Source organism: Paraclostridium dentum (assembly GCF_012922555.1).
Lineage (GTDB): Bacteria > Bacillota > Clostridia > Peptostreptococcales > Peptostreptococcaceae > Paraclostridium > Paraclostridium dentum.
Genome location: NZ_WIPK01000001.1, coordinates 922,747 through 1,153,432, shown reverse-complemented (window position 1 = coordinate 1,153,432; position 230,686 = coordinate 922,747). Strand labels below are relative to the sequence as shown.

Annotated in this window: 216 protein-coding genes, 5 riboswitches and 3 other annotated features (1 of these 224 cut by a window edge); of the genes, 176 read left to right on the top strand and 40 right to left on the bottom strand. The window is 27.5% G+C overall.

Translation table 11 applies throughout. The features are described 5' to 3' along the window. Nucleotides 1-479: 479 nt before the first annotated feature. Nucleotides 480-1,745 carry a chloride channel protein gene (locus GFJ41_RS05515; RefSeq protein WP_170074817.1) on the top strand — a complete coding sequence of 422 codons (1,266 nt, stop codon included), beginning with the start codon at nucleotides 480-482 and terminating at the stop codon, nucleotides 1,743-1,745. 186 nt (nucleotides 1,746-1,931) lie between these two features. On the opposite strand, the gene GFJ41_RS05510 is transcribed toward GFJ41_RS05515, so the two are convergent. Further along, complete coding sequence (locus tag GFJ41_RS05510; protein WP_170074816.1) at nucleotides 1,932-3,122, bottom strand: coenzyme F420-0:L-glutamate ligase; 1,191 nt, start codon at nucleotides 3,120-3,122, stop codon at nucleotides 1,932-1,934. 118 nt (nucleotides 3,123-3,240) lie between these two features. Here GFJ41_RS05510 and GFJ41_RS05505 point away from each other — a divergent pair, with 118 nt between their 5' ends. Next, nucleotides 3,241-4,146, top strand: coding sequence for a LysR family transcriptional regulator (locus GFJ41_RS05505; RefSeq protein WP_170074815.1), 906 nt, complete (start codon nucleotides 3,241-3,243; stop codon nucleotides 4,144-4,146). A 342-nt stretch (nucleotides 4,147-4,488) separates the two neighbouring features. On the opposite strand, the gene GFJ41_RS05500 is transcribed toward GFJ41_RS05505, so the two are convergent. Then, entirely contained in the window at nucleotides 4,489-5,301 is an 813-nt protein-coding gene (locus GFJ41_RS05500; RefSeq protein WP_085281933.1) for an alpha/beta fold hydrolase, read from the bottom strand. 101 nt (nucleotides 5,302-5,402) lie between these two features. Continuing rightward, nucleotides 5,403-6,044, bottom strand: a complete 642-nt coding sequence (locus tag GFJ41_RS05495; RefSeq protein ID WP_334296654.1) for a YoaK family protein — start codon at nucleotides 6,042-6,044, stop codon at nucleotides 5,403-5,405. Nucleotides 6,045-6,482: 438 nt separating this feature from the next. Between GFJ41_RS05495 and GFJ41_RS05490 the strand changes: the two genes are divergently transcribed. The 6 genes from GFJ41_RS05490 to GFJ41_RS05465 all read left to right on the top strand — a co-directional run bounded on the left by GFJ41_RS05490 (nucleotide 6,483) and on the right by GFJ41_RS05465 (nucleotide 13,653). Next, nucleotides 6,483-6,833, top strand: a complete 351-nt coding sequence (locus GFJ41_RS05490) for a GIY-YIG nuclease family protein (RefSeq protein WP_170074813.1) — start codon at nucleotides 6,483-6,485, stop codon at nucleotides 6,831-6,833. 2 nt (nucleotides 6,834-6,835) lie between these two features. Further along, complete coding sequence (locus GFJ41_RS05485; RefSeq protein WP_035116764.1) at nucleotides 6,836-7,282, top strand: DUF6530 family protein; 447 nt, start codon at nucleotides 6,836-6,838, stop codon at nucleotides 7,280-7,282. A 19-nt stretch (nucleotides 7,283-7,301) separates the two neighbouring features. Then, a complete protein-coding gene (locus GFJ41_RS05480) occupies nucleotides 7,302-8,948 on the top strand; it encodes an AAA family ATPase (protein ID WP_226890221.1) in 1,647 nt (548 codons plus the stop codon). 5 nt (nucleotides 8,949-8,953) lie between these two features. Continuing rightward, on the top strand, nucleotides 8,954-11,053 hold the full coding sequence (locus GFJ41_RS05475; RefSeq protein ID WP_170074812.1) for a vWA domain-containing protein: 2,100 nt from the start codon (nucleotides 8,954-8,956) through the stop codon (nucleotides 11,051-11,053). Between the two features lie 460 nt (nucleotides 11,054-11,513). Continuing rightward, nucleotides 11,514-12,959 carry a DEAD/DEAH box helicase gene (locus GFJ41_RS05470; RefSeq protein ID WP_170074811.1) on the top strand — a complete coding sequence of 482 codons (1,446 nt, stop codon included), beginning with the start codon at nucleotides 11,514-11,516 and terminating at the stop codon, nucleotides 12,957-12,959. A gap of 211 nt (nucleotides 12,960-13,170) precedes the next feature. After that, entirely contained in the window at nucleotides 13,171-13,653 is a 483-nt protein-coding gene (locus GFJ41_RS05465) for a hypothetical protein (protein ID WP_035116761.1), read from the top strand. 99 nt (nucleotides 13,654-13,752) lie between these two features. Here the strand turns inward: GFJ41_RS05465 and GFJ41_RS05460 are convergent, their stop codons facing one another. After that, entirely contained in the window at nucleotides 13,753-14,427 is a 675-nt protein-coding gene (locus GFJ41_RS05460; RefSeq protein ID WP_021433291.1) for a beta/alpha barrel domain-containing protein, read from the bottom strand. Between the two features lie 303 nt (nucleotides 14,428-14,730). Here GFJ41_RS05460 and glpT point away from each other — a divergent pair, with 303 nt between their 5' ends. From glpT to GFJ41_RS05440, 4 genes are all read left to right on the top strand, one after another. Continuing rightward, nucleotides 14,731-16,059 carry a glycerol-3-phosphate transporter gene (gene glpT / locus GFJ41_RS05455; protein ID WP_035116760.1) on the top strand — a complete coding sequence of 443 codons (1,329 nt, stop codon included), beginning with the start codon at nucleotides 14,731-14,733 and terminating at the stop codon, nucleotides 16,057-16,059. 161 nt (nucleotides 16,060-16,220) lie between these two features. Next, the gene (locus tag GFJ41_RS05450; RefSeq protein WP_170074810.1) at nucleotides 16,221-16,847 is read left to right on the top strand and encodes a TetR/AcrR family transcriptional regulator; all 627 of its coding nucleotides are present in this window, start codon (nucleotides 16,221-16,223) and stop codon (nucleotides 16,845-16,847) included. Continuing rightward, nucleotides 16,847-17,545: an ABC transporter ATP-binding protein gene (locus GFJ41_RS05445; protein WP_170074809.1), complete on the top strand. Its 699-nt coding sequence runs from the start codon at nucleotides 16,847-16,849 to the stop codon at nucleotides 17,543-17,545. The genes GFJ41_RS05450 and GFJ41_RS05445 overlap by 1 nt, the downstream gene beginning before the upstream one ends. After that, entirely contained in the window at nucleotides 17,545-19,782 is a 2,238-nt protein-coding gene (locus tag GFJ41_RS05440; protein ID WP_170074808.1) for an ABC transporter permease, read from the top strand. Before GFJ41_RS05445 ends, GFJ41_RS05440 begins: the two co-directional genes overlap by 1 nt. A gap of 46 nt (nucleotides 19,783-19,828) precedes the next feature. On the opposite strand, the gene GFJ41_RS05435 is transcribed toward GFJ41_RS05440, so the two are convergent. Then, nucleotides 19,829-20,692, bottom strand: a complete 864-nt coding sequence (locus GFJ41_RS05435; protein ID WP_064497364.1) for a YitT family protein — start codon at nucleotides 20,690-20,692, stop codon at nucleotides 19,829-19,831. A gap of 209 nt (nucleotides 20,693-20,901) precedes the next feature. Between GFJ41_RS05435 and GFJ41_RS05430 the strand changes: the two genes are divergently transcribed. The 20 genes from GFJ41_RS05430 to GFJ41_RS05335 all read left to right on the top strand — a co-directional run bounded on the left by GFJ41_RS05430 (nucleotide 20,902) and on the right by GFJ41_RS05335 (nucleotide 45,174). Then, nucleotides 20,902-21,210, top strand: coding sequence for a hypothetical protein (locus tag GFJ41_RS05430; protein ID WP_170074807.1), 309 nt, complete (start codon nucleotides 20,902-20,904; stop codon nucleotides 21,208-21,210). A gap of 221 nt (nucleotides 21,211-21,431) precedes the next feature. Next, the gene (locus GFJ41_RS05425; RefSeq protein WP_170074806.1) at nucleotides 21,432-23,927 is read left to right on the top strand and encodes a GH39 family glycosyl hydrolase; all 2,496 of its coding nucleotides are present in this window, start codon (nucleotides 21,432-21,434) and stop codon (nucleotides 23,925-23,927) included. A 239-nt stretch (nucleotides 23,928-24,166) separates the two neighbouring features. Then, nucleotides 24,167-26,410, top strand: coding sequence for a glycoside hydrolase family 3 C-terminal domain-containing protein (locus GFJ41_RS05420; RefSeq protein WP_170074805.1), 2,244 nt, complete (start codon nucleotides 24,167-24,169; stop codon nucleotides 26,408-26,410). 75 nt (nucleotides 26,411-26,485) lie between these two features. Continuing rightward, nucleotides 26,486-27,418 carry an alpha/beta hydrolase gene (locus tag GFJ41_RS05415; RefSeq protein WP_170074804.1) on the top strand — a complete coding sequence of 311 codons (933 nt, stop codon included), beginning with the start codon at nucleotides 26,486-26,488 and terminating at the stop codon, nucleotides 27,416-27,418. A gap of 163 nt (nucleotides 27,419-27,581) precedes the next feature. Then, entirely contained in the window at nucleotides 27,582-28,025 is a 444-nt protein-coding gene (locus GFJ41_RS05410) for a MarR family winged helix-turn-helix transcriptional regulator (protein ID WP_025161900.1), read from the top strand. A gap of 76 nt (nucleotides 28,026-28,101) precedes the next feature. Then, the gene (locus tag GFJ41_RS05405; protein WP_170074803.1) at nucleotides 28,102-29,478 is read left to right on the top strand and encodes an MATE family efflux transporter; all 1,377 of its coding nucleotides are present in this window, start codon (nucleotides 28,102-28,104) and stop codon (nucleotides 29,476-29,478) included. Nucleotides 29,479-29,730: 252 nt separating this feature from the next. Further along, the gene (locus GFJ41_RS05400) at nucleotides 29,731-30,072 is read left to right on the top strand and encodes a DUF3955 domain-containing protein (RefSeq protein WP_170074802.1); all 342 of its coding nucleotides are present in this window, start codon (nucleotides 29,731-29,733) and stop codon (nucleotides 30,070-30,072) included. A 174-nt stretch (nucleotides 30,073-30,246) separates the two neighbouring features. Continuing rightward, nucleotides 30,247-31,569, top strand: coding sequence for an FAD-dependent oxidoreductase (locus GFJ41_RS05395; protein ID WP_170074801.1), 1,323 nt, complete (start codon nucleotides 30,247-30,249; stop codon nucleotides 31,567-31,569). A 95-nt stretch (nucleotides 31,570-31,664) separates the two neighbouring features. Next, nucleotides 31,665-31,870: a binding site (T-box leader), on the top strand. Between the two features lie 156 nt (nucleotides 31,871-32,026). Then, a complete protein-coding gene (locus GFJ41_RS05390) occupies nucleotides 32,027-33,154 on the top strand; it encodes a M20 family metallopeptidase (RefSeq protein ID WP_170074800.1) in 1,128 nt (375 codons plus the stop codon). Nucleotides 33,155-33,284: 130 nt separating this feature from the next. Next, nucleotides 33,285-34,604: an FAD-binding oxidoreductase gene (locus tag GFJ41_RS05385; RefSeq protein WP_170074799.1), complete on the top strand. Its 1,320-nt coding sequence runs from the start codon at nucleotides 33,285-33,287 to the stop codon at nucleotides 34,602-34,604. A gap of 134 nt (nucleotides 34,605-34,738) precedes the next feature. Then, nucleotides 34,739-35,107, top strand: a complete 369-nt coding sequence (locus tag GFJ41_RS05380; RefSeq protein ID WP_035116745.1) for a BlaI/MecI/CopY family transcriptional regulator — start codon at nucleotides 34,739-34,741, stop codon at nucleotides 35,105-35,107. Between the two features lie 4 nt (nucleotides 35,108-35,111). After that, nucleotides 35,112-36,629, top strand: a complete 1,518-nt coding sequence (locus GFJ41_RS05375) for a M56 family metallopeptidase (RefSeq protein ID WP_170074798.1) — start codon at nucleotides 35,112-35,114, stop codon at nucleotides 36,627-36,629. 40 nt (nucleotides 36,630-36,669) lie between these two features. Next, nucleotides 36,670-37,632: a glycerophosphodiester phosphodiesterase family protein gene (locus GFJ41_RS05370; protein ID WP_170074797.1), complete on the top strand. Its 963-nt coding sequence runs from the start codon at nucleotides 36,670-36,672 to the stop codon at nucleotides 37,630-37,632. 91 nt (nucleotides 37,633-37,723) lie between these two features. Continuing rightward, nucleotides 37,724-38,101 (top strand): VOC family protein, encoded by a 378-nt coding sequence (locus tag GFJ41_RS05365; RefSeq protein WP_035116740.1) that lies wholly within the window; start codon nucleotides 37,724-37,726, stop codon nucleotides 38,099-38,101. Nucleotides 38,102-38,130: 29 nt separating this feature from the next. Continuing rightward, nucleotides 38,131-38,589: a YdeI/OmpD-associated family protein gene (locus GFJ41_RS05360; RefSeq protein ID WP_170074796.1), complete on the top strand. Its 459-nt coding sequence runs from the start codon at nucleotides 38,131-38,133 to the stop codon at nucleotides 38,587-38,589. 146 nt (nucleotides 38,590-38,735) lie between these two features. Beyond that, nucleotides 38,736-39,545 (top strand): nitroreductase family protein, encoded by an 810-nt coding sequence (locus GFJ41_RS05355; protein ID WP_035116738.1) that lies wholly within the window; start codon nucleotides 38,736-38,738, stop codon nucleotides 39,543-39,545. Nucleotides 39,546-39,723: 178 nt separating this feature from the next. Beyond that, on the top strand, nucleotides 39,724-40,434 hold the full coding sequence (locus GFJ41_RS05350; protein WP_170074795.1) for a LytR/AlgR family response regulator transcription factor: 711 nt from the start codon (nucleotides 39,724-39,726) through the stop codon (nucleotides 40,432-40,434). Next, on the top strand, nucleotides 40,428-41,765 hold the full coding sequence (locus GFJ41_RS05345) for a sensor histidine kinase (RefSeq protein WP_170074794.1): 1,338 nt from the start codon (nucleotides 40,428-40,430) through the stop codon (nucleotides 41,763-41,765). Before GFJ41_RS05350 ends, GFJ41_RS05345 begins: the two co-directional genes overlap by 7 nt. Before the next feature lie 168 nt (nucleotides 41,766-41,933). Continuing rightward, the gene (locus tag GFJ41_RS05340) at nucleotides 41,934-44,480 is read left to right on the top strand and encodes an ABC transporter permease (protein ID WP_170074793.1); all 2,547 of its coding nucleotides are present in this window, start codon (nucleotides 41,934-41,936) and stop codon (nucleotides 44,478-44,480) included. A 13-nt stretch (nucleotides 44,481-44,493) separates the two neighbouring features. Beyond that, the gene (locus tag GFJ41_RS05335; protein WP_170074898.1) at nucleotides 44,494-45,174 is read left to right on the top strand and encodes an ABC transporter ATP-binding protein; all 681 of its coding nucleotides are present in this window, start codon (nucleotides 44,494-44,496) and stop codon (nucleotides 45,172-45,174) included. A gap of 84 nt (nucleotides 45,175-45,258) precedes the next feature. Here the strand turns inward: GFJ41_RS05335 and GFJ41_RS05330 are convergent, their stop codons facing one another. Next, a complete protein-coding gene (locus GFJ41_RS05330; RefSeq protein ID WP_156317183.1) occupies nucleotides 45,259-45,411 on the bottom strand; it encodes a hypothetical protein in 153 nt (50 codons plus the stop codon). 251 nt (nucleotides 45,412-45,662) lie between these two features. Here GFJ41_RS05330 and GFJ41_RS05325 point away from each other — a divergent pair, with 251 nt between their 5' ends. The 15 genes from GFJ41_RS05325 to GFJ41_RS05255 all read left to right on the top strand — a co-directional run bounded on the left by GFJ41_RS05325 (nucleotide 45,663) and on the right by GFJ41_RS05255 (nucleotide 61,012). Beyond that, nucleotides 45,663-47,648, top strand: coding sequence for an oxidoreductase (locus GFJ41_RS05325; RefSeq protein ID WP_170074792.1), 1,986 nt, complete (start codon nucleotides 45,663-45,665; stop codon nucleotides 47,646-47,648). Nucleotides 47,649-47,848: 200 nt separating this feature from the next. Next, complete coding sequence (locus GFJ41_RS05320; protein WP_170074791.1) at nucleotides 47,849-48,085, top strand: hypothetical protein; 237 nt, start codon at nucleotides 47,849-47,851, stop codon at nucleotides 48,083-48,085. A gap of 232 nt (nucleotides 48,086-48,317) precedes the next feature. After that, nucleotides 48,318-48,554, top strand: a complete 237-nt coding sequence (locus GFJ41_RS19815) for a BBE domain-containing protein (protein ID WP_226890220.1) — start codon at nucleotides 48,318-48,320, stop codon at nucleotides 48,552-48,554. Between the two features lie 156 nt (nucleotides 48,555-48,710). Beyond that, nucleotides 48,711-48,951 (top strand) — a binding site (T-box leader). 130 nt (nucleotides 48,952-49,081) lie between these two features. Further along, nucleotides 49,082-49,705, top strand: coding sequence for a class I SAM-dependent methyltransferase (locus tag GFJ41_RS05310; RefSeq protein ID WP_170074789.1), 624 nt, complete (start codon nucleotides 49,082-49,084; stop codon nucleotides 49,703-49,705). 16 nt (nucleotides 49,706-49,721) lie between these two features. Beyond that, a complete protein-coding gene (locus GFJ41_RS05305; protein WP_170074788.1) occupies nucleotides 49,722-50,876 on the top strand; it encodes a trans-sulfuration enzyme family protein in 1,155 nt (384 codons plus the stop codon). Further along, nucleotides 50,863-51,771 (top strand): PLP-dependent cysteine synthase family protein, encoded by a 909-nt coding sequence (locus tag GFJ41_RS05300; RefSeq protein WP_035116717.1) that lies wholly within the window; start codon nucleotides 50,863-50,865, stop codon nucleotides 51,769-51,771. The genes GFJ41_RS05305 and GFJ41_RS05300 overlap by 14 nt, the downstream gene beginning before the upstream one ends. 46 nt (nucleotides 51,772-51,817) lie before the next feature. Then, the gene (locus GFJ41_RS05295; protein WP_035116715.1) at nucleotides 51,818-52,270 is read left to right on the top strand and encodes an S-ribosylhomocysteine lyase; all 453 of its coding nucleotides are present in this window, start codon (nucleotides 51,818-51,820) and stop codon (nucleotides 52,268-52,270) included. A 558-nt stretch (nucleotides 52,271-52,828) separates the two neighbouring features. After that, the gene (locus GFJ41_RS05290; protein ID WP_021431021.1) at nucleotides 52,829-53,104 is read left to right on the top strand and encodes a CD3324 family protein; all 276 of its coding nucleotides are present in this window, start codon (nucleotides 52,829-52,831) and stop codon (nucleotides 53,102-53,104) included. A 162-nt stretch (nucleotides 53,105-53,266) separates the two neighbouring features. Then, nucleotides 53,267-54,835, top strand: a complete 1,569-nt coding sequence (locus GFJ41_RS05285; RefSeq protein WP_170074787.1) for an ABC-F family ATP-binding cassette domain-containing protein — start codon at nucleotides 53,267-53,269, stop codon at nucleotides 54,833-54,835. Between the two features lie 283 nt (nucleotides 54,836-55,118). Next, nucleotides 55,119-55,895 (top strand): ABC transporter ATP-binding protein, encoded by a 777-nt coding sequence (locus tag GFJ41_RS05280; RefSeq protein WP_170074786.1) that lies wholly within the window; start codon nucleotides 55,119-55,121, stop codon nucleotides 55,893-55,895. A gap of 3 nt (nucleotides 55,896-55,898) precedes the next feature. Next, nucleotides 55,899-57,503 carry an ABC transporter permease gene (locus tag GFJ41_RS05275; protein WP_170074785.1) on the top strand — a complete coding sequence of 535 codons (1,605 nt, stop codon included), beginning with the start codon at nucleotides 55,899-55,901 and terminating at the stop codon, nucleotides 57,501-57,503. A gap of 37 nt (nucleotides 57,504-57,540) precedes the next feature. Beyond that, nucleotides 57,541-58,254 (top strand): LytR/AlgR family response regulator transcription factor, encoded by a 714-nt coding sequence (locus GFJ41_RS05270; protein ID WP_170074897.1) that lies wholly within the window; start codon nucleotides 57,541-57,543, stop codon nucleotides 58,252-58,254. After that, nucleotides 58,248-59,666 (top strand): sensor histidine kinase, encoded by a 1,419-nt coding sequence (locus GFJ41_RS05265; RefSeq protein ID WP_170074784.1) that lies wholly within the window; start codon nucleotides 58,248-58,250, stop codon nucleotides 59,664-59,666. The genes GFJ41_RS05270 and GFJ41_RS05265 overlap by 7 nt, the downstream gene beginning before the upstream one ends. A 232-nt stretch (nucleotides 59,667-59,898) precedes the next feature. After that, nucleotides 59,899-60,549, top strand: a complete 651-nt coding sequence (locus GFJ41_RS05260; RefSeq protein WP_170074783.1) for a hypothetical protein — start codon at nucleotides 59,899-59,901, stop codon at nucleotides 60,547-60,549. Between the two features lie 82 nt (nucleotides 60,550-60,631). After that, a complete protein-coding gene (locus GFJ41_RS05255) occupies nucleotides 60,632-61,012 on the top strand; it encodes a DUF3139 domain-containing protein (protein ID WP_170074782.1) in 381 nt (126 codons plus the stop codon). Between the two features lie 188 nt (nucleotides 61,013-61,200). Here the strand turns inward: GFJ41_RS05255 and GFJ41_RS05250 are convergent, their stop codons facing one another. The 3 genes from GFJ41_RS05250 to GFJ41_RS05240 are packed head-to-tail and all read right to left on the bottom strand — an operon-like array spanning nucleotide 61,201 to nucleotide 64,236. Continuing rightward, the gene (locus GFJ41_RS05250; RefSeq protein WP_170074781.1) at nucleotides 61,201-62,058 is read right to left on the bottom strand and encodes a dTDP-4-dehydrorhamnose reductase family protein; all 858 of its coding nucleotides are present in this window, start codon (nucleotides 62,056-62,058) and stop codon (nucleotides 61,201-61,203) included. 11 nt (nucleotides 62,059-62,069) lie between these two features. Beyond that, a complete protein-coding gene (wecB, locus tag GFJ41_RS05245; protein WP_035116698.1) occupies nucleotides 62,070-63,191 on the bottom strand; it encodes a non-hydrolyzing UDP-N-acetylglucosamine 2-epimerase in 1,122 nt (373 codons plus the stop codon). A gap of 22 nt (nucleotides 63,192-63,213) precedes the next feature. Further along, a complete protein-coding gene (locus GFJ41_RS05240) occupies nucleotides 63,214-64,236 on the bottom strand; it encodes a polysaccharide biosynthesis protein (protein ID WP_085281905.1) in 1,023 nt (340 codons plus the stop codon). Between the two features lie 163 nt (nucleotides 64,237-64,399). Between GFJ41_RS05240 and GFJ41_RS05235 the strand changes: the two genes are divergently transcribed. Continuing rightward, entirely contained in the window at nucleotides 64,400-65,146 is a 747-nt protein-coding gene (locus GFJ41_RS05235; protein WP_170074780.1) for a glycosyltransferase, read from the top strand. A 49-nt stretch (nucleotides 65,147-65,195) separates the two neighbouring features. Here the strand turns inward: GFJ41_RS05235 and GFJ41_RS05230 are convergent, their stop codons facing one another. Both GFJ41_RS05230 and GFJ41_RS05225 read right to left on the bottom strand, forming a co-directional pair. After that, nucleotides 65,196-66,266 carry a polysaccharide pyruvyl transferase family protein gene (locus GFJ41_RS05230; protein WP_170074779.1) on the bottom strand — a complete coding sequence of 357 codons (1,071 nt, stop codon included), beginning with the start codon at nucleotides 66,264-66,266 and terminating at the stop codon, nucleotides 65,196-65,198. Between the two features lie 15 nt (nucleotides 66,267-66,281). Continuing rightward, entirely contained in the window at nucleotides 66,282-68,120 is a 1,839-nt protein-coding gene (locus tag GFJ41_RS05225) for a glycosyltransferase (protein WP_170074778.1), read from the bottom strand. A 122-nt stretch (nucleotides 68,121-68,242) separates the two neighbouring features. Here GFJ41_RS05225 and GFJ41_RS05220 point away from each other — a divergent pair, with 122 nt between their 5' ends. Together GFJ41_RS05220 and GFJ41_RS05215 are read left to right on the top strand one after the other, a co-directional pair. Further along, nucleotides 68,243-69,325, top strand: a complete 1,083-nt coding sequence (locus GFJ41_RS05220; protein ID WP_170074777.1) for a glycosyltransferase — start codon at nucleotides 68,243-68,245, stop codon at nucleotides 69,323-69,325. Nucleotides 69,326-69,436: 111 nt separating this feature from the next. Next, the gene (locus GFJ41_RS05215; RefSeq protein WP_170074776.1) at nucleotides 69,437-72,070 is read left to right on the top strand and encodes a DUF11 domain-containing protein; all 2,634 of its coding nucleotides are present in this window, start codon (nucleotides 69,437-69,439) and stop codon (nucleotides 72,068-72,070) included. A 179-nt stretch (nucleotides 72,071-72,249) separates the two neighbouring features. Here the strand turns inward: GFJ41_RS05215 and GFJ41_RS05210 are convergent, their stop codons facing one another. Beyond that, the gene (locus tag GFJ41_RS05210) at nucleotides 72,250-72,690 is read right to left on the bottom strand and encodes a hypothetical protein (RefSeq protein WP_170074775.1); all 441 of its coding nucleotides are present in this window, start codon (nucleotides 72,688-72,690) and stop codon (nucleotides 72,250-72,252) included. A gap of 220 nt (nucleotides 72,691-72,910) precedes the next feature. Here GFJ41_RS05210 and GFJ41_RS05205 point away from each other — a divergent pair, with 220 nt between their 5' ends. The 9 genes from GFJ41_RS05205 to proC all read left to right on the top strand — a co-directional run bounded on the left by GFJ41_RS05205 (nucleotide 72,911) and on the right by proC (nucleotide 81,091). Continuing rightward, nucleotides 72,911-73,738, top strand: a complete 828-nt coding sequence (locus GFJ41_RS05205; protein WP_170074774.1) for a motility protein A — start codon at nucleotides 72,911-72,913, stop codon at nucleotides 73,736-73,738. Continuing rightward, nucleotides 73,731-74,471 carry an OmpA/MotB family protein gene (locus tag GFJ41_RS05200; RefSeq protein WP_332841119.1) on the top strand — a complete coding sequence of 247 codons (741 nt, stop codon included), beginning with the start codon at nucleotides 73,731-73,733 and terminating at the stop codon, nucleotides 74,469-74,471. Before GFJ41_RS05205 ends, GFJ41_RS05200 begins: the two co-directional genes overlap by 8 nt. A 277-nt stretch (nucleotides 74,472-74,748) precedes the next feature. Then, nucleotides 74,749-75,630, top strand: coding sequence for a proline iminopeptidase (gene pepI, locus GFJ41_RS05195; protein WP_170074773.1), 882 nt, complete (start codon nucleotides 74,749-74,751; stop codon nucleotides 75,628-75,630). An 89-nt stretch (nucleotides 75,631-75,719) separates the two neighbouring features. After that, nucleotides 75,720-75,827, top strand: a riboswitch (SAM riboswitch). 88 nt (nucleotides 75,828-75,915) lie between these two features. Then, nucleotides 75,916-76,983 (top strand): methionine ABC transporter ATP-binding protein, encoded by a 1,068-nt coding sequence (locus GFJ41_RS05190; RefSeq protein WP_170074772.1) that lies wholly within the window; start codon nucleotides 75,916-75,918, stop codon nucleotides 76,981-76,983. After that, the gene (locus GFJ41_RS05185) at nucleotides 76,943-77,623 is read left to right on the top strand and encodes a methionine ABC transporter permease (RefSeq protein ID WP_170074771.1); all 681 of its coding nucleotides are present in this window, start codon (nucleotides 76,943-76,945) and stop codon (nucleotides 77,621-77,623) included. Before GFJ41_RS05190 ends, GFJ41_RS05185 begins: the two co-directional genes overlap by 41 nt. Nucleotides 77,624-77,642: 19 nt before the next feature. Next, nucleotides 77,643-78,455: a MetQ/NlpA family ABC transporter substrate-binding protein gene (locus GFJ41_RS05180; protein WP_170074770.1), complete on the top strand. Its 813-nt coding sequence runs from the start codon at nucleotides 77,643-77,645 to the stop codon at nucleotides 78,453-78,455. A 33-nt stretch (nucleotides 78,456-78,488) separates the two neighbouring features. After that, nucleotides 78,489-79,688, top strand: coding sequence for a M20 family metallopeptidase (locus tag GFJ41_RS05175; RefSeq protein ID WP_170074769.1), 1,200 nt, complete (start codon nucleotides 78,489-78,491; stop codon nucleotides 79,686-79,688). 115 nt (nucleotides 79,689-79,803) lie between these two features. Beyond that, nucleotides 79,804-80,232: an N-acetyltransferase gene (locus GFJ41_RS05170; RefSeq protein WP_170074768.1), complete on the top strand. Its 429-nt coding sequence runs from the start codon at nucleotides 79,804-79,806 to the stop codon at nucleotides 80,230-80,232. Nucleotides 80,233-80,299: 67 nt separating this feature from the next. Continuing rightward, nucleotides 80,300-81,091 (top strand): pyrroline-5-carboxylate reductase, encoded by a 792-nt coding sequence (proC, locus tag GFJ41_RS05165; RefSeq protein WP_170074767.1) that lies wholly within the window; start codon nucleotides 80,300-80,302, stop codon nucleotides 81,089-81,091. Nucleotides 81,092-81,193: 102 nt separating this feature from the next. On the opposite strand, the gene GFJ41_RS05160 is transcribed toward proC, so the two are convergent. Then, nucleotides 81,194-82,024: a C39 family peptidase gene (locus GFJ41_RS05160; protein ID WP_170074766.1), complete on the bottom strand. Its 831-nt coding sequence runs from the start codon at nucleotides 82,022-82,024 to the stop codon at nucleotides 81,194-81,196. A 298-nt stretch (nucleotides 82,025-82,322) separates the two neighbouring features. Here GFJ41_RS05160 and GFJ41_RS05155 point away from each other — a divergent pair, with 298 nt between their 5' ends. From GFJ41_RS05155 to GFJ41_RS05135, 5 genes are all read left to right on the top strand, one after another. Continuing rightward, a complete protein-coding gene (locus GFJ41_RS05155) occupies nucleotides 82,323-83,126 on the top strand; it encodes a hypothetical protein (RefSeq protein ID WP_170074765.1) in 804 nt (267 codons plus the stop codon). 12 nt (nucleotides 83,127-83,138) lie between these two features. Next, nucleotides 83,139-84,269, top strand: coding sequence for an ATP-binding protein (locus GFJ41_RS05150; RefSeq protein ID WP_170074764.1), 1,131 nt, complete (start codon nucleotides 83,139-83,141; stop codon nucleotides 84,267-84,269). Nucleotides 84,270-84,272: 3 nt separating this feature from the next. Further along, nucleotides 84,273-85,682, top strand: a complete 1,410-nt coding sequence (locus tag GFJ41_RS05145) for a vWA domain-containing protein (RefSeq protein WP_170074763.1) — start codon at nucleotides 84,273-84,275, stop codon at nucleotides 85,680-85,682. 134 nt (nucleotides 85,683-85,816) lie between these two features. Next, a complete protein-coding gene (locus GFJ41_RS05140; protein WP_170074762.1) occupies nucleotides 85,817-86,335 on the top strand; it encodes a hypothetical protein in 519 nt (172 codons plus the stop codon). A 187-nt stretch (nucleotides 86,336-86,522) separates the two neighbouring features. Continuing rightward, nucleotides 86,523-87,230: a TraX family protein gene (locus GFJ41_RS05135; protein ID WP_170074761.1), complete on the top strand. Its 708-nt coding sequence runs from the start codon at nucleotides 86,523-86,525 to the stop codon at nucleotides 87,228-87,230. A 47-nt stretch (nucleotides 87,231-87,277) separates the two neighbouring features. On the opposite strand, the gene purF is transcribed toward GFJ41_RS05135, so the two are convergent. Further along, on the bottom strand, nucleotides 87,278-88,621 hold the full coding sequence (purF, locus tag GFJ41_RS05130; RefSeq protein ID WP_170074760.1) for an amidophosphoribosyltransferase: 1,344 nt from the start codon (nucleotides 88,619-88,621) through the stop codon (nucleotides 87,278-87,280). Nucleotide 88,622: 1 nt separating this feature from the next. Then, on the bottom strand, nucleotides 88,623-89,936 hold the full coding sequence (thiC, locus tag GFJ41_RS05125) for a phosphomethylpyrimidine synthase ThiC (protein ID WP_170074759.1): 1,314 nt from the start codon (nucleotides 89,934-89,936) through the stop codon (nucleotides 88,623-88,625). Nucleotides 89,937-90,055: 119 nt separating this feature from the next. Then, nucleotides 90,056-90,160, bottom strand: a riboswitch (TPP riboswitch). A gap of 209 nt (nucleotides 90,161-90,369) precedes the next feature. On the opposite strand from thiC, the gene GFJ41_RS05120 reads away from it, so the two are divergent. From GFJ41_RS05120 to ade, 7 genes are all read left to right on the top strand, one after another. After that, the gene (locus tag GFJ41_RS05120) at nucleotides 90,370-91,842 is read left to right on the top strand and encodes a protein adenylyltransferase SelO (RefSeq protein ID WP_170074758.1); all 1,473 of its coding nucleotides are present in this window, start codon (nucleotides 90,370-90,372) and stop codon (nucleotides 91,840-91,842) included. 117 nt (nucleotides 91,843-91,959) lie between these two features. Beyond that, complete coding sequence (locus GFJ41_RS05115) at nucleotides 91,960-93,969, top strand: sigma 54-interacting transcriptional regulator (RefSeq protein ID WP_035116675.1); 2,010 nt, start codon at nucleotides 91,960-91,962, stop codon at nucleotides 93,967-93,969. Between the two features lie 265 nt (nucleotides 93,970-94,234). Continuing rightward, on the top strand, nucleotides 94,235-94,972 hold the full coding sequence (locus tag GFJ41_RS05110; RefSeq protein ID WP_035116674.1) for a gamma-glutamyl-gamma-aminobutyrate hydrolase family protein: 738 nt from the start codon (nucleotides 94,235-94,237) through the stop codon (nucleotides 94,970-94,972). 43 nt (nucleotides 94,973-95,015) lie between these two features. Further along, nucleotides 95,016-96,344, top strand: a complete 1,329-nt coding sequence (locus GFJ41_RS05105) for an APC family permease (protein WP_021430452.1) — start codon at nucleotides 95,016-95,018, stop codon at nucleotides 96,342-96,344. 160 nt (nucleotides 96,345-96,504) lie between these two features. Then, nucleotides 96,505-97,023, top strand: coding sequence for an FmdE family protein (locus GFJ41_RS05100; protein WP_035116673.1), 519 nt, complete (start codon nucleotides 96,505-96,507; stop codon nucleotides 97,021-97,023). Between the two features lie 402 nt (nucleotides 97,024-97,425). After that, nucleotides 97,426-97,929, top strand: a complete 504-nt coding sequence (locus GFJ41_RS05095) for a thioredoxin family protein (protein WP_052169191.1) — start codon at nucleotides 97,426-97,428, stop codon at nucleotides 97,927-97,929. A 218-nt stretch (nucleotides 97,930-98,147) separates the two neighbouring features. Further along, nucleotides 98,148-99,851, top strand: a complete 1,704-nt coding sequence (ade, locus tag GFJ41_RS05090; RefSeq protein WP_035116672.1) for an adenine deaminase — start codon at nucleotides 98,148-98,150, stop codon at nucleotides 99,849-99,851. 80 nt (nucleotides 99,852-99,931) lie between these two features. Here ade and GFJ41_RS05085 read toward each other — a convergent pair whose 3' ends face one another. Further along, the gene (locus GFJ41_RS05085) at nucleotides 99,932-100,372 is read right to left on the bottom strand and encodes a GNAT family N-acetyltransferase (RefSeq protein ID WP_170074757.1); all 441 of its coding nucleotides are present in this window, start codon (nucleotides 100,370-100,372) and stop codon (nucleotides 99,932-99,934) included. A gap of 22 nt (nucleotides 100,373-100,394) precedes the next feature. After that, entirely contained in the window at nucleotides 100,395-100,790 is a 396-nt protein-coding gene (locus GFJ41_RS05080) for an RrF2 family transcriptional regulator (protein WP_035116670.1), read from the bottom strand. 207 nt (nucleotides 100,791-100,997) lie between these two features. On the opposite strand from GFJ41_RS05080, the gene hcp (GFJ41_RS05075) reads away from it, so the two are divergent. From hcp (GFJ41_RS05075) to GFJ41_RS05035, 9 genes are all read left to right on the top strand, one after another. Continuing rightward, nucleotides 100,998-102,635 (top strand): hydroxylamine reductase, encoded by a 1,638-nt coding sequence (gene hcp, locus GFJ41_RS05075; RefSeq protein WP_170074756.1) that lies wholly within the window; start codon nucleotides 100,998-101,000, stop codon nucleotides 102,633-102,635. Between the two features lie 153 nt (nucleotides 102,636-102,788). Next, nucleotides 102,789-104,465, top strand: coding sequence for a hydroxylamine reductase (hcp, locus tag GFJ41_RS05070; protein ID WP_035116668.1), 1,677 nt, complete (start codon nucleotides 102,789-102,791; stop codon nucleotides 104,463-104,465). 120 nt (nucleotides 104,466-104,585) lie between these two features. Then, entirely contained in the window at nucleotides 104,586-104,774 is a 189-nt protein-coding gene (locus GFJ41_RS05065; protein ID WP_035116667.1) for a ferredoxin, read from the top strand. 22 nt (nucleotides 104,775-104,796) lie between these two features. Beyond that, the gene (locus GFJ41_RS05060) at nucleotides 104,797-104,982 is read left to right on the top strand and encodes a DUF1858 domain-containing protein (protein ID WP_025163153.1); all 186 of its coding nucleotides are present in this window, start codon (nucleotides 104,797-104,799) and stop codon (nucleotides 104,980-104,982) included. A 198-nt stretch (nucleotides 104,983-105,180) separates the two neighbouring features. Continuing rightward, nucleotides 105,181-105,822 (top strand): hypothetical protein, encoded by a 642-nt coding sequence (locus tag GFJ41_RS05055; RefSeq protein WP_170074755.1) that lies wholly within the window; start codon nucleotides 105,181-105,183, stop codon nucleotides 105,820-105,822. Nucleotides 105,823-105,910: 88 nt separating this feature from the next. Next, a complete protein-coding gene (hcp, locus tag GFJ41_RS05050; RefSeq protein ID WP_170074754.1) occupies nucleotides 105,911-107,638 on the top strand; it encodes a hydroxylamine reductase in 1,728 nt (575 codons plus the stop codon). Nucleotides 107,639-107,821: 183 nt separating this feature from the next. Beyond that, on the top strand, nucleotides 107,822-108,496 hold the full coding sequence (locus GFJ41_RS05045) for an LPXTG cell wall anchor domain-containing protein (protein WP_035116664.1): 675 nt from the start codon (nucleotides 107,822-107,824) through the stop codon (nucleotides 108,494-108,496). Nucleotides 108,497-108,598: 102 nt separating this feature from the next. Beyond that, a riboswitch (cyclic di-GMP riboswitch) is annotated at nucleotides 108,599-108,689 on the top strand. Between the two features lie 193 nt (nucleotides 108,690-108,882). Further along, entirely contained in the window at nucleotides 108,883-111,291 is a 2,409-nt protein-coding gene (locus GFJ41_RS05040) for a glycosyl hydrolase family 18 protein (protein ID WP_081949252.1), read from the top strand. Nucleotides 111,292-111,316: 25 nt separating this feature from the next. Then, the gene (locus GFJ41_RS05035) at nucleotides 111,317-113,008 is read left to right on the top strand and encodes an immunoglobulin-like domain-containing protein (protein WP_226890219.1); all 1,692 of its coding nucleotides are present in this window, start codon (nucleotides 111,317-111,319) and stop codon (nucleotides 113,006-113,008) included. A 36-nt stretch (nucleotides 113,009-113,044) separates the two neighbouring features. On the opposite strand, the gene GFJ41_RS05030 is transcribed toward GFJ41_RS05035, so the two are convergent. Next, nucleotides 113,045-113,653 carry a class I SAM-dependent methyltransferase gene (locus GFJ41_RS05030; protein WP_035116662.1) on the bottom strand — a complete coding sequence of 203 codons (609 nt, stop codon included), beginning with the start codon at nucleotides 113,651-113,653 and terminating at the stop codon, nucleotides 113,045-113,047. A gap of 190 nt (nucleotides 113,654-113,843) precedes the next feature. Here GFJ41_RS05030 and GFJ41_RS05025 point away from each other — a divergent pair, with 190 nt between their 5' ends. Further along, nucleotides 113,844-114,653, top strand: coding sequence for an HAD family hydrolase (locus GFJ41_RS05025; RefSeq protein WP_025162652.1), 810 nt, complete (start codon nucleotides 113,844-113,846; stop codon nucleotides 114,651-114,653). 26 nt (nucleotides 114,654-114,679) lie between these two features. Here the strand turns inward: GFJ41_RS05025 and GFJ41_RS05020 are convergent, their stop codons facing one another. Then, complete coding sequence (locus GFJ41_RS05020; RefSeq protein ID WP_051170660.1) at nucleotides 114,680-115,165, bottom strand: FUSC family protein; 486 nt, start codon at nucleotides 115,163-115,165, stop codon at nucleotides 114,680-114,682. Between the two features lie 189 nt (nucleotides 115,166-115,354). On the opposite strand from GFJ41_RS05020, the gene GFJ41_RS05015 reads away from it, so the two are divergent. From GFJ41_RS05015 to GFJ41_RS04980, 8 genes are all read left to right on the top strand, one after another. Continuing rightward, complete coding sequence (locus tag GFJ41_RS05015; RefSeq protein WP_035116661.1) at nucleotides 115,355-115,720, top strand: GntR family transcriptional regulator; 366 nt, start codon at nucleotides 115,355-115,357, stop codon at nucleotides 115,718-115,720. A 1-nt stretch (nucleotide 115,721) separates the two neighbouring features. Continuing rightward, a complete protein-coding gene (locus GFJ41_RS05010; protein WP_170074752.1) occupies nucleotides 115,722-116,423 on the top strand; it encodes an ABC transporter ATP-binding protein in 702 nt (233 codons plus the stop codon). Then, entirely contained in the window at nucleotides 116,417-117,214 is a 798-nt protein-coding gene (locus GFJ41_RS05005) for a hypothetical protein (RefSeq protein ID WP_170074751.1), read from the top strand. Before GFJ41_RS05010 ends, GFJ41_RS05005 begins: the two co-directional genes overlap by 7 nt. Before the next feature lie 77 nt (nucleotides 117,215-117,291). Beyond that, nucleotides 117,292-117,468, top strand: a complete 177-nt coding sequence (locus tag GFJ41_RS05000) for a hypothetical protein (RefSeq protein WP_021430791.1) — start codon at nucleotides 117,292-117,294, stop codon at nucleotides 117,466-117,468. Between the two features lie 88 nt (nucleotides 117,469-117,556). Beyond that, a complete protein-coding gene (locus tag GFJ41_RS04995) occupies nucleotides 117,557-117,850 on the top strand; it encodes a hypothetical protein (RefSeq protein WP_170074750.1) in 294 nt (97 codons plus the stop codon). A gap of 175 nt (nucleotides 117,851-118,025) precedes the next feature. Next, the gene (locus GFJ41_RS04990; protein ID WP_170074749.1) at nucleotides 118,026-118,673 is read left to right on the top strand and encodes a hypothetical protein; all 648 of its coding nucleotides are present in this window, start codon (nucleotides 118,026-118,028) and stop codon (nucleotides 118,671-118,673) included. 98 nt (nucleotides 118,674-118,771) lie between these two features. After that, complete coding sequence (locus GFJ41_RS04985; protein ID WP_170074748.1) at nucleotides 118,772-121,936, top strand: DEAD/DEAH box helicase; 3,165 nt, start codon at nucleotides 118,772-118,774, stop codon at nucleotides 121,934-121,936. Between the two features lie 21 nt (nucleotides 121,937-121,957). Continuing rightward, entirely contained in the window at nucleotides 121,958-123,085 is a 1,128-nt protein-coding gene (locus GFJ41_RS04980) for an XRE family transcriptional regulator (protein ID WP_170074747.1), read from the top strand. A gap of 151 nt (nucleotides 123,086-123,236) precedes the next feature. Here GFJ41_RS04980 and GFJ41_RS04975 read toward each other — a convergent pair whose 3' ends face one another. Then, nucleotides 123,237-124,115 (bottom strand): LysR family transcriptional regulator, encoded by an 879-nt coding sequence (locus tag GFJ41_RS04975; protein ID WP_170074746.1) that lies wholly within the window; start codon nucleotides 124,113-124,115, stop codon nucleotides 123,237-123,239. 158 nt (nucleotides 124,116-124,273) lie between these two features. Between GFJ41_RS04975 and GFJ41_RS04970 the strand changes: the two genes are divergently transcribed. The 6 genes from GFJ41_RS04970 (at nucleotide 124,274) to uvsE (ending at nucleotide 131,725) form a co-directional block, all read left to right on the top strand. Further along, on the top strand, nucleotides 124,274-125,914 hold the full coding sequence (locus GFJ41_RS04970) for an FAD-dependent oxidoreductase (RefSeq protein WP_170074745.1): 1,641 nt from the start codon (nucleotides 124,274-124,276) through the stop codon (nucleotides 125,912-125,914). A 1-nt stretch (nucleotide 125,915) separates the two neighbouring features. Further along, nucleotides 125,916-126,857 carry a ferredoxin-like domain-containing protein gene (locus tag GFJ41_RS04965; protein WP_142730745.1) on the top strand — a complete coding sequence of 314 codons (942 nt, stop codon included), beginning with the start codon at nucleotides 125,916-125,918 and terminating at the stop codon, nucleotides 126,855-126,857. 211 nt (nucleotides 126,858-127,068) lie between these two features. Then, nucleotides 127,069-127,389 (top strand): YhdT family protein, encoded by a 321-nt coding sequence (locus GFJ41_RS04960; protein WP_170074744.1) that lies wholly within the window; start codon nucleotides 127,069-127,071, stop codon nucleotides 127,387-127,389. Next, nucleotides 127,389-128,891 (top strand): sodium/pantothenate symporter, encoded by a 1,503-nt coding sequence (gene panF, locus GFJ41_RS04955; RefSeq protein WP_029878225.1) that lies wholly within the window; start codon nucleotides 127,389-127,391, stop codon nucleotides 128,889-128,891. Before GFJ41_RS04960 ends, panF begins: the two co-directional genes overlap by 1 nt. 201 nt (nucleotides 128,892-129,092) lie before the next feature. Next, nucleotides 129,093-130,643 carry a nitrite/sulfite reductase gene (locus tag GFJ41_RS04950; RefSeq protein WP_025162662.1) on the top strand — a complete coding sequence of 517 codons (1,551 nt, stop codon included), beginning with the start codon at nucleotides 129,093-129,095 and terminating at the stop codon, nucleotides 130,641-130,643. A 122-nt stretch (nucleotides 130,644-130,765) separates the two neighbouring features. Beyond that, nucleotides 130,766-131,725 carry a UV DNA damage repair endonuclease UvsE gene (uvsE, locus tag GFJ41_RS04945; protein WP_035116651.1) on the top strand — a complete coding sequence of 320 codons (960 nt, stop codon included), beginning with the start codon at nucleotides 130,766-130,768 and terminating at the stop codon, nucleotides 131,723-131,725. Nucleotides 131,726-131,804: 79 nt separating this feature from the next. On the opposite strand, the gene GFJ41_RS04940 is transcribed toward uvsE, so the two are convergent. Beyond that, entirely contained in the window at nucleotides 131,805-133,469 is a 1,665-nt protein-coding gene (locus tag GFJ41_RS04940; protein ID WP_035116650.1) for a glutamine--tRNA ligase/YqeY domain fusion protein, read from the bottom strand. A gap of 315 nt (nucleotides 133,470-133,784) precedes the next feature. Here GFJ41_RS04940 and GFJ41_RS04935 point away from each other — a divergent pair, with 315 nt between their 5' ends. The 3 genes from GFJ41_RS04935 to GFJ41_RS04925 all read left to right on the top strand — a co-directional run bounded on the left by GFJ41_RS04935 (nucleotide 133,785) and on the right by GFJ41_RS04925 (nucleotide 138,378). Further along, complete coding sequence (locus GFJ41_RS04935) at nucleotides 133,785-135,287, top strand: sensor histidine kinase (RefSeq protein WP_052169190.1); 1,503 nt, start codon at nucleotides 133,785-133,787, stop codon at nucleotides 135,285-135,287. A 241-nt stretch (nucleotides 135,288-135,528) separates the two neighbouring features. Further along, on the top strand, nucleotides 135,529-138,132 hold the full coding sequence (gene clpB, locus GFJ41_RS04930) for an ATP-dependent chaperone ClpB (protein WP_035116649.1): 2,604 nt from the start codon (nucleotides 135,529-135,531) through the stop codon (nucleotides 138,130-138,132). A gap of 27 nt (nucleotides 138,133-138,159) precedes the next feature. Then, nucleotides 138,160-138,378, top strand: coding sequence for a hypothetical protein (locus tag GFJ41_RS04925; RefSeq protein WP_021433191.1), 219 nt, complete (start codon nucleotides 138,160-138,162; stop codon nucleotides 138,376-138,378). Nucleotides 138,379-138,408: 30 nt separating this feature from the next. Here GFJ41_RS04925 and GFJ41_RS04920 read toward each other — a convergent pair whose 3' ends face one another. Continuing rightward, nucleotides 138,409-139,242: a MerR family transcriptional regulator gene (locus GFJ41_RS04920; protein WP_035116648.1), complete on the bottom strand. Its 834-nt coding sequence runs from the start codon at nucleotides 139,240-139,242 to the stop codon at nucleotides 138,409-138,411. A gap of 86 nt (nucleotides 139,243-139,328) precedes the next feature. Between GFJ41_RS04920 and GFJ41_RS04915 the strand changes: the two genes are divergently transcribed. Next, nucleotides 139,329-140,699, top strand: a complete 1,371-nt coding sequence (locus GFJ41_RS04915; protein ID WP_035116647.1) for an MATE family efflux transporter — start codon at nucleotides 139,329-139,331, stop codon at nucleotides 140,697-140,699. 48 nt (nucleotides 140,700-140,747) lie between these two features. On the opposite strand, the gene GFJ41_RS04910 is transcribed toward GFJ41_RS04915, so the two are convergent. Next, nucleotides 140,748-141,257, bottom strand: a complete 510-nt coding sequence (locus GFJ41_RS04910; RefSeq protein ID WP_035116646.1) for a thioredoxin family protein — start codon at nucleotides 141,255-141,257, stop codon at nucleotides 140,748-140,750. A gap of 152 nt (nucleotides 141,258-141,409) precedes the next feature. Here GFJ41_RS04910 and GFJ41_RS04905 point away from each other — a divergent pair, with 152 nt between their 5' ends. Beyond that, nucleotides 141,410-141,796: a DUF4870 domain-containing protein gene (locus GFJ41_RS04905; protein WP_021430767.1), complete on the top strand. Its 387-nt coding sequence runs from the start codon at nucleotides 141,410-141,412 to the stop codon at nucleotides 141,794-141,796. Nucleotides 141,797-141,834: 38 nt separating this feature from the next. Here the strand turns inward: GFJ41_RS04905 and GFJ41_RS04900 are convergent, their stop codons facing one another. After that, a complete protein-coding gene (locus GFJ41_RS04900; protein ID WP_035116645.1) occupies nucleotides 141,835-142,797 on the bottom strand; it encodes a calcium/sodium antiporter in 963 nt (320 codons plus the stop codon). A gap of 153 nt (nucleotides 142,798-142,950) precedes the next feature. Here GFJ41_RS04900 and GFJ41_RS04895 point away from each other — a divergent pair, with 153 nt between their 5' ends. The 4 genes from GFJ41_RS04895 to GFJ41_RS04880 all read left to right on the top strand — a co-directional run bounded on the left by GFJ41_RS04895 (nucleotide 142,951) and on the right by GFJ41_RS04880 (nucleotide 146,043). Then, entirely contained in the window at nucleotides 142,951-143,280 is a 330-nt protein-coding gene (locus tag GFJ41_RS04895; protein WP_035116644.1) for a hypothetical protein, read from the top strand. A gap of 174 nt (nucleotides 143,281-143,454) precedes the next feature. After that, nucleotides 143,455-144,864 carry an MATE family efflux transporter gene (locus GFJ41_RS04890; protein WP_035116643.1) on the top strand — a complete coding sequence of 470 codons (1,410 nt, stop codon included), beginning with the start codon at nucleotides 143,455-143,457 and terminating at the stop codon, nucleotides 144,862-144,864. Between the two features lie 69 nt (nucleotides 144,865-144,933). Continuing rightward, nucleotides 144,934-145,506 carry an NAD(P)H-dependent oxidoreductase gene (locus GFJ41_RS04885; protein WP_035116642.1) on the top strand — a complete coding sequence of 191 codons (573 nt, stop codon included), beginning with the start codon at nucleotides 144,934-144,936 and terminating at the stop codon, nucleotides 145,504-145,506. A gap of 300 nt (nucleotides 145,507-145,806) precedes the next feature. Further along, nucleotides 145,807-146,043, top strand: coding sequence for a hypothetical protein (locus GFJ41_RS04880; RefSeq protein WP_170074743.1), 237 nt, complete (start codon nucleotides 145,807-145,809; stop codon nucleotides 146,041-146,043). Between the two features lie 49 nt (nucleotides 146,044-146,092). Here GFJ41_RS04880 and GFJ41_RS04875 read toward each other — a convergent pair whose 3' ends face one another. Then, entirely contained in the window at nucleotides 146,093-146,566 is a 474-nt protein-coding gene (locus GFJ41_RS04875) for a hypothetical protein (RefSeq protein WP_170074742.1), read from the bottom strand. 22 nt (nucleotides 146,567-146,588) lie between these two features. Continuing rightward, nucleotides 146,589-147,854: an ArsB/NhaD family transporter gene (locus GFJ41_RS04870; protein ID WP_170074741.1), complete on the bottom strand. Its 1,266-nt coding sequence runs from the start codon at nucleotides 147,852-147,854 to the stop codon at nucleotides 146,589-146,591. Between the two features lie 393 nt (nucleotides 147,855-148,247). Further along, nucleotides 148,248-148,425, top strand: a riboswitch (Lysine riboswitch). Between the two features lie 108 nt (nucleotides 148,426-148,533). Between GFJ41_RS04870 and lysA the strand changes: the two genes are divergently transcribed. The 12 genes from lysA (at nucleotide 148,534) to GFJ41_RS04810 (ending at nucleotide 159,634) form a co-directional block, all read left to right on the top strand. Continuing rightward, the gene (lysA, locus tag GFJ41_RS04865) at nucleotides 148,534-149,832 is read left to right on the top strand and encodes a diaminopimelate decarboxylase (RefSeq protein ID WP_035116639.1); all 1,299 of its coding nucleotides are present in this window, start codon (nucleotides 148,534-148,536) and stop codon (nucleotides 149,830-149,832) included. A 36-nt stretch (nucleotides 149,833-149,868) separates the two neighbouring features. Next, the gene (locus GFJ41_RS04860) at nucleotides 149,869-151,119 is read left to right on the top strand and encodes a dicarboxylate/amino acid:cation symporter (protein ID WP_021433179.1); all 1,251 of its coding nucleotides are present in this window, start codon (nucleotides 149,869-149,871) and stop codon (nucleotides 151,117-151,119) included. Between the two features lie 228 nt (nucleotides 151,120-151,347). Further along, nucleotides 151,348-152,085 (top strand): YwaF family protein, encoded by a 738-nt coding sequence (locus GFJ41_RS04855; protein ID WP_170074740.1) that lies wholly within the window; start codon nucleotides 151,348-151,350, stop codon nucleotides 152,083-152,085. 128 nt (nucleotides 152,086-152,213) lie between these two features. Next, complete coding sequence (locus tag GFJ41_RS04850; RefSeq protein ID WP_021431375.1) at nucleotides 152,214-152,375, top strand: hypothetical protein; 162 nt, start codon at nucleotides 152,214-152,216, stop codon at nucleotides 152,373-152,375. 240 nt (nucleotides 152,376-152,615) lie between these two features. Continuing rightward, a complete protein-coding gene (locus tag GFJ41_RS04845) occupies nucleotides 152,616-153,113 on the top strand; it encodes a GNAT family N-acetyltransferase (protein ID WP_035116637.1) in 498 nt (165 codons plus the stop codon). 108 nt (nucleotides 153,114-153,221) lie between these two features. Next, nucleotides 153,222-153,602 carry a ribosomal maturation YjgA family protein gene (locus GFJ41_RS04840; protein WP_114543446.1) on the top strand — a complete coding sequence of 127 codons (381 nt, stop codon included), beginning with the start codon at nucleotides 153,222-153,224 and terminating at the stop codon, nucleotides 153,600-153,602. Nucleotides 153,603-153,789: 187 nt separating this feature from the next. Further along, the gene (locus GFJ41_RS04835) at nucleotides 153,790-154,869 is read left to right on the top strand and encodes a M24 family metallopeptidase (RefSeq protein WP_170074739.1); all 1,080 of its coding nucleotides are present in this window, start codon (nucleotides 153,790-153,792) and stop codon (nucleotides 154,867-154,869) included. Nucleotides 154,870-155,030: 161 nt separating this feature from the next. Beyond that, complete coding sequence (locus tag GFJ41_RS04830) at nucleotides 155,031-155,774, top strand: hypothetical protein (protein WP_035116634.1); 744 nt, start codon at nucleotides 155,031-155,033, stop codon at nucleotides 155,772-155,774. Nucleotides 155,775-155,886: 112 nt separating this feature from the next. Then, entirely contained in the window at nucleotides 155,887-156,510 is a 624-nt protein-coding gene (locus GFJ41_RS04825) for a class I SAM-dependent methyltransferase (RefSeq protein WP_081949247.1), read from the top strand. Between the two features lie 11 nt (nucleotides 156,511-156,521). Then, nucleotides 156,522-157,040 (top strand): ECF transporter S component, encoded by a 519-nt coding sequence (locus tag GFJ41_RS04820; RefSeq protein WP_170074738.1) that lies wholly within the window; start codon nucleotides 156,522-156,524, stop codon nucleotides 157,038-157,040. 162 nt (nucleotides 157,041-157,202) lie between these two features. Then, on the top strand, nucleotides 157,203-158,315 hold the full coding sequence (locus GFJ41_RS04815) for an NADH:flavin oxidoreductase (protein WP_170074737.1): 1,113 nt from the start codon (nucleotides 157,203-157,205) through the stop codon (nucleotides 158,313-158,315). 107 nt (nucleotides 158,316-158,422) lie between these two features. After that, nucleotides 158,423-159,634: an NAD(P)/FAD-dependent oxidoreductase gene (locus GFJ41_RS04810; protein WP_206001498.1), complete on the top strand. Its 1,212-nt coding sequence runs from the start codon at nucleotides 158,423-158,425 to the stop codon at nucleotides 159,632-159,634. Between the two features lie 70 nt (nucleotides 159,635-159,704). Here GFJ41_RS04810 and GFJ41_RS04805 read toward each other — a convergent pair whose 3' ends face one another. Further along, nucleotides 159,705-160,817 (bottom strand): alanine racemase, encoded by a 1,113-nt coding sequence (locus tag GFJ41_RS04805; RefSeq protein ID WP_170074736.1) that lies wholly within the window; start codon nucleotides 160,815-160,817, stop codon nucleotides 159,705-159,707. 199 nt (nucleotides 160,818-161,016) lie between these two features. Here GFJ41_RS04805 and GFJ41_RS04800 point away from each other — a divergent pair, with 199 nt between their 5' ends. From GFJ41_RS04800 to GFJ41_RS04765, 8 genes are all read left to right on the top strand, one after another. Continuing rightward, nucleotides 161,017-161,571: a helix-turn-helix domain-containing protein gene (locus tag GFJ41_RS04800; RefSeq protein WP_170074735.1), complete on the top strand. Its 555-nt coding sequence runs from the start codon at nucleotides 161,017-161,019 to the stop codon at nucleotides 161,569-161,571. Between the two features lie 28 nt (nucleotides 161,572-161,599). After that, nucleotides 161,600-162,070 (top strand): methylated-DNA--[protein]-cysteine S-methyltransferase, encoded by a 471-nt coding sequence (locus GFJ41_RS04795; protein WP_035116629.1) that lies wholly within the window; start codon nucleotides 161,600-161,602, stop codon nucleotides 162,068-162,070. Nucleotides 162,071-162,157: 87 nt separating this feature from the next. Next, entirely contained in the window at nucleotides 162,158-162,538 is a 381-nt protein-coding gene (locus GFJ41_RS04790; RefSeq protein WP_170074734.1) for a DUF134 domain-containing protein, read from the top strand. A gap of 116 nt (nucleotides 162,539-162,654) precedes the next feature. After that, nucleotides 162,655-163,338 carry a head GIN domain-containing protein gene (locus GFJ41_RS04785; RefSeq protein ID WP_170074733.1) on the top strand — a complete coding sequence of 228 codons (684 nt, stop codon included), beginning with the start codon at nucleotides 162,655-162,657 and terminating at the stop codon, nucleotides 163,336-163,338. A gap of 21 nt (nucleotides 163,339-163,359) precedes the next feature. Further along, a complete protein-coding gene (locus tag GFJ41_RS04780) occupies nucleotides 163,360-164,133 on the top strand; it encodes a polymer-forming cytoskeletal protein (protein ID WP_052169186.1) in 774 nt (257 codons plus the stop codon). A 10-nt stretch (nucleotides 164,134-164,143) separates the two neighbouring features. Then, nucleotides 164,144-164,767, top strand: coding sequence for a DUF4004 family protein (locus GFJ41_RS04775; protein WP_035116627.1), 624 nt, complete (start codon nucleotides 164,144-164,146; stop codon nucleotides 164,765-164,767). Nucleotides 164,768-164,896: 129 nt separating this feature from the next. Continuing rightward, nucleotides 164,897-166,288: a TldD/PmbA family protein gene (locus GFJ41_RS04770; RefSeq protein WP_035116626.1), complete on the top strand. Its 1,392-nt coding sequence runs from the start codon at nucleotides 164,897-164,899 to the stop codon at nucleotides 166,286-166,288. 2 nt (nucleotides 166,289-166,290) lie between these two features. Beyond that, entirely contained in the window at nucleotides 166,291-167,634 is a 1,344-nt protein-coding gene (locus tag GFJ41_RS04765; protein WP_035116625.1) for a TldD/PmbA family protein, read from the top strand. Nucleotides 167,635-167,722: 88 nt separating this feature from the next. Here the strand turns inward: GFJ41_RS04765 and GFJ41_RS04760 are convergent, their stop codons facing one another. The 4 genes from GFJ41_RS04760 to GFJ41_RS19035 all read right to left on the bottom strand — a co-directional run bounded on the left by GFJ41_RS04760 (nucleotide 167,723) and on the right by GFJ41_RS19035 (nucleotide 170,189). Beyond that, complete coding sequence (locus tag GFJ41_RS04760; protein ID WP_035116624.1) at nucleotides 167,723-168,178, bottom strand: hypothetical protein; 456 nt, start codon at nucleotides 168,176-168,178, stop codon at nucleotides 167,723-167,725. A gap of 124 nt (nucleotides 168,179-168,302) precedes the next feature. Continuing rightward, nucleotides 168,303-168,758, bottom strand: a complete 456-nt coding sequence (locus GFJ41_RS04755) for a hypothetical protein (RefSeq protein WP_170074732.1) — start codon at nucleotides 168,756-168,758, stop codon at nucleotides 168,303-168,305. Nucleotides 168,759-169,857: 1,099 nt separating this feature from the next. Beyond that, nucleotides 169,858-169,995 carry a hypothetical protein gene (locus tag GFJ41_RS19600; protein WP_334296656.1) on the bottom strand — a complete coding sequence of 46 codons (138 nt, stop codon included), beginning with the start codon at nucleotides 169,993-169,995 and terminating at the stop codon, nucleotides 169,858-169,860. Nucleotides 169,996-170,024: 29 nt separating this feature from the next. Next, nucleotides 170,025-170,189 carry a hypothetical protein gene (locus GFJ41_RS19035; RefSeq protein ID WP_332841118.1) on the bottom strand — a complete coding sequence of 55 codons (165 nt, stop codon included), beginning with the start codon at nucleotides 170,187-170,189 and terminating at the stop codon, nucleotides 170,025-170,027. A gap of 1,302 nt (nucleotides 170,190-171,491) precedes the next feature. On the opposite strand from GFJ41_RS19035, the gene GFJ41_RS04745 reads away from it, so the two are divergent. The 6 genes from GFJ41_RS04745 to GFJ41_RS04720 all read left to right on the top strand — a co-directional run bounded on the left by GFJ41_RS04745 (nucleotide 171,492) and on the right by GFJ41_RS04720 (nucleotide 176,632). Then, nucleotides 171,492-171,986: a hypothetical protein gene (locus tag GFJ41_RS04745; protein ID WP_170074731.1), complete on the top strand. Its 495-nt coding sequence runs from the start codon at nucleotides 171,492-171,494 to the stop codon at nucleotides 171,984-171,986. Between the two features lie 328 nt (nucleotides 171,987-172,314). Beyond that, nucleotides 172,315-172,359, top strand: a riboswitch (PreQ1 riboswitch). A 99-nt stretch (nucleotides 172,360-172,458) separates the two neighbouring features. Beyond that, complete coding sequence (locus tag GFJ41_RS04740) at nucleotides 172,459-173,427, top strand: nucleoside hydrolase (RefSeq protein ID WP_170074730.1); 969 nt, start codon at nucleotides 172,459-172,461, stop codon at nucleotides 173,425-173,427. Next, a complete protein-coding gene (locus GFJ41_RS04735; protein ID WP_021431348.1) occupies nucleotides 173,428-174,015 on the top strand; it encodes an ECF transporter S component in 588 nt (195 codons plus the stop codon). Continuing rightward, nucleotides 174,008-174,697 carry a radical SAM protein gene (locus GFJ41_RS04730; protein ID WP_170074729.1) on the top strand — a complete coding sequence of 230 codons (690 nt, stop codon included), beginning with the start codon at nucleotides 174,008-174,010 and terminating at the stop codon, nucleotides 174,695-174,697. Before GFJ41_RS04735 ends, GFJ41_RS04730 begins: the two co-directional genes overlap by 8 nt. A gap of 119 nt (nucleotides 174,698-174,816) precedes the next feature. Then, nucleotides 174,817-175,677 carry a hypothetical protein gene (locus tag GFJ41_RS04725; protein ID WP_021431346.1) on the top strand — a complete coding sequence of 287 codons (861 nt, stop codon included), beginning with the start codon at nucleotides 174,817-174,819 and terminating at the stop codon, nucleotides 175,675-175,677. A gap of 67 nt (nucleotides 175,678-175,744) precedes the next feature. Beyond that, nucleotides 175,745-175,968: a binding site (T-box leader), on the top strand. A 484-nt stretch (nucleotides 175,969-176,452) separates the two neighbouring features. After that, nucleotides 176,453-176,632 (top strand): hypothetical protein, encoded by a 180-nt coding sequence (locus GFJ41_RS04720; RefSeq protein ID WP_021431345.1) that lies wholly within the window; start codon nucleotides 176,453-176,455, stop codon nucleotides 176,630-176,632. Between the two features lie 38 nt (nucleotides 176,633-176,670). On the opposite strand, the gene GFJ41_RS04715 is transcribed toward GFJ41_RS04720, so the two are convergent. After that, on the bottom strand, nucleotides 176,671-177,255 hold the full coding sequence (locus tag GFJ41_RS04715; protein WP_170074728.1) for a DUF2238 domain-containing protein: 585 nt from the start codon (nucleotides 177,253-177,255) through the stop codon (nucleotides 176,671-176,673). A 176-nt stretch (nucleotides 177,256-177,431) separates the two neighbouring features. Here GFJ41_RS04715 and GFJ41_RS04710 point away from each other — a divergent pair, with 176 nt between their 5' ends. Then, nucleotides 177,432-177,803, top strand: a complete 372-nt coding sequence (locus GFJ41_RS04710) for a hypothetical protein (RefSeq protein ID WP_035115845.1) — start codon at nucleotides 177,432-177,434, stop codon at nucleotides 177,801-177,803. A gap of 19 nt (nucleotides 177,804-177,822) precedes the next feature. Here GFJ41_RS04710 and GFJ41_RS04705 read toward each other — a convergent pair whose 3' ends face one another. Both GFJ41_RS04705 and GFJ41_RS04700 read right to left on the bottom strand, forming a co-directional pair. Then, entirely contained in the window at nucleotides 177,823-178,068 is a 246-nt protein-coding gene (locus GFJ41_RS04705) for a hypothetical protein (RefSeq protein WP_021431342.1), read from the bottom strand. 91 nt (nucleotides 178,069-178,159) lie between these two features. After that, the gene (locus GFJ41_RS04700; protein ID WP_226890218.1) at nucleotides 178,160-179,386 is read right to left on the bottom strand and encodes a sodium/glutamate symporter; all 1,227 of its coding nucleotides are present in this window, start codon (nucleotides 179,384-179,386) and stop codon (nucleotides 178,160-178,162) included. 214 nt (nucleotides 179,387-179,600) lie between these two features. On the opposite strand from GFJ41_RS04700, the gene GFJ41_RS04695 reads away from it, so the two are divergent. From GFJ41_RS04695 to GFJ41_RS04675, 5 genes are all read left to right on the top strand, one after another. After that, entirely contained in the window at nucleotides 179,601-180,233 is a 633-nt protein-coding gene (locus GFJ41_RS04695; RefSeq protein WP_035115854.1) for a hypothetical protein, read from the top strand. Nucleotides 180,234-180,437: 204 nt separating this feature from the next. Next, nucleotides 180,438-181,562: a putative manganese transporter gene (locus GFJ41_RS04690; protein ID WP_053831921.1), complete on the top strand. Its 1,125-nt coding sequence runs from the start codon at nucleotides 180,438-180,440 to the stop codon at nucleotides 181,560-181,562. Nucleotides 181,563-181,633: 71 nt separating this feature from the next. Then, complete coding sequence (locus GFJ41_RS04685; RefSeq protein WP_170074726.1) at nucleotides 181,634-181,771, top strand: hypothetical protein; 138 nt, start codon at nucleotides 181,634-181,636, stop codon at nucleotides 181,769-181,771. A 144-nt stretch (nucleotides 181,772-181,915) separates the two neighbouring features. After that, complete coding sequence (locus GFJ41_RS04680; RefSeq protein ID WP_226890217.1) at nucleotides 181,916-183,607, top strand: ABC transporter ATP-binding protein; 1,692 nt, start codon at nucleotides 181,916-181,918, stop codon at nucleotides 183,605-183,607. A gap of 16 nt (nucleotides 183,608-183,623) precedes the next feature. Then, a complete protein-coding gene (locus tag GFJ41_RS04675; RefSeq protein ID WP_170074724.1) occupies nucleotides 183,624-185,414 on the top strand; it encodes an ABC transporter ATP-binding protein in 1,791 nt (596 codons plus the stop codon). A gap of 49 nt (nucleotides 185,415-185,463) precedes the next feature. On the opposite strand, the gene GFJ41_RS04670 is transcribed toward GFJ41_RS04675, so the two are convergent. Both GFJ41_RS04670 and GFJ41_RS04665 read right to left on the bottom strand, forming a co-directional pair. Beyond that, the gene (locus GFJ41_RS04670; protein ID WP_025162627.1) at nucleotides 185,464-186,027 is read right to left on the bottom strand and encodes a manganese efflux pump MntP; all 564 of its coding nucleotides are present in this window, start codon (nucleotides 186,025-186,027) and stop codon (nucleotides 185,464-185,466) included. 125 nt (nucleotides 186,028-186,152) lie between these two features. Continuing rightward, nucleotides 186,153-186,536 carry a hypothetical protein gene (locus GFJ41_RS04665; protein ID WP_170074723.1) on the bottom strand — a complete coding sequence of 128 codons (384 nt, stop codon included), beginning with the start codon at nucleotides 186,534-186,536 and terminating at the stop codon, nucleotides 186,153-186,155. 271 nt (nucleotides 186,537-186,807) lie between these two features. Between GFJ41_RS04665 and GFJ41_RS19030 the strand changes: the two genes are divergently transcribed. From GFJ41_RS19030 to GFJ41_RS04650, 3 genes are all read left to right on the top strand, one after another. Next, entirely contained in the window at nucleotides 186,808-187,704 is an 897-nt protein-coding gene (locus tag GFJ41_RS19030) for a DMT family transporter (protein ID WP_170074894.1), read from the top strand. Between the two features lie 172 nt (nucleotides 187,705-187,876). Beyond that, a complete protein-coding gene (locus GFJ41_RS04655; RefSeq protein WP_226890216.1) occupies nucleotides 187,877-189,100 on the top strand; it encodes an MDR family MFS transporter in 1,224 nt (407 codons plus the stop codon). 67 nt (nucleotides 189,101-189,167) lie between these two features. Further along, nucleotides 189,168-189,722 carry a flavodoxin domain-containing protein gene (locus GFJ41_RS04650; RefSeq protein ID WP_021431331.1) on the top strand — a complete coding sequence of 185 codons (555 nt, stop codon included), beginning with the start codon at nucleotides 189,168-189,170 and terminating at the stop codon, nucleotides 189,720-189,722. A 24-nt stretch (nucleotides 189,723-189,746) separates the two neighbouring features. Here GFJ41_RS04650 and GFJ41_RS04645 read toward each other — a convergent pair whose 3' ends face one another. Then, entirely contained in the window at nucleotides 189,747-190,544 is a 798-nt protein-coding gene (locus GFJ41_RS04645) for a M55 family metallopeptidase (protein ID WP_025162625.1), read from the bottom strand. 137 nt (nucleotides 190,545-190,681) lie between these two features. On the opposite strand from GFJ41_RS04645, the gene alr reads away from it, so the two are divergent. From alr to GFJ41_RS04600, 9 genes are all read left to right on the top strand, one after another. After that, nucleotides 190,682-191,818 (top strand): alanine racemase, encoded by a 1,137-nt coding sequence (gene alr, locus GFJ41_RS04640; RefSeq protein WP_170074722.1) that lies wholly within the window; start codon nucleotides 190,682-190,684, stop codon nucleotides 191,816-191,818. 6 nt (nucleotides 191,819-191,824) lie between these two features. After that, nucleotides 191,825-192,754, top strand: a complete 930-nt coding sequence (locus tag GFJ41_RS04635; protein WP_029878217.1) for a S66 peptidase family protein — start codon at nucleotides 191,825-191,827, stop codon at nucleotides 192,752-192,754. Between the two features lie 131 nt (nucleotides 192,755-192,885). Next, nucleotides 192,886-193,386 carry a MogA/MoaB family molybdenum cofactor biosynthesis protein gene (locus GFJ41_RS04630; RefSeq protein ID WP_150885249.1) on the top strand — a complete coding sequence of 167 codons (501 nt, stop codon included), beginning with the start codon at nucleotides 192,886-192,888 and terminating at the stop codon, nucleotides 193,384-193,386. Then, the gene (moaA, locus tag GFJ41_RS04625; RefSeq protein ID WP_170074721.1) at nucleotides 193,370-194,326 is read left to right on the top strand and encodes a GTP 3',8-cyclase MoaA; all 957 of its coding nucleotides are present in this window, start codon (nucleotides 193,370-193,372) and stop codon (nucleotides 194,324-194,326) included. The genes GFJ41_RS04630 and moaA overlap by 17 nt, the downstream gene beginning before the upstream one ends. A 179-nt stretch (nucleotides 194,327-194,505) precedes the next feature. Beyond that, nucleotides 194,506-196,386, top strand: coding sequence for a BglG family transcription antiterminator (locus GFJ41_RS04620; RefSeq protein WP_170074720.1), 1,881 nt, complete (start codon nucleotides 194,506-194,508; stop codon nucleotides 196,384-196,386). Then, nucleotides 196,376-196,807: a PTS sugar transporter subunit IIA gene (locus tag GFJ41_RS04615; protein ID WP_170074719.1), complete on the top strand. Its 432-nt coding sequence runs from the start codon at nucleotides 196,376-196,378 to the stop codon at nucleotides 196,805-196,807. Before GFJ41_RS04620 ends, GFJ41_RS04615 begins: the two co-directional genes overlap by 11 nt. Nucleotides 196,808-196,819: 12 nt before the next feature. After that, nucleotides 196,820-198,193, top strand: a complete 1,374-nt coding sequence (locus GFJ41_RS04610; protein ID WP_170074718.1) for a fructose-specific PTS transporter subunit EIIC — start codon at nucleotides 196,820-196,822, stop codon at nucleotides 198,191-198,193. A gap of 129 nt (nucleotides 198,194-198,322) precedes the next feature. Continuing rightward, nucleotides 198,323-199,507, top strand: coding sequence for a MalY/PatB family protein (locus GFJ41_RS04605; protein ID WP_035115895.1), 1,185 nt, complete (start codon nucleotides 198,323-198,325; stop codon nucleotides 199,505-199,507). A 56-nt stretch (nucleotides 199,508-199,563) separates the two neighbouring features. Then, nucleotides 199,564-201,144 (top strand): PTS transporter subunit EIIC, encoded by a 1,581-nt coding sequence (locus GFJ41_RS04600; RefSeq protein ID WP_170074717.1) that lies wholly within the window; start codon nucleotides 199,564-199,566, stop codon nucleotides 201,142-201,144. 31 nt (nucleotides 201,145-201,175) lie between these two features. Here GFJ41_RS04600 and GFJ41_RS04595 read toward each other — a convergent pair whose 3' ends face one another. Further along, nucleotides 201,176-201,583, bottom strand: coding sequence for a GtrA family protein (locus tag GFJ41_RS04595; RefSeq protein WP_206001497.1), 408 nt, complete (start codon nucleotides 201,581-201,583; stop codon nucleotides 201,176-201,178). Between the two features lie 206 nt (nucleotides 201,584-201,789). On the opposite strand from GFJ41_RS04595, the gene yiaY reads away from it, so the two are divergent. Next, nucleotides 201,790-202,959: an L-threonine dehydrogenase gene (yiaY, locus tag GFJ41_RS04590; protein ID WP_025162617.1), complete on the top strand. Its 1,170-nt coding sequence runs from the start codon at nucleotides 201,790-201,792 to the stop codon at nucleotides 202,957-202,959. Between the two features lie 123 nt (nucleotides 202,960-203,082). On the opposite strand, the gene GFJ41_RS04585 is transcribed toward yiaY, so the two are convergent. Continuing rightward, entirely contained in the window at nucleotides 203,083-204,159 is a 1,077-nt protein-coding gene (locus GFJ41_RS04585; RefSeq protein ID WP_085281824.1) for a M24 family metallopeptidase, read from the bottom strand. Nucleotides 204,160-204,364: 205 nt separating this feature from the next. Between GFJ41_RS04585 and GFJ41_RS04580 the strand changes: the two genes are divergently transcribed. The 20 genes from GFJ41_RS04580 (at nucleotide 204,365) to GFJ41_RS04485 (ending at nucleotide 223,132) form a co-directional block, all read left to right on the top strand. Then, nucleotides 204,365-204,958 carry a DUF3793 family protein gene (locus GFJ41_RS04580; RefSeq protein WP_021433124.1) on the top strand — a complete coding sequence of 198 codons (594 nt, stop codon included), beginning with the start codon at nucleotides 204,365-204,367 and terminating at the stop codon, nucleotides 204,956-204,958. 115 nt (nucleotides 204,959-205,073) lie between these two features. After that, nucleotides 205,074-205,871 carry a Cof-type HAD-IIB family hydrolase gene (locus tag GFJ41_RS04575; RefSeq protein WP_021431316.1) on the top strand — a complete coding sequence of 266 codons (798 nt, stop codon included), beginning with the start codon at nucleotides 205,074-205,076 and terminating at the stop codon, nucleotides 205,869-205,871. A gap of 211 nt (nucleotides 205,872-206,082) precedes the next feature. Next, nucleotides 206,083-207,504 carry a YfcC family protein gene (locus tag GFJ41_RS04570; protein WP_021433122.1) on the top strand — a complete coding sequence of 474 codons (1,422 nt, stop codon included), beginning with the start codon at nucleotides 206,083-206,085 and terminating at the stop codon, nucleotides 207,502-207,504. Nucleotides 207,505-207,610: 106 nt separating this feature from the next. After that, nucleotides 207,611-207,829, top strand: a complete 219-nt coding sequence (locus GFJ41_RS04565; RefSeq protein WP_021431314.1) for a hypothetical protein — start codon at nucleotides 207,611-207,613, stop codon at nucleotides 207,827-207,829. A 167-nt stretch (nucleotides 207,830-207,996) separates the two neighbouring features. Then, nucleotides 207,997-208,941 (top strand): alpha/beta hydrolase, encoded by a 945-nt coding sequence (locus GFJ41_RS04560; RefSeq protein ID WP_150885255.1) that lies wholly within the window; start codon nucleotides 207,997-207,999, stop codon nucleotides 208,939-208,941. Between the two features lie 152 nt (nucleotides 208,942-209,093). Then, nucleotides 209,094-209,390, top strand: a complete 297-nt coding sequence (locus GFJ41_RS04555) for a hypothetical protein (protein WP_170074715.1) — start codon at nucleotides 209,094-209,096, stop codon at nucleotides 209,388-209,390. Between the two features lie 409 nt (nucleotides 209,391-209,799). Continuing rightward, nucleotides 209,800-210,429 carry a DUF4397 domain-containing protein gene (locus tag GFJ41_RS04550; protein ID WP_021431311.1) on the top strand — a complete coding sequence of 210 codons (630 nt, stop codon included), beginning with the start codon at nucleotides 209,800-209,802 and terminating at the stop codon, nucleotides 210,427-210,429. A 66-nt stretch (nucleotides 210,430-210,495) separates the two neighbouring features. Next, complete coding sequence (locus tag GFJ41_RS04545; RefSeq protein ID WP_021431310.1) at nucleotides 210,496-211,317, top strand: alpha/beta hydrolase; 822 nt, start codon at nucleotides 210,496-210,498, stop codon at nucleotides 211,315-211,317. Between the two features lie 18 nt (nucleotides 211,318-211,335). Further along, the gene (locus tag GFJ41_RS04540) at nucleotides 211,336-212,346 is read left to right on the top strand and encodes an acyltransferase family protein (RefSeq protein ID WP_021431309.1); all 1,011 of its coding nucleotides are present in this window, start codon (nucleotides 211,336-211,338) and stop codon (nucleotides 212,344-212,346) included. Between the two features lie 12 nt (nucleotides 212,347-212,358). Further along, a complete protein-coding gene (locus GFJ41_RS04535) occupies nucleotides 212,359-213,003 on the top strand; it encodes a peptidylprolyl isomerase (RefSeq protein WP_021431308.1) in 645 nt (214 codons plus the stop codon). Nucleotides 213,004-213,262: 259 nt separating this feature from the next. Beyond that, on the top strand, nucleotides 213,263-214,324 hold the full coding sequence (locus GFJ41_RS04530) for a lysylphosphatidylglycerol synthase transmembrane domain-containing protein (RefSeq protein ID WP_170074893.1): 1,062 nt from the start codon (nucleotides 213,263-213,265) through the stop codon (nucleotides 214,322-214,324). Between the two features lie 421 nt (nucleotides 214,325-214,745). Next, nucleotides 214,746-214,928, top strand: coding sequence for a hypothetical protein (locus tag GFJ41_RS04525; protein ID WP_021433114.1), 183 nt, complete (start codon nucleotides 214,746-214,748; stop codon nucleotides 214,926-214,928). A gap of 23 nt (nucleotides 214,929-214,951) precedes the next feature. Beyond that, nucleotides 214,952-215,113, top strand: coding sequence for a hypothetical protein (locus tag GFJ41_RS04520; protein WP_170074714.1), 162 nt, complete (start codon nucleotides 214,952-214,954; stop codon nucleotides 215,111-215,113). Nucleotides 215,114-215,347: 234 nt separating this feature from the next. Continuing rightward, nucleotides 215,348-216,697, top strand: coding sequence for a uracil-xanthine permease family protein (locus GFJ41_RS04515; RefSeq protein ID WP_170074713.1), 1,350 nt, complete (start codon nucleotides 215,348-215,350; stop codon nucleotides 216,695-216,697). 86 nt (nucleotides 216,698-216,783) lie between these two features. Then, the gene (locus GFJ41_RS04510; protein ID WP_170074712.1) at nucleotides 216,784-218,019 is read left to right on the top strand and encodes a cation:proton antiporter; all 1,236 of its coding nucleotides are present in this window, start codon (nucleotides 216,784-216,786) and stop codon (nucleotides 218,017-218,019) included. Nucleotides 218,020-218,193: 174 nt separating this feature from the next. Further along, nucleotides 218,194-218,985 (top strand): FAD binding domain-containing protein, encoded by a 792-nt coding sequence (locus tag GFJ41_RS04505; protein ID WP_085281815.1) that lies wholly within the window; start codon nucleotides 218,194-218,196, stop codon nucleotides 218,983-218,985. Further along, nucleotides 218,979-219,428, top strand: a complete 450-nt coding sequence (locus GFJ41_RS04500; RefSeq protein WP_021431424.1) for a (2Fe-2S)-binding protein — start codon at nucleotides 218,979-218,981, stop codon at nucleotides 219,426-219,428. Before GFJ41_RS04505 ends, GFJ41_RS04500 begins: the two co-directional genes overlap by 7 nt. A 3-nt stretch (nucleotides 219,429-219,431) precedes the next feature. After that, nucleotides 219,432-221,696: a xanthine dehydrogenase family protein molybdopterin-binding subunit gene (locus GFJ41_RS04495; protein ID WP_170074892.1), complete on the top strand. Its 2,265-nt coding sequence runs from the start codon at nucleotides 219,432-219,434 to the stop codon at nucleotides 221,694-221,696. 257 nt (nucleotides 221,697-221,953) lie between these two features. After that, complete coding sequence (locus GFJ41_RS04490) at nucleotides 221,954-222,760, top strand: AAC(3) family N-acetyltransferase (protein ID WP_035115952.1); 807 nt, start codon at nucleotides 221,954-221,956, stop codon at nucleotides 222,758-222,760. A 78-nt stretch (nucleotides 222,761-222,838) separates the two neighbouring features. Further along, nucleotides 222,839-223,132 carry a hypothetical protein gene (locus tag GFJ41_RS04485; RefSeq protein WP_035115955.1) on the top strand — a complete coding sequence of 98 codons (294 nt, stop codon included), beginning with the start codon at nucleotides 222,839-222,841 and terminating at the stop codon, nucleotides 223,130-223,132. A gap of 55 nt (nucleotides 223,133-223,187) precedes the next feature. Here GFJ41_RS04485 and GFJ41_RS04480 read toward each other — a convergent pair whose 3' ends face one another. Then, a complete protein-coding gene (locus GFJ41_RS04480) occupies nucleotides 223,188-224,033 on the bottom strand; it encodes a sulfurtransferase (protein ID WP_170074711.1) in 846 nt (281 codons plus the stop codon). 245 nt (nucleotides 224,034-224,278) lie between these two features. Here GFJ41_RS04480 and GFJ41_RS04475 point away from each other — a divergent pair, with 245 nt between their 5' ends. The 7 genes from GFJ41_RS04475 to GFJ41_RS04445 all read left to right on the top strand — a co-directional run. Next, nucleotides 224,279-225,472: a pyridoxal phosphate-dependent aminotransferase gene (locus GFJ41_RS04475; protein ID WP_021431419.1), complete on the top strand. Its 1,194-nt coding sequence runs from the start codon at nucleotides 224,279-224,281 to the stop codon at nucleotides 225,470-225,472. 141 nt (nucleotides 225,473-225,613) lie between these two features. Further along, the gene (locus GFJ41_RS04470; RefSeq protein WP_035115961.1) at nucleotides 225,614-226,273 is read left to right on the top strand and encodes a transmembrane-type terpene cyclase; all 660 of its coding nucleotides are present in this window, start codon (nucleotides 225,614-225,616) and stop codon (nucleotides 226,271-226,273) included. Nucleotides 226,274-226,370: 97 nt separating this feature from the next. Beyond that, entirely contained in the window at nucleotides 226,371-227,537 is a 1,167-nt protein-coding gene (locus GFJ41_RS04465; RefSeq protein ID WP_170074710.1) for a MalY/PatB family protein, read from the top strand. 14 nt (nucleotides 227,538-227,551) lie between these two features. Next, nucleotides 227,552-228,262 (top strand): selenium cofactor biosynthesis protein YqeC, encoded by a 711-nt coding sequence (gene yqeC / locus GFJ41_RS04460; protein ID WP_170074709.1) that lies wholly within the window; start codon nucleotides 227,552-227,554, stop codon nucleotides 228,260-228,262. Between the two features lies 1 nt (nucleotide 228,263). Continuing rightward, nucleotides 228,264-228,839 (top strand): molybdenum cofactor cytidylyltransferase, encoded by a 576-nt coding sequence (gene mocA, locus GFJ41_RS04455; RefSeq protein WP_035115969.1) that lies wholly within the window; start codon nucleotides 228,264-228,266, stop codon nucleotides 228,837-228,839. A gap of 10 nt (nucleotides 228,840-228,849) precedes the next feature. Continuing rightward, nucleotides 228,850-229,866 (top strand): molybdopterin-binding protein, encoded by a 1,017-nt coding sequence (locus GFJ41_RS04450; protein ID WP_170074708.1) that lies wholly within the window; start codon nucleotides 228,850-228,852, stop codon nucleotides 229,864-229,866. A 175-nt stretch (nucleotides 229,867-230,041) separates the two neighbouring features. Beyond that, on the top strand, nucleotides 230,042-230,686 hold the 5' portion of the coding sequence (locus tag GFJ41_RS04445) for an ABC-F family ATP-binding cassette domain-containing protein (RefSeq protein WP_025162992.1). Its footprint extends 984 nt past the window's final position; only the first 645 of its 1,629 coding nucleotides appear in the window; the start codon lies at nucleotides 230,042-230,044; the stop codon falls past the right edge of the window.

Here is a 230,686-nt window from a genome sequence, read left to right as displayed (position 1 = left end):
CTTATATCCTTCGGGTATAAGTGTTTTTAATATGCTTGGAATCTAAGTGGAAGATTATATGGAATTTTAAGGATATAACAAAGAAAATCACAAGGGCAAAGCAATATATAAAATATAAATACTATCCATTTTAATTTCTCTATTTTTAAAGAGGCTATTTTTTTAAGCATAGAATTAATAATTTATAGAAGAAGATTATTATAAAAATAAGATGAAATATAATTACTTTAATTATATTATTTAAAAATCTATTAAGAACATACTAGATGAATATCGAATTAGGTTTTGTTTAGTTAAAATATTAAAGATATGTTATATAAAAATATATGAAGGCTTAGGTTTGCAGGAAGAGTATGATATAATAAATTCGTATTATGAAATTGAAAAGATAGATTATAATGATAGAGATATCTCATTTAGAATATAAATTATCTTATAGAGGAAAACTTTATTCAAGAGCAACTTAAGGAGGAAATTCATTGGGAAAAAAAGTTGTAAAGTTAGATTTAGCGTTAATGTTTAATAGCGCACTTATGGGTGCATTTGTAGGTATTTTAACATGGATGTTTTTAGGAATTGTAAATGTAGGTACACACTTTATATGGCACACTTTAAAAGATTTTTTTAATATAAAATATTGGACTTTAATAGTTGCAAGTATAGGTGGTATATTAGTCGGAATAACGCAAAAACATTTTGGAGAATACCCAAAATATATGGACCAAACTTTAGAAGAGTTTAAGAAAAATAAAAGAGTAGAGTATAAATCATTAAAAAATTCTATTATAAACTCATTAACAATACTATTCTTTGGTGCAAGTGTTGGACCAGAAGCTGCACTATCAGGCATTGCAGGAGGTATAATTACCTTTGTTGGAGATAAAATGAAAGAACGATTTAAGAAAAAGAACGTTGTTAATCAGTATTCAGATGAACTAATAGAATATAGTATGCAAGTTAGTGCAGGACTTGTATTTAGGGCGCCTTTATTTGGAATATATACACTAAGTGAAAAAAGTTCAGAAAATAGACATATAATAAAGAAAATAAAAGTAATTGTTTATACTGTAACGACAATAGCTGGTTTTTTAGTATTTATACTATTATCAAAATTTGATAACAGACCTTCATTTATAGTTAAATTTGGACAAAGTAATATTGGGTTGAAAGAAATTATTTGGTTTATACCATTAATTATTATAGCCATGTTACTTGCGTATATATACAAAATGTACGCTTTAGGGCTACATAGGATATTAAAGCCTATTGAAAATAAGAAAATACTAAAAGGAATAATTGGAGGATTAGGAATAGGTATATTAGGAACTATTTTCCCATGGATACTATTTTCTGGAGAACATGGATTAAGAGAGTTAGTTGTTGAGTGGAATAACATATCTGCTTATATGCTTATTTTATTATCATTAGTAAAACTTTTATTGACAGAAATATGTTTATCAACAGGGCATAGAGGCGGACATATATTTCCTTTGATATTTTCTGGGAGCTGCTTAGCTTATGGAGTATCTAAGTTATTTTCTATAGATCCAGTTTTTTGTTTGGCTATAATAGTTACAGGTCTTGCAAGTAAGGCTATAGGAAATATGTTTGTAGCTATATTTTTATTGATATTTTTCTTTCCAATTAATACTATATTGCCAATGGTATTAGCCGCAGCTATAGGTAAAATGATTAATGATATTGAAACTAAATTAGTACATAAAAATCAAAGTATTAAGAAATAAATCGTGGGTTTTATTCCTGTGATTCGTTTCCACCATTGAAATCCACGATAGATATATGGTGGATTTTTACTTTATATATATAAATCCATTATAGAATTATTTACACGGCTGATTGTTTGAATAACTAAAAAAGAGCTACCACTAACAGATTTTTAGGCTGTTGAAACGGTAGCACTTTTTAATTTATTACTTTGTGTAATTATCGAAATAACCTTGGATGAATATAATAGGAGTTCCCTTATCTCCACTTCCTGAAGTTAAGTCAGATAATGATCCTATAAGGTCAGTAAGTCTTCTTGGAGTAGTACCTTGTGATTCCATAGATCCAACTAAATCTGATTCCTTATTTTTAATATATTCTGATATTGCCTTCTTAAGCTCTTCACCCTCTAAATGAGAGAAGTTATTATCAGCAAGATACTTTAATTTTATTTCATTTGGAGTACCATTTAAGCCTGATGTAAAGGCAGGTGAAACAACTGGGTCAGCAAGTTCCCAAATATTACCAACTGGATCTTTGAAAGCTCCATCTCCATAAATCATAACCTCAACATCTTTTCCTGTCTTCTCTTTAAGAATAGCTTGTATATTATCAACGACAGGTTGACAGTTACGAGGGAAAAGCTTAACTGTTTCTTCTGTTGATTTGTTTGACCCTAATAATCCATAAGCTTCATTACATCCACTTCCATCAATAGATTCACATAATATATTATCAAGGCCATAAATCTTTTCTCCACCATTTGCTTTTAAAATTTTCTTAGTTCTAAATCTTGTATGAATATCACAAGTAAGAACACTTTTTGTATAATTTAAGATAGTTTTAGGATTGTTCGAGAATATTACTTCACACTCAACGCCATATTCTTCTACTAAAGATTTATAATAATCAATGTAATCAACACCTGTGAAAGTATGCTTATTATACCCAAATAGATTACGGAATTCTTGCTCTGTTAAAACATCTGTCCAAGGGTTAACGCCCTTATCATCTAACATATCTAAATCAACTAGCTGATTTCCAACTTCATCAGATGGATAGCTTAACATTAATACTATTTTCTTAGCTCCCTTTGCTATACCACGAAGGCAGATTGCAAAACGGTTACGACTTAAGATAGGGAATATTACACCAATAGTATCGTCGCCAAATTTAGATTTAACATCCTTAGCGATATTATCTATAGAAGCATAATTTCCTTGAGCACGTGCAACTACTGATTCAGTTACAGTGACTATGTCCTTATCATTTATAGTAAATCCTTCAACTTCTGAAGCTTTAAGTACACTTTCTACAACTATATCCTCGATTTTATCGCCCTCTTTAATGATTGGACAACGAAGTCCCCTAACAACTGTACCAATAACTCTTTCCAAAATAATCTCTCCTAACAATTTAAATTTGATTTCAAATACTTTCTACTATTGTAATATACACCAATAAATGATATAAGTAAAATAAATAGAATGAATACATGATATAAGGAGTACTTATATGGTTACTAAATTAGATTTATATAAGGTATTTTGTCAGGTAGGAAAAAGTAAAAGCTTTTCAAAGGCATCAAAAGAGCTTTACATGACGCAGCCAGCAGTGAGCCAAGCGATAATGCAATTAGAGCGAGAACTAGATATTAGACTTTTTAACAGAACACCTAAGGGAGTATCATTAACTAATGAGGGGAAGCTTTTATTTGAATATGTAAATTCAGCAATTAATTTAATCAATGCAGGAGAAGAAAAAATATTAGAATTTAAAGATTTAACTGTGGGAGAGCTAAAGATTGGAGTAGGAGATACTATATCTAGGTATTTTTTACTTCCATATTTAGAGTTCTTTCATAATAGGTATCCTAATCTTAAGTTTAAGATTATAAATGGCACTACCTCAGCACTTTGCGCCTTAATTAAGTCAGGAGAAATCGATATTGCAATCTGTAATTTTCCAATTGATGATAATTCATTAGAATTAATACCTTGTGGAGAGGTTAGAGATATTTTTGTTTGTGGAGAGAAGTATAAGGATTTGTCAACATCGAAAATTTCATTAGAAGAAATGGTAAAATATCCTTTAATATTCCTAGAACCTAATTCAAATTCGAGAAAGTATGTAGAAAAGTTCATGTTATCCAAGGGGATAAAAATCTCTCCAGATTTTGAACTTGGATCTTTTGATTTACTATTGGAGTTTGCAAAGATAAACTTAGGTATTGCTTGTGTAGTAAAGGAGTTCTCAGGAGATTATTTAGAAAAGGGATTATTATATGAGGTTAATATTTTAGAAGAGATACCTAGTAGAAGCATTGGTGTTTGTTATTTAAAGAGTGTTCCACTTTCATTAGCTTCTACAAAATTTGTTGAGATATTATCCTCTGATAACCCTTCACTAAAAATTAAATAAAGTATGCGTTTATTATATTTAGATTAGAGAGATAGAGTCTATGTCAATAGTAGTAGGCTGTTGTGGAGAAGGATTGTTAGGCAGAGAATAAGAAAGGATTGACTTAATATTCAATCCTTTCTTATTTACTATATTAAACTTAAGCTATTGAGTTAAATATCTACGTTCTTTCACAGAAAAACTTTCATTAGATATGATTGTAAAGAAATAGAAATTGAAGCTTCTGAGTTTGATTGTCATGGGTTATAGATAGATTTTCCTATAGTTATATTTGGTGGAGATTATTGATAGGGTCTTATTGACTTTGAATATTTTTATTAAGGTATTTTACGTTGCAAAGCTCTATTCTTCAATAAATTTCATCAATTCTTCATTAAATTTTTCTCGTTGATCATAGAAAGATGCATGACCGCTAAATTCAAATGGCATAAGCTTTGAATTTTTAATATATTGATTTTGTATTTTAGCTAGTGGAAATGGAACAACTTTGTCATGAATTCCATGAATAATTAAAGTTGGAACACTTATTGTTTCTAAGTCAGAAAACAGTGATTCCTCTATCCAAGTATTTGCGATAGCTGCAGTTGACCAACCAGCCGCCTGTAAGCCTAATTGAAGGAACCAATCAGAGAATGGTTCAGTTATATGTTGAAAGAAAAAAATATCACCGAAATCACTCAGCATTTTAGGTCGATCAGTGTATGTTCCCTCAATTATTTTGATTACGGCATCTTCTTCTAAACCATATGGGAAATTTGGACGTTTGATAAGGCTAGGAGCTGCTGCTGCAAAAAGAGCAAGTTTAGATACTCCGTATCCTTTATGGCGAGACATGTATCGAATAGCTATAGCCCCTCCAGTCGAATGACCTGCCAGTGTGAAATCATGTAAATTTAAAGCATTAACTACACATCTAACATCGTCTGATAATCTATCATAGTCGTAACCTTCATAAGGCTTATCTGATTTACCAAATCCTCTCATGTCTATACCAATACATCGGTATCCCATTTTTGGAAGATAATTAAACTGATATTCAAATAAATTATGATTCCCAGGCCACCCATGTAGAAATAAGATTGTTTTATTGCCGCCTGGGTTAAGATCCTCTACATAAACTTTTACCTTTGACTCTACTTTAACATAATATCCCATACAAACACCTCCATTAATGAAAATCATTTATTAATAGGTTATTCTTCTAGACATAAGTATGTGAGTTGTCTGTTTCTTGTTTATGTGAGTTTCTTATGGAATTAAACCACACTACATTCATAGATATTTATCCAAACTGCTTGTGATAACAATATAAAACTACAAACCCATACAGCCTTAGTACTTATAGCAATAGATATTAGAGTACCTGGAATAGCTCCTAATGCAAAAGAAAAAGTAAGACATGTAAAAATAATTAACTTTCTTATGGAATCTTTACTTTTTTCATCTGATGCATTATATAACAATTGACCAACATTTCTAATATTTCCTGTACATATAGTTGTGTTGAATGCAATACCAATGCAGTCTCTAAATAAACACAGCTGATATCCCATGAAAAAAGAAACCAAATTAGTAAAAATAATATCTGGGAAAGAAGTAGGTAGAAGCCCTATAAAGAACAATGCGATTGCTTCTAAAACTAGAGCTAGCTTTCTCCAATCTCCTCTGAATTTATGTCGGATAAGGAGAGTTCTAATTAGCTCACTAAATGTAGCCCCTAATATACAAGCAACAATTGGAATAAAGTAGCTTAGTGCATCTTGCCACTGACCAAGTGCGATGTTAATTCCTAATTTAGACATATTAGCAGTGTGCATGTTGGATAATATATTATGTCTTGTAATGTAGGTATATCCATTCATATAACCTCCAACAATGGTTATTATCATCATAAACATAGGCCTTTCCCAAGGAGGGACCTCCTTTTTTATCTGATTTTTATCATCCATATAACATCACCTCTTATATATGAACATTACTATTAATGACTTATGTAGTATGTCCTAAACTAGGATATTTTTTCAATATTAGGAAAAGAATTTGAAAATTAGTATTCAACATGTCTAAACTCCTCCTTTTCTTATTCCAACTTAAGAACTATAAATTTAAGATAATTATATTTTTATAAATCTACTAATAAATTATACTGTAATTTCTAGAAGTTGAGAGTAAACGCTTCGTAGAGTACAACTCTACGGAACGTTTATTGTTTACATGGAGCGAATAGTATAAATTAATAAGGGTAGTGACAAGAAGTATATATAAATAACTATTTGAAAGTATAGATGTGATTAAATAGCAATAAAAAATATTAATAAGAAAGGTGAAAATTAATTATGGATAGAGCAAGAAAAAAAGAATTATTACAACAATTTAAAGAGATGAAACCAGAGATGGGTGTATACATGTTCAAATCAATAAATACAAATACTGTTTATTTAGGTTGTGATAAAAATATAAAGGCAACTATAAATGGAGATAGATTTAAATTAAATTCAAAAAATCATAGATGTAAAAAATTACAAAAAGATTGGAATGAAAATAAAGAAGAAAAATTTGAAATAAAGGTGGTAGAGGTACTTCCTTATGATAAAGATGAAAGCAAAGTAGATTATAGTGAAGATTTAAAAATACTATTAGAAATATGTAAAGATAGATTTATAGAAGAAAATGTGGAGGAAATATAGAAATGGAATTCAAACCAGTTATAACATGTGACAATTACAAAAAAATAGATGGATACAGAGCTCCTAGCTCAGATGTAGAAAAAGTAGATATGGGAGTTAAGGAAAATATAGATAATAATAGACTTGAAATAATAGCAAGACTTTTAAAAGCAGATGGTAAATTTGATGAAATACCTGTAAATAGAATTTTGGATATGGCTATTTTACTGTGTGAAGCTAGTTTATATTTTAAAGAGGCTTATAGAATGCCTAAATTTTATGATGAAAATAATTTGACTATTAGCCGTGTTGGACTTCAAGGTGATGCTATGAATATTAAAATATGCGAAGATAATAAAAACTTAGACAAAGATATAATTACTTTGGCAGATGAACTTACTAATCAGGGTGAATTGCTAGGAGAAAGATTTAGCGTACTTGCAGACATATTAGAGGAATTAGGCTATTAAACAGAAAAGGAGAATATTTATGAGAAAGATAAGCAGCATATCTTCTATTTGGGGAAGAGACTATAAACTTGAAGAAAAACCATTTGATGCTTTAAATAGTAAAAATGTTAACACTTCAAGTAAATATTCTCCAGATGGAGGATTTGGAAAAGGACAATCATTTTTAATTGATTCCATAATAGAAGCAACACATAAATATATAGATTTGATTGATAATGAAAATGATATAGGGTCTATTGGAATACTTGATGACAGTATATGTGCAGAATTACAAAGTAAAAATGAAAATATAGTACAAATTTTATTTTACAATAAAGTTAGTGGAAGATGTTCAGCATGTAATTATGATATAAAAAATAAAATATGTAATGAATATAAATTAAGAAGCCATAGAAACTCTAAAGGAGAAAAAGGAAGTATATTATTCTTTGCTATGATGATAGAAATATTGAAAGATAATGAAGCTTTAAGCGTATTTAATGAGTACAAACTTCATAGAGAAGAGAGTGAGGAATTAGATGAATTATCAAGAAAATTAATGGCAACTTTCTGTGATAATGTATACCGTAGAATATTGAAAGGTAATTTAAAGTTACTTGTGCCAGATGAATCACCTCTAGAAAAAATAAATCTAGAAGATATACAAAGTAAAAAAATTGCATATACAAAATTATTAAATGGTAAGTTTAAAATAGTTGAAGAAATAAAGAATGAGAAAAAGCAAATCGAAAATTTAACGATAGAACAAGGGGAATTTGCATTAAATTTATCTAGAAAATTAACTGATTATGAAAAAAGCCAAATTATAAAATTACCAAATTCCCATAGAGTATCAAAAATTGAAAGAAGAATATGTAAAGAAATCAAACGCAATTGGGATAAAGGTGATATGAAGATATCAAATATTCTTCTTGAAGGTGATGCAGGTTCTGGAAAAACTCAAATGGCGAAAGCATTATCTTGTAATTTGGGACTACCTTACACCAAGATAACTTGTTTTTCAGATATGGATAAGTCAGACGTGCTAGGGTCTATACTTCCTGTTGCCGATGATGAAAACAATGATTCTAATAAAGATATCGAGTATAAGTACTTTCCTTCAGAAATAGTAAAAGCATTTACAGAAGGTTACTTATTAGAAATACAAGAGCCTACTGTAATCCGTGATGCAGCTGTATTAATGATACTAAACTCAGCATTAGAGCCAGATGGGACTATAAATTTACCGACGGGGGTTGTTCATAGGCATCCAGATTTCGTAGCTGTAATTACAACTAATAGAAATTACATTGGATGTAGACCTCTTAATGAAGCAATAAGAGATAGAATACAGCATTCAGAAAAAATGGATTTACCAGAAAGAGAAGCTATGATAGAAAGAGCAATAGCAAAGACAGGATTTGATAATGTGGAGTTAGTTTCCAAATTAGTTGATGCTATTATAGCTCTAGATGAGTGTGCAATAGCCAATGCCATACGTGGGGTGGCAGGAATGCGTTCATTATTTTTCTGGGTTGATGCTATAAAAAATGGAGAAGACATACGAGAATCTATGTATTACAAGGTATTATATAAAATAACTACAAACCCTGATGAAATAAGAATATTGGAGGAATCCGTTGAAAATAATACTTCTTTATTTATTGAAACTCAAAGCAGGAGGTAAATTCTATGGATTTAGATAGTATTATAAAATCAATAAGAGAAAACAAACTAGATTTAGATGATAAGGGTATTTTAAAATCTAAAGAGTTTGAAGAATATATAAAGAGTATATCAAACAAGTTGTATGAAAAATACGATTTAAATCAGGATAAACTAAAATTCCTATTTGATAAAAATATCGATGATGTATCTTACATAAAGAGAGATACTATTTATATAAATTTATATTCAAATAGTATAAGTGAAGGTGATAAATTTAAATTGATATTAGGATATTACGCTCATGAGATAGGGCATAGATTATTTACAGATTTTACATTAAGAGATATTTATGAGCAGTCTATTCTAAGTGGAAGTTTACGTGCAGATTCGCTAGAATTTGATGATGAAGAGTCCAATGAAAATATAATTAAAATGCAAAGCTATATAAATAATCCCAAGAAATCAGGAAAGTTATGCTCTTTATTACTTTTTATATACGATATTATTGAGGATAGTCGAGTGGAGGAATCTATATATGAATATTTATCTAACTATGGTCGGTTAATTGATGGACTTAATGAATTGAGAGATGCTCAATATAAGAGTATTAAAAATTTCAAAGTAGATTTGATTGATAATAAGAGATTCAATGCTTTAATAAATCAAATAATTTGCTATATTAAATTTAGAAAATTTAAAGATATATCAGATTATGATATAAAAAATATTGAGAAAATCAAAAAAGAAATAGATGAATCTATTTATGAAGAAGATGGAATTAAAGTAATAGATAGAGTTAATAAGATAAATATTCTTATGTGGGATGAAATAGAAGAATACTTACAAGAATTTGATGATGTATACAAAGGGGAGCTAGATAATATAAAGCCAATAAAATCACTGGAAATAGAAAAAAATCTTGAAGAAAATAGCCAAGCAACATCAAGTATAGGACAGACTCATACAAGGGGTGAAATAGGTAAAACTATAAAAAGCAACAACGATATAAAAGAACAACCTAAGAAGGAGTTAGTTAAATCAGAAAATGAAGATACTATGGAAATTAATTCTGATAAAAATAGCTCCTATAAAAGTACTATGGTAAGAGATAAAGATGCATTGAAGCTAAGGAAGTCTAGCAACGAAGATAGTACAAGTGATGACTCTATAAGTAAAGAAAATGAAGAATTATTTTATGGAGTGTATAATAATAAAAATTCCTTTGGAAAAGGAAAAATGAAATTAAGAAATATAAAAGAAAATAACGATGAACAGTCAAATGATTCAAAGCTAGTTTTATATGGAGATATCCATAAGAATATTAGAATAAAAGTTCATAGACCTGAATTTACTTATGAAGATAAATTAAATTATAAACAAGATAACCAAAAACATATTAAAGCAGCTAATGAGCTAGCTAATCAAGTGTTGCCATTTCTTAAAAATGAAGTATCTAGTGAGTATAGTAGAAATAGATACTATGGTACTAAATTTGAGGCTTCAAATCTAGCGAAAAAAGACTATAGATATTTTAGTAAAAAAAATCTACCGAATGAATCACCATCAATGGCAGTAGCTCTTAGAATAGATGAATCTGGCTCTATGAAAGCCAATAATCGTATTGAAGTGGCACGTGCAACTGCTATTTTAATTTGGGAATTTTGCAAAAAATGTGATATACCTATAGGTATTTATGGAGATACAGCGGATATAAGTGATAGAGAAGATGTATCAATATATTCATATTCTGATTTTGATAATCAAGATAAAGATAATTGTTATAGAATGATGCAAATAAGTGCGAAAAGTAATAATAGAGATGGAGTACCGATAAAATATACGGCAGAAAAGTTATTAAAAGTTGATGCTGACATTAAAGTGTTGTTTATAATAAGTGATGGTAAGCCTCTTGCAAAGCCAAATTACAAAGATGAATTAGCTAAAGAGGATTTAAGAAGTATTATATCAGAATACTCAAGAAAAGGGATACATTTATTTGTATTTGCCATTGGAAATGATAGAGATGTGATCAAAGATATTTATGGCGAACATAGATTTCTGGATATATCTAATATAAATACATTACCCAATAGGATTTCTATTATATTAAAGAATTTATTATAGTTAAAAATAGAATGATTATATAAGGAGTAATTTAATATATGAATATAATCGTGTATATGATTTATGTGATTCGTCTCCACACTTGAAATCCACGAAAAATATAAGAGAACTGTTAAGTTTATAGTCTAGCAGTTCTTTTTATATTATTTTAAAATGGAAATTCATTTAATAAAAATTGTTTGAAAAGTTTAAGTAGAAAAGAAAATAATGAAGCAGAGAAAATAGGATTAGGTAGAATAAATTTATACTTCTCAATATATTGATAAGACATGAGGTATTGAACAAAATAATCCATGGTTTTACAAGATAAAATTATATTAAATGAAATGAAGTAAATATATAATTAGGATAAGTCGGACTTTTATGATATATTTAGTATTAAAGATAATAAAGAATAAAGATTAATAGAAAGATAATAATACATAAAAATACTAAAACGACATAAAGGAAGAGCACATAAATGACAAATATAAACTTTAAAGATTACAAACTAAGCAATGAAATATTAAAATCACTTAATATGCTAAACTATAAGACACCAACCAAAGTTCAGCAAGAGGTAATACCAGTTGCACTAGAAAATAAAGATGTATTAGTAAAATCACAAACAGGAAGTGGTAAAACAGCAACATTTGCAATACCACTATGTGAGTTAGTTGATTGGGACGAAAACAAACCACAAGCATTAATACTTACACCGACAAGAGAGCTTGCAATACAAGTTAAGGAAGATGTATTTAACATAGGAAGATTTAAAAGAATAAAAGTGCCAGCACTTTATGGTAAATCATCTTTTTCATTACAAGCAAAAGAGTTAAAACAAAAGACTCATATAGTAGTAGGAACTCCAGGTAGAACAATAGACCATATCAAAGAAGGAAACTTTATAACTGATAACATAAAATATCTTGTACTAGATGAAGCTGATGAGATGCTTAGTATGGGATTTTTAGAACAAGTAGAAGCAATAATTTCATTACTACCTAAGAATCGTGTGACTATGCTATTTTCAGCAACTATGCCAGATGATATAAATAGATTATCAAAAAAATATATGAAAAATCATGTGACAATAGAAATTGAAGCAAAGACATTAACTGTTGATAGAATACAACAAGATGGATATAACATAGAAGAAACAGGAAAGTTAAATTTATTAAAAGATGTAACAACAATAGAAAATCCGGATAGCTGTGTTATTTTTTGCAATACACAAGTTAAGGTAGAATCTTTGTACAATGAATTAAGAAAACTTAAATACCCATGTGATAAAATACATGGAGGAATGGAACAAGATGAGAGAATTAAAGTAATGAATAACTTTAAAAAAGGATACTTTAGATACTTAATAGCAACAGATGTAGCTGCTAGAGGTATAGACATAGATAATATCACTCATGTAATAAATTATGATGTACCTGTTCTAAGAGAAAACTATGTACATAGAATAGGTAGAACAGGACGTGCGGGTAAAGAGGGAAGGGCTATTACTTTTGTTATGAAATCTGATGAAAGACGTATGTTTGAAATATACTCTTATACAGGTAAGGAATTAACAATGAAAATGAAACCAAGTAAAAGACTTGTAATGAGTTTAAAGCCTGAATTTGACAAAAAGTTAGAGCAAAGACAAAAAGTTAAAGAAGATAAAGGTGCAAATCTAAGCCAAGAAATAATGAAGCTTCATATAAATGCCGGTAAAAAAACTAAGATGAGACCTGTTGATATAGTAGGTACGCTTTGTAGTATCGAAGGTATGAATGCGGAAGACATTGGAGTTATAAGTGTACTTGATATATCTACTTATGTTGAAATATTAAACAACAAAGGCGAAATGGTTTTAGAAGCACTACAAACTAAAAATATAAAAGGTAGGCCACGAAAAGTAACTAAAGCAGATATGTAATGCATAAATTAAATGGAGCCTATTCATTAAAACTACGAAACATATTGATAAATTTATCAATGTGTTTTTTATTATCCATATTATTTAATTATAAGTAAATAGTACATACAGAGCTTTTAAAGAAAATTATCTCATGTAAATAAGAACCATTGTCTAATATTTGCATATGATATATAGAACAATATTTATATCAGAAAAAGGAGAATCAACAATGGATAGAAATTATTGGCAAGAATATTGGGATAATTATTGGAAGTTTATGGCTGTATATCTTAGAGAGTTACAAGATGTACGACCTGATGTGGATATTAAAAATGAATACTTAGAAGTTGCTAGTTTACTTGAGCCTTCTATGAATTTTGAAGATTACGAGATTTATGATGAATATGATGATAATAGTGATTCAGAAATAGATACAGAAGTAGATTTCATGATGCCTGATCCAGCGCAATCACCTGCGCCTTTTATATCACCTGGTGGTGGACAGTTTACTATAAGTAATTGTAGAAGGATGGCAATAGTTAGAATAGTAATGAGAAGAGGCTTTACTCCTTCTAATTTCTTTTTGGTAGTAGATAGAGCTGATCGTAGGAGTATTCAAGGATTTAGAATAGCTTGCGAAGCTGGTAGAATTAGATTTGTACCAATGGCTGTAGAGTATAGAAATATAAACTTTATAGAATGCGCATTTTAATTTAAAAATAATAAGAGGTATCCAGTAGATATGCATATGCAATTCTTGGGGTACCTCTTATTATTTTTATTGAAATTGATAAATTACGAAAATTATACACTAATGAGAATTTGCATTTTCTCTATAAGAAGTCATAACATCTTTAAATAATTCAGCAACAGAAGGTGGAGTCCAAGTGATTGCGTTTGCCCCAGCGGCTATTGTTTTTCTTATACTTTCATCAGTTGGACCACCTGTCGCTATTATTGGAAAATCAGGATAAGATTCTCTAATTTTTGCAACTATTCGAGGAGTATCAGAAGAAGCTGAAACATTAAAAATAGTTGCTCCAGCATCTATTCTTTCCTGAATGTTTGTATCATCGTTTACAATAGTAACAACAACAGGTATATCAAGTGCATTAGATAAAGCTCTAACTACACCGTTTGTTGTGGGGGCATTAACAACAACACCAATAGCACCTTGTAATTCAGCGTTAGTGCCTAACATTATTGAGCGTATTCCTTTTGTAAGACCGCCACCAACTCCTGCGAAAACAGGGATATCAGAAGCCATAATAATAGATTGTGTAATTATTGGCTGAGGAGTAAATGGATATACAGCTATTACTGCGTCTGCATTTACATTTTTTATAATAGCCAAGTCAGTTGAAAAAACAAGTGACTTTATTCGTTTTCCAAAAATATTTATACCACTACATTCTCTAATAACCTCAGGAACACGTAAAAATGATTTTCTAAGTGTACCATCTATGGATTTTGGTCGTTGCTTCATAGATAAAAGCCTCCTTAATAATTTTAACATTTTATCATTAATTATAAATTAGGTATGTTAAATTTGCTATATTTTAACGAAATAAATTTATTATGAATATTTAATATGTATATTTGTAAAAAAATGTTGAAAAACGAATCATCATGTGATACCTTTTATAGTGAGGACATAAAGTTAGAAAAATTACAATATATAACGTGCGTTAGAGAACAGGAGTCAAGCACAAGCCTTAGGATGTTACTATTTTAACAATATTAACATAGGCTTAGCTTGGCTTTTTTAACGTAAAAAGGGGGATTTTTAATGTTAAAATTTTTAAAGCCAGCTCCATACATAAGCAGGCTACCAGAAAAAGAAATAGATTCAGCTTATAAAAAATATCGTATTCAGATGTTTATTAGTATTTATGTAGGATACCTTATATACTATTTTGTAAGAAGTAACTTTGCTTTATCTAAAGTATATCTTTTAGAACAGGGATTTACAAAAGTTGAGATAGGATTTGTTGCATCAGCACTTGGATTATCTTATGGTATTAGTAAATTTGTAATGGGAAATGTATCTGATAGATCTAATCCAAGATATTTCTTGGCAATAGGGCTTATATTATCAGGTATAGTAAACTTGTTTTTACCAAACACAACTAATATTGCTTTTATGTTTGTTTTAATGTTGTTAAATGGATGGTTTCAAGGAATGGGATGGCCTCCATGTGGAAGAATAATGACTCACTGGTTTTCAGATAGTGAACGTGGTGTTAAAATGTCAATTTGGAATACTGCACATAATGTAGGTGGAGGATTTATAGCTACAATTGCATTAATTGGGGTATCATTATTTGGAACATGGAAAGGTATTTTTTACTTACCAGCAATAATAGCAATTGTAGGGGGATTAGTATATATTATATTTGCAAGAGATACTCCACAATCTGTTGGATTACCACCAATTGAAGAATTTAAAGATGATTATCCAGAGTACGAGGTTGAAGTTAAAGATGCTGAAGAAGAGCTTACTGCTAAAGAAATTTTATTTAAGTATGTATTAAACAATAAGCTTTTATGGTGTATAGCTATTGCAAACGTTTTCGTATATTTGGTTAGATATGGGGTTATAAGTTGGGTTCCTACATATTTACAAGAGGTCAGACACTTTAACCCAAAAGACTCTTCTATAGCATTTGCATTGTTTGAGTATGCGGCTATACCTGGAACTATTATAGTTGGATGGATTAGTGATCATATATTCCATGGTAGACGTGCTCCAATGGGAGTTATATGTATGGTTGGGGTAGCTATAGCCACAGCAGTATATTGGAAAAGTACAAGTCCATTTGCTATAAACTGTGCATTGGCATCAATAGGAGCATTAATTTATGGACCTGTTATGTTAATAGGGGTAAGTGCACTAGACCTTGTACCTAAAAAAGCAGCAGGAACTGCGGCTGGGTTTACCGGTTTATTTGGCTATATGGGAGGACAAGTTTTAGCTGAGCTAGCAATGGGTATGGTAGTTGATAAGTTTAATTGGGATGGAGGATTTATAATGCTAATAGCATCTGCAATCTTATCTATAGTATTTTTATCATTTACATGGAATACTCATAATATAAAAGAAAAATCTAATGCTTAGTTACATATAGATATAGCATAATTAAGGCTTTAATCTAAAAAGATTATAGCCTTAATTTTTTTATTTTTATTAATCTACATAAAAGTTGACTAACTTAGTCATATTCAATAATATATAAGTATGACCAAGTTAGTCATACTAAGGAATAAGGAGGAATAATATTGAATAAGACATTTGAAAATCTAGGTGAGGAAAAAAGGCTTAGGATAATAAATTCAGCAATAGAAGAGTTTGCCAATAAAGGATATAGACGTGCAACAGTAGATAAAATAGTATTAAAAGCAGAAATTTCAAAAGGTTCAATATTTCAATACTTTAAAAATAAAGAAAGATTATACTTATATATTTGCAATTATCAAATAGATATAATTAAAGATGAAGCATTTAAACAAAAAGAAAATAATGAAACTGATTTTTTTGAAATATATAAACAGGCTGCACATATTAAGTTTAAAATACTTAAAAAAAATCCATATATTTTTAAATTTTTTCAAACATTGTACACAGATGATTCACCAGTAGCACAAAAATGGTTAGAAGATATGCTTAAAAATAGAAACCAAATAGTATTAAGTTTTATAGGTGATTATGATAAAACAAAATTTAGAGAAGATATTGATATTGATATGGCAGTAAAGGCCATTGAACTTACATTTGATGGATTATCAATGAAGTGGATGGATAAATTGTCATATGAAAACTATGAAGAAGATTTAAAAACATTATTTGAAGAAGTAGAAGGCTATATAAATTTTTATAAAAAATTATATTATAAGGGAGAAAACTAATGTTTATTAAAACTAGTAATTTATGTAAGTCATACAAAACAGAGGATGTCGAGACTATAGCATTAAAAAATACAAATATATCACTTGAAAAAGGAGATATAGGAGTAATCTTAGGGCCATCGGGAAGTGGAAAATCTACTTTAATGAATATTCTTGGAGGATTAGATAGATCAGATATTGGGGAGGCAATTGTAGATGGTATTGATATTACTAAACTATCAGATGATGAACTAGTAGAATATAGACGTGAAAAAACAGGATTTATATTTCAATCATACAATCTAATGCCTCATTTAACAGTATTAGAAAATATAGAAATAATAGAAAATATAAGTAAATCACCTCTTGATATTAATGAAGTGCTAGATGCAGTAGGATTAATTAATAAAAAAAATAGATTTCCAAAAGAACTATCTGGTGGAGAGCAACAACGTGTTGCAATTGCTAGAGCTATAATAAAAAATCCAGCAATATTATTTTGTGATGAACTAACAGGTGCACTAGATTATAAGTCTGCAATAGATGTACTTTCTCTTATACAAGATATAAATAGAAAATTCAATACTACAATTTTAATAATCACACACAACGCTTCAATAAGTGCTATGGCAAATAAAATATACAAATTTAGAAGCGGTGAGGTTACAGATTATATTACTAACAACAACCCTGCTGATGCGAGGGAGGTTCAGTGGTAATGAAGCTAAATAAAAGCATATTACGCGTAATGAAAGAAAATATGGGAAAATACTTAGGCATGCTGTATATGTTAATATTATCGGTTTTTTTATTTGTTGCACTGAACCTTACAGCTCAAAACTTAAGATATAATAAAGATGAATATGTAACAAAAAATGTTCAAGAAGACTTAGAATTTTATACTTTAAACCAAATTAATGATATAAACAAGTTGGAAGATAAGTTTAATTTAAAAATGGATGAAACAATTGTAAAAGAGTATAAAGAAAATGGGAAAACATTAAGATTATTCACTCCAAATGAAAAAGTAAATATTACTGCAGTTTTAGAAGGTTCTATGCCAAAGGTTGGAGAAATAGCCTTAGATCCTCAGTTTGCTAAATCAAATAAATTAAAAATTGGGGATAATTATCGAATAGGAGATTTTTATTATAAAATTTCAGGATTTATGGGTATACCAAACTACGCTTATATTCTCGAAAAAGAAGGCGATATTATAAATAACCCCAAAAAATTTGGTATAGGAATAATAAATGAGGAAGATATTGAAAATGGTACATATCTATATTCAGTAAAATACAACAATGAAAATAAAAACATATATAACAAATCAAAAGATTTAAAAAGTTACTTAAATGAAAATGGCGTAAATATACTTGACTGGGTATATGCTAAAAATAACTTAAAGATATCAGTATTAGATATAGAAGTTATTGCCATAAGTACATACTCAATTGTATTACCTACAATAATTTTACTTATAACAGTTGTATTAATAAGCATTGTTTTAGGAAGAATGATAAAAAATGAAATGTCAGGTATTGGCACATTATATGCATTGGGGTATAGAAAAAAAGAAATAATGAGGCACTATCTAAACTACCCTATAATACTTTCGTTAACTGGTGGAGTAATTGGAGGTACAATTGGACTTATAGTACAAAAATATATATTCGACTTATTTCTTAAATTTTTCCCAATTCCAGTTGAAAAATTATCGTATAGCCCTATATATTTCATATTAGGAATAATTTTATGCGTATTGTTTACTGTTGTAGGAAGTTACATATCTATCAATAAGATATTGAAATCATCACCAGTATTATTAATGAACAATGAAATTAAGCGTAAAAAAGTAAATAGAATTGAAAGAAAAATTAACTTAAGTAAATTCAAATTTAAGACAAAGTTTGCTATAAGAGAACAATTACGCTCAATACCTAGATTAGTATTTTTGGTAACTGGAGTTGCTATAGCTACGGTGTTTTTGATGTATGGATTTATTGCTAAGTGTTCAATGGATTATGCAATTAACCAAGATAGTAATGATGTGTTTAGCTACAACTATGAATATATATTAAAACAACCTACAACAGATAAGCCTCCTGTAGGTTCAGAGGAGATATCGGGAATTAGATTTGCAATCGATAGTACTCTAAAAGATAAATTTGAGTTATTAGGAGTAAGTAAAAACTCACAAATGGTAAGTTTAAAAGATAAACATGGAAAAGAAATAAAAATTAATGATAATAAATTTATTATTTCTTCTAAAATGGCAAAAAAATATAAATTAGATATTGGGGATAAACTATCTTTTATAAATATACTTGATGACAAAAAATATTCTATAAAAATTACTGATATTGCTAAAACAAATTCAGGCGACTATGTATTTACTTCAATAGATAGCTTCAATAAAATGATGGGGCTTAAAAAAGGAGATCATAGTGCCATTATTTCGAAAACACCTATTAAATTAGACAAAGATTCAGTGTATATGGTAAATACTCCTAGTAATATGAAAGATATGCTAGCAGATTATATGGATTTAATGGAAGCATTTATATATGGAATCGCAGTTGTAGCCTTTATTATAGGTATAATTATAGTATATATAATAGCGTCTACAAGTATAGAAGAAAATAAAAATCATATAGCCCTTATGAAGGTCTTTGGGTATAAGAAAAAAGAAATAAACTCAATGATGTTAAATGGGTCAAGGATTTATGTAATAATTGGATATATTGTAGGGGTCCCTATTGGATATATTATAATAAATTTAATATTTAAAATATTTGAGGAGCTAGATATAGTTCTAGAGGCTAAAATTAATTTAACTTATATACTTATAGGTTTTGTTATAATAGCTCTTACCTTTGAGATATCAAAATCTATATGTTCAAGAAAAATTGAAAAAATAGCTTTAAGTGAAGCTTTAAAAACACAAAAAGATTAATAAAAAGCCATGAAGATTAATATCTTCATGGCTTTAGTATCTTATACTAAACTTTTCTAGTAAAACCTTCTCCAAGTACTTCATAAGCATTATTTATTATAACAAAGGCTAAAGGATCAATTTCATTAACAAGTTTTCGTAAAATAACTTCTTCACGTCGAGAAACTACAACTAATAAAACATCTTTCTTTTGTTTTGAATATCCTCCACGACCTTCTAAAAAAGTAACTCCTCTTTCTAAATTTTTCATGATTGAATCAGAAATCTCATCTGGATTATCAGTTATAATTATAAAAGATTTAGAAAAATCAAATCCTTCAACAATGGTGTCACAAATCTTGACTGAAATATATAAAGATATTATAGCATATAGAGCTATTTGAATATTTTTTGAAACAAGCCCTGCTAAAATTATTACTAAGCCATCTATTATAAACATGAACACGGAAATAGATATAAATGGAAAAACCTTATTTAAAATAAGACAAGCAAGTTCTGTTCCGCCAGTAGATGCATCTATTCTAAATAACATTCCAAGACTTATACCAACAACTATACCACCTGCAATTGATGATAATAATATATCATTAGTTTGAAAAGCTGAAGTTAGTGGTTCTGTAACCTTTAAGAAAAATGTAAGCAATAAAATTCCTATTAAAGTCTTTATAGCATCTTTTTTACCAAGAATCTTAACTCCGAATATAAACAGAGGTATATTAAAAACTAAGTTTATAAGCCACAAAGGAGTATTAAAAATATTTTTAAGGACTATTGCAAGACCTGTAAGTCCCCCTGACGCTATCATATATGGCTCTAAGAACATATTAAGTCCGACAGACATTATAAAACATCCTAATGCCAAAATTATAAGTTCAAAAAGATACTTGTATTTCTTATCTTTTAAAATCAATTCCCATCACCATCCTTTTTAAACTTAGAAACGTTTTGATTAGTTTTACAACAATTTCCACATATTTAAGTATATCATGAAATCTTGTATAAAATGTTAATATAGATAAAAATATATACGCATATGATAATTAAATGTGGAATATTTAATAATTATAAAAAAAGAAGAGATAATAAATATATAAACATAATTTTAAAAAGGAGATACATATGAAGAACTATAGTTTTAATACTCGAGAGGAACTCGTAGAATTTTTAGATGATCATAATTTTAAATATTATATACCGAGAGTAAGCGAGTATATGAGTGCTATTAAAGATGAACTTAAGCATTATTGTGTAGAGTTATCAGACTCCAATGAAGTTGAAAGTTGTTTTATTATAACCATAACAGGAGGAAGAGAGCTTAAGGAAAGTTTCTTTGATATCAGTAAAGTTAATGAATTTAAAGATAAAGCTTATAATAGGGAGTATCGAGAAAAACAATATAAAGAAGGTATTGAAAAAGGATATTTTTAAGTTAAAAACAAATAGATAAATAAAGGTATTGAAAATATCAAATTTAATGCAAAAGGCAGAGAAATCTGCCTTTTTTTATACGGTTTTTATTAACTAGATTTATAATACTATATCAACTAACGTAGTATTTTGGTTATAAAAATAAATAGTAATATGGTAAGATTAAATTAAACAAATGGATATAATATAAAATTTATATAATATAAGTAGTGAGGTAAAAAATGAGGTATATATACGAAACTATAAAGTTTAATGAATCATTACCAGTAAATATATTTATTCATGAAGTAGATATTGTTCAAAGTCACTGGCATGAAAGCATAGAAATATTATTAGTGGCAAATGGGGAAGTAGATTTATTAGTTGATGGGAAAAAGTATAATCTACAAGAAGATGATTTAATAATAATAAACTCAAAAGAAATACATTCAATAAAGTCTGAAAAAAATAATATAGTAATAGCAATTCAAATAGATCTATCATCATTTAATGATTTATATAAAGATATTGATAAAATAAACTTCAACTGTAAATCATTTGAATATACTAAAGATGATAAAAGATTTATATTAATTAGAAAAATACTATCAGAAATAACATATAACTATTTAAAACAAAGCAACGGGTATAACATAAAAATAAACTCATTGCTAAATGAGTTAGTATACATACTAATAAACAGATTTAAGAATAGTACAAAAACAAAAACAGAAAATAAAAATTATAAACATATAGATAGGTTGAATAGAGTAATTTCACATATACAAAAAAACTATAAAGAAGATATAACTCTAAATAGTATATCTAGAATGGAGTACTTATCGCCTCAATATTTTAGTAAATTTTTTGAAAAACACATGGGAGTAAATTTTCTAACATATCTTAATTCTATAAGGCTAGAACATGCAATGAAAGATTTAGTTAATACCGACTATAACATTACTGATATAGCTTTAAATAATGGTTTTGCAAATGTAAAATCATTTACAAGTTTATTTAAGAATATATACAAAGAAACACCTAGCAACTATAGGAAAAAATTTTGTAATATAAATGAAATAAAAAATAGCAAGACAGATAGAGGTATTAATTATTTAGAGTTTAATACAAATAGGCAAATAGATTTTATTTTTAAATATTTAAAGGTTCAAGAAGATGCAAAAGGTTTAGAAATAATAGATAAGGTTGAAAATGTTGTAGATGTTGATGTAAGCAAAACAATTAAAAGTATAAACAATACATGGAAAAATTTAATTACAATAGGAAAGGCTAAAGAAGGTTTGATGAAAGATGTACAAGAGCATCTAAGAGAGATTCAAAGTAAGCTTGGATTTAAATATATTAGATTTCATGGAATCTTCGATGATAGTATGATGGTTTATGATGAAAAAAATAATAATCCTAGTTTTAACTTTACATATATAGATAAGCTTTTTGATTTTCTATTGAGTATAAATTTAAAGCCTTTTGTAGAACTTGGATTTATGCCATCCAAACTTGCGCTTAATACAAACAAGTCAATTTTTTACACAAAAAGTGTTATTAGTGAGCCTAAAGATATTAAGCTATGGAATTTATTAGTTGAAAAGTTTATTAGACATTGTGTAAATAAATATGGATTTGAGGAAGTTAGTTCTTGGTATTTTGAGGTTTGGAATGAGCCTGATATAGATTTAGTTTTTGGATTTGATAAAGAAGGTTACTATGATGCGTTTTTTAAAGAGACGTACAATACTATAAAGTCTGTAAATAGCAAATTTAAAGTAGGAGGACCTTCTATATTAGGATACAATATTTTAAACAATAACTGGTTGGAAAAACATTTAGATTATTGTATAGAAAATAATTGCAGACCAGATTTTATAACTTTTCATAGTTATCCGATAGATTATTTAGATGAAGGCATAACTGATTATTTATTAGGTAATGAAGTTAAAATATGTATTAATAAAAATGAAAATTATCTTAAACTCTTAATAAATAAAATTAAGGATACGTTGAAAAAGCTCGAGTTAGAAAAAATTAGTATATATATGACAGAATGGAATTCAACCCCATCACATAGAGATTTTACTAATGATACTTTATACAAGGCTAGTTACATTACCAAAAATATTATTGAAAATTTAGATGAATTAGATGGATTTGGATATTGGGCGGCTACTGATTTATTAGAAGAGTTTAGAATAGATGAAGATGTATTCCATGGCGGTTTAGGGCTTATAGCAAACAATGGAATTAAAAAATCTGCTTTTTATGCCTATGAACTTTTAAATAAGTTAGGTAATGAATTAATAGGTATTGGTGATGGGTATATTGTTACAAAAAAATATGATACTTATCAAATTATGATTTATAACTATTGTCACTTTGATAATATTTATTCTGGAGGAGATATTTCTCAAATAAGTAAAATAGATAGGTATAATGTGTTTAATAATATAGAAAAAGGTATTGGATTGAGTCTTAAAAATATTGAATCTGGAGAGTATTTATTTAAAGAGTATAAGATTAGCAAAGAACATGGATCGTCTTTTGATACGTGGATTAATATGGGAAGTCCTAAGTACTTGGATGAAGAGGATGTAGATTATATAAATAATAACTCAATTATAGAAATAAAGAAGTACAATAAATATATAAATAATAACTATATTATAAATGATAACTTAGAACCACATGAAGTCAAATTTTATACTATAAAACCAAAATATTAATATAAATCACTGCGAAGAGTTAAAATTTAATCTATTTGCAGTGATTTTTTAATGGAAAATACTTTCCTTGAGCTGTTTTTTATAAAAATAAGTTAAGATTTGACCTGAAATTAATTAAAAATTAAATCGAAATTTATTTTTTAAAAATATAAAATTATAAATAAGGAATATTATAAAACTACATAAGGTTTTTATGATAGTTAAAAAATAAAATTAAAAATAATAAGGGGAATTTAGAAATGAACATTAAAGAACTAATAAACCAAATGAGCTTAGAAGAGAAAGCATCATTATGCTCAGGTTTAAATTTCTGGAATACTAAGCCGATAGAGAGACTAAACATACCATCAATAATGATGACCGATGGACCTCATGGTTTAAGAAAACAATCAGCAGGAGCTGATCATCTAGGTATAAATGAAAGTGTAGAGGCTACTTGCTTTCCAACCGCATCAGCACTTGCTTGTTCATTTGATAGAGATTTAGTAAAAGAGCTTGGAATGGCCATAGGAGAAGAATGTCAATCTGAGAATGTATCAATAGTATTAGGGCCAGGAGCGAATATAAAAAGATCGCCTTTATGTGGTAGAAACTTTGAATATTATTCAGAGGATCCATATTTAAGCAGTGAAATGGCTAAAAATCAAATACAAGGAACACAAAGTCAGGGTATTGGGACATCTTTAAAACACTTTGCAGCTAATAACCAAGAGCATAGAAGGATGACTATAGATACAATAGTTGATGAAAGGACTTTAAGAGAAATATACTTAGCAAGTTTTGAAACTGCTATAAAAGAAGCTCAGCCATGGACTATAATGTGTGCATATAATAAGTTAAATGGCGAATATTGCTCTGAAAACTATAAATTACTTACAGAAATATTAAGAAATGAGTGGGGATTTGAAGGATTCGCTGTGTCTGACTGGGGTGCAGTAAATTATAGAGATAAAGGTTTATCTTCAGGGCTAGAACTTCAAATGCCAGCTGACGGAGGTATGGGAGATAATTTAATAGTTGAAGCAGTTAAGAGCAATAGATTAAGTAAAGGCGTTTTAGACAAAGCAGTAGAAAGAATATTAAATATAATATTTAAAGCAGTAGAAAATAAAAGAGAAAATGTTGTATACAGCAAAGAAAAACATCATAAATTAGCTAGAAAAATAGCTGGAGAATGCATGGTGCTTCTTAAGAATGAAGAAAAAATACTTCCTCTTAAAAAAGAAGAAAAGATAGCGGTTATAGGTGAGCTTGCAACTAAGATTAGATACCAAGGGGGAGGAAGTTCTCATATAAATCCAACTAAAGTGGACAATACATATGAAGAAATAGTAAACTTCGTAGGATCTGAAAATGCAAGATATTCTAGAGGATATGATTTAAACATAGATGATACTATTGACGAGTTGGTAGAAGAAGCTAAAAAATTGGCTATAGAAGCTGATAAAGTTATTTTGTTTATTGGTCTTCCAGAAAGATATGAGTCGGAGGGGTTTGATAGAACACATTTAAATATACCTAAAAATCAATATGACTTAGTAAAAACATTAAAATCTGTAAATGAAAACATAGTAGTAATTTTGAGTAATGGATCTCCAATAGAAATGCCTTTTGTAAGTGATGCAAAAGCAATACTTGAAGCCTATTTAACAGGGCAAGCTAGTGGTAAAGCTATATGTGATCTATTGTATGGTGAAGTTAATCCAAGTGGTAAGTTAGCAGAAACATTTCCACTTAAATTATCTGATAACCCATCTTATTTAAATTTTCCAGGGGAAGTAGATAAAGTAGAATACAAAGAAGGAATATTTGTAGGATATAGATATTACGATAAAAAAGCAGTGGACGTATTATTCCCATTTGGATATGGGCTAAGCTACACAAACTTTGAGTATAGTAATTTAAAAATAAGTAAAAATGAAATAGATGACACTGAAAAATTGACTGTAAGTGTAAAGATAAAAAATATAGGGGATGTGTTTGGAAAAGAAATAGTACAGTTATATATAAGAGATAAGGAAAGCAGTGTAACAAGACCAGAAAAAGAGTTAAAAGGATTTGAAAAAATAGGGCTAGAGCCAGGAGAAGAAAAAGAAGTTACATTTATATTAAATAAGAGAAGTTTCGCATACTATAATGTTGATTTAGGTGATTGGCATGTAGAAAGTGGAGAATTTGAAATTTTAATAGGAAAATCTTCAAGAGAAATAGTTTTAAAAGAAGTAATAACAGTAAATACTACTTCACCTATTAAAACTATTGTTACTAAAAATACTGCTTTAGGAGACATATCACATATTCCTGAAGTTCAACAGATAATGAATGCAATGATACAAAGTTTTGGAGGAGATACAAGTGGTCTAGGGGAAGGCAATATGTTTGAAGAAATGATGAAGTTCATGCCACTTAGAGCTTTAGCTACTTTTAATCCTGATGGTGGGCAACAGCTGGTAGACAGAATAATTGAAAGTATAAATAGTTAAAATTATAATCGAAAAATTAGTTTACTAAAGAGCAAATTAACTGTAAGTAGAAATTCAAATAAGGAGCGTATACTTGTGAAATATACTGAAAAAAATTTTGACTTTATAGAAATTGAGAATGAAGGATTTGCCGGGGATTACATAAAAATGCCTACTTTTGTAGGTAAGTTATGGATGAAATCGAATGTAAAAAAATTAAGATCAATGATGGGTGGTTTGAGTAAAGATATAAGCACTAGACCTATAATAGTTGAAGATAAAAATATCAAAGGATATAAAAATGATATTAGAATAAGAATTTATAGGCCTGAGGAAGCTAAAAAAAGACCAGTAATGATATTCATACATGGTGGAGGATGGTTTGCGGGGTCTATAGATGCAGTTCATGATTACTGTAAGGCTATATCTGATAAGGCTGATACTTTAATTATATCAGTAGATTATGGGTTAGCACCAGAAAATCCATACCCAACAGGTGTAGAAGATTGTTATGCGGCTGTAAAATGGGCCATTGAAAATAAAGATGAATTAAATATAGATACAGATAATGTTATAGTATCCGGAGACAGTGCAGGAGGAAACTATTCGGCTGTTATTTCTATAATGGCTAGAGATAGAAAAGAGTTTAACATATCTAAGCAGATATTACTTTATCCAGCAACAGATTTACAATCTATGGAGGTGGATAATAGCGATAAAATGGCAAAAATATTTAGTGAAGTAATTCTCGAATGGTATTTAAAGAAAAAAAGTAAGGCTACAGACAAGTATGTTTCACCAATGTATTGTGATGACTTAAGCAATTTAGCTAGTGCTTTTATAGTTGTTGGAGACTTAGATTTCTTACATGAAAGTTCATTAAAATATGCTGAAAAATTAGAAAAAGCAGGGAATGAAGTGAAATTTAGTTTATATAAAAATACTAGACATGCATTTATAGATAATACAGGAAACTGTCCTCAAGCGGATGCATTAATAGAAGAAGTTGTAGAATTTATAAAAGGATAGAAAGAAAGCCCATATCTTGATTTAAGATATGGGCTTTTTATATAATTAAAATATTAAAAAAATATAAGACATCACTTAAAAATTTAATAATATTTTATTGACATAAAGAGTAAGAATAGTTAATATTGTTTTGTACAAAACAAATTTATATTGAGGTGTTTATATGATAAATAAAGAAAAGCTTAAGTTAGGTCTTGATATTAGTAAAATTAATCACATAATTTCAAGAAAGATGGATGCTTCTGTAATCAGTGCAATTGATGATAATTTAACCATATCACAGGCTTATGTAATAGATTTTATATGTAATGAAGGTAAGGATAAAGACGTATTTCAAAAGGACTTAGAGAGTGTATTTGACTTAAAACGTTCATCAATTAGTTTAATGCTAAACAATATGGAAAAAAGTGGTTTAATAGAAAGAATGCTTGTTAAGGAAGATGGACGATTAAAAAAAATAGTTTTAACAGAAAAGTCTATAAAGATTTATGAAAAAATATCTGATGCAATTGATTTAATAGAAAATAAATTATCAGAAAATATAACGGAAGAAGAAGTAAAAGTATTTCAAAATGTACTTAATAAAATAAGAAATAGTCTAGAATAACCGTTTAAATTTTAAATAACGGTTATATTTAAATAAATATTGTTTTGCACAAAACATAAAAAGCGGAGGATGATATATGTCAAAAATATCTAATTTTACGGAGGGAAAAATATTTTCTCCTTTATTAAAATTTACTATACCTATACTGCTTGCATTATTTTTACAAACTATGTATGGTGCAGTTGATTTGCTTATAGTAGGTCAATTTGGAAATGCAGCAGATGTATCGGCAGTTTCAACTGGTAGTCAAGTAATGATGACTATAACCGTAATAATTACAGGATTAACTATGGGTATCACAATACTTATAGGGCAAAAGCTTGGAGAAGGTAAATCAAAAGAAGCTGGAGATGTTGTAGGAAGTGGTATTTCAATTTTTGCTATCATAGCTATAGTTATAACTATTTTAACTGTTACTTTTGCTTCACCTATTTCAACTTTTATGCATACCCCAAAAGAGGCCTTTGATAGTACGACAGTATATATAAAAATTTGCGCTTTGGGGTCTGTTTTTATAATTGCGTACAATATTATAGGAGGAGTATTTAGAGGTTTAGGTGATTCGAAAACTCCACTTATCACAGTAGGGATTGCATGTGTGACAAATATTATAGGGGATTTAATATTTGTTGGAATATTTAAAATGGCGGTTATGGGTGCTGCTCTAGCGACTATAATGGCTCAGGCAATTAGTGTTATATTATCGGTAATTATTATTAGAAAGCGAGGACTTCCTTTTGAGTTTTCTAAGAACAGTATAAAGTTTCATAAAAATTTAACTTCAAAGATAATCAAATATGGAACGCCAATAGCACTCCAAGATGGACTTGTGCATATGTCTTTTCTTGTAATTATGATTATAGGAAATTCAATGGGAGTAATTCCATCAGCAGGAATTGGTGTTGCAGAAAAGCTTGTTGGATTTATAATGTTAATACCGTCATCTTTTTCTCAAGCTGTATCTGCGTTTGTTGCACAAAACTATGGAGCTAAAAAATATGATAGGGCAAAGAAAGTTCTTATTTACGCTATTTCGGCTTCGTTATGCTGTGGTATTGTAATGTTTTATATTACATTTTTCCATGGAAATATACTTGCAGGCATGTTTTCTAAGGATAAAGATGTAGTTTTAGCAGCATGGGAATATATGAAAGCGTATGGAATAGATTGTCTTTTAACTGCAATTATGTTTAGTATGGTAGGTTATTTCAATGGATGTGGAAAAACAACATTTGTAATGATACAAGGAATAATAGGTGCTTTTGGAGTAAGGATACCTGTATCATATCTTATGAGCAAAATAATACCTGTATCATTATTTAGAGTAGGTCTCGCTACACCAATGTCCACAGTTGTACAAATTATATTATGTACAATTTATTTTATAATTTTATCAAAGAAGTTATCAAGAGAAAATACAATAAAAAATTCAATTCATATTAATCGCTTTTAATTATAAATAACGCTTGCAACAATAAAAGAACCTCCTTTTAAATTATACCTAGAGTATGATTTAAAGGCGGTTCTTTTATTTAGCTATAATTTTATATAAAAACGACAATGATTTATTGTACAACATTAAAAATAATATATTAATCAATAAAAATATATTGAAAAACAATAAATAGGTTGTTATAATTTTAATATGAATTCGTTGACTAGTTAAGAATTAAACTTAAAAACTATAAAAAAGGGTGATAAAACTATGAAAAAATATTTATTTACAATTACTCCATTTATATTAGGCGTTGTATGTTTTGTTTCTTATAATATTATTGGATCTGAAATAGCTCCAGACGGTACACTAATAGAACCATTTGGTCTTATTCCAATTGGATTTTTACTAATTTCATTATCTATTATCGTTTCATTTATTATGAGTACTTGGGCTTTATTTCACAATCCAACAAAAATAGATAAAGTAGCATTTGGAGTATCCATAGCGCTTCTAGTATTATCAGCTACTTATTTATTTTTAGTATTTTCCTACTTTAATTCTTTAGATATGAAAGAAATATCTATGGTAATTATAAATATGATTTGTTAATAAAATAGTAGCTATAAAACTGTTTTAAGTAAAAAATAATTTTATAGCTACAAGTTTTTATTTATGGATATAAGTAAAAGTCGAAAAAAGTCACAAAAAATATATTGATAACATATATATATAAGAGTAATACTTGTATGTATTATCCAAATCTAAATATTTTAGGTGATTGAAATGGCAGAAATAATAACTCCTGGAGACAGCTATTATAGTCAGGCTAGGCTAGTTTGGAACAGAGCTATAAATAAATATCCAGAGAAAATTATATACTGTAAAACTATAGAGGATGTTCAAAAGGCTGTAGTTTATAGTGTAGAAAAAAGATTAGAAATACGAATAAGAGGCGGAGGACATCACTACGAGGGATTTTCGGTAGGCAATGGTGTAATTGTTATAGATATAAGTAACTTAAACAGTATAAAAGTGGATTATGAAAAAAATACTTTCACTGTACAAAATGGAATTCAATTAGGGCAACTATACACATTTATAGGTGGGAAAGGTTATCCATTTCCAGGAGGCGCATGTCCAACAGTATGTATAAGTGGACTAGCACTAGGAGGCGGATGGGGTTACTCAAGTAGAAAATATGGACTCACTTGTGATAGCTTATTGGAGTTGACACTAGTAAATTATAAAGGCGAGTTAATAACTGCAAATAAACATACTAACTCAGATTTATTTTGGGCATGTAAAGGAGGAGGAGGAGGTAATTTTGGAGTTGTTATTTCTATGACTTTTAAATTACCGTTAAAAGTAGATAATGTAACTGAATTTGAATTTAATATAGAAAATCCAAGTAAAAATACTCAAATTAAATTTTTAGATATTTGGCAGAATTTTATTACTAGTGCTGTACCTGAAATCAATATGAGAGGAAGCATATATAATTCACCCGGAAGTGGAGTAAATATAAACTGTAGAGGTATTTTATATGGATCTCCAAATGAATTATATAGACTATTAGAACCATTTATTAAAATTAAAGGTTTTAATCTAACATACAACTATGTATCTTTCTTGCAGGCTGTGTTGTTGCTAGGTTCTATATATCCTCAGTATCAATATTTTGAAAATTATGGAAGGTTTGTTAACCAATTTTATGATTATTGTACATTAGAAAGTTTAGTAGAAATAGTCAATCAACCAATACCTGAAGGTAGTGAGGAAATTAGTTTAAATTTATATGGGTTAGGTGGAAAGATAAGCGAAGTAGAAAAATTTGATACAGCTTTTTATTATAGGGATAGTTTTTATATATTGCTTATAGATACAGTATTTAAAAATAATTGCTATAAAGAAATAAATAAAGATTGGATAAAATCTAATATTGAAACTATTTATGGTATTACAGAAGGATCTTATATTAATTTCCCTTACTATCCTCTTGAAAATTACATGAGTGAATATTATGGGAAAAATAAGTATAGACTTGAAGAAGTAAAACAAATGTATGATCCTTATAATATATTTAATTTTAAACAAAGTATTAAATAATATTAATTTAGTGAAAAAAGTATGAAGTATAAAAGTTATAAGTAAATAAAATATTGACATTACAAACACAATACTATAAAATAAATGAAAAATATGAAAATTCGATGAAAAAGAGAGTAGCGTAAATTAATTTTATAGAGAGTTTAGGATGGTGGAAGCTAAACATTGATGTTTATGTGAAAAGAACTTTGGAGAAGACTGCAGGAAACTAAGTATTGCAGTAGGTTGCTCGCCTTAAGAGATTGAGTGGGTAAGTTTATTACCAATAAGAGTGGTAACGCGGAGATAGTTCGCCTCTTGGATTTTATTCCAAGGGGCTTTTTTTATTATCAAGATTGTTATTATTTTAATATTAATAAATTTACCAATAAGAGTGGTACCGCGTAAATTCGCCTCTTAGCATATTGCTAAGAGGCTTTTTATTTTATTGAATATAAAATTAAACAGGAGGTAAGATATGAAGTCTATATTATTTGAAAAAGGAAAAGAAATACATAAAGAACTATGTGAAGTTAGTGATTTTATATATCACAATCCAGAACTTGGGAATGAGGAGTACAAGGCTGTAGAAAAATTAACTTCTTTTTTACAAGAGCATAACTTTGAAATAGAAACAGAATTTTTAGGTATAAAAACTGCATTTAGAGCAACCTATGATAGTAACAAAGAAGGTCCAATTATAGGATATTTATGTGAATATGATGCATTGCCAGAAATAGGGCATGGGTGTGGACATAACATGATAGGGGCAATGTCAGCAGGTGCAGGTATTATTCTAAGTAAAGTTTTAAATGAGATTGGTGGTAAGATTATAGTATATGGAACTCCTGCTGAAGAAACTAATGGAGCTAAAGTTATTTTTGCAGAACAGGGAGTATTTGATGAACTAGATGTTGCAATGATGGTTCATCCATCAGATAAAACTATAGAAAGTGGGATATCTATGGCGCTTTATCCATTACAATTTACTTATACAGGAAAAACTGCACATGCAGCATCTTGTCCACAAGAGGGGATAAATGCTTTAAATAGTGTTATTCAGTTATTTAATGGAATTGATGCTTTACGACAACATGTAACTCCAGATGTTAGAATACATGGAATTATAACTAATGGAGGCGTAGCTGCAAATATTGTTCCAGATAAAGCTGTAGCTCAATTTTACTTTAGAGCATCTACAAAAGAAATACTAGATGATGTATTAGTAAAAGTAAAAAATATTGCACAAGGAGCTGCGCTTATGACGGGTTCAAAACTAGAGATGACAAGATATGAATTACCTAATGATAATTTAAAAACTAATAAGAGTTTGTCAGAGGCTTTTAGTAAAAACTTAAGAACTCTTGGAATAAAAAATATTTATGAAGCAAAAGATACAGGTTCAAGTGATATAGGAAATGTAAGCCATAAAACACCTACAATACATCCTTATATAGGAATATCTAATTGTAATATAACAGGTCATAGTGTAAACATGGCAGATGCTACTATAACACCTTTTGCACATGAAAGATTACTTATAGGAACTTTAGCACTTGCATATACAGGTTATGATGTTTTAATAAATAAGGTAAATTTAGACTAACAATTCTATTATCTTTTATTAAAATATTTTAATTACTAAGTATTTTAGAACCACTCTAAATTATTAACATATATTAAACAATGGCACGTATTATTTTAATATATAATTAATAAAGTTGGAGGAAGTTAACATGATAGATGAGTTAACAGGGCTAGTTATAACTAAAGATGATAAAAGATATAATATTGTTCGAAGAACTGCAAACTTTTATTTTAGCTACTATCCAGCGGTAATTGTATATCCTAGAGATATATCAGATGTAGTTAATGCAGTAAATTGGTCAAGAAGGAATGGATTCAATATACGATGTAGAAGTGGTGGTCATAATTATGAAGCATTTTCTGTTGCAGATGATGCTGTTGTTATAGATGTTTCTAATTTGCTTGATTTTGAAATAGATACTAAAAGAGGATATATAAAAATCGGTTCAGGGTATACACAAGAACAACTTCATTCTAGAGTAACTGAATATGGATTTGCATTTGTTGGAGGAAGTTGTCCATCGATTGGTGTTACCGGAATAACATTAGGAGGAGGAGTTGGATACCTACAAAGAGAATATGGGCTAGTATGCGATAATTTAGTAGAAGCTCAAATAGTAGATGCTTTTGGGAGGATAATAACTGCGAATTCATATCAAAATCAAGATTTATTTGCAGCATTAAGAGGAGCTGGTAGTAATAATTTTGGAGTTGTAGTGTCACTTACCTTTAAAGTATATCCAGTTGATAACGTAACCGTAATCACAGCTCAGTGGCCTAGAAAGAAAAGATATGAAGTAATTCAAGCATTTCAAAAGGTAGGAGAAAGTTTAGATAATAGATATACGATTAAGCTTTCTATGACTAAAGAGACCATTGGTCTATATGGAGTGGGGGTAAGAAGTACAGAAAAAGAAATGGAAAACGCTTTAAAATATTTGTTGAAAGTTCCTAGTAAAAGTAATTATACAGTAAAGCGTATTAGTTTTATTGAATCTGTGCAGGCTCGTCCAGTGAGTATATATAAACCAACAGGGTTTAAAATTACAGGATTACTTGCATATAAGCCATTAGAAAAAGAGCCTTGCCAAATAATATTTGACTATTTAGATAATGCACCGAATATACAGCCAAATATAGATATTGGAGTTCTATTATTAGGAGGACAAATTAAAAAAAATGAATATTTACCTAGTGCTTTTCCTCATAGAAATGCAAGATTACTGATTCAAATAGACGCAGAATGGGATCTTGAGTATAGCCTGTATGCAAATGATACAATTAGATGGGTAAATAGATTGAGAAATCAGTTACTTCCATATGCGGGATTTGGATATCTTAACTACTGCGATATCAATATATCTAATTATTTATATAGCTATTTTGGTAATAATGTTGTTTGGTTAAAAAATGTAAAAGAGAAATATGATCCACATAATATATTTTACTACCCTCAAGGAGTAAAATAATAAAAAAACATTGATAAATTTATCAATGTTTTTTTATTACCTAAAAACATAAATTATAAACTTGTAATTAATGGTTTAATGTTGTAAACTTTTAAAAAAAGGTCTACAATAATAAACCAATATGGGAGGAAAAAATGAAATTAATAAAAATATCAGATTCAGAGATGAAATTTATGAATTTAGTATGGGATAATTCACCTATAAATTCTACAAAGCTTGTAAAACTATCAGAAGAGCACTTAGGATGGAAAAAATCTACTACATATACAGTGATAAGAAGATTGTCTCAAAGAGGTATTTTAAAAAATGAAAATGCAGTAGTCTCTTTTATAGTCAATAAAGAAGAAGTTCAAGAAACAAAAGGTCAGGAGTTAATTGGAAAAGTCTATGAAGGTTCTATAAAAATGTTTTTATCAGCATTTTTAAATAAAGAAAAAATTTCAAAAGAAGAAGCCGAAGAACTTAAATCTATGATAGATGAGTACATAGATAGCGAGGAATAGACTGATGATAGCTCTTTTTAACACAATAATATATATGAGTATTGCATCGACTATTGTAGCTTTCATAATAATACTAACAAGAATAGTTATATATAGAAGGCTACCAAGTTTAGTAAGTTACTTTTTATGGAGCATACTTTTATTTAGACTTATTATACCGATATCTTTTTCAAGTGAAATTAGTTTATTTAATTTATATCCAATAACAACTAAAGTACAGTCTGTAGATTACAAGATAAGTAATTCAGAATATAGTGATAATACTACTGAAGATACTAAAGAAACTACATATAGGAAAGATAAAGATAGTGAAAATATAAGTTATGAAAATTTAGCAATAGTTTGGGCTATGGTTTCTGTTTTACTAATAATAGCATCTGTTAGTGCTTATATATATACTTATAATAAGTTTAAGGAAGCTATTGTATGTAATGAATTAGAAAAGGATGAGTTAATAAAGGGAATAATTAAAAAAGAAAAAATAAAAATATACAAAATTATCAACTTAAATACTCCAATTGTATGTGGAATATTTAAACCTAAAATAATAATACCAAATTATTTATTAGAAGAAAAAAATAAAAAAATATTAATAAATGTATTAAGACATGAAATGGTACATATTAGAAGACGTGATTATATTATAAAGCTAATAGCATTATTTATTACTTGCATATATTGGTTTAATCCAATTATATGGCTATCTCTTATTTTATTACATAAAGATATGGAAAGATCATGTGATGAAAAAGTTATTAAGTCTTCAAGTAAGGATATTAGGAGAGAGTATGCCCAAGCTTTATTAACATTAGCAATTAAAAATAAGGTTAATGTATCTGTTCTTGCATTTGGAGAAAGTAACACAAAGAAAAGAATTAAAGGAATTTTAAGATATAAAAAATCAAATTTTGTTATAAAGATATTGTGTATTTTTGTTTTTATTACTATAGCTATTTTTGTTGCCACTGATGCAAGTAGTAATACAAAACTAATTAATTTTAGTGAATTAAAACAACAAAATACAAAAAATTGGGTTGAGCTGGAGGATATTTCTTCATATGTTGTTGAAGCTGCAGTAGTTAGTCAAGATAAAGACTTTAAAAATCATAATGGCATAGATGCTACTTCTATAATTCGAGCAGCTATAAATAACATGAACTCTGCTAATCCTAAGCAAGGTGGTTCAACTATAACACAACAATTAGTAAGGAATGTTTGTGAAGTTGAAAAGAGTAGTTTTTTTGATAATAAGCGAAATGAAATTTTCACAGCTATAAAAGTGGATAAAGTTTATAGCAAAAATGAAATTATGGAAGCTTATCTTAATTGCATAAATTATGGGAATGACATTGTTGGTATAAAAAATGCTTCATTATATTACTTTAAGAAAAAACCATCTGATTTAACAAAAGAAGAATCAGCAAAACTTATGGCAATTATAGATAATCCTATTATGTATGATCCAATAAATAAAAAAGATAGCAATGAGAAAAAAGCAAATATTATACTTAAAAAAATTTAAAAAATACATGTTTTATAAAAATAAGGGAGATATATAATTAATGAAAAAACTAAGAAAAAGAAAAATTGCAATATTAGTTATAGCTTTATGGATATTGTTAATATGGGCAAATAACACAAATTTATTTGCAAATAAGACAGGAGATTATAAGCTATTAGCACATAGAGGATTAGGTCAAACTTTTGATGTTTCAAAAGTAGAGTGGGATACGAATACAGCAGAAATTATTTATGAGCCTGAGCATGAATATCTAGAAAATACAATTAAATCAATGGAAGTAGCTTTTGAATATGGTGCAGATGTAGTGGAACTTGATATACAAGCAACAAAGGATGGTAAATTAGCTGTTTTTCATGATTATGACCTATCAATGAGAACAGATAAAGAGGGGTATGTAAAAGATTATACGATGAAGGAACTTAAAAAGCTAGATGTAGGGTATGGGTATACTTCCGATAATGGGAAAACTTATCCATTTAGGGGTAAAGGTATTGGTTTAATGCCTGAACTTAATGAAGTACTAGAAACTTTTAAAGGTAAAGATTTATTAATACATATGAAGGGTGGAGACCTAGAAACAGGAAAGATATTATGGACATATTTAAAAGATATTCCATATGAAAGCTTATCTCAAATAACGGTTTATGATAATGATGAAGGTATTCAATATTTAAAAGAACAAAATGAAAATATAAGGGTTCTTTCGAAAAGTATTTTGAAAAAGGCATTAATTAAGTATGAATTATTAGGCTGGAGTGGTTATGTACCAAAGGAACTACACAATATGGAAATTCATATACCTCTCAACTATGCAAAATTTTTATGGGGTTGGCCTAATAAATTTGTAGACAGAATGGAATCTTCAAACACAAGGGTTGTAATAGTAGAAGGAAATGGAAAGTGGTCAGAAGGATTTGATAGTAAAGAATCATTGGAAAAAATACCTAAAGGATATAATGGGTATGTTTGGACGAATCGTATTGATAAAGTTTCAAAAAAATAAATTGTACAAATACATATTTAAAAATAATTATATATATTATATATTATAAATTATAGACATAATTACAATATATAATTTTAGGAGGCTAATAATGATAAATAAGATAGGTAAAATAACAATATACGTAAATAATCAAGAGGAAGCTAAGGAGTTTTGGACTAAAAAAATAAACTTTATTGTTAAACTAGAACAGCCAATGGGACCGAATATGAAATGGTTAGAAGTTGGCCCTAACAAAGAAGAGTTTACTTCTTTTGTTATATATGAAAAACAATTAATGCTAAATCAAAATCCAGAAGCAAATGTATCTCATCCAAATATCATATTAAGTACTGAAGATATAGAGACTACTTATGCTGAACTAAAGGCAAATGGTGTTGAGTTAGGTGAATTAATGATAATGCCATATGGAAAGATGTTTAATTTTAGAGATCAAGATGGAAATAATTATTTAGTTAGGGAAGATTAGTATTATAATATAAAAACTGGAGATATAATATGAGTTATAATTTTGAAGCTATAATAAAAAAAATACCAGATAAAGATGCCACTTTTATTGAAATCCCATTTGATGTAGAAAAAGAGTTTGGAGCAAGAAGGGTTAAGGTAAAAGTTAAATTTGATGGAGTAGATTATAGAGGTTCTATTGTAAATATGGGACAAGATTGTTTCATGATAGGTATCACTAAAGCTATAAGAAAAGAAATTGGAAAAGATGCAGGAGACACTGTGTTTGTTGAGGTAGAAAAAGATGAAGAAATTCGTGAAGTCGGGATACCTGCAGATTTTAAAGCTGAGTTAGATAAAAATAAAGAAGCTTTGAATTTTTACAATAGTTTATCTTATTCAGCAAAAAGAAAATATTATCAATGGATAACAGGTGCAAAAAAAGAAACAACGAGACAAAAAAGAATTACAGAATCTATTTCAAAGTTAGAGTCAAAAATTAAATTATAGACAAACGAATAAAAGAAAAGATACTTGCTATATAGTCAGTATCTTTTTTATTTTCAGTTAATTTTGGGTTGTATAAATAAAAAAATAATTACAATAGGAATAGTATGGGTATATTTATAAAAATTAATTTAAAAGGGGGCTTATTTATGAATTATAAAAAACTTATACTAGATGGAAAGTCAGTAAGAGATTTTAAAGAGAAAGCTATAGAAGCAGAATGTTTTAATGAAATAGAAAGTTACATAAAAAAATCTAAAAGGTTATTACCTGAAGTAAATATAGAATTAAAAATATTTGATAGAAGGGAAACTTATGAAAAATTAAAAAATGTAGCTGGATATAATGGACATATGATAAAAGCTCCTAGTTACGCTGTTATACTATCAGATGTTAAACAGGGATACATTGAAAATAGCGGATATATAGGAGAAAGATTAATCTTAAAAGCTAGGGATTTAGATATTGACTCATGTTGGGTAACTTTCAATGATAGTGATATTATCAAAGAAAAATTAGATATTTCATCAAATAAAGAGGTAACTGCCATTATAGCGTTAGGTTATGGAATTGATAAAACTATTAAAAATAAGAGTGGATCAGAAAGATTAGGAGTAGAAAAAATTGTATATATGGATAAATGGGGAATAAATACAAGTATAGATGAGCTAGAAGAAAGAGGGCTTCTTGATGCATTTAGTTACGCTAGAATGGCACCATCAACTCTTAATAGACAACCATGGAGATTTATAATAGATGGAGGGAAAATTATACTAGCAGTTAAAAAAGATGATTTTACTAGCAATTACGAGAGAGGTATAGACGCTGGGATAGCTATGCTATATTTCGGATTAATAATAGATACAACTTTATTTGATTTAAAATGGAATTTAGATAAAATAGATAAAGATTATAATATACCTGAGGACTATGAAGTCATAGGATATTGCAGTATATAAAACTTTAGATTTACTTATATAGAATTGAAAAAACATACTGAATAGAATTCAGTATGTTTTTTTACGCTTAAGTAACACTACTTATACTTGAGTATTGATAAAAATGATTTAAAAATGTTATCCTAAAGTGTACGTATATAGATAAATTGAAATCTTCTATAAGACATAAGGGGGTATTATGATTAGGATAGCAATTTGTGAAGATGAAAAAGAGCAACAAGAGTTACTAGAAGGGTATATTAATGAAACATTTAAAAGTATTTCATTACAATATAAATTATATATATGTAGTTCAGGAGAAGAACTACTTGAAAATTACTATAAAGATTTTGATATAGTTTTACTAGATATACAATTAGGGGAAATTAATGGGATGGATACAGCTAGAAAAATTAGGATTTTAGACAATAAGGTAGAAATTATATTTATTACATCTTTAATCGAATATGCACTAGAAGGATATGAGGTAAGAGCTTATAGGTATTTAGTAAAGCCAGTAAAATATGAAAACTTAAAAGATAATATAATAAACTGTATTAAAGAAGTAGAGATAAAAAATAAATATATTATAGTAAAGGAACATGGCAATCAAATTAAATTAGATATAAATGAAATAACTTATATAGAAGTTCAAAAAGAAAATATAACTATACATACCTCAACTAAAACTTATAAAACAAAGGGAACAATGAGCAATTTTGAGAAGGATATAGATTGTAGTAGATTCTTTAGATGTCACAAGAGCTTTTTAGTTAATTTAGATCATGTAAAATCCATAAAACAGTATGTTGCAATACTTGAAACTAGTGAAGAAGTACCTGTAAGTAGATATAGATTTAAGGAAACTAAAGAGAAATTCTTTGAGTTGATAGAGGAGCACTTATGTTAGGTATTCATAGAGCTTTAGGTACTGTAAATATGTTTATATTCATATTTTGTTTTTTTATGTTAATGAATAAAATAGGTTATGTTTATAACTGTAAAATTAATCTTAAATCTATAGTAATCTTATTACTAGCTATATGGTCAGTTGTAATGGGTATGCCTTTTGGAGTTGTATCATTACAACCTCTAATCAGCACAGTGTTAATATTAACTTTAATTTGCAAATGTGTTTATAATATTAATATAAAAAAGTCTATTATTAATTCGTTAACATATAGTTTAGTATATATATTGATAGAATGTAGTATTTATTGGTTTTTATTTATGACGTTTAGTTATATAGGTAATTATATATATGCATTGAATCTTGGAATAAATTTTTTGATTGTTTTCACAGGAATATATTTTCTTGATAAGATACAAAAACTATATAATTATAACAAATACTTATTATATATAAGTCTAACAATAACAGTTAATATATTTATACTTGTAATTTTAAATGTTTTAATTTCAGCATCAAATGATTTATATAGAATAGTAATAAACAATAACATTGAATATAATAACATTTTATATATGAGTAAGATATCTAGTTTTATAGAGTATGTATTTCCTTATATCTTAGGTATAACAAATATAATATTAATATTTATTGTTGCAAATTCAATAAAGTCAGAAAAAGAAAAAGCAAAATTGGAACTTGTAAATGAAAAACTAGATATGCAATATAAATACTATTTAATGGTTAAGGAATCACAAGAAAAAATGAAACAAGTATATCATGATATGAATAACCATATAGAAAACATAAAATCACTAAAAAATAGTAGTGAAGACGTAAATGAATATATTAACAATATCGAAGATGAAGTGAAAAATAATAAAAATATTTATAATACAGGAAATGCTTTATTAGATATTATATTATATGAAAAAAGTAAAGACTGTATAAAAAATAATATAGATTTTAATGTAGGCATAGATTTTAGTAAATGTGAATTCATAGATATGATCGACATAAGTAGTATATTTTCAAATTTAATCGATAACGCAATAGAAGCATGTAATAAAATTGATGATAATAATATAGAAAAATATATAACTATAAAGGGCACATTTATAAAGAGCTATTATGTTGTAAGATGTGAAAACAGCAAAACAAATAAAGTAATAATTAAAAACAATAAGATTTTAACTTCTAAAAAAGATAAATTTCTTCATGGAATAGGTTTGGATAGTATAAAATCTTCAATAAAAAAGTATAATGGAGAATTAAAAATTAAGAATAGTGAGTTTAAATTTATAACTAGTATACATATCCCATTCGAGTAAAAATTTAATGAAAATATTTGATTAACGTGACAGTTGTCCGTAAAAAAATACCACTTGTCGGACTTATATTGAATACGAATTTTAGAAATGTTACCTTTGATGATAAAGAAGGTAACATTTTTTTATGTGCCCTAGAAACAATTACATATGAAAAACGGGAGGGAAATGATGAGAGTAAGTTTTATATTAGCTATAGCATACTTAAAAAAGCAAAAGGGAAGAACTTTATCATTAATAACTAGTATTGCATTAGCTGTTATATTAGTATTTGCATTTAATGTAGTTCCAGAATCTAAGAATAAACATGATATAAAAGAAGCGTATAAAAAATTTAGTGATTATCATGTAGAGTACAGCAATATTAATTTAGAAACTGTAAATCAATTAAAAAATGATAAGAATATAAAAGTTATCAATGATGTTATAAACCTAGGTAATGCAGTAAGTAATAAAGGAGTATCTATAAGTTTAAACTCTTATAGTAGCGGGTTTATAGATTCTTATGGTTATAAGCTTATAAAAGGTAATGAACCTAAAAATGAAAATGAAATAATAGTAGAAGAGAAAGCGCTTAAAGAGATGGGATTAAGCTATGAGTTAGGGCAAAGTATTGATTTTAATATTATTAAAAATTATATAGATGAAAATAATCAAAATCAGATTTATAGTAGAGAGAAGTCATTTAAGTTAGTTGGAATACTGAAAAAGCCAGATGGATTTTATGATGAAAATTTATACTATAAAGTCAAAGCTTTTACTAAATACACAGAAAACCAAAGTATTTTACCTAAAAAACTAATAAATCATTCAGGGGTACTTAAATTTATCACTAGTATAGATATGGCAGATAAAGTAATAGCCAAATATAAATTAGATGACGAAAATTTCATGATAAATGTGCAACTAAATGAAGCTATACAAAATTATGAGATGTGTAGAGGTGAAAATATTAAGCTTACTAATAAGTTGATTCCTATGGTTGCAGCGACACTAGTCATATACAACATATTTAATATTATCTTAATAGATATGACGAGACAAATAGGGATGTTAAGATCAATAGGTATGACTAAAAAAAATGTAAGGTGCATGATATGTATTCAAAGTTTTTTAGTGTTAATTATTGGACTAGCGGTAGGCTTTTTACTTGGAACACTAGCATCGTATGTAGGTCTTAGAAGTATACACAATGAACCTATAGGTGTTTATATAAGTAAAGGAAGTATAATAGAGCCTTTAAGTATGGCAGTCATCTCAGTAGCTATATCTAGTATTTTTATTATTTATAAGTGTGGAAAGATATCCCCAATAGAAGCTATTAGAAGTACTAATAGTTCAAAGTCAGTAAAAAAAGATAAATTTTATCATAAGTTTATAAGAAAAGTATTTGGAATTACAGGGTATATGGCATACAAAAATATATGGAGATACAAAACAAGAACAATTTTATCAATATTTTCAATAAGTATGACAGGTTTCTTGTTTATAACTAATATGGTTGCATTTAGACAATATGATAAGAATGTAGATAGTCTTAGCCCAATTATTTCAGAAATGGGAGAAAGTGACATAATACTTAGTCATAATTATAACAACTCAAGTGAATATTTTAATGAATACACAGATGATGAGGTAAGTAAGATATCTGATATAGATGGAGTTAGTAAATTAACTAGGAGTATGAATGTTACAGGATACTTAAACTCAAATAAAGAAAATATAAGCGACTATTACAAACAATATAATTCTCTAGATAAGGATGAATCAAACTTAGAAATAGAAATAGCTATAAAAGGATATGATAAAAGTACTCTTAAAAAACTAGAAAAATACCTAGAGGATGGAAACATAGAGAACCTAAGGGAAGACGGTGATATAAAAAGTGCAATAGTATCTAACTATTTTTACTCAGGGGAAGCTATATCAACTGATACAAGTACATTAAAAAAATTAAAAGTAGGAGATATTATTGAAGCTAGAATTCCCGTAGTTAATGGTAAAGAAGTAAAATATGTTAATCAAAAAATTAAAGTTGTAGGATTATTAAAACCTGACTATGTTTTAAACGCTGAAGGCGGAAAAGACTCAAATTTCCAAGTTATATTAGATAAGAATAGTTTTAAGCAGGCAACAGGTAAAAAAGGTTTTAATAATATATATATAAAATTGCAAAAGGATAAAGAAGAAGAAGAGGTAGTTTCAAATGTAAAAGAAATAATAAATGAAAATAGATTTAAGGAAATGGAAAGTAAGTATGAAAATAGAAAGCTGTCTACTGAAGGAAATGAAAAACTTAAAAAAGAGGTATTGGTGAGTGTAGTACTTACAATGGTTATATCATCTATAAATATAGTTTGTATAGTTACTACAAGCATAATGATTAGAGTTAAAGAAATTTCAACACTAAGATCAATTGGAATGAGTATGAAAAATATTAAGAAAATGATACTAAAAGAAAGCATTATATATGGAATTTTGAGTTCAATTATAGCGGGAATATTTTCTAGCTATGATACTTATAAAAACATGCAAAGAGCAAATGAAACTTTTTCTAAAGGGTTAGGAATTAAACAAGCATATGAATTTAATATTCCTGCAGTAGAAATACTTCAGTTTGGGGTAGCGGCAATACTTATATGTGTAGTTGCTGGATATTTAGCAAACAATAGAGTTTCAAAATTAAGTATAGTAGAAGGTCTTAGAAATGAAGAGTAAAGGTGAGGTTGAGATGGGTATATTAGATATAATAAATTTAAGTAAGACTTATGTTAGAGGTGAGAATAAATTAGAGGCATTAAAAAATATTAACATATCTGTTGAAAAAGGAAAATTTATAGCAATAATAGGGCCTAGTGGGAGTGGGAAAAGTACTTTACTTAATTGTATAGCTGGTCTTGATAGTATAACAAGTGGAGAAGTTATATTAGATGGAGCTGATATATCTAAGTTATCAGATGATAAATTATCAAAGATAAGAAGAGAAGAATTTGGATTTATATTTCAAAGTTATAATTTAATACCAGTTGTAAATGTATATGACAACATAATTCTTCCTGTATCTGTAGATGGGAAGAAAGAAGACAAAGATTACATAAATACCTTAATAAAAAAGTTAGGTATTTCAAGTCAAATTAATAAATTTCCAAATGAACTTTCGGGAGGCCAACAACAAAGAGTAGCAATAGCTAGAGCACTTGCGAACAAACCTTCTATAATATTTGCGGATGAACCTACTGGAAACTTAGATAGTAAAACTAGTAAAGAAGTTATGGACATGCTTTGCATGAGTGTAAAGGAATTTAATCAAACTTTAGTAATGATAACTCATGATGAAAAAATAGCAAAAATGGCTGATATAGTTGTAACTATAGGCGATGGAAAAGTAAAAAGTATAGAAAAAATTAGATAATAGTTAAAGCGTATATACTAAAATAACAGAAAGAGAGGGGGTCGTATTTACGACTCCCTATAAATTAATAATAATGTTATAAATTTATTTAAATTGATTTGTGTATTTTTGATTTTTTTCTTCTTTGCATTGGCATCCATTTTTATATTCTGGGCAAGTACCTTCTAGTCTTTTTTTTGTAGTGCAAGACATTTTAACATCACTATGGCTATTAAACTTTGGTTGTTTATTTTTCATTAATTTGTCCTCCTAGTAATAGTTTTAATACATTCTTATTATTATCCGATTTAATAAAAAATATTGTATTAAATTAATGATTTTGTCTTCTAAAATATATCGTATTTTATCGAAAGTTTTTTCTTTTAGTAAGTATAATGCTATTTTAAGTATATGTTGACTTATTATTAATAACGAGACTACACTTATCTTGCAGAATATATTCTGCTAAATTGTAATGCAAGTAGATCAATATTCGAGGAGGTTATTAAATGACTTATTATCCAGAAATATTTAAACCGGCTTATATAGGAAAGTTAAAAATTAAGAACAAAACATCGATGGCTCCTATGGGTCCAGTAGGTTATGCAGATTCATTTGGGGGATTTAATCAACGTATACAAGATTATTATGTAGAGCGTGCGAAACATGGAGTAGGACTTATAATAACAGGGATATGTTCTGTTGATAATAGTATCGAGGGTATACCAACTATTACAATGCCATGTCCTACTAAATCACCTATTGCATTTATACATAGTACTCATTCAATGAATGACAGAATTCATGCATATGGTGCTAAAATATTCTTACAACTTACAGGAGGTCTTGGAAGAAGTGCGCTTCCTGGATTTACATCAATAAATATAGCACCATCAGAACAGGAAAATAGATTTGATCCAAGCATAATACATAGGGAAATGACAAAAGAAGAGATCCTGAATTTAATACAAAAATTTGTAGAATCAGCAGTAGTAGCAAAAAGATCAGGTTTTGATGGTGTAGAAATACATGCAGTTCATGAAGGATATTTATTAGATCAATTTGCCATTTCATTCTATAACAAAAGAGAAGATGAATTTGGTGGAAGTTTAGAAAACAGATTAAGAGTATCAACTGAAATAGTTAAGGGAATAAAAAAAGCTTGTGGCAAAGACTTCCCAGTAAGTTTAAGATATAGTTTAAAAAGCTGTATGAAAGGATTGAGACAAGGAGGTCTACCTGGAGAAGATTATGTAGAAGAAGGTAAAGATATTGAAGAGGGTATAGAAGCAGCTAAAATTTTAGTTGAAGCGGGATATGATGCTCTTAATGTTGATGCTGGAACATATGACTCTTGGTATTGGAATCATCCACCTATGTATTTTGAAGAAGGAGTGTATAGAGAGTTTGGAGAAGTTCTTAAAAAGCATGTAGATGTACCAATAATACTTGCAGGTAGAATGGAAAATCCAGAAATGGCAGTAAAAGAAATAGGGAAAAGTTGCGATATATTAAGTTATGGTAGACAATTACTTGCAGATCCAGAGTATGTTGAAAAAATGAGAACAGGAAGACTAGATGAAGTTAGGCCATGCCTTGGATGTCATGAAGGTTGTATGGGAAGATTATCTAAAGGTCCTGTTAGCTGTGCTGTAAACCCAACTTGTGGTAGAGAAAGTATTTATGGGATAGTTCCAGCTACTATTAAAAAGAAAATACTAGTTATCGGTGGAGGAGTTGCAGGTCTTGAAGTAGCTCGTGTAGCGTCTATATCTGGGCATAAGGTAACTCTTTGTGAAAAAACAGATAAATTAGGTGGTAATTTAATACCTGGAGGGATGCCTCATTTCAAACGTTATGATCATCAACTAGTAGATTATTATAAGAGACAACTAGAGTTACTAAATGTAGATGTGAGATATAATACTTTTATAGACGAGGATAGTTTATCTCAATGTGATGTAGATATAATAGTTGTAGCAACAGGTTCTACAGCAAGAAAAATAGACTTTAAAGGTTCTATGAAGAGTGTAACTGCTGAAGAAGTTCTTCTAAATAAAGTTTCATGTGGAGAGAATATAGTAGTAGTTGGTGGTGGATTAGTTGGTTGTGAAACTGCTCTTTGGCTTGCTCAGCAAGGTAAAAAAATATCAGTAGTAGAAATGATGCCAGAAATATTAGGTGGTCATGGTAGTATACCTCATATGAATGAATTTATGTTAATAGATCTTCTTAAATTCCATAATGTTGACATTTACACGAATACGAGTGTTACAATGACTAAGGATAGAAGTGTGGAAGTTAAACAAGAAGATAAGATATTTGAAATACCAGTAGACACAATAATAGCTTCAGTAGGATACCTACCTAATGATAGCTTATATGAAAGAATCAAAGATTTAAATATTCCAGTTTATAATATAGGTGATTCAAATGGAGTTCATAACATTATGTATGCTATTTGGGATGCTTATGAATTAGCAAGAAATATTTAATAAGTATAATTTTATTGCCACCTTGAATGCCATCAGGGTGGTTTTTACAATACTTATATAAATTCCTAGTAAATTTTAGATTAGTGATACGCAGGTAAGAAAGATTGTTAGGTAAGTGAAATAAATTAGAGTTTTAAACTTTAATTTGTATAGGTATTTTGTTAATATAGATATAAAGATAAGATTAAAGGAGATAGATCATGGAGTATACTAAGCATCAAATACAGGAAATACAAGCTAAGATAGTAGATATATTAGAAGAAAATGGAGAAATGAGATTTGGGAAATTAGCTAAAATGCTGATACATTCGGGAATGGCTGAGTCAAGTTTTATAGTACAAAAAATTTTAAAAAGAGGATGTACTGAATATAAAGAGTTTGATGGAAATGAATTATTTGTAACACCTAAAACAGGATTTTGGAAGTTAGTAAATTAATCAAGAGAATCATAAGGAATTTTTATAAAAATGAGGATTCTATTATGATTTATATAATAGTCAATTTATAGTCTAATTATGCAAAAAAATTATTTTAATATATTTATTAAAGGATTTAAATTAATATATGATTATATTTCTTTATTACAGTCTGTACTTTTACTGGCTCTATATATCCTCAGTATGAATATTTTGAAAGTTATGCGAGATTTGTTAAACAATACTATAATTATTGTACATTGAAACAATATTTAAAGACAATTGTTATAAAGAGATCAATAAAAATTGGATAGAATATAATATTTATGATATTTACTATATTACGAAAGGATTATATATTAATTTTCCATATTACTATATTAAAAAATATATGCACGAGTATTATGGTGAAAATAAATATAGATTTGAAGAAGTAAAATATAAATATGATTCTTGCAAAATATTTAACTTTAAACAAAGTATTAAATAACAGATATATTTACAACAAAAAATATAAGAATATTTTAATTAAGGTGTAACATTTTAATTTAATTAGAATACAATGTTAACATAAATATAAAAAAAGATTGACTTATAAAAAAAGTTATATTATGATTTATATAAATCAAAACAAAATTATTAAATTACAAATGCGTTGAAAAAGTAAAGTAGCATTTTGGAAAATCACAGAGAGGGAAACGATGGTGAGAGTTTTCTATTTAGAAGGAATGTGAAGTGCACTTTGGAGCAGAAGCTCGAATTAATAGTAGAGTTATCCGGGATCACCCGTTATAGTGATTAGGCATGTTAGTGCTGGAATTTTCGAGTGTAGATATATTTTTTATATCTAAATTAGAGTGGAACCGCGAGTAAACCTCGTCTCTATTATATTAGAGACGGGGTTTTTTTAATTGTAAGGAAATTATATAGTTTCCTATCTGCTTTAAACTTGAGCGACTATGTCAGCAAAATGAGCCTAGAAAATTTTATATTAAAAACTAATTAGGAGGTTTTGTTATGAATTCAATAGATTACTTTAATTCTATTGCTAAAGATTGGAATAAAATTAGAGTGGATTATTTTAAAGATGAACTAAGGGAGATAGCAGTTAATTCTGTAGACATAAAGGAAAAAGTAGTTGCAGATTTAGGTGCGGGCACAGGTTTTATAAGTTTAAGGATAGGAGAAGAGGCTAAATTAGTTTTCCCTATAGATTCATCGAAGAACATGCTTAGAGAATTACAAAAATCATCAAAAGATAAAAATTTAAACAACATATATCCAATAAGAGGAAGTTTAGAAAGTTTGCCTCTTTTTGATAATTCTGTGGATATTATATTTATGAATATGGCTCTGCATCATGTTGTAAATCCAGATATAGCAATCAAAGAAATGAACAGGGTATTAAAAAAAGGTGGTCAAATTGTTATAACAGATGTTGAAGAACATTTAGGAATTTGGGCAATTGAAGAAATGTATGATGTATGGTTAGGATTTAGACACGAACAATTAAAGTCTTGGTACGAAGAAGCAGGATTTTCAAATATAGAGATTAAAAGGACAGGACTAATCGCTAGAGGGGAATCTTCACAAAATGAAGTTATTGAACCGGGAATTTTTATAGCAAAAGGAACAAAATAATTTAGGAGGGATAGATATGAAGAAGGACTCATTGTTAGTACACGGAGGAATAAGTATCGATGAAAATACAGGAGCAGTAAATATACCAATTTACCAAACATCAACATACAAGCAAAATAGATTCGGTGAAAATAGTGGGTATGAATATTCAAGAACTGGTAATCCAACCAGAGAGTCTCTTGAAAAGTTAATTGCTGATATAGAAGGTGGAAATAGAGGGTTTGCATTTGCATCGGGGCTTGCTGCAATAACTGCAATATTAAGTTTATTTAAAAGTGGAGACAAGATACTAATAACTAATAATTTATATGGTGGTACATTTAGAGTTTTAGATAAAGTCTTTGCTAACTTTGGAATAAATTATGAAATAGTAGATGAATTTGAAAACTTTGAAGATAGAGTTGATGAAAATGTAAAAGCTATATATATTGAAACGCCAACAAATCCACTATTAGATGTAGTAGATATTAAAATGGTTGCAGACAAAGCTAAGGAAAAGGGACTATTAACAATTGTTGATAATACTTTTATGAGCCCATACTTTCAAAATCCATTAGCGTTAGGAGCTGACATTGTAATTCACTCAGCAACAAAATATTTAGGTGGACATAGTGATTTAATTGCAGGATTAGTTGCTGTAAATAATGAAGAACTTGGTGAAAGATTACATTTTATTCAAAATGCAACAGGTGGAATACTTCAACCTTTTGATAGTTTTTTATTAATAAGAGGTATTAAAACTCTTTCAGTGAGAATGGAAAGGCATGAAAAAAATGCAAACTTTATAGCAAATAAATTACTAGAAAATAAAAAAATAAAAAAAGTTTATTACACAGGATTAAAAAAACATAAAGGACATGAAATACAAAAAAAACAATCATCTGGATTTGGAGGAGTAATATCTTTTGTATTAAATGATGATATTGACCATGAAAAGTTTGTAAATAATTTAAAACTTATAATATTTGGAGAAAGCTTAGGAGGGGTTGAATCACTAATATGTCATCCTGCATCGATGACACATGCTGCATTACCAAAAGAACTTAGAGAACGTATAGGAATAACTGAAAAATTAATAAGACTTTCAGTAGGTATAGAGGATAAGGAAGATATATTAAAGGATATAGAACAAGCACTTATAAAAGCAGGTGAAAAAGATGAATTATTATAATGATATAAGAGAATTAATTGGAAGTACACCTCTATTAAAATTAAATAACTTAGGTATCAAAAATGGTATAAATGTTTTTGCTAAAATTGAAGGATTTAATCCGGGAGGAAGTTGTAAGGATAGGGTTGGAGTATATATGATAGAAAAAGCTGAAAGAGAAGGTATACTTAAACCTGGATTTACTATTATAGAAGCGACTGCTGGGAATACTGGTATTGGAGTGGCTTTAGCTGCTTTAAACAAAGGATATAAAATAATATTTGTTGTTCCAGAAAAATTTTCAATAGAAAAGCAAAAATTAATGAAATCTCTTGGTGCGGTTATAATTAATACGCCAAAAGAGGACGGTATGGAAGGTGCCATAAACAAAGCTGATTCATTGATAAAAGAAATACCAAATTCAATATCACTGCATCAATTTGATAATGAATCAAATCCACAAGCTCATTATGATACAACAGGAAAAGAAATTTATGAAGATTTAGATGGTAAAGTAGATTATCTAGTAGCAGGAGCTGGAAGTGGAGGTACTTTCTCCGGAGCATTAAAATACCTAAAAGAAAATATAGATGGAGTGAAAGGAATATTAGCAGATCCAATAGGATCTACAATGGGTGGAGGAACAGAAGGATGTTATAAAATAGAGGGGATAGGAAACAACTTTATTCCTAAAACAATGGATATGAATTTAGTTGATGAGATTATTAAGGTAAATGATGAAGAAGCATTTAATGCTTCAAAGTTATTAGCACAAAAAGAAGGGCTTATAGTTGGATCATCATCAGGAGCGGCTATTGTTGCTACATTGAAATTCATAGAAAAAATAGATAGTGGAAATGTGGTAGTTATATTACCAGATAGAGGAGATAGATACTTTAGTACAGATTTATTATAAATACAATTATATTTTAAAAATAAATATTTAGAAAGGAAGTAATTAAATGGTTAAGGTAGAAAGTTTCGAATTAGATCATACAAAAGTTAAGGCACCTTATGTTAGAAAAGCAGGAGTAAAAGTAGGGGGAAATGGTGATATAATATCTAAATTTGATTTAAGATTTGTTCAACCGAATAAAGAAATTTTATCAGATAAAGGAATTCATACACTAGAACATTTTTTAGCTGGATTTATGAGAGAAAAAATTGAAGATATTATTGATATATCCCCAATGGGATGCAAAACAGGATTTTATTTAATAAGCTTTGGAGACTTAGATGTTAAAGATGTTATTAAGGCACTGGAATATTCATTGGAAAAAGTACTATTACAAGAGAAAATTCCAGCTGCAAATGAGATACAATGTGGAACAGCATCATTACATTCGCTAGACTTAGCAAAAGAGCATGCTAGGGATGTATTAGATAAAAATATAAGTGATAAATTTTATATTTAATAATAAAGGATCGGCCATATTTATATTGGCCGCTTCTTTACTTTTTATTATTGTAAAAAATACTCTTAATTCACACTTATAAACATGTGATCCCTATTAGAAATGGTTTTAAATTTAGAATAATATCAGGCATGATAGACCAGTTAATATAGATAGTGGTGATGATTTTATAGTAGCTAGTAAAGAAATCTTAAATAATTTCAGAACAAAAGAATGAAGATTCTAACTTTATGGAGTATACAATTATATATAAAAATTAAGTATTATATGGTCAAATTTAATACAGAATTATTTTTGACATTTGAATACTACCAATACAGATGATATAATTTATGTGATGTATTCTATGCATAATATAAAAATATAAATTATTAATATAAAGGGGTGTTTTTATGCAAAATAAACCAGCACTAGTTATTGTTCCTGGCTCCGCGCAAAGACTGTAATACATAGACAGAACTAAACTTTGTTCGGAGCTGAAATTAAATTCGGCTAAGTTGTTTTGTGCAGTCTTTGCTTCATTATTTACGAACTAAAAAGTAAATAGGAGCGAGAATCATGAAATACGAAAAAGCACAAAATATATTACCTGAAGATGTTATTGAATTAATTCAAGAATATATAGATGGTGGATATTTATATATACCTAGAAAGTCTAGTAATAAAAAATCTTGGGGAGAAAATAGTGGAAGTAAGAATGATTTAAAGAAAAGAAATATAGAGATTTTTAACAAGTATAAAGAAGGTATATCTATTAAAGAACTTACTAAGCAATACTACCTTACTGAAAATAGTATTAGAAGAATTATTAGACAAGAAAAACAAATTATATAAATAGAAAGTGTCTCAAATGATATTTATAATTATTTGAGACACTTTCTATTTGTATAACTTAAAAAGTCTATATTATTACAGAAGTATTTATAAACTTGGTTACTATATTTTAAAATGTTATGATTTTAATATGAAAATTAATGCAAGAAACGAGGAATGAAAATGAGTATTTTAACAGTTGAAAATATGAGCCATGGGTTTGGAGACAGAGATATATTTAAAGGTATATATTTTAGATTATTAAAAGGAGAACATGTAGGACTTGTGGGAGCAAATGGTGAAGGTAAGTCAACTTTTATGAATATAATCACCAATAAAATAATACCTGATAGTGGAAATATACATTGGAGTAGCAAAATAAATGTTGGATATTTAGACCAACACAATCATCTTAAAGAAGGAAAATCTATAAGAGATACTTTAAAGGAAGCATTTCATAATCTATTTGATATGGAATGTAAACTTAATAATATATATAATCAAATGGCTTCAATGGATATGGGAGAAATTACGAAAGCTATTGAAAAAACTAATGATCTACAAGAAATTTTAATTAAGAATGAATTTTATAGTATAGATTCAAAAGTAGAATCAGTAGCACTTGGTTTAGGCCTTAGAGATATTGGTTTAGACAAAGATGTTTCAAAATTAAGTGGAGGTCAAAGAACGAAAGTATTATTAGCAAAATTACTTTTAGAGAAGCCAGATATATTACTATTAGATGAACCTACAAACTATTTAGATGAAAAGCATATAGAATGGTTAAAAAAATATCTACAATCTTATGAAAATGCATTTATATTAATATCTCATGATTTAGATTTTTTAAATAGTGTTGTAAATATAATATGTCATCTTGAAAATAAATCACTAACAAGATATGTAGGTAATTATAAAAGTTTTATGAAGGTATATGAAGCCAATAAACTTCAATTAAGGGCCGCTTACAATAGACAGCAAGAGGAAATTTCTAAGCTTGAAAAATATATTGCAAAAAATAAATCAAGGGCATCAACAAGTGGCATGGCAAAGTCTAGACAAAAAAAACTAGATAAAATTGATAGAATAGAAATAGCAAAACATAAGCCAAAGCCAAAATTTAAATTTATGGAATCTAAGGAATCAGGAAAGCTTATATTTGAGACAAAAGATTTAATTATAGGGTACGATAAGCCGTTAAGTAAGCCTATAAATATAAAAATGGAAAGAGGCCAAAAGATAGCTATAATTGGTTCAAATGGAATAGGAAAGACAACCTTATTAAAAAGTCTAATTGGAATTAATATACCTATAAGTGGAAATATAAAAATTGGAGAACATCAAGACATAGGATATTTTGAACAAGAAATAAAAATAGAAAATGACAATACTGCTTTGGAAGAAATATGGAATGAATTTTATAAGTGCAATAGATATGAAATTAGAAGTATGCTAGCCAGATGTGGGCTAACTAACGAGCATATAGATAGTAAAATAAGTATACTAAGCGGAGGAGAGCAATCAAAGATTAGACTATGTAAACTTATGAATAGGTCAAGCAACATATTAATTTTAGATGAACCAACAAATCATTTAGATATGGATGCAAAAAATGAACTTAAAAGAGCATTAAAAGAGTATAAAGGAAGTTTGATTTTAGTATGTCATGAGCGTGATTTTTATAAAGATATTGTAAGCGATGTATTAAACTGTGAAAACTTAAAAATATACTCCACAATTGAGACCACATAAAGATGTATTGGCTAAATAGTCAATACATTTTTATTTACATGTGGATTATATCATAGCAACAAATCTATATATTTTATACTGATTTATTTGTAGGAATATATATTATAAAGTTGATTAAGAGGTATTAGAAATATAGTCTAATATCTCCTTTTAATGTGAGTAATTTCAATTACTAATTGAAAAGACAATCTAAAAAGAAACAATTTTGAAATTTGAATGAAAATAATCTATATGATATAATTTGGAAAAATATGTAAAATAGAAAGTAATAAGGGGAGCAGTTATGGATAAGGCAATATTTATAAAAAATTTGAAAATAAACTTCGAAGGGAAAGAAGTTCTAAAAGGTATAGATTTAGAGATAGACAAGGGGAGTATCGTAGGATATATAGGTCCAAATGGAGCTGGTAAAAGTACAACTGTCAAAATAATTTTAGGACTAGTTAAGGGTTATACAGGTGTAGTTGAGGTTTTTGGAGAAGACATATCAATTGGAGATGAAAAATATAAAAAAAGGATAGGCTATGTACCAGAGATGGCAGAAGTATATGAATGTTTAACTTCGAGAGAGTACTTAACATTTATAGGCCAGCTTTATGGGTTAGAATACGATACTGCAGATAAAAAAGCTTATGAACTGATGGATGTCTTAGGAATACAAGATGCATATAACTCACGAATTGGATCTTTTTCAAAAGGGATGAAGCAAAAGGTAGTTATAATCTCAAGTTTAATACACAATCCAGATATACTATTTTTAGATGAACCGCTAAGTGGTTTAGATGCAAATAGTGTAATGATAATAAAAGAAATTATGATAAGCTTGAAAAAAGAAGGTAAGACAATTTTTTACTCATCACATATTATGGAAGTTGTAGAAAAAATAAGTGACAGAATAGTGCTATTAAATAATGGAGAAATAGTTGCAGATGGTAACTTTAATGACTTAAAAGAACGTGTACATGAAGAATCTCTAGAACAAATATTTAATCAACTTACAGGCTTTAGTCAACATAAAGAACTTGCCGAAAAATTTATATCTATATTAAAAGAGGTGTAGGGGATGCAAAATTTTATTTCGCTAAAGATACTTGATAAATTTAGATTTTTATATGAAAAATTAGGAGTTGATTATGATGATATGAGACTAATACTAAGTACAAAGTTAACTATAGATTCAAGGAAAACATCTAATTTGTTAAATAATAATCAATATCAAGAATCTTCAAATCAATATAGAATAATGCAAATAGTATATGCAATTATTGGATTCTGCATGATGATTATTATAATAAATAGTCAAAATATATTCACAGATATGGCTTTATACTTTTCTATGTTTATGTTTTTTATGATTACAACATTTATATCAGATTTTTCATCTGTAATACTAGATATAAAAGATAAAGGGATATTAGCTACAAAAGGTATAAGTCTAAAAACATTAAATGCATCTAAAATAACTCATATTTTAATATATATGATAAGTATAAGTATGTCATTAAGTGGATTTGCAATAATTGCATCAATAAAGTATGGGTTAATTTTTTCTTTGGTATTTTTAATAGAAATATTACTTATAGATATTTTTATGGTAATTCTATCTGGATTAGTTTATTTGCTTATATTAAAACTATTCAAGGGAGAAAGGCTTAAAGATGTAATTAGCATTATACAGATTGTAGTTACAATGGTATTTAGCATTGCATATATATTTGTAATTAATATATCGCAAAGCATGAATATATTCAATAATGTTGACTTAGGGGTAGCAAGTTATATTTTACCACCTTTTTGGTTTGCAGCTCCATTTGAAATAATAACAACAGGAACTATAAATAGAACATTGGGTATACTTTCTTTTTTAGCTTTGGTTATACCTATAATATCAATTTTAATATATATAAGATTTACCCCATTATTTGAAAACAAACTTCAAAAGCTTAGTGATGAAAGCTATAGTAAAAATATAAAAAAGTATAATGTTACAATGACACTAAGCAAGATTATATGTAAAGATAAAGAAGAGAGAATATTTTTTAACTTTATTTCTAATATAATGAAAAAGGATAGAGATTTTAAAAATAAAGTCTATCCAACTATTGGACTTTACTATGTATATCCTATATATATGATCTTTGATAAAAACGAAAAATACATAAGTTCATACATGTATATGTTTTTATATTTTTCTTTAATGATAATTCCTAAAATAATGATAGTTCTAAAATATTCTAAAAACTATAAAGCATCATACATATATAAAACAGTAAATATAAAAAATAAAATGAATGTACATAAGGCATCTGTTAAAGCTTGCTTGATTAATTTAATATTTCCACTTTATTTAATTCAATCGATAGTCTTTGTATATTTTTATAAATTTAGTATAATACCACATATAATAATTACATTTTTAGTTGGAGTATTTATCATGATAATTACATTCAAAACATTAGATAAAGATATGCCTTTTTCTCGACAAATTAATGTTCTTAAAAAAAATGAAGGAATAGTAGAGAATTACTTAATGATGATTTTAATACTTATTATGGGAGGTATTCATTTACTTATTTCATTTATAGGGGGATTAGCAGTAAGTATGTATCTAATCGTTATTTTAATAGTAGACTTAATTTTATTTAAAAAGACTTTTAATATGAGGTAAAATACTTAATAAATAAAGTTGTATGGGGGAGGGGATTATAATTAAAATAACAATTTGTGAAGATGAAATAGAGATGAGACTTTTAATAGAAAACTACATTAAAACTATATTAGATGAAGAACAAATAGAATATGAATTAAGCAAATATTGCTCTGGAGAAGAATTGTTAGAAGCTAATTTAAAAGATGTAGATATACTACTCTTAGATATAAAAATGGACAATATTAATGGGATGGATGTTGCAAGAAAAATTAGACAATCAGGAAATAAAATGGAGATAATATTTATAACCTCTTTAATAGATTATGTACAAGACGGGTATGAGGTAAAAGCTTACAGATACTTATTAAAACCTATAAATTTCGAAGAGTTAAAGAAACATTTATTAACATGTATTAAAGAAATCAAATTAAGTAAACATAATTATATAATAATAAAGAATAAGTCTAATACATATAAGATTAATTCAAATGAAATAACTTATATAGAAGTCCAAAAAAAGGACATGCTAATACATACTATAAACAAAAATTTCGAAGTAAGATACAGTTTAGAAAAAATAGAAAAAGATTTAAATTTAGATCAATTTGTAAGATGTCATAAAAGCTTTATAGTTAATCTAAATTATGTAGAAAATATAAAGTCAAATATTGTAATATTAGAGAGTGGAGAAGAAATACCTGTTAGTAGATATAGATATAAAGATGTTAAAACTAAATTCCTAAAATTTCTTGGTGATTCCATATGTTGAAATTTACACCTTTCATAATATTAGGGTTATCAATATTTTTACGATTTACTATATTTAAAGTTTTAATAACTTGTAAAAAAGAAGGAAATAAAAATCATAAAATTGTATTTTACATTTTAGTAGCATTAATGTATTTCTTATCTCTAATAAATGGATTTAAAAAGTACACTATTAGTATAAATTATTTAACTGACTTTATAGTATTTATTGCTTTTGGTATATATTTTAATTATTTTTATAATATAAGATATGTTAAATATGTAGTTTTATTTTATTTATTTAATGTATATTACGATTTATACGAAGAAGTTATATATAGAATATTATTCATTGGATTTACTGGAAGTTCTATATCATCTGAACAAGCACTTTTAGTATCTTATGGTGATGGGATTAAAGTTCAAATATGTTCGTATATATTGGTAATGCTTACCTTTGCTATACTTGTGTTTATTAACAATAAGTTAAAGTTGTTTAATAGTGAAAAAAGAAATTATATATATTTACTTATTGCATTAATGGCTAATATTATTAATATAGTTGGAAGATATACAATGGGAGTTTATCCGATAGGAAATTATTATAATCTAAATAAGATGTTGTTTGAATGGAGGATGTCATTACCGGTACTCCAAGATGAATGGCCTTATTTTGACCAATTGGTGACTCCAAAATTAGTAATAGCTAGTAGCATAATTATAATAATAATATTTAGAAGAACTATAAAAGAAAACAAATTAAAAGCTCAGAATGAGCTAATGCAAAATAAGTTAGATATGCAATATAAATATTATTTGAGCATTCAAGAATCGCATATGAAGGTTAAAAAACTTTATCATGATATAAATAATCATATTTGTTGTATAGATAATCTTAAAAATAATAGCCCAGCAGTTGATGGGTATATTAGTAATTTAAATGATGAAATTAAAGCGTTTAAATGTATTTACAACACAGGTAATATGATACTGGATATTATAATAAATGAAAAAAGTAAAGTATGTACAAATAAAGGCATTAACTTTACTTGTGATATAAACTTTTCAAAAGTTGATTTTATAAAACCAATAGATGTATCTAGTATATTTGATAACATTTTAGATAATGCAATAGAAGCATGTGATAAAATAATTGATGAAAAGATTGATAAGTATATTAGAATTAAAGGAACTATAATAAAATCATTTTTTATAATTAAATGTGAAAATAGTAAAGTTAATAGTGTTAAAATTTATAAAGATATATTATTAACTGATAAAATAGATAAATTCATGCATGGAATTGGAATTCAAAGCGTTAAATCATCTTTAAAAAAATACAATGGAGAAATATTATTTGAAGATGAAAAAAATAAATTTATGATAAATATATACATACCACTTAATCAAAATACTGACAGTTGGGTCGATTAACCTACTAGTTGGGTCATATATATTGATGCTCAAAAAAGAGGATGTTATCTTTTAACAGAAGGTAACGTCCTTTTTTATGTTCAAGAAGTTTATGATTAATTAATATTTGGGGATAACTTATGAAGTATAGTTACATCAAAAACTTGGGAAAAGTAACAAATAACATTTCTAGCAACTGAACACGAATTAATACCTATTTGAGAAGCGAAAATATAATGGAGGAAGAACTTATATGAAAATAAAAAAATCTATATTATCTATGATATTAGTTGCAAGTTTAAGCGTATGTTTGATGGTAGGATGTACACATTCAGATAATTCATCAAAAAACTCAATTGAAGTTGAAACTCAAAAAACTAAAGCAAACGAAACTATTGAGTTTTTTGAAAATTACTCAAAAAAAACTAACACCCGAGATGGATTATATGAAGTTAAACAAGATTTATCTAAAAAGATATCAAAATCTATAATAGATAGTGGACTTAGTGTTGCAGATTCTAATCCAGATGGTAGTTTCGTATTATCGCTAGGAGGTTTTGAAAGTCCTCCTACAAAATCTATTCAAAGTCTATATTACTCTATGTATGAAGACTATAAAAAAGGAAAGTCTATAATAGATATTTTTTGGGTTAAAGAATATCCTGAAAATGATAAATATATTAAAGCTACATACAACATATTTAAGTCGTTAACTAATACTACATTAACAGAGAAAGAATTCTTTGATAAAGTTGAAAAAACATTTAATGAAGAAGAGCGTCTTGTAGAACTTCCCTATAACGATGTTATACAGGTTGAAGTTGTTAAAGTTAATAAATCTGGAAAACACATTAAAACTTTACAATTGAGATGTAACTATGACTTTAATATCTCAAAGTCGTAGTATATTAGAAAACTTAAACATATTTAAAGTTCATTATATTGAATTTAAATAAGGGAACTTTTATTAAAATAAGGAGGTCTATATGAAAAAATATATAGCTATTTTTTTCTTATCAATTATAGGATTAACAGGATTTTACATATATAATAATAACTTTAAGCCTTGGAGTGAAGCAGAAAAATATATTAATAGATATATGGAAGCGCAGGGGGTTTTAAAAGATGATATAAGTAAAATTACGAAAGAAAAAGCAAAAATAGCAAGTTATGATGGAATTATTTACAAGGTATCTTATAAAAATGATCCTAAGTATAAATATCAATATTTTTATAGTGATGATTACTATGCTTTATACATAAACAAAGTACTATTTCAGATACATGACTTAAGTGACGGTCATGAATTAGTAAAGCATGATGAACTTAAAGATGTAAAATATCCACCAATTTATTTAGATAAATAATAAAGTAATTAAAAAAGCTCTATTAAATTTAATAGAGCTTTTTATAATAAGTTTTAATGAATTTTTGTATTTCTCTGCTAAATATTTCATAGTTTCAAAAATTTTAGATCTTTCATCTGTACTTTCTTTATATGGAAATATGATTGAAACATCTTTAAACATTTTCTAACTATCCTTTTATTAAAAAACTAAAAATATAATTTATATATAGATTTATTTTCTTCCATCCAAATATGCATATCTTTTAACATAACATCGTATGGATTTACTTTATAGTTAAAATCTTTTTTTACTGAAACTAAGCTCTTATCGCAGTAAATTTCTTTAAATTTTTCTATTTCAATATTATTTTTTTTGAATTCACTTTTCATTAAATTTAGTAAATTGTATTTAGAGATCTTAGTCTCGTTAGCTATGTTATAAATACCTTGTATATTTAAATCCAATGCTTTATCTATAACCTTTGCAAGTTCTAATGTTGTAATTCCATTCCAATACACATTAGTAAAACCTTTTATAATTCCTTCTTGATGCATAAACCAGTTAAATAACCCACTTCCATTTTTTAATTCAGGACCTATAATAGAAGTTCTAATTGTAAGTGAATTCTTACCATATATTTCTCCAAAGTTTTTGCTCAATCCATAAATGCCGTCTTCATCTTTAAAAGATTCCTCTGAATAATTTCCCTTAGAGCCATTAAATACACAATCTGTACTCAAATGTAATATTTTTATATTTTTGATTTCTCCTAGTCTATCTAGCAGTTTTGGGAAAAAAGTATTTACATATATAGTATTTTTAATATCTAGTTCAGCGGATTTATTTAATACGCCTATGCAGTTAATAATTACATCTGGATTTATATAATCAATTATACTGTTTATTTTATCAATGTCGTTTATATCACATAGTATGCTATTTTCATTTAGTTTGGAATTATGACAAACATTATATACAGTGTATTTTTCTTTAATTTTAGATAGATACATTGCAACCATGTGTCCCGCCATTCCCGTAGCACCAAATATTAATACTTTTTGCATATAAACCCTCCTTAGTGTTTATTCCAAATATTTCTATTTATATAATCGATGTAGCTAACAATACATCGTACAATTTTTTTTGAAACATTTTCAGTATCATAATCTTTTACTATATTCATACAGTTATCACTAGACTGACCAACTACAATATCTATTGAGTTTTGTATTGTATCGTAGTCTAAGCCACTCATTATTAAGGTACCTTCATCCATACCTTCAGGTCTTTCATGGGAGTTTCTTATAGTTATTGCAGGAAATCCTAGTATAGAGGATTCTTCAGTTATGGTACCACTATCAGATAAAGTACAATATGCATTCAATTGTAAATTTATATAGTCAAAGAAACCTAATGGTTTTAACAAAATTATTCTTTGATCTAGTTCTAGATTTTCTATAAGGTCTATTTTTTTTTGAGTTCTAGGGTGTGTAGAAAAGATTATTTTTTTATCATAATGGTTTGCTATTTTATTTAATGAAGTAAGAAGCTGTGTAAAATTATCGTCTATATCTAAGTTTTCTTCTCTATGGGCACTAACTACGAAGTAATCTTTTGGATTTAAGTATAGGTATTCTAATATGGAAGACTGATTAATTTTATCCATATTATACTTAAATACTTCTTTCATGCTAGAACCAGATTTTATTATAGTTTCTGGTCGTATTCCTTCAGATTCTAGGTATTTTCTTGCATGTTCTGTTAAGGTAAAATTAATATCGCTTAAATGGTCTACGATTTTTCTGTTTATTTCTTCGGGGACTCTTAAGTCAAAACATCTATTTCCCGCTTCCATATGAAAGATTGGTATCTTTTTCTTTTTAGCGGCAATTACAGATAGGCATGTATTCGTATCTCCATATATTAAAATTGCATCGGGTTTTTCTATATCTAATAATTCATTAACTTTTACTAAAATATCAGCAATTGTTTCTATAGCATTACCTTTTGCTGAATTTAAGAAATAATTTGGTTTTCTTATTTCTAAATCTTTAAAAAATACTTCATTAAGTTCATAGTCATAATTTTGTCCAGAATGAACTATTATGTGGTTAGTATATTTATCGAGTTCATTTATAACTCTACTTAACTTTATTATTTCGGGTCTAGTTCCAATTATAGTCATTACTTTTATCATAATTTAACCTCACTCAATTGCTTTATTTAGGAAATGAATTTAGTTTATTTTTTATAAAATCAAGGCTTAATAATAAATCTTTTGTTTCTTCCAAGCTCAATCTATAAGTATTATGAGAATTATAGTCTTCTAGATAAGAGACATGGTCTTTTCCAGATATAAAATACTTATCATAATTTAAGTCTCGATTATCAGCCAAAATTCTATAGTAAGAACCACAATCTTCAGATTTTGAAAGTTCTTCTCTTGTAGCTAATGTTTCATATAGCTTCTCACCATGTCTTGTTCCTATAGTTTTGATTTTTATATCGGATGCATCAAATATTTCAATCAAAGCTTTTGATAGACATTCTATAGTTGAAGCTGGTGATTTTTGTATGAATAAATCGCCTTGGTTGCCATGTTCAAATGCATATAAAACAAGGTCAACTGCATTATCTAAACTCATCATAAATCTTGTCATATTTGGATCTGTTATAGTTAAATCTTTTTTACTTTCTATCTGTTCTATGAAAAGAGGTATTACGGAACCTCTAGATGCCATGACATTTCCATATCTAGTAATACAGATTAATGTATCATGAGGGTCTAATAATCTAGATTTAGAGATAGCTATTTTTTCCATCATTGCTTTTGATATGCCCATTGCATTTATAGGATAAGCAGCCTTATCAGTACTCAGACAAACAACTTTTTTAACTCCATTACTTATGCATGCATTTAAAACATTTTCTGTTCCTAATATATTTGTTTTAACTGCCTGAATAGGGTAGAATTCGCAAGATGGAACTTGCTTAAGAGCAGCTGCGTGAAATACATAATCAACTCCTTTTAGCGCATAATTAATGCTATCGTAATCTCTTACATCGCCAATATAAAATTTTATTTTACCATTGTTGTATAATCGTCTCATATCATCTTGTTTTTTTTCATCTCTACTAAAAACCCTTATCTCTTTTATATCTGAATTTATAATTTTTTTTATCAAAGCATTTCCAAATGAACCTGTACCACCAGTTATTAAAATTGTCTTATTATTAAACATATTTTCACCCTTATTTAATTAATTTTAATGTCGTTATGTTTAATATTATGATGAAAAAGTTTGAGGTGTGCATAATAACATAATTTTTAAAATTTCATATTATAGAAATATAGAATGCTAATTAGCTTTCTATATTTCTATAATATAAAAGAGGTAACTTGATATGGAAAATAAAATTATTATGGTTATAGACATACCATTTAATGTACCAGAAAATCCATTTTGGCCAGGATTTAAAGATGTATATAATGATTCTAAAAAATTATCTCAAACTAAAGAATGGATTGAATATAGAATTGAAATTTTTAATAAATATACTTTACGAAGTTTAAAAAATCAAACTAATCAAAACTTTAAATGTATAATGAGATACACAAAAGAAACTGAAGAACTAGTATTTAATGCATTATCAAAATACGATAAACTGCCAGATAACGTAATTTTTACCTACGATGGAGATGAAACCATATATGATTTAATACAAGGGTATGATTATATTTATCATATAAGAATTGATAGTGATAATATGTTTAGCAAAGATTTTATTGATATATTATATAACACTCCATATTATGAAGAATTAGAATGCATATTATGCCAAAAGGGATATATGTATGAAATAGAAGGGGATAGGTTAGCATCGATGGATCATGGTTCTCCATCGTTTTATGCTTTAGTGTATACTGTAGATGACTTTTATTTTGGATTTAGACATAATACAGAACCTGATCATTGGGGAGCTGCAAACTTAACTCATGAAGTAATAGATAAACATTGTTATCTAGTGATTGTACATGAAAAAAATGTAAGCAATAGTTTTAATATGGTTCTTAATTATCCACATATAAAAACTGTAGAAATTTTTAAAGAGGAAAAAGAGTCGATTTTAAAAAGTTTTGATTTAAAATAAATAAAATTAAAATAGCAAAGTTTAATAAATTAAACTTTGCTATTTTAATTTAGAATAAGTTTTCTCTAAAAGGTATTTCTATTTTTTCTTTATAGGAGTCAATATTATGTTTAATAGTATTTTTTATATCATCGTAGTTATTATTTATATAACTTATGCAATCTAGAATATCGTCATACAATTTTTTGGAATCTGTAGGGACAATAAGTTTATCACAATCAATAGACTTCGCGAAATCAAAGCACTTAAATCTATATCCTAAGCAAATAAAAGGTGTATTTGCGACAGCAGATGTTATATTTCCATGAAGCTTGAAGTTTATAGAAAATTCACATCTTTTTAATAAACTCATTAATTGACCACCACTATATATATTTGTATCAACAATTAAATTATTACTAGGTTTAATTTTTTTATAAAAATCTAAAAAAGGCTTTAAGTCTTGTTCCCACATTATATATAGATAAACTTTATATCCGTTGTCTATTAAATAATTACATACTTTTGCAAGTTCATCAGATACGCTTTCTTCATCATTACCATAAATCTTATTTAAACTAGAACCCCAGTTTACAGCAACAATTTTATCTGATGGATCTAATGTAGTTATAGGCATATAATCTACTAGAGGTTTTTCTTGTAAAGCAAATCCTGGATCTCCAGAGATTATTAACTTACTAATATCAACAAATGATTTTTTTATTAAATTATAAGTTAAAGGACCTCTAACACCAACAAATTCACAGTTAGGTATTATTTCTTGTAAAATGATTTCACTATCATCAGGGAATAAATATGCAGGAATATTTTCTTCCATTAAAGATACTATATAATCTTTTTCTGCCCAATCATATCCACTTCCCCAGATGAATATTTTAGAACCAGATTGAAAGCTTCTGTAAAGTATTTCTATATAACCAGGAAGTAAAAGTGATCCACCTCCTAAGACAACAACATCGTAGGTAGGTAAATTATTTAAATCGCTATCTTCAAAATTATTTACTATTTTATATTTTTCAGAGACACCATGTTTTTCACATAGATCTAAGAATATATTCCACATAAGCTCATCGCCTATGTTATTTTGGCCAAGCCATCCAATATATAATAACTTTTTCATTTAATCAGCTCCATTTTAATGAAAGTTTTTAAGTGAGTTCATATAAATACTTATTAGTCTATCTGTGTTGGATTTTATATCGAAGAAATTTCTAGCCCATTCATAGCAAGATTCAGCATATTCAGAAAGTCCATCTTTATTTTCATATACATATTTAATATCGTTATATAGGAATGAAGCATTATTAGATTTTATAGATTTATGGTCACCAAAATAAACTCTCCATGCACTTTCAATATTATCATTGCTAAGTATACCGAAGTAACCATTATTACCAGATGCAATAACAGGTTTTTTACAAGCAAAAGCTTCAATTGCCACACGACCTGTGCCTACGATACAATCAGCATTAAGATAATAATCAACCACATTTGTTTTACCACCAACTAGATGGATACATTTTTTTCCCAATAAAGCATTAGTTCTATTTGCAATACCAACTAATTGGTTAAAATCGGGACCATCACCAACTATAATTAGATGTAGGTTTAAATTTTCAATACGAACAAGGTCACGACAAACCCTTAATAAATTTTCAGCAACCCTTGTTTTACTCCAAGCTATCCTAGAACAATAAACTATAGTAAATGCATCTTTATCAATACCAAGTTCTTGCTTTATAGATAAATTAGGAGACTTAGAAACATAATTATCAAAATCTATAGAATTTGGAATTACAGTTGATTGTACATTATACTCAAGGAGCCAATCATAAGTAGGTTGGCTAACACTTATTACAGAGTCAGATAAATTAAGTCTGTCATATAAAATATCGTAATAGTAAAGTCCATGAACAGTAAAAATACATGGAATTTTAAGCTCTTTACCTATATCTATACATAATGCTCCGGAAGGGGACTGATGAGCATGAATTATATTTATATTTTCAGCCAAGATTATTTGTTTTATTTTATTTTTATATCTATTTTCAGTTGCTAAATCTTTTATCACATAAAGAGGGAAATCAATATTATAAATCGTGCATCCTAATTTAAGGAACTCAGATGAATAAGGTCCATGATCTGCTAATAAACAAACTTTTATACCTCTATCTAAAAACTCTTTAATAAGACTGTATACATGAGTTTCTGTTCCGCCTATGTTTAGACTATCTAAAACCATTAAAATTTTAAAATCTTTTTCGTCCATAGCAAACTTATTTATATCGTAATATATTTTTGAACGTTGATTTTCATGTAATCTATAATAATATAGCTCTTCATCTATATTATCTATTCCAAATGGTAATAATTTTGTAATAAACTCATAGTCTTCGGCTCCTTCAAGTTTTCTTGAAAGTCCACCTATACTATCAAATACACTACCTTTAATCAACAAAGAACCATGACAAACACAGTTAAGACCTGTTGAGTATACGTCTTTTATTTTATCTACTCCAAACTCTATACCTGTTGGTTCAGATACTGGAGTAGGATTATTATTTTTAAAAGTTGCATAGTTAGTTCCAACTGCGTGTATTTCTTTATGTTCATTTAAAAAATTGACTTGTTTTTCTATTCTATCCTTATGAGATTTATCATCTCCATCGTGCATTGCTATATATTCCCCTTGAGCTAAAAAAAGGCCATATGTTACAGCTCCTGAAAATCCAACGTTTTTTGGTAGTTCTATTAGTTTTATATAATCATCATTTTTAAAAAAATGTTTGTTTTTTATTATCCAGTTTTTGATTTTTGATACGCTATTGTCTGTTGATTTATCATCAACAATAATAATTTCTATATTTTCGTAAGATTGATTAAGTATAGAGTTTAAGCATTCTAGGATATAGTTTTCATTATTATAGTTTGATATAACTATACTAACTAATCCATCAATTCTACTGAATTTCATAGAAATAAACCTCCTTTGTAGTCTATTGGAATAATATCGAAACATAAACTTAATTAGGCAATATACTATATAGTATATTATTTAAAAAAAATTGATACTTAAATATAAAAAAAGGTGGTTTTATGAACATACTTATGTTAATAGATCAGTTTAGTGTTGGGGGTACAGAAACTCATGTGCTTACACTGTGCGAGGCTTTAAATAAGGTTAATATTAAAACAATAATTGTAACTTTAAATGAAAATAAAATTAGAAGTCCATACAAAAGTAAATTTATTTTTAAAGTAATAGACCAAGATGAATATGTACCTAGAATTGAAAGTTTAAAAAAGCTTGTAAATTTATATAAAATAGATTTAATACATTGCCATAGTTTAGAAAGTATGATTCTTGCAAGAAAATTATATGATATAACAAATACACCTTATATAATAACTGTTCATGGGCTTTACTATCGTAAAGATCTCTTATTATATGCATGTGAAAAGGCAAAGCATGTAATAGCAGTTAGCAAACCAGTAGAAAAATTAGTATCTGAAAGTATCTCTGAAAATGGTATAGATAAAATATCACTAATTTATAATGGAATTAAAATTAAAAAAGATTATGAAATAGTTCAAAATAATAATTTGAAATATAAACTTGGGATTCCAGTTAATGCTAAAGTAATTTTGTATTGTAGCAGACTTAGTTTTAGTAAAGGGAGATTAGCTGAAAATTTTATACATCAATCGAAAAACTTACTTAAAGATAATATATATATATTAATAGTAGGAGACGGAGTAAAGAAAAAATCAATTGATTTTTATGTAAATCAAGTAAATTATGAATATAAGGAAAATAAAATAATAACATTAGGCAATATTTATAATATAAATGCTTATTATGGAATAAGCGATATAGTAGTTGGAACTGGAAGAGTTGCAATTGAAGCATTAAATTTTTCAAAACCAATAATTTGTAGTGGGATAAAAGGTTATTTAGGAGTATTTAGTTTTGAAAACCATAGTGAAATTTTAGACACCTACTTTGGTGATCATGGATATAATCGTAGAGTTGAAAAATTAGACATTGAAAGTAGTATAAGATATTTATTAGAAAATCAGGATAAATATAAAGAAATATCTGACTGGGGAAAGTCATATTGCGATAGTAATTTTAACTTAGAGGAATTAACAGCACAATATATAGATATTATTAGTTAAAAAGATGATTTTTATTATGTAACAAGATTAAATGAAGGTTCATAAAGTAATTGTATATTGTATGACAATTTTATATATAAATATGACATCTCATAGGAGTGATACAATAATATGATTGATCAAAACTTAGTTAAACAGAGAATAGAACTAGGATTAGATTGGATTAGTTCCAATCAAAATCAAGATAAATCTTTTGGTGAGCTATACCCAATTCTAAATACCGCTTTAGTAGTTTTAGAGTTAGAGCAATATGCAATAAGCATAGGGGTATCTCCATTAGATGTATCATATAAGTACTATAATAATTTGGTTGGTGCATTAGAGTATTTATTTTCAAATGTAAAAATGAATGATTATGGTATTTATTATGAAGAAGATGAAGATATAAATCTTATCACAGGGGTTGTATTAGCATCTATATGTTCAAGTCAAGCACCAGAAAAAATAATAAATAACGGACCGAATTTTATTCAAGGATTGTCTTATAAAAATGTAGCTCAGTATATAATTAATTATTTAACATATTCTCAAGATCATGATGGTGGATGGGGATATAGTATTAATAATTATGATAACGTAGCAAATAACTATGTTTCAGGGTATATTGGATTAGGTTTATTATTTGCTAAAAATCCTTTATATAAATTTGACTTAACAATATCTGATGGTCTAGTTGATAAACTTACAGGTTGGGTAAATTATATACAAAATACTAATGGTGGTTCTGGATATAGCAGCCCAGATGAAGGTTTAGATATTTTAAAAACAGGAAATTTATTGTTACAGATGCATTTTTTAAATTTTTCTAAAACAGATAGTAGAGTTACATCAGCAGTAAGTTATAAAGCTAATATGTGGTATGAACCAGCTTGTTTTATGTGCCAAGGTTGGAATTCAAGCCCAGTGGCTAACTATCAAGCGACATATGCCATTATGAGTGGATTGACAGGTTATGGATTTTCTCAAATTAACCAAACTGTCCCTCCGTTTAATCAAATAAACTATATTGATGATATTACAACTGTTTTATTAGAGCAACAGAATATAAATGGGTCATTTAATGCAAATCCTCAAGATTTCCAACAAAGTGACAAAATGTTGTCATCTATATGGGCGTTGCTAACTTTGCAAGCAGTTCTTACTAGAAGTGAAAATATAACTATAGAACTATCTAGTGATAAGTCGGTTGTAAAAGTAAATGATATTGTAACATACACTGTAAAAGTATCAAATATAGGCAATATAAATGTACTCAATTCTATTATTAAAGATGAATTACCAGCCGAATTAAGCTTTATAGATGGAAGTGTTACAATAGATGAACTTTCCTACCCTGAAGCTTCTCCGATAACTGGAATTAAACTAGATTCAGTAAGTATCGGTCAGAAGTTACAGATATCATTTAAATGTACAGTTTTAGAATCCACTAATACAAATATAGACAATAGAGTAAGTATTAATTTCGGCTATTATTTGCCATATGGGATAATAATTCAGAATAAAACAAACTACTCTAATATAGACTCTATAAAATTTGCAATAGCAAGCTTGGGTATAAACGCTGAATTAAATAAAACGACAGCTGTCGTTGGGGAAATATTAACTTATACTATAAATATAAATAATAATGGGGGCATTTATTTAAACAATATTGTTATATTAGATAGTTTAGATCCAAACCTTCAATATATGAACAATTTAAAAATAAATGGAATTCCTACAGATGGAAATATAGTAAATGGTGTAAATATAGGAACTTTAAATGTTGGAGAAACTACTACAATAAGTTTTGACATTAAAATAATTAGCGTACCTCCAAGTGGAACAATATCAACTCAAATAACAGCAAACTTTGACTATGACAAACCTGTATCTATTGTAAGAGTAGCGGTTAATGAGGATATAAATAAAAATAGGGCACATGCATCAGACTCAGTAACTGTTAATGTTACTATTAAAGTAGATGTAGTTAACCCGGAAGTATCAGTATCTAAAACATGTAGTAAGACCTCAATAAAAATAGGAGAAACTGCTATTTATACTATCGAAATATTAAATAGTGGAAAGTTAGATTCGATATCTACTAAGCTGATAGATATATTACCAATTCAATTACAAGTCGTGGAAATAAAAGTAGATGAAAAAATTGTATATGGAGATTTAACAGCAGGAATCAATTTAGGTTCAATTGCCAGTGGTGGAAGAAAATCAGTATATATAACTGTTAAAGGGGTAGATGCTCTAGAAAGTTATAGAAATACAAGTATTACAACTATGGAGTTTTTACCTATTGTAGGAGGTCCTATATCCACTTTGACAATAAATTCGCCTTCAAACAATACTCTTTCTGTTACAGGAGCTAAACTAGTATTGACTCAGTTAATACACCCTACAGATTCTTCAGTAGGTGGAGTAGTTAGATTCGATATAAAAGTAAAAAATACAGGGGGGATATCCCTTAAAAACACTATTGTGTCAAATTTGCTACCATCAACTTTACAGTATATCCCAGAAAGTTTATATATAAATGGATGTAAGGAAGCTTGTCAAAATATATCATGTGGTATAAATTTAGGTATTGTTAACCAAGGTCAAGAATATACGATTCAGTTTAAAGTTAAGGTTGTTAGTGAGTTATTTAATCCAATATATAACTTTAGTCAGGCTTACTATTATTATGATGTATCAGGGACATTAAAACAGATGTACTCTAAAAGTAATATAGTATATTTATTCATAGACTAAAAAATTTTAATAAGATAGATGCAATTTAAAAAGTAGAAAACAAATAACAAAAAATATAGTTAAAATTGAAGAGTTATAAAAATAGATCCTGCAGAGTAAATAATAAATAGTTTATTCTGCAGGATCTATTTTTTGAAATTAAAAAAATAATAATCCACATTTAAATAAATGGAATATAATTATTTCTTTAATCCTAAATCTGAAAGCATTTGAGATATACCATATGATTCATCATATTTTGAGTAATATTCTTTAAAAACATCATCAATAGAAGAATTTTTATGAACTTCAAATTCAATTCCTTGAAACTCAGCTTTAATACAATTTAGAGTAGTATCATTTAAATAGTTTTTTAATCGCAATATATAGTCTTTTATTCCTTCTTGTGGAAGTACATTGAGCTCTTCAACATTTTTAGCAATTATATAACCGGATTGGTTGATTTCCTCAAAAGAAATATTTTGGATTAATTCATTTTTAAAACTTTCAATTGTATTTTCATCAAGTTCTAATTCATCTATATTTTTAAGATCTAAAAACTCTTGGATTTTGTCTAAAATTAGAGAATCGTTCCAATCGTATTTAATACAAGTATTTTTATTTTTAATTTCATTTTTCATAATGCAAATCTCCTAAGCTAAACTTTTGGTTTTATATCAAAATTATATCATTTTATATAAAAAATTAAAAAAATATTTAATTCATAAAAAGTATTAAGCTAATATTATGTAAAAATTTAACAAAAACTTTACTTAACATATTATAAAAAAAGCCGAAAGTATAATTAATAAATGAAGATAAAACTCTTAATTTATGATGAAAAAGGAGGAACAACAAATTATGTCTGGATTAATTTTTTTAATATTAGGTTTTGGCGCTTTAATATTAGGGTTTATAGGTGAAGGAGGCCATGCAACAGCACTTATTTCATGGACTTCATTTGTCATTGTTTTTGGAGGAACATTTGGATCTTTAGGAACATCTTTCACTTTAAAACAGTTAAAAAATATAGGTAGTATTTTACGTGTAGCATTTACTAGAAAATCAACAGATTTAATTGAATTAATTTTTTATTTTGACCATGTATTACATAAAGTAAGAAAAGATGGTTTTTTAGGACTTGAAGAAGAATTGCAAGAAGATGAAAATATGAATCCTTTTATTAAAAAGGGACTTCAATCAGCAGTTGATGGTGTTAAACCTGAGGATATTAGAAATATGCTAGAAATAGAAGCTGCTATGAGCTCTAAGAGACATAAAACTGGGGCAGCTATATTTGATTCAGCAGGAGGAACAGCACCTACTATGGGTATAGTTGGTACTGTTTTAGGATTAGTTCATGTTCTTGGAGGATTAGCTAAAGCAGATATGAACGCATTAGGAGGAAGTATATCTGCTGCATTCTTAGCAACACTTTACGGTCTTGGTAGTGCAAACTTAATATTTCTTCCAATAGCAACTAGACTTAAAAATTTGGCTAAAGATGAACAACTTGAAAAGTTTATTATAATAGAAGCTATTTCATTAATTCAAGATAATGTAAGTCCAACAACTTTAAGGGATACACTTAAAGGATTCCTAAATACAAAAGATCAAAATAAATTAGAAAATAGGTATTTTGGGACTCAAAATAGTGAGTTAAATAAGGAGGAACAACAAAGTGCATAAAAGAAAAATGTATGAAGAAGAGGAACAAGAACATGAAAACCATGAACGTTGGTTGCTTTCTTATGCAGATTTTATAACATTATTAATGATTTTCTTTATAATAATGTATGCCATGAGTAGTATAGATAAAGGAAAGTATGAAAAATTAACAACAGCTTTAAATGAAGCTATGGGAGATGGTAGTGCTATTGCAGACACTGGTAGTAAAATGGGTGGAGAAGTAGGCAATGGACTAATTGAAAATGAAAAATTAAAAAAAGTAAAAGAGAATATAGATAAATATTTAAAAGAAAATAATCTTTCAGATAGTGTAAGTACAACTATAGAAAAAAGAGGATTAGTTATTAGCTTTAAAGATTCATTATTTTTTGATAGCGGTAAAGCAGAAGTAAGGCCAGAGCAAGTTGACAAGCTTATCAAAATTAGTAAAATTATAAATCAATCTATGGGAAGCGATAACTTTATAAAAGTTGAAGGTCATACAGACTCTGTTCCTGTACATAATAATGCGTATAAATCTAACTGGGATTTATCTGTAATGAGAGCTAGTAATGTTGCGCAAATTTTAATTGATAAAGCAGGTATAGCACCAGGGCGATTATCTGCTACTGGATATGGAGAATATAGACCAAAAGCTGAAAATAGCACAAATGAAGGTAAAGCAACTAATAGAAGAGTAGATTTATTAATTATGAACTCGAAATATAATGAAGTTGAAAATAATAAAAAGTAAGTTTATATAACTTAAACTGAATTTAGTTAAAAAACTAATTGAAATTAAATAGCTAGAATTATTAGTAAAACCTACTAAATTAATATTTAAAAAAATATTAATTTAGTAGGTTTTATATTTTATACAAAATATTATGAAAATTATATGTTATACTATTTGTAAAGGAAAATAAAAATGTGTTAGTGCATTTAGTGAATATTGAAAAAGAAGAGGGTATGAAAACGTATTACTGAAAGAAATTATTATTATTCTTAATGACAAATTGGAGGGGATTAACATGAAAATAATTGAAGGATACATGCCTTTTGAAGGCTTTAAAACTTACTATCGTATAGTAGGAGAATCAACACAAGGAAAGAAACCATTAGTGCTACTTCATGGAGGGCCAGGTTCTACACACAATTATTTTGAGGTATTAGACAAAATAGCTGAAACTGGTAGACAGGTAATAATGTATGACCAAATTGGATGTGGGAACTCATTTTTAGAAGGTCATCCTGAACTATTTAATGCTGATACTTGGATAAAAGAGCTTATTGAACTTAGAAAGCATTTAGGACTTGAAGAGATTCATTTATTAGGACAATCTTGGGGTGGAATGCAAGCTATTTGGTATGCTATAGAGTATAAACCAAAGGGAATTAAATCATATATTCTTTCATCTACGCTTTCTTCTGCAAAACTGTGGGAAGAAGAACAAAAAAGAAGAATTTCATATATGAACAAAGCTGACCAACAAGCATTACTTGATGCAGTAAATTCTGGAGATTATTCTAGCGAGGAATACAACAATGCATTAGATAAGTTTATGGAAATGCACTGTGCAGGTAAGGTAACTGAAAATGATCCTGAGTGTTTAAGAAGACCTAAGAAATCAGGCTCTGAAGCATATGTTGTAGGATGGGGTCAAAATGAATTTTCTCCTACAGGAACTCTTTCTGGATATGAGTTTACAGATAGATTAGATGAAATAAAAGAACCTTGTCTAATAACTAGTGGTTCTAGAGATTTATGTTCACCATATATTGCAAAGACTATGTATGATAAAATACCTAATAGTGAATGGGAGTTGTTCCAATATTCAAGACATATGCCTTTTGTTGAGGAAAACGATAAATACATAGAAGTTTTAACTAAATGGTTAGATAAAAATGACTAAAATTATTAAAAAATAAAAAAATGATTGACAATGGTTAAAATAGACTCTATACTTTGATTAATAAAAAAATTCGAAAAATTAAATAAAAAACCTTATCAAGAGAGACTGAGGGAATGGCCCGATGATGTCTCAGCAACCTACCAATTTTGGTGTGGTGCTAATTCCAACAGGATTAAATAAGTCCTGAAAGATGAGGGGAAGTAAATTAATATAAAAAATTAAAATCTTCTTCTCATCTTGAGAAGAAGATTTTTTTATTTAATAAAAACAAAGGGGGAATGAGAATTGATTTTACTTAAAAATATAAGTAAAACTTATACTTCACACAACAATTCAGTAGATGCAATAAAAGATGTGAATCTTAATATTAAGGAAGGTGAAATTTGCGGAGTAATCGGATTTAGTGGAGCTGGAAAGAGTACTCTTGTACGCTGTATAAACCTACTTGAAATTCCTACATCGGGTCAAGTTTTTGTAGACGATAAAGAATTAACAGCAATGTCACAAAAAGAGTTAAGAGAAGCGAGAAAAAACATAGGTATGATCTTTCAGCATTTTAACTTAATGAAATCAAAAACTGTATTTAAAAATGTAGAGTATCCGTTAAAAGGAAGTGGATTAAATAAAGGAGAAACTAAACAGAAGATATCTGAACTCTTAGAATTAGTTGGTTTAAGTGATAAGGCTAATAATTATCCAAATCAACTAAGCGGAGGACAGAAGCAAAGGGTTGCAATAGCTAGAGCTTTAGCTAATGATCCTAAAGTTTTATTATGTGATGAAGCAACGTCAGCACTTGATCCTCAAACTACTCAATCTATATTAAAATTACTTAAAGATATTAATAAAAAACTTGGATTAACTATAGTTATAATTACTCATGAAATGAAGGTAGTAAAAGAAATATGTGATAAAGTTGCAGTTATGGAAAGTGGAAATATTGTGGAAGATAGTGAGTTAATTCAAATATTTACTAAGCCACAAGCAAAAGTTACAAAAGATTTTATATCAACTGAATTACAAGAAAATAAAATTTATGATTTATTAGGAAAAGACTCGTTTATTAAGAATATAAGTAAAAATGATGTATTAGCTAAAATATCATTCATTGGAGAAAATACAGGTGAAGCTTTTATTTCTAATATATCGAGACAATTTAAAATAGATGCAAGTATACTCCTAGGTAATATAGAAATAATTCAAAGCACTCCAATAGGGTACTTAATTGTAAAGTTAAGTGGTGATATAGAAAATATTTTAAATGTAGAAAAATATCTTAATGAAAATAATATAGAGTTGGAGGTAATAGAATATGGAAAATATAATAGCAAGTGTGTTACCAAATGTAGTTAACTTATATCCAGAGATGATAGAGGCATTGATTGATACTTTATACATGGTTTCGATATCTGGTATAATATCCACTCTAATAGGGTTTCCAATAGGAGTAATACTTGTAATAACTAGAAAAGGAGGCATATTAGAAAATACGATAATAAACAATTTAATAGGAAAAATAATAAATGTTTTCAGGTCAATACCATTTATTATTTTATTAGCTTCAATAATGCCTATTACAAAATTTATAGTAGGAACTACTATAGGAACCAAGGGAGCTTTAGTTCCATTAGTGTTTGGCTCAGCACCTTTTGTGTCAAGACAAATAGAATCAGTATTACTAAATATTGATATTGGAGTAATAGAAGCTGCTCAATCTATGGGATCTAGCCCATTTGAAATAATATATAGAGTAATGTTATCAGAGGGTCTAGGAGGAATAATACATGCAGTCACAATTACAACAGTAAGTTTAATTGGCTTATCGGCAATGGCTGGAACTGTTGGAGGTGGAGGTCTTGGAGACTTTGCAATAAGATATGGATATCAATATTTCCAAACTGATGTAATGATAGTTACAGTAATAATTTTACTAATGTTAGTAAATATAGTTCAAAGTTTAGGAGAAATATTAGTTAGAAAATTAAATCATTAAAATTTATAGGAGGTTTAGTATGAAAAGGATATTAGTACTAATTTTAACATTAATTTTACCTATAAGCATCCTAGTAGGATGTGGAAATAAGAAAGATAAAGATGCAAAAACTGTAAAACTAGGGGTAACAGGAGAAGAACATGAAATATGGGATTTAGTAAAGTATAAACTAGAAAAAGAAGGTATAAATTTAGAGATAATTAGCTTTTCAGATTATATAAAGCCAAATATAGCACTTGATGAAGGAGAAATAGATATAAATGCATTTCAACATCATGCGTATTTAGAAAACTTTAATAAAGAAAGAAAATTAAACTTAGTATCTATAGGAGATACAGTATTCGCTCCAATGGCAGTATATCAAGGGAAAGTTAAGTCAATTGAAGAAATAAATAAAGGATCAAAAATAGCTATTCCCAATGATGCTACGAATTTAGGTAGAGCATTAATACTTCTTCAAAATGCTGGATTAATAAAATTAAAAGATAATGTAGGTCTTTTGCCAACAGTTAAAGATATAGTTAACAATCCCAAAAAACTTGAGTTAATTGAGTTAACAGCAACTCAAATACCGAGATCACTACAAGATGTAGACTTAGCAGTAATAAATAGTGGTGTAGCAGTAGATGCAAAGCTATCACCTACAAAAGATGCATTATTTATAGAAGATTCTAATTTAGAAACTTCTAAACCATATATAAATTTAATAGCAGCTAAAGAAGAAAATAAAAATAACGAAATTTATAAAAAAGTAGTTGAAGCATATCAATCAGAAGATGTGAAAAAAGCTATAAATAAAAGGTACAAAGGTGAATCGGTTCCAGTATTCTAGATAATTTAAATTACAAAACTTAGGAGGGGTATAATGAAAAATTTAGATTTAGATAAATTAAAAAATGATGTACTAGATACAATAGAAAAAAACAAAGAGGTGTATATAAATGTAAGTCATAAAATACACAGTAATCCTGAAATTGGTAATGAAGAATATTTTGCTTGTGAAATTTTAAGCAACTTATTGAAAGAAAATGGATTTGAAGTAGAAACAAATATTGCAGGACACCCAACGGGGTTTTTAGCAAAAAAGAAATCTGAGATTAAAGAAGGTCCAATAATTGCTTTTTTAGCAGAATATGATGCACTACCAGGTATTGGACATGCATGTGGACACAATATAATTGGAGCTACAAGTTGTGCGGCTGCAATAACTTTATCTTCACAATTAAATCATATTGGAGGAGAAATAAGAGTGTATGGATGTCCATCAGAAGAAGGCGGAGAAAATGGTAGTGCGAAAGGTAGCTTTGTAAAAGCTAATTTATTTAATGGTGTTGATGCTTGTCTAATGATACACCCATCAAATGAAACCTCTATAACGGGAAACAGTTTAGCAGTAGACCCAGTAGATTTTGAGTTTATTGGTAAATCAGCTCATGCAGCAGGATGCCCTGAAAAAGGAATTAATGCATTAGATGGAGTCATCCAACTGTTTAATGGAGTTAGTGCCTTAAGGCAACACTTAACAGATGATGTTAGAATACATGGAATAATAACACATGGTGGAGATGCTCCGAATATAGTTCCAGAATATGCAAAAGCAAGATTTTATATAAGAGCTAAGAGTAGGAATAGATTAAATGAAGTAACTAAAAAAGTAGAAAATATAGCTAAAGGAGCGGCGCTATCTACTGGAAGTATAGTTAATATTAGGTTCTTTCAAAATAAAGTAGATAATTTTTATGTAAATAAAAAATTCAACGATTTGTTTATAGAGGTTATGGAAGAACTTGGTGAATATGTTAATAAGGATTTAAAAGAAGGGCTTGGATCAACTGATACAGGAAATGTTAGTCAAGTAATTCCGACATTACATCCGTATATAAAAATAGGCCCAAAAAGCTTAGCTGGGCATACCATAGAATTTCGTGATGCATCATGTTCTAAAGAAGGAGATAAATCTTTAATAATAGGGATAAAAGCAATTTCTTTAGTTGCACTAAAGCTTTTTACAGATAATAAAAAACTGAAAGATATAAAAGAAGAGTTTAAAGATAATAAAAATTAAAGAGAAACAGATAAAAGGCAATTTAAGTAATTAAAATTTACTTAAATTGTCTTTTATTTGTTTCTAAAATACTGTAATATACTTATTATTATGCATAGAAAGGGGTAATTATTTAATGATTAGAAAATTAACAAATGCAGATATAGATAAAATCATGGATATATGGCTAGAAAGTACTGTAAACGCTCATGACTTTATATCAATAAAATATTGGGAAAATAATTATAAGGTTGTAAAAGATTTATATATACCTATAGCAGACACCTTTGTATATGAAGAAGAGGGAGAAATAAAAGGGTTTATAAGTATTATAAATAATGAATTTATAGGAGCGTTATTTGTTGATGTAAAATTTCAAGGTATTGGTATCGGAACTAAATTAATAGATCATTCGATTAGAAAATATAAAAAGCTTACTCTAGCAGTATACAAAGAAAATAAAAAATCAGTAGAGTTTTACACTAGAAAAGGATTTAAAATAATTGAAGAAGGATTAAATGAAGACTCTGGATGCCCAGAATACATAATGAAAAATAAAATATAGATTGTGGTATTATATTAAAATACAGATATCAAGATAAAATACATACTATACAATTTGGAGGAACGATATGATAGCAAATACTAAAATAGGTTTTATTGGTTTTGGAAATATGGCAAAGGCTTTAGCAGAAGGCCTTATTATAAAAAATGTTGTTAAGCCTAATCAAATTTATGCTTGTGCAAGAAATTGGGATAATTTATGTAAAAGTACTCAAGCAAATGGAATAAATGCATGTAAAACATCTCAAGAATTAGTAAATGAAAGTGACATAGTTATTATTGCGGTTAAACCTAATGTTATACCATCAATAATTGAACCTATAAAGGAAAATTTAAAAAATAAAATAGTAGTTTCTGTAGCAGCAGGGTATACATTTGAAAAGTATGAAGAATTATTACTTCCAGAAACTTCACATTTAAGTACTATACCCAATACACCTGTTTCAATAGGAGAAGGGATTATAGTTGCTGAAAACAGACATTCTTTATCTGAGTCAGAATGTGAATTGGTAGAAGAGCTATTTTCTAAAATAGCATTGTTAGAATTTGTTGATACTCATCAATTGTCTATAGCAGGCACTATTAGTGGATGTGGACCTGCATTTGCAAGTATGTTTATAGAAGCATTATCAGATGCTGCTGTTAAACACGGATTAACACGTGAAGCATCGTATAAATTAGCTAGCCAGATGGTTTTAGGAACTGGTAAACTTCAAATAGAAACAGGCAAACATCCTGGAGCGATGAAAGATGCAGTGTGTTCTCCTGGTGGAACGACTATATTAGGAGTAACTACACTAGAAAAAAAAGGATTTAGAGGAGCTATAGTTGATGCAATAGATGCAATTGAGGAAAAGTAAAAATTGATAAGAATGAATATACCTCATTTTATAAAGATAAAATGAGGCATATTCTGTATATAATACTAACTAACAACACCTAGCGAATTTTGCAGACGTATGTTATAACTTACTAATCTTCCATAAATTTTTAGTTTCATTAAGAAATATATCTACATCCCAAGATTTAGATGAGTTTAATTTACTGTTCGGATCATTGATTTTAATTTTTCCATCATTAGTTAATCCTGTAAGTACAAGAAAATGACCTGTTGATGTAAAAGTTCCAGGGCCAACAGTTAAAATTATTGGGCTTCCTGATTCTAAAGTTGATAAAATAGAAGATTTGTTTAATGGTAACTCCTGACTTTTTAATCCAAAATGCTTTGAACCTTCAGATATGAGGCTCCAGCTAGAACCTATCCCATCTATATAATAACCATTCTTATAAGCATAATCACTTACAGATAAAGGATTAACACTAGTATTTCCTGTAAGTCCAACAGCAACCATTGCTAAAGAAGTAGGAGCGCAACCGTCAATTGCTATGGGATCTTCTCCATACATATCGTATCCCCAATTCTTATCCCACTGTAGAAATAAAGGAATTTCACCAGGAGTATAATACTTTTCTATTGAAGGTTTCTTGGTGTCTGATTTTGATATATGATTAGGATAATCCAAAACAAAATTAACTGTTTCTATATTTTTACTTAATAGTTCTAAGTATTTATCTGGATATTTATCTATATTATTTAGAATCTCATTTATTTTGGCGTCTGAATGAGATAAGTCTTCCAATTTGATTACAATTTCATTTCTTGAAATTGATGAGTGTTTATTTGTATTTAATTTTAAAAAAGCTATATATAGCAATCCTAACACTACAAAAGTTAAAATTACGAAAGAAATCACTTTTACTTTTTTTTGACATACAAAAATATTAAAATTCATAAAAAACCTCCACTATGATGTAATTAAATTATAAATTAATTGTAAAATTAAACTATTACATAAATTTTAAGTAAATCTTAAGTTTCCTTAAGTTTTAAAATATATTAGAATAGATATCAGATTCTAATTTATATTTTAAAACTATAAATCTACAAACATTTTCCATAAGGTTAATATAGATTTGGGAAATTTTATTTTAAATTTGTACAAATATTCTGTTTAAATTCACGAAAAAAGTATATTAATATAATGAGAAAAAAATATATATAAAATTAATCATATAAAGGAAAGGCATAATATGGAAGAAGCAAAAATTTTAAAAATGATAGATAATAATCCTAATATTATATCAACTATAAATAACCCAACAAATGAAATGAAGTTGCTTGCAGTTAAAAAAAATGGTCTTGTATTAGCTCATATAGAAAATCCAAGTATAGAAATTCAAGAAACAGCTATAAAAAATAATATTAGAGCAATTAAATATATAGAAAATCCAAGTGAAGATATGATGATTAAAGCTATAAATTCTGGGTGGAGTTTACTAGATTATATAAAAAATCCAACAGAGAAGGTTTTTAAATTAGCGTTAAATCAATCGGGGTGGGCAATTCAATATATAAAAAATCCAAGTGAAGAATTACAGTTATTAGCAGTTGAAAAAGATTATGATTCAATAAAATATATAAAAAATCCTTGTGAAAGTGCTCAAATAGAAGCAGTAAAAGCAAATTATGGTGCATTAAAGTATATAAATTCACCTACGTATGAAGCACAAGCTATAGCAATTAAACAAAATGAAGCGGCTATTACATTCATAACAGATTTAGACAAGGATAAAATGTTAGCATTTTTAAAAATAAATATTTTAGTGATAAAATATATTGCAAGAGAAATATCGGAATATGAATTAGAAGAGATTCTAAAACAAGTACTATCAACTGAAGATGTTGAAGAGAAATATGTAAGAGACTTTTTAAATTGTAATATTATAGATCGAAATAGTGAAAATTTCAAAATGGATAAAATAATGTTCATTTATAAATATGCAAGCAAAACAGCAAAAAAAATAGCTGTAGATGAAAAATTAAAGATGATTTAGGAGAGAGACAGTATGAATTTTATAGATACATTAAAGAGTGTTAATTTAGTATTAGCTACAGGTGAAGTACCTTTAGTAGTTGGAGAAAGTGGTATAGGAAAAACTGCTTTAGCCAAAAAGATTGCTAAAGAAAATGATTGGAGTTTAATTGTTATAGATGGAAACTTACTTAAGGAAGGTGAAATAGGAGGCCTTCCAACAGTAGAATCTTATGTAGTACTTAACTCAAATGGAGAAAATATAGAAAAGAAAACTACAATATATGCAGTTCATAATAAATTAAGAGAAATTGATGAAGAAATAGCTAAAGGAAGAAATGTTCTATTATTTATAGATGAGATAAATAGATGTGAACATACAGTACAACAAGAACTTATGAATCTTATTTTAAATAAAGAAATAAATGGATATAAGTTAGATGATGAAGTTAAAATATTAGCTGCAATGAATCCATCAAGCAAATACGGTTCAGACTTTGATTATCAGGTTGTGGATATGGATGCAGCTCAAGAAAATAGATTTGTATGGCTGAACATGGAGGCAGATCATACACAGTGGATAAATTGGGCAATACGCGAAGGAATAGAGGATAAAGTAATTGAGTTTATATCTACTTTCCCTGAATATCTACACAGGATAAATGATGAAGATGTTAGAGCAACTCCTAGAAGTTATGAGAGAGTTTCTAAAAGTTATACGATTTTTAAAAAGCAAAAGGATTCAATACCTAGATCTGTATTTTTAAATGTAATAAAAGGGAATGTAGGAAAAGTTATAGCCGAAGAATTTATAAGTTTTATTGAATCAGATTATAGACCTTTAGTATCATATGAAGATATTTTTTCAAGAGAAACATTAAATTCAGAAATTATAGAAAAAGTAAAAAACGAAAGTCATACAAGGTTATATCTATCAGCTATGAATATTTTGAAAAAGTTAGAGTTAAATATAAAAGATAATAAAGATGATTCAAAAATTTATATAGATAGATTAATTGAGTTCTTAAAATTATATCCTATAGATTTAATGGTTGGAATTATGAAAGACATTAAAAACAGTTATCCTGAATTGTATAAAATAGCCATAGAAAATGAAAGATTTGTAGAACTGTATTTTGAATCTTATAGTTTAATAAGGGGATAAGATATGGAAAATAATTTTATTAAACAAACACAGGATCTTTATTATAGAGCAAATGAAATAATTAATCAATTTTCTATGTTAAAAGCTAACCGTAAAGGCGAAAAATTTGAAATAGATGTACCGAAAGAGTTTAAACATGAATTTTTTGAACTTATAGATAAAGTTAGCTTAAGTATTATGGAAGATAAAGATAATTTCTATGGATATTTTTTATTTCAGATGGGAAGAGAAATAAGATTTGATATAAGTAGTCCTACTGCCGTTAACTTTAAAGGAGCAAAGTATATTATATATTTTAATCCTTTAATATTTTTAAATCTTAACATGAGACAAATGGAAAGTACAATCAAACATGAGATTCTTCACGTAGTATCGATGCATTTACTAAGAGCAAAAAAGTTAAAAGGAAATTACAGCACTCTAGCTATAAACATGGCAATGGATATAGTAGTGAATAAATTTTTAAATAACCTACCTCCATATGCTACTACTTTAGAATCAGTAAATGTAAAGTATTCTATGAAGCTTGAGCCATATGAAACATTTGAATATTATGTTGAAAATATTCAGACTGAACTTAACTTGATGGAACAAGATGATGAAGGTGAAGTAGATGATAGTAATGTAGGAGAAGATGTAGAAACTGAATTTAGCCCTGAACATACTCATGATATATGGGAAGATACAGAAGATATAGAGGAAAAAACTTATAAAGAATTTACTGAAAAATTTGTTAATAATGCCCAAAAAGGAAAACTTCCAGATTATTTAGAAGATATGATTTCAGCTCTTAAAAATAGTAAAGGGGAATTACCATGGAATTTATATTTAAAAAAATTGATGGGGACAGTTGAAAGCAATAAAAAGAAAACTATAACAAGAAGAAATCGAAGACAACCAAATAGATTGGATTTAAGAGGAGAACTTAGAGGCCATAAAGCAGAGATAGCAGTAGCGCTTGATATAAGTGGAAGCATTAGTGATGAAGAATTTAAGCAAGCTATTAAGGAAGTACTTAACATAGTTAAAAACTATAATCAAGAAATTACCATTATAGAATGTGACAATGAAATTAAAAGAACTTATAAAGTTAAATCTTATAAAGATATAAAAGATAGACTTAAAATAAGGGGAGGTACGAAATTTTCACCAGTTTTTAGTTATGCTAATAATAAAAAAATTAATTTATTGGTGTATTTTACAGATGGAAAAGGTGAAGATAGGTTAAAAACAATTCCTAGAGGATATAAAATTTTATGGGTTATATCTGGAAGAGGAGATAAGTTGTCATTAAAAGAGCCTTATGGGGCAGTTAAAAAACTTAGCAAGGTTAAAGTTAAAGAAACAACTATAGATATGAGCGATGTTAGAGATGATGGATACTCAATGAATAACCAAGCACCAACACTATAAATAGTTAACAAAACACATTGATAAAAAGTCAATGTGTTTTATTTTTTAAAAAATTTAACCAAAGAATGTTATAGATAAATAATGGGCAACCTTAGAATAATAAATAGTAATTTAAAAGGAGAATACAGATATTTATGATTAAAAAATTACTTGTTTTGGTTTTAGTTAGTATTTTTATAATGCCATTCTCTTCTGAGCTTGCATATGCGCAAGAGAGATATTATCCTAAGGTGGAAAATTTACAAGGAAAAGAGCAATTAATGACTGAATTAGATGAGATAAAAAGGATTAGAGAAAATATGAGTACAATTAATATTACCTCAGATTTAGACTCAGAGGGATTAAAACGCACAAATCAGTATATAAGTGCATATTTAACAGAGCTTAACTCAGTAAGAAATGATTTAGAAACTCATAGAGTTAACTATAAAAACTCTTTTTCTGATTTGTATTTTTCAGAGCAAATTCAATTTATAGCTGATAGCTATATAATAAGTTTAAGACAACAACAAAATCTATTAGTTCAATTAGATAAAAATAATCCTGATGCAAAAAAATTATTTGAATCCGATTATCTCACACCAACTTATTATTATATAACATTAGGTGATCAAATGTATTCATATATAGTTGATTATTTATCTATCTTATAAAAATTTATACCAACAATATATGCTATCTCAAATTTATGTTAATAAAATCTATCTTTTATTACATAGAATTTGAGATAGTTTTTTTATTTCTTTCAAAAATGTAATTTTTATGAAAGGTAGATAAATATTAATAAAAAGTTAATTATGATAATCTTATATACGAAGTAGAAGTCAAAGGAGAGAATGTATGCAAAAGTTTAGTAGTTTCACACTTAAAATTATGGCAATTATATTTATGGCAATGGATCATATATATACTTATTTTAGCCCTGTGGGGGTTGATATTCCTATATGGTTTGGATATATAGGTAAATTGGCAGCTCCAATATTCTTTTATTTAATAGTGGAAGGATTTTTCTATACGAGAAGTAGAACTAAGTATATAACTAGAGTTTTTTCAATGGGTATAGTTATGGTAGGTGTAGATTTTCTAATTGGAATTGATAACAATATTTTCTTATCAATAGGGTGTGCTTTGGTAATGCTTGTAGGAATAGATACAGCTAAAAATAAAGAAAAACAGTTGATTAAGAGAATATTAGGAGGTATATTAGCTATTGTATTTATGGTTGTAGGTGGATTATTTACAGAGTCATCTATATTTGGAGTAGCTATGGTATTAATATTTTATTTCTTTAGAGAGAAAAAAATTATTATGTCTGTTTTATACATTGCAATAGGAGTATATCCTTTAATTGGAGCAATAGGTCCAAACTTTATAGAAGCAGCAACATTATGGGATTATCAATGGATGATGGTATTTGCAATAATTCCGATACTTATGTACAGTGGTAAATTAGGGTTTAGTAATAAATTTATAAAATGGATGTTTTATTGGTTCTATCCAATACATTTAATTGTAATTGTATCTTTAGCAAAATTAATATCTAATTAATTTATAAAAGGAAGTAATTTAAATTACTTCCTTTTTTATTTATCTAATTACAGAAAACATTTTAGACATACAGTTTTATTTTTAGGTAGTACATTTAAAAATCCGGTTATACTTAGATAACCTAAACTATCAGCCCCTATGAAATTTATAACTTCATCTAAAGTCATAGATGAGCCTATAAGTTCAGATTTTGATGTATTTATACCTAAACAACAAGGGGATGTAACTATAGGCGAAGCGACTCTATAATGAATTTCTGTTGCACCTGCGTTTTTAAGAAGAGATACTATTTTTTTACAAGTGGTACCTCTTATGATTGAGTCATCTACAACTACTACTTTTTTATTTTTTACATTTTCTTTAATAACATTTAATTTCAAATTTACAGTTTCACATCTATTAGATTGAGAAGGTTTTATAAAACTTCTACCTAAAAAATTATTTTTAACGAATCCGGTAGTAATAGGTATAGACGAAGCTTTAGAAAAACCTAGTGCAGCTGTATTACCTGACTCAGGAACCCCTATTACAACATCGGCATCTACAGGATGTTCATTATATAAAGTTACACCAGATTTAAATCTCGTGTTATAAACATTAACACCATCAATAACACTATCAACCCTAGAGAAATAAATATACTCAAAAGAACACGTCATACATTTACATAAGCTAGAAGTGTTAATAGTTGTTATTCCTAAAGTATCTATTTTAACAATTTCTTCAGGTAAAATATCTCTTACAAACTTCCCATCCAAAATATCTATAACACAACTTTCAGAACATACTATATAGTCATCTTTAACTTTACCGATGCAAAGAGGCCTTATACCATTTGGATCTCGAAATGCAAATAACTCAGTTTTGGTAAGTAAAACGCATGAAAAACCACCATCTAATTTGTTTATTACTGAGCATAAAGATTCTTCAATAGAGTCTTTGTAATATTTTTTAATAAGTTTTAATATTACTTCTGAGTCAGATGTAGTATTGAAATTAAATTCTTTTAATTCATTTTTTAATTTTAAAATGTTAGTAATATTTCCATTATGAGCTAAAGCTATATTAGAATTTGAATTATCATCAAAAATCGGTTGTGCATTAAGTACATTAATTTCACCAAAAGTAGAATAACGAACATGTCCTATTCCTAAATATCCATTTAAATTGGGTGGTATATCACTAGAAAAAACTTCATTAACTAACCCAACTCCTTTATAACATTTGATTGAATCTTTATCCGAAAAAGCTATTCCACAACTATCTTGACCTCGATGTTGAAGTGTGATAAGTGATGAGTATAAAGCAGAATGTAAATTAATTTTCTTAGTAGAAAAAACACCAACAACTCCACATTCTTCTTTATATTTATCCATACTATCAATTTGCATTTTAGTTATCTGCTCTTAATATGTTAATGTTTTTTCCTTGCATTATCTTATTCATATTTCGCATGGAACACATTTTGCCACACATAGTACAACTATCGTTATGTTCAGGAGTAGATTCTTTTCTATATCTTTTAGCTTTTTCAGGATCTATACAAAGGTCAAACATTTTGTCCCAATCAAGTTCTTGTCTAGCTTTACTCATTTTATTATCCCAATCAATAGCACCAGGTATTTTCTTGGCTATATCACCAGAGTGAGCAGCTATTTTAGTTGCTATTATACCTTCTTTAACATCATCTAAATTAGGTAGTCTTAGATGTTCTGCTGGAGTAACGTAGCACAAAAAGTCTGCACCAAAACTAGAAGCTAAAGCTCCTCCAATAGCACTTGTTATATGATCATATCCTGGAGCAATATCTGTGACTATAGGACCTAATACATAAAATGGAGCGCCATGGCAAAGTTTTTTCTCAAGAATCATATTTGCTTGAATTTCATCTAAAGACATATGTCCAGGACCTTCTATAATAACTTGAACATTTTGATCCCAAGCTCTTAATGTTAACTCGCCTAAAATCATTAACTCTTTAATTTGACATGCATCGGATGCATCCTTTATAGAACCTGGTCTACATGCATCTCCAAGACTTAAAGTTAAATCATACTCTTTACAAATTTCTAGTAAATCATCAAAATATTCAAAGAAAGGGTTTTCTTTGTTATTTAATTCCATCCATGCATACATTAAAGAGCCACCTCTTGAAACTATATTTGTGAGTCTTTTATTTCTTTTAAAAACAGCGGCAGTTTCTTTATTTATACCAGCGTGTATTGTTACAAAGTCAACACCGTCTTTTGCATGTTTTTTAACAACATCTAAAAATTCTTTAGCTGTAATATCTTTTAACTCTTTATCATAAAAACCAACAGCGTCATAAATTGGAACAGTTCCAACCATAGCGCTAGAATTAGCTATAAGTTCTTTTCTGAATTCTTCAGTTTTTCCAAAAGAGCTTAAATCCATTATAGCTTCAGCGTTCATATCTAAAGCTAATTGAACTTTTTTCATTTCTTCATCAATGTTATAGCAATCTTTAGATATACCCAAGTTTACATTGATTTTTGTTCTTAGGTTTTTCCCAACGCCTTCAGGGTTTAAAGACGTATGATTTTTATTAGATGGAATGACTATTTGTCCATTTGCAATTAAGTTTTTTAAAATTTCTATATCCATATTTTCTTTTTTAGCTACTATTTCCATTTCCTTTGTAGTAATTCCTTTTTTAGCAGCATCCATTTGAGTTGTGTAATTCATTTTTAAATCCCCTTTACTTTAATATTGTATTTAAAAAATAAAAAAGAAGCTTTACCATAAGATAAAGCTTCTTTACGAAATATTATAAAATAGACTAAAAAATATAGTCATTATCATAATCTTAAAGAAAATAACTTTCCTACGGTAGTTCTAACTACTTCAGGTTCAAAGGGTTAATGGTATAATCCATCTCTCAGCCAAAAGTGGCACCCCTAGTTAAGCATATTTAATTTTAAATAATAATAAATTTGCAACTTCAAAATCATTATAGTCTTAAAAAATTACTATGTAAAGGTTTTTTTAAAAGCTTTTAATTTATAAAACCATAAATTAGATATTTTTAGTTTATTTAGAAAATTTAAAATATCTAATTTAAAACTGCAAATAAGGGTATCTTATATTTATAAAATAAATTATATAGTAAGGAGAAAAAATGGAAAATAATAAAAAAAATATAGAAACAGGATGGAATTTAAATAATAGTTACATGAATTTACCAGACTTTTTTTATAGTAAAATAAATTTAAATCCAGTGCCTTCACCTAGCTTAGTTATTTTAAATGATTCTTTAGCTAAATTTTTAGGATTAAATACAGATAACCTTAAAAGTAAGGATGGAATAGAATTACTTTCAGGAAATAAAAAGATAAATGAAGGTGCTTTTATAGCTCAAGCATATGCAGGACATCAATTTGGACATTTTACAATGCTAGGAGATGGAAGGGCATTGTTGATAGGAGAGCAAATAAATCCATCTGGGGATAGATTTGATATTCAGCTTAAAGGATCTGGTAAAACACCTTACTCTAGAGGAGGAGATGGAAGAGCTGTTCTCGGTCCAATGCTTCGTGAATATATAATAAGTGAAGCTATGTATGGTCTTGGAGTTCCAACCACTCGAAGTCTAGCAGTAATAAAAACTGGAGAATCTGTGATTCGTGAAAATATAAAAAAAGGAGCAATTTTAACGCGTGTAGCTTCTAGTCATATTAGATTTGGAACATTTGAATATGCTCTAAATTATGGAGGTGTCAAGTCAGTTAAAGAGTTAGCTGATTATACAATCAATAGACATTACTCACATATAAAAGATGATAAAGATAAATACATTAATTTACTTAAAGAAGTGATAAATTCTCATGCTAAACTTGTTGCTAAATGGCAAAGTATTGGATTTATCCATGGGGTTATGAATACTGATAATATGACTATAAGTGGAGAGAGTATTGACTATGGACCTTGTGCATTTATGGATAATTATAAGCAAGATACTGTTTTTAGCTCTATTGATAGATATGGAAGATATTCATATGAAAATCAACCAAATATGGCTGAATGGAATTTATGTAGATTTGCTGAAACGCTATTGCCGTTAATAAGTGATGATAAAGATGAAGCTATAAAAATTGCTCAAGATGCTATTTCTGATTTCTCAGAAATTTATTATTTAAATTGGATTAAAAACATGAGATTCAAACTAGGATTATTCGATGAAGAATTACAAGATAAAGCATTGATAGAAGATTTACTTAGTATGATGGAAAAATATAGTGAAGATTTTACTAACACTTTTATAGCATTAACATTTAATAATATTAATAAAAAAGGAATGTTTGCTAGTGAAGAATTTAAATCTTGGTATAGCTTATGGAAAGAAAGATTAAAAAGACAAGAAAATTCTCAAGATGAAGTTTTTAAGTTAATGAAAAAATCAAATCCAGCAGTAATACCAAGAAATCATAGAGTAGAAGAAGCTTTAGAAGCTGCTGATAAAGGCGATTTTACTTTCTTTAAAAAACTTATAACTGTACTTGGAAAACCATATGAACATTCTAAAGAGCAAGAGGAATATGCAACATTGCCTAAGCCTTCAAGTTGTGCTTATAGAACTTATTGTGGAACATAATAAATTATAAAAACAAATAAAAACCATATTGATATAAATAATCAATATGGTTTTTATTTGTTTTTATAATATAATAAGGATAACAATACTACGTAAAAGTTAAAAGGAGTTTACTTAATGAAGACTATAGCTGTAGTGACAGATGGGATGTCAAAATTAGAATTATTTTTAAATAAAAATATAGAGTTGATTTTTAAAGACAAAGTAAAAATTAAAAACTATTATCTTAACAAATTATCAAAAAAGGAAATAATTAAAGGCGATGTAGTTCTTGCAATGATAGATGACAGAGCTTTAAGGATAAAAGAATATGTTAAAGATACTAAAAAAATAATAAAAATAAATAGAAGTATAAAGCAAAAAGATGTTTATAAGTTATTTTCTTTACCAGAAGGAATTGATGTATTAGTTGTAAATGATAATGAATCTACTGTACTTGAAACCATATCTACTTTATACAATGTAGGAATAAATCATTTAAATTTCATACCTTATGATTCAAGTAAAGAATACAAAGATATAAAGGTTGCAGTTACTCCAGGAGAAGTTAACTTAGTTCCTAGTTATATTGATGAAGTAATTGATCTTGGGCATAGACACATAGATAGCTCTACATTTTTACAAATAATAGCTAAATTAAATATAGATGATAAAGATGTTACAGAAAGACTAATGAAATACTCAGATGAGGTAATTAGTTTATATTCTGGAGTAAATACTAAATATAAAGAACTTACTATAAAAAACGAAGAGCTGAGCTCAATAATAAATTTATCTAGTAATGGAATGGCTGTCATATCAAATAAAGAAGAGATATTAATTTGCAATCAAAGTTTAAAAAATATATTAGATATTGAAGATTCGCTAGTAGGTAAAAAAATAAGTGAAATAAAAAGCAAAGATATTAGATTTATTTTTGATTTAGATAAAGTAAAAGATGAAGTTATAAAGTATAAAAACAAATATTTAAATATAAACAAATATGATATAGAAAGTTTTGGAAAAGTTACAGGGTCGTATTATTGTATTCAAGAAATAACTTATATAAAAAAGTTAGAACAAAACTTAAGTAAAAAATTAAGAGATAAGGGACAAGTTGCTAGATATAATTTTAATGATATAAAAACTGAATCAATCAAGATGAAAAAATCAAAAGATTTAGGTAAAAAGATTTCAAAATCAGATTATACAGTTTTAATTACAGGGGAAAGTGGAACGGGAAAAGAGTTAATGGCACAATCTATACATAATGAATCATTAAGATCTAAACAGCCATTTATAGCTATAAACTGCGCAGCTATGCCAGAAAATTTATTAGAAAGTGAATTGTTTGGATATGAAGAAGGTGCATTTACAGGAGCTTTAAAAGGTGGGAAAAAAGGGTTATTTGAACAAGCTCATAACGGAACTATATTTTTAGATGAAATAGGGGATATGCCAATATATTTGCAAACTAAACTACTTAGAGTTCTCCAAGAAAATCAAGTTATGAGAGTTGGAGGAGAAAGTGTAATTGATATTGATGTTAGAGTTATAGCTGCAACCAATAAAAATTTATTAGAAATGATAAGACAAGAAAAATTTAGAGCAGACCTATATTATAGGATAAATGTATTACCTATAAATATTCCATCTTTAAGAGAACGAAAAGAAGATATATCCATGATGCTAAATTATTTTATGAAAAAGAAAAGGCATATAAGTGATGAAGCTAAAGAAATTTTAAATAAATATCCATGGCCAGGAAATATTAGAGAGCTAAAAAACACAGCTATGTACATTGATATAATGTGTATGGATGATAAAGTTAAAACTTGTGATTTACCACATAATCTTACTAATATGAAAATTGATTATAGTCAAGAAATTAAGATTTTAAAAGATAAAACAAATATAGATAAATCAAGAAAAGTTATGAGTCTTATAAGAGAAGAAAATTTATTAAATAAATGTGTGGGAAGAAATACAATCGTTAATAGATTAAACGAGGAAGGCATGATTATAACTGAAGGTGAGGTTAGAGGCATTTTAAGTATATTGAAAGAATTAGACTTAATAAACTCTGAAGTAGGAAGAAGAGGAAGTGAACTAAGCGAAAAAGGAATTTGTATATTAGATAGTCTTTAATAGGCACTGAAATAGGAAACTAAAAATTCCTAATTAACCTATTAAGTTGAAAGATTTATTAAATTTAAAAGATATCATTAGTAAAAAAATTTTATTAATAAAAATAGTTTAAATAATGAAACAGTTAAAAACACTAATGAAATTGAGAACGATTTCTTTAATTTAAATTTAAAATTAAAATAAAAATAGTTTTGGCATGCTACTTGCTTTATAAAAAGGCAGTAGCATTTTTTATTTTTAAATTTAAATTATAGGAGTGAATAAAATGACAAACAAGAAATATCCAGTAGTTGGTATATCAGGAAGTTTATTAATCGATGAGGGCGGTATGTTTCCAGGATATGAAAGAGCTTATGTAAACAATGACTATGTTCAATCAGTAGCTATGTGTAAAGCTATACCATATATAGTTCCAATGGTATATGATGATGAACTAATAAAGGAGCAAGTATCTAATATAGATGCACTAATTCTATCTGGGGGGCACGATGTGAATCCTTTAATGTGGAACGAAGAACCACATATAAAATTAGGCGGGATAATGCCAAAGAGAGATACTTTTGATATGAAATTATTAAAATTTGCATTAGAGATGAAAAAGCCAATATTAGGTATCTGTAGAGGAGAACAAATATTAAATGTATGTGAAGGCGGAGATTTATACCAAGACTTATCTTTAATTGAAGGTTCTTATATAAAACATAATCAAGAACATTTATCAAATATACCTACTCATACAGCTCAAATTAAAGAAGGTACAAGATTATATGAAATATTAGGAGAAAAAGAAGTATTAGTAAATAGTTTCCACCACTTAGGAGTAAAAAATATAGCTCCAGGATATATCGTATCTGCGACTGCAAAAGATGGTTTAGTTGAAGCTATAGAAAAAGAAGGGGAAGATTTTGTGATAGGAATACAGTGGCATCCAGAAATGATGACTAAAGATTGCTCAAAAATGCAAAAAATATTTATGGCATTAGTAAAAGAAGCATCAAAGTAAAAATAAATTTTAGCATAATATAAATACACTGGGAGGAATTAAAGTGGAGAAAAGTATGAAGTTAGGGTTTTGGAGTATTGTATTACTAGGTATAAATGCAATTATAGGTTCTGGTATATTTGGGCTTCCAGGTGAAGCTTATTCAAATATAGGTCCAGCAAGTATATTAATTTTAGGATTTTGTATGATTTTAGCGGTATCTATTGCACTATGCTTTGCAGAAGCAGGAAGCTGGTTTGACGAAGATGGAGGACCTTACCTTTATGCTAAAGAAGCATTTGGTGACTTTATAGGATTTGAAGTTGGATTTATGAAATGGATAGTAAGTATGATTGCATGGGCTACTATGGCAAATTTCTTTGCAGTTACATTATCTTCAGTATGGCCTCAAGCAGCTGATCCATTAACTAAAAACATAATAATTGGAGTTTTAGTAATAGGGCTTGGAGCTATAAATTTAATGGGAATGAAGCAATCTAAAAAATTAAATAATATAATGACTGTAGGAAAATTAGTTCCATTAATATTATTTATAGCTGTAGGAATATTTTTTATAAAAGGTGCAAACTTTAAACCATTTTTAATAATACCTCAAGGGCAAACGACTTCATCAGCGTTTGTTGCTGTAAGTATATTATTATTTTATGCATTTACAGGATTTGAGTCTTTAGCTGTTGCAGCAAAAGAAATGGAAGACCCTAAGAAAAATGTACCAAAAGCTTTGGTTATGGTAATGTTTGTCGTTTCTGTAGTATATGTACTTGTATTAGCTATAAGTATAGGTGTTTTAGGAGAAGGATTAAGAGGTGCAGCTAACCCAGTTGCTGATGCAGCTACTAAGATTATGGGTCCTGTAGGTGGATATATAATTACAGTTGGTACAATAATTTCTGTCGGTGGTATAAATATTGCATCATCTATATTTACACCAAGATCAGCTAAAGCTTTAGTTGACCAAGGGCTAATGCCAAAATCTATGGGTAAAACTAATAAAAATGAAGCTCCATATATAGCTATAATAGTATCTGTTATAGGTACTTTAATAATAGCTTGGTCAGGTTCATTTACAACTTTATCACAAATTAGTGTTGTATCTAGATTTATTCAATATATACCTACTTGCTTAGCTGTTTTAATATTTAGAAAAAAATATGCAGGTAAAGAAATAAACTTTAAAATACCTGGAGGAGCATTTGTTCCAATATTTGCAGTTATAGTAAGTTTAATATTATTAGTAAAAGCTGGAATTGACTCTCCTATGAAAATAGTATGGGGTCTTGGAGGAATGATAGTAGTAGTTCCAATTTATTTTTATATGAGCAAAGTATATTCAAAAAAATGTAATGGAAATAAAGAAATTATAAGAGATTAAATTATATATATTAACCCTATGTCAAAAAATACGACATAGGGTTAAATTTATTGTGAATAAATTGAAAAACGCTATTTAGATAAATTGAGTATATAAATAAAGTGTAATATAATTAAATTAATTATATTACACTTTATTTAGTTTTAGGGGAGGTAACTTTATGAAAACTTGGGAAGAAGTAGTTGAATTTCATGGACATGAGTGTCCAGGTCTTGCAATTGGGTACGAGGTATCAAAAGCTGCACAAAAATATTTAGACATTGATTTTTCAAATGATGAAGAAATAGTGTGTATAGCTGAAAATGATGCTTGTGGATTAGATGCTATTCAAGTTATGTTAGGTTGTACAATAGGTAAGGGAAACTTATTAATAAGACTTAGAGGCAAAAGTGTATATCACTTTTACAATAGAAAAAATAAAAAATCTGTAAGATTGGTTTTAAAGTTAAAACCGAATAATTTAGACAGAGATGAGTATAAGAAATATTTACTAAACTCTAATCCAATGGATTTATTTGAATCCATGGAGACTAATATAGAAATTCCAGAAAAGGCAAGGATTTTTGTATCAGAAATTTGTGAGACATGTGGAGAAAAAACATCTGAACAATTTATACGCCTTCAAGGTGGAAAAAAAGTTTGTATAGACTGTTATAGTGATTATAAAAGATTTTTTTAGACAGTAAGGTTTTGGAGACTTTACAGGGAATTTATTATATAGAACTATAACATTTTTAACTATAAACTTGTTATTAGGAATAGTTGCATATTTATATATGAGCAAAGTATAAAAATTAATGATGAAAAATATTTAATTATAAAAAAGTTTAATGAATAAATAAAAAAGATAGATTTGAAATTTCAAATCTATCTTTTTTATTTATTCATTATAAAGAAATGGTATAAAAGAATATAAAACTAGTAGTAAATAGGATATAGAGTGTTTTTTTAGACATTTGTAATGCAATATCTTTAAAAAAATAAAATTTAGTAAAAACTTTGATTAAAAAAATACTAAAATAAAAAATTTTATTTCATATATTTTAATAAATAAAACAAGTAATTTTAGGAGGAAAACTAGATGAGTTTAAAAGAGTTATTTGAGTCAGGGTATAGCTTTGAACAAGAATTTTACAAGTCCGACTTAGCACATCAAGAAAAAGCTAAAGATTATAGAGATACTATGAAAATAACACAAGATACTATAGAAAAAATCAAATCAATTGATAAAGAAATCAACATACTTGGATTTTCAGAATTATGGTGTCCTGATTGTCAAATAAACTTAACTGTAATAGATTATGTAACAAAGCTAAATCCAAAGATAAGATTAAAACTTCAAGGCAGAGAAGGGCATGAAGATATAATAAAAGAACACAGTGATGATGGTAGGGTAAAAATACCTATATTTATATATTTAGACAGTAATTTTGAAAAGTTTGGATCATTTATAGAATTTCCAAGTAATGTTAGGAGTGTTGAATTTGGAGACAATCAAGTAGAAAAAATAAAGACTAAAAAATTATACAGACAAGGAAGTTATATGGAACAAACTATAATAGATTTTTTAAATAGTATAAATTAACTAAGTTAAATCTACCGTAAAATTGATTTTAAATTTGCGGTAGGTTTTGAAAATTTAAACAAAATTTAACTTTTTCTGAAAATTTGACAAATTATTTAAGTTTTATATAGACAATTAAAAATAAAACGTGTATTATTAGAATAATTTATTTAAAAATAAAAACTTTAAAGCCTTTTTACTTTAATAAATTAAAGGTATTAAGTATAGGGAGGACATAAATGGGGCTAATAGATTACAGTATAAAAAATAAACAATCAGAGTTGGTTTTAAAAAATGCAAATATAGTTAATGTATTTTCCAATGAAATAATAAAAGCTGATGTTGCAATAGAAAAAGGTATAGTAGTCGGCATAGGAAGTTACGATGGAATAAACAATATAGATTTAAATGGAAAATATATAACTCCAGGATTTATAGATCCTCACGTTCACATAGAGTCATCCATGGTTTCTCCAGCAGAGTTTGCAAAAGCTATAGTACCTATGGGGACAACAAGTATAGTAACGGACCCTCATGAGATAGCTAATGTTTGTGGGTTAGAAGGAATAGAATACATATTAAAATCAAGTGAAGAATTACCTTTATGTGTTTATTCTATGCTACCATCTTGCGTTCCAGCAACGGATTTTGAAAATTCAGGAGCTAGATTAGAAGCTATAGATTTAGAAAAGTATATAAATCATGACAGAATACTTGGACTTGGGGAGATGATGAACTATCCAGGTGTTATTAATCAAGATAAGATAGTTACAGATAAATTAGAATTAGCAAGAAGATATAAAAAATATATAGATGGCCATATACCAAATATAAGTAATGAAGGACTAAATGGATACATATTAAGTGGAATAAGCACAGACCATGAATGCTCAACTGTTGAAGAAATGATTGAAAAGATACGCCTAGGGATGTATGTAATGATTAGAGAAGGTTCAGCTGCTAGAAATTTAGAGACTTTAATAAAAGGGGTTAACATTAACAACTATCAAAGATGTTTATTCTGTACAGACGATAAACATCCACAAGACATACTTAAAAATGGACATATAGATAATAATATAAGATTAGCAATTAAAAACAATATAGATCCTATTATAGCTATAAAAATGGCGACTATAAATGTTGCAAATTGTTATAATTTACAAAATATAGGAGCTATTGCACCAGGATATATAGCTGATATAGTTGTTGTAGATAATTTAGAAGAGTTTAATGTATTAGAAGTTTACAAAGATGGGAAGTTAGTTGGAAAAGATAAAAAAGCATTGTTTGAAATTAGAGAAATAGAAAATTCAAATGTTACAAATACTGTAAATATAGATAAGCTTACTAAAGAAGATTTAAAAATAAATCTAGAAAAAGATATAGCTAATGTTATAGGTCTACTTCCACATAATCTAGTAACAGAGAAACGTATAAGAAAAGTAGATGTTGAAAATGGAGTATTTAAATTTAATCAAAATGTGGATATATTAAAACTTGTAGTAATTGAAAGACATACTAATAAAAAGAGCATAGGCTTAGGGCTTGTAGAAAACTTTAAATTGAAAAATGGAGCAATAGCATCTACTGTAGCACATGATTCTCACAATATAATTGTTGTTGGAGATAATGATGAAGATATTATTAACGCTGTTGATGAAATTAAAAAAATTGGAGGCGGTTTATCTATATCTTCTAATAATAAAATTTTAGGAAGCTTAAGTTTACCTATAGCAGGTCTTATGAGTGACAAAGATATAAACTATGTAAGTGAAAATTTAGAAAATATGTTATCTATAGCATACGAAAAGTTAAATGTTAGTAAAGATATTGAACCATTTATGACGTTAGCATTTTTAGCACTTCCAGTAATTCCACATATAAAGATTACTGATAAAGGGTTATTTGACGTAGATAATTTTAAATTTATGGAAATATAAAAAATGGCAATTAAAATATATAGTTAGATAAAAGGCTGTACCAAAGAAGTTAAAACTTTGATACAGCCTTTTTATATAGCTTAAAGTCTCATTTTAATGTGAGGAATTCCACACTCATCATATATATCTGAAATTTCTTTAAATCCAAGAGAAGAATATAGATTTTTAATATATTCTTGAGCAGAAATTGTTATATTATTTTCATTTAGCTCTGTTTTTATAAAGTTTATAGCATGGCGCATCATTTCTTGGGCAATCTTTTTACCTCTATGGTCTTTTAAAACTAACACACGTCCTATAGATGTATCTGTATATGGACTAAATGTTTTTGGAATTATCCGAGCATAAGCAATTACTACATTTTCTTCTTCAAGAAATATATGATAACAATTTTTGTCAACATCGTCGAAGTCATTTTCTTGGAAGATTTTCTGTTCGCATCCGAATACATCATACCTAGCTTTTGCTATTTCATAAAATTCATTTACATTTAAATCCTTAAAATGTTTTAATTTATACATAAATATAACCTCCTAAAAATTTTTAAAGAATATCTTGTAAAGTGTATTCACTTAATTTATTTTTAAATGATATTAAAGCTTCGTTTAAAATAGGTTTTAATTTGCAACGTTTTGTAAGGTTACAAGTATTGTTTTCTTTAGAAAAACATTCTACTATGTTCAAATTGTCTTCTGTTATATCTAGTAGTTGTCCTAAGTTTATATCTTTTGGGTTCATAACTAGTTTTATTCCACCGTTACGTCCTTTTGAGGATAATATATAGTTGTTTTTTGCTAATTTATATACAATTTTTTTTATATGATGAGTAGATAAACCAAGTATATCGGATAGTTCATCTACTGTAAAAAGTTCATTTGGATGGTTACCTAAATAAATAAGTATTCTAAAGCTATAGTCAGTAAATTTTGATAAGTACATAATTCACTCCTTTTTTTAATAATTTAATATAGTAGTATTATTATATTAATTAAATACTATTAAACACAAGAGTAAATACAAAATTTAAATTAAATAAATTTTTATTTCATAAAATTAATAAAAATGTAACATATGTTACAGATAAAAAGAAAAATAAGGAATATAATGTGTATATAAAATAAACATTTAAAAATTGGAGGAATAATTATGGAAAATAAAATGTTTTGTTTTCAATGTCAAGAAACAGCAGGCTGTACAGGATGTACAAAATTTGGAGTTTGTGGGAAATCACCAGATTTAGCTAGAATGCAGGACTTATTAATATACGTAACTAAAGGATTATCAGAAGTTACAACAAGACTTAGAAAAGAAGGAAAAGAAGTAAGTGGTGAAGTAGACCACTTAATAACTATAAATTTATTTACTACTATAACAAATGCAAATTTTGATGATGAAATATTCTATATAAGAGTAAAAGAAACTTTAGAAACAAAAGAAGCATTATTATCTAAATTAAATAATAAAGAAAATTTATCAGAAGCTGCATTATGGACTGCAAACTCAAATGAAGAAATGGATGAAAAGTCAACTAAGGTTGGAGTTTTAGCAACTAAAGATGAAGATATAAGAAGCTTAAGAGAATTAATAATATATGGATTAAAAGGTTTAGCAGCATACATGAAGCATGCTAATGCATTAGGATATGATGATGAAAAAATAAATGCTTTTATGCAATCAACTTTAGCTAAGACTTTGGATGAAAACTTAAGTGTAGATGAATTAATAGGATTAACTTTAGAAACTGGTAAAGTTGGAGTAGACGGAATGGCTTTACTTGATAGCGCAAATACAGGAACTTATGGACATCCAGAAATAACTAAGGTTGATATAGGAGTTAGAAATAACCCAGGAATACTTATATCAGGACATGATTTAAAAGACTTAGAACTATTATTAAAACAAACAGAGGGAACTGGAGTAGATGTATATACTCACTCAGAAATGCTTCCAGCACACTACTATCCAGCATTTAAAAAATATTCTCACTTTGCAGGAAATTACGGAAATGCTTGGTGGAAACAAAAAGAAGAGTTTGAAAGTTTTAACGGGCCAATATTAATGACTACAAACTGTATAGTACCACCAAAAGATACTTACAAAGATAGAATATATACTACAGGAGCTGCTGGATTTGCAGGAGTTAAACATATAAAAGGTAAGAGTGAAGACGATAAAGACTTCTCAGAAATAATAGAACAAGCTAAAAACTGTCAACCTCCTACAGAAATAGAAAGAGGAGAAATAGTTGGAGGATTTGCACATAATCAAGTATTTGCATTAGCAGATGCAGTAGTAGATGCAGTGAAAAGCGGAGCTATAAAGAAATTCTTTGTTATGGCAGGATGTGACGGAAGAGCTAAATCTAGAAACTACTATACAGAATTTGCAGAGGCTCTACCAAAAGATACAGTGATTTTAACTGCAGGATGTGCAAAATATAAGTACAATAAGTTAAACCTAGGAGATATAAATGGAATACCTAGAGTATTAGATGCAGGACAATGTAATGACTCATACTCATTAGCACTTATTGCATTAAAACTTAAAGAAGTATTTGAATTACAAGATATAAACGAATTACCAATAGCATTTAATATAGCATGGTATGAACAAAAAGCAGTAATAGTATTACTATCACTATTATACTTAGGGGTAAAAAATATACACTTAGGACCAACATTACCAGCATTTTTATCACCAAATGTAGCTAAAGTATTAGTTGAAAACTTTGGTATAGGTGGAATAACAAACGTTGAAGATGATTTAAAAATGTTTTTAGGATAATTTTATAAAAAAGGATGGCTCTACAATAAGTAAAGCCATCCTTTTTTATAAATATAATAAGTTATAAGATTAAAATATTAATTATATAGCTATATTTTAAAAAATTTGTGAAATACTAACAATGTTATTGAAATTTCACAAGGAGGAATTTTTATGGAAAATAATATGGCTATGGAATATCCAATGTTTTGCTATCAATGTGAACAGACTGCTGGAGGCAAGGGCTGTACTAAGGTAGGCGTTTGTAGCAAAACACCAGAAATTGCAGCTCTTCAAGACTTGTTAATATATCAAATTAAAGGAATAAGTTGTTACGCAAAAGAGTTAATAGATAAAGGTGAAAAGATAGATAAGGAAATTGTAAGCTTTGTTGAAAACTCTTTATTTACCACTCTTACTAATGTAAACTTTGATGGAGATGTTCATGAAAAAATGCTTAGACAATCACAAGAAATAAAGCAAAGTCTAAGAAGTAGAGTTTCAAGTTGTTCTAATTGCTGTGAACAAGCTGAATATAACTTAAGTGATACTAGGGACCAAATGTTAAAAGATGCTAAGCGTGCAGGAATAATGTATGATCAAAATTTAGATCCAGATATAAGAAGTTTAAGACAAACAATAATATATGGTTTAAAAGGAATATCTGCATATGGACATCAAGCTAGAGAATTAGGTTATTTTAACGATCAAGTTGATGAATTTTATTTTAGAGCATTAGCTGCGACAACAGATGATAAATTATCTGTTAATGACTTAATAACATGGACTCTAAGAACTGGTGACATGAGCGTTGCAGTTATGCAAAAACTAGATGAGGCAAACACAACTATATATAAAAATCCTTCTCCTCATAAAGTAAATGTTCACATTAAAAAAGGTCCATTTATTATAGTTTCAGGACATGATTTAAAAGATTTAGAAATGATTTTAAAACAAACTGAAGGAAAAGGAATAAACATTTATACTCATGGAGAAATGATACCATGTCATGGGTACCCAGAACTTAATAAATATCCTCATTTAGTAGGAAATTTTGGTGGTGCTTGGCAAGATCAGCAAAAAGAGTTTGATAATATACCAGGGTGTATTTTAATGACTACAAACTGTCTTATGAAGCCTAGAGATTCATATAAGGATAGAATATTTACTACGAGTGTAGTTGGATGGGATGGAGTAAAATACATAGGCAAAACTGGTGATGGAGAAAAAGATTTTAGTGAGATTATAAATAAGGCATTAGAATTAGGTGGATTTAAAGAAGATCAAGAGCCACACGAAATTTTAGTTGGATTTGGTCATAATGCCACTTTAAGTAATGCTCCAGCTATAATTGATGCTGTAAAATCAGGTAAATTAAGACATTTCTTCTTAATTGGAGGGTGTGATGGAGCAAGACCTGGAAGAAATTACTATACAGAATTTGCTCAGAAAGTACCTAAAGACTGCATAATACTTACGCTAGCTTGTGGTAAGTATAGATTTAATAAATTAGATTTTGGAGAAGTTGCTGGATTGCCAAGACTTTTAGATGTAGGACAATGTAATGATGCTTACTCAGCTGTAAGAATTGCTTTAGCTTTAGCTGATGCGTTTGACACTGATGTAAATAGCTTACCACTATCTATAATTTTATCTTGGTATGAGCAAAAAGCAGTAGCAGATTTATTAGCTCTATTGTCTTTAGGAATAAAAGGAATATACTTAGGACCATCAATACCGGCATTTTTAAGTCCTAACGTACTTCAATATTTGGTAGACACATTTAATTTACAAACTATAAGTACTCCAGATAAAGATTTAGCATCTTGCTTAGAAGTTCCATCTAAGTAAATCAATTGAATGTAACCAGAGTTACGTAAATTTATTTATATAAAGTTTATAATATATATAATATAATGTTAAAAAATTAAAAAATACTATTTTAAAATTAAAATAAAAGGAGATAAAAATATGAAAGCATTTGTAGATAGAGATGGTTGTATAGGATGTCAAGCGTGTGCAGGAACTTGCCCAGAGGTATTTAGTATGGATGACGATAATATATCAGTACCTATAAAAGAAGATATACCTGAAGACGTATTAGATTCAGCAAAGGATGCTAGAGATGGTTGTCCTGTTTCTGTTATAAGCATAAAATAATTTATACAAAGGAGAGATTACTATGATAACTAAAGATACTATAATAGCAGATATAATAAAAGCTAAACCTAATGCAGCACAAATACTTATGAATTATGGGATGGGATGTATAGGATGCCCCTCAGCTCAAATGGAAAAGTTAGAGCAAGCATGTGAAATACATGGATTAGATTTAGAAAAAATATTAAAAGAATTAAATGAAGCATAATTACAAAAGGATTACCAGTTTATTTGGTAATCCTTTTATTTAATATAGTTTATATTAAATAGTGTAACCAGCGTTACAGAAAATAAAAATTAAATAATATATAATTTAAATATAGAAAGTTAAGAAAAAAGAAATTTTAAAAGTATATTTAAAATACTTATTTAAAATAAAGATTTAATAAATATAGGAGGTTTTATTATGAGCTTATTTTTAGGAAAAATTCACTACTGGTTATTTAATAAAATACTTTGGTTTGAAGATTTAGAAAGCGAAATAATAAATTTAGCAGAGGCTGAAGGACTAGACATAGAAAAGTTAAATAAACAAATAAATTTAAAGTATGGAGAAAAATTAGAAAGCAAAAAATTAGAAGACATTATTGATACAGGAAATATACATGGATGGCTGCAAGAAAAAATACACTCATCAGAAGGAAGAATGGCATTGTGGACATCTAAAATTTTAGAAGATAATCCAGACTCATTGAAAAAAATAGAAAATATCTATAGAAATCAAGGGGTAAAAGCTGGTAAGGAATTAAGTTCTGTAAAAAATATTACTAATGCAAAAGAAATATATAATAGTATAAATGATTATATATTAGATGGAATGCCATGTGATAGAATAAATGAAGTAATCGTTTTAGAAGATGATGTCGTAAGATGGAAACGAAGAATATGTGTGCATAAGGAAATATGGGAAAATGAGAATGTAGATGTTAATATATTTTATAATCTTAGAGATTTATGGATAGTATCATTTGTAAATACCATAAACAATGATTTTGAATATACAAAAACTGATGATGAGAATTATGTAATAAAAAAATATAAAAATTAAAAATAGTAACTTATGTTACAGATTCAAAATAAATTAAACTATATAATGTGTATATAAAATAAACATTTATAAAATTGGAGGAAATATTATGGAAAATAAAATGTTTTGTTTTCAATGTCAAGAAACAGCTGGGTGTACAGGATGTACAAAATTTGGAGTATGTGGAAAATCACCAGATTTAGCTAGAATGCAGGATCTTTTAATATATACAACTAAGGGATTATCAGAGGTTACAACAAGACTTAGAAAAGAAGGTAAAAAAGTAAGCAGCAATGTAAATCATTTAATAACTATAAATTTATTTACGACTATAACTAATGCAAACTTCGATGATGAAGTATTTTATGCAAGAGTAAAAGAAACATTAAAAACAAAAGAAGATTTATTATCGCAATTAAGCAATAAGTCTAATTTATCAGAAGCTGCATTATGGAATGCAAGTTCAAATGCAGAAATGGATGTTAAGGTAAGTATATTAAGTAAAATTAAAGATGCAATATTAGGAAGTGGAAAAGAGTTAACAAATGATGATATAAATAAATTATTAGATGAAAAGTCAACTAAAGTCGGAGTCTTAGCAACTAAAGATGAAGATATAAGAAGCTTAAGAGAATTAATAATATATGGGTTAAAAGGATTATCAGCATACATGAAGCATGCTAATGCATTAGGATATGATGATGACAAAATAAATGCTTTTATGCAAGCAACTTTAGCTAAGACTTTAGATGATAGCTTAAGTATAGATGAATTAATAGGATTAACTTTAGAAACTGGTAAAGTTGGAGTAGACGGAATGGCTTTACTTGATAGTGCAAACACAGGGACTTATGGACACCCAGAAATAACTAAGGTTGATATAGGAGTTAGAAATAACCCAGGAATACTTATATCAGGACATGATTTAAAAGACTTAGAATTATTATTAAAACAAACAGAGGGAACTGGAGTAGATGTATATACTCACTCAGAAATGCTTCCAGCACACTACTATCCAGCGTTTAAAAAATATTCTCACTTTGCAGGAAATTATGGAAATGCTTGGTGGAAACAAAAAGAAGAGTTTGAAAGTTTTAACGGACCAATATTAATGACTACAAACTGTATAGTACCACCAAAAGATACTTACAAAGATAGAATATACACTACAGGAGCTGCTGGATTTGTAGGAGTTAAACATATAAAAGGTAAGAGTGAAAACGATAAAGATTTTTCAGAAATAATAGAACAAGCTAAAAACTGTCAATCTCCTACAGAAATAGAAAGAGGGGAAATAGTTGGAGGATTTGCACATAATCAAGTATTTGCATTAGCAGATGCAGTAGTAGATGCAGTGAAAAGCGGAGCTATAAAGAAATTCTTCGTTATGGCAGGATGTGATGGAAGAGCTAAATCAAGAAACTACTATACAGAATTTGCAGAGGCACTACCAAAAGATACTGTGATTTTAACTGCAGGATGTGCGAAATATAAATACAATAAGCTAAACTTAGGAGACATAAATGGAATACCTAGAGTATTAGATGCAGGACAATGTAATGATTCATATTCATTAGCACTTATTGCATTAAAACTTAAAGAAGTATTTGAATTACAAGATATAAACGAATTACCAATAGCATTTAATATAGCATGGTATGAACAAAAAGCAGTAATAGTATTACTATCACTATTATACTTAGGGGTAAAAAATATACACTTAGGGCCAACATTACCAGCATTTTTATCGCCAAATGTAGCTAAAGTATTAGTTGAAAACTTTGGTATAGGTGGAATAACAAATGTTGAAGATGATTTAAAAATGTTTTTAGGATAATTTTTTAAGTATAGTCTACATTGAGTAGGCTATACTTTTATTTTAATAAAAAAGTTCAGGCATATAATTATTCATCTAAATTTAAAATTCAAGACAAAATCATAAACTTTATATGTAGAAATAAATATTTTTTTACACAATATGTTAATATAGTTATATAAATTAATATTTGGAGGAAATCATATGAAAAAAATATTTATTTCTATATGTATGATTGTATCTATATTTATGCTAACTGGATGCGTAAATTCAGATATAACACTTAATATAGATAAAAAAGGAAATGCAAGTGTTACAGCACAAATTTTAAGTAGTGATTATTTAATGGATGGTATAAATGAGCAAGAATTAAAATCAAATTACGATAATGTTGAGAAAATAACAGAATCAGGAAAAACAGGATATAAAATAACTGAAAAATTAGGAAATATTGCAAACTTAAAACAAAATAATAGTAAGGGAATAGAAAAGTTTGGAGATTTAGTAAGCGTAAAAAAAGAAGATAGCTTTTTATCTAACACATACGATATAAATATAAAATTAAAAGACTATATAAGCAAAAACATGAGTAAAGAAGAAATGGGAATGTTAAATTTATTTGGATCAGGATTTGATTTGAATTTCAATTTAAATACACCTATAGAATTAGTAGAATCAAATGCTAATTCAAACTCAAAAAAAGATGGAATATATAATTATAACTGGAATTTAAACTTATCAAACTTAGAAAATATACATGTAAAAGCAAAAATTCCAAATGTACAAAATATAGTAATAATATCTATTTTAGGAATAGTTTTAATTTTAGGATTAGCCATATTTATTCTTAAAAAAAGAAAAAATAAGAATAACAAATAATAAATAATAAAAATTATGTTGTACATCATAAAAATGTCTGCTATAATTACAGTGAATTAAACAGATAATAATCACTAAATAGTGAATATTATCTGTTTAAAAAAACTTAATAGGCAAAATTAGGGAAATCTAATGACGCAAAGCTATAGGGGCTAAGGTATGTTTATACATATTATGCCAGCCAGTTGCCAAAGAGTATACATACTTTTTGTTTTTATACGGCATTATTATATGTCTTATTAACTATACCATTAAACTACTCTTTAGGAGTGGTTTTTTTTGTTAAGTAAAAAACAAAGGTTAATAAGATGCATAAGAGTGTGAGATTATAAGCGTCTAGTTTTTATATCAAGATTAACCTAGTATAGCCCAGTTGGAGGGAAAGAATGAAAAATTTAAAAAGATTAAGGAAACGTAGAAGTAAAGTGCTAGTAGCTATAATGATGTCTATGCTTATAACACAAGGGTTATATTCAAGTGATAGCATAATTGTAAGTGCGCAAGAACAAACTGCGAATCATTCTAAAAACACAGTTAACCATAATCAAAAAAGAAATGTTATGTATTATGGAGACTGGTCAATTTGGGGAGGACAGGAAAACTTTTATCCAAAGGATATACCAGCAGATAAATTAACTCATTTGAATTTTGCTTTCTTAGATTTTGATTCAAATGGAAACTTAAAATTTACAGATAAAGATGCTGCTGTTGGAGCACCTGTAGGTCAAGATGGTGTTCAATGGGGAGCTGCTAATGCTGGTGTATTAAGTGCATTTCAAGAATTAAAAGCAAAAAATCCAAACTTAAAAATAGGAGTGTCTCTTGGAGGATGGTCAAAATCAGGTGATTTTTCTGAAGTAGCAGCAAATCCAGATAAAAGAGCAAATTTAGTTAAAAATGTATTGAAATTTATTGAGTACACAAACATGGATTTTGTAGATATTGACTGGGAATATCCATGTGATGTTAGGCAACCTGATTTGGTAGACAACAAAAACGATGAAGGTACACCTAATGCAACTAAAGCAGATAAAGAAAATTATATAAAACTTTTACAAGAATTCAGAACAGAACTTAATAAACAAAGTAGTAAACTAAGTAAGGATTATGAACTATCTGTAGCAATACCTGCACCTAAGAGCAAAGTCGATTTAGGCATAGATGTAGAAAATCTTTTTAACATTGTAGATTTTGCAAATATAATGACCTATGACATGAGGGGAGCATGGGATGAATATAGCGGTCATCAAACAGCGCTTTATCCAAACGAAAGTGACCCTATAAAGGGGAATAATTTATCAATAGATGAGACTGTTGATTACCTAGTAGATAAAGGAGCTGAAAAAGATAAAATTGTAATAGGAGCAGCTTATTATAGTAGGGGCTGGGATAAAGTTGAAAAAGGTAGTAACAATTCTTTGCCAGGAATTTTTAACAGGGCTTCAATAACTACAAAAGATGCAGATCAGACACCATCAAGAGGAGCTATAAATGAAGCTCCATTAGCGTCAGGAGATGGAGGACGCATGGGCGGAGTGTGGTCATACAGAAGTTTAGATAAATTAAAATCAAAGTATCCAGGACTAAAAGAATATTGGGATGATATAGCAAAAGCACCGTATCTTTATGATGAAAGTGCTGGAAAGCTTTTTACATATGATAATGTAAAATCAATAACAGAAAAAACAAAATATGTAAATGATAATAACCTTGGAGGTATGATAGGATGGATGGCCTCTCAAGATGCTAAAACGGATTCTAGTAAAAGAGATGAATTGACAAAAGCATCTAAAGAGGGACTTTTCGGAAGTGGAAAATTACCACAAAATGAAATAACTTTTTCAAAATTAGATGTTAAAACATCAATAAGCCCGTATGAAGAACAATGGGGTGAAGATAAAAATGGATATGAGATAGCTATAAAAAATAATGAAGTATTACAAGAGTCACAGGATGTTTTAGCCTCAGTAGAAAAAGGTTCTGAAACTATAAAAGCTCCTAAATTATATATAAAAAGTGATAAAGCTTTAAAAGCAGGCGATCACATGGCTGGAAATGTCACTTATGAAAATGGGTATACAATAGTAGATTTACAGTCTGTTTGGGAAGGTAAAAATATAGAACCTGGAAAAACATATACTTTTAAATTAAAGGGAGATGCAAATATATCAGGAATAGATCTTGTTCAGCGAATGTCTGATAATGGTATAGATATGTATAGACAATCAATACTAGAGGATTCAGAAGTGAAACCTCCAGGAAATCAAGCTCCGGTAATACATGGTGTAGATAATAAGACTATAAACATAGGGGATTCATTTGATAAATTAGCAGGGGTAACAGCTACGGACAATGAAGACGGAGATATAACAAATAAAATAAATGTTATTGGTTCTGTGGATACGAATAAAGAGGGTAGTTATAAGTTAGTCTATTCAGTTGAAGACAACAAAGGTTCAAAAGCAGAAAAAGAGAGAGTTATAACAGTAGTAAAAAAAGGTGAGGAGCCATCACAAGATACATATGATCCAAATAAAATATACTTAGCAGGGGATTCAGTTGTATTTAAAGGAGAAAAGTATATAGCTAAATGGTGGATAAAAGGAGAAGATCCAGATAAATCTCAAGCATGGGAAAAGGTAATAACTCCAAATGAAGATGGAACTATAGATTATTATGAAGGTATGATTTGTAATGGTGGAGAGTATGTAAAATATAATAATCACGTATACAAGGCTAAATGGTGGACAAACACAGTTCCAGGTAGTGATGCTTCTTGGGAATTTATAAAATAAATAATTATTAAAGGGGAGAATGAATATGAAACACTTAAAAAAATTAAATAAAAAAATAGTATTCACATTAATGGTATCTATGATTATGGCATCAGGAATTTCAATGTATGATGGAATAAAGGTTAATGCACAAGAAAATAAGACTACGAATATAAGTTATTCAAATAAGAGTGTTAATTTTGGAGTAGGGCAAGGTATTGAGTGGCCAACTCAAGTTAATGCACCTTATGTTGACATGGTTGCATGGATAACAAAACCTGGATACACAAATAATGGGACTGTAAACTTAAAAAGAATAACTGAAGATAGTGGAGTAAAATTCTTCAATTTAGGATTTATACAATCAACGGGTAAAATTGAAAATAATAAGGTGAAATGGGGATGGGGTGGATTCTCTGTTTTAAATGAAGATAATAATGACAATACACAATATCAAGGTATGAAACAATCTATTAAAGAATTAAGAGATATTGGAGGAGATGTAACGGTAGCATTTGGAGGATTAAATGGGGTTACATTTTGGGAGCAAACTCAAGATGTAAATGTCTTATACAATACATATAAAGAAATTGTAGATGGTTATGGATTAACAAGAATAGATTTAGATATTGAAGGAGGAGCAGCTCAAAGTAAAGCCTTAAACATAACAAATGCTAAAGCTATAAAGAAAGTTCAAGATGAAACAGGAGTGGATGTAGTATTAACATTACCTGTTTTACCAAGTGGATTAACATCAGTTCAACTTGATGTTTTAGAGGCATATCTATCTCAAGGAGTAGATATAGAACTTGTAAATATAATGACTATGTGTTATGGAAATGGAACTTTACTACCAGGTGAAAATTATGGAACAGCCTCTATAAGAGCTATTGATAATACTAAAAATCAAGTACAACAGTACTTTAAAAAATACGCAAATATATCTTTAACAGATAGTGAAGCGTATAAAAAAGTAGGGACAACTTCATCTATTGGATTTGAAGGAGAAGCTCACCCTATATTTGGAACTGATTGGGCTAAGTTAGTTGTTGACCACTCTATAGAAAAAGGATTAGGAATGACATCTTTCTGGTCAATGAATAGGGATGCTATGTTAGAAACTAACAAAGGGGTGACAAGTCAATATCAGTTCACAGATATATACAAAACTTTTGGAGAGGGTGCAGAACCAGGAGATCCTCAACAGAATCAAGCACCTACATTACATGGAATAGACAATAAAACTATATATGTAGGAGATAAGTTTGACGAATTAGAAGGGGTAAGTGCTGAAGATAGAGAAGATGGAGATTTAACATCTAAGATAAAAGTCGAAGGAAAAGTTGACACAACTAAAGCTGGAGATTACAAAATAAGTTATTCTGTAGCAGATAGTGAAGGTTTAACAACTAACAAACAGAGAACAATAACAGTTAAAGAAAAGCCAGATCCATCACAAGATACATATGATTCGAATAAAATATATCTAGAGAGAGATTCAGTTGTATTTAAAGGAGAGAAATATGTAGCTAAATGGTGGGTAAAAGGTGAAGATCCAGATAAATCTCAAGCATGGCAAAAAATAGTGACTCCAAACGAAGATGGAAGCATAGATTATTATGAAGGATTAGTTTGCCAAGGAGGAGAGCTTGTAAGATATAATGGGCACACATATAAAGCTAAATGGTGGACAAACACAACTCCAGGAAGCGATGATACTTGGGAGTTAATTAAATAAATAAACAAAAAATAGCTGAATAAATTTCAGCTATTTTTACGCGTACATCCTATAAATTAAAAATCTTTCACAACAGTCCTTTTCATACAATCCATGAAGTTTGACCTCTTCATAAAGTAAAAATCCAGTGTTATTTTCTAGAAAATATATATAATCTTCTGAAGGATAATATAGTATTAAATCTATAACTCTTGGATTTTTTTCATAAGAGTCTAAAATATTATTTACTATTTTTCTAAAGATAGTAACTGAAAATGGATTGAAAAAATAGAATTTGTTTTCTACAGACTTAATTTGGTAATCTTGACCTAAAATACAATTAAAATCTATTTGACTAGAAAGTCGCTTATGCTTGTCTAAGTAATTTTCTTTATTGATTAGGCAATCCTGATAATAAGTTTCATCCATTTCTATACCTGTAGCATTACATTTGAAAAAACTATTAAGATAGAATATAAGTCTGCCTTTGCCGCATCCAAAATCAACTACATTATCCGTTTTATCCATAGTGTATGTTTTAAATAATATATCAAGTGCGATATATGACGTAGCTTGATATGGGTGGTAGTGGGTAACACTAGAATCCCAAAGTTTTTCACCCATAGTATTTATGTTTAATAAATCTTCATAAAATTTTTCATCCATAAAACTTCCTCTTTCAAATTTAGTTAAATTTTAAAATCAAAACACAAATAACATTATACATAATATTTACAATATTATGCACATGACTTTTAGTTTTTGTAGATTTTATGTATAATATAAGAGTAATATATAAATTAAAAATTGTGAACGGCGATTTTTATAAAGTTTATTATACAATAGGAGGGATTAGATGGTTAAATTAATAGCAACGGATATGGATGGGACATTACTAAATAGTAATCATGAAATTCCAAAAGATTTTAAAGACACTATAAATGCTTTAAAAGAAAAAGATGTAATGTTTGCTATATCTACAGGAAGAAACTATTTAGATATATCTTATCAATTTGATGATTATAAAAAGGAAATATTATTTATTTGTGAAAATGGAACAGGAATATATTATAAAGATGAATGTATATATTCAAAGTTCTTGGAAAAGGATACCATAAAGCAATTGGTAGAACTTGGGCGTGAAGTAGATAATGCATATCCTATGTTATGTGGGACTAAAGGGCTATATTTAGAAGATGAAGAAGCTTTAAAACAGTTAAATATACTTTTCCCTATGAATGTGCCAGTTACAAAAGTAGATTCATTATTAGATGTAGAAGATGGAATATTTAAAGTTAATATGTTTGATTTAACTGATGCTGAAACTAATAGTTATTCAATATTTAAAAGTGCGAATATCGATGGGGTAACATTAACTCCTTCAGGTAAATATTGGTTAGATATGTCTAGTTTTGGAACAAATAAAGGACTTGCAATTAAAAAAGTGCAAGACATGTTTGATATAGATTATAAAGAAACTATGGTCTTTGGTGATCATTTAAATGACTTAGAAATGATGAAGAGTGCTTATTATAGTTATGCTATGAAAAATGGTCATGATGATGTAAAAGAGATTGCAAACTTTGAAACTAAATACACAAATGAAGAATGTGGTGTAACAAAGACTATAAAAGAAGAAGTTTTACAAGCTAAGGAATTAGCATAATATAAATTAAAAATAATGAGGGTTATTTAACCCTCATTATTTTTTGTATCATAAGGTTTTATAGTTGTATTTATTAAAAAGGCAATAAATACACCCATTAAAGTATCGAAAGTTCTTAAAAAAACATAAGAAATAGCATTTTCATTAGTGTAATTTATCATTATACTTAAAAATACTACACAACCTAAACTACAAGCTTCTTGAGCTTTGAACATATTACATAGGTGTATAACGGTCGATATTCCAATACCAAGTAAAATCGGATTTGTATATTTTATTGAAGTGAAATTAACTAACCATATAAGTAACACGCTAAATAACCCACCTATTAGAGTACCTATTATACGATGTTTGCCAGCATTTATAGAGCTTTCAATAGTATTTCCCATACATAATATAGTTGCAACACAAACATAGAAGTAATCAGTTCTACCTAACAGAGAATATATAACTATGCTTAAAAATACGGCTATTCCTGTTTTTATATTTCTATAGCCTATAGTTGGCAACATTCTCACCTCTCTTTTAATATAGTATGTATTATATTTAACGAAATTTTACATGGAATAAATAGTAAAAAATATTATAAGACAGGTTATCTTCAATATATTTTTATATAAATATATTAAAAAGGTTGCATATTAAAGTAAAAACATATATTATTGTATTAAGTGATTAATACAATAAGGAAGTGATACAATTTGACTTGGGAATTTGATAATAACAAACCTATATATTTGCAGCTAATTGATATATTAAAGTTGAAAATTATATCTGGTGAATTTGAAATAGGTTCTAAACTAAGTTCTGTAAGAGATATGGCATCAGAAGCAGAAGTAAATCCAAACACTATGCAAAGGGCTCTAGCTGAATTAGAAAGGGAAGGGTTACTGCATAGTCAAAGAACAAGTGGTAGATTTGTGACAAATGATGAAGAAAAAATTAAATTTATGAGAAAAGAAATAGCAGACAGAGAAATAAATTCACTAAAAGAAAAGTTAATACAATTAGGATACAAAAAAAATGAAATTATAGAGATTGTAAAAAATAATATAATGGAGGATTAATATGAGTCAAAATATAGCTGAGTTTAATGATGTATATAAGAAGTATGGTAAGAAACAAGTATTAGAAGAGTTTAATTTAAACATACCTAAAGGTAAAATAGTAGGTTTATTAGGTCCAAATGGAAGCGGAAAAACTACTATGATAAAGTTGCTAAATGGGTTAACGCAATGTGATAAAGGAAATGTTTTTATAAATGGATTGAAACCATCTGTAAAAACTAAAGAAATTGTATCTTATTTGCCTGATAGAAACTATTTAAATGAAGATATGAATGTAAAAGAACTTTTAAAATTATTTAGTGATTTTTATAAAGACTTTGATATAAATAAAGCAAAAGAAATGATTAAAAATTTAAATTTAGAAGAAAATGAAAAAATAAAATCTATGTCTAAAGGGACTAAAGAAAAAGTAGGATTAATATTAGTAATGTCAAGAAATGCAAAATTATATATACTTGATGAGCCTATAGGAGGAGTTGATCCAGCATCTAGAGCTTATATAATAAAAACTATACTTAAGAATTTTAATGAAGATTCAACTCTTTTAATTGCAACACACCTTATAAATGAGATTGAAAATATTTGTGATGAAGTTATTATAATTTCTAAAGGAGAAATTTTACTAAAAGGAAATGTAGATGAAATTAGAGAAGAAAAAGGAATGTCTATAGATACTTTATTTAGGGAGGAATTTAAATGTTAGGAAAGTTATTAAAATATGAATTAAAATCAACTGCTAAATTTTTTGTACCTATGTACTTTGCAATACTAGTAATAACAACTTTAAACTCTATATTTATAAGAAAAAATGTTTTTGTGGAGGCACAAGGAATAATAAATATGGTTATAGGGGGGCTATTTATAGCAATAACAACCCTAACTATAGTAATTATAGTTAAACGATTTAAAAAGAACTTACTGGGAGACGAAGGTTATTTGATGTTTACTCTTCCTGTAAAAAGTAGCAGTCTTATATTATCAAAATATATATCTGCTTTAATATGGGTTTTATTAACTATGATAGTTAGTTCAATGGCAATAATTATATACTCTAATGCACTATTTACTGATATCGGAGGATTATTTGGAGATGGAACAATGTTTTCTATAAATAGCATAATGATTTCAGGCAAACAATTAGTTAGAAATAATCAAGATATTATAATAATTGCTAGTGTAGTAGGATTAACTTTAAGTGCAATTTCTATAGTTGTATTTGTTATTTACAATTCGATAGCAATAGCTCAATTACCTATTTTCACTAAACATAAAACTGTAGTTAGTATAATATCATTCTTTGTAATAGGAAAAATTATAAGCGTTATTTATGATTTTGTGAATAATTTTACACCACAAATGAATATTTCAAATCTAGAGTTCATTCAAGCTTTTACAAAAGTGACTACAATAGGAATTTTAGAAAATATATTTATAGTTATTATTTTATTTATAAGTCTTAACTATACTTTAAGTAAAAAACTTAATTTAGACTAATAAGGTAAATTTTATATCGTTTAAAAATTTTAAAAAATCATAACCTAATCTTAAGTAAATTAAGAAAGGGTGATTATATGAAAAAGTCTAAAAAATATGATGAATACAAAAATGAAGCTCAAAATTTTCAATCTATGGTGAATCATTCACAACGAAACTCAGAGTTTGAATCTCAATTAGAGGAAAGTCAAACTGTTGATAAAAAAATGGCTTCAAAAAGACAAGGAGCATTAACTAAGCAAATAAGTAATTAATGTAAAGTTGAATTTTGTCGAATTAAAAAAATAAAATAGTACATCATAATAAGGAACAAAATAGGTAACAAGAAAGGGACTATTTAAAATGAAAAATTCTATGAAAAATCAATCATTAAATTCTATGCAAAATAATGCTCAACCTAATATGCAAAGCGTATCTGAGATGAACATGCAAAATAGTGGAAATCTAAACATGCAAAACAATGTTCAACCAAATATGCAAAATAATGCTCAACCTAATTTACAAAGTGTATCTGAAATGAATATGCAAGATAGTGTTGAACCAAACTCTCAATTCTCATCAAGTGTGGGTGCTAAGGGAATGGCTGACAAAAATGATTATGCAAAAAAACAAATGCAAAATAATGAATTAAATTAATATAATGAAAAAATACACATTTGATTATCAAGTGTGTATTTTTTTGCCTAATTTAAGACTATTAAAAAATTAGTAAACATATAATTTCAAATACATAAAATGTTATAAATATATAATTTACAGGAGATATATTAAGAAAATTTATATGAGTAAAATAATCTAGGGGGGATTATAGATGGACTCAAAAATAAAAAAATACGTAGATAATTTGTTTGAAGAAGTACCAAAAACAAGAAAAACTTATGAGATTAAATCAGAATTAATATCGAGTATAAGTTCAAAATACAATGATTTACTAGACTCAGGATTAAATGAAGAAGAAGCTTATTTAAAAGCTATAGAAAATGAAGTTAATATAAATAATATTATTAAAGAAAATGAAAAAGATTTAAAAGAAAGTGAAGAATATAGAAAAAAATGCTCAAAACGATATTCAATAGGAATAATGTTATATATACTATGTCCAACACCGGTAATACTTTTAGGAGATAGAGGATTTCCACAAGACAGGATAGGGGTAATTTTACTTCTTGCAATGGTAGCTATAGCAACTTCAATTTTGATATATAATGGATATAATAAGCCTACAACTTCAATGATAGATGATGAATTATATGCTGAATTTATAAATTGGAAAAAGTTAAGTGATAAAGATAGAATTTTAGAAAGAAGAATAAAGTCAATATTAAATTCATTAATTTTATTAATTTACCTTATAGTAAGTTTTACTTATAATAACTGGGAAATTTCGTGGATTATATTTATCATAGGTGGTATTATTAGAAATATCATAATAGAATGTTTTGAATATAAAAACAATTAATATAAAGACTGTAGTTAAAAAAATAAACTACAGTCTTTATTATTTTTACTAAAAAATATATAATAAAGGTTATGACTTAAAAGAAATTAGGTGAGTAAATGGATTTTAAAATAGTAAATGAAGTTTTACTACAAAATATAGACAGATATAGACTAGATAGATCTAGAGACTATTATAAACAAGGATATATAGAAGAAAGCTTTTTTTCGAAAGAGGAAGATAAAATAAGTTTATACGGTACAGTAGCATCAAAATACCAAAGAGAAATTTATAATAGCTTTTTAATAATAGACTTAAATGATAAAAAAATTATAAGCAGCGGATGCACATGCGAGGATTTTAATCAAAATACAACTCTTAACAATCACTTTATATGTAAGCATATAGCATGTATAACACTAAAGGAAATTGACAATTTGAAATCTAATATAGTAAACAATTTAAAATTAAAGACTATGGATATAAAAGAACAAACTAGACCGAAAGTAAATACAAGATTTATAAATAAAGATTTACTGAACTATTTTAAAGTAATTCCAAAAGAGAAAGTAAATTTGGAAGTAGATATAACTAGTTATTTAAATCAAACTTTAGAGGTTGAATTTAAGATAGGTAATGACAAAATGTACACTCTAAAAGATTTTAAACAATTTGCGACTTCAAGAGTAGATGGAAATCCAATAATGTATGGAAAAGATTTTATATATGATCCCAAGAGTAGTTACTTTGAAGATGATGAAGAATTAGCACAGTTTATAGAAGACTATGGACTAAGTTTAGTAGATAATATAAACTCAAGAAAAAATAGATATATGATATTAAATCCTAGTTTACTAAAAAGGTTAATGGAAAAGCTTAAATATAAAGAATTTACGTTTAACTATAATAGAAAAACATATAATCCTCAGATAATAAATGGATATGTGCCAATTGATGTAGAAATTAAAAAGGTAGAAGATAAAATAGTTATACTTAATAATGATAATTTACCTGTTCCTCTATCAAAAAAAGGAGATGTAGTCTTTTATGAAGGCAATATATATTTAATTTCAGGGGCTAATGGAATATACTATAAAAAATTATATGAATTATTAAATGAGAATAAATCCATAGAGTTTGAGGACGATGAAATTAGCGAATGTTTAACTAATTTAATCCCTAAGTTAAAAGAAATATCTAATAATTTGAATATGGATGAAAGTATTATAAACAATATAACTAAAGACTTAACAGTAAATTATTACTTCGACTTAGACGATTCAAGAATTATCTGTGATGTAAAAATGCACTATGAAGGTGAAAAAGATGGCAAATTTGTTATAAGAGATATTGAGAAAGAAGAAGAAGCTGTATATAGGCTCTACACAAATTATTTTGAAAGAGAAAAAGATAAATATGTGTTTAGAGGCACAGACTCTCATCTATATGATTTTTTAACTACAGAAATTAATAGGTTAAAAAATATTGGACAAGTATACTATTCAGATAAATTTAAAGAAAAGAAGGTCTATAACTCCTCCAATATAAAAGTAGGTTTAGGAGAGGAGATAAACCACTATCTTGAATTTAAGTTTAAAATAGAAGATGTAGATGAAAGAGAATATAAGGAAATTATAAAATCTTTTAAGGCAAATAAAAGATTTTATAAACTTAAAAATGGAAATTTTATAAATTTAGAAGATGATCAAACAAAAGAGTTATTTAAGCTTATGGAAAGCTTAGGATTTACTAATAGCATTAAAGAGATGAATGTACACAAAAGTAAAGCAATGTATATAAATAATCTTTTAATAGAAAAGAAAATACCCTATATAGAAGGTATTGAAAATACAAAAAATACAGTAGATAAATTTAATAATATAAAAGATGAAAATTATGAAGTGCCGAAAAGTTTAAATGCTGATTTAAGAGACTATCAAGTTGAAGGTTTCAAGTGGTTTAAAAGCTTAAAATCTTGCGGATTTGGAGGCGTTTTAGCTGATGAAATGGGGCTTGGAAAAACAATACAAACAATAACTTTTTTATTGTCTCAAAAAGAAGCTAAAAGCATGGTGATTACTCCAACATCTCTTATACATAACTGGAAAAGTGAGTTTGAAAAATTTGCTCCAAGCTTAAGAATAGGCATAGTTCATGGAAATAAAAAAGAAAGAGAAAGTACAATAAATAATATTGAAAGTTTTGATGTTTTATTAACTACATACGGTTCCTTAAGAAATGATAATGATAAGTATGAAGATATTAATTTTGACTGCTTGATTATAGATGAAGCACAAAATATTAAAAACCCAACATCTATAACAACCGATGCTGTTAAAAATATAAAAGCTAAATGTAAGTTTGCCCTTACAGGAACACCTGTTGAAAATAACTTAGCAGAACTGTGGTCTATATTTGATTTTATAATGCCTGGTTATTTATATAATTTAAATAAATTTAGTTCTATTTTTATAAAAGATGAAAGTAATTTAATTAGATTAAAGAAACTTATAAAACCGTTTATTTTAAGAAGGACTAAAAAACAGGTAATTACAGAATTGCCAGACAAAATAGAAACAAAATTTTTAGTTGAATTAGGAAAAGAACAACGTAAAATATACAAAACATATGTTGATGAAATTCAAAGAAAGTTACAAGATAAATATGAAAGTAATGATAAAATAACTGTTTTAGCATATTTGACGAAGTTAAGACAACTATGTTTGGACCCAAGTTTGATAGTTAGTGATTATAAAGGAAAAAGTTCAAAAATAAACGCATGTGTAGAAATAGTAAAAGATAGTATATCAAATAATGATAAAATTTTGGTGTTCTCTCAATTTACAAGTGTGCTTAAAAATTTAGCATATATATTAGATAAAGAAAATATAGAATATAATTATTTAGATGGACAAACTAAAGCTAAAGATAGAATTGAACTTGTGAATGACTTTAATGAAAATAATATTAAAAAAGTATTTTTAATTTCACTAAAAGCAGGAGGAACTGGATTAAACCTAACTTCTGCAAATAAAGTAATTCACTTTGATCCATGGTGGAATGTATCTGTTGAAAATCAAGCTAGTGATAGAGCTCACAGGTTAGGGCAAAAACAGGTTGTTGAAGTTATAAAGTTGATAGCTAAAGGAACTATAGAAGAAAAAATTATAAAACTTCAAGATGATAAACTTAAAATGATAGATGATATAATAGGAAATGAATTATCTGATTCAAACACTTTTAAAAATTTATCAAATGATGAAATTTTAGATTTATTGACATAATTTAAGAAAGGTAAAAATGACATGAGTAAAAATATATTTAATGGAAAAAAATTAAAAAATGCTAGGACGTATAGAGCTAAAACAGTAGATATGGTGGCTAGCGAAACTAAAATCAATAAAAAGGATATATTAGCTTTTGAAGCTGACAAGTATAAGCCAACACTAGAAAATGAAATGAAATTAGCTAATGCTTTAAGTTTTCCAAAGGATTACTTTAGTGAAAAAGATAAAGTTAACGTAGTAGTTGAAAATACACATATTAGAACTGAGTCAACTTTACCTAGAGTAGAAGATATAGCATTAAAAGAAAAACTAGTTATGACTCACAGGGTGCTTAATTTTATACAAGGATATATAAAGTTCCCAGAAATGAATTTACCAAATAATTTAAATAGAAACGATGACATAGAAGTACTAGCTGAAAAAACAAGAGGATATTTCAACTTGGACAATGGACCTATAGGTAATATGGTTAACTTGCTTGAGATAAATGGAATTTTTATATCTGCCACTAACATAGATAAAAAAGGTGCTCTTGCATTTAGCCAGAAACAAAGTATAGATAAAGAAAGCAGATATTTTATAACTCTAGGAAATGATAAAAAATCAGCTTCTATAAGAAATTATGATTTAGCATATGAACTAGCTTATATAGTATCTAATGAAGCAAATATACAATCTAAGAAATTCTCGAAAGATGAGTTTGCTTGTGCATTTTTAATGCCTAAAGACTCATTTTTAAATGATTTAGAAGGAACTCAAGAGTTAGAAGATTTTATAGAATTAAAAAGTAAATGGATAGTTCCTATATGGGCTATGATTCTTAGAGGTTATCAATTAGGAAAAATAAGTTATAAAAAGTATATGTACTTAATGAACGAAATGGATAAAAATGGATGGAGTAAGAAAGAGCCATTAGATAGTAATATAAAGTCTTCGCATCCAATTCTTTTAAAAAAATCATTTGATATGCTAATTGAAGGGAAGATTATGAATGAAGGTCTATTTATGAATAACCTAATAAATTATGGTCTTAGTATATATCCAAAAGATGTAGAAGAGTTACTTGGATTAAAAGAAGGGACTTTATCTAAGAGTATAAATAAGAGCAATAAAGATAATGTAAAAAAAGTTAACTTTAGAAAATAAAAAAAGGGCTATATTAATTTTTTAATATAGCCCTTTAAAATTTACTTAAAATACTATAAGTATATAAACCATAGAAATTATAGCAACTGATAGCCATGTTACTCCATCTAAAATCATAGGTTTTATTCCTTTTGTAACTAAATCTTTTATATTAATTAATCTTATTGTAAAATTCTATGTACTCCTCAGCATATATAGACTCTTTTAAAAATATAAAATTAAACTCATGAGACAAATTCATTGAATCCACATCTAAAACAACTAATTCTTTATTTTTTATTTCTTCAAGTACGGCAACTTTGTAAATTATAGATATTCCGTAGTTATCTTTAACTAATTCTTTTATTATGTTTATATTTCCGATTTGTAATAATTTTGAAAAATTTTTAGTTGTATAGTTTCTTTCAAATAGCCACATTTCAAAAATATCTCTACTTCCAGAACCCTGTTCTCTTATTATTAGATTTTCTGAAAATAAATCTTCAACTTTAAGATTAGATTTATTACAGATAGGGTTTTTAGGAGAGGATACAAAAACAAAATCTTCGTAGCTCATTAAGTAGGTTTCATAATCAGCTTTGTTAAAATGTCCCTCAATGAAACAAAACTCTAATAAACCTCTTTTTAACATATCTAAAAGATTTTTCGTATTATCTACAATCATTGATAAATTTGAATAAGAATTTTGAGATAAATAACTTTTTATAACATTTGGCATTACAAATTCTCCAATACTTCTAGTTGCTCCAAATGATAAAGGTTTAGCTGAATAATTAGATTTTTTTAAGTTGTTTTGAATAGATAAAGACATAGTTCTTAGTTTTAAAATAGAATCTAAGAATTCTTGTCCAACTTTAGTTAGTATTAATGTTTTGCCTATATAGTTAAATAATTTAATATTGTATTGTGATTCTATATACTTTATATGCTGGCTGACAGCAGGTTGAGTAATACAAAGTCTTTTTGCAGTTTTTGTATAACTTTTAGTCTCGCATAAATCTATAAATGTTTTTAATCTAAAATCTATCATGGTATCCCCCAATACACAGTTTATATAAAAAGTGTACTATAAGTTAAATTTATAAATCAATAATTTTTTATAATTTTACATTATAATACTTGGTTGCTACACTTTAAGTAAGAATAACTTGTTAAAATAATAATTAATATAAACTTGGAGGGATATACATGAATGTGTTAGTTATTGGGGGGGTAGCAGCAGGAACAAAAACTGCAGCTAAACTAAAGAGAGAAAATAGAGATTTTAATGTAACTTTAATTACAAAAGGGGAAAATATATCTTATGCAGGTTGCGGACTTCCATATTATGTTGGTGGAGTTATAGAAGATAAATCAGATTTAATTGTAAATACGCCTAAAAGTTTTTCGGAGTTAACTCAAGTAGAAGTTAAAACTAGTGTAGAGGCATTGGAGATAGATAGAGATAAAAAGATTGTAAAAGCTTTTGATATTCAAAATAAAGAAGAAATAATCTTTAATTATGACAAGTTAGTTATAGCAACAGGAGCGGATCCTATTAAGCCTCCGATTGAAGGAATAGACTTAGAAGGTGTTTATTATATGAGAACACCAGATGATGCAATTGCTGTTAGAGCGGTAGTAGAAACAAATAATGTAAAAAGAGCAGTAGTTGTAGGAGGCGGATTTATAGGACTTGAAGTAGCTGAAAATCTGCATGAAATGGGTGTTAAAACAACATTAGTTGAAGCGATGGATCACATAATGCCAGGGTTTGATGATGAGGTAAGTTCATATGTTGAAAATGAACTTATAGAAAATGGAATAATGGTTTTAACAGGGGAAAGATTAATTTCTATAGAAGGAGATGAAAAGGTAAGTAAAGTAAGAACAGATAAAAGAGCTATGAAAGCAGATATGATTGTAATGTCTGTAGGTATAAGAGCTAACAGCAATATAGCTGAAACTTGTGGATTAGAGCTGGAGGCCAATAAAACTATAAAAGTTAACGAATACATGCAAACAAATGATGAAAATATATATGCAGTTGGGGATTGTGTAACAGTAAAGAATATATTAAGTGGAAAGCCTGCATGGTCTCCTATGGGGTCATCTGCAAACAAAGAAGGAAGATGTTTAGCTAAAACTTTAGCTGGCAAAAAAACAGAATTTAATGGTGTTTTAGGAACGGGTATAGTAAAGTTACTAAATTTAAATGCAGCAAGAACGGGGCTAACAGAAAAAGAGGCGTTAAATTTAGGGTATAACGTTGAAAGTGTTTTAGTTCCAATAGATGATAAGGCACACTATTATCCAGATTCTAAAATGATAATTATAAAACTTATATCAGATAAAGATAATAAAAAGGTATTAGGAGCACAAGTTTTTGGGGAAGGAAATGTAGATAAGCATATAGATGTAATTTCAACGGCTATAACATTTAATGCAACTATAAATGATTTACAAAATTTAGATTTAGCATATGCACCTCCATTTTCAACTGCTATTCATCCAGTAGGACATGCAGCTAATGTACTTTTAAATAAAATAGATGGAGATGTAAAAACTCTTAGATATGAAGAGTTTTTGAATAATCAAGAAAATTATAAGCTAGCAGATGTAAATAAAACACCTCAATTAGAAGGAGTTACATATATAGATTTAACACAACTTAATGGTAAGATAGATGGATTTGAATTAGATGATAAAATACTTTTAGTATGTGCTAGGGGAAAAAGAGCCTATTTAGCGTACAACAGAATGAAATACTTTGGATACAAAGATGTACAGATATTAGAAGGTGGATTAGCTTTAAATAAGGAATTAAATGTTGAAGTGGGGGTAAATTAATATGAAATTAACAGAGGAAATGAGAAAAAAAGTTAAGGGCGAAGGTTTTTTATCAAACAATGATGGTCAGCATTTTTCATGTAGAGTTATAACTGAAAATGGAGCTATAACAGCAGAACAATTAATAAATGTAGCTGAAATAGCTAAGAAGTATGGAAATGGAGATATTTCATTAACTTCAAGACTAACATTAGAAATACCTGGTATAAAATATGAGAATATAGAAGCTACTAAGGAATATTTGAAAAAAGATAATTTAGTATCTGGAGGAACTGGTTCAAGAGTTAGACCTATAGTTCCATGTAAAGGAAGTGTATGTACATTTGGACTTTGTGATACTCAAGGGATAGGTACAACTCTTCATAAAGAATTTTATGAAAAATGGTATGATGTTAAATTGCCACATAAGTTTAAAATTGGAGTTGGAGGCTGTCCAAACAATTGTGTAAAACCAAGTTTAAATGATTTTGGGGTAGTGGGACAATTTGTACCAGAGTTTGATGAAGATATGTGTTCAGGATGTAAAAAGTGTATGCCTAAAGAAACTTGTAAGGTAGGAGCTATATCTATAGTAGATGGTAAAGCATTTATAGATAGAGACAAATGTAATAACTGTGGATTATGTATAGGTAAATGTCATTTCGATGCAATAGAAGAAGGTAAAAAAGGATTAAAAATATACCTAGGTGGTAAATGGGGTAAAACTTCAAGACCTGGTACTCCGATAACTGGAGTTTATACTGAAAATGAAATGATGGCTATACTAGAAAAATCAATACTTATATACAGAGAACAAGGAAAAACAGGAGAACGTTTCGGAAATATGATTGATAGAATTGGCGTTGAGAATATGGAGGCGCAAGTTTTATCAGATGAGATATTAGATAGAAAAGAAGAGATATTAGAAGCAGAACTTCATATAGTTGGAGGAGCTACTTGCTAAAAAGTAATAAAAAAGCTTGCAAACTTAATGTTTGTAAGCTTTTTTTATTATTTTTTGTTATAAGTTTATTTATTGATATATATTTTATAGACATATTTCCTTTTATACTGTATATTTTTATGTATATTGTATACTAAAAAATATATAACAATAATAAAGGTTTATTTGGGATATATTAATTAAATAACAATAACAAGGAGATTATTTTTAAATGAATGAAAACAATGAAAAATTTGATTTTGAAGAAGACCCTAGATATAAACAATGTAATAAAGAAGCTTTAATGGGTCTAGCATTAGGTGTTGTAAACTTAGTATGGTGGTTTGGATTTGGATATGGATTAGGGTCTAAGCCGGTTAAGGAATATACATATATATTTGGGTTTCCAACTTGGTTCTTTGTGAGTTGTATAGCTGGAGGAATATTATTTTCAGCTTTAACTGTAATTATGATAAATAAATTTTTTAAAAACATGCCTTTAGATGCATTAAGCGAAGAAGATATAGAAGAGTATAGAAAGGAATATAAGTAATGAAACACATAAATTTTCAAGTACTATTGCCTATTCTTATATATTTTATAGTTATATTTATAGTAGGGTTTTATTCTATGAAATTTGTAAATAGAGCTAAAAATAAACACAATGGCGAAAAAGGATTCATGGATGAATACATGACAGGAGGACGGGACTTAGGAGGTTTTGTTCTAGCTATGACACTAGTTACAACATATTTGAGTGCTGGAAGCTTTATAGGAGGACCAGGAACAGCGTATACCCAAGGATTAGGATGGGTATTTTTATCTATGGCTCAAATGCCAACTGGATATTTTACATTAGCAGTACTTGGAAAAAAGTTTGCTATAATAGCTAGGAAAATAAATGCAGTGACAATCACTGATTTTTTAAGAGCAAGATATAAATCTGATGCGGTAGTAATACTTACATCTTTATCTATAGTAGTATTTTTTATAGCGGCAATGGCAGCTCAGTGGGTTGGAGCAGCTAGACTTTTGCAAGGTGCAGTTGGATTAGATTACAAAGTTGCACTTACAGCTTTTGGACTAACGGTTATAGTACATACTGTAGTAGGAGGGTTTAGAGCGGTAACTATCTCTGATACAATTCAAGGTGTTATAATGACAGTAGCCACTATAGCTATATTTGTAGGAACTGTTATAGCAGGAGGGGGAATATCTAATATAGTAAGTAATATGCAAAGTGTAAATGAAGGACTTATAACTCCATTTGGAGTCACTCCTGGGAATATGAGTATAGCATGGGTAACATCATTTTGGATACTTGTTGGTTTTGCAGTAGTAGGAATTCCTTCAGTATCTCAAAGAGCTATGAGTTATAAAGATACAAAGAGTTTACATGATGGAATCAAGTATGGAACAATTGTATCTATGATTTTATTATTAGGTATGCATTTAGTTGGTGCATTTTCAAGTACTCTTGTAGTGGGTATTGAGTCTGGAGATTTAGTCATTCCTACTATAACAACTCAATTATTTCCGCCAGTAATTGCGGGAATTTTACTAGCAGGTCCATTAGCATCTATAATGTCTACTGTTGATTCACAATTATTAGTAGCATCAGGAGCTATAGTTAATGATATATATACTAATTACATAAACCCTAAAATAAAAAAAGATGCTAAAAAAACTGGAACTATAAGTTTATTAGTAACATCTACATTAGGTATAATAATTTACATAGTAGCAATAAATCCTCCAGATTTGATAGTATGGCTAAATTTATATGCAAATGCAGGAATAATAGCTACATTTTTATGGCCTATTATACTGGGGTTATATTGGAAAAAGGCAAATGCAAGTGGAGCATTAGCATCTATAATAACAGGTATAGGAAGTTATATTTTGTTTAGCTATATATGGGTAAGGCCATTAGGTATGCACACTATAGTTTTACCTCTTATAATTTCATTAGTATCATTTATTATTGTATCTAGTTTCACAAAACCACCAACCAATGAGACAATAAAAATCTTTTGGGGAGTTTATAAAAAATAAATTTAAAAGAGACATCTTATTAGGTGTCTCTTTTTTGAATTTAAAGAAAATTTTATTTTTTTGATTGGTGTATAAATTTATAAACCATTGAAAATATTAATGATTATAATAGGAAGAATCAATTTCTAATTTAAGGAAAAATGTCGTAAAATAAATATGTTAAATAAAAGGCGATAAAAAGTCATTATAAAGGAGTCAAATATGGAAAGTTATAAACAAATATTATTAGATGAAATACCAGAATTCAGAGCAAAGGGACACAATTTCTTAAATAAAGAAATGTCAAAAATGGACTTTAAACATGCATCTGGTGGAATGGGTGTTTATGCGCACCGTGATGGAGAACACTTTATGATAAGACTTAGAGTGGCTTCAGGTATATTAAATCTTGAACAATTAAAATTAGTGCAATATTTTGCTCATAAATATAATTTAGAACAATTACATCTTACAACTCGTCAAGCAATACAACTTCATGGACTAACAATAGACGAAGTTTGTGATATCATGGAAGAAGGTATACATAAAGATATGTATACAAGAGGTGGTGGAGGTAACTTCCCAAGAAACGTTGCTATATCACCTTTATCAGGAGTAGATCCAGAAGATATCTTTGATGTAACACCTTATGCAACAAAAGTTAATGAGCACTTTATGAGTAAAATAACTACTTATAAACTACCTAGAAAATTAAAAGTATCTTTTTCAAGTTCACCTAAAGATGAATCAAAAGCTACAATAAATGATTTAGGATTTATGGCAGTTAAAAAAGATGGAAAAGAATACTTCAAAGTATACATAGCTGGAGGAATGGGTAAAAATCCTATCAAAGGTTGTGAATACGATGAGTTAGTAGAGCCAAAGGATGTATTATATCATGTAGAGGCTATGACTAATTTATTTATAGAAAAAGGTAATTATGAAAACAAAAACAAAGCTCGTACAAGATACATGCTTATGGAAATGGGTAAAGATGCTTTATTAGAATGCTATAAAAAACATTTAAAAGAAGCAAAAGAAAAATGTAATTTAGATTTAAATGTAACTCAAAAAGTATATGATAAAAAAGGACTTTCTATAGATGTCAAAGATGATCGTTTAGTTTCTCAAAGACAAGATGGACTATACGCTGTTTATGTACACCCTGTAAATGGTCAATTAAAAGTTTCTGACTTAGACAAAATAATAGAGACTGTAAATGATATGGATGATATTGAAATAAGATTAGCTATGAGTGAAGGTCTTTATATAAGAAATCTAAATGGAGAAGAAGCTAAAAAAGTTTTAGATTTAACTAAGGATATAACAGGTAAATATAAAATACAACAAAGTACAGCTTGTATAGGTGTTCCTATTTGCCAAATGGGTATAGCTGAAAGTCAAGAAACTTTAGAGGAAATAATCAAAACTTTAGAAGAAAAAAATTATAATAGTGACACTTTACCAAGAATTCATATATCAGGATGTCCTAACTCTTGTTCAACTCACCAAGTTGCACCTATTGGTTTTGCTGGTAAAAAGAAAAGAGTTGGAGATAAGACAGAAGATGCTTATGAACTTCATATAGGTGGATGTGCTACTTTTGAGGAAACTAGATTAGGAAAAATATACGGAGATGTATTAAGAAGAGAAGTTCCAAACTTATTATTCGATATATCAGAAGCTATAGCTAAATCTAACTTAGAATTTTATGAATTTATAGAAAAAAATGAAGACGAATTAAATACTATAGTAAATAAATACTTATTATAATAAAAAGTGAACTCTAATATTAGAGTTCACTTTTTTATTTAATATTTTTATTAATTTGTAGAATATTATATAATATAAAGAAAAAACTAATTTTATATTATACAGATTAAAGGAGCAATTATATGAAAGTTAGACTTGGATATGTAGCTATAGCTTTGAATTTGCCCAAAGTGACCTCTTCAAGCACTGTAACATACTCTAGATACTCTAAGATCAATACAGAGGCAGACAAGCTAAATAAGCTAAAGGAAGTAACTAGATCAAATATATATGACTTAGAAAAAATATTAAATTATAATATAGAAAATCAAATACATTTTTATAGGATAACTTCAAATTTGATACCACTTGGAACTCATCCAGACGTAACATTTGATTATAGGAAATATTTTAAAAAAGATTTTGAATATATAGGGAATATAATCAGAAAAAATAATCTGAGAATAGATTCTCATCCAGATCAGTTTAATGTAATCAATAGCATAAAAGAAAATGTTGTGGAAAATACTATCAAAAGTTTGAAATTTCAAAGTCAGATATTTGAAGATATAAATTATAAACAAGGAAAAATGGTTATACATATCGGGAGTTCTCAAGGCGGAAAAGAAGAAAGCATAGAAAGGTTTATAAATAACCTAAAATATTTTCCAAATGAAGTTGTAAGTAGATTAATATTAGAAAATGACGATAAAATATTTACAGCACAAGATGTTTTAAATATATGTAAAGAAACAAAATTACCTATGGTTCTTGATATCCACCATCATATTTGTAAAAATAACGGAGAGGAAATTAAGTATATATTAAAAGATATTTTTAATACTTGGAATAATGAACTTTTACCACCTAAAATACATTTTTCAAGTCCGAGAGAATTTGAAAAAGATAGAAAACATGCAGATTTCATAAATGCAAAAGATTTTTTGAATTTTATATACCTAGCTAAAGATGAAGTAGACAGAGATTTCGATGTGATGATAGAAGCTAAAAAGAAAGATTTAGCATTAAAAAAGCTAGTAAATGATATAAGGGGTTTAGATGAAAATATTAAATTTATAGATGAAACAACTATAGAAATATAAATTACTATACATATATTATCATAAAAAGAGCTGAGTGAAATACTTAATAAAAAGTATTTCACTCAGCTTTTTAGTTATATTATTTATTCGGTTTAAATGAACTCTTTAATGGAACTACTCTATTAAATACTAGCTTTTCATCAGTAGTATATTTAGAATCTACATTGAAGAATCCATGTCTTACAAATTGGAACTTATCTTGAGGCTTAGCATTTTCTATAGCAGTTTTTTCAGCAAAACCTTGAACTATCTCAAGAGAATTAGGGTTTATTTGCTCTAAGAAGTGCTTACCTTCATTTTCAGGAGCATCATCTAAGATTAATGGCTCAAATAATCTAAACTCACAAGGAACAGCACTGTTTGCATCTACCCAGTGTATAGTAGCTTTAACTTTACGACCAGTAAATCCAGAACCACTCTTAGTTTCTGGATCATATGTACAGTGGATTTCAGTTACATTTCCATTTTCATCAGTTATGAAGTCATTACACTTAACAAAGTAAGCTCCCTTTAATCTAACTTCATTACCAGGGAATAATCTAAAGTATTTTTTAACTGGTTCAATCATAAAGTCTTCTTGTTCTATATATATTTCTCTAGAGAATGGAACTAATCTCTTACCTTTAGTTTCATCTTTAGCATTGTTTTCTATTTCAAGCATTTCAACTTGACCTTCTGGATAGTTAGTTATAACTAGTTTTAAAGGCTTTAAAACACCCATAGCAAGAGGCGCTTTAGGCTGTAAGTCTTCTCTTACAAAATAGTCTAACATTTGGCTATCTACTGTAGAATCTGCTTTAGCCACACCTATTTCATTACAGAAGTTTCTAATAGCTTCTGGAGTGTAACCTCTTCTTCTAAGGCCAGCTATAGTAGGCATACGAGGATCATCCCAACCATCAGTTACACCTTCATCAACTAGTTGTTTAAGTTTTCTTTTACTCATAACAGTATTTGTAAGATTAAGTCTAGCAAATTCTATTTGGCGAGGAACTTCTGACATTTCACACTCAGCTACAACCCAATCATAAAGTGGTCTTTGATCTTCAAATTCTAACGAACATAGAGAATGAGTTATACCCTCTATAGCATCTTCTAATGGATGAGCGAAAGCATACATTGGATATATACACCATTTATCACCAGTATTGTGGTGATGAGAATGAGATATTCTGTATATAGCAGGGTCTCTTAAATTGATGTTAGGAGAAGACATATCTATTTTAGCTCTTAAAACTTTTTCTCCATCTCCAAATTCTCCGTTTTTCATTTTTTCAAATAATTCAAGATTTTCCTCTATAGATCTATTTCTATAAGGACTTTCTTTTCCTGGTTCTGTTAAAGAACCTCTATACTCTCTCATTTGCTCTGCGTTTAAGTCGCATACATAAGCTTTACCTTTTTTTATAAGAAGAACAGCTCTTTCATACATTTGATCAAAATAATTTGAAGCAAAGTATAAGTTAGTCCAATCAAAGCCTAACCACTGAACATCTTCTTTTATAGAGTTTACATACTCTACATCTTCTTTTACTGGATTTGTATCATCGAATCTTAAATTTACATTTCCATTAAACTCCTTAGCTAAACCAAAGTTTAAACATATAGATTTAGCATGACCAATATGTAAATATCCATTTGGCTCAGGTGGGAAACGAGTTATGATAGTATCATGTTTTTTAGATTCTAAATCATTAACTATTATGTTTCTTATAAAGTTTGATGACTTATTTTCATTTGACATATTCGTACCTCTTATCTATTAAATTTGTATTATTATTATTATATAATTACTATTATTAATAATTTTAATTCAAATTGAGAAAAAAATAAAGGATTAGTAGTTAATTTCTTACAATTATAGTGAAAAATATTACAGGAAAATGTTTTTATATGCAAAAATTAAAATAAATATTAAATTGCAATTATAAAAAAAGTCATTTTTAAAATAATCCACAGACTTATTAACAAAATATAAACAATATTAACAATTTAATAATGAAATATAGAAACAAGTTTGTTATAATTTATATAGAGTAATTTTGTTAGGGGTGGGGGAATGCTAAACTTTAAACTTTGTAGTGAAATTTTAAAATTGTGTCCATTGCCATGTATATATGGACAAGCTATAAAAAATGAAGAAGGAATTTTTACAGACTTTATAATAGAAGACTTTAATGATAAACTTTGTAAACTTGTGGATCTAGATGAAGAAAATATCAAAGAAAAAAGTATAAATGATATTATACCTTCTGTTTTAGATAAAAATTTAAAAGAAGGTAAAATAGATGAAGATTCATATATTTCTTATTTAGATGGATGGTATAAAGTTGAAATATCATATGTAAAAGATGATAAATATGTATTATGGCTTGTAGAAAATAAAGAGATACAGCATTTAAGAACCGTACAATTACTAATAGACACGATACCGGATTATATATTTTATAAAGACATAGATGGGAATATAGTAGGTTGTAATAAAAGCTATGCAACGGAGCTAGTAGAATTAGATAGAAATGATATAATAGGTAAAAGTTATAAAGATTTACCTGTGATCAGTCAAAATTTTGAAAGTTATAGAGATAATGATTTAGAGGTCGTAGACACTAGATCTACTAAAATGTACTATGAAAACGTTATATTGAAAAATGGGAAGAAAATTTATTTAGAAATCATAAAAACACCTATAATATCAGATGGTGGAGAGGTAATTGGAATCATAGGGATAGCAAGGGATATAACGGAGAGAAAAGAACATGAAGAAGCATTAGAAAGAGCACGTTCAGAAGCATTAGCCAATACAGCACATGAATTAAGAACACCATTAAACTTAATATTTAGTTCAGTTCAAATGTTAAATTACCGATACGATATAATAAATAACAAAACAAATGATAGAGACGATAAGTATTTAAATATAATAAAACAAAATGGATATAGACTATTGAAACTAGTAGACAATTTGATTGACTCAACTAAGTTAACTTATGAAGATGTAGAATTTAACCCTAAAAATTATGACATAGTTAATTTTGTTGAGAGTATTTGTGATTCTGTAAGTGATTTTGCAAATCAAAATGAAATGGATATAATATTTGATACAGATGTGGAAGAAAAAGTTATCGGGTTTGATTTAGATAAAATGGAACGGATAGTATTAAATTTACTATCAAATGCATTTAAGTTTAATAGAAAAGGTAAAGCAATACAAGTAACTATAAAAGACTTAAAAGATAAGATTCAATTAAGAGTTAAAGATGAAGGAATTGGAATACCTAAAAAAGACTTATATAAAGTATTTGATAGATTTAAACAAGTTAAGCATGAAAGTATAGATACTAAAGTTGGAAGTGGGATAGGTCTGTCTTTAGTTAAGTCTTTGGTTGAGTTGCATGGTGGAAATATAGATGTTGAAAGTGAGCTTGGACAAGGTAGTGAGTTTATAATAGATATGCCTTGTAATTTATACAGTCATAAATTAGAACTAATCGATGATTGCAATTTAAAGGCAAATTTCGTGCAAAAAATTGAAGTTGAGTTTTCTGATATATATGCATAAAAGTGGATAATCTTTTAAGATTTATCCACTTTTTTTATTTAATAATAGCTTTAATAATCTTAATGTGAATTATCGAATAAATTAAAGCTAATAATAAAACATAAGTTTAAGACAATATGTCTAAATTTTAAAAAATTAAAGAAAAATAAGAATATATTTAAATTAATGGTAAATGTTTACTATAAGTTTATAGTGGTATAAGTTATAGTAAATTAAATTTAAAAGTTTGGAGGAGTTTTTTATGGAAGCAGATAAAATGACACAAAGAGTCCAAAAAAGCTTAAATGATGCTTTTAGTGAAGCTGTTAAAAATCATAACCAACAAGTAGATACAATACATTTACTTTATTCATTAATAGACCAAGAAGATGGATTAATACCTAGAATAATAGAAAAAATGGGTATATCTGTAGAAGGCCTAAAAGCAAGTGTAAAAACTGAACTTTTAAAACTACCTCAAATTCAAGGTGAGGCAGCTAGTTCACAAGGTGTAGTAGCTACAAGAAAGTTAAATGAAGTATTAATAAAATCAGAAGAAATTTCAAAAGAATTCAATGATTTGTATATAAGTGTTGAACATTTATTTTTAGCTATAATTGAATTAGAATCACGTTCAAATATAGGTAAAATATTTAAACAATACAATATAAATAAAAACAGCTTTTTAGAAGTATTATCAAAAGTTAGAGGAAATCAAAGAGTAGAAACCCAAGATCCAGAGGGTACATATGACGCATTAGCTAGATATGGTACAAACTTAATAAATTTAGCTAAAAAAAATAAATTAGACCCAGTTATAGGTCGTGATGAAGAGATAAGAAGAGTTATAAGAATACTTTCAAGAAGAACAAAAAACAATCCTGTTTTAATAGGTGAGCCAGGTGTAGGTAAAACTGCTATAGTAGAAGGCTTAGCAGAAAGAATAGTCAGAGGAGATGTACCTGAAGGCCTTAAAGATAAAATTATATTTGCGCTTGATATGGGATCATTAATAGCAGGTGCTAAATATAGAGGTGAATTTGAAGAAAGATTAAAAGCAGTGCTTAAAGAAGTTCAAGGCGCTGAAGGAAAAATAATTTTATTTATAGATGAGATACACACAATAGTAGGAGCAGGAAAAACAGACGGGGCTATGGATGCAGGAAACTTAATAAAACCAATGTTAGCTCGTGGAGAACTAAATTGTATAGGTGCTACTACTTTTGATGAATATAGACAGTATATAGAAAAAGATAAAGCATTAGAGAGAAGATTCCAACCAGTTATAGCGGATGAACCTAGTGTAGGTGATACAATTTCTATACTTCGTGGATTAAAAGAAAAATTTGAAATTCACCATGGTATTAGAATCCATGACTCTGCAATAGTTGCAGCAGCAAAATTATCAGATAGATATATACAAGATAGATATTTACCAGATAAAGCCATAGACTTAATAGACGAAGCAAGTGCTATGATTCGTAGTGAAATTGACTCACTACCAACTGAGTTAGATATAGTTAGAAGAAAAATATTTACATTAGAGACTGAAAGAGAAGCACTTCTTAAAGAAGAGGATGAAGCAAGTAAAAGAAGACTTGAAAAACTTCAAGATGAATTAGCTGAACTTAAGTCTAAAAATGATGATTTAACAGCTATATATGAAAAAGAAAAGTCACATATAATGAATGTTAGAAACCTTAAGGCTAAACTTGATGAGGCTAGAGGAGATGTAGAAAGATATGAGAGAGAATATGATTTAAATAAAGCTGCAGAGCTTAAATATGGTATAATTCCAAAACTTGAAAACGAAATTAAAGAAGCAGAAGAAAAAATGGAAGATGACAATCAAACATCTTTATTAAAAGAAGAGGTTACAGAAGAAGAAATTGCAGAAGTAATCTCTAAATGGACAAATATACCTATAACTAAGTTAGTTGAAAGCGAAAAAGAAAAATTACTAAGATTAGAAGAAGAGTTAAAAACTCGTGTTATAGGACAAGATGAAGCTGTAACGGCTGTAAGTAATGCTGTTATTCGTCACAGAGCAGGACTTAAAGATGAAAATAAACCAATAGGATCATTTATATTCTTAGGACCTACAGGTGTTGGTAAAACAGAACTTGCAAAAACTTTAGCTAGAAATTTATTTGATAGTGAAGAAAATATAATTAGAATTGATATGTCAGAATATATGGAAAAACATGCAGTATCAAGACTTATAGGACCGCCTCCAGGATATGTAGGATACGAAGAAGGAGGACAATTAACAGAAGCTGTAAGAAGAAATCCATATTCAGTATTACTATTTGATGAAATAGAGAAAGCGCATGAAGATGTATTTAACTTATTCCTTCAAATATTAGATGATGGAAGACTTACTGACAATAAAGGTAAAACAGTTGATTTTAAAAATACAATAATAATAATGACTTCAAATATAGGTAGTTCATATTTATTAGAAGATTCAGGTGAAATAAAAGAGTCTACTAAAGAAATGGTAATGAATGAAATGAAGAGAAGATTTAAACCTGAGTTTTTAAATAGAGTTGATGATATCATAATGTTTAAACCTCTTGATAAAGAAGGCATTAGAAGAATTATAGACATATTCTTAGATGATTTAAGAAGACGATTAGTTGATAAGCATATAACTTTAAGTATAACTGATAGAGCTAAAGATGTATTGATAAAAGAAGGTTATGATCCTATTTATGGAGCTAGACCACTTAAGAGATATATTGGAAATGTATTAGAAACAAAAATAGCTAAAATGATGATAGCTGGTAAAGTTTATAATGGATGTCATATACTTATAGATGGAAATGATGACAATGTAGAAATAACAGTACAAGAAAGAGCGTAAGTTTCAAATTGGTTATGGAGGCAACTTATGATAAAAATCATGATGAAAGATGGAAGTGAATATGAAGCTGATTATTCAAACACTACTGAATTTATAGAAAAGTTTTTAAGTGATAAACTTGATAGCAATAGACTACTTCCTTGTAAATTAGTAAAGCTTAAAGATGGAGTTAATATAAACTTAAGCTCTATTTCCTCAATAGAAGATGAAGAATATATAAATGGAATTGATACTTTAATTCCATAACAAAAAAGGGTATAGATAATATACCCTTTTTTAGAATTCATATAAATCACTTACTAATTGAACTGGAATTTGAACTTGAGTAACGTACTCATCTTCTAAAGATGTTTCATAAATATCTATTTTATAAATTTCTATAGGATCTCCAAGAACTGTATAGTTATTAAATTCTATAAATTTAAACAACATAGGGATTATTTTTGCTGTTTTTTTATAATCGCCTTTATATGTATAAGTTACATAATAACCTTCTTCTATTGTAAAATTGAAGTTGGTAGCGTTATCATCAAGTAAGCAAAATATAGATTTATAATTATTAAAAATTCCATTTGAAACACTTTTTGTATCAAATACTGCGCCAAAATTGCTATTCCCTAATACGTAGAATTTATCATCAAATTTTTCATTTAACCTTTGAATTAAGTAATCTACATTTTCATCAAAGCTAACATTTGAATTAACTGTAAGAGCTTTTCTTTTATTCATGTATAAAAGTTCAATTCTATTAAAATTTGTATGATCTAGTGTATTATCAATAGAGCTTAGCCTTTTATTTAAGCTTTCTTTATGTATAGTCAGCTCGTCTAGCTTTTGATCTATAAGTTTTATCTCTTCTTGTAACATTTTTTTAGTAGTTTTAACATTTCTATTTTCTAAGTACTCTTTTATTCTTTGCATAGAAAAATCAAGGCTTCTAAGTTCTTTTATTAAATTTAAATTGCATATATCTTTTATAGTGTACATTCTGTAAGAATTTGTATCCCTACCTGGATTTAATAGACCTAACTTTTCATAATATTTAAGCGAATCTCTACCTAAATTATAGATTTTTGATAATTCTCCAGTTTTATAATATTTTCTTTTCAAAAAAATCACCCCATTTTGAAATAAAATTGTTGACTTGAGTATTATACCATAGTTTATATTCAATTAGGTGGAGGGAGGTAATAATTATGAAAAACGTAAAAGATTTAAAAACTCAATTTAAACAATATGTAATACCATCAGTAGCATCTATGTGGGTATTTTCACTATATTCTATGGTAGATGGAGCTTTTGTCAGCAAAGGGGTTGGAAGTGAAGCCTTGGCAGCTGTTAATATATCAACACCATTTATAAATACTTTGTTTGCTGTGTCAGTTTTATTATCAACTGGAGCATCAACTGTTGTATCAATGACCCTTGGTAAAGGTGATGATAAAAAAGCAAGTGAATACTTTACACTTAATACTGTAGTACTAGCTATTATATCTATATTTATTATTGTATTTAGTTTAGCTAACTTAGAAAAAATATCTATATTTTTAGGAGCGACAGAAAGTACATTACCTTTAGTTAAAGGATATTTAGGGAATATTATATTATTTGTTACTTTTTACTTAGTTTCTTATGGACTTGAGTTACTTATAAAGTGTGATGGATATCCTCATCTATCTACAATAGGGGTTATAATTTCAGCAATAACTAATATAGTTTTAGATTATATATTTGTACTTAAATGGGGATGGGGAGTTGAAGGTGCAGCTTTGGCAACTGGAATTGCTAGAGTATTTTCAGTGACATTTTTCTTAGCTCATTTTTTAAGAAGAAGAGGAAAACTAAGATTTTGTAAATTTAAATTTGATTTTAGATTTATAAAAAGAATTGTTTTAATAGGTATTCCAGATTCTATGACAGAGGCAAGTTTAGCTGTAGTTATATTACTATTTAATCAAAGTATATTAATGTTAATAGGTGAAAATGCTTTAGTTAGTTATAGTGTAATTTGTTATATAACAACTTTAGTTCTTACAACTATGCTAGGGATATCTCAAGGATTACAACCAATATGTAGTTACTATTATGGTATGGAAGATAATAAATCAGTGCTGAGTCTTTTAAAAATGAGTTTAAGCTATATAACAAAAGCTTCGGTAATAGCATTTTTATTAGTTTTAATATTTGCAAATCAAATAGTATCTATATTTATCGATAAATCAGATATAACACTATTTAATTATACTGTAAAAACTTTAAGAATATCTTCAGTAGCATATTTGATTATGGGATATAATGTAATAATATCCGGATTTTGTGTTTCAACAGGAAAAGCGATACATGCAAGTGTAATATCCTTAGGAAGAGGATTAGTAGTAATAACTTTAAGCTTAATATTGATGACGTCTATATTTGGAGGTGCAGGTATATGGTTTACTACGCTTGTATCTGAAGCAATAGTACTTGTAATTGCAAGAAAAATACTTCAAAAGAATAAATCAAAAATTCAAGAAAATGAAAAATATGAAGATGTTGAGATTTATGAAAATGCAAAAAATGCTGTTTAAATATAAAATAAAAAACGACTAGATAGAGGTTTCTATCTAGTCGTTTTTTTATTTTATATTTAATATATTTAAGTAGTCATTAACAGTATCTAATAAATACTTACCTTTATAATAATCAATTTTTATTTCTTCAAAGTCATTAACCTTTTTTACCTCTTGAGGTCGTTCCTCAAATACTCCTATAACATTAAAATTTTCATCCAAAAATGCAATTGTTGGACCTTTAAAGTTTTCTTTTTCTATATTTAAGGCTTCACTCATAAATTTTTTACCTCTAGCCATAGTTATAACAGATATATCAAAATTATCATTAATATCAACAAACTTTTTTAAAACTGATACATTAAGCTGAAAATCTGGACACCATATTTCCCCTGAAACAAGTATATTAACTTTGTTTGGATAGCTAGCTATTTTATTTATAGTATCTTCGTTTAAGTTGATTCTTGATGTGTTTTTTGGAATTCTAGATCTTTCAGATTTTGATCCTTTTCCAACACAGCTTTCAAAGCTTTCTCCAACTTCATATAATTCTTTTAGGTTCATTTCTATTGCCATAATACACCTCCAATATGTAAACTTTACTTATAAGTATTATATCTAAATAATTTAACATAGTAAATGAATATAGAATTTTAATAAAAAGTTGACGATTTTTGATAAATGGTTCAAAATATAATATAGAAATTATTAATGAAAGGAAATGTATTATGACAGAAAATCAAAGATCTACAAAAAATGAAAGCATTACTATGATGGTAATGACAGCAGCTGTTATGATGCTTAATATAATTGGGGTTATAATAGCATACGCTGCATGGAAAATATATGGGAAAGAATCTGAATTTGTGAAGAAGAATGGATTAAAACTTATTGATTTTTATATATCATTTGTAATATATGAATTTGCAATTTTATTATTAGTATGCATAGTAAAACAAGCGGCTTATTTAATACCTGCAATGTCTATTATCTACTTAATTACATTTATAATAGCAATTATACAATACTACAGACATAAAGAATTTAAATATCCTTTAAGTTTTAAAATAATAGAAAAGTTAAAAACAAAAAGTGTTGAAAATTTAAAGAAATAAAAAAGAATGCAAGCTAACTTGCATTCTTTTTTATTTCTTTAACGGATTATAGTATAAGCCATATAAGCTATATATATCGCAATAAATATAAAACCATGTGTCTTATTCAAACAATTGTTTTTCTTCATAAATATGTAAAGTAAAACTGTTATTAAAGTCATAAATATAGTATCAATTAAAGCAAACATACTAATAGCCATAGGGTGAATTACAGCAGCCAGACCTAAGACTAATAATATATTAAATATATTAGACCCTATTACGTTACCTATTGCAATTTCTGTTTCCCCTTTTCTAACAGCTATAACAGATGTTACAAATTCTGGTAATGATGTACCCATAGCAACAATAGTAAGACCAACTAAGTTCGCACTCATACCAAATGCAGTTGCTATTTTAGTTGCTGAATCTACGACTAAATCACCACCCCATACGATACCAACAATACCAATTAAACAAATTACTATAGTTTTAGGCAAAGATGAAACTTCAGATTCAGTCACCTCTACAGCTTCTATAGCTATAGCACTTTCACCAGCCGATACATCTGAGTTTTTTTGACCTAGATTTGATTTAATCATATTTACTAAGAAAAATACAAATAATAACAATAAAACTAAACCATCAAATCTACTTATCTTAAAATTAAGACCTAAAATAATAAGCAATGCACTTATAAATACTAAAAAAGGTGTGTCTTTTTTTATTGTATTTTTTTCAACAGGTAATTTTGCAATTATAGCAGATACACCTAAAACAATAAGTATATTAAAAAAGTTAGATCCAACAACATTAGCTATACTCATATCGTTTTGACCTGCAAGAGAAGATGATATACTTACGGCAGCCTCAGGAGCACTTGTACCCATAGCAACGATAGTAAGACCTATAAGCATAGGAGGAACATTAAACCTCTTAGCTACAGAAGATGCACCTTCTACAAAAACATCAGCTCCTTTTATAAGAAGTGCAAATCCTATTATTAAAATTAAAAATGACATAAAAAACCTCCTTTTGAAACTAAATTATCATAAGAAATAGTATATCATACCAAATATGAATATAAAATACTTGAACAAATTATATATTGAAACTTAGCAACTTTTGGAATGTACAAGAATATAATATAAAAAAAGATAAAAAGGAGAATTGCGATGGTAACCCTTGGATGTATTCTAATAGGATTAGGGCTAGGACTGACTTTAGGAAATATGCAAGAAACCATAATATTATCAGTGGTAGGTTTAATAGTAGGAGCTTTCTTATATACTAGAATGGCAGTCTATATACCTTTAAAGTTTAATAAATTTGCTAAAATTGCTATATATATAACAACAGGAGCACTAATAGGAGTTTTAGTAGGAATTATAACAGGTCATATACCAGGAGCAATAATGATAGGAGTAGGAACTAGTTTTGTTGCTATAGACATGATGAATTACAGAAGATATAGAAGAGGTCTTAAAGAAAATAACCATAGTTGAGTTTAAAGATATACCAAAATAATTTTTACGTAAATATTATGTATTAAGTTATTTTGGTATATCTATTTTTTGTAATAATTAAATTTTAAATATAAATTTAATGCTACGAGTACATAAACAAAAAATATTGATATAATATTTATTATAATTTGAATTTAGTATTAGGGGGATGTTATGGAGGAATGCAACAAACTTAGTCAAAGGGAAATCAGAAAAGCTATACAAATAATGGTTTTACCGATTGTTTTAGAAAGTATTTTGCAAATGACAGCTGGTTTTTGCTTAACAGGAATGATGGGGAGATTAGATTCGGTATCTATAAGTGCCTTTAGTTTAAGTAATAGAATAATAAATATAACATGGGCAATTTTAAGAGGAATAACAATGGGAAGTGCAGTGTTTGTAGCACAAGCATATGGATCAAAAAACACAAAAGAAATAAAATATATAATAAAACAAACAATTATAGGTCTTAGCATTTTAATTATTATAATTCAACAATTCATATTTTTTAATACGGAGTTTGTATTATCTATATTCAATCCAAGCAGTGATCTTATGCATATAGCATCTAAGTGTCTTAAAACATCATCATGGTCATTATATTTTATGAGTATAATGCTTATATGCACATCTAGTTTGCAATCAATGAATAAAGCAAGAATATCTATGCAAATAGCTATGTCTATGAATATTACTAGTATATTTATAGGATATTTATTTATATTTGGAAACTTTAATATGCCAAGTTTAGGGGTTCAAGGTGCCGCTATAGGGACTTTTAGTGGTTATTTCCTAGCGTGTTTTTATGGGACATATTTAATGTTCAACAGAAAAAATGGATATGTATATTTTGGAGAAAAAGTAGAGAAGATTAAGTTTGATATAAAATTATTTATAAAAGGCCTTAAGCCAGATGTAGAGCAAATAAAAAATGTATATAGGATAGGAATACCTATATCATTAGAAAATTCATTTTGGCAATTATCTACTATTATTTTAACAAGAGCTATATTAAATTATGGAGAAGTTACACTTGCAGCATATCAACTAGGGCTTCAAGCGGAATCTATATCTTTTATGCCATCAAATGCATTTGCAATTGCAGCTACTGCTTTTGTAGGGCAGTGTGTTGGAGCTAAAAATGAAGAATTAGGAAAAAAATATATGAAAGAACTTTTTAAATCAACCATAATTATAACAATTGTAACATCAATACCTTTGATATTTTTCCCAGAGCAACTAATGTTGGTACTAACAAATAATACACAACTTATAAATATAGCATCTAAATATTTAATAGTTATGGGGCTTATACAGTTAGCTGGAAATTTGGGAGGAGTAATAAATGGAGCATTAAGAGGATCTGGATTTACAAAATTACCTATGACTATATCGGGCATAGGTATATGGGGAATAAGAGTTCCACTTACGGTTATAATTGTATATTTTACAAATTTAGATATTGAGTGTGTATGGATAGCAATGGGATTAGATGTTTGTATTAGATGGATTATAGGATATTTTATTTATAGAAAACGAGATTTGTATGGAACAAAAGACAATTTAGCAGAAATTTTATAATACGAATATAAATATAAAAACTTATAAATAATAATATAAAAACTAGCTAAAGAAGAAAGGAACTAAAAAATGAATACTGCAATAATAATATCTAATCCCGATAAAAACTCATTCAACAAAAACATAATGGATAATGTAATTAAAGGCATTGAAAAATGCGGTAAAAATTATAGTATAATTGATTTATATGAAGATAAATTTAACCCTGTAATGACATCCGAGGAAGTTAAATTGTATACAAAAGGTGAGTCTGATGATAAATTAGTTAAAAAATATCAAAATATTTTAAAAGAAAGTGATGAAATAGTATTTATATTCCCTATATGGTGGAATAACGTGCCGGCAATGCTTAAAGGTTTTTTCGACAAAGTATTTATAAAAGAATTTGCCTTTGAAGAAGAAAACAATAGACCTAAGGGAAAATTGAATCACATAAAAAAAGGTATGATTATAACTACATCTGAAAGTGATACAGAATATATTAAAGATGAACTAGGAAACCCTATAGAAAATACAATAATAAAATCAACATTAAACATTTGTGGAATTGAAAATATTAAATGGATTAATAATAATTTAGCAAATGACAATAAGTGTGACAAAGATGAGTTTTTAAAAAATATAGAAGTTTATTTTTCTTAGTAAAAAAGACAACTACTTGTTAGTAGTTGTCTTTTGCTTATATAGTTTAATTTTTGATATAACTTGGAATATTAACATCCTATATAAAGTATATTTAAAAAGAGGTGATAAAAAATGGAACGTAATATTATGAAAAATTTGATGCAAAATTATTTTAAATATATAGGGATTTCTAATGTGATTTTTTATGCTTTATACTTTTTCTATTCAAATAAATTGAATTTAAGTGTAAGAAATATTATATTTATAATAATATCATCTGTAGCAATGGTAATTATCCCTGTATTGTATCTTGTGATTATGAGTAAAAAAGAGAAATTTAAAAATGTACATATGTATCTAAATATTTTAATTGTAACTACTTGTTTTGATATATTACTGTTAAGCATAGATTCTAGCTTTAGTGTTCTTTACTTAATTAAATCGATAGTGCTATCAATATGTGTATTTACGCCTATAAGGTTATTTATATCTATAGTTATTGCTTTTACTATGAATATAATACATAAGTTTAAATTTAAAGGTGTTTCCAACTAAAAAAAGGAAGATTAAAAGTTACTTTTAATCTTCCTTTTTTTTATGAATTTTATTTATCTAATATATCTATTTTAGGAGATCTATTTTTTGATCTTTCGAATAAATTAAATATATTATCAAGTTCTAATTTTAATTTATCTAAGTCCATTTTATCTATATTGTAATTTAAAAAAAGTTCTTCTATGTCAAAACTTATTGTATTTAGCTCATCTGTAATCTTTAAAAATAGATCAAAATTATTACTTTTTTTAGCATTTATGAATTTTTTTATATCTTTTTCTATAAAAGAAACTATTTCATACTCTTTATCAAAGACACCTTCTGGAATAGGGTAAGGTTTTATCCTTTGAAGATAGTATTTATTTTTAGAATTTATATTGTATGTGTATGAAACTTTTAAATTATCATCAATTTCAAATTCTATAAAATATAATATTCCATGAATTTTTTTTATATCTGTTGCACCTATATATCTAAGTCGAGCTTCTATAGTGTCTCCATAAGCATTATCCAAAATATTCATTAGTATTCCTCCTAAAATTTATTTAAAATCGGATTAGTAAATAAATAGTTGAGATTAGTATTGAAAAAATCATAAGTGGAAATCCTATTTTAAAATAGTCTTTAAAACTTATAGGGTATCCATTTTTCTGACCTACATTAGCAAGAACTATATTAGCAGAAGCTCCTATTAATGTACCATTACCACCTAGGCAAGCTCCTAGAGAAGTTGCCCACCATATTGGCATTACATCTATACCTTGACCTTGCATAGTTAGTATAAGTGGAATCAAAGTAGCTACAAAAGGTATATTATCTAAGAATGATGAAATTATAGCTGACAACCAAAGTATAACTAGCATTGTAAGAACTAAATGACCACTTGTTGCACTTATTAAATATTGAGCAATATTATTTATTATTCCAACTTCAACGAGACCTCCAACTATTACAAATAATCCTCCAAAAAATGCGATAGTTGACCACTCAATACTGGAAAGGATTTCATCAACATCTTGTTTGCCTATAAACATCATTATAGTAGCTCCTGTTAAAGCGACTATACTAGATTCAAGGTTTAAAACATTATGCAAAATAAATCCAAGTAAAATAAATATAATCATAATAATACTCTTTATAAGCAGCGGTTTATCTTTAATTGCTTTTTTTTCATCTAAATTTAAAATTTTTTCTTTTGATTTATCATCTACAAAAAGTTGTTTTTTAAACATAAATTTAAAACACAAGATAGTTAGAAACAAAATGATTAGAACTATAGGACCTAAGTTTATTATAAAGTCTGCAAAACTTAGATTTGCTGCACTACCTATCATTATATTAGGTGGATCTCCTATTAGGGTTGCAGTACCTCCTATATTAGATGCTAGAATTTGAGTTACTAAAAATGGAGTTGGATTTATATTTAGAATTTGAGTTATAACTATAGTCATTGGGCCTATCAATAAAACGGTGGTAACATTATCTAAAACAGCTGATAAAACAGCAGTTAATATTACAAAACATAGCATAATTTTCCAAGGATCTCCCTTTGATTTTTTAGCTGAAAATATAGCTATGTATTCAAATACACCTGAATTTTTGACAACAGAAACAAATAGCATCATGCCTATTAAAACCCCAATTGTATTAAAATCGATATGATGCAGGCCTTGTTCAACTGACAATATGTTAAATATAATCATAAGTAAAGCTCCGGCCATCGCTGCAATAGCTCTATTTACTTTTTCTGAAATAATAGCTAGCATAACCACTAAAAATATGATGATAGCTATTACTTGTTTAATAAGCACTAATATCGCCCCCTTATAATAATAAAGATATTAAAACCTATAAGTAGAGTATAGTTGAAAAAACTTAAATGTGTTAAAAAAAAGGAAAGTTCTTTTAAAACAAAGAAAATAGTAAGTTTTCTAAATATTATTAAGTGCTATTAATTTAAAATTAAAAGTTTAATTAATAAAATTAAGTAATATTTTGAATTTTACATAAGAATATTAAAAATTAGTTGATATCTTAATTAAATATATATAATAAATAAACTCGTATTATTTAAAATGTTAGTACGAGTTTATTTATTTAATGCTGATTTTGAAATAATATTACATAAAATTAAAGTTTAAATAAAATAAAATTGTTGACAATTATAAATTAGGTATGTAAAATTACATATAAATAAATTGAATACGAATTGTAGAGGTCGCGATAATAATCAGTACCAATAATGAGTTAAGCAACGAAGAATTATTGGGAAAGGGATTGTTGCCGAAGGATGTAGCTGATGCTTTAAGGCTATGTACCTGGGGATGTATATAATATATGCATAACTGTCACAATATTAAATTGTGTTGAGCTACATTTAAGGAATAGATGATATATATTTCTAGCTAAATTTTAATCCCCCTTAAGTGAAACTTAAGGGGGATTTTTGTTTATAAAAAATGATTAATATAAAATAGGAGGACTTAAGATATGAAATTACAAGGTACTATGTCAGCAAAAGGAAATGAATTATATATAGGTGGAGTTGGATGTAAAGAACTTAGAGAAACGTATAAAACACCACTTTATGTATTTGATGAGGAATTAGTTAGAAACAATTGTAAAGAATATATAAAACATTTCAAGGTCAATGAAAATAAAAACAGAGTTGCATATGCAGGTAAAGCATTTTTACCAATGTATATGTGTAAATTAATATCTGAAGAAGGCTTATATCTTGATGTAGTATCAGGTGGTGAACTTTTCACAGCTCATAAATCAGGTTTTCCTATGGAAAAAGTATTATTTCATGGAAACAATAAAACAATAGATGAAATTGAAATGGGAATAGATCTTGGAGTTGGGAGATTTGTTGTAGATAATTACTATGAATTAGAGTTATTACAGAACATTTGTGAGCAAAAAGGTAAAATTCAATCTATATACTTTAGAATAACCCCAGGAATAGAAGCACATACTCACGATTATATAAAAACAGGACAAATTGATTCAAAATTTGGATTTGCATTATCAAATGGAGATTTACAAGATGCATTATCAAATATTAAAAAATATGAAAATATAAACCTAGTAGGATTACATGCTCATATAGGATCTCAAATTTTTGACGTAGAGCCATACTTATATGAAGTTGAAATAATGATGAACCTAGTAAAAGAAATAAAACAACAACATAACATAAACATAGAGGAAGTTGACTTAGGAGGAGGTGTAGGTGTTTATTATACAGAGAGTGATGAACCTAAAACAATAAAAGAGTTTTGCAGCTCGATAATAGAAAAAGTTGAGGATGTATGTAAAGATATAAATATAGATGTTCCGATATTAATAATAGAGCCAGGAAGATCCATAGTTGCAAATGGAGGTAGCACAATATACACAGTGGGATCTATAAAGGATATAAAAGATGTAAGAACATATGTAAGTGTTGATGGTGGAATGACAGATAATATAAGACCATCATTATATCAGGCAGGTTACGAATGTTCAATTGCCAACAAAATGGGTATAGATAAAAATAATAAAGTTACAATAGCTGGTAAATGTTGCGAAAGTGGTGATATACTAATAACAGATGTTGATGTTATGGATATAGAAAGTGGAGATATATTAATAATGTCATCAACTGGAGCGTATGGATATTCAATGTCATCAAACTACAATAAAATAATAAAGCCTGCAGTAGTATCTGTTAAAGATGGCAAAAGTAAATTAATATGCAAAAGAGAAAGCTTTGAAGATCTTTTAAGATTAGAAATCGCTGACTAAAGGTAAAAAATTAAATAAGACACAAAGGAGAAAATAATGAAGTCATTTTGGAAGAATTACAAATCATCAATAATCTTAATTTTAGCAATTATATTAGGGGGAATCGTCGGAGCTATAATGGGCGCTAAGGCAGCCATATTTAAGCCAGTAGGAGACTTATTTTTAAATTTATTATTCATGACATTAGTACCATTAGTATTTTTTAGTGTAACTTCAGCAATTTCTAATATGGGAGAAATGAAAAGATTAGGAAAAATATTAAAAAATATAGTTTTAGTATTCGCAATGACTGCTATAATATCATCTATTATAGGTATAATTGGAGTTATAATTATCAATCCAACAAAAGGATTAAACCCAGATATGTTTGCAAATTTAATGCAAAGTTCGGTAGAAAAAGTAGATACAGAAAAAGTTGGATTATTACAGCAACTTGTAAACACAGTTACAGTAAGTGATTTTAAAGATTTACTATCAAAAGCAAATATGCTACAACTTATTATATTCTCAATTTTAGTAGGTATAGCAACAGCTATGGCAGGAGAGATTGCAAAACCTATAGCTACTTTCACTCAAGCAGGTGCTGCAGTTATGATGAAATTAGTAAACTTAATAATGAAGTTAGCACCTATAGGATTAGGATGTTATTTTGCAAGTGTAATAGGAGAATTAGGACCACAAATATTATCAGGATATGCTAAAGTCTTTGTATTATATATAATTCTAGCAGCTATATGCTATGCAGGGATATTCACATTATATGCTTATATAGCTGGAGGAAAACAGGGAGTTGAAGTGTTTTGGAAAAATGCTATAGCACCTACAGTTACGGCTTTAGCAACTTGCTCTAGTGCAGCATCAATACCGGTTAATTTAGATGCTAGTAAAAAAATGGGAGTACCAAATGATATAGCAGAAACTGTAATACCTCTAGGTGCAAACATACACAAAGATGGATCTGTAATAGGTGGAGTTTTAAAGATAACTTTCTTATTTGGACTATTTGGAAGGGATATAACTAGTATATCTGCAATAATTTCTATAGTATCAGTATCTTTCTTAGTTGGAGCAGTTATGGGTGCAATTCCAGGAGGAGGTATGATGGGAGAAATGCTAATATTAAGTGTATATGGTTTTTCTCCAGAGGTTCTTCCTATAATAGCAGTAATTAGTACTATAATAGATGCACCAGCTACCGTTTTAAACTCGACTGGTAATACGGTATGTTCTATGATGGTCGCTAGACTTGTAGAAGGAAAAGAGTGGATGAAAACAAAGTTAAGTTAAAATAAAAATATACTTATATATAAATTTAAAGCCTCTATTATTTAATAGAGGCTTTAAAAATGTAAGGGTACTTTTATATTAAAATTTATATATAGATTATTAGGATATTAAACTATTCTATACACTATGTAACAAAAAAGTTTTTAATTCTTACAAAATTGACATTTGATAAATATATTTTATGTATTTATAATATTGAAGGGATAAAATTAGATTAAGGAGACATTTATGAATAAACTTCATTATTTTTTTAGAACTTCAATAGAGAGAAATAACTTTTCTAATTTTGGAGTCATACATTTAATATTGTTGGGGATAACTTTGCTAGGGATAGTAATTATTATTAATAAAAAAAGAGAAAATAGATTATTTGAATTATTTATAGGAATAGCGCTATTAATTCAACAAACAACATTATATTTATGGTACATTAAAGGAAATTACCATTTTGTACAGGAGGGATTGCCACTGTTTCATTGTAGGATAGCTATAATTTTGATCTCCATTGGCATGATATTTAAAAAAGATTTCATGATGAAAATGGGATCATACTGGGGTATATTTGGGTCGATTTCAGCATTATTATTTCCAGGACTTGATCCATTTGTTTTTCCTCATATGACCCAATTTTCATATTTTATAGGACATATTTTGTTGCTTTGGGGATCTATATATTTACTAACTGTAAAAAAGGTAGGTATGAGTAAAATTGATTTTAAGAAAGTATTTATTATAACTAACTTATATCATATAGCTATGTTTAATATAAATAATTTAATAAATTCAAATTATGCATATATGAAGTCATCTCCAATTGGCATAGGCAATAAATTAAATCCAATTTTATATGGATTTGTAGTTATGATGATATTTAACTCGATTCTAAGTTTAGAGTACTTTGCTCTAAACAAGAAAAAAGAATCTGTAGTAGAAGAATGCTATGAAATGGAATTAATAAAAATATAAAAACCAAAATATAATCCTATAGAAAAAAATTTTTGGTATATACTTAGAATATGTAGAAAAATTTTTTCACAATTATACTAAATTTAGAATAGATAATATTAACTATACTTATTATTAGGAGAAGAATAATGCAAGAAATAAAAAATGCAATTATACTATTACTACATTTCTTCGCTTTTTTAACTTTATTTTATTTACTTTCAGAACAATACATGGTTGCAATAATGTTATTAGGACTAGCTTTACTTGGGTTTAGTGTTATAAAATATAGTAACAACGATGTAAAATAGTATTTACTAACTTAACTAGACCCAGGAAAATAAAAAAATTAAAAATGAACTTAAAAAAAGTAGGAGCATTATGCTTCTATTTTTTTATTTATATAGCATATCAATAAAATAGTATTTTTTTGATATGAAGATACATAGAATTTAAATACATAGAATTTAAATAGATAAAAGTTTAAAAAGTTATAAATTGGTACAAGCTTAAACCATCGAACAGATAAATCCAGTATGGGAGGATGAATAATGAAGTATTCTATAAGAAATATAGATTTAGAAAGCGATAAAGATTTTATACTAGAAAGTCATTGTAAAATTAACTTTAAATGTGAAAGCAAATGGACTGCTGAATGTGGATACGATAGGTATAGATCTAAGTGGTTTTCAACAGACAATCCAAGTAAATTTTTAAAAGCTTTAACAAAAAGTTTGAAAGAAAGCAGAGCATTAGGGTTAATAGTTCAAGACGGAGTAAAGAAAATAGGATATTGTTGGGTTAGCTTTTATGATATTAAGGACTATGATATATCAATAGCAGAGATTAATGATATTTTAATTATTGATAGTTATAAAAATAAAGGAATTGCAAGTTTTTTAATTAAGCATGTAGAAGAACAATGTAAAACAAATGGAGCGAAAGTTTTAAGATCGGGAACTGGTATAAACAATTTAGCATCTATAAAACTACATGAAAAGCTAGATTTTCAAACATACAGGGTAGAGTTTGAAAAAGTTTTATTATAGAGTTTACTAAAATAAAATTTAAAATAAGGTTAAAATAAGGTAAACTTATATTAACCTTATTTTATAATAAAATACTATTTAGGTAAATCTAATTCAGGAGTAAGCAAAATGAAAAAAAGATTAAGGTACCTAGTAATCACAATATTTATAATGATTATGGGCATGTTATCAAGAAAATACATGAATATCTTTCCTAAAGTTATTGCTCCCTTTGTAGGAGATATGTTATGGGCTATGATGGTATATTTTGGATTGAGATTTTTAATTCCAAAATTAAAATTAGTAAAAACTTTAACACTAGCTATAATTTTTTCTTTTTCTATAGAAACAAGTCAATTATACCAAGCTGACTGGATAAACAATATAAGAGCTACAACTCTTGGAGGGTTGGTATTAGGACATGGGTTTTTATTTGAAGACTTAATCAGCTATAGTTTAGGTATAGTTATTGGATGTTTATTAGATTACTTTTTATGTGATAAGAGATAATACAATATTTTATAAAGTCTAAAATTGATATTTAGATGTTCAGTATGTGTCATATTGATGAAAAATTCATGCTGAATATCTAAAATCAAATATATTTCATTCTTGTGAAAACGTTACACGATAAGATTGACAATTAGCACATAAAAAATATACAATTTAAGTATAGCTAAAAAAGGGGGACTGCGATATGAATAAGATAGAAAAATTAGTTAAATTACTAGAGGAAAAAGATTTAGATGCAATTTATTTAACTAATGATCAAAATGTTAATTACATATCAAATTATAATGATGAAGACTCATTTTCAATTATATCTAAAAAAGGAAATTTTTTGATAACTGATACTAGATATATGGAGTTGGCAGAAAGTCTTTGTAAAGGGTTTGAATTAGTTAATTGGCATTTATTTGACAGAAACATAGGTAAAGCAGTTGAATATGTATGCTTAAAAAATAATATAAAAACATTAGGGTTTGAAGGATCTAATTTAACATTTGAAAAATATAAATCTTTTAAATCTCAGCTAGATAAAAGTAAAATAAATTTAGTGTGTTCAGATGGGCTTATAGAAGAATTAAGATATGTTAAAAATCAAGAAGAAATAGATAATATAAAAAAAGCTTGTGAAATAGCAGATAAAGCATTAGAAGAATTAATTCCACATATAAAGGTTGGAGTTACAGAAAGAGAATTAGCAGCTAAATTAGAATATTTTATGAAAATGAATGGAGCGCATAATTTAGGATTTGACACGATATTAATATCAGGAGCAAAAACATCTCTGCTTCATGGAAAACCAAGTGATAAAAAGATTGAAAGAGGAGATTTACTGCTTATAGATTATGGGGCAATGTACAATGGATATAGATCTGATACTACAAGAACTTTTATAGTTGGGGAAGCAAATCAAAAGCAGATAGAATTATATGAGTTAATAAAAGAAGCTCAACTTGTAGGAATAGAGAATATGAAAGATGGTGTTCATGCAACAGTTCCAGATGCTAAAATTAGAGAAGTTGTTAAGGAGTATGAACAATATTATTATAGAGGGTTAGGACACGGTATAGGCAGAGGATTACATGAAGAACCTTTCTTAGGTAATTATGGTACAAAAACTCTTAAAGAAGGCTGCGTTGTAACTATGGAACCTGGGGTATATTTCCCAGGATGGGGAGGAATTAGGATTGAAGATACTGTTTTAGTAACAAAAGAGGTACCTCAAATACTAACTAAGTTTCCTAAAGAATTAATGATATTGGATAAATAATTTTTTATTAAACAAGCATGGTATAAAATTTTACCATGCTTGTTATTTTTATTAATGTTGTTATGAGATATAGAAAAATTAGACTTATTTTTGTAAATAACTTAATACATCTTGGGAACTATAATTGAAAAAAGTATAGATAATATTAAAGGAAGATATATATGAAAAAAATATTAGTTCCAATAAAATCAAAACTTAAACCAGTAGAAGTCAACGAAGAAATAAAAAAATTTAAATATGTACACAAAAGTCCATATAGTCAGACGTACTATGATACTGATGATATATCATGGGAGCATAAAGCAGAAAATAGTCTTAGGATATCAGATCATTGGAATTTTGAATCTCATGGAAAGATACATTGTCAATTATGCAATACAGGTGAGTATATAGAAAATGAATGGATATTAGCACAATATAAAAACGGGAAATATCATATTTTAAAGAACTTTGGAGAAGGGGTTGATGGATATATATTTAAGTCCGTTAACAAAAATGAGGTTGACTTAATTAAAAATTTATATGAAATAGAAGGAATTGAAAAAACTTACAATTGGTATAAAAATAATAATGTAAATCCTCCATTTTCAAGAGAAGGATACTTAAAGAATATTAGAAAACTATCAAAATATATATCAATAGAAAGACTTAGAAAGTTTAAAAGTAAAAAACCTAAAGCAAAAAAAATTATATTTATAGAAGATAGATACATGGAAACTGTAGCAAAAATAATTGATATTTACAATAAAAGTGAAGATCTAAATAAATTAACACAAAGTTCTGAGGGAATGCAAATTTTAAAAAAAGAGTACAATGCATATGAGTTAGAGCGAGAAAAAGAAGAGTCGATAAAAGAAATATATACTTTAATTTTAGAAAATAATATATGCATTGATTTCGTATAAATAAACTATTAAAAACAAAAAATTATTTTTAAATTGACAAGCATAAATTAAAATCACTATACTTATAGTAAATAAACATTTGAAAATGAAGTCATGAAGGCTTTTAGCTTTCATGGCTTTTTTTGTATTTAAAAAGGGGGATAAAATGAACCAAGTAGAGTTTTTTAACCAAATAGCTAAAGAATGGGATAGTATAATTGAAGTGGATGAGGAAAAAATCAATACACTATTATCAAAATTAAACATAACTGATAATAGTAAAGTATTGGATATAGGAACAGGGACAGGGGTATTAATACCTTTTTTAAAATCATTAAACCCAAATGGATATATAAAGGGTGTAGATATTTCAAGTGAAATGCTTAACGTAGCTAGAGAAAAATTTAGAAATATTGAAAAGGTATCTTTTGAATTAGTAGATGTAGAGAACGATGTAATAAATGAAACCTATGATAGCATTGTTTTATACTCTATGTTTCCGCATTTAAAAGATAAAACAAATACTATTAAAAAACTAGTTGAAAAAAATTTAGGAAAAAGTGGACAACTTATAATAGCACATTCAAACAGTAGAGCTTTTTTAAATAATATGCATAAGGAAAAGAATGAGTGTGTTAGTGAAGATAGATTGATACCAGTTATTGAGCAAAGGTGTTTATTTGAAAAAGTGGGACTTAAAGTAGTAGATGCTTTTGAAGATAATGAGATTTATTACTTAGTTATAAAAAGATGTTAGGGGGATTTAAAATGAAAAGTAAAAAGATAGTTTTATCAGGGCTGTTTATTGCATTTGGAATAATTTTACCGATGGTGTTTCATACGATTAGTTTAGGTGGTCAAATATTTTTACCCATGCATATACCAGTATTAATTGCAGGTTTTTTATTAGGTCCAGTTTGTGGAGGAATAGTTGGAATAGTTACACCTATATTAAGTGGTATCATGACGGGTATGCCGCCTATAATACCAGTTATGCCTATAATGGCATTCGAACTTTTTGCATATGGAATTATAACTGGTTTTTTATTTAATAAAACTAAAAAAATATATATATCGTTGGTAGGCGCTATGATAGGTGGTAGATTATTTGCGGTACTAGGAGCGTATTTAGTTTCATTAACTATAGCTCCACAAGTAAATCCTATGTTATTTGTATTTGGCAATATAGCACAAGCTATACCAGGTATGTTAATACAAATAATCTTTATACCGATTATAGTTAAATTTATGATTAAAAATCTTGAAATTTCAAAGGCTTTAGCTTAACCAAATAAAAAAAGTACATCTATAAATTATAGATGTACTTTTTTTATTTAGGATATATAAACTTTAACGCTTACGAAAAAGTGCGTACTTTTATTAAAGAAGTAAACGGCCTATAATGATTTACATATTAAATCAAAACAAATAAAATTTTAGGAGGAAGAAATGAAGACACTTTTTGATAAAACTAAAATATTAAATATGGAAATGAAAAATAGATTTTTAAGGGGAGCTTTATGGGAAGACTTAGCAGATGAGAAGGGTCACTTAACTCCTGAATTAATATCTATATATGAAGAATTGGCAAAAGGCGGTGTAGGAACTATAATAACTGGATATGCATTTGTTACTAAGGATGAACAACCAAATCCAGGAATGATGGGTATATATGATGATTCATTTATACCAGAGTATAAAGATTTTACGGAAAAAATTCATAATCTAGGATCAAATATAATAATGCAAATAGTTTATGGTGGATTTATGACTAATTTTAATGTTGGAGAAAGAACTATTTGGGGACCTTCAACTATTAAAAATGAAAATACTGGAACATGGGCAAAAGAAATATCTAAAGAAGAAATAAATTATTTAATAAATTCATATGCAAATGCAGCTAAAAGGGTAAAAGAATCAGGGTTTGATGGAGTTGAAATTCATTGCGGTCACGGGTATTTACTAAGCCAATTTTTATCTCCATACTATAATAAGAGAGCAGATGAGTATGGAGGGAGTATAGAAAATAGAGGAAGAATAGTCTTTGAAATATATAAGGCTATGAGAGCTGCAGTAGGTGAAAATTTCCCTATATTAATAAAGTTAAATTCAGCTGATTATGTAAGTGAAGGTGGATTAACACAAGAGGATAGCTTGTATGTAGCAAAAAAATTAGCTGATTTAGGTATTGATGCTATAGAAGTAACAGGTGGGAATGAGTCTATAAAAGAAGTAACAGAAAATAATTCAGGTGCAGCAAGAACAAAAATTGTTGTTTCAAAGGATAGAGAATCTTACTTTAAAGATTATGCTAAAAAACTATCTGAGTTAGTAAACATACCAGTGATAATTATAGGTGGAAATAGAAATTTAGATATAATGGAAGATATATTAAATAAAGATTATGCACAATATTTTTCACTATCTAGACCATTAACCGCAGAGCCTGATTTAATAAGTAAATGGGAAAGTGGAGAAAGAAAAAGAACTAAATGCGTATCTTGTAATCAATGTTACAATACTCCTGGTAAGAGATGCATCTTAAATATAAGAGGTCTTTAATTTCGCTTAACAAAAAGAAATGATTATCCTACTTTAGATTTATTTTAGGAATTTAAAAAATGATTAAGGATAAACTAAAATAATAATTAAAAAGTAGGAGTGAAATTATGCAAGAATATGTAAAAGGTAATCCGATTTTTACAAATATAAATAATACAGATACACAATATAAATATTTAACAAAAAATATAGAAACAGATGTACTAGTAGTTGGGGGTGGAGTAACTGGAGCCATATGTGCATATTATTTAACTAAAAATAATATAAATACTACATTAATTGAAAAAGGAAGAATTGGGCATTTAAGTACAAGTGTTACAACATCTTTACTACAATATGAGCTTGATGATAATTTATCTGAACTTACAGAAGCTATATGTTTAAAGGATGCAATAAAAGCGTATAAGTTAGGATTAAAAGCATTAGATGAAATAGAAAATTTTATAAATGAGCATGGAAATTTTTGTGATTATATAAAAAGAGATACTCTATTATATACATCTAAGCAAAGTGAAATAAAAGCTATAGAAAGCGAGTTTAAACAAAGAAAAGACCATGGACTTACTGTAGAGTATATAGATAAAAGCAACAATCCATATAGTTTTGATCTTAAAGCTGGAATAATATCAAAAAATGGAGGGGCTGAAATCGATCCATATAAATTTACAAATCAATTAATTGAAGTAAGTCAAAGAAATGGTCTAAATGTATATGAAAATACAGAGGCAAAAACTATAAATTATATAAATGATGGAGTAGAAATAGAAACTTGTTATGGATATAAAATTAAGGCGAATAAAGTAATTGTTGCTACAGGATACAACACTACTTTATTTACTAACAGAAATTTTGCAACTAAATACACTACATTCAATATAGCTACCAAACCAATTGAAAGTATACATGGATGGAAAGATAATATTTTGATAAGGGATAATTGTGATCCATATAATTATTTAAGAACTACTGTAGATAACAGAATGATTATAGGTGGCGAAGATGTAGAATTTAAATATATTGATGACAATAAATTAGCACAAGAAAAATATGAAATACTAGAGCAAAGACTTAAGTCCATGTTTAAAGATGTAAAAAATATTGAAATTGAGTATAAGTATTGTGGATGTTTTGCTACAACTAAAGATAATTTGGGATTTATAGGGCCAGATCATAAACATAAAAACTTGTGGTACTGTTTAGGGTATGGAGCAAATGGGATATTATTTGCTATTCTTGGTGGTATTATGCTTAGTAAGTTGTACAAAAATGAAGTTGATGAAGATATGAGATTATTTGAAATAAGCAGATTTGACAACTAGATATAAAAAGAAAAAATATGGCAGATAGTATATACTATCTGTCATATTTTGATTTCAGCTATAATTTATATTATAATATAGGCTTTTTAGAATTTCCTCTTACATCAATATCTATTATATCTACTACGTCTTCACCTCTATAACCAACAAGATAGCTAGTCATATTAGCACAAGAGCAAGAATGGTTAGGTATTATTTGAATTTTATCTCCAACCTTTAATGTAGTGTCTCCTATTATTTGGATTTTTCCAACTTCTTCTGAAAGACCTATTATATTAAGTTCATCATGTCCTTTAACCTTTCCAAATCCTGTTATTAAGGCACTTCCGTGAGCTCCCTTATCAAGGCCTAAACACTTACTTCCTACATCAACTATAAATAAATCTTCACTTGGTCTAGATATTATAGTTCCAAGAGCTGTTAAAGAACAATCATCTTCTTTACATATATCTAATGATAATTGTATATTATCATAGAATGGGTAGTTACCAGGTCTTAAAACATCAAGACTAGGATCACTTACTACATCAAAGAATGTAGGCGTGCTTCCTGATGCAACTAAATCTATTTCAAAGCCATTAGATTGTAAAAGCTGCTTAGCTGTACTCATACGTTCAACTTCTTGCTTAGATATAGGTGATACTTCTTCAGGAGAAGCTACGGCATAAACATGACCAGGATGTGTACTTATTCCTATCAATTTTAAGTTTTTAAATTGAGATAATTCTTTAGCTAAATTAGGTGAATTCTCAGGAGTAACACCTAATCTATTAAGTCCGGAATTTATTAATATGAAATATTCCATATTCATATCTTCTTTGACTAATTCATCATTCCATAACTTAGCAGACTCAACATTATCAAAGCTAAGTATTATTCTTGCTTTTTTAGATAGTTCTATAGCTCTTTTAATGTTAGAAACGTTTGCTATTGGATAAGGAAATGTTATTGCTTTAATTCCTGACTCTACAAAAGCTTCTGCTTCATCAATTGTACCAACTAAAAGTCCTTTAGCACCAAAATCTATTTGCATTTGAGCTAACTTAGTTGATTTGTGAGTTTTTGTCATAGGCCAAAGTTCTTTATTATTTTTATTACAAAGGTCTTGAACTATTTTTAAATTATTTTCTAATGCATCTAAATCTAATATAAAGTTTGGTGTAGATAATTCATTTATTTTCATGTTTAAAATCTCCTTTAATTAATATAAATTAAATATAGTTTAATTTATTTGAATAAAATTAACTTATATTTAATTTATATCAAAGGATAATAATAAAGTCAAACAAAATTTTAAAAAAACAAAAAGAAATATATATCTTGAAATTTAAACTCAATTAATATAATCTAAAGTTAAAATAATAAATAAACGGAGAATATATATGAGTGATGTTAAAATAGGCGAAAAAATAATAGAATATAGGAATCAAAAGCAAATGACTATAAAAGAGGTTGCACAGATTGCAGGAGTAACACCTTCAATGCTTAGTCAGATAGAAAGAGGATTGTCAAATCCATCTATAAATACTTTAAAAATGATAGCAAAGGCATTAGAAGTTCCTCTATTTAACTTTTTTAAAGAAAATAAAAATAGCGAGCAATTAGTAGTAAGGAAGGATAAAAGGGTAAAACTTACATTTCCCGAAAATAATAACTTAATGTATGAGATGCTGTCTCCTAGTTCTAATGGAGATATACAGCTTATGTCTATGGATCTAACTCCAAGTACACAAACTTCAGAGGAATTAATGGATCATATAGGAGAAGAGGTTGCTGTAGTTTTAGATGGGACAGTAGATCTACATTTAGAAAAGGAAATTATAACTCTATATAAAGGGGATAGTGTAAAGATACTTCCTCATATGAGACACAAATGGGTAAACAGTTATGAAAAAACTTCTAAAATTATATTTGCAGTAACACCACCAAGTTTTTAACAAAAATTATAAAGGGAGGTATTTTGATATGGAGAAATTGTATTATGGATATTATAAATCACCTATTGGAAATTTAAGAATAGTAGTTGATGAAAATTCTTTAGTAGCTTTAGATTTTAATGAAGATGAAAAGAAACAAAGTGATGAACATAGGTATATAAAAGAAGTTAAGAAGCAGATAGATGAATATTTTAAAGGCACAAGAGAATTATTTGATTTAAATATAAAAATAAATGGAACGGATTTTCAAAATAAGGTATGGAATGAGCTTACTAAAATACCATATGGAGAAACTATATCTTATAAAGAACTAGCAGCTAGAATAGGAAATGACAAAGCTTGCAGAGCTGTGGGAAATGCTAATAATAAAAATAAGATAAGTATAGTTATACCTTGTCATAGAGTTGTTGGATCTAATAAGAAACTTGTAGGGTATGCAGGGGGACTTGAAAAAAAAGAATGGTTGATAAACCATGAGAATAAAGTTACAAAGGAGTAAACATACATTAATCACCCTATTATGAAAATATACATACTATAAAGTATATTTGCTAAATTAAAATTTTTATAGGGGATGAAAATCATTATGGAAATCGAAAAAGACATTTGTACTGTAGATCTCAAACTTAGCAAAAAGGAAATTGAAGCAATAAAACTTAGAGATATAGAAGATTTGAAACCTAAGTTGTGCGCTAAAAAAATGAATTTAAAGATAGATGAATTTGAAAATATACTAAACAATGCAAGGTATAAAATTGCAAAGGAAATTTATTATAATAATTGTATAAAAATAGTTATAGAAGAAGAAATTAAAGAAGATGATGCATTATATTTTACATTTAGATGTGCTGCTTGTGGGACTATATATAAAGTCAATGGGTATGAAGATAAAATAGCATGCCCATTATGTTTGAGTAATAAAGTTATGAGTGCAAAGGAAGCTGGATTTTATAAAAAAAGTTACTAGTAAATACTAGTAACTTTTTATTTTGAAAATTTTACAAATGAGATTATTGACAATGTAACATTGTTTCGTTATACTCAACCTATAACAATAAAACAATGTTACGAAGGAGTGCTGAAATGGATTATAATAATAAAATGTTAAATATAAATGGGTATAGTTCATGTGGTGGTGGTGAATTTCAAGAAGTTAAAATTTCAGGAAAAGGTAAAATAAATAACGATATTAAATGTATTAAATTAAAAATATCAGGAAGTGCAAATATTTATGGGAATGTAAATGCTGAAAATGTTAGTATATCGGGTATTTTAAAAGTAAAAGGGAATGTAAATGCTTTGAATTCGAATGTGAGTGGATTGATTAACATAGGCGGAGGGCTTAAAGGAAATGATTTAAATTGTGATGGAAGTTTAACTGTAAAAAATGATATAGAATGTGAGTCTATAGTTTTAAATGGGTCATTAACTAATAAAAGTTTTATTAACTGTGAAAATATAGAAATCAATTTACAAGGAATGTCAGTTTGCAATGAAATTGGAGCATATAAGGTAAGTGTGTACAATCACAACAGTTCAAAATCTTTATTAAAATTATTTTTACCTAAAAAGTTTAAAGAAAATAAGCTAGAAGCTAAGGTAATAGAGGCTGATGAAATATTTTTAGAGAGTTGTTGTATTAATATTGTTAAAGGTAAAAATGTAAAAATAGGTCCAAATTCTTATATAAATGAAGTTGAATACTCAGAAAGTATTGAAATAGATTCAAGTTCTAAAGTGGAAAAAATAACAAAATGCGAAAAGTAAATATATATTAGGAGGAATCGAATGAACAATAATATAACAATAGCAGGAGATGGATATATAAGTGAAGGTAACTATGACAAAATAAAAGTAATGGGAAATGCTACGTCGAGTGGTAATATAAACACTGATACACTAAAAATAAATGGAGAGGCTAGGTTCAATGGAAATGTACATTCAAAAGAAATGAAGGTAAATGGAGAGTGTCAAATTGGTGGAGGTTTGGAAGCTAAAAATTTAAAGGTAAATGGAGACACAGTTATAGAGGGAGATTGTAAGGTTGAAAACTTAGTTATAAATGGAGACTTATGCGTTTTTGGCACATTGAAGTGTAACAATGTTACAATAAGAGGGGATTTAAAAGTTAACAAAAATATAAATTCAATAAATATGAAAGTATATGGAGATTTAAGGGCAAAAGAAAATATAGAAGGTGAAGATATAAATATATATGGACGCATTAATTGTGAAGGATTGTTAACAGGAGAAAATGTATTTATATTTCCAAAGGGAATAAGCAAATGTAAGGAAATAGGTGCTACCCACATAGAGGTGAATAAACCTAAAAATATTGGATTTTGGAAAGCTAAATTTTCTCTTGGGTATGGATCTATGGGTAAATTGCAGTGTGATATAATCGAAGGAGATTCAATTAAAATTAAAAATACAAAAGCAAATCAACTAAATGGAAATTCTATTGACTTAATTAGCAATTGTGACATTGATACAATAGAGTATAATGACAAATTAGAAATTGGTTGTGATTGTAAAGTTTTAAAACATACAAAGATAGGTTAGGATAGTGATTATGGAAGAAAAATTAATTTCAAAAAAAGACTTATTAATAGAAACTGGTATATCTTATGGGCAACTGTATAGATGGAAACGAAAAAATATTATACCTGAAGAATGGTTTATAAAAAAGTCAACATTTACAGGACAAGAAACATTTTTTCCAAAAGATAAAATAATAGAAAGAATAAATTTGATACTTTCTATGAAAGAAGGCGTATCGTTAGATGATATTGCTAATATGTTTACAGAAAAGAAAGACAATAAACAATTTAATATAGATTACTTAATAGAAAAAAATGTTATTTCGAAATATACAAAAGAAGTTTTTGAATCTATATATATAAATAAAAACATGATAGAAAAGAAGGAACTTTTGATTTTATCAATTATAGAGAACAATATCGTAACATCGGTTATAACTATGGACGAATTAAAAAATATAACGGATATGATCGAAGATAAATTTTCTGAAATGTTTAATAGCAACGGAAAAATTTGTTTATATAGAAAACTAGGTATTCCATTTGTCATAGGATGTGAAGGCGATGAGAACATATATATAGATAAAAGTATAAAAAAGATCTTAGAAGTTGATATAGTAAAAGAAATTAGCAATATAAGTTTAAAATTAGTTTAAATTAGTATATAAATACAAAAAGATGACCTAGTTATAGGTCATTTTTTTATATAATTTTTTTCACGTGATTTAGATTGTGTGTAAACTATGATATTATTAAATTAATAGTAAAAAAATGGGAGGAATAATATGATTTCAAAAGAAGTAGCCTCTAAAGTATTATCAAAGTGTTTGATAACAGGTGGAGATTTTGCAGAAATATTTGAAGAAGATACGATAAGTAATTCAGTAGGTATAATAGATAACAAAGTTGAAAATGCACTAGGTGGAAGAAGTTATGGAATAGGAATTAGGATTTTTAAAGGATTGAAAAGTGTTTATGCATACACTAATGACAATTCAATTTCTTCATTATTAGACACAGCGTATAAAGCAGCGCTAGCACTAGGAAATTTAAATGAAGAAAAAACTATAGTATTAAACAATAGTATAAAGTACAAAGATATACATCCTATAAAATTATATCCAAATTTAATAGATTATAAAGATAAAATAAAAGTAATGAAGGAAGCATATAAAAGTGCTAAAGATTATAGTACAGACATTTCACAAGTAAATGTAACTTATTTAGATAAAGATCAAAAGGTACTAGTAGCCAATACTGAAGGAATATATGTAGAGGATAGACGTATAAGAACTAGACTTGGTATTAGTGCTATTGCATCAAAAGGAAACGAAAATCAAACTGGATTTGAAGGTCCTGGAAGAGCTATGGGATTTGAAATGTTTGAAGAAGTAGACCCCGAGTATTATGGTAAAGAAGCTGCTAGAACAGCATATACAATGTTACATGCTAAAAACTGCCCTGCAGGTAAAATGCCTGTTGCAATAGATAACGGGTTTGGGGGAGTAATATTTCACGAAGCATGCGGACACTCATTAGAAGCTACATCAGTAGCAAAAGGAAACTCTGTATTTTCTGGTAAACTAGGTGAACAAATTGCATCTTCAAAAGTTACAGCAATTGACGATGGAACATTAGCTAACCACTGGGGATCTAGCAATATAGATGATGAAGGAAATTTAACTCAAAAAAATACATTGATTAAAAATGGTATTTTAAATTCATATATGATAGATAAATTAAATGGAAGAAGAATGAATATGCAAGCTACAGGAAGCTCTAGAAGACAAAGCTATAAGTATGCACCAACTTCAAGAATGACAAACACATACATAGCAGCTGGAGAAGATAAAGAAGCAGATATAATAAAATCAATTGATAATGGACTTTATGCGAAAAAAATGGGTGGAGGATCTGTAAATCCAGTAACAGGTGAGTTTAATTTTGCAGTAGCTGAAGGTTACCTTGTTAAAAATGGAGAAATTAAAGAACCTGTAAGAGGAGCAAGTTTAATTGGAAAAGGTAGTGAAGTACTTATGAATATAGATATGGTGTCTGATAACCTAAAGCAAGCTCAAGGTATGTGTGGTTCATCTTCAGGTAGTATACCAACAAATGTAGGTCAGCCTATGATAAGAGTTAAAGAAATTACTGTAGGTGGAAGATCGGAGGAGTAATTATGGAATTTAATATATTTAAAGATCAATTATTTGACAGAGCTAAGCAAGAAGGTTTTACCGATTGCGAAGTTTATTATTCTGATGGAGAAAATATAAGTATATCTGTTTATGAATTTGAATTAGAAAAATATAATATTGATAAGTATATAGGTCTTTCATTTAGAGGATTAATAAATGGTAAAATGGGATATTCGTATACTGAAATTTTAGATGAAGAAGCCATAGATATGTTAGTGAAAAAGGCAAAAGAAGGAGCTGTATCTACAGAAAACACAGATGTGCAGTTTATATATAAAGGTGATGAGAGTTATAGTGAGGTTAAAACTTATTCAGAAAAACTAGAAAATATAGATCCTGCTGAATTGATTGAAATAGCTATAGATTTAGAGAGACAAACAAAAAATTACAGTTATAAGGTTATTAATTTAAGTGGATGCAAAGTATCATACAGTTCATCAAGAAGCTTAATTAGTAATACAAAAAATCTTAATTTAAGTAACAAGAGTAATTTACTTATGGCATATGTAATTCCGGTTATAGAAGATAGAAATCAAAAGCAAGATGGAATGGGATATCAATTAGTTGAAGATATAAAAGATATAGACACTAAGAAAATTGCATCAGATGCAGTAAATGAAGCATTTTCTAAAATTGGGGCTAAATCTATAGAATCAGGCAACTATAAAACTATAATAAATAATGAAGCTATGTCATCTTTACTTGAAACATTTAGTGATGTATTTAGTGCAGAAAGTGCTCAAAGAGGAATGTCATTACTTAAAGATAAAGAAGGTAGTAACATAGCTTCTGATATTGTTACAATAGTAGACAATCCATTATTAGACAATGGATTATCATCAACACCATTTGATGATGAAGGAGTTGCAACCTATAAAAAAGATGTAGTTAAAGATGGAAAACTAATAACTTTACTTCATAACTTAAAAACTGCACACAAAGCAAATACAAAAACTACAGGAAATGGGTTTAAGTCATCGTATTCATCAGTTGTAAGTGTTGACCCAACAAATTTCTATATAGAAAAAGGAAATTTAACTTTCGAAGAACTTGTAAAGGAAGTAAATGAAGGTATAATAGTAACTGACTTTGCAGGTCTTCACTCAGGGGCAAATTCAATTACAGGAGATTTTTCTTTAGCTGCAAAAGGGTATTATATAACAAAGGGAGAAAAATCTTACCCTATAGAACAAATAACTGTGGCAGGAAACTTTTTTGAATTAATTAAAGATATTGAAAATATAGGAAATGATTTGAAATTCCCATTAAGTAATATTGGATCACCATCTGTTATAATTAAGTCATTATCTATAGCAGGGAAGTAATCAAAATATAAAAAATATAAAAAGCACTTAGTATACTAAGTGCTTTTTATATGAAAATAGATTAAACTTCTATTTATTTGTTTGATTTTTATTTTCCTGCCCTAAATATTTGAGTTTTTAAATTAAGTGAAGTTCTGTAACCTGTTGAAAAAGCACTTATGGAACTGATTAAATCATTAGAGTTTTTAGAACTAATATAATCATCAGCTTTTATTATAGATAGGTTGTAAAAACTTAATATACATTGTAGAGTTGCAGTAACATCACGTTGCTCTTTTGGAAGCTCATGGGACTTTTTATTTAATTGGTATATTAGGGAGTTTAAAAAATCAATTTGTTTTTTTACTTCACTTTGACTAAACCCTTCTGTAGAAATAGATTTTATTAATATATACATACTATTATCTAAAAAATCTAGATTTTTAGTAATTTCATTGTTATTTGAAGTTGGCGATGAAATTTCAATAGCAGAAGCGGTATTTATACTACATATAAAAACAAGGAGAGCTATATAAATTATAATTCTTAGTTTTTTTGAGTACATGAATAAACCTCCTTTTCTACAAGTAGTATATGTAGAAATAAGTAAATTATAGGTTCTAATTAATCTATATGATAAGAAAATGTAGATTAATGAATATTAAAATAAATAATAAAAAAGCGGCAAATTATTTCGCCGCTCCATATATTATATTTCTTAAATTAGTTAAAGAGTAATAACCTGTTGAAAAATAAGAAATAGAATCTACCAACTCTTCTGAATAAGAAGTTCTTAAATAACTTTCTGAACTTATAAGAGTTAGTTGATAAAAGCCTAGTATAGTGCTAACGGAGACAGATACATTCTTACTTTCCTTTGGCAGTCGTGAGACTTTTTTATTTAAATCATTAATCAATACATCTATATGCTTTATCTGATTTTGTAAATCATTTTTATTTGGTTTTTTGTTAGAAATATCATTAACTAGTAATGACATTTCATTATCTATAATTCCTAAATCTCTAACGATTTCTTGGTAGACTGATGTTGAATTCTCAGCATTTAAAGCAGAAACCAGGTTTATGTTGCTTGAAAAAATTAACAAAGTTATAGAAAGTATTATACTTAATTTTTTAAAAAGCATATCTACACGTCCTTTCTCAAATAGTATGTGTAGTATTAACAAACTATAATGATGAAAAACTTAACAAAAGAAATTTGTTTTAGCGCGTTTATGTATCAGAGAAAAAAATAGAAGGCTAGAAAAAACCTAGCCTGTATCGGTAAAAAATGCGTTTGACACGATGGTAATACTCAGAAGACTAGCTATATTATGTGGAGTTTTTAAAAAAGATATTCAAAAAATTAGTAGAGTCCTATAATATTTAATGTAACTAAATCTACAACTTATAAAAATGATTTAAATAGTAAAGTTAGTAATATATATAAGTTTGGATATTATTTGTCATGTGCTTATTTGTATATAAATAAATATAAATCATATATAAATTAAAAGGTCACTCCAATGGAAATCAGAGTGACTTAAATAGATGTAAATTTTATTTATATATAAATTTTTATCAATTTAAATCTAGTCTAGAAGGCTTGTCCTACAAGAGCAACAAGAACAACAACGTCTGCATCTACGACATCTGAATTTTCTTGCAAATCTTCTACGGCACCTAGGACATATAAAGAATCTCCTCATTGAATCACCTCTATATAGTACGGCATAGTGTAATCTAAATATATATTTATATTTAAGCTTACTGTATTATATGCAATAAAAATATTTTTGTGATCAACTTGAATAAAAAATATGTAAATTTAAAACTATTTATCTATTTTAGTGCTTTCATGTCTTAGAAATCTGAATTTATATAGAAATAGAATTTAAGATTTAAAAGATAATATAAATACTGCCTAAAAAATTTTACAAATATCTATTAGTCAATAGACTTATTTTGTTAATATTTTTTTTCATATAAATTTATTAAGTCTAATATTAATGTTAATTACATAGATATTAAACCTTCTCTTAACTTGATAACCGGAAAGGAATTATGATTCTAATATGATTATTTTTTTATTATAATGATTTAGATGTCAGTTATAGAGACAACGTTAACCCTTTATAAAGAAATAACCATCATCATTGCAATGTGTTCGTAACACTTTACTAGACTCATAGATTTAACTTAAAGAAGCATCTATAAAATTATAGATTCTTTTTTTATATTGTATTAATTTTTCACAATTGGCATTAAAAGTATATAACAAACTAATGCTCCTACGGGTTCCGTTAATCCAGAAATGAATGAATATAAAAATGCTTTTTTTCTACTACTAGCTGCATAATAAATTGGAACAGATGTAGAAATTCCTTCAGGTAAATTATGAATAGCTATCGCTAATGCTGTAAAATACCAGTTCTCATTAATCTCACTTTTGCTCTTTGTGAATTTAAAATCTTTGAAGAGATTTGATTCAGTTCTTCAACATCTCTTACTTCATGAGGGTTAGTATCCTTTGGTATAAACGTATCTATTAAGGCTATAACTAAAATTCCTTCCAAAAAACCCAGTATGGTAGCTCCAGTTCCCGTTTTATCTCCAAATTATACAGATAAGGAATCTTTAGCCTTAACAAATATTTAGATCATTGAAACATATATCATAACTCCTGCTGAAAACCCTAGGCTACAGGATAAGAATTTTTTATTAGTATTTTTAGAAAAAAAGCGATGCAACTTCCTATTCCGGTTGATAGTCCTGCAATTAATGTAAGTAAAAAAGCAAAGCCAACGTTATCCATAAGTACCTCTTATAATTAAAAATTAATTTCGAATGAAAATACATATCATTTGTAAAAGTATAGCATAAGAAATTCATAAAGCATATTAAAAAATTTCAACATGTAATAATATATATGTTCATTTTTATGTAAATAAATATTTTTTAATAAAATAAGATGTCGTAACTTTAAAATATTTAAGCCTTAATTATCTAAAGTAGTATCAAAAACAACTTTAAAAGAATAAAAAAGACTGATTTACTTATAAATTTCTTTTTTTTTATTTTATTAGAATAATAAATAAAAAATTACATAACCTAACATTAGGTTTAATACTAAAACTGTCTTACACATAGAGTAATTTCCATGAAGAAATAAAACTATATAAACAATTTCTCCAAAAAAATCACTTACATAATGTAAGTGATTTTTTATCTAAAATATAAATAAATATTTTAGATATTATTTTTTGTATTTAAAGGAATAAATAAATATGTAGTTGAATACTAATATTAAAAAGGGTGTGAAAGGATGCCTAATAAAAAGAAACAAAAAAATAAAATCAATATACAATTGATAACTGCAGAAATTATTCTATTAGCAAGCGTTTTAGACTTAATAAAAGTCATAATAGAAAAGTTTTTGTAAAATGTTTCTTTTAATAATTGGCATTAAAAAATTAAAATATGAAAAAAGAAACACAGATACTAATACTAGCATGTAGTATATTTATATTAAGCCTAATATTAAGACACATTTAAAAAAGCAAGTACTGATTATAATTTTAATTAGTCCTTGCTGTTTAAGTGTATAGCTTCTAAAAAAGATCAAAAGAAAAATAATTTAAATTTGTATATTTAAATTCTAGATAATTGGGTATAAGAGAATTGTTCAACCAACGAACTGTAGTTGTAAAATTCAGTAGTTATCGTACCTAATTAAACGAGAAAAGGAGTACTCAAGCCAACGAGTACTCCTTATTTTTATATAAAAATATAAAATTAAAAATAATGACAAAGATTTACAAATTATAACAATACAAATGCTGTATACTATTACTGACTTATAAAATTGGAGGTTTAGCATGAATAAAAAGATAGTAGGATTAGTTTTAGCAGGTGTATTAGCTTTAGGAATGGTAGGATGTTCTAGTTCTAAAGGAGAAAATAATACAAATAAAAATACAGCTACAACTAAAGAAGAAGTGGGTTCTAAAAAAGATATACCAGAGGGGTTAGATAAAGAAATAGGTAATGGTACCATAGTTTTATCCACAGCAGGAGGAACAACTGAAAATGGGAATACCCCAATTGTATTTGTAGGACAAGACACACTATTAGATCAAATAGGTTTATCTGCTGAAAATTTCGATGGCAGCAAATTATCGTATGTGTATATAGACGGTATGCTTAATACTAAAGAACAACTTGGAGAAATGGCTCAAACTACAATAACAGTACAAGATAGTTCATTAAAAGAAGGAAAACATAAGGTAGAAGTTGTTCAATATTATAATGATGAACAGACTGGAACTCCTATAACTTATAAAGTTGTAACTTATGAAGTGAAAAACAAATAATAATATATAAATATTTTTAAGTTCAAACTTAGAAAAGGAATCGTAACGTTAATATGATTCCTTTTTTTATTTTTACAATTAAAATTTAATATATAGGTAAAAAAATTAAAAATAAATATTTCATTAATATGATTTACTTAAGGGTATAAAAATTTAATTTTATCAGCATCTGAGTTAACTTTTTAGTAAGTTAATTATTAAAAAGTTGAATTAATTAATTATTTATTGTAGAATAAAATTTACCAGTTTAGTTTTATTTAACTTAAAATACTAGACAAAACTTCAAATTAAATTACGAAAGTATTAAAAACTCTAGGTAGCTAACTATCTAGGACTTGTTCGAGAACCTCCAAGTATAAAAAACTAAGGTAATTATATAGTGGCAGTATATAAGACATATCCTTAGCTATGACTTTAAATTAAAAGTTGTAAGGTTCTCCTTATTAATAATTTTTTTAAGGAGGCATTTGTTATGCAAAAAAGAAAAGTAATAATTGACTGTGACCCAGGTATTGATGATTCATTAGCTTTATTATTAGCTATAAATTCACCGGAATTAGAAATATTGGGCATAACGACTTGCAGCGGGAATGTACCTGCTAAGATGGGAGCTGAAAATGCTCTATATACACTTCATAGATTTTCTGATAAAAACATAGATGTATATGTTGGAGAAGAAAATCCCCTAAAAAGAGAACTTGTAACAGCTCAAGACACACATGGAGAAGATGGTGTTGGAGAAAATTTCTATGAGAAAGTACCTAATAAGTTTATAAAATATGGAGGAGTAGATTTTATTATAGAAACACTAAAGAATAATGCAGATGTATCTATAATAGCTCTTGGACCATTGACTAATATTGCTAAAGCACTTATAAAAGACAAAGATGCTTTTAAAAACTTAGATGAATTTGTATCTATGGGCGGTGCATTTAAAATACATGGTAATTGTTCGCCTGTTGCAGAATTTAATTATTGGGTTGATCCACATGCAGCTGAATATATTTACAAAAATTTACCTAAAAAAATCCACATGATAGGGCTAGATGTAACTAGGAAAATAGTATTAACACCAAATGTTATCGAATTTATAAATAGGTTAGATAAAAACTTAGCTGAATATATAACACAAATAACAAGGTTTTATATTGATTTTCATTGGAACCAAGAAGGCATAATTGGATGTGTTATAAATGATCCATTAGCTGTAGCGTATTTTATAGATAGAAGTTTGTGTGATGGATTTGAATCATACACAGAAATAGTTGAAAGTGGAATAGCTATGGGGCAGAGTATAGTAGATTCTTTTGATTTTTATAAAAGAGATAATAACAGTATAGTGCTTACGGAAGTTGATGAAAAAAAATTCATGCTTATGTTTTTGAAAAGGCTGTTTCCTAAATATATAGATAAAATTGAATTGATAGGGGGATTACTTTAAATGAAAAAATCTCTATCTACATATCAAGTAACAATAATCGCTTTAGGTATTGTATTAAATGTAGTTGGTGCATTTATAGCACTGACATTAAGATTACCTATATACTTAGATTCAATTGGAACTATATTTATAGCTTGTATACTAGGACCTAGATATGCTGTTTTAACAGGAGTTTTAGGTAGTTTTGTAAGTGGAATGACGTTTGACATATACTCGTTATTTTTTATGCCAGTCCAAATATCAACGGGATTAATATGCGGAATTATGTTCAAAAAAGGCTTTTTAAAAGGTGGTAAAGTATTCATAGGAGTAATGGCTTTTTCAGTTCCAACTTCTATACTAAGTGCTATAATAGCAGCATTTGTATTTGGAGGAGTTACTTCATCAGGATCATCATATATAGTACAAATTTTATCCGCATTTGGGGTTAATAAAGTTGCTGGAGTATTTTTAACACAAGTTTTAACTGACTATACAGATAAATTTATAGCAGTTGTGATTGTAAAATATGCAGTTTCATTAGTTCCGCAAAATGTAGTAAATAAATTAAAATTTAAAAATAGTTATATGGAGATAAATAATGGATAGATATAGTGAAATCAATAATAAAAATAAACGTGAAATAGTGCTTCTGAAAGGATTTCCTTGTAAATGGGGTAAATGTTCATTTTGTGATTATACTCTAGATAATGACAATGATGAAGATGATATGAATAGATTGAATTTTGAAGTATTAGAAAATATTACAGGTAAATATAAAGTATTAGAAGTTATAAATTCAGGAAGTTGTTTTGAACTTCCTAAAAACACTTTAGATAGAATCAAAAGCATTATAATTGAAAAAAATATAGATAAATTATTTTTAGAAAGTCACTGGTGTTATAAAAATAGATTAGATGAAATGAGAAGATTTTTTAATATACCTATAATCTTTAAAACTGGAGTAGAAAGTTTTGATTATAATTTTAGAAATAACTTTTTAAAGAAAAATGCTAAGTTTAAAACAGTAGATGAGTTAAAAACTTACTTTGATTCACCTTGTATGATGGTAGGAATAAAGGGGCAGACAAAAGAAATGATAGACAAGGATATGGATATAGTTTTAAATAACTTTGAACATGCTACTATAAATGTATTTATAAATAACACTTCTAGCATAAAAAGAGATGAAGAATTAGTTACTTGGTTTAAAGAAAAGTATAAATTTTTAGATGAAAATGAAAAAATAGAAGTGCTTTATAATAATACTGATTTTGGAGTTGGTGAATAAAATATGTATGAATTTGGAAAAAATGTTACAATAATATGAAAAATTTTTAAAAAAATATGGAACTAAGTTCATATATAGTATAATATAATAACAAAGACGAAGAACTGAGGTGCTAATATATGAACAACATTATAAATAAGACATCAATAATATGTACAATGTTAATGGTTACAGTTAGCATGCTTTCAGGGTGCTCATCAAATGAAAGTATTACTGATAATAATATAAATAAAAAAATAGAATCTGAGAGTGTAAACATTGATATAAATGAAAAAAATGCTAAAGTATTGAAAATAGGTAAAACAGAAATAATAAATGAAAGCAAAAGTGGAAATAGTGAAGAACTTAATCTTATAGATACAAAAACTAAAGTTACAAATATAAGTGACTTTAATATTCGAAATATAGAACTAACATTTAGAGAGTATGATAAAGAAAACACTGCATTGGCAAAAACAGAAGCTTTATGCAAAATCACATTAAAACCAAATGAAAGTGCATATATACAAGCTGCACATAAAAAGTATACTAAAGACATTAAAGTTACGGGATACTCATATAACTTAGGAAATAAACTTGTAAGTGTAGATTTAGAAACTAATAAAATGGATATATCAACTACGAGAGAGAGAATTGTAAAAGATGCAAAATATGATATATTAGGAATATCTAAACCAGAGCTTGTAAGTGAGGTTAATGGTGGATATAGCTCTAAAATTACAATAAAAAATATTTCAGATAAAGATATAGGTAGTGTAGTTTTAGAAGTTGCAGAATTAAACGATGAAAATGAGTACACTAATGTAACTTACTTAGATTCATATGAAGTAATAAAAAAATCTCAAGATGTAAGTTTAAGTTCAGTACACTCTAATGATGCAAAGAAACTAGAGGTAATAGGATATATTTACGATGATGTAAAAGACAATACAACAGTTGAAGTAAATTTAAAATTAAATGAAGTAATATTATTAAAATAAAAAAATTAATAATTTGTATTGAAAATTGATTGCATATGTACTATAATATTTATTAAATAGAATAAAGAATATAGCTAAGAAGGAAAATAGTAAAAAGCAAGTTTGTATTCAGAGAGTGAGTGGTTGGTGAGAACTCATTACAATGGTTTTTGAATCCATTCCGGAGCTACTAGTCCGAAATAATAGTAAGATTAGTCGTAAACCTACGTTACAGGACTGAGGAGGTTTATATTTTTATAAAATATAAACAACTAGGGTGGCAACGCGGATAACAAGACTTTCGTCCCTTTTTTAAGGGTACGAGGGTCTTTTTTTATTACTTAGCTATAATTAATTACAGTAATAACTAAAACATATTAATTGAAACAAGGATAATATTGCAATAAAATGTAAAATTGGGTACATTTATACAACTATATTCTACCATGGAAGATAAAGAAAGTATACTAAAATATGCAAATATAATATTATAAAAATAATTAAAATTAAAAAGTCAAAAAAGCTTAATTCCTGAAAAAATAGATTTGATTAAAAAATATAAAAATATTGAAACAGGATTACTTGTTGTACCCCAAAATAGATGTTAAAAAAATTATTGCAAAAAAACGCAATTGAAAGAGATTAAATATGTTAATTAGTAAATAAAATTGTGATTAGTTTATAAAAAGATTTATAAAAAATTTTTACAAGTAAATAATAAAAGGGATGAATATAATAAAGTAATAAACAAATATATGTATAGGTTAAATAATATTATTTTAAGGAGAGGGTAATAATGAAAGAGAATAATCAAAACTATGGAAAGTTAGATTTTGTAAAATTAAATGAAACTTTAGCAGATCCAGAATTTGCAAATTGGTATTATAATCAAATAATGAATGGAACTGATGCAAATTTAGAGATAATGGGATTTGTAGATATTTTAAAGAAATACTCAGACGGGGAATACAAATAAATAAAAATAAACCTCACATTTGTGAGGTTTATTTTTATTTATTTGTATTTTTTATAAAACAATTCGTATAAAGGTATAGTTATGACTGAAGCAATAAAAGCATCTATCATATCATGCATTGTATCTGCAAGTCCACCAACTTGCATATTTGTTCCAAAGAAACTATCTATTAAAAATTCAGATATCTCCCATAAGCCAGCTATAGCCATGCTAAAACAAAACGTAAATACAATGATAACTTTCCTGTCAATTATCGTGTTTGAATTAGAATTTAGTAGCACAAAGGCATCATATGCAAATAAAACGGCTAAAACACCTGATAGAAAATGCATTATATCATCATAGTGGTTAATTATTCCATAAAAATCGAAACTGGAACCCAAGTAAGATGAAAATAAAACAAATATAAGTATTGAAAAAATTAAAATAGAAGAAATTACATTAATAAATTTTTTCGTTGTAAATTTTATAAATATAGTTATCATTAGAGAGCAAAAACAGGGTGCGATTTGAAATGGTTCTCCAAAAAAAATAAAGTATATTAAGGAAACTGTATATAATAATATAAGTATGTTTGTAGTTAAAATTAAGTATCTAGGAACTTCTTTTTTATAAAATAACAAAATGAAACCTCCTTTATGTTTTAATGTATTACTAATAATATATTAAAACAATTAAAAAAATATGTATAGCATAAAATTTCCTAATATAACAATAATTAATTGTGTTTTTTTAAAATAATTCCAAATACTAATATGGATTAAAGTTATAACTAAAATACATGAAGGGAGTTTTTTATATGCTAGCTAAAAAAATATATAAAAATATAAAAGAAGAGAAAAAAGAATTGGAGAGAAAGAATAAAAGACATAAAGCTGCAAAAATAACAACACTTACAGCTTTAGGAATAGGAGCAGCAACTATAGGAGCTACAATGGTATACAAAAAAGCTAAAGCAAAGCAAGAAGAGTATGACTATGATGATTATGGATATGGATTAGATAATATAGAAGAAAATGAAGACTATGAATTAAAATCTAAAATAGAAGAATTTAATAGTAATAGACTAAGCTATGACAATGAAGAACATGTATCAAATGAGGAAATGAGTAAATTTATAAATAAAATTGATAATGAAGATGAAAATTTAAACGAAAACCAATTTAAATAAAACTCCCTAAATGGGAGTTTTAATAATTTATACCAGCTGCTTTAACATTTTCTTTATTCATAGAACTACAAGGTGTAACACCATAAGTCATGTTGCAATGATTACATTTATCAACATGTGTGTTCATGATAAATGTATTTTCACAATTAGAACAAACAATTTCATGTGGTGTTCTTAATGGAAAATCAGCCTTATCTTTACTTCTAACTAAATCAACAACTTGCTTTCCATCATTCTTATTTGTATTTGCACATCCGCAAGACATAAAAAATCCTCCTAAGTTATAAATTATGTAGACTATTATATATGAAACAAATAAAAAAATCTGTAACAAATGTTACGAATTAGTATGTAATTTATTTAAAAAGATTTATAAAAATTATTATGCATGGAAGTGAAAAAATATCCAACAAGAATGCTCCTACTAAAGGGACTATCAACGATGCTTTTTCAGATGGACCATATTTATGAGTAACCGAATTTATGTTAGCTAATGCATTAGGTGTATTTCCTATTCCATGACCTATAATACCTGATATCATTACTGCTGCATCAAAATTTTTTCCTAACACTTTAAAACATACAAAAATTGAGTAAATTAATATGAATACAACCTGAGCAAAAATTATTAAAAGCATAGGGCCTGCAATAGTTGCTAAATCTAATAGATTTATACTCATAAGGGCTATTATTAAAAACATTGAAAGTGCAATATCACTTGCAAAATCTAATATATAAAAATTTAAATCTACTAATTTAACTTTATCATTGAAATTTCTAAATATACAAGCAACAATCATACAACCTACAACACTTGGTATAACAATAGATGTTTTTAAATATATTGTTTTTGCAATTAAGTTTCCGAAGTTTAAACACAGAAGAATAACTAACGTGTGTTCAAAAAAGTTTATTGTTGTAAAAATATTAGACTTAGAATTTCTTGTTAAAAAGTTTTTAGTTAAGAAATTAGATTTTTTATTATATAACTTAGGGTATGGATTAAACTTAGGTTTTAAATTATGTTTCTCAATTAGATATCGGGCTACTGGAGCACCTAAAAGACCTCCTATTATTATACCTAAAGTTGCAGAAGCAAGACCTATGGTTACAGCGCCATTTATTCCCATTTTTTCGATAGTACTTCCAAATGCGGCTGCATTTCCATGTCCGCCTTCCATTGAAATAGTTCCGCACATAAGAGCTATTAATGGATGAATATTAGTGATTTTAGCTATTGTAACTGCTATTATATTTTGAGAAAGTGCTAAAAAGCCACAGAGAATCCAATACTTAAATAGCAAGCTACCTCCTTTTCTTACAAGTTTAAAGCTAGCGTTGAGCCCTAAAATTGTGAAAAAAACAGTCATAAATATAGATATAAAATTTTGAGAGACACTAATATTTACAATATTGAAAATTCTTAATAATAATGACAAAAGTGTAAAAAGCAATCCTCCTATAACTGGTGATGGTATACAAAATTTTGAAAAAAATTTAATTTTATCTTTTAAGAAAGTACCAATTATGAAAAAAACTATAGCTATAGATAAGGTAGATATCAAATTTAGATTTACATTCAAATCAAAGCACCTCCTAGAGAAAATTATATGACTGTAACTTGGAATTAATGAAAGTATATTTAAAAAAATATAGTAAAACATATAAAAATAGCGAAAAACGGGCTACAATAATCGACAATTAATTTAAATGGTAAAATTTTAAATAAAATCTTGTTTTATTATGGCAAAATAGGGTAATATATATAATATAAAAATATTTTGCGGGGTGGTAAATATGAAAAAAATAAATGAATTATTAAAAGAGTTTAAGGATGAATTAAAAGGCATAATGGATACTATGTTAGTAAGTGAAAGGTTAAACTCTCAAAGATGTATAGCAAAAGATATAGATACAACTAAGACAATAATAGAACCAAAGGAAGAAAAAAGAGAACTTGATGAACAAGAAATGAGAAAACTACATAAGTCTTTAACTAATTTAGTTGAAAATTTAAAGGGTGTAGGTGGAGAATTATTAGTAAGTGAAAGATTAAATACACAAAGATGTATAGCAAAAGATATAGACACAACTAAAACAATCATAGATCAAAAAGAAGATGAACATATAAGCATGGAAGAAATTGAAAAATTAGCAGATGAAGCTAAAGGTCTAGTTAACACTATGCTAAATGAAGAAAAATTAAATGAAGAAGTAGATGCAGTAAAAGGAAATGATACTACAGAAACAATAATAGATAAAGAGAAAAATTTAGAAAATACAGAAGAGTTCCACAAATTAGTAGAAGAGTTAAAAACATTAATGTCTACTATGTTAGTAGGAGAAAGATTAAATACACAAAGATGTATAGCAAAAGATATAGACACAACTAAAACAATCATAGATCAAAAAAATAAAAAAGTAAAATAGCTTGTCTATTTTACTTTTTTATTTTTTTGTGAGAAAATTATTATAAATACTTTATTAAATACTAATATTCAATAAAAGATGATTAACATGAAATGCATTGGACATAAATTAAATATAGGTAAAATGTAAATGATACAGATAATCATTTACAAATGAAAAATAAAGTAGTATAATTTAAAATATAAAATTTTCGGAGGATGATTTATGAGTATACTGATAAACAGTGCTGAAGAGACTTTCTTACATGTAGGATCACTAGTCAGCATGTCTATATTATTATTTGGATTTATAAACTACAAAACAAGCGGAAGTTTTGTAGAAATAATAAGTAGAAATAAAAAATTACAACCGCTATTTGGAGCTTTGTTAGGAGCTCTTCCTGGATGTGGGGGAAGTATAGTTTTAATGCCATTATTTATAAGCAATAAGGTAACTTTTGGAACAATAATAGCAAGTTTAATTGCTAGCATGGGAGATAGTGCATTTTTAATGATGACAACTGATTTTAAAGCATATATTTTAGTAACAATTATAAGTTTTTTAGTTGGTATTTTAACTGGATACATAGTTGATTATTTTAAAACCGAAGAAAAGTTAGAACTACATAAATGCAAGTCTAATTTGGATAAAAGTAAATCTAATAATTGTTCAAGAACATCAAACTCTAATTCATGTGATATTCAAAAAAGTAGAAGATTTTACCACCTAGCACATGAAATAGTTCATGGAATAGGATATAAAATATATTTATTACTCCTTATAACTGGATGTATATTTATGATACTAGCGCATTCAGGTCTAGAGTTTGGGTTTATAGAAGCTATGCATTCATTTGAAGAGATAATAGCTATAGTAGGTATAGTAGCATCTTTTATATATATGATAATGACTAAAAAAGTTATTGAAAATGAAAATTTTGAAGAGAATGAACATAAACTTATGTCGTTAAAAGAAACTTTAATACACTCTGTAAGTGAAATATCATTTGTAATTGTTTGGATCTTTGTAGCATATGTATTATATGATTTAATTATACTTATGGCTGGAGGAGAAGAAGCACTAGTAAACTTAATATTAGGAGCAGGGGTTATAAGTGTATTTGCTGGAGCTGCACTTGGAATTGTACCAGGATGTGGGGTTCAAATTGTAGTTATGTCATTTTACTTAAAAGGAAGCTTACCTTTTGCAGCATTAGTTGCAAATAGCATATCTCAAGATGGAGATGCATTATTTCCTTTATTAGCTATGGATAAAAAGTCTGCTTTATGGGCAACTATAATAACCACAATTCCATCAATTATAGTAGGATTATTAATTTATTTCATATAGAAAAAAGTTTATGGTTAATTTATAATCATATATTCATATTCTATAATATAGGTTTTATTATGGAGGAGTATATGAAAAATAATGGTATGATTGTAGGAATAGCGATTGGGGTTTTAGCTGGAGTATTATTTACAAGAATAAATTTTACAACACTTATTACTTTAGCACTTGGAATATGGATTGGATATTTTTTATCAAATAAAAAATAGAAGCTATCTCATGATTATGAGATAGCTTTTTTATTATTTTAAAATGTATGATTTATTATAAAATGTAAAATGGATATAATAAATAGTATAAAGTACATATAAATATATTGGGGAGGTGGGCTTGTGAGACACTTTATGGTTTATATGAAAAAATATTTTGCTTTATTTATTTTAGGCATAGTGTTGGTTAGCTTTGAAGCTATTTGTGATTTGATGCAACCTACGATACTGGCTAACATTATAGACATAGGTATAGCAAATAAAGATATGAATTATCTGATAAACAAAGGATTTTTAATGGTAGTTATAACAATAGCAGGAGCCGTTTTTGCTATTTTAAGAAGTATAATTTCAACAAATGTATCTCAAAAATTTGCTAGAGATTTAAGGAGCGATGTATTTGAACATATAAATTCATACTCATTTGAGAATATAGATAAAATAACTAAAGGATCTTTAATAACTAGGAGCACCAATGATATTAACCAAATACAACAATTTGTAAATGGCTTAATGAGAATAATAATAAAAGCACCTATACTTTGCATAGGTAGTTTTATATTGGCTATGAAGCTAAATTTAAAACTTTCAGTAGTATTATTAGTTGGCATAATTATTATATTTGGCATAATTATCATAAATTTAAATATAGGAACACCTTATTTTAAAAAAGTTCAAATATCTTTAGACAATTTAAATTCAAATTTAAGACAATATCTATGTAACATAAGAATCGTTAAGTTATTTAATAGAGTAAAGTATGAAGAAGAAAAATTTGAAAATGTGAACATGGATTTATTAGAATTAACTGAAAAAGCTATGAAAATTAGTGCTGTATTTAAACCAACAATAACTTTAATTTCAAATATAATAATAGCAGCTATATTATACTTAGGATCAAAATTAATTTTTAAAAATGAAATTGAAGTAGGGGTTATTGTAGCTTATATAAATTACATAGGTCGAATATTGACCTCATTACTTATGATAGCTCATATTTTTAATGTGTTTATAAGAGCAAAAGCGTCTAGTGAAAGAGTTATAGAAGTTTTAGATACTCAAAATGATATAGATAAGAGAGGAAATATAAAAATAGATATCAGTGGTAGTTTAGAATTTAAAAATGTGAATTTTTCATATACTGATAATGAGAAAGTATTAAACGATATAAGTTTCAAAATAAATCAAGGAGAACATATAGGTATAATTGGACCAACAGGAAGCGGGAAAACAACTTTAATAAGTTTAATAATGAAATTTTATAAAATAGACAAAGGAATTTTAAATATAGATGGAAATGATATAAATGACTTGGATAGCAAAAACTTAAGAGAGTATATTGGATTAGTTCCACAAAAAAGTATTTTGTTTAATAAAACTATAATTAATAATATAAAAATGGGAAATAGAAAAGCTTCATTAGATGAGGTTATAGACGTATGTAAAATATGTGAATGTGATGAATTTATAAATAATTTTGAAAGTGGATATGAACAAATGGTTGGGGAAAATGGAGCCAATTTATCAGGAGGGCAAAAGCAAAGAGTCTGTATAGCTAGAGCATTAATAAAAAATCCTAAAATTTTAATTTTAGATGATTCATTTAGTGCTATGGACATAAAAACTGAAAATAGAATTAAAAACAATATAAAAAACTACCTAGATAATACTACATACATAGTGGTTTCTCAAAAGATTAGTTCTATATTAGACATGGATAAAATAATAGTTTTAGAAAATGGAAAAATAGTTGGTTTTGATAATCATAGTAGTTTATTAAAACAATGTGATATGTATAAAGAAATATACAACTCTCAAATATCGCCAGATGTATAAAGGTGGTGGGTAATCAATGAAAAGTAAGATTGAAAGTAGATTTACGCCAAGGAAGAAACCTAAAAATACGAGAAAGACAATTTTAAGACTTTTAAAATATTTTAATAATGAGAAAAAAACATTAATATTAATAAGTATTTTAGTTTTTTTAGATTGTTTAATTGTTATATTAATACCGCTTTTAATAGGAAAGTGCATAGATATAATAGATATGAATGTACTTGGAAAATCTATATTTAAAATAACATTGGGAGCTTTAATTAGTTTTTATCTAATTGACTCAGTTGTAAGTTTATTTAAGGAATTTATAATAATAAATATGTCTCAAAGGGTCATAAAAAAAATACGATCGTCTGTTTTTTCAAAGCTCCAAACATTGCCTATTGCATATTTTGATGAACATAAAAATGGAGATTTAATGAGTAGGATAACTAATGATATTGACAATATAAGTAGTGGAATATCAAGTTCAATAGCTCAGATAATTACATCTATTATAACTATTTTTGGAACAGTAATTATGATGTTTATATTAAGTCCTCAGCTTACGATATTAAGTATAATTACAATGCCTCTGGTTATTATACTAAGCAAATTTATTGCGAGAAGAAGCAAGTCATTTTTTAAAAACCAACAAATAGAATTAGGGTTATTAAATTCACATATAGAAGAAAATATAAAAAATATGAATGTAATAAAATCTTTTAACTATGAAGATGACTCAGTAGAAAGTTTTAATGAAATAAATGATAGGCTTTTGAGAGAATCTTTAAAAGCACAAATATATAGTTCGCTACTTATGCCTATGATGAATGTTATTACAAACATATCATTTACGCTTATTTCAGTAGCAGGGGCATACCTTTCAATAAAGAAAATAATAACTGTAGGAACTATAGCTACATTTTTAAGTTATACAAAACAATTTACTAGGCCTTTAAATGAACTTGCAAATTTATTTAATACATTTCAGATATCAATAGCTGGATGCGAAAGAGTTTTTGAAATATTAGATGAAGAGGTAAAAGAAAAACATGTAATTAAAGGTGTTAAAAGTAAAAATATGTTAAAAGGGGATATAGAATTTAAAAATGTATGGTTTAAATATGGAAAAGGTGATTATATATTAAAGGATTTAAACTTTAAAATTAAAGATGGAACAAGCAATGCCATAATAGGTACGACTGGAAGTGGCAAAACAACTATTATAAATCTTATAAATAGATTATATGAGCATGATAAAGGAAAGATTTTAATAGGAGGATGTGATATTAACGATTATGATAAAGAATACTTTAATAACTCTTTATCAATTGTATTACAAGATATATACTTGTTTAATGGAACGATTTTAGAGAATATAAAGTATTCAAAATTAGATGCCACAAAAGAAGATGTAATTGATGCATGTAAAATCTCTAATTCACATAGTTTCATAATGAAATTAAAAAACAATTATGATACATGGATAGAAGAAGGCGGAGATAGTTTAAGTATAGGACAAAAACAATTAATAAGTATATCAAGAGCTATACTAAAAGAATCACCAATATTGATTTTAGATGAGGCTACAAGCAGTATAGATACTAATACAGAAAGAAAAATACAAGAAGCTATAAAATATGCGATGAAAGACAAAACCAGTATAATAATAGCACATAGATTAAGTACTATAAGGTATTGCGATAACATAATGGTAGTAGATAAAGGGGTAATAGCTGAAAGTGGAACTCATGAGCAATTAATGAATAAAAAAGGCATTTACTACGATAGTATATGCTCACTAAATGGAGACAACATGAATTAAGGTGACATATAGGTCTTCTAGATGTCACCTTAAAACTTAAAATATGTAATTAAAAGAAATAATTTAAAAAACCAGTATGTTCGTTAAAAATATTAAAACCTATTAAAATAAGTATTATTCCTCCTGAAAATTTAGCAAAACTTCCTAGAAAATTCCCAACCTTATTTCCTATTAATACACCTAAAAAACAAAGTATGAATGTTATTATGCCTATGCAAAGTATTATAGGCAGTATTGAAATATTTAAAAATGAAAAACTAATGCCTACTGCAAGAGCATCTATGCTAGTAGCTATAGCTAAAATAAATATATCAAAATTACTTAGTTTAGATGACTTAGAACCATCATCTTTTGAAAAAATCATATTTAGACCTAGAAAACATAGCAAAATTAATGCTATTACGTGGTCAATAGACTTTATATATTCAGAAAATCCAATACCTATTTTCCAACCGATAAGAGGCATTAAAGCTTGAAATAATCCAAAAGAAAATGCAATTTTAAGAGCAAGTTTAAAATCTAATTTTTTTATACACATACCTTTAGACAATGATACAGTGAATGCATCCATAGATAGTGCAACAGAAGTCATTAATATGAAAGTTATGCTCATGAAAATCCTCCCTATATATACTAAAATAAAATAGTTCAATATTAATATATATATAGATTGATATGCAAATAGTCCAAGTTTTTAAAAAAAGCGTACTTTACTATTTGTAAGGTACGCTTTTTAAACTATTTCTCTAATTGTTTTAATTCTTTTTTTATTTCTTTATCTATTTTTTTTATTTCTTTATTTTCATCTTTTATTATTTTACTTTCTTCTCTTTCTAGTGCTCTTTCTTCTTTTTTCATTTCATGTTTTAATTCTTTAGCAAACTTGTGATCATCATGTTCTTCTTTTTTTATTTCGCTGTTTATTTCCTTAGATTCTTTTTTACATTCTTTTTCTAACTCTTTTTCTTCTTTCTTCATTTGATGCTTTAATTCTTTAGCAAATTTATGTTCTTCATGATTTTCATGTCTAAGTTCTTTTTTATCTTCATGTCTGGATTTTAAACATTCTACATCTTTTTTTAATTCGTCTTCTATGTGTTTTACTTCATTTTTAACAGTCATCTTTAACATCTCCTTAAGAATAATTGATTTAATAATTAAATCTTAGCACTAGTGCCAAAATATGTAAATAGATAGCAAAAAACGTCGAAAGTTTTATATTTTCTAAAATATTACACACATCAAAAATATGAATAATTTTAATCTAATTATATAAATAGGCGAAATTTTTTACAATTATGAAAATTTATACATAAAATTTTTATAGATTATAGAAAAAGTACTAAATAAATAATATAATAATATAAGTGGGTAAAAAAGGAGGGGGTTTGTTATAAAAAAGTATAGTGGAGAAATTGGATTATTATTAGTATCTCTAATTTGGGGAAGTGGATTTGTAGCAACTCAGCTTGGGTTGGAAAATGGACTTACTCCATTTCAATTAATGACAGGTAGGTTTTTTATAGGTGCACTTTTAATAAGTGTAATATTCTTTAAAAAACTTATAAATATAAATAAAAAAGATATTATTTCAGGGGTATTACTTGGTATATTTTTATTTATAGCATTTTCTTTTCAGACGTTTGGATTGAAATATACAACTTCAGCAAAAAGTGCATTTTTAACAGCTGCAAATGTTGTAATGGTACCATTTGTAGGATGTATTTTATATAAACGAAAGATAGAAAAAATAGGAATTATAAGTAGTTTAATTGCACTTATAGGAATAGGAATAATTTCATTGGAGTCAGATTTTCGTATAAGTTTTGGAGATGGACTAACATTAATATGTGCAGTTGGGTTTGCTATGCATATATTTTTAACTAGTGAATTTACAAAAAAACACGATCCTGTCGTACTTACATGTATACAAATGGCAACAGCATTTTTACTATCGTTGATATTACAGGTTTTTGCAGGAGAATCAAGTACTACTATAAACAGTTCAACTATAGGATCTGTGCTATTTTTAGGTATATTCAATACAACTATATGTTTTCTTGGGCAAACTATATGCCAAACTAAAGTTGATGGAACTAAAACAGCAATATTATTATCCACTGAAGCAATATTTGGAATGCTTTTTTCTGTAATAATAGCAAAGGAAATAATAACGCTTAGAATGATTTTGGGAAGTTTATTTATATTCATAGCTATTATTTGTGCAGAAACAAAATTAGCATTTTTATTTAAAACAGAAGATTCGTTAGAGCTTAATGAAGCTGAATAAAACATTAGGTAAGTCATATTAAATAGATTGAATATTTTAATATGACTTATTTTGTTTTTATAATATTTGGAAAATTGCGAATTTATTAAAGTAGTTTATTTTAAAAGTGGTTTTATATGAGCTGGAAGTAATATAATTATATAGTATAAAACAATTTGTGAGGAGGGATGCTATGAGAATTAACAATTTGTTAAAAACATATGATGGCTTGTCAAAAGAAGTATATGTTTTGTTTATTGGAAGGATTGTAAATAGTTTAGGGGCTTTTGTACATCCTTTAATGGCTTTAATTTTAACTCAAAAAATTGGGTTATCAGTATCTGAAGCAGGTATGTTTATAACAATACTATCTGCATTTCAAGCACCTGCAATGATATTTGGAGGGAAATTAGCAGATACGATAGGAAGAAGAAAAGTTATAATTATTTGTCAGTTTCTTGGAGCCTTAACACTTATAGCTTGTGGGTTTATGAAACCTTCGATAACAATGGCAAAAATAATGATTTTGTCATCTTGTCTATATTCAATTTCATCACCTGCATTTGAAGCTTTAAATGCAGATATAACAACATATAAAAATAGAAAAGCTTCGTATTCTCTTTTATACATGGGAAGCAATATAGGGTTTTGCATAGGACCTATATTAGGGGGACTTTTATATGAAAATTACTTACCACTTATATTTATAGGAGATGGAATTACCACTTTAATAGCATTAGCCTTAATAATTTTATTTGTAAAAGAACGAAAAGTAAATGATGAAAATTATGAAAACGAAGAGATTTTAAGTGATTTAGAACAAAAGGTAGAAGGTTCTGCATTTAAAGTTTTGATTCAAAGACCTACACTAATATTCTTTTCTTTAGGAGTATTGATGTACTATTTTTCATATTCACAGTGGGGGTTTGCATTACCGATACAGTTAGAAGATTTATTTGGATCAAATGGAGCAAAACTTTATGGATTGCTAGGTGGAATAAATGGAGTAGTAGTTATAGTATTTACACCTATAATTACATCTTTAACAACAAAAATGAATGTATTAAAAGCTATGTCTATTGGAGGGTTATTTTATGCAATTGCATTTTTTATGTTTGGAATAGTAAATACCGTAGTTTTATTTTTTATAGGTGTATTTTTAATGACAATAGGAGAAATTTTAATAGTTATAAATCAAGGAACGTTTATTGCGAATAACACTCCAGCATCACATAGAGGAAGAATAAGTTCGATATTACCTTTAATATCAGGAATCGGATTTGCAATAGGACCTATGATTATGGGTGATATGATAGAAAAATACAATATATTTGTAGGATGGATGATTGTTGCAACAGTTGCTACTTTTGGAATGGTTACGATGATGATGATAAAAAAGAGTATGAAAAATAATTAAAGGAAAATGAACAAATGAGTCATATAAGTATATATAAGAAGAAATAACTGTAAGATGAGGTGTTTATATGAGTAAAAAAATTGCAGTAATATATAAAACTAAATATGGTAGTACCAAAAAATATGCAGGATGGATTGCTTTGAAGTTAGATGCAGATTTATATGAAATTTCAGATATAAGGTCAAAACATTTAGACGAATATGAAACTATAATATTTGGAGGTGGCATATATAGGGGAAAAATAAATGGATTAAACTTTATTGATCAAAATTATAATAAAATAAAAGATAAGAATATTTATATTTTTTCAGTTGGAATGGAAAGTATAAGTGAAAATAGAAAAGAATCATTAATAAAAAATAATTTTAAAAATATAGAAGAAAAAAATGTTGGATTTTACAATTTTAAAGGGGGATTAGATTATAGTTCACTAAGCTTCATAGACAAAATTATGATGAAAGCACTAAAAAGCATGATAGACAAAAAGACTAAATCAGATTTAACAGAAGATGATAAAGTTGTTTTAAGGGGATTTGAAGAAAAAATAGACTTAACTGATAAAAAATCTATAAAAGAATTGATAGATAAAATAAATGTGTATAAAAGTGCTAATGATAATTAAATTTAATTATCATTAGCACTTTTTTTAAATAAATAAAAACATTCTTAAAAATTCATAATAATCATCTGTTGAAAAAGATATTGTTTGAGTATTTATTAATTTACATTTTGGATAGAAAGAAGCTTTATAAGCATCATAGTGATTTTTAAATTTGATTTCTATGTCAAAGAAATCAGGGAGTTTTATTATATGTCTAGAAAGATCACCTGATAGAGCTTGCTCAACACCATCTTTTATATTTTTTAAAGCTATATCTGGATGTATAGAGATAGATGCATTTCCAATTCCTTTTGATACAGGAACTGTTACTATATTTGGATTTAGTTTTTTAGCATTTTTACAAAGCAGTTCATCTCCACTTAAAAATGCTACAGGAACATTAAAGTAAGCACTTGTATATGCATTTACCATAAATTCTGTTGCGATTTCATCATTTATCTTTACATAATCATATTTAGAACTATTCATTGTATGAGAAAGTGGGTTCCCATCTTGACTAGCTCCACTATGATATCCTATAAAAAGAGTTGCATCAAAAGTAGGATCAATACCTGACATCATAATAAGAGGACCATTAGTCCATCCTCTAACTAAGCTTACATTTGTAGGAAGTAAAGCTGGATTAATATTTCGAGCGCTATCATGAGCATCTTTTACTAAAATAAAATCACAATTATTTTTGTTGGCTCCATCACAAGCTGATTTAACCTCTTTAGTCATCTGAGTTCTATGATATTCTGAATGAACACAATTAAGGTTAGTTTCCTCCCAATTTACAATTCCGCACGTACCTTCTATATCAGCGCTTATATATACTCTCATAAAATCTCCCCCTAATCTTTATTAAAATTAAAATTATTAAGAGGACTGTCTATTAATAATTTTAATTTTCATATAATAGATATAGTTATTTAAATTTAAAAATATACATATAAAAAGCATATTAATGGAGGAAGCTTATGAATTTAACAAGAGAAACTTACTTAGAGATTGATTTAGATATAATAAATAAAAATATATGTGAGATAAAAAAATATATTTCAAAAAATACAAAATTAGCTATAGTAGTTAAAGCAGATGCATATGGGCATGGAGCAGTTGAATTATGTAAAAATATAGATAAAGAAAATGTAGATTATATATGTGTTGCAGCTATAAGTGAAGCTTTTGAATTAAGAGAAAATAATATAGATTTACCCATTTTAGTAATGGGATATGTTCCAGATAATTACTTGGAGCTGGCTATTGAAAGAAACATAACAATTACAGTGTTTTCAACTAAGCAAGCTAATATAATTAATGTTATTTGCAAGACAAAAAATATTAAAGGTAAGATTCATATAAAAATAGATACAGGATTTAATCGATTAGGATTTAAAATTAATGAATCTACTATTGAAGATATAAAAGATATTATAAATTTAGATCATATATTTGTTGAAGGAATTTTCTCCCATTTAGCACTTAAAGATAAGATATCTGATTATGAACAATTCAATAAGTTTAAAAACATATTAGATGAAATTTTAAAATATAAAGATATACCTATAAAGCATATATGTGACAGTATAGGTATGGTAGCTTATGAGGATTTCCATTTAAATATGGTTAGGGTTGGATCTAGTATATATGGATATAATAGCCGCAAATCAAATTTAAATTTGTGTGAAGCTATTACATTTAAATCAAAAATAATACAAGTGAAAAGACTTCTTAAAGGAGAAGGTGTAAGCTATGATTATTCATATATAGCAAATAAAGATATGAATGTAGGTATTATACCGTGTGGATATGCAGATGGAATACCAAGATGTCTATCAAATAAAGGTTATGTATATGTAAATAATAAAAAATGCAATATAATAGGTAAAATTTGTATGGATCAAATGATTATAGATATAAGTGGTATAAATGAAAGTGATTATGAAAAAGATGTTGTCTTTTATGGAAAAAATGGACCTAATATTTTAGAGATTGCAAACTTATGTGATACAAATAGAAATGAAATACTTGTATTAACGTCAAGAAGAGTTGATAAAGTTTATTTAAAAAATAATAAAATAATAAAAAGTTTAAATTATATAATGGGGGGATGATTAATTATGATATTTCCAAAACAGTTAAAAAAAGGTGATACAATAGGAATAATAGCACCATCAAGTCCTTATAAACCTGAGAGCAAGGATTCTTTAAACTTTGAAATTGACAAAATAAAAAGAACCATTGAAAGTTTTGGATATAAAGTAAAAATGGGAGACACTTGCTATCTAAGCTATAAAGGATATTTAGCAGGTGATGACAATACAAGAGTTAAAGATATAGAAACAATGTTTAACGACAAAGAAGTTGATGGGATTTTATGTCTTAGGGGTGGATATGGAACACCTAGAATACTTGATAAAATAAACTATGATATTATAAAAGCAAATCCAAAAGTATTTATTGGGTACTCAGATATAACTGCACTTCATATAGCTTTTAATCAATATTGTAATTTGGTAACTTACCATGGAATAATGGCATCAACATCACCAAACTGGCATGACTTTACTTACAATTCTTTTAAAAATATGATTAATATGAAAGATACCTTAGCTATAGAAAATCCTATGGGAGAAGAATTATATACTATAGTAGAAGGAGTTACAGAAGGAAAAATAATAGGTGGCAATTTATCGTTGATAGCAAGTACTATGGGAACTAAATATGAGATTGATACTAAAGATAAAATTTTGTTTATAGAAGAAGTTGGAGAACAAATCTATAGAATAGATAGAATGCTTACACAATTAGAATTAGGAGATAAATTTAAAGATTGCAGAGGTATTATATTTGGAGATTTTGAAGATTGCAAAAAAGAAAAAGCTGATGATTATGAGTTATATGATTTACTATCAGATAGAGTTAAAAAGTACAATAAACCTTGTATATACAACTTGCAATCAGGACATTGTAATCCAATGATAAGTATACCTTTAGGAGTAAATTGCAAATTAGATGCTACAAATAAAAATATATATTTTAGTAGATAGAAAAAAGCAGTTACATAAAATTTTATGTAACTGCTTTTTTAACTTAAAGATATTAAAAGAGGTTACTATCTAACATAAAAAATATATGGTAGAATTATGTATATACATAAGAGATTTAAAGAGGTGGATATATGTTTAATGTAGCGATAATAACTTTAAGTGACAAAGGTTCTATGGGTAAAAGAGAAGATATAACAGGAAAAAAGCTTGCTGATTTTATAAATGGCAAAGAAGAATATGAAGTTAAATATTACACTATGATTCCTGACGATAAAGAAATGCTAAAAAATGAAATTATAAAATTATGTGATTTAGATGTAGATTTGATATTAACTAATGGAGGAACTGGATTTTCTAAAAGAGATATAACTCCAGAAGCTACAAAGGAAGTTATTGAAAGGGAGATTCCGGGAATTAGTGAATACATAAGAATGGAATCTTGTAAAATAACTAAGAGAGCAATGCTTAGCAGAGGTGTAAGTGGGATAAGACAAAATACGGTTATAATAAATTTACCAGGAAGTCCTAAAGGAGCGATAGAAAGCATCGAATTTGTAATAGATACCATAGGACATGGGATAGATATACTAAAAGGTGAAGCTGTGGAGTGTGCAAATGATAGACAAGTATAACAGAGAAATAGACTACTTAAGAATTTCTTTAACCGACAAATGTAATTTAAGGTGTATTTATTGTATGCCTAAAAAAATTGAATTTGATAAGAATATAAATGATATATTAAGTTTTGAAAATTATAAATTTATAATTAAAGGATTCTCAAAATTAGGCATAAAAAAGGTAAGATTTACAGGTGGAGAACCTCTTATCTATGATAAATTACAAGAACTTATAAAGTATACAAAAGAAAATTGTAATATAGATGATATATGTATAACGACAAATGCTATAGGTCTTTATGAAAAAATAGATAAGCTAAAAGAAAATGGATTAAAAAAAGTTAATATAAGTTTGGACTCTCTAGATGAAGATAAATATAAAAAAATAACTAGAGGTGGAGACTTAAAAGAAGTATTAAAATCAATTGATAGATGTGTGGAATTAGGCATAAAAGTAAAAATAAACTGTGTTTTAATAAAAGGATTAAATGATGATGAACTAAATCAATTTATAAATTTAACAAAATGTAAGGAAATAGATGTTAGATTTATAGAATTGATGCCTATAGGAGAAGGTTTAAAAATATTTAAAAATGGATATATCAATTTAAAAGAAGCTTTAAATAAAATAGAAAACTTAAAACCTATAAAAAATGAAGAAAAAAGTGTTGCATCTTATTATAAACTTGAAAATTCAAAAGGAAAAGTAGGAATAATTACACCTATGAGTTGCTCGTTTTGTAGTGAATGTAATAGAATAAGAATGACTTCTAATGGCAAAGTAAAATTGTGTTTACATTCTAGTGAAGAGTTAGACATTAATGAGTATTTAAACAATGAGAATGAGTTTACTAATTTGATAGAAAAGTATATATACGAAAAACCAGAAAAACATAAATTAATAGAAAATAAAAAGAGTGATACAAAAAGAAATATGAATCAAATAGGTGGTTAAAAACATAATAAATAAAAAAGCTATCATATTAAATGTATATAGATAGCTTTTTTTAATCTTAAAGTAAATTAAAAATGCAAAAAAACTCGAAAATTGTATAATTGTCACTTGCAAGTGACAATTATATGTATTAAGGAAAACGAATTTTTAAAATATAATTATTTTAGGGAGGTAAATAAATGAAAGAGAAAAGTAAAATGATTATATCATATCTTAACTCTAGTGATGATTATACTCCCAGTAGTTCCTTAGCTCAATATTTAAATGTAAGTGAAAGAAGTATAAAGAGATATATAAAGTTAATAAATAAAGAGCTAGAAGTATATGGGGCAAAAATTGATTCCGCTAAAGGATTAGGATATAAATTATTAATATTTTCTAATGAAGAATTTAAAGCATATGTAAAAACTATAAGTCAGACAAATAAAGAAAATTCAGTAAGAACGTCAGACTTAATTAGAAGTATATTAAAAGAATATCCAATAAGCTTAGATGATCTATCAGAAATGTTATATACAAGTAGATCTACTCTTCAAAATGAAATAACAAATATAAAAGAGCTACTTAATAATTTTGATATAAACCTTAAATATAAACCATATAAAGGACTATATTTAGAAGGTACAGAAGAAAATATACGAAGATGTTGTATAAAGTATTTTTTTGAAGATGAAGGATCTAATGAAATTACATTATCAATAGATTTAAAGCCTATAAATGATGAATTTATATATGTTATAAAAAAGTTTATTGAAAAAGAATTATTATCTAGAGAAATATTTAAAAATGATTATGAAATAAATTATTTAACAAAAATGATTACAGTTTCATGTTATAGATCTATAAATGGTTACAATCCAGATAAGCTTTATTCAGACAAGACCGAAACAGATGTTTCTGTATTTAATGAAAATTTAAAAATTAAAATAAAAGATAAATTTGATATTGAAATAAAAGATACAGAGCTAAATTATATGAATGAGTTGATTGAAGCTGGAAAAAGTTCAACTCAAAATCTTAGTGAAAATGAAGTAAGAAAAATAGTTGAAAATGTTTTAAAAGACATAGATATGAAGTATAAAGTTTCTTTATATGAAGATGAATCTTTATTAATAAATTTAACAAAACATATTCTGAATTCATACCACAGATATTACCTAAAGATAGATGTTGAAAATTTTATACTAGATCAAGTAAAAATGAATTACCCTGAAGCGTTTAATTATGCACTAGATTTAGGAGGTATACTGGAAAGAATTTTAAAAACAAAAATAAATTCTAATGAAATTGGATATATAGCTATACATTTTGCAACTGCGATTGAAAGAGCAAAGCAAAAAATAAGTTATAAATCGATTATAGTATGTAATACTGGAATTGGAACTTCTGAATTAATAAAAACTAAGTTAAGAAGATATTTTCCTGAGATAGAAGTTGTTGGATGTTACCAACTTCATTATTTACAGAAATTAGATTTAGTTGGAATTGATTTTATAATATCTACTATAAATATAGACAAAGATAAACTAAAAAATAAAAATCTAATTTATGTGTCCCATGTTTTAGATGATATAGATATACAAAATATAGAGGATGAATTAAATAAAATTTACTTACAAAGTTATCTAAAATCATTATTTAACAATAATTTTTATTATAAGTTACAAGTAAAAGATAAATTAGAACTTATCGAATTAATTTGCAATGATATGGTTAAAAATGATTATATAACTAAAGTTGATAAAGATTCTATACTAAAAAGAGAAGCTTTATCATCAACAGAAATATCAAATTTAGTAGCTGTTCCTCATTGTATTTCAAGTGAAAATAAAAATACAATAGCAATATGTACATTAAAAGATGCAATAAAGTGGGGGAGTGCAAGTGTAAAATTAGTTTTTATAGCATGTTTAAACTCAGAAATTAAAGAAAACAAACATGTGTTCCCGTTTATTCATTCAAGTACTAAAAAAAGTGACATAGTCAATAGATTATGTGAATGTACATCTTTAAATGAATTTATTGAAATTTTAATGAGGAGTAATACGTATGATAGTTAATAAAAATTTAAAAGCAAAAGATCAGATAGATGTATTATATAAAATATCGGATATAGCTAAAGAACATAATATTGTTAATTGCAGTAGAACATATTTAAAAGGCCTTTTAGAAAGAGAAAAACAATTTAGTACAGGTATTGGAAATGGAATAGCAATACCCCATTGTAGATGCGATGCAGTTAATGAAATAGAAATAATTATTTGTACTTTAGACGAGTCTATTGATTGGAACTCTATAGATAATAAACCTGTAGATTTTGTAATTGCATTAGCTATACCTAATAAAAATATAAATCATGAGTATTTAAGTATTATATCTAAACTTGCTAGAGCCTTAATGGATGAAAATTATAAAAATGAATTAAAATCATTTAAGGATGAAACAGATATAATTAAAAAGATTAAATCTACAATAAAATAGGAAGTGATTTTTATGGGATACAAAATAGTAGGTATAAGCAACTGTCCAGTAGGTGTTGCACATACATATATGGTTGCAGAAGCACTTACAAGCGAAGGCAAAGATAGAGGTCATATTGTAAAGATAGAGACTCAAGGTGTTTTAGGAAATGAATTTGAGCTTACACCAGATGATATAAAAGAAGCTGACTATGTTATATTAGCAATAGGAAGAGGATTATCCGATGAAGACATGGATAAATTTGAAGGCAAAAAAATAATTCAAAAAGATATCAATGAGGTTCTTAAAAATGTAGAATCAGTGTTTGATAATCTAGAAAAAGAAGCCTTTGTATATAGAAAAGAAAAAATTAAGAAAAATATCAATATATTTAAACATATAATGACCGGTGTATCATATACAATACCATTAGCTATAGCTGCAGGACTTTTGATGTCTATATCATCTATAATAACAAAGGGAAGTGTTCCCGAGATAGGTACATATGCATACTTATTAAAAATGGTAGGGGCTATAGGGATAGAACTAATGATACCTGTATTGGGAGCTTATATAGCATACTCAATATCTGGAAAACCTGCATTAGCTCCTGCATTTTTAGGAAGCTGTCTAGTAGAGAATGAGGAGATTTTAGGAACTGCAGCCAATGGTGGATTTTTAGGAGCAATAATTGTAGGACTTTTAGTTGGTTACTTTGTAAACTTTTTAAAAGATATCAAACTTTCTAAAGACATGACTCCAATTATGTCGTTTTTAATAATACCTCTTATAAGTACATTATTTATAAGTACTATAGTGTTTTATATAATTGGTCCATTTGTAAGTAAAGTTATGTTTGAACTTATGTATTTCCTGAATTCATTATCATTAGGCAGTTCTATGTTATTATGTGTAGTCATAGCAATAATGCTTGTTTTAGATATGGGAGGACCTATAAATAAAACTGCGTACATATTTGCGTTGAGTATGGCACAGCAAGGGAATTATATTTACTTTGGGACAGTAGCAATTGTTATTATAATTCCTACTGTATCAATAGGTATTGCAACTATAATTAGACCAGATTTATTTAATAAAGAAGAGTTAGAAAATGGAAAATCAGCACTTACAGTAGGATTATTTGGTATAACTGAGCCAGCAATAGCTTATGCAGTTAATGACCCAAAAGCTATTTTAATATCACAAATTGTTGGGGCTTCAATTGCGGCCATTGTTGGAAACCTTATGGGAGTTAAACGTTTAGCACCAGGAGCTAATATAATTGACCCATTGTTGGGGAATGTAACTCCGTTTTTAGGATTTTATATAAGTGTAATAATTGGAGTGGTAGTTAATACAAGTTTATTAATTTTTATTAAAAATAAAAAAGAAAAAGAAATGATTTAAAAATTATTTCTTATAGAAACTTAAGTTTATTTAAGAATAAGAGGGTTATCAACTTTAAAAATTGAGCCTTATCAGCGTGATTAAAGAACTTAAGTTTCTATAAATAAAATTACGACAGAGGTGATTTGTATGTATGATTTTAATATTAAGCCAGATCGAGTATCTGAGAAATGTAGGAAATGGGATTTAGATATAATAAGAGATAAATTTGGAAATGTAGATGCCGATTTTATCCCAATGTGGATTGCAGATATGGATTTCAAAATACCAAAAGAAATTGAAGATAGATTTATTGAAACAGTGAGAAGAGGTGTATTTGGATATACTTATTGTTATGAAGAATTTTACAACTCGGTAATAAATTGGCAAAGTGAAATTCATGGAGTTGAAGTAAATAAAGATGAAATAACATTAACCTATGGTACGGTATCAACTATACACTACACAATTCAAGCTTTTTGTAATGAAGGTGATAATATAATATTAAATACTCCTGTGTATGACCCATTTGAATCAGCGAGTAAAAAGCAAGGGGTAAACGTTATCGCAAATACTTTAGATATAGTTGATAATAGATATTATATAAATTTTGAAACGTTAGAAAAACAAATTAAAACTTATAAACCAAAACTTATGTTATTTTGTACACCGCATAATCCATCAGGAAGGATATGGTCTTTAGAAGAAATAAGAAAAGTAGCAAAACTTTGTAAGGAAAATAGTGTTATTTTAGTTGCAGATGAAGTCCATGCAGAGCATATACATTTTGGAAAATTTGAGTCTATATTAAAACTTGAAGATGATTTGTTAGAAAATATAATCCTACTAACATCTCCAAATAAAGGATTTAATTTAGGCGGGCTTAAAACTTCATACTCAATAGTTAGAAATAAAGAAATAAGAAATAAATTTAGAAAAAAATTAAATCAAAATTCAATAACATCACCAAATGTATTTGGAATAATAGGAATTATAACAGCTTACGATGAATGCAGAGTGTGGTTAAAAGAAGTAAATGAATATATAAAAGAAAATTACCTTATAGTAGAAAAATTCATAAAAGAAAAATTACCTATGATTAAAGTTATGAAAATGGAGTCATCTTATTTAGCATGGATAGATATTAGTGAATTAGGTATAAATTCGAATGAGTTTACTACAAAACTTGCTATAGAAAAAGGCGTTTTACTAGAGGATGGGGCACATTTTGTATCAGACGGAGAAAATTATATAAGGATGAACTTAGGAACTCAAAGAGAAAACGTATATAATGCTTTGGTTAGAATTGAAGCTTTTATAAATGGATTAATCTAGTTTGAACTTAGAATTAAAATAAAAATATAGAAAATGAACTTATGGAGGAGAATGACATGAAGAAGAAATTATTTGACTTTTTTCAGAAGCTTTCAAGGGCTTTCTTATTGCCAATAACATTAATTTCGTTTGCATCTATGTTATTGGGGCTAGCATCAGTATTTTTATGGCATGATCAATTAAAAGAAATGATACCTGTGCTTAACACACCAGTAGTACAGTACGTTGCCAATATAATGAGTACTATTGCAAATGTAATGATGGGGAATATTTCTTTATTATTTGCTGTAGCTTTATCGTTTGCGATGGCTAAAGAGGATAAAGAGTTTGCGGCACTAGGAGGTTTAGTAGGATATCTAGCATTTTTAATGGGAATGGGTACTCTATTAACTGTTAACCCAAGTGTTGCAGGTATGTTCCCAGAAGCAACTTTAAAACCTATATTAGGAATAGATACAATAGACACAGGTATGGTTGGGGGTATTGTAGTAGGATTACTTGCTGCATTTATTCATAATAAAACTCATAAAATTAAGTTACCTATGGCGATATCATTCTTTGGAGGAACTAGATTTGTTCCTATCGCTTGTGCAGTAGTATTTGTACTTTTAGGTCAAGTATTCCCTTTTATTTGGGCGGCTATATCAGCAGCTATAAACACAGCAGCACAAGGTGTTGCTAACGCAGGTATATTTGCACCATTTTTATATGGATTTGGAGAAAGACTTTTAATTCCAACAGGACTTCATCATGTATGGAATGCAGTTATAAGAGACACAGCTGTATCAGGAGTATATGCTTTCCCTGATGGAAATGTAGTTGAAGGATCAAGAATAGCATATAATTATTTCTTAACAACAAATGTACTACCAGAAGGGACAACTATTGCTGAGATGGTTAAATTCCTAAGGGGTGGACAAGTACCAATGACATTATTTGGTCTTCCGGCAATAGCGCTTGCTATGTACCACACTGCAAAACCGGAAAATAGAAATTCAATAAAACCATTATTGCTAACAGGTGTATTTTCAATATTAATTGCGGCAGTTACAGAGCCAATAGAGTTTGCATTTATGTTTGCATCTCCGATACTTTATCTGATATATGCTATAATAACAGGACTAAGTTTTATGGTAAGTTATATTTTACAAACTGGTATGGGAGGATCTGAACCTAACTTAATAGGACTTTTATTATATGGAGTATTAAGACCAGAATCTAGATATTTAATTTTACTTTTATTAGGAATTCCATTTGGATTATCGTGTTATTTCTTATTTAGATGGTGGATAGTTAAGTTTGATGTAAAAACTCCAGGAAGAGGAGGAGAGTATGATCAAAGTATGGAAATGATGGATGAAGAAGGTGAAGTTGGAAAAAATACAGATCCATCAGTATTAAAAGCTAAGGTTATAATTTCTGGGCTTGGTGGAGCTGAAAATATAGATGTAGTTGATTGTTGTATAACAAGGCTTAGAGTTACAGTTAAAGATATGAGTCTTATAAGTGAAGAAAAAATTAAAACAACTGGATGTATGGGGCTAGTTAAAGTTGATGAGAATAACATACAAATAATTTATGGACCATCAGTAAACGTTGTTAAAAACTCAGTTAATAAACAATTAGCATTAGCATAATATAAAAGATATATATTAAATAGATTACTATTTAATATATATCTTTTTTTATTACAGCTCTCATCATAAAAAAGACAGGAGGAGTAGAAAAAACTGGAGCAAATAAAGGGGCTACAATCTCATTAACATGAAGTATGTTTACAAATAAGATTATTATTATCATATTTAAGAAAAATTCAAATACGTAAACTAAAGAAGACAATAAAAACTTTTTAGCTGTATAATTAGATTCTTTAAATGTAAACTTTGAATTTAGAAAATATGAAGCGGATACACTTATTAAACTAGTTATAGAATAGGCTACTAAATAGTGAATTTCTAAAAATAAATACAAACTAATATAAATCATTTGAGAAATTACAAAATTTGTTATACCTATAGCATTAAATTTAAGATATTCTATAATTTTCATTTTATACTTTTTTAAAATTAAAATCATTACACTTTCTCCTTAATATTGACCAATGATGTCGTTACATGTAAAAACATTTCATAATATAGTATTGGTTTTATAATAACATGATATTTACATATAAAAAACAAAAAAACTATATACATAAGGAAAAATGTGGTATATAATTAAAGTGTGTTAAATAAAAAACAAATAATAACGCTTAAAAAAACGTTTAACAAGGGGGAAAAGACATGAGTTATGCATTTTTTATGCCGAATATAAGTTTAATGGGACCAGGGTGCGTTAAGAAAATAGCAGAAGAGATAACTTCAAGAGGACTTAAAAAAGCCCTTATAGTATGTGGAAAAAGATCTTCTAAAAGTGAAGAGTTCAAAGGGGTAACCGATCTTTTAGAAGAAAATAATATAGATTATGTAGTTTATCCAGGATCTATACCAAATCCAACTGTAAAAAGTGTTATGGATGGGGTTGAAATATTAAAAGAAAATGACTGTGATTTTGTAATTTCTTATGGAGGAGGTTCTCCTCATGACTGTGCAAAAGGAATTGCATTAGTTGCAACAAATGGAGGGAATATAAAGGATTATGAAGGAATAAATAAATCTTCTAAACCTCAATTACCTTTAATTTCAATAAATACAACAGCAGGAACAGCTTCTGAAATGACAGTATTCTCTATAATAACAGATGAAGAAAGACATGTAAAAATGGCTATAGTTGATAAAAATGTTACGCCAATACTTGCAGTAAATGATCCAGAGTTAATGGTTAGTATGCCTAAATCACTAACAGCAGCAACAGGAATGGATGCTTTAACTCATGCAGTTGAGGCATATGTATCAACTGCAGCTACACCAGTTACTGATGCTTGTGCTCAAAAAGCTATAGAGCTTATAAATGATCATTTAAGAGATGCAGTAGAAGATGGAAATAACATGGAAGCAAGAGATATGATGGCTTATGCTGAATACTTGGCAGGAATGGCATTTAACTCAGCTTCACTTGGATATGTACATGCAATTGCACATCAACTTGGTGGTTTTTATGATTTACCACATGGAGTATGTAATGCTATATTACTTCCAGAAGTACAAGTATTTAACTCTACAGTTTGCAGTGCTAAGTTAAAGGATGTAGCTAAGTTTATGGGTGTTGAAACTAAGAACATGAGTGATGAAGAAGGAGCAAAAGCTTGCATAGAGGTTATAAGAAAATTATCAAGTGATATAGATATACCAGCAGGCCTTAAAGAGCTAGGAGTTAAAGTAGAAGATTTTGATATTTTAGCAGAGAATGCACTTAAAGATGCTTGTGGGTTAACTAATCCAATAAAAGCAACTCATCAAGATGTAAAAGATATACTTACAAGAGCGATGGGGAATGCAACTGAACTTGCTTAAAAATTAAATAAATTATTATATATCAAAAAAGATTATCTTAAGTTAATTTAAGATAATCTTTTTTTGTATAAATATATAGGTATAAAAAAAGCATAGACAAAATGTTTGTCTATGCTTTAAAATTTATCCGACTATAACTAATTCTTTATCATGTTTATTTAAATTTTCATGACCATCTTTTGTAACTAGAACTAAATCTTCTATTCTAACTCCGAATTCACCTGGTAGGTATATACCTGGCTCAACAGAGAATATCATACCTTCTTGAACACAATCAGTATTAACAGAAGAAACATCTCCCATATCATGACACTCAAGACCTATAGAGTGACCAGTTCTATGAGTGAAGTATTTTCCGTATCCTTTTTCTGTTATATAATCTCTAGCAGCTGCATCTATATCACAGAATCTAACACCTGGCTTAACTAAAGCTATAGCTCTTTTATTAGCTTCTAAAACTATCTCGAATACTTCTTTAGCTTTTTCAGGAGCTTCTTTATAGAATACTGTTCTAGTCATGTCTGAACAGTAGTTATCTTTTACACAACCTATATCAAGTATTATAGCGTCTCCAGCTTTAACTTTTCTATCTCCAGGAGTACCGTGTGGATCTGCTCCAGTTGGTCCAAATCCTATTATAGGAGAGAATGAGAAACCATCAGCACCTAAATCTTCATATATTCCAGATAATTTGTTAGCAAGTTGCTTTTCTGTTAAATCTGCATTTATAGTATCTTTTAATCTCTTCATAGCTTCATCGTTTAAAGCAGAAGCCTTTCTCATTAAATCCTTTTCCTCTTCATCTTTAGATGATCTTAAAGTATCTACTATGTAAGAAGAATTCACAAATTTGCATCCTGGACATAAATCCATTAAAGCTAGTAAGAATTTTGCAGGCCAGTTTTTATCAACACCTATAGTACCATTTTTATCTATACCGTTGGAAACGATTTCAACTGAATTTTGAGTATCGTTAAACCAAACCATTTCAACACCTAAGTCTTCAGTCACAGGGAATAATTCGTTTATAAACATCTTATTATTTCCATTAACATTTATATATAATGCTAATAATCTTTCTCCTGGATGTATCATTTTTCCTGTTAAGTAGAATATTGCATATGGATCACTAATTAACATTTGATCTATGCTATTTTTCTTCATTTGATCAAGAACAGCGTTTAATCTTTGAGTTTTCATATATCCATCTCCCTTTTAATTGTATAAATACCTTACAAGTAAATTTTAACATAAATTTATATAAAATGTAAAATAATTTAATTAAATGAAATTTAAATGGATTATAATAATAAAATTTAATATATAACTAAAAAGATATTGAAAATCATTATCAATAATGATAAAATTAATTATGATAATGATTTTCAATTAAATGGAGGTTAATATGAATATAAAATGTGATTACTCATGTAAAAATAGAATAGATTCGTCATACATAAAATGGATATTAGAACTTTTAGGGCCTGTAATTTTAGGATCAAAGCCTAGTGAAATATTAAATATTTCACTTAATGACAACAATAAAGAATATAAAATAAAAGAAATAGAATCTTTTTTCAAAAACTGTTCTAGATTAAAATATGAGATAGTTTATAAGGATAATGGGGAAATAAAAATACTATTTATAAATAAAGATGCTCTATCGGAAACTTTAAAAAATAAAAAATGCGTAAATTTTCTTAAGTTTATAGGATATCCAAATTACTATACACTAGATAATTATATAAAATGTTTATTAGATAAGTTAAAAGAAAATGAATTTCCACATGAAATAGGTATATTTTTAGGATATCCACTAAAAGATGTAGTAGGATTTATGGGATATGGAAATTATGAACTTCAGAAGACAAAGTATTGGAGAGTATATGGAAATACTGAAATTTCAGATGAAATATATAATAGATTTTTAGAAGATAGGAAAAAAATGAGAAATATGCTAGAGAAAAAATCTCTTGATAGAATAAAAAAAGTAGTTTAAATAAATTGTTACTATCAAATAATTGATTCAAAAGTGTAAAAATAAGAAGGAAATGGTATTAATATACTAGAATATAATATAATTGAAATTAAATAGGCATTTAAAGGAGGCAAATATGAATTATAAATTGATAGTAACAGATATGGATGGAACCTTGTTAAATGGAGAGCATGAAATCAGTCAGAAAAATAAAGAAGCTTTGAAATTTGCTGCTGATAATGGGGTTAATGTAGCTATTGCAACAGGGAGAATTTATGAATCAACTATTAAGTACGCTAGAGAGTTAGGAATAAAAACCCCTATAATATGTTGTAATGGAGCTTTGATTAAAGAGTCGACTGGAAATATAATATACGAAAGTCAAATAGAAAATTATATATGTAACAATATAATTGATGTTTTAGAAAAAAATAATATATATTATCAGTGCTTTACAGATGATACTATATTTACTACATATATAAACGAATGGCTTAGAAAATACCAAATGCAAGAAGATTTAAATATAAACATAATTGAAAGTGAAAATATAAAAGAGCAAATAATAGGAAAAAATATTTTGAAGTTTTTAATTATCGAAAGTAATTTAGAATTACTTTCTAAAGTAGAAGAGGAGTTAAAAACTATTCAAGATATAGAATTGACAAAATCTTTCTTTGACAATATAGAGGTAATGAAAAAAGGAGTTAACAAAGGGAGTGCTGTAGAAAGTTTAGCTAAGTACTTAAATATAGAAAAGAGTGAAATAATAACTTTTGGAGACAATCATAATGATTTAAGTATGATACAATATGCTGGTATGGGAGTTGCAATGGGAAATGCTGAAGATATAGTAAAAGAAAATGCAAACTTTATAACTTGTAAAAATACTGAAGATGGTGTAGCACAAGCAATAAGTGAACTATTAAAATAAATAAAAAGCATAGGCGTGAGCTTATGCTTTTTTATATATTGAGTTTAAAAGTTATAAATTTCAGAAAAAATTAAAAAATTCAAATATGAATTACCAAAATATGCTATAATTTTAGTGAAAAGGGTTATATAAATATAGAATTTGACGTAAATGACTGTCACAAATTTATCAATCTAAAATAAAAAAAGGGGTTATTATAGGGAGATGAATTATGAGTAAATCAGAGATTTTAGAAAACAACAAAAACAAAAAAAAGAAAAAGATTAGCATTCCTCATACTTTTACGATAATCTTTGCATTGATTATCGTTATGGCTGGATTAACTTGGATAATACCAAGTGGACAGTTTGATAGAACTGAAGTTGATGGAAGAAGTGTAGTTGTACCAGGAACATATAAAGTAGTGGAATCTAATCCACAAGGAATACCAGAAATATTTAAAGCTCCAATAGATGGATTTATAGATGCTGCAGAAGTTGTAGGGTTTGTAATATTAGTTGGAGGAGCATTTGGAATTGTAAACAAAACTGGAGCTATAGAAGCAGGTATTGGGCATACGATTTCCAAAATGAAAGGGTTGGAGTTTTTAATTATTCCAATATGTATGATTTTGTTTGGATTAGGCGGGACAACCTTTGGGATGCATGAAGAGGCACTTCCTTTTTACATCATATTTATTCCTATGATGGTAAGTTTGGGTTATGATTCCCTAACTGGAATGGCAGTGGTATTTATTGGAGCAGCTGCAGGAACAGCTGCATCAACAATAAATCCTTTTTCAACTGGAATAGCACAAGCTTTGGCTAATATAGCACCAGGATCAGGGATTGGATATAGAAGTATAATTTTTGTAATTATAATGGCAATATCTATCGCATTTGTTATGTTACATGCCAATAAAGTTAAAAAAAATCCACAAAAATCAATTGTATATGAACTAGATAAAAAAAATAGAGAGCATTTTGTAATGGGTGATTCAAATATAAAACCATTTACAAAAAAAGAGTTAGCTGTTTTAGTTACATTTACTGTTGGTATGGCAGGTATGGTTTATGGAGTAGTTGCCAAAGGATGGTATATACCAGAAATCTGTATGATATTCTGTGCAATGGGAATATTATCAGGGATATTTGGAGGATTAAAACAATCTGAAATTGTAGAAGCCTTTGAAGAAGGAGCAAAAGATTTAATTACAGCAGGTCTTGCAATAGCTTTAGCTCGTGGAATAGTAATAATTGCACAAAATGGATTTATAATAGATAGTATATTAAATTCAGCAGCAAACTTATTAAATGGACTTCCAAAGTCAATATTTATAGTTTTAACATTCCTGCTTGAAAGTGCTTTAACTATTTTAATACCATCATCATCAGGGCTTGCATCACTTACAATACCAGTACTTGCTCCACTTGGTGATTTGGTAGGAGTTTCATCACAACAAATAGTAACAGCGTTTCAATTTGGATCAGGATTTATGAATATGATTACACCTACGTCTGGAGTTTTAATGGGGGCATTAGCGGTAGCTAGAGTTCCTTGGGATAAATGGCTTAAATTTATAGCTCCTTTACTAATTACAATTACGATACTTGGAATTGGATTCTTAGTTATAGGACTTCAGTTTGGTTTTTAAAAATAAAGAGCATATGCTCTTTATTTTTTTGTAAATGATTTACTAGAATTTAATTTATGAAAATAAGCACAATAAGAATGAGTATAGTTTAGAAAGGAGTATGAAAATGACTAATAATAAAAAACAAAATTTAACAAAAGTTGAACTTTACAAACAAAATAAAGAAGAAATAGCACAAGAGTTGGGCATAAATGGATATGAATCAACAGAAGTTAATGCAAAACTTGCATCTGAAGGTGAAGCTAAATATAGCAAGAAAACAATGAATAGAAAAAGTCACATAAAAAATGGCAATGGTGATTACAAAGGAAGAATGGATTTATAATATAAAGTATTATTTAAAAGGAATATATAAATATATATTCCTTTTATTTTTATAATTATAGATTATTATTCTAAGTATGTTTAAATAATTGATTACATAATGATATAATATAATAAAATAATTTTAATATACATAAAATTTAAATTATTGTAATAGTGGAGGGATTTATGAAAATAAGTAATTTTACATTTAAAGGGGAAGAAGATACTGACATATATGTATATAAATATGAGCCAATAGAAAAAGAAAACATAAACGGAATTGTTCAGATTTCACATGGAATGTCAGAAGAAGCTGGTAGATATAAAAGATTTGCAAATTATTTGACTGATAATGGTTATATAGTTTACATAAATGATCATAGAGGGCATGGAAAAAGTGCAGAAAATATAAATAGAATAGGAATACTTGCACAAAAGGATGGCATACATTGTATAGTAAAAGATTTAAACAAATTAACTAAAATTATAAAAACTGAAAATAATGGATTACCTATATTCTTATTTAGTCATAGTATGGGATCATTTGCAGCTCAAAAGTATATAATTGATTATAGCGAAGACATAGATGGAGTAATACTATCTGGTACAAATGGGTTGCATGGAATAGAAGTTGATTTAGGCTTTTTAGTTGCTAAAGTTATGAGCAAAATTCAAGGAAGAGAGAAAAAGGCTTATTTAATAGATAAACTAGCTTTTGGAGGATTTAATAAAAAGTTTAAACCAAATAAATCAGAGTTTGACTGGCTTAGTAGAGATTTTAAAGAAGTTGAAAAATATATAGAAAATGAATATTGTGGAGTAGTTTTTAGTAATGGGTATTTTTATGATTTATTTAAGCTATTCAAAGAAATTAGAAACATAAATAATTTGAAAAAAATAAATTCTAAATTGCCTATATATATATTTGCAGGAGATAAAGATCCTGTTGGCAAATTTGGTAAAGGTATAACTAAGTTATATGAGAATTATAAAAAAGTAGGCATAGAAAATGTTGAATTCAAATTGTATAGTGGTGGAAGGCATGAGATGTTAAATGAAATTAATAAAGATGAAGTAATAAATGATACTATAAATTGGATAAAACAGAATAATAAATTGACTAATCAATAAACATTTTAAAAAGTATTTTTGCTAGTTAAAACTTATAAAATATAGTAATTAGAAAATTATGTTAAATAAATATCTTAAGAAGTATATAAATTTTGATATTTATGGTAAAATATAAATAAAGCAAAAGAAAAGCTTTGCTTAGGGGGGAGAATATGGGTAGATTAAAAACTAGAAAATGTCATAAGTGCAAGCATACTCTAAAAAGTAAGAATTTTGTACAATTCAAAAATGGAAAACCAATATGTGGCATATATAAAACTGGGATACCAGACGAAATATTCTTTAAAGCTAAATACTGCAAAAACTTTGAACTAGCAAACAAATACAATATAGTTGAAATGGTAGATAATTTTATGAAAAAGCTGAGAGGTTGTAAAGAATGTGATAAAAAACCTAAAATCAGTGAGAAAAAAAGTAGAGTAATATCAATAAATAAAGATGCTAAATAGGAAATAGTAATATATTATATATTTTAAACTTCTACAAAGTATAAATTTGTAGAAGTTTTTTTGCGTTTAAGTAATGTTATATCAAAAAACTAGAATAATCAAAGAAATATGTGCCTATAAAGTAATTTTATCTTGGGAAATGGAAGTTTTTTTGAACAAAGGGAAAGTTTAATGACGACATGAGTGATGCTGATTTTTTATTTTAAATGCAAATACAACACCAGATGACAAAATGGAATATAAAAGCTTACATTGATATGATAAAAAAAGATAAAAAACGCCCTAACCCTAGTAATTACAATGGTTTTATTGCCCAGGTAATAAAAAATAAACGCTAATTGTGGAAGTGTCATATGTCGTATAAAAGACATATAATAAATTATGTTATATCTTAAAGGGGGAGGTATGTATGAAAATAAGAGTTAATAATGATGCATCATATATAAGAGTTTTTAATGCTACGGCAAATAGCGATAAAATTGATGTATATATTAATGACGTACTTGTATTTTCTGATGTTAGATACAGAGAATTTGTTCCATATACACCAACATTTCCTGGGGATTATACGGTCAAAGTATATGAATGTGGAAATAGTGAAAAGTTAATACTAGAACAAGAGTTAACTATAGCAGGTGGAAATGTAGGTACTTTGGTTATAACAGGGATAATGCCAAAGCTTATGCTACTTGCAGTTTTTGAAGATCCAAATGAAAAAACTTGTGAGTCTAATGCAAAATTTAGAATAGCACATTTATCACCTACAACAGAGCCGATAGATTTAACAGTAAATGGGGTAAAAATGATAGATGAAATTCCTTTTGGAAAAAGAACTAATTATGCAGAAGTTCCTATAGGAGTATATGATTTTACAATAGAAGAAAGTAACGTAGAATCGGAAGAACGTAATGATGGAATAAGAATAAGTAAAAAAATTGAATTGAAAGACAATAAAATTTACACAATTTATTTAATTGGGGATGTACCAGATATTGAAATTATACAATCTTTAGATATAATAACTTATATGAACAAATAATTAGGAAGTACCTCAATAAACTTTATTGAGGTACTTCTAACTAAAAGAGATAAGGAGATAAATTACATGAACAAAAATAGACTAAAAGAAAGTATGCTTAAAGTTCCTTTGGTATATAACATTGTAACTGCAAATATTAAAGATTCTAATATACAAAGTTATGACGCTAGTTATGGAAATCATAAAAAACAATATTATAAGTTTTTTAACTTTGATGATAAAAGCCCTATAATATTTTTTGTTCATGGAGGAAGTTGGTGGCATGGAAGTCCAAAGAGATATTCTTATATAGGTAAATACTTTAATAAAAAGGGATTTAATGTAGTTTTAATTTCATATAGACTTGTTCCTAAATTTACATATCCAACACAGATAGATGATATATTTAACGGATTTAAACATTTCCTAAGCAATGAAAGAGTTATGGGTGATAGGAATAAAGTTTATGTTATGGGTTATTCAGCGGGAGGAGAATTAGCAGCTAATCTAGTTTTCAATAATTATTTTCATAAAAAGTATGGAATAGACAAACATGTATTTAAAAAATTCATATCTATATCTGGAGTGCTAAATTTTAGAGCATGTACTAGAAAATATGCAAAATCAATTATTAAAAATTATGCAAAAGGACAGAATATAGATAAAGTAAACCCTATCAACTTGATAAAAGGAAATGAAGATATACCGGTACTTTGTATACATGGCAAGTTGGACTCATTGATAAATCCTGAATGTTCGATAAGCTTCGTTGATAAATTAAATAAGGTTAATAAATCAAAACTAGCAAAATTGATTATTTTAGATAATATGTATCATAGCAATATACTAAATATAGCAAGAGGAAATGGGAAAAAAGATTCAAAGGTTATTTTAGACTTCTTAAACTAATGAAAAGAGGATCATGAATTGGAAAAAGGTAGCAATATTGAAAAAAGAGATTATCTAATTGATAATCTTAAAGTTATTTTAATGTTTGCAGTTGTATTTGGGCATACAATAGAATATTATATAAATCAAGATGATACATTAAAAAGCATGTATATGTATATATATATATTTCATATGCCTTTATTTATATTTATATCTGGATATCTATCTAAAAAAGGTGTTAAGTCAAATTTGGTTTTGATTAAAAAGCTTTTAATACCATATATTTTCTTTGATATAATTTGGTACATTGGAGCTTATATAGTTACAGGTAAAAATATGTTTTCTATATTTTATCCTGGATGGACATTATGGTATTTATTGAGCTTATTTTTTTGGAGGATATCCATTAAATACTTAACAAAAGTAAAATGGATAGTTCCTATAAGTTTTGCGCTAGGACTCTTAATTGGGCTTGATAGTATGGGACAAAATTTTTTATCAATATCTAGAACTATAGCATTTTTACCGTTTTTTCTTATGGGGTACTATACAGATTCAACAAAACTTAATAAAATAAACAATATGAGCAAAGGAATTGGTTATTTTATAGTAATAGTTTTTATTTTAATTGCAATTTACATATCAAAGTATGATGTAGTAGGTTATAAGTTCTTATATAATTCATATGCATATAAGACCAATCAACTAAACATGATACAAGGTTTAATAGGAAGAAGCTTACTTTATTTAGGATCTATAATACTTAGTATAGGTATTGTAAATGTAGTTCCAAATAGAAAGTTTTGGTATAGCAAATATGGTAAAAATACTATGAATATATATGTATTTCATATATATTTAATTGTTATAGTAATACATTTTATACCAAGCTGGAATATTAGCTTATTTTCTAATCTTGGTATAATATTAAGTCCTATATTAATAATGATTTTATTGTCAGGAGATTTTGTAAATTATATATATAATTTTATTTTTAATCCTATAAACAAATTGTTTGATTATATAGCTAACTTAATGAAAATATAGAGGGGGATTTAGATGAAAAAAATAACTAGAAAAATAATATTAATAGTATCAGTACTATGTTTAGGATTAATGATTGGATGTTCTAAAAAGAGTGGAGAAGAAAAAGAATACACTAACAAGCCAATTGATCCACCAAAAGAGCTACCAATAGCGACTATAAAAGTTAAAGATTATGGAACTATAGAAGCTGAATTATACCCACACTTAGCTCCAAACACCGTTAATAACTTTATAGAACTTGCTAATAATAAGTTTTATGATGGACTTATTTTCCATAGAGTAGTAAAAGACTTTGTTATACAAGGTGGAGATCCAGAAGGTAGTGGTACAGGAGGACCTGGATACTCTATAAAAGGAGAATTTGATGACAATGGATTTAAAAATGATATAAAACATGAAAAAGGTGTATTATCTATGGCTAGAAGTCAACAACCAGATTCAGCTGGAAGTCAGTTTTTCATAGTTACAAAAGATGCAAAAAACTTAGACAAGCAATATGCTGCTTTTGGAAAAGTAATAAAAGGAATGGATGTTGTAGACAAAATAAATAATGTAGAGGTAGGTTCTAACGATAAGCCTAAGAAAAATGTTGTTATAGAGAGCATAAGAGTTGATACTAAAGGTGTAGAATATAAACCTGCTGAAAAAATCAAATAGATGTTAAAATAAGAGCAGATATCTGCTCTTATTTTTTACGCTTAAGGAAATTATACTTAATTAAATTTTGTAGATACTTATGTAACATAGTGATACAAACGTTTTGGTGAAAGTAAAAAATGATATTTTGAGCAACGGACGGAGTCGTTGGCGACATGAGCAGAGCGAATTTTTTATGTTAAAAATTAAAACTATTGAAATAAAAGCAAAAAATAGTATACTTATAAAAGGATGGGTAAAATCGATTAGGAGAAATATTATGGATATATTAACTAAAAGACAAAAAGATATATTACAGTATACCTTTTTATTATTTTTAATTGTATTGACTACATATTTGGTGTGTACGACTCTAAATATAAATGTTTTATCTAAAATTATTAAAATTATAAATTTAAAATATATAGCATTAGGATTTTTATGCATAATAATGTATATAATATTAGAAGCTTATATACTAAAGATAATATTAAATTCAATTCATAAAACGAAAATTAAATCGTTGGGATTTAATATAGGAACAATGGGTTTGTATTATAACTTAGTAACACCGTTAGCTTCAGGAAGTCAACCGATGCAAATTTATGCTTTGACAAAATCAAAGGTTCCTGTAAGTAAAGCTACTGCAGTTATAGCGAATAAGACTGTTATATTTCAAACTGTAGTTACTCTATATTGTGGGATATTGTTGTTTAATCATTATATATATTTAGAAAGAGAGCTAAACTCTATAATTATATTAGTTGCAACTGGTATGATTATGAATATATTTGCATTGAGCTTTGGGATTTTAATAATATATAGTCCTAAAAAAACTAAGAAAATAGTAAATATAGCATTAAATATATTAAAAAAGATAAAAGTATTTAAAAAATTAGAAGATAAGCAAGAAAGTATAAATAAATTTATTGATGAGTATAATTATTCAATTAAGCTATTTTTAAATGATAAAAAGTCATTAATAAAATCTTTACTTTTTACGATAGTCCAATTGACTTTGTATTTTAGTATAGCTTATTGTATATACAGATCATTAAGTTTGAATTCTCAGTCATATGGACATATGTTAACATTACAGGCTTTTTTATATATGGCTGTATCTCCTGTTCCAACACCTGGAAATGTAGGAGCTAATGAAATTGCATTTTTTACTATATTTAAAGATGTAATTCCTAAAGAATTATTAGGATATTCTGTATTCTTATATGGAATATTTATATATTACTTTATATTATTATTTTGTGGAATTTTTACAATTAGATACCATTATAAAATGAAAAAAATAAGAAAAAATGAAAGTAGTAGTAACATTAATTCATAAAAAATAATATTATATATAAATAGTAAACCACAACATTAGAGGTGACATGAATGTTTATATCAGTTATATTGTGGAGTTTAGTAATTTGTATTATTACTTTAGGTATTTACTATTTATATGACGATAAAAAGTCAAAAAACGATGATAAAGAAGATTTGTATTAAATTTACTGAAAAAGAAAAGTATTTATACTTTTCTTTTTTTGCGCTTAAGGAAATTATGGTTATTAAAAATCTATGGATAACTTATAGAACTTAGTTATATCAACATTGTATATTTATAGTGTAAAAAAGTTTTTTGAGTAACTGACGAAGTTGTGACAACGCAAGCTAAGCGAATTTTTTATAGAAAAAATTATAAGTTTAAAATAAATGTTATATGGACATTCTAGTATTAAACGATATTAAAGGAAGGTAAAATTATGTCTAATAAAAAAAATACTAATAAAGATAAAAACAATTTAGATAACAATAAAGAGATAAAAGACTTATTAAAAGAAAATGATAATAAAGAGGAAATTGCTGAAGAAATTTCTCAAAATAAAAAAATAGCAGATATATTAGGGAATAGATTAGCAAATAAAAATTTTTTCCCTCCATGCTAAAATAATCTTAAGGAGTGAAGCATATGACTGAAAATAGATTTAAAAATGGACAATATGAAAATGCTTTACAATATACAAAAGAGATATTAAATACAAGTTTATCTATGAATGACATAATAAGTAAGAACAATACAAGTGATGAAAAATACGAAAAAGATAAGGACCATAAAGATAATAATAAATAATAAAAAAGCTTATGTATTAAAATACATAAGCTTTTTTATTATTAAATTTTAATGCTAGAAATTATATTAATTACTTTATAGTTAGAAATACGTACTATTTTTTAAAAAAAATAATAAAAATTCGGATTTTAGGTTGATAAAACTTTTAAATCTGATATAATCAAAATATAAACACGAATATTAAATCGAATTTAGATTATAATATACCGACTATTAAGGGGGAGAAAATTTTTTATGAATGAAAAAAATTCAGTGATTTATCAGTTAAATGGAAGGCCTAAGCTTAAAGAAGCTATACCATTAGGACTTCAACATGTACTTGCAATGTTTGTAGGAAATGTTACTCCATTAATTATTATTTCAGGAGCATTAGGACTAAGCCTTGATGATAAAACTATGTTAGTTCAATGTGCAATGCTAGTGTCTGGATTAGTAACATTAGTTCAGTGTTATAAATTAGGACCATTTGGAGCTAAATTGCCTATAGTTATGGGAACAAGTTTTGGATTTGTATCTGTTGCAACAGCAGTAGGAGCTAAATATGGATATGAAGGTGTTTTAGGAGCGTGTTTAGCTGGTAGTTTAATTGAAATTGTATTTGGTACATATATAAGTAGAATAAGAAAGTTCTTCCCTCCGGTAGTTACAGGGACTGTAGTTTTAGCAATTGGGATTTCCTTACTTCCAACAGGGATTAACTATTTCGCCGGTGGAATAGGGGCAAGTGATTTTGGATCATTATCAAATTTATTATTAGGAAGTATAGTATTAGTAACTGTTTTATTTTGCAAACAATACACTAAAGGAATAACTAGTATAGCTTCGATTTTAATAGGACTTATAGTAGGATATATAGTAGCTATACCGATGGGCAAAATAGATTTTTCTCAAATTTCAAGCATGGCACTTATTTCTATTCCGATGCCATTCCAATTTGGATTTGAATTTCACATAGATGCAATATTTGCATTTGTATGCATGTTTATAGTTTCTGGAGTTGAAACTGTTGGGGATATAACAGCTATTACACATTCAGGTGTAGGGCGTGATGCTACAGATGAGGAAATATCAGGTGGAGTTATGGCAGATGGATTTGGAAGTGTTATTGCAGCATTATTTAACTCAATGCCAACTACTTCATTTGGACAAAATGTAGGTCTTATAGCTATGACTAAAGTTATAAATAGAAATGTAGTTGGAATAGGTGCTGGATTTTTAATATTGGCAGCAATTTTCCCTAAATTTGGAGCATTAATATCTTTAATGCCAGCTAGTGTATTAGGAGGAGCTAGTGTAATGATGTTTGCAATGATTGCAGTAAGTGGAATAAAACTTATAACATCAGAACCTTTAAATAATAGAAATAGTACAATAGTTGCAGTTGCATTAGGACTTGGCGTAGGATTAACATTAGTTCCAGGTGTTTTATCTCAAATGCCAGAGCCTATACAATTAATATTTGGGGATTCAGGACTTATAGTAGTTGCTATAATAGCTATATTCCTAAATATGGTGTTACCACAAGAAAAATCCGAGGTAAACAATAAAATAGAAGTTGGTAATTCGAGTACACAAGCTTCATAAACATAGATTAGTAAAATTAAAACAAGTGAACCTCCTAAAAATTATTTCATATTATTTAATTAGAAATAAATTTTAGGAGGTTTTTTATGGAAACATCAATTCACACAATAGCTAGTAATAATTTACTAATACTATTTGCTATAGTTGCTATAACAGGGATATTATGTAGTAAGCTAAGTGAGAGAATAAATATTCCTGATGTTGTATTATTTTTGATTGCTGGGATAATTATTGGACCATCATTTTTTAAGTTTATTGATATAAGTTCATATCAAATTGAAAATCAATTAATTTTAACTTTTGGATCAGCATTTATACTTTACTTAGGTGGAAAAGAGATAAGTTTGAAAGTTTTAAAAAATGTTAAAGTTACGGTGTTACTATTATCAACATTAGGTGTTTTAGTATCAGCATTTATAATGAAACAAATAATTGGATTATCATTTGAAATAAGTTCAATTTCAGCATTACTTGCAGGTGCTATAATAGCATCTACAGATCCTGCAACATTAGTGCCTATTTTTAATAGTGTAAAAATTAAAGATAAGGTAAAACAAACTGTAATAAGTGAGTCAGCATTTAATGATGCAACAGGAGCTATTTTAACTTCAGCAGTAATTACTATAATTTTATCAGGTAAATTTTCGTTTCAAGAAAATATTTATAAATTAAGCATAATGATTATTCTTGGAGTTATAGTAGGTGTAATTACTGGAATTTTACTATTGAAATTAATAAGTGATAAGCCTTATGGAGTATTAAGGGAATTTGCACCTATAGTATCTGTTTTATCAGTTATAATCTCCTATGAAGTAGCTACTAAATTAGGTGGCAGTGGATATATGGCATGTTTCATAGTAGGAATTATAAATGGAAATAAGAAAAATTTTAAAATTTGGTTAACTCAAAGGTCATACGATACTGATTTAAATGTTGTAGAAACTTTAGGAACAGTATGTAGAATGATGATATTTATAATTTTAGGAAGCCAAGTTAATTTACATGTTTTAATGAAATATTTATTACCGTCATTACTTGTTGTTGTAGGACTTATTTTTGTAGCAAGACCAATAAGTGTACTTATATGCACAATATTTGATAAAAAAGCTAAATGGTCTAGAAATGAAATTCTTTTTATGATGTGGGTAAGAGAAACTGGAGTAATTCCAGCTGCTCTTTGCGGTATAATTACAACTATGAAAATACCTGGTTATGAAATTATTTCATCCATTGTATTTATGACAATACTTATAACTTTGATAATTCAGGGAAGTACAACTAAATATATAGCTGGAAAATTAGGATTATTAGAAGAAGGATAACATATAATTTACTATTAGGTTAATTTAGGTATAAAAATTTAAATGGATTTTTATACCTAAATTTAAGAAATAATTAAATTATTTTAATAAAAGTAAAACAATAAAGTGTGATATAATTAAAAAAATTATATAGATTAATAAAATAACTTGCATAATTAAAGAGGGAGGAACAGTATGTTTACACTTACTGATATAGTACAGCCAAACACATTAGAAGAAGCATACTCAATATTGACTAAGAGGAAAAATAATCAAATTCTTGGAGGTACAGCATTTCTAAGAATGGGGAAAAAAAGAATAGGTACAGGAATTGAACTTTCCAACCTTAATTTAGATTATATAAAAGAAGATGACAATTTTATAGAAATTGGAGCTATGACGACTTTAAGAAGTTTAGAAACTAGTGAAATTATAAAAAATAATTTTAAAATATTAACTGATTCAGTTAGAGATATAATAGGGGTTCAATTTAGAAATGTAGTTACAGTTGGAGGTAGCGTATTTTCAAAATATGGATTTTCTGATTTAATAGTAGCGCTTCTTTGTTTAGATACAGAAGTAGAAACGTTTAAAGGTGGAAGAATAAGTTTAGATGAGTTTTTAAATAAGAATTATGAAAAAGACATATTAACTAAAATATATATAAATAAAAATAATAAAAATGCAGTTTATAAGTCTATGAGAAATGCTAAAAGTGATTATCCAATACTAAATGTATCTGTATCTAAATTAGATAATAAATTTAAGATATGTATAGGCGCAAGACCTCAAAGAGCAAAAGTAGCTATAGAAGCTAGTCAATTTTTATCTAATAATCAATTAAATGATGAAAATATAGAAAAAGCTATAGATTTAATAAAAAATGATATTGAATTTGGAACAAATATGAGAGCATCTAAAGAATATAGAGAACAAATAAGTAAAGTATTAGTCAAAAGAGCAATCATGGAGGTTACAAAATGTTAGTAGAACTTAATGTAAATGGGAAAAAGAGAAAAGTTGATATAGAGCCAGAAGAATATTTAGTAGATAGCTTAAGAAAATTAGGAAATTTAAGTGTTAAAAGAGGATGTGACACAGGATGTTGTGGGCTTTGCTCTGTATGGATAAATAAAAGACCTACATTATCATGTGCAACTTTAACAGTTAGAGCATTAAATAAAGAAATTACAACTATAGAAGGCTTAGAAAAAGAAGCTAGTGAATTTGCAAAAATATTAGTTAGCGAAGGTGCGGAACAGTGTGGATTCTGCTCTCCTGGATTTATAATGACAGTTATAGCTATGAAAGAAGAATTAAGTAATCCTACAGAAGAGGAGATAATACACTATCTAACTGGTAATTTATGCAGATGTACAGGATATATGGGACAATTAAGAGCAATCAAAAGTTATCTGGGGGTAAAATAAATGATGAAAATAGTTGGAAAAGGAATACATAAAATAGATGGAATGTCTATAGCTACAGGTAAGCCTGTATATACTGATGATTTAGCAGCAAAAGATGCACTAGTTGTTAAAATTTTAAGAAGTCCTCATGCTTATGCAAAGATAAAAAATATTGATACGTCTAGGGCTTTAATGGTTGATGGTGTAGAGTGTGTATTAACTTATAAAGATGTACCTAACAATAGATTTACACTAGCTGGACAATCATACCCAGAACCATCACCATATGATAGATTGATACTTGAAGATACAGTTAGATATGTTGGCGATGAAGTAGCTATAATTGCAGCTATAGATGAAAAAACTGCAGTAAAAGCTATGAAAATGATAAAAGTTGAATATGAAGTTTTAAAGCCTATAATAGATATGGAAGATGCAATTGACAATGAAATGTTAGTTCATGATGAAGACAGACACTGCAATTTTGACATAGGTATGGAAAGAGAAAGAAATATAGTATCAAAACATTTGTATGAAAAGGGAAATATAGAAGAAGAACTTGAAAAGTGTGATGTTGTAATCGAAGAAACATATTATACACAAGCTCAAGCTCATGCAATGATGGAAACTTATAGAGCATACAACTATTTAGACCATACAGGTAGATTAGTTGTAGTAAGTTCTACACAAATTCCATTTCACGTAAGAAGACACTTATCAAGAGCATTGAATATACCTTCAAGTAAAATAAGAGTTATAAAGCCTAGGATAGGCGGAGGATTTGGAGGAAAACAAACTGCATGTGTTGAAATATTCTCTGCAATTGTAACTTTAAAAACAGGAAAACCTGCAAAAATAATTTATGATAGAAAAGAAACATTTAACTGTTCTACAAGTAGACATGCAATGAAGTTATATGTAAAGATTGGAGCAACAAAAGACGGAATAATAAAAGTTATAGATATAGATGCTTTATCTGATACGGGAGCATATGGAGAACATGCTTCAACAACTTTTGGGTTAGTAGGAGAAAAAACTATGCCTATGTACAATAAGCTTACAGCATCTAGATTCAAAGGAAATGTAGTATATACAAATAAAATGCCAGCTGGAGCGCTTAGAGGGTATGGGGCTACACAAGGGTGTTTTGCAGTAGAATCAACTATAAACATGTTAGCACATAAATTAAATATGGATCTTACAGAAATAAGACTTAAAAATATAGTAAAAGAAGGCGAAACTAGTTTTGCTTATGATAAAACTTTAAATAGTGTAGATTTAGTAAAATGTATAAATAAAGGTAAAGAACTTATAAAATGGGATGAAAAATATCCTTCGAAAAAATTAGAAAATGGAAAAGTTAGAAGTGTTGGAATGGGACTTACTATGCAAGGATCAGGTATAGCAGGTATTGATACAGCTAGTGTGGAAATAAAATTAAATGATGATGGCAATTACACATTAATGGTAGGGTCTACAGATATGGGAACTGGAAGTGACACTATTTTAGCACAAATGGCATGTGAAATATTAGAAACTACAATGGATAAAATTACTGTTATATCAGCTGATACTGATGTAGTACCATATGATCCGGGATCTTATGCATCATCTACAACTTATGTCACAGGAATGGCTGTTGTTAAAGCTTCCAACATACTTCGTGACAAGATAATAGATATAGGGGCTAAGAGACTTGGAATAGACAAAGAATACACTGAATTTGACGGTGAGTATGTATATAGTGAGCACAATAGAATATCAGTATTTGATATAGCGGTTGATTTTACAGTTGGACCAGAAAAAGAACAGTTAGTAGGCTATGCATCTCATGGTAGCGAAGTATCACCTCCTCCATTTATAGCTGGGTTTGTTGAAACAGAGATGGATTTAGAAACAGGTAAATATGAAGTTATTGATTATGTTGCTGTTGTAGATTGTGGTACTGTTATAAATAAAAACTTAGCGAAGATACAGGTTGAAGGGGGTATAGTTCAAGGTATAGGAATGGCTATGTTTGAAGAAGTTAGACATACAGATGACGGACACATGGATACAAATACATTTATGCAATACAAAATACCTGCTAGATGTGATGTCGGAAATGTCATTGTAGATTTTGTAGAAACTAATGAACCAACAGGTCCATTTGGAGCGAAATCAGTAGGAGAAGTTGTTATAAACACACCACTACCGGCTATACAAGAATCTGTATATAATGCTTGTGGAGTTAGAGTTAATACGCTTCCTATAACACCTGAGAAGGTATTTATGGAAATGAATAAATAAAAGTTAGGATAATTATCCTAACTTTTTTACGCTTAAGGAAATTTTACTTAACTAAGTTTTGTGGATAACTTATGTAACATAGCTATATAAATGTTTTGGTGAAAGTAAAAAATGATATTTTGAGCAACGGACGGAGTCGTTGGCGACATGAGCGAAGCGAATTTTTTATTGATTATATAAAATTAACTATATATTAAAAGGTTTGAAATTATTTTTATCGAATTTATAATAAATTGAAAAATTAAATGAGGGATATTATGAGGAATGAAGAGAATATAATTAAATCAAGTTTAAAAATTAATACAAAAACAAGTTTACTTAAAGATCTAAAAGCTATGGGAGTTAAAGAAGGTATGACAATTATAGTACACTCATCTCTAAGTTCGATTGGATGGGTTTGTGGAGGGCCTATATCTGTTATAGATGCTCTTTTAGAGGCTGTAGGAGAAAATGGCAATATAGTTATGCCTAGTCATACTGGAGACTATTCTGACCCAATATATTGGTGCAATCCACCTGTTCCTGAAAGCTGGCATGAAATTATAAAAGATGAAATGCCCGCTTTTAATAAATTAACAACTCCATGTAGAGGAATGGGAATAATAGCACAAACTTTTATAAGTTATGAAGGAGTAACAAGAAGTAATCATCCGCAAGTTTCATTTAGTGCTTATGGAAAAGATAAAGAATTTATAACAAATAACCATAGTTTAGAATATGGATTATCAGAAAAATCACCATTAGCTAGAATTTACGATTTAGACGGATATGTTCTTCTATTAGGTGTACCTTATGAAAATAATACATCATTTCATTTAAGTGAGTATAGGAGTAATTGCAGAGAAACATTTATATCAGGAGCACCTATACTAGAAAATGGAATGAGAGTATGGAAAGAATTCGAAGATTTAGAAGTAGATTCTGATTGTTTTGGATATATTGGAGAAGTTTTTGAAAATAATCACAAGGTTATAAACTATAAAATAGGAAATGCAAATTGTAAATTGATGTCTCAGAGAGAATGTGTAGATTTTGCTACGAAATTTTTATCTAAATCTAAATAATTAAAATATGTAATATTAAGAAAATTGTGTTAATGATGTGCTATAATAGTATTATCAATAAGAAAATGGGGGATATGTATGAAAAATTTAGACTTAAGCAAACTAAGTTTAGTAACAGATTTTAACTTAGTCAATAGCTTAATAGCTATGACACAAGTATACAAAGATATAGAGCCTAAAGATATACCAAGAATAGAGGAGTACATACAAAGTAAATTTACGGATCAACAGTTGCTTGAAATTGGGATGGAGATAGTTAAAAATAAGGAAAATAAAATGAGTTTTGATGAAATAAAAGTTATAGCAGAAAAAAGATTAAATGAATACATGGATAAAAAAGAAGCTGAAAGAGAACTTGTTAAAAATGTATAAATAAAAACAAAAAAGGATGATTTCAATAAAACTTGAAACATCCTTTTTATTTTTATTATTGAATTGTAGTATTTACATCATTATCATCATAGCTTACCCAATCACTAAAACTTCCAGAGTAAACTTTATGCTTTATTCCGCTTTCGCTAAGTGCTAAACTGTTAGGACAAGCAGTTATACCAGATCCGCAATAAACTATAACCTCGTCAAACTCATTCAACTTTTCAAAGTGTTTTTTTAAATCTTCTACAGATTTTATATTTACGCTATCATCATTTTTTTCTAATATATCCATCCAAAAATAATTCATCGCACTAGGAATATGACCAGCTTTTCTATCTACAGGTTCAAATTCACCTAGGTATCTTTTATGTTCTCTAGAGTCTATTATAGCAACCCCGTCTTTATATAATCTTTCTTTTACATAGTTCATATCAACTCTCATTGAATCATTTACATTAACTACAAACTCTCCATTTTTAGAAACTGTAGGAACTTCATTATTAGTATCTCCACCAATTTCAATGAATGCATTTATTCCACCGTCTAAAACATATACCTTATCATGACCTAGATACTTTAAAGTCCACCATAGTCTAGATGGACCAGCTAAATCTCCTTCATCATAGCAAACAACTACTGAATTATTATTTATACCTAAGTTTTCAAAAGTGCTTTTTAATTCGTCTACAGTAGGAAGTGGATGTCTACCTCCATGTTCTTGAACTTTACTAGATAATTCAGTTTCTATATCAATTCTAACTGCACCTTTTATATGATTTTTTTCATAACTTTTTTTACCATATTCTTTATCCATTAAGTCAAATCTACAATCGACAATAACTAGATTTTCATTATTTAAATTTTCTTTTAACCATTTAGCATTAACTAAGTTTGTCATAAACACCCTCCAAAATATTAAAATTTATGTAATTGTTTTCACAACTTATGTAAATAATATATACTTAGATTGAGTAATTTTCAATAGTTTATGAAATTTACTTAAAATACAGAAAATAATAACTTTTTAATATCTGAAAAAAACGTTTAACTAATTTGTTTTAATATGTTAGAATATGGGTAAAGAAGAAATATTGTATACCACATACATCAATATAATTAAAGGGACAATTAGGAGGCAAAAATATGAAATTTTCTTCAAGAATAAAATCAGTAGAAGCTTCAACTATAATGGAGCTATTAACTTATGCAGCACAAGCTAAAAAACAAGGGAAAAAAGTATATCATTTAAATATAGGACAACCAGATATTAAAACTCCGGAAAACTTTTTCGAGGCAATAGCTAACAACAAAGAAGAAGTTTTAGAGTACGCTTTATCAGAAGGTTTACATGAACTTAGAGAAGCAATACAAAAATACTACAGAGAATACGATATAAACTTTGATTTAGAAGATATATTAATATTAAACGGTGGTAGTGAAGCTTTATTCTTTACAATGTTAACTATATGTAATGAAGGGGACAATATATTAGTACCTGAACCATTCTATTCAAACTATAATAGTTTTGCAAATGCAGTTGGAGTTGAAATAAAGCCAATAACTACTTTTGCTGAAAACGGATTCCACTTACCTTCTAAAGAGGAAATCGTATCTAAGATAGATGGAAATACTCGTGCTATATTATTCTCAAATCCAGGAAACCCAAGTGGAGTAGTTTATACTAAAGAAGAAATAGACATGATATCTGATATAGCTAAAGAACATGAGTTATGGATAATAGCAGATGAAGTTTATAGAGAGTTTGTATATGAGGGAGACTACACTAGTTTAGGAAATGTTAAAGAAGTAGAAGATAGAGTTATAATAGTAGACAGTGTATCTAAAAGATATAGTGCATGTGGATCTAGAATAGGTTCTTTAGCTTCTAAAAACAAAGAATTTATGGGTGAAATATTAAAACTTTGTCAAGCTAGATTATCAGTTCCTACATTAGAGCAAATTGGAGCAGTAGAACTTTACAAAACTCCAAATTCTTACTTAACAGAAGTAAATGAAGAGTATAGAGAAAGAAGAGATGTTTTATACAATGAGCTTGTAAAAGTTCCTGGTGTTATATGTAAAAAGCCAACAGGAGCATTCTATATAGTAGCTAAGTTACCGGTTAAGAGTGCTGATGATTTTGTTAAATGGATGCTAAGCGATTTTGAAATCGATGGAGAGACAGTAATGCCTTGTCCTGCTGAAGGATTCTATAAGACTAAAGGTCTTGGAGTTGACGAGATAAGACTTGCTTATATATTAAATAAAGAAGACTTATCAAAAGCAGCTAAGATATTAAAAGAAGGATTAGAAGCTTACTTAAAATTAGATAGATAATAAATAAATGCAAAAAAAAGACCTATACTAAGTGTATAGGTCTTTTTAATTTTAATAATGATTTATAATTTGTTAATTATAGAGAATAGTAATAGTTATATATACAAATTTATATAATAGATTTAATATAGGGGTGGAAATTTGAAATTTGAATTATGTTTACAAGTTTTGTGTGGAGTATTTTGGATTATAGCTTATATATTGATAATACATAAAAGCTTTAAAGATAAAACTTATGGAATACCTTTATTTGCGCTAAGTCTTAATCTAGCTTGGGAGTTTACTTTTAGTTTTATATATCCTCCAGGAGATTTGCTTTTTGCAAAGATAATATTTTTAACTTGGTTATTACTTGATTTAATAATATTATATACTTTTTTCAAATATGGATATAAATCTAGGAAATATATAGGTATTATAAGTAAAAAATCACTATACATTTTTACTGTATTTATTTTAGTTTGTTCAATATTATTTATGATTTTATCTGTAAATGATTTTTCTATATTATTTAATAATGATATAACTCAAACATCTGGGTTTATTGCAAATATACAAAACTTAATAATGTCTATATTGTTTGTAAGTATGCTTTTGAATAGAGGAAATACTTCAGGTCAGTCTATTTATATAGCTATATTCAAATGGATGGGAACATTGACGGTTGCTATCTTAAAATTTACTAATATGCTACCATCAATAACTACTGAATTATTTATAATAGCTTTAATTCAATTCTTTGATATACTATACATTTATTTGATCTATAAATTTTCAAAGACAAAAAATGCTTTAAATTAAGTATAAAATAAGATATAAACTCTTATGAAACTTGAAAAACTTATAGGATTAATATAAAATTTAAAATATGTAAAATAAAATTCAGGGAGGGATGAGTATGTATAAGGATAGTTTTAATGAGGGAGTAAATAGACTTGGAACAAATGCTGTTAAATATGATAAATACAAAGAAAATTTCAATACAAATGAAGATGACATAATTCCTATGTGGATTGCAGATATGGATTTTAAAACTTGTGATGAAATAACTAAAGCATTACAAAATAAACTATCTACAGGAAATTTAGGATATGATACAGTTAATGGTTATTATGAATCTGTTGTAAAATGGATGAGAAATAGACATAATGTAGATATAAATGTTGAAGATGTAGTATACACTCCAGGAGTAGTAACTGCTATAAATTTCTTACTGAAAATTTTAATAAAAGAAAATGATAAGGTATTAGTTCAATCTCCTGTTTACCATTCATTTTTTAGAGTATTAAATGAAAATAAATGTGATGTAGTTCAAAGTGAATTATTTATAAAAGATAATAGATATGAAATAGATTTTGATGAGTTTGAAAATAAAATATCTACAGGTGTTAAAGTTCTTATATTATGCAATCCTCATAATCCGATAGGAAGAGTATGGATTAAAGAAGAACTAGAAAGAATGGTAGAAATATGTGAAAGTTATAAAGTTTTTATAATAAGTGATGAAATACATTCAGATCTAGTATTTAAGGGATATAAACATACTTCATTGACAACAGTAGCACCTTATTATAAAGATAACATAGTAACTTTAACAGCTCCTAGTAAAACGTTTAACTTAGCTGGGTTGTATATTTCAAATGCTATTATAACTGATGAAAAATTAAGAAGCAGATATAAAGAACTATTCAGTGCAACTCCTAATGTTTTAGGTGCGGAGGCTTTAATTGCAGCATATAACAAAGGAGAAACATGGCTTGAAGAGTTGCTTGAATATATAGAAAGTAACTATAATTATGTATTAAAATTTATAAATGAAAATGTACCTAAAATTAAAGTAATAAAGCAAGAAGGAACATTTTTAACTTGGTTAGACTGTAGAGAATTGGGATTATCGGATGAAGAATTAGAAAGATTTTTCCTTGAAAAGGCTAAATTAGCACTAAGTACTGGAACAGCTTTTGGAAAAGGTGGCAGTGGATTTATGAGAATGAATATAGGGTGCCCGATATCTACTGTTAAAGAAGCTTTAGAAAGATTAAAAAATGCAGTAGATAATATGTAAATTTGGAGGTAAGTATGCTAGAACAATTGCTAGAGATAAAGGAAAATGACGTTATAACTGTTGTTGGAGCTGGAGGCAAAACATCTTTGATAACTTATCTAAGTAAACAACTCTCTAGTGAATATAGTGTTTTACTAACTACTACAACAAAAATATATATTCCAAAATCAAGTGACTATAACAATATTATACTAACTGATAAGAGTAATACCTTTATCTTAGATAAAGGTATTACTCTTTGTGGTAAATATATAAATGAAGAAAATAAAGTAGTTGGATTAAACTATGAAAAGCTAGATGAATTTATAAATAAGTTTGATATAAGTTTAATTGAAGGTGATGGATCAAAAAGAAAAAAGTTAAAGGGATGGAGATATGATGAGCCTTTAGTTCATCCTAAAACAACTAAAAATATTGGAGTTTTAGATATAACTGCATACGATATGTATATAAGTAATAAATATATACATAGATTAGATGAATTTTTAAAAATTTGTGGAGAAGTAGAAAGCAGAATTACTTTAGAAAATCTTAAAAACATAGTTCTAAATAGAAATGGATTATTTAAAAATTCAATTGGAGAAAAAGTATTATTTATAAATAAAGTAGATAATGAAAAAAGGGAAAAATTAGCTTATAAGCTTATTAGCATGATAAAGAAAGAAGATGAAAGTATAAAAATAATATATGGAAGTTTAATCAAAAACTTTTATAAGGAAGGTTAATATGATTAGTGCTATAGTAATGGCTTCTGGATTCTCGAGAAGAATGGGAAAAAACAAATTATTAATGGATTTCAATGGAAAAACAATAATAGAAAATACGTTTGAAGCTTTAAAAAAATGTGACTTTAAAGAAGTTATAGTGGTCAGTCAGTATAAAGAAGTTTTAAAAATTGCAAAAAAATATCAATTTAAATTTGTATTAAATGATAATGCGCAGATAGGTCAAAGTGAATCTATAAAGTTAGGGGTAAGAAATAGTGGTAAATGCGATGGATATATGTTTTTTGTAGGAGATCAGCCATTAATAAACAATGATGATGTAAAAGAACTTATTAATGAATTTAGAGAAAACAAAGAATATATAGTTATACCAATATATGATAATAAAACTGGGAATCCAGTTATATTTCCAAAATGTTTAAAAAATAATTTATTAAGTTTAAAAAATGATGAAAAAGGTAAAAAAGTTATTAATGAATATGATAAAATAAAGTATGTAAATGTAAGTAAATACACACTTTTAGATGTGGATACAAAAGTAGATTATGAAAACTTAAAAAAATTAAAAGGCAACTAGGGGAGGGTATATGAAACAAATAAAAACAGTTGATGCCATAGGACATGTGTTATGTCATGATATAACGCAAATAATACCTGGTGAATTTAAGGGAAGAGCATTTAAAAAAGGTCATGTAGTAAAAGAAGAAGATATAGAAAAACTTTTATCATTAGGAAAAGATCATCTATATGTATTTGAAAATGTTGAAGGTATGGTGCATGAAAATGATGGAGCTATATTCTTAAAAGATTTAACGGCAGGCGAAAATTTAGAATTCAGTGAAATCAAAGAAGGAAAAATAGACTTTATATCTACAGTTGATGGTCTTTTGAAAATAGACATTGAAAGACTATTCAAGCTAAACTGTATTGATGATATAATGATGTCAACTTTACACAACAATTACAAAGTACATAAGGGTCTTAAAGTTGCAGGAACAAGAGTTATACCTTTAATGGTAGAACAAGAGAAGCTAGATAAAGCTAAACTTGTTGTAGGAGACGAAAAATTAATAAAAGTTGTTCCATTTAAGAAAAAGAAAGTAGGAATAGTAACTACAGGTAATGAAGTTTATTACAAGAGAATTGTAGATAAATTTGGACCTATAATGAAAGATAAAATGGATTCTTATGGATGCGAAGTATTAGGACAGATAGTTTGTCCAGATAACACGGAAATGATTAAAGATGCAATAGATAACTTTTTAAATCAAGGTGCAGATATTATACTTTGCACAGGTGGAATGAGTGTAGATCCAGATGACTTAACTCCGGCAGCTATAAAAATGTCTGGAGCTGAGATTGTAACATATGGTTCACCTATACTTCCTGGGGCTATGTTTTTACTAAGTTATAAAAAAGACACAGCGATTCTTGGTATACCAGGGTGCGCGATGTATGCGAAAACTACTGTTTTAGATGTGGTATTACCGAGAATTTTAATAGATGAGAAATTAACAAAAGAAGATATAGCAAGATATGGGCATGGAGGTCTTTGCATGAGCTGCGATATATGTACATATCCTGCTTGTAACTTTGCTAAATAGATATAAAACATAGAAAGGGCTCTTAAATAGATACCTTTCTATGTTTTTTGTGTAATTTCAACTTATACAGAATAAACTTATTGATTCTATAGAGTTGACTAAGTTACAATTTTGTTATATCATTAGAAGAGTTGTAAAATTTTATAAATTTTAGTAGTAGAAAGGAAATATGCGAATGTTACAAGTTACTAATGTAGGACTTAGATTTGGTGATAAAGAGTTATTCAAAGATGTTAACTTAAAATTCACTAAAGGAAATTGTTACGGGATAATAGGAGCTAATGGTGCAGGAAAATCAACTTTCCTTAAAATATTAGCTGGTGATATAGAAGCAAATACTGGAAATGTATCTATAACTGAAAAAGAAAGAATGTCAGTTCTTAGACAGGACCACTTCAAATACGAAGAAAACACAGTTTTAGATGTTGTTATAATGGGACATGCTAGACTATACGAAATAATGAAAGAAAAAGATGAATTATACATGAAGCCAGACTTCTCAGAAGAAGATGGTATAAAAGCTGCTGAACTTGAAGGTGAGTTTGCTGAACTTGATGGATGGGATGCAGAAACTAATGCAGAAAAATTATTAATGGGTCTTGGTATAACTAAAGATGTTCATTACAAGCAAATGAAGGAATTAACAGGTGGAGATAAAGTTAAGGTATTATTAGCTCAAGCTTTATTTGGTAAGCCAGAAATACTAATAATGGACGAACCTACAAACCACTTAGACTTCCAATCAATAAACTGGTTAAATAACTTCATAATGGATTTAGAAGATTCTATAGTTATAGTTGTATCACATGATAGACACTTC

Excerpts from the sequence above, each read along its gene's own strand:
- GFJ41_RS04485 (WP_035115955.1), top strand. The coding sequence starts at position 222,839 with ATGAAAAATTTAGACTTAAGCAAACTAAGTTTAGTAACAGATTTTAAC.
- ade (WP_035116672.1), top strand. The coding sequence starts at position 98,148 with ATGGGGCTAATAGATTACAGTATAAAAAATAAACAATCAGAGTTGGTT.
- GFJ41_RS05140 (WP_170074762.1), top strand. The coding sequence starts at position 85,817 with ATGATTAAAAAATTACTTGTTTTGGTTTTAGTTAGTATTTTTATAATG.
- GFJ41_RS04810 (WP_206001498.1), top strand. The coding sequence starts at position 158,423 with ATGCAAGAATATGTAAAAGGTAATCCGATTTTTACAAATATAAATAAT.
- panF (WP_029878225.1), top strand. The coding sequence starts at position 127,389 with ATGAAACACATAAATTTTCAAGTACTATTGCCTATTCTTATATATTTT.
- GFJ41_RS04730 (WP_170074729.1), top strand. The coding sequence starts at position 174,008 with ATGGATAGATATAGTGAAATCAATAATAAAAATAAACGTGAAATAGTG.
- GFJ41_RS05345 (WP_170074794.1), top strand. The coding sequence starts at position 40,428 with ATGTTAGGTATTCATAGAGCTTTAGGTACTGTAAATATGTTTATATTC.
- glpT (WP_035116760.1), top strand. The coding sequence starts at position 14,731 with ATGTTAAAATTTTTAAAGCCAGCTCCATACATAAGCAGGCTACCAGAA.
- hcp (WP_170074756.1), top strand. The coding sequence starts at position 100,998 with ATGGAAAATAAAATGTTTTGTTTTCAATGTCAAGAAACAGCAGGCTGT.
- GFJ41_RS05115 (WP_035116675.1), top strand. The coding sequence starts at position 91,960 with ATGAAGACTATAGCTGTAGTGACAGATGGGATGTCAAAATTAGAATTA.
- proC (WP_170074767.1), top strand. The coding sequence starts at position 80,300 with ATGATAGCAAATACTAAAATAGGTTTTATTGGTTTTGGAAATATGGCA.
- GFJ41_RS04880 (WP_170074743.1), top strand. The coding sequence starts at position 145,807 with ATGAGTAAAAAAGAGAAATTTAAAAATGTACATATGTATCTAAATATT.
- GFJ41_RS05135 (WP_170074761.1), top strand. The coding sequence starts at position 86,523 with ATGCAAAAGTTTAGTAGTTTCACACTTAAAATTATGGCAATTATATTT.
- GFJ41_RS04755 (WP_170074732.1), bottom strand. The coding sequence starts at position 168,758 with ATGCTTTTTAAAAAATTAAGTATAATACTTTCTATAACTTTGTTAATT.
- GFJ41_RS05410 (WP_025161900.1), top strand. The coding sequence starts at position 27,582 with ATGATAAATAAAGAAAAGCTTAAGTTAGGTCTTGATATTAGTAAAATT.
- GFJ41_RS04910 (WP_035116646.1), bottom strand. The coding sequence starts at position 141,257 with ATGGCAATAGAAATGAACCTAAAAGAATTATATGAAGTTGGAGAAAGC.
- GFJ41_RS05055 (WP_170074755.1), top strand. The coding sequence starts at position 105,181 with ATGAGCTTATTTTTAGGAAAAATTCACTACTGGTTATTTAATAAAATA.
- GFJ41_RS05005 (WP_170074751.1), top strand. The coding sequence starts at position 116,417 with ATGTTAGGAAAGTTATTAAAATATGAATTAAAATCAACTGCTAAATTT.
- GFJ41_RS04745 (WP_170074731.1), top strand. The coding sequence starts at position 171,492 with ATGAATAAAAAGATAGTAGGATTAGTTTTAGCAGGTGTATTAGCTTTA.
- GFJ41_RS04695 (WP_035115854.1), top strand. The coding sequence starts at position 179,601 with ATGAAAAAAATAAATGAATTATTAAAAGAGTTTAAGGATGAATTAAAA.
- GFJ41_RS05230 (WP_170074779.1), bottom strand. The coding sequence starts at position 66,266 with ATGAAAAAGTTATTATATATTGGATGGCTTGGCCAAAATAACATAGGC.
- GFJ41_RS05145 (WP_170074763.1), top strand. The coding sequence starts at position 84,273 with ATGGAAAATAATTTTATTAAACAAACACAGGATCTTTATTATAGAGCA.
- GFJ41_RS04680 (WP_226890217.1), top strand. The coding sequence starts at position 181,916 with ATGAAAAAATATTTTGCTTTATTTATTTTAGGCATAGTGTTGGTTAGC.
- GFJ41_RS04915 (WP_035116647.1), top strand. The coding sequence starts at position 139,329 with ATGAAAAACGTAAAAGATTTAAAAACTCAATTTAAACAATATGTAATA.
- GFJ41_RS04840 (WP_114543446.1), top strand. The coding sequence starts at position 153,222 with ATGAAAAAAAGATTAAGGTACCTAGTAATCACAATATTTATAATGATT.
- thiC (WP_170074759.1), bottom strand. The coding sequence starts at position 89,936 with ATGAATTACACAACTCAAATGGATGCTGCTAAAAAAGGAATTACTACA.
- GFJ41_RS04475 (WP_021431419.1), top strand. The coding sequence starts at position 224,279 with ATGAAATTTTCTTCAAGAATAAAATCAGTAGAAGCTTCAACTATAATG.
- GFJ41_RS05240 (WP_085281905.1), bottom strand. The coding sequence starts at position 64,236 with ATGTTTAATAATAAGACAATTTTAATAACTGGTGGTACAGGTTCATTT.
- GFJ41_RS05025 (WP_025162652.1), top strand. The coding sequence starts at position 113,844 with ATGGTTAAATTAATAGCAACGGATATGGATGGGACATTACTAAATAGT.
- GFJ41_RS05110 (WP_035116674.1), top strand. The coding sequence starts at position 94,235 with ATGACAAACAAGAAATATCCAGTAGTTGGTATATCAGGAAGTTTATTA.
- GFJ41_RS05160 (WP_170074766.1), bottom strand. The coding sequence starts at position 82,024 with ATGAATTTTAATATTTTTGTATGTCAAAAAAAAGTAAAAGTGATTTCT.
- GFJ41_RS04820 (WP_170074738.1), top strand. The coding sequence starts at position 156,522 with ATGAAAAGTAAAAAGATAGTTTTATCAGGGCTGTTTATTGCATTTGGA.
- GFJ41_RS04480 (WP_170074711.1), bottom strand. The coding sequence starts at position 224,033 with ATGACAAACTTAGTTAATGCTAAATGGTTAAAAGAAAATTTAAATAAT.
- GFJ41_RS04790 (WP_170074734.1), top strand. The coding sequence starts at position 162,158 with ATGGAAATCGAAAAAGACATTTGTACTGTAGATCTCAAACTTAGCAAA.
- GFJ41_RS04875 (WP_170074742.1), bottom strand. The coding sequence starts at position 146,566 with ATGAATATTTTGGATAATGCTTATGGAGACACTATAGAAGCTCGACTT.
- GFJ41_RS04830 (WP_035116634.1), top strand. The coding sequence starts at position 155,031 with ATGAAAAAAATATTAGTTCCAATAAAATCAAAACTTAAACCAGTAGAA.
- GFJ41_RS04970 (WP_170074745.1), top strand. The coding sequence starts at position 124,274 with ATGAATGTGTTAGTTATTGGGGGGGTAGCAGCAGGAACAAAAACTGCA.
- GFJ41_RS04575 (WP_021431316.1), top strand. The coding sequence starts at position 205,074 with ATGAATTATAAATTGATAGTAACAGATATGGATGGAACCTTGTTAAAT.
- GFJ41_RS05360 (WP_170074796.1), top strand. The coding sequence starts at position 38,131 with ATGAGTTATAATTTTGAAGCTATAATAAAAAAAATACCAGATAAAGAT.
- GFJ41_RS04825 (WP_081949247.1), top strand. The coding sequence starts at position 155,887 with ATGGCTTTTTTTGTATTTAAAAAGGGGGATAAAATGAACCAAGTAGAG.
- GFJ41_RS05215 (WP_170074776.1), top strand. The coding sequence starts at position 69,437 with ATGATTGATCAAAACTTAGTTAAACAGAGAATAGAACTAGGATTAGAT.
- GFJ41_RS04815 (WP_170074737.1), top strand. The coding sequence starts at position 157,203 with ATGAAGACACTTTTTGATAAAACTAAAATATTAAATATGGAAATGAAA.
- GFJ41_RS04675 (WP_170074724.1), top strand. The coding sequence starts at position 183,624 with ATGAAAAGTAAGATTGAAAGTAGATTTACGCCAAGGAAGAAACCTAAA.
- GFJ41_RS05285 (WP_170074787.1), top strand. The coding sequence starts at position 53,267 with ATGAGTATTTTAACAGTTGAAAATATGAGCCATGGGTTTGGAGACAGA.
- GFJ41_RS04775 (WP_035116627.1), top strand. The coding sequence starts at position 164,144 with ATGGAAGAAAAATTAATTTCAAAAAAAGACTTATTAATAGAAACTGGT.
- GFJ41_RS04975 (WP_170074746.1), bottom strand. The coding sequence starts at position 124,115 with ATGATAGATTTTAGATTAAAAACATTTATAGATTTATGCGAGACTAAA.
- GFJ41_RS04610 (WP_170074718.1), top strand. The coding sequence starts at position 196,820 with ATGGGATACAAAATAGTAGGTATAAGCAACTGTCCAGTAGGTGTTGCA.
- GFJ41_RS05420 (WP_170074805.1), top strand. The coding sequence starts at position 24,167 with ATGAACATTAAAGAACTAATAAACCAAATGAGCTTAGAAGAGAAAGCA.
- GFJ41_RS04800 (WP_170074735.1), top strand. The coding sequence starts at position 161,017 with ATGAGTGATGTTAAAATAGGCGAAAAAATAATAGAATATAGGAATCAA.
- alr (WP_170074722.1), top strand. The coding sequence starts at position 190,682 with ATGAATTTAACAAGAGAAACTTACTTAGAGATTGATTTAGATATAATA.
- GFJ41_RS04525 (WP_021433114.1), top strand. The coding sequence starts at position 214,746 with ATGTCTAATAAAAAAAATACTAATAAAGATAAAAACAATTTAGATAAC.
- GFJ41_RS05225 (WP_170074778.1), bottom strand. The coding sequence starts at position 68,120 with ATGAAATTCAGTAGAATTGATGGATTAGTTAGTATAGTTATATCAAAC.
- GFJ41_RS05045 (WP_035116664.1), top strand. The coding sequence starts at position 107,822 with ATGAAAAAAATATTTATTTCTATATGTATGATTGTATCTATATTTATG.
- GFJ41_RS05155 (WP_170074765.1), top strand. The coding sequence starts at position 82,323 with ATGGAAGAAGCAAAAATTTTAAAAATGATAGATAATAATCCTAATATT.
- GFJ41_RS04960 (WP_170074744.1), top strand. The coding sequence starts at position 127,069 with ATGAATGAAAACAATGAAAAATTTGATTTTGAAGAAGACCCTAGATAT.
- GFJ41_RS04600 (WP_170074717.1), top strand. The coding sequence starts at position 199,564 with ATGAAGAAGAAATTATTTGACTTTTTTCAGAAGCTTTCAAGGGCTTTC.
- GFJ41_RS05320 (WP_170074791.1), top strand. The coding sequence starts at position 47,849 with ATGGAGTATACTAAGCATCAAATACAGGAAATACAAGCTAAGATAGTA.
- GFJ41_RS05370 (WP_170074797.1), top strand. The coding sequence starts at position 36,670 with ATGAAAAAACTAAGAAAAAGAAAAATTGCAATATTAGTTATAGCTTTA.
- GFJ41_RS05480 (WP_226890221.1), top strand. The coding sequence starts at position 7,302 with ATGAGAAAGATAAGCAGCATATCTTCTATTTGGGGAAGAGACTATAAA.
- GFJ41_RS04450 (WP_170074708.1), top strand. The coding sequence starts at position 228,850 with ATGAAACAAATAAAAACAGTTGATGCCATAGGACATGTGTTATGTCAT.
- GFJ41_RS04835 (WP_170074739.1), top strand. The coding sequence starts at position 153,790 with ATGAATAAGATAGAAAAATTAGTTAAATTACTAGAGGAAAAAGATTTA.
- GFJ41_RS04500 (WP_021431424.1), top strand. The coding sequence starts at position 218,979 with ATGTTAGTAGAACTTAATGTAAATGGGAAAAAGAGAAAAGTTGATATA.
- GFJ41_RS04565 (WP_021431314.1), top strand. The coding sequence starts at position 207,611 with ATGACTAATAATAAAAAACAAAATTTAACAAAAGTTGAACTTTACAAA.
- GFJ41_RS04860 (WP_021433179.1), top strand. The coding sequence starts at position 149,869 with ATGAAGTCATTTTGGAAGAATTACAAATCATCAATAATCTTAATTTTA.
- GFJ41_RS05100 (WP_035116673.1), top strand. The coding sequence starts at position 96,505 with ATGAAAACTTGGGAAGAAGTAGTTGAATTTCATGGACATGAGTGTCCA.
- GFJ41_RS04855 (WP_170074740.1), top strand. The coding sequence starts at position 151,348 with ATGAATAAACTTCATTATTTTTTTAGAACTTCAATAGAGAGAAATAAC.
- GFJ41_RS04510 (WP_170074712.1), top strand. The coding sequence starts at position 216,784 with ATGGAAACATCAATTCACACAATAGCTAGTAATAATTTACTAATACTA.
- GFJ41_RS04890 (WP_035116643.1), top strand. The coding sequence starts at position 143,455 with ATGGAGGAATGCAACAAACTTAGTCAAAGGGAAATCAGAAAAGCTATA.
- GFJ41_RS04580 (WP_021433124.1), top strand. The coding sequence starts at position 204,365 with ATGAATATAAAATGTGATTACTCATGTAAAAATAGAATAGATTCGTCA.
- GFJ41_RS05180 (WP_170074770.1), top strand. The coding sequence starts at position 77,643 with ATGAAAAGGATATTAGTACTAATTTTAACATTAATTTTACCTATAAGC.
- GFJ41_RS05060 (WP_025163153.1), top strand. The coding sequence starts at position 104,797 with ATGATAACTAAAGATACTATAATAGCAGATATAATAAAAGCTAAACCT.
- GFJ41_RS05260 (WP_170074783.1), top strand. The coding sequence starts at position 59,899 with ATGAAAATAAAAAAATCTATATTATCTATGATATTAGTTGCAAGTTTA.
- GFJ41_RS04615 (WP_170074719.1), top strand. The coding sequence starts at position 196,376 with ATGATAGTTAATAAAAATTTAAAAGCAAAAGATCAGATAGATGTATTA.
- GFJ41_RS05220 (WP_170074777.1), top strand. The coding sequence starts at position 68,243 with ATGAACATACTTATGTTAATAGATCAGTTTAGTGTTGGGGGTACAGAA.
- GFJ41_RS04670 (WP_025162627.1), bottom strand. The coding sequence starts at position 186,027 with ATGAGCATAACTTTCATATTAATGACTTCTGTTGCACTATCTATGGAT.
- wecB (WP_035116698.1), bottom strand. The coding sequence starts at position 63,191 with ATGATAAAAGTAATGACTATAATTGGAACTAGACCCGAAATAATAAAG.
- GFJ41_RS05505 (WP_170074815.1), top strand. The coding sequence starts at position 3,241 with ATGGTTACTAAATTAGATTTATATAAGGTATTTTGTCAGGTAGGAAAA.
- GFJ41_RS04925 (WP_021433191.1), top strand. The coding sequence starts at position 138,160 with ATGATAAAAATCATGATGAAAGATGGAAGTGAATATGAAGCTGATTAT.
- GFJ41_RS05425 (WP_170074806.1), top strand. The coding sequence starts at position 21,432 with ATGAGGTATATATACGAAACTATAAAGTTTAATGAATCATTACCAGTA.
- GFJ41_RS04530 (WP_170074893.1), top strand. The coding sequence starts at position 213,263 with ATGGATATATTAACTAAAAGACAAAAAGATATATTACAGTATACCTTT.
- GFJ41_RS05250 (WP_170074781.1), bottom strand. The coding sequence starts at position 62,058 with ATGCAAAAAGTATTAATATTTGGTGCTACGGGAATGGCGGGACACATG.
- GFJ41_RS04655 (WP_226890216.1), top strand. The coding sequence starts at position 187,877 with ATGAGAATTAACAATTTGTTAAAAACATATGATGGCTTGTCAAAAGAA.
- GFJ41_RS05210 (WP_170074775.1), bottom strand. The coding sequence starts at position 72,690 with ATGAAAAATGAAATTAAAAATAAAAATACTTGTATTAAATACGATTGG.
- GFJ41_RS04520 (WP_170074714.1), top strand. The coding sequence starts at position 214,952 with ATGACTGAAAATAGATTTAAAAATGGACAATATGAAAATGCTTTACAA.
- uvsE (WP_035116651.1), top strand. The coding sequence starts at position 130,766 with ATGAAAGTTAGACTTGGATATGTAGCTATAGCTTTGAATTTGCCCAAA.
- GFJ41_RS04735 (WP_021431348.1), top strand. The coding sequence starts at position 173,428 with ATGAAAAAATCTCTATCTACATATCAAGTAACAATAATCGCTTTAGGT.
- GFJ41_RS05340 (WP_170074793.1), top strand. The coding sequence starts at position 41,934 with ATGAGAGTAAGTTTTATATTAGCTATAGCATACTTAAAAAAGCAAAAG.
- GFJ41_RS04650 (WP_021431331.1), top strand. The coding sequence starts at position 189,168 with ATGAGTAAAAAAATTGCAGTAATATATAAAACTAAATATGGTAGTACC.
- GFJ41_RS04550 (WP_021431311.1), top strand. The coding sequence starts at position 209,800 with ATGAAAATAAGAGTTAATAATGATGCATCATATATAAGAGTTTTTAAT.
- GFJ41_RS05475 (WP_170074812.1), top strand. The coding sequence starts at position 8,954 with ATGGATTTAGATAGTATTATAAAATCAATAAGAGAAAACAAACTAGAT.
- GFJ41_RS05405 (WP_170074803.1), top strand. The coding sequence starts at position 28,102 with ATGTCAAAAATATCTAATTTTACGGAGGGAAAAATATTTTCTCCTTTA.
- hcp (WP_035116668.1), top strand. The coding sequence starts at position 102,789 with ATGGAAAATAATATGGCTATGGAATATCCAATGTTTTGCTATCAATGT.
- GFJ41_RS04645 (WP_025162625.1), bottom strand. The coding sequence starts at position 190,544 with ATGAGAGTATATATAAGCGCTGATATAGAAGGTACGTGCGGAATTGTA.
- GFJ41_RS05305 (WP_170074788.1), top strand. The coding sequence starts at position 49,722 with ATGAAGAAGGACTCATTGTTAGTACACGGAGGAATAAGTATCGATGAA.
- GFJ41_RS04795 (WP_035116629.1), top strand. The coding sequence starts at position 161,600 with ATGGAGAAATTGTATTATGGATATTATAAATCACCTATTGGAAATTTA.
- GFJ41_RS05355 (WP_035116738.1), top strand. The coding sequence starts at position 38,736 with ATGAATTATAAAAAACTTATACTAGATGGAAAGTCAGTAAGAGATTTT.
- GFJ41_RS04905 (WP_021430767.1), top strand. The coding sequence starts at position 141,410 with ATGACAGAAAATCAAAGATCTACAAAAAATGAAAGCATTACTATGATG.
- GFJ41_RS05235 (WP_170074780.1), top strand. The coding sequence starts at position 64,400 with ATGGAAAATAAAATTATTATGGTTATAGACATACCATTTAATGTACCA.
- GFJ41_RS04495 (WP_170074892.1), top strand. The coding sequence starts at position 219,432 with ATGAAAATAGTTGGAAAAGGAATACATAAAATAGATGGAATGTCTATA.
- GFJ41_RS05440 (WP_170074808.1), top strand. The coding sequence starts at position 17,545 with ATGAAGCTAAATAAAAGCATATTACGCGTAATGAAAGAAAATATGGGA.
- GFJ41_RS04725 (WP_021431346.1), top strand. The coding sequence starts at position 174,817 with ATGAACAACATTATAAATAAGACATCAATAATATGTACAATGTTAATG.
- GFJ41_RS04605 (WP_035115895.1), top strand. The coding sequence starts at position 198,323 with ATGTATGATTTTAATATTAAGCCAGATCGAGTATCTGAGAAATGTAGG.
- GFJ41_RS04490 (WP_035115952.1), top strand. The coding sequence starts at position 221,954 with ATGAGGAATGAAGAGAATATAATTAAATCAAGTTTAAAAATTAATACA.
- GFJ41_RS05255 (WP_170074782.1), top strand. The coding sequence starts at position 60,632 with ATGAAAAAATATATAGCTATTTTTTTCTTATCAATTATAGGATTAACA.
- GFJ41_RS04570 (WP_021433122.1), top strand. The coding sequence starts at position 206,083 with ATGAGTAAATCAGAGATTTTAGAAAACAACAAAAACAAAAAAAAGAAA.
- GFJ41_RS05335 (WP_170074898.1), top strand. The coding sequence starts at position 44,494 with ATGGGTATATTAGATATAATAAATTTAAGTAAGACTTATGTTAGAGGT.
- clpB (WP_035116649.1), top strand. The coding sequence starts at position 135,529 with ATGGAAGCAGATAAAATGACACAAAGAGTCCAAAAAAGCTTAAATGAT.
- GFJ41_RS04845 (WP_035116637.1), top strand. The coding sequence starts at position 152,616 with ATGAAGTATTCTATAAGAAATATAGATTTAGAAAGCGATAAAGATTTT.
- GFJ41_RS04980 (WP_170074747.1), top strand. The coding sequence starts at position 121,958 with ATGAGTAAAAATATATTTAATGGAAAAAAATTAAAAAATGCTAGGACG.
- GFJ41_RS05325 (WP_170074792.1), top strand. The coding sequence starts at position 45,663 with ATGACTTATTATCCAGAAATATTTAAACCGGCTTATATAGGAAAGTTA.
- GFJ41_RS05265 (WP_170074784.1), top strand. The coding sequence starts at position 58,248 with ATGTTGAAATTTACACCTTTCATAATATTAGGGTTATCAATATTTTTA.
- GFJ41_RS05485 (WP_035116764.1), top strand. The coding sequence starts at position 6,836 with ATGGAATTCAAACCAGTTATAACATGTGACAATTACAAAAAAATAGAT.
- GFJ41_RS05495 (WP_334296654.1), bottom strand. The coding sequence starts at position 6,044 with ATGTTTATGATGATAATAACCATTGTTGGAGGTTATATGAATGGATAT.
- GFJ41_RS05185 (WP_170074771.1), top strand. The coding sequence starts at position 76,943 with ATGGAAAATATAATAGCAAGTGTGTTACCAAATGTAGTTAACTTATAT.
- GFJ41_RS04785 (WP_170074733.1), top strand. The coding sequence starts at position 162,655 with ATGGATTATAATAATAAAATGTTAAATATAAATGGGTATAGTTCATGT.
- GFJ41_RS04965 (WP_142730745.1), top strand. The coding sequence starts at position 125,916 with ATGAAATTAACAGAGGAAATGAGAAAAAAAGTTAAGGGCGAAGGTTTT.
- GFJ41_RS04545 (WP_021431310.1), top strand. The coding sequence starts at position 210,496 with ATGAACAAAAATAGACTAAAAGAAAGTATGCTTAAAGTTCCTTTGGTA.
- GFJ41_RS05350 (WP_170074795.1), top strand. The coding sequence starts at position 39,724 with ATGATTAGGATAGCAATTTGTGAAGATGAAAAAGAGCAACAAGAGTTA.
- GFJ41_RS05095 (WP_052169191.1), top strand. The coding sequence starts at position 97,426 with ATGAGTTTAAAAGAGTTATTTGAGTCAGGGTATAGCTTTGAACAAGAA.
- GFJ41_RS04765 (WP_035116625.1), top strand. The coding sequence starts at position 166,291 with ATGGAATTTAATATATTTAAAGATCAATTATTTGACAGAGCTAAGCAA.
- GFJ41_RS04720 (WP_021431345.1), top strand. The coding sequence starts at position 176,453 with ATGAAAGAGAATAATCAAAACTATGGAAAGTTAGATTTTGTAAAATTA.
- GFJ41_RS05465 (WP_035116761.1), top strand. The coding sequence starts at position 13,171 with ATGGATAGAAATTATTGGCAAGAATATTGGGATAATTATTGGAAGTTT.
- GFJ41_RS05170 (WP_170074768.1), top strand. The coding sequence starts at position 79,804 with ATGATTAGAAAATTAACAAATGCAGATATAGATAAAATCATGGATATA.
- GFJ41_RS04505 (WP_085281815.1), top strand. The coding sequence starts at position 218,194 with ATGTTTACACTTACTGATATAGTACAGCCAAACACATTAGAAGAAGCA.
- GFJ41_RS05280 (WP_170074786.1), top strand. The coding sequence starts at position 55,119 with ATGGATAAGGCAATATTTATAAAAAATTTGAAAATAAACTTCGAAGGG.
- GFJ41_RS05205 (WP_170074774.1), top strand. The coding sequence starts at position 72,911 with ATGTCTGGATTAATTTTTTTAATATTAGGTTTTGGCGCTTTAATATTA.
- GFJ41_RS05330 (WP_156317183.1), bottom strand. The coding sequence starts at position 45,411 with ATGAAAAATAAACAACCAAAGTTTAATAGCCATAGTGATGTTAAAATG.
- GFJ41_RS05390 (WP_170074800.1), top strand. The coding sequence starts at position 32,027 with ATGAAGTCTATATTATTTGAAAAAGGAAAAGAAATACATAAAGAACTA.
- purF (WP_170074760.1), bottom strand. The coding sequence starts at position 88,621 with ATGCAAATTGATAGTATGGATAAATATAAAGAAGAATGTGGAGTTGTT.
- GFJ41_RS05445 (WP_170074809.1), top strand. The coding sequence starts at position 16,847 with ATGTTTATTAAAACTAGTAATTTATGTAAGTCATACAAAACAGAGGAT.
- lysA (WP_035116639.1), top strand. The coding sequence starts at position 148,534 with ATGAAATTACAAGGTACTATGTCAGCAAAAGGAAATGAATTATATATA.
- GFJ41_RS04850 (WP_021431375.1), top strand. The coding sequence starts at position 152,214 with ATGCAAGAAATAAAAAATGCAATTATACTATTACTACATTTCTTCGCT.
- GFJ41_RS04465 (WP_170074710.1), top strand. The coding sequence starts at position 226,371 with ATGTATAAGGATAGTTTTAATGAGGGAGTAAATAGACTTGGAACAAAT.
- GFJ41_RS04950 (WP_025162662.1), top strand. The coding sequence starts at position 129,093 with ATGGAAAGTTATAAACAAATATTATTAGATGAAATACCAGAATTCAGA.
- GFJ41_RS04805 (WP_170074736.1), bottom strand. The coding sequence starts at position 160,817 with ATGAAAATAAATGAATTATCTACACCAAACTTTATATTAGATTTAGAT.
- GFJ41_RS05275 (WP_170074785.1), top strand. The coding sequence starts at position 55,899 with ATGCAAAATTTTATTTCGCTAAAGATACTTGATAAATTTAGATTTTTA.
- yqeC (WP_170074709.1), top strand. The coding sequence starts at position 227,552 with ATGCTAGAACAATTGCTAGAGATAAAGGAAAATGACGTTATAACTGTT.
- mocA (WP_035115969.1), top strand. The coding sequence starts at position 228,264 with ATGATTAGTGCTATAGTAATGGCTTCTGGATTCTCGAGAAGAATGGGA.
- GFJ41_RS04555 (WP_170074715.1), top strand. The coding sequence starts at position 209,094 with ATGGGTAGATTAAAAACTAGAAAATGTCATAAGTGCAAGCATACTCTA.
- pepI (WP_170074773.1), top strand. The coding sequence starts at position 74,749 with ATGAAAATAATTGAAGGATACATGCCTTTTGAAGGCTTTAAAACTTAC.
- GFJ41_RS04740 (WP_170074730.1), top strand. The coding sequence starts at position 172,459 with ATGCAAAAAAGAAAAGTAATAATTGACTGTGACCCAGGTATTGATGAT.
- GFJ41_RS05000 (WP_021430791.1), top strand. The coding sequence starts at position 117,292 with ATGAAAAAGTCTAAAAAATATGATGAATACAAAAATGAAGCTCAAAAT.
- GFJ41_RS04705 (WP_021431342.1), bottom strand. The coding sequence starts at position 178,068 with ATGTCTTGCGGATGTGCAAATACAAATAAGAATGATGGAAAGCAAGTT.
- GFJ41_RS05300 (WP_035116717.1), top strand. The coding sequence starts at position 50,863 with ATGAATTATTATAATGATATAAGAGAATTAATTGGAAGTACACCTCTA.
- GFJ41_RS05290 (WP_021431021.1), top strand. The coding sequence starts at position 52,829 with ATGAAATACGAAAAAGCACAAAATATATTACCTGAAGATGTTATTGAA.
- GFJ41_RS05120 (WP_170074758.1), top strand. The coding sequence starts at position 90,370 with ATGGAAAATAATAAAAAAAATATAGAAACAGGATGGAATTTAAATAAT.
- GFJ41_RS05400 (WP_170074802.1), top strand. The coding sequence starts at position 29,731 with ATGAAAAAATATTTATTTACAATTACTCCATTTATATTAGGCGTTGTA.
- GFJ41_RS05395 (WP_170074801.1), top strand. The coding sequence starts at position 30,247 with ATGGCAGAAATAATAACTCCTGGAGACAGCTATTATAGTCAGGCTAGG.
- GFJ41_RS04770 (WP_035116626.1), top strand. The coding sequence starts at position 164,897 with ATGATTTCAAAAGAAGTAGCCTCTAAAGTATTATCAAAGTGTTTGATA.
- GFJ41_RS04585 (WP_085281824.1), bottom strand. The coding sequence starts at position 204,159 with ATGAAAACTCAAAGATTAAACGCTGTTCTTGATCAAATGAAGAAAAAT.
- GFJ41_RS05365 (WP_035116740.1), top strand. The coding sequence starts at position 37,724 with ATGATAAATAAGATAGGTAAAATAACAATATACGTAAATAATCAAGAG.
- GFJ41_RS04710 (WP_035115845.1), top strand. The coding sequence starts at position 177,432 with ATGCTAGCTAAAAAAATATATAAAAATATAAAAGAAGAGAAAAAAGAA.
- GFJ41_RS05030 (WP_035116662.1), bottom strand. The coding sequence starts at position 113,653 with ATGGATGAAAAATTTTATGAAGATTTATTAAACATAAATACTATGGGT.
- GFJ41_RS05310 (WP_170074789.1), top strand. The coding sequence starts at position 49,082 with ATGAATTCAATAGATTACTTTAATTCTATTGCTAAAGATTGGAATAAA.
- GFJ41_RS05375 (WP_170074798.1), top strand. The coding sequence starts at position 35,112 with ATGATAGCTCTTTTTAACACAATAATATATATGAGTATTGCATCGACT.
- GFJ41_RS05035 (WP_226890219.1), top strand. The coding sequence starts at position 111,317 with ATGAAACACTTAAAAAAATTAAATAAAAAAATAGTATTCACATTAATG.
- GFJ41_RS05470 (WP_170074811.1), top strand. The coding sequence starts at position 11,514 with ATGACAAATATAAACTTTAAAGATTACAAACTAAGCAATGAAATATTA.
- GFJ41_RS04635 (WP_029878217.1), top strand. The coding sequence starts at position 191,825 with ATGATATTTCCAAAACAGTTAAAAAAAGGTGATACAATAGGAATAATA.
- GFJ41_RS04620 (WP_170074720.1), top strand. The coding sequence starts at position 194,506 with ATGAAAGAGAAAAGTAAAATGATTATATCATATCTTAACTCTAGTGAT.
- GFJ41_RS05150 (WP_170074764.1), top strand. The coding sequence starts at position 83,139 with ATGAATTTTATAGATACATTAAAGAGTGTTAATTTAGTATTAGCTACA.
- GFJ41_RS04595 (WP_206001497.1), bottom strand. The coding sequence starts at position 201,583 with ATGATTTTAATTTTAAAAAAGTATAAAATGAAAATTATAGAATATCTT.
- GFJ41_RS04690 (WP_053831921.1), top strand. The coding sequence starts at position 180,438 with ATGAGTATACTGATAAACAGTGCTGAAGAGACTTTCTTACATGTAGGA.
- GFJ41_RS05010 (WP_170074752.1), top strand. The coding sequence starts at position 115,722 with ATGAGTCAAAATATAGCTGAGTTTAATGATGTATATAAGAAGTATGGT.
- GFJ41_RS05460 (WP_021433291.1), bottom strand. The coding sequence starts at position 14,427 with ATGAAGCAACGACCAAAATCCATAGATGGTACACTTAGAAAATCATTT.
- GFJ41_RS04940 (WP_035116650.1), bottom strand. The coding sequence starts at position 133,469 with ATGTCAAATGAAAATAAGTCATCAAACTTTATAAGAAACATAATAGTT.
- GFJ41_RS04995 (WP_170074750.1), top strand. The coding sequence starts at position 117,557 with ATGAAAAATTCTATGAAAAATCAATCATTAAATTCTATGCAAAATAAT.
- GFJ41_RS05175 (WP_170074769.1), top strand. The coding sequence starts at position 78,489 with ATGAAAAATTTAGATTTAGATAAATTAAAAAATGATGTACTAGATACA.
- GFJ41_RS05430 (WP_170074807.1), top strand. The coding sequence starts at position 20,902 with ATGAAGAACTATAGTTTTAATACTCGAGAGGAACTCGTAGAATTTTTA.
- GFJ41_RS04985 (WP_170074748.1), top strand. The coding sequence starts at position 118,772 with ATGGATTTTAAAATAGTAAATGAAGTTTTACTACAAAATATAGACAGA.
- GFJ41_RS05085 (WP_170074757.1), bottom strand. The coding sequence starts at position 100,372 with ATGTATAAATTAAAACATTTTAAGGATTTAAATGTAAATGAATTTTAT.
- GFJ41_RS04780 (WP_052169186.1), top strand. The coding sequence starts at position 163,360 with ATGAACAATAATATAACAATAGCAGGAGATGGATATATAAGTGAAGGT.
- GFJ41_RS04885 (WP_035116642.1), top strand. The coding sequence starts at position 144,934 with ATGAATACTGCAATAATAATATCTAATCCCGATAAAAACTCATTCAAC.
- GFJ41_RS05500 (WP_085281933.1), bottom strand. The coding sequence starts at position 5,301 with ATGGGATATTATGTTAAAGTAGAGTCAAAGGTAAAAGTTTATGTAGAG.
- GFJ41_RS04515 (WP_170074713.1), top strand. The coding sequence starts at position 215,348 with ATGAATGAAAAAAATTCAGTGATTTATCAGTTAAATGGAAGGCCTAAG.
- GFJ41_RS04560 (WP_150885255.1), top strand. The coding sequence starts at position 207,997 with ATGAAAATAAGTAATTTTACATTTAAAGGGGAAGAAGATACTGACATA.
- GFJ41_RS04665 (WP_170074723.1), bottom strand. The coding sequence starts at position 186,536 with ATGACTGTTAAAAATGAAGTAAAACACATAGAAGACGAATTAAAAAAA.
- GFJ41_RS05040 (WP_081949252.1), top strand. The coding sequence starts at position 108,883 with ATGAAAAATTTAAAAAGATTAAGGAAACGTAGAAGTAAAGTGCTAGTA.
- hcp (WP_170074754.1), top strand. The coding sequence starts at position 105,911 with ATGGAAAATAAAATGTTTTGTTTTCAATGTCAAGAAACAGCTGGGTGT.
- GFJ41_RS05490 (WP_170074813.1), top strand. The coding sequence starts at position 6,483 with ATGGATAGAGCAAGAAAAAAAGAATTATTACAACAATTTAAAGAGATG.
- GFJ41_RS04935 (WP_052169190.1), top strand. The coding sequence starts at position 133,785 with ATGCTAAACTTTAAACTTTGTAGTGAAATTTTAAAATTGTGTCCATTG.
- GFJ41_RS05380 (WP_035116745.1), top strand. The coding sequence starts at position 34,739 with ATGAAATTAATAAAAATATCAGATTCAGAGATGAAATTTATGAATTTA.
- GFJ41_RS04760 (WP_035116624.1), bottom strand. The coding sequence starts at position 168,178 with ATGTACTCAAAAAAACTAAGAATTATAATTTATATAGCTCTCCTTGTT.
- GFJ41_RS05385 (WP_170074799.1), top strand. The coding sequence starts at position 33,285 with ATGATAGATGAGTTAACAGGGCTAGTTATAACTAAAGATGATAAAAGA.
- GFJ41_RS04895 (WP_035116644.1), top strand. The coding sequence starts at position 142,951 with ATGGTAACCCTTGGATGTATTCTAATAGGATTAGGGCTAGGACTGACT.
- GFJ41_RS04990 (WP_170074749.1), top strand. The coding sequence starts at position 118,026 with ATGGACTCAAAAATAAAAAAATACGTAGATAATTTGTTTGAAGAAGTA.
- GFJ41_RS05020 (WP_051170660.1), bottom strand. The coding sequence starts at position 115,165 with ATGTTGCCAACTATAGGCTATAGAAATATAAAAACAGGAATAGCCGTA.
- GFJ41_RS05065 (WP_035116667.1), top strand. The coding sequence starts at position 104,586 with ATGAAAGCATTTGTAGATAGAGATGGTTGTATAGGATGTCAAGCGTGT.
- GFJ41_RS05080 (WP_035116670.1), bottom strand. The coding sequence starts at position 100,790 with ATGTACTTATCAAAATTTACTGACTATAGCTTTAGAATACTTATTTAT.
- GFJ41_RS04630 (WP_150885249.1), top strand. The coding sequence starts at position 192,886 with ATGTTTAATGTAGCGATAATAACTTTAAGTGACAAAGGTTCTATGGGT.
- GFJ41_RS05295 (WP_035116715.1), top strand. The coding sequence starts at position 51,818 with ATGGTTAAGGTAGAAAGTTTCGAATTAGATCATACAAAAGTTAAGGCA.
- GFJ41_RS04535 (WP_021431308.1), top strand. The coding sequence starts at position 212,359 with ATGAAAAAAATAACTAGAAAAATAATATTAATAGTATCAGTACTATGT.
- moaA (WP_170074721.1), top strand. The coding sequence starts at position 193,370 with ATGATAGACAAGTATAACAGAGAAATAGACTACTTAAGAATTTCTTTA.
- yiaY (WP_025162617.1), top strand. The coding sequence starts at position 201,790 with ATGAGTTATGCATTTTTTATGCCGAATATAAGTTTAATGGGACCAGGG.
- GFJ41_RS04900 (WP_035116645.1), bottom strand. The coding sequence starts at position 142,797 with ATGTCATTTTTAATTTTAATAATAGGATTTGCACTTCTTATAAAAGGA.
- GFJ41_RS04685 (WP_170074726.1), top strand. The coding sequence starts at position 181,634 with ATGAAAAATAATGGTATGATTGTAGGAATAGCGATTGGGGTTTTAGCT.